This window comes from Ruegeria sp. HKCCD6647-2, from assembly GCF_057221075.1.
In genome coordinates this window covers 108,896-332,444 of the sequence record NZ_JBWVBD010000004.1, presented here as the reverse complement: position 1 = coordinate 332,444, position 223,549 = coordinate 108,896, and the positions used below count along the sequence as shown (strand labels likewise).

Annotated in this window: 216 protein-coding genes, 1 tRNA gene, 1 pseudogene and 3 riboswitches (2 of these 221 cut by a window edge); of the genes and pseudogenes, 110 read left to right on the top strand and 108 right to left on the bottom strand. The window is 58.4% G+C overall.

From position 1 onward, the window contains the following. Both AC2TDJ_RS13075 and AC2TDJ_RS13070 read left to right on the top strand, forming a co-directional pair. Positions 1–206, top strand: partial view of a F0F1 ATP synthase subunit B' gene (locus AC2TDJ_RS13075; RefSeq protein WP_480842870.1) — the 3' end only. 346 nt of this gene lie to the left of the window's left edge; 206 of the gene's 552 nt are visible here — the last part of the coding sequence; its start codon lies off the left edge, out of view; the stop codon is at positions 204–206. Between the two features lie 5 nt (positions 207–211). After that, the gene (locus AC2TDJ_RS13070; protein WP_480842868.1) at positions 212–772 is read left to right on the top strand and encodes a F0F1 ATP synthase subunit B; all 561 of its coding nucleotides are present in this window, start codon (positions 212–214) and stop codon (positions 770–772) included. 68 nt (positions 773–840) lie between these two features. Here the strand turns inward: AC2TDJ_RS13070 and AC2TDJ_RS13065 are convergent, their stop codons facing one another. Further along, on the bottom strand, positions 841–1,329 hold the full coding sequence (locus AC2TDJ_RS13065) for a metal-dependent hydrolase (RefSeq protein ID WP_480842866.1): 489 nt from the start codon (positions 1,327–1,329) through the stop codon (positions 841–843). Further along, complete coding sequence (locus AC2TDJ_RS13060) at positions 1,329–2,099, bottom strand: FadR/GntR family transcriptional regulator (protein ID WP_480842864.1); 771 nt, start codon at positions 2,097–2,099, stop codon at positions 1,329–1,331. Before AC2TDJ_RS13060 ends, AC2TDJ_RS13065 begins: the two co-directional genes overlap by 1 nt. A 163-nt stretch (positions 2,100–2,262) precedes the next feature. Between AC2TDJ_RS13060 and AC2TDJ_RS13055 the strand changes: the two genes are divergently transcribed. From AC2TDJ_RS13055 to AC2TDJ_RS13035, 5 genes are all read left to right on the top strand, one after another. Next, complete coding sequence (locus tag AC2TDJ_RS13055) at positions 2,263–3,456, top strand: aminotransferase-like domain-containing protein (RefSeq protein WP_480842863.1); 1,194 nt, start codon at positions 2,263–2,265, stop codon at positions 3,454–3,456. Positions 3,457–3,499: 43 nt separating this feature from the next. Then, entirely contained in the window at positions 3,500–3,907 is a 408-nt protein-coding gene (locus tag AC2TDJ_RS13050; protein WP_480842861.1) for a hypothetical protein, read from the top strand. Positions 3,908–4,044: 137 nt separating this feature from the next. Continuing rightward, positions 4,045–7,500 carry a chromosome segregation SMC family protein gene (locus AC2TDJ_RS13045; RefSeq protein WP_480842859.1) on the top strand — a complete coding sequence of 1,152 codons (3,456 nt, stop codon included), beginning with the start codon at positions 4,045–4,047 and terminating at the stop codon, positions 7,498–7,500. A 54-nt stretch (positions 7,501–7,554) separates the two neighbouring features. Next, positions 7,555–7,914 (top strand): hypothetical protein, encoded by a 360-nt coding sequence (locus tag AC2TDJ_RS13040; protein WP_480842857.1) that lies wholly within the window; start codon positions 7,555–7,557, stop codon positions 7,912–7,914. Between the two features lie 83 nt (positions 7,915–7,997). Further along, positions 7,998–9,116 carry an aminotransferase gene (locus AC2TDJ_RS13035; protein ID WP_480842855.1) on the top strand — a complete coding sequence of 373 codons (1,119 nt, stop codon included), beginning with the start codon at positions 7,998–8,000 and terminating at the stop codon, positions 9,114–9,116. An 8-nt stretch (positions 9,117–9,124) separates the two neighbouring features. Here AC2TDJ_RS13035 and AC2TDJ_RS13030 read toward each other — a convergent pair whose 3' ends face one another. Genes AC2TDJ_RS13030 through cobD form a run of 3 tightly spaced genes read right to left on the bottom strand, consistent with a single transcriptional unit; the run spans position 9,125 to position 12,179 of the window. Then, positions 9,125–10,288, bottom strand: coding sequence for a lytic murein transglycosylase (locus AC2TDJ_RS13030; RefSeq protein ID WP_480842853.1), 1,164 nt, complete (start codon positions 10,286–10,288; stop codon positions 9,125–9,127). Between the two features lie 11 nt (positions 10,289–10,299). Further along, a complete protein-coding gene (gene cbiB / locus AC2TDJ_RS13025) occupies positions 10,300–11,220 on the bottom strand; it encodes an adenosylcobinamide-phosphate synthase CbiB (RefSeq protein WP_480842851.1) in 921 nt (306 codons plus the stop codon). Next, positions 11,217–12,179, bottom strand: coding sequence for a threonine-phosphate decarboxylase CobD (gene cobD, locus AC2TDJ_RS13020; RefSeq protein ID WP_480842849.1), 963 nt, complete (start codon positions 12,177–12,179; stop codon positions 11,217–11,219). Before cobD ends, cbiB begins: the two co-directional genes overlap by 4 nt. A 185-nt stretch (positions 12,180–12,364) precedes the next feature. Here cobD and AC2TDJ_RS13015 point away from each other — a divergent pair, with 185 nt between their 5' ends. Then, positions 12,365–12,727, top strand: a complete 363-nt coding sequence (locus AC2TDJ_RS13015; RefSeq protein WP_480842847.1) for a response regulator transcription factor — start codon at positions 12,365–12,367, stop codon at positions 12,725–12,727. Here the strand turns inward: AC2TDJ_RS13015 and AC2TDJ_RS13010 are convergent. Further along, positions 12,709–13,698: a glutathione S-transferase family protein gene (locus AC2TDJ_RS13010; protein WP_480842845.1), complete on the bottom strand. Its 990-nt coding sequence runs from the start codon at positions 13,696–13,698 to the stop codon at positions 12,709–12,711. The two genes, AC2TDJ_RS13015 and AC2TDJ_RS13010, sit on opposite strands and share 19 nt — an antisense overlap. 213 nt (positions 13,699–13,911) lie before the next feature. Here AC2TDJ_RS13010 and AC2TDJ_RS13005 point away from each other — a divergent pair, with 213 nt between their 5' ends. Continuing rightward, positions 13,912–14,265 (top strand): hypothetical protein, encoded by a 354-nt coding sequence (locus tag AC2TDJ_RS13005; protein WP_480842843.1) that lies wholly within the window; start codon positions 13,912–13,914, stop codon positions 14,263–14,265. Here the strand turns inward: AC2TDJ_RS13005 and AC2TDJ_RS13000 are convergent. Further along, on the bottom strand, positions 14,262–14,789 hold the full coding sequence (locus AC2TDJ_RS13000; RefSeq protein ID WP_480842842.1) for a L,D-transpeptidase family protein: 528 nt from the start codon (positions 14,787–14,789) through the stop codon (positions 14,262–14,264). The genes AC2TDJ_RS13005 and AC2TDJ_RS13000 overlap by 4 nt on opposite strands. A gap of 3 nt (positions 14,790–14,792) precedes the next feature. After that, positions 14,793–15,965, bottom strand: a complete 1,173-nt coding sequence (locus tag AC2TDJ_RS12995; RefSeq protein WP_480842840.1) for a MalY/PatB family protein — start codon at positions 15,963–15,965, stop codon at positions 14,793–14,795. 94 nt (positions 15,966–16,059) lie between these two features. Here AC2TDJ_RS12995 and def (AC2TDJ_RS12990) point away from each other — a divergent pair, with 94 nt between their 5' ends. Genes def (AC2TDJ_RS12990) through AC2TDJ_RS12970 form a run of 5 tightly spaced genes read left to right on the top strand, consistent with a single transcriptional unit; the run spans position 16,060 to position 18,487 of the window. Continuing rightward, positions 16,060–16,578 carry a peptide deformylase gene (gene def / locus AC2TDJ_RS12990; protein WP_480842838.1) on the top strand — a complete coding sequence of 173 codons (519 nt, stop codon included), beginning with the start codon at positions 16,060–16,062 and terminating at the stop codon, positions 16,576–16,578. Next, the gene (gene def, locus AC2TDJ_RS12985) at positions 16,575–17,069 is read left to right on the top strand and encodes a peptide deformylase (protein ID WP_480842836.1); all 495 of its coding nucleotides are present in this window, start codon (positions 16,575–16,577) and stop codon (positions 17,067–17,069) included. The genes def (AC2TDJ_RS12990) and def (AC2TDJ_RS12985) overlap by 4 nt, the downstream gene beginning before the upstream one ends. Before the next feature lie 22 nt (positions 17,070–17,091). Further along, on the top strand, positions 17,092–18,006 hold the full coding sequence (fmt, locus tag AC2TDJ_RS12980) for a methionyl-tRNA formyltransferase (protein ID WP_480842834.1): 915 nt from the start codon (positions 17,092–17,094) through the stop codon (positions 18,004–18,006). A gap of 6 nt (positions 18,007–18,012) precedes the next feature. Continuing rightward, positions 18,013–18,249 carry a hypothetical protein gene (locus tag AC2TDJ_RS12975; RefSeq protein ID WP_480842832.1) on the top strand — a complete coding sequence of 79 codons (237 nt, stop codon included), beginning with the start codon at positions 18,013–18,015 and terminating at the stop codon, positions 18,247–18,249. Between the two features lies 1 nt (position 18,250). Then, positions 18,251–18,487 carry a GlsB/YeaQ/YmgE family stress response membrane protein gene (locus AC2TDJ_RS12970; RefSeq protein ID WP_480842830.1) on the top strand — a complete coding sequence of 79 codons (237 nt, stop codon included), beginning with the start codon at positions 18,251–18,253 and terminating at the stop codon, positions 18,485–18,487. Between the two features lie 67 nt (positions 18,488–18,554). On the opposite strand, the gene AC2TDJ_RS12965 is transcribed toward AC2TDJ_RS12970, so the two are convergent. The 7 genes from AC2TDJ_RS12965 to AC2TDJ_RS12935 form a co-directional block, all read right to left on the bottom strand. Then, entirely contained in the window at positions 18,555–18,926 is a 372-nt protein-coding gene (locus tag AC2TDJ_RS12965; protein ID WP_480842828.1) for a YybH family protein, read from the bottom strand. A gap of 149 nt (positions 18,927–19,075) precedes the next feature. After that, positions 19,076–19,699, bottom strand: coding sequence for a trimeric intracellular cation channel family protein (locus tag AC2TDJ_RS12960; RefSeq protein ID WP_480842827.1), 624 nt, complete (start codon positions 19,697–19,699; stop codon positions 19,076–19,078). Beyond that, the gene (gene rnhA / locus AC2TDJ_RS12955) at positions 19,696–20,163 is read right to left on the bottom strand and encodes a ribonuclease HI (RefSeq protein WP_480842826.1); all 468 of its coding nucleotides are present in this window, start codon (positions 20,161–20,163) and stop codon (positions 19,696–19,698) included. The genes AC2TDJ_RS12960 and rnhA overlap by 4 nt, the downstream gene beginning before the upstream one ends. After that, the gene (locus AC2TDJ_RS12950; protein WP_480842824.1) at positions 20,156–20,749 is read right to left on the bottom strand and encodes a class I SAM-dependent methyltransferase; all 594 of its coding nucleotides are present in this window, start codon (positions 20,747–20,749) and stop codon (positions 20,156–20,158) included. The genes rnhA and AC2TDJ_RS12950 overlap by 8 nt, the downstream gene beginning before the upstream one ends. Further along, positions 20,746–21,198: a DUF3429 domain-containing protein gene (locus AC2TDJ_RS12945; protein ID WP_480842822.1), complete on the bottom strand. Its 453-nt coding sequence runs from the start codon at positions 21,196–21,198 to the stop codon at positions 20,746–20,748. The genes AC2TDJ_RS12950 and AC2TDJ_RS12945 overlap by 4 nt, the downstream gene beginning before the upstream one ends. Further along, on the bottom strand, positions 21,195–22,145 hold the full coding sequence (gene ispH, locus AC2TDJ_RS12940; protein ID WP_480842820.1) for a 4-hydroxy-3-methylbut-2-enyl diphosphate reductase: 951 nt from the start codon (positions 22,143–22,145) through the stop codon (positions 21,195–21,197). Before ispH ends, AC2TDJ_RS12945 begins: the two co-directional genes overlap by 4 nt. A gap of 187 nt (positions 22,146–22,332) precedes the next feature. Next, entirely contained in the window at positions 22,333–22,908 is a 576-nt protein-coding gene (locus AC2TDJ_RS12935; RefSeq protein ID WP_424832641.1) for a LabA-like NYN domain-containing protein, read from the bottom strand. Between the two features lie 138 nt (positions 22,909–23,046). Between AC2TDJ_RS12935 and folK the strand changes: the two genes are divergently transcribed. The 11 genes from folK to AC2TDJ_RS12880 all read left to right on the top strand — a co-directional run bounded on the left by folK (position 23,047) and on the right by AC2TDJ_RS12880 (position 31,863). Continuing rightward, positions 23,047–23,616, top strand: a complete 570-nt coding sequence (gene folK, locus AC2TDJ_RS12930; RefSeq protein WP_480842818.1) for a 2-amino-4-hydroxy-6-hydroxymethyldihydropteridine diphosphokinase — start codon at positions 23,047–23,049, stop codon at positions 23,614–23,616. 94 nt (positions 23,617–23,710) lie between these two features. Beyond that, entirely contained in the window at positions 23,711–24,064 is a 354-nt protein-coding gene (rpoZ, locus tag AC2TDJ_RS12925; RefSeq protein ID WP_155142277.1) for a DNA-directed RNA polymerase subunit omega, read from the top strand. Positions 24,065–24,090: 26 nt separating this feature from the next. Further along, the gene (locus tag AC2TDJ_RS12920; RefSeq protein WP_480842816.1) at positions 24,091–26,223 is read left to right on the top strand and encodes a RelA/SpoT family protein; all 2,133 of its coding nucleotides are present in this window, start codon (positions 24,091–24,093) and stop codon (positions 26,221–26,223) included. 16 nt (positions 26,224–26,239) lie between these two features. Next, positions 26,240–26,938, top strand: coding sequence for a DUF2062 domain-containing protein (locus AC2TDJ_RS12915; protein WP_480842814.1), 699 nt, complete (start codon positions 26,240–26,242; stop codon positions 26,936–26,938). Beyond that, positions 26,931–27,677: a pyridoxine 5'-phosphate synthase gene (locus AC2TDJ_RS12910; RefSeq protein WP_480842812.1), complete on the top strand. Its 747-nt coding sequence runs from the start codon at positions 26,931–26,933 to the stop codon at positions 27,675–27,677. The genes AC2TDJ_RS12915 and AC2TDJ_RS12910 overlap by 8 nt, the downstream gene beginning before the upstream one ends. Beyond that, on the top strand, positions 27,674–28,297 hold the full coding sequence (locus AC2TDJ_RS12905; protein WP_480842810.1) for a LysE family translocator: 624 nt from the start codon (positions 27,674–27,676) through the stop codon (positions 28,295–28,297). Before AC2TDJ_RS12910 ends, AC2TDJ_RS12905 begins: the two co-directional genes overlap by 4 nt. A 54-nt stretch (positions 28,298–28,351) precedes the next feature. Next, on the top strand, positions 28,352–29,329 hold the full coding sequence (locus AC2TDJ_RS12900; RefSeq protein ID WP_480842808.1) for an NADPH:quinone reductase: 978 nt from the start codon (positions 28,352–28,354) through the stop codon (positions 29,327–29,329). A 1-nt stretch (position 29,330) separates the two neighbouring features. Next, positions 29,331–29,750 (top strand): holo-ACP synthase, encoded by a 420-nt coding sequence (acpS, locus tag AC2TDJ_RS12895; protein WP_480842806.1) that lies wholly within the window; start codon positions 29,331–29,333, stop codon positions 29,748–29,750. A 57-nt stretch (positions 29,751–29,807) separates the two neighbouring features. Further along, positions 29,808–30,647 (top strand): signal peptidase I, encoded by an 840-nt coding sequence (gene lepB, locus AC2TDJ_RS12890; RefSeq protein ID WP_480842804.1) that lies wholly within the window; start codon positions 29,808–29,810, stop codon positions 30,645–30,647. Next, entirely contained in the window at positions 30,644–31,321 is a 678-nt protein-coding gene (gene rnc / locus AC2TDJ_RS12885; protein ID WP_480842802.1) for a ribonuclease III, read from the top strand. The genes lepB and rnc overlap by 4 nt, the downstream gene beginning before the upstream one ends. Before the next feature lie 23 nt (positions 31,322–31,344). Continuing rightward, positions 31,345–31,863, top strand: a complete 519-nt coding sequence (locus AC2TDJ_RS12880; RefSeq protein WP_480842800.1) for an N-acetyltransferase family protein — start codon at positions 31,345–31,347, stop codon at positions 31,861–31,863. A gap of 8 nt (positions 31,864–31,871) precedes the next feature. On the opposite strand, the gene AC2TDJ_RS12875 is transcribed toward AC2TDJ_RS12880, so the two are convergent. Next, on the bottom strand, positions 31,872–33,248 hold the full coding sequence (locus AC2TDJ_RS12875; RefSeq protein ID WP_480842798.1) for a multicopper oxidase family protein: 1,377 nt from the start codon (positions 33,246–33,248) through the stop codon (positions 31,872–31,874). A 158-nt stretch (positions 33,249–33,406) separates the two neighbouring features. Between AC2TDJ_RS12875 and era the strand changes: the two genes are divergently transcribed. Both era and AC2TDJ_RS12865 read left to right on the top strand, forming a co-directional pair. Next, positions 33,407–34,315 (top strand): GTPase Era, encoded by a 909-nt coding sequence (gene era, locus AC2TDJ_RS12870; protein WP_480842796.1) that lies wholly within the window; start codon positions 33,407–33,409, stop codon positions 34,313–34,315. Next, complete coding sequence (locus AC2TDJ_RS12865) at positions 34,312–34,641, top strand: DUF1491 family protein (RefSeq protein ID WP_480842794.1); 330 nt, start codon at positions 34,312–34,314, stop codon at positions 34,639–34,641. Before era ends, AC2TDJ_RS12865 begins: the two co-directional genes overlap by 4 nt. 2 nt (positions 34,642–34,643) lie before the next feature. Here the strand turns inward: AC2TDJ_RS12865 and AC2TDJ_RS12860 are convergent, their stop codons facing one another. Beyond that, positions 34,644–34,949: a hypothetical protein gene (locus AC2TDJ_RS12860; RefSeq protein ID WP_480842792.1), complete on the bottom strand. Its 306-nt coding sequence runs from the start codon at positions 34,947–34,949 to the stop codon at positions 34,644–34,646. Positions 34,950–35,576: 627 nt separating this feature from the next. Between AC2TDJ_RS12860 and AC2TDJ_RS12855 the strand changes: the two genes are divergently transcribed. After that, complete coding sequence (locus tag AC2TDJ_RS12855; RefSeq protein WP_480842790.1) at positions 35,577–35,828, top strand: hypothetical protein; 252 nt, start codon at positions 35,577–35,579, stop codon at positions 35,826–35,828. A 901-nt stretch (positions 35,829–36,729) separates the two neighbouring features. Here the strand turns inward: AC2TDJ_RS12855 and AC2TDJ_RS12850 are convergent. From AC2TDJ_RS12850 to AC2TDJ_RS12815, 8 genes are all read right to left on the bottom strand, one after another. Beyond that, positions 36,730–37,743, bottom strand: a complete 1,014-nt coding sequence (locus tag AC2TDJ_RS12850) for a FecCD family ABC transporter permease (RefSeq protein WP_480842788.1) — start codon at positions 37,741–37,743, stop codon at positions 36,730–36,732. Between the two features lies 1 nt (position 37,744). After that, complete coding sequence (locus tag AC2TDJ_RS12845; protein WP_480842786.1) at positions 37,745–38,692, bottom strand: ABC transporter substrate-binding protein; 948 nt, start codon at positions 38,690–38,692, stop codon at positions 37,745–37,747. An 18-nt stretch (positions 38,693–38,710) separates the two neighbouring features. Then, on the bottom strand, positions 38,711–39,496 hold the full coding sequence (locus AC2TDJ_RS12840) for an ABC transporter ATP-binding protein (RefSeq protein WP_480842784.1): 786 nt from the start codon (positions 39,494–39,496) through the stop codon (positions 38,711–38,713). After that, a complete protein-coding gene (locus AC2TDJ_RS12835; RefSeq protein WP_480842782.1) occupies positions 39,493–39,849 on the bottom strand; it encodes a DUF1636 family protein in 357 nt (118 codons plus the stop codon). The genes AC2TDJ_RS12840 and AC2TDJ_RS12835 overlap by 4 nt, the downstream gene beginning before the upstream one ends. Positions 39,850–39,951: 102 nt before the next feature. Continuing rightward, a riboswitch (cobalamin riboswitch) is annotated at positions 39,952–40,159 on the bottom strand. A 162-nt stretch (positions 40,160–40,321) separates the two neighbouring features. Further along, the gene (locus tag AC2TDJ_RS12830) at positions 40,322–42,499 is read right to left on the bottom strand and encodes a xanthine dehydrogenase family protein molybdopterin-binding subunit (RefSeq protein WP_480842781.1); all 2,178 of its coding nucleotides are present in this window, start codon (positions 42,497–42,499) and stop codon (positions 40,322–40,324) included. A gap of 2 nt (positions 42,500–42,501) precedes the next feature. Then, complete coding sequence (locus AC2TDJ_RS12825; protein WP_480842778.1) at positions 42,502–42,966, bottom strand: (2Fe-2S)-binding protein; 465 nt, start codon at positions 42,964–42,966, stop codon at positions 42,502–42,504. Between the two features lie 35 nt (positions 42,967–43,001). Continuing rightward, positions 43,002–43,841 (bottom strand): SDR family NAD(P)-dependent oxidoreductase, encoded by an 840-nt coding sequence (locus tag AC2TDJ_RS12820; protein ID WP_480842776.1) that lies wholly within the window; start codon positions 43,839–43,841, stop codon positions 43,002–43,004. A gap of 38 nt (positions 43,842–43,879) precedes the next feature. Continuing rightward, a complete protein-coding gene (locus AC2TDJ_RS12815) occupies positions 43,880–44,695 on the bottom strand; it encodes an SDR family oxidoreductase (RefSeq protein ID WP_480842774.1) in 816 nt (271 codons plus the stop codon). Between the two features lie 163 nt (positions 44,696–44,858). On the opposite strand from AC2TDJ_RS12815, the gene AC2TDJ_RS12810 reads away from it, so the two are divergent. Continuing rightward, on the top strand, positions 44,859–45,752 hold the full coding sequence (locus AC2TDJ_RS12810) for an AraC family transcriptional regulator (RefSeq protein ID WP_480842772.1): 894 nt from the start codon (positions 44,859–44,861) through the stop codon (positions 45,750–45,752). A gap of 271 nt (positions 45,753–46,023) precedes the next feature. Here the strand turns inward: AC2TDJ_RS12810 and AC2TDJ_RS12805 are convergent, their stop codons facing one another. Further along, entirely contained in the window at positions 46,024–47,052 is a 1,029-nt protein-coding gene (locus AC2TDJ_RS12805; RefSeq protein ID WP_480842770.1) for a LacI family DNA-binding transcriptional regulator, read from the bottom strand. Between the two features lie 104 nt (positions 47,053–47,156). Between AC2TDJ_RS12805 and AC2TDJ_RS12800 the strand changes: the two genes are divergently transcribed. From AC2TDJ_RS12800 to AC2TDJ_RS12785, 4 genes are all read left to right on the top strand, one after another. Continuing rightward, positions 47,157–49,484, top strand: a complete 2,328-nt coding sequence (locus tag AC2TDJ_RS12800; RefSeq protein ID WP_480842769.1) for a DUF1989 domain-containing protein — start codon at positions 47,157–47,159, stop codon at positions 49,482–49,484. 34 nt (positions 49,485–49,518) lie between these two features. Further along, positions 49,519–50,490 carry an ABC transporter substrate-binding protein gene (locus AC2TDJ_RS12795; RefSeq protein WP_480842767.1) on the top strand — a complete coding sequence of 324 codons (972 nt, stop codon included), beginning with the start codon at positions 49,519–49,521 and terminating at the stop codon, positions 50,488–50,490. Positions 50,491–50,558: 68 nt separating this feature from the next. Next, a complete protein-coding gene (locus tag AC2TDJ_RS12790) occupies positions 50,559–51,608 on the top strand; it encodes a quaternary amine ABC transporter ATP-binding protein (protein ID WP_480842765.1) in 1,050 nt (349 codons plus the stop codon). A gap of 10 nt (positions 51,609–51,618) precedes the next feature. Then, complete coding sequence (locus tag AC2TDJ_RS12785; RefSeq protein WP_480842763.1) at positions 51,619–53,136, top strand: ABC transporter permease; 1,518 nt, start codon at positions 51,619–51,621, stop codon at positions 53,134–53,136. Between the two features lie 161 nt (positions 53,137–53,297). On the opposite strand, the gene AC2TDJ_RS12780 is transcribed toward AC2TDJ_RS12785, so the two are convergent. Together AC2TDJ_RS12780 and AC2TDJ_RS12775 are read right to left on the bottom strand one after the other, a co-directional pair. Beyond that, entirely contained in the window at positions 53,298–54,548 is a 1,251-nt protein-coding gene (locus AC2TDJ_RS12780) for a M24 family metallopeptidase (RefSeq protein ID WP_480842761.1), read from the bottom strand. Then, a complete protein-coding gene (locus tag AC2TDJ_RS12775) occupies positions 54,545–55,330 on the bottom strand; it encodes a HalD/BesD family halogenase (protein ID WP_480842759.1) in 786 nt (261 codons plus the stop codon). The genes AC2TDJ_RS12780 and AC2TDJ_RS12775 overlap by 4 nt, the downstream gene beginning before the upstream one ends. Positions 55,331–55,433: 103 nt before the next feature. Here AC2TDJ_RS12775 and AC2TDJ_RS12770 point away from each other — a divergent pair, with 103 nt between their 5' ends. The 3 genes from AC2TDJ_RS12770 to AC2TDJ_RS12760 all read left to right on the top strand — a co-directional run bounded on the left by AC2TDJ_RS12770 (position 55,434) and on the right by AC2TDJ_RS12760 (position 58,563). Further along, a complete protein-coding gene (locus AC2TDJ_RS12770; protein WP_480842757.1) occupies positions 55,434–56,315 on the top strand; it encodes a LysR substrate-binding domain-containing protein in 882 nt (293 codons plus the stop codon). Between the two features lie 407 nt (positions 56,316–56,722). Next, positions 56,723–57,556, top strand: coding sequence for a peptidyl-prolyl cis-trans isomerase (locus AC2TDJ_RS12765; protein ID WP_480842755.1), 834 nt, complete (start codon positions 56,723–56,725; stop codon positions 57,554–57,556). After that, positions 57,553–58,563 carry a HupE/UreJ family protein gene (locus AC2TDJ_RS12760; RefSeq protein WP_480842753.1) on the top strand — a complete coding sequence of 337 codons (1,011 nt, stop codon included), beginning with the start codon at positions 57,553–57,555 and terminating at the stop codon, positions 58,561–58,563. Before AC2TDJ_RS12765 ends, AC2TDJ_RS12760 begins: the two co-directional genes overlap by 4 nt. A 113-nt stretch (positions 58,564–58,676) precedes the next feature. On the opposite strand, the gene AC2TDJ_RS12755 is transcribed toward AC2TDJ_RS12760, so the two are convergent. Continuing rightward, entirely contained in the window at positions 58,677–59,684 is a 1,008-nt protein-coding gene (locus AC2TDJ_RS12755; protein ID WP_480842751.1) for a hypothetical protein, read from the bottom strand. A gap of 194 nt (positions 59,685–59,878) precedes the next feature. On the opposite strand from AC2TDJ_RS12755, the gene AC2TDJ_RS12750 reads away from it, so the two are divergent. From AC2TDJ_RS12750 to arsB, 4 genes are read left to right on the top strand one after another with little or no spacing between them, the layout of a single operon-like run. Then, positions 59,879–60,712 (top strand): arsenate reductase/protein-tyrosine-phosphatase family protein, encoded by an 834-nt coding sequence (locus AC2TDJ_RS12750; protein ID WP_480842749.1) that lies wholly within the window; start codon positions 59,879–59,881, stop codon positions 60,710–60,712. After that, entirely contained in the window at positions 60,709–61,707 is a 999-nt protein-coding gene (locus AC2TDJ_RS12745) for an ArsJ-associated glyceraldehyde-3-phosphate dehydrogenase (RefSeq protein WP_480842747.1), read from the top strand. The genes AC2TDJ_RS12750 and AC2TDJ_RS12745 overlap by 4 nt, the downstream gene beginning before the upstream one ends. After that, positions 61,704–62,969 carry an organoarsenical effux MFS transporter ArsJ gene (gene arsJ / locus AC2TDJ_RS12740; protein ID WP_480842745.1) on the top strand — a complete coding sequence of 422 codons (1,266 nt, stop codon included), beginning with the start codon at positions 61,704–61,706 and terminating at the stop codon, positions 62,967–62,969. Before AC2TDJ_RS12745 ends, arsJ begins: the two co-directional genes overlap by 4 nt. Next, on the top strand, positions 62,966–63,985 hold the full coding sequence (gene arsB / locus AC2TDJ_RS12735; RefSeq protein ID WP_480842743.1) for an ACR3 family arsenite efflux transporter: 1,020 nt from the start codon (positions 62,966–62,968) through the stop codon (positions 63,983–63,985). Before arsJ ends, arsB begins: the two co-directional genes overlap by 4 nt. Before the next feature lie 36 nt (positions 63,986–64,021). Here the strand turns inward: arsB and AC2TDJ_RS12730 are convergent, their stop codons facing one another. Next, positions 64,022–65,053, bottom strand: a complete 1,032-nt coding sequence (locus tag AC2TDJ_RS12730; RefSeq protein WP_480842741.1) for an AbrB family transcriptional regulator — start codon at positions 65,051–65,053, stop codon at positions 64,022–64,024. A 110-nt stretch (positions 65,054–65,163) separates the two neighbouring features. Here AC2TDJ_RS12730 and AC2TDJ_RS12725 point away from each other — a divergent pair, with 110 nt between their 5' ends. From AC2TDJ_RS12725 to tcuB, 3 genes are read left to right on the top strand one after another with little or no spacing between them, the layout of a single operon-like run. After that, a complete protein-coding gene (locus tag AC2TDJ_RS12725; RefSeq protein ID WP_480842739.1) occupies positions 65,164–65,844 on the top strand; it encodes a GntR family transcriptional regulator in 681 nt (226 codons plus the stop codon). An 11-nt stretch (positions 65,845–65,855) separates the two neighbouring features. Then, complete coding sequence (gene tcuA, locus AC2TDJ_RS12720) at positions 65,856–67,250, top strand: FAD-dependent tricarballylate dehydrogenase TcuA (RefSeq protein WP_480842737.1); 1,395 nt, start codon at positions 65,856–65,858, stop codon at positions 67,248–67,250. Next, the gene (gene tcuB, locus AC2TDJ_RS12715; protein ID WP_480842736.1) at positions 67,240–68,307 is read left to right on the top strand and encodes a tricarballylate utilization 4Fe-4S protein TcuB; all 1,068 of its coding nucleotides are present in this window, start codon (positions 67,240–67,242) and stop codon (positions 68,305–68,307) included. The genes tcuA and tcuB overlap by 11 nt, the downstream gene beginning before the upstream one ends. Before the next feature lie 49 nt (positions 68,308–68,356). On the opposite strand, the gene AC2TDJ_RS12710 is transcribed toward tcuB, so the two are convergent. Further along, positions 68,357–69,103, bottom strand: a complete 747-nt coding sequence (locus AC2TDJ_RS12710; RefSeq protein WP_480842734.1) for a GntR family transcriptional regulator — start codon at positions 69,101–69,103, stop codon at positions 68,357–68,359. Between the two features lie 124 nt (positions 69,104–69,227). On the opposite strand from AC2TDJ_RS12710, the gene AC2TDJ_RS12705 reads away from it, so the two are divergent. From AC2TDJ_RS12705 to AC2TDJ_RS12650, 12 genes are all read left to right on the top strand, one after another. After that, the gene (locus AC2TDJ_RS12705) at positions 69,228–70,271 is read left to right on the top strand and encodes a transporter substrate-binding domain-containing protein (protein WP_480842732.1); all 1,044 of its coding nucleotides are present in this window, start codon (positions 69,228–69,230) and stop codon (positions 70,269–70,271) included. Between the two features lie 65 nt (positions 70,272–70,336). Further along, on the top strand, positions 70,337–71,503 hold the full coding sequence (locus AC2TDJ_RS12700) for an amino acid ABC transporter permease (RefSeq protein WP_480842730.1): 1,167 nt from the start codon (positions 70,337–70,339) through the stop codon (positions 71,501–71,503). Between the two features lie 3 nt (positions 71,504–71,506). Further along, the gene (locus tag AC2TDJ_RS12695; RefSeq protein ID WP_480842728.1) at positions 71,507–72,580 is read left to right on the top strand and encodes an amino acid ABC transporter permease; all 1,074 of its coding nucleotides are present in this window, start codon (positions 71,507–71,509) and stop codon (positions 72,578–72,580) included. Between the two features lie 12 nt (positions 72,581–72,592). Next, positions 72,593–73,333 (top strand): amino acid ABC transporter ATP-binding protein, encoded by a 741-nt coding sequence (locus AC2TDJ_RS12690; protein ID WP_480842726.1) that lies wholly within the window; start codon positions 72,593–72,595, stop codon positions 73,331–73,333. An 18-nt stretch (positions 73,334–73,351) separates the two neighbouring features. Next, positions 73,352–74,299, top strand: a complete 948-nt coding sequence (locus tag AC2TDJ_RS12685; protein WP_480843035.1) for an aminotransferase class IV — start codon at positions 73,352–73,354, stop codon at positions 74,297–74,299. 2 nt (positions 74,300–74,301) lie between these two features. Further along, positions 74,302–75,846: a choline-sulfatase gene (gene betC / locus AC2TDJ_RS12680; RefSeq protein ID WP_480842724.1), complete on the top strand. Its 1,545-nt coding sequence runs from the start codon at positions 74,302–74,304 to the stop codon at positions 75,844–75,846. Continuing rightward, on the top strand, positions 75,843–76,733 hold the full coding sequence (dapA, locus tag AC2TDJ_RS12675) for a 4-hydroxy-tetrahydrodipicolinate synthase (RefSeq protein WP_480842722.1): 891 nt from the start codon (positions 75,843–75,845) through the stop codon (positions 76,731–76,733). The genes betC and dapA overlap by 4 nt, the downstream gene beginning before the upstream one ends. Before the next feature lie 66 nt (positions 76,734–76,799). Continuing rightward, a complete protein-coding gene (locus AC2TDJ_RS12670; RefSeq protein ID WP_480842720.1) occupies positions 76,800–78,116 on the top strand; it encodes an NAD(P)/FAD-dependent oxidoreductase in 1,317 nt (438 codons plus the stop codon). Then, positions 78,113–79,591 carry an aldehyde dehydrogenase family protein gene (locus AC2TDJ_RS12665; protein WP_480842718.1) on the top strand — a complete coding sequence of 493 codons (1,479 nt, stop codon included), beginning with the start codon at positions 78,113–78,115 and terminating at the stop codon, positions 79,589–79,591. Before AC2TDJ_RS12670 ends, AC2TDJ_RS12665 begins: the two co-directional genes overlap by 4 nt. Positions 79,592–79,594: 3 nt before the next feature. Continuing rightward, positions 79,595–80,350, top strand: a complete 756-nt coding sequence (locus tag AC2TDJ_RS12660; RefSeq protein ID WP_480842716.1) for an SDR family NAD(P)-dependent oxidoreductase — start codon at positions 79,595–79,597, stop codon at positions 80,348–80,350. Positions 80,351–80,353: 3 nt separating this feature from the next. Then, positions 80,354–81,109, top strand: coding sequence for an SDR family NAD(P)-dependent oxidoreductase (locus tag AC2TDJ_RS12655; RefSeq protein ID WP_480842714.1), 756 nt, complete (start codon positions 80,354–80,356; stop codon positions 81,107–81,109). A gap of 12 nt (positions 81,110–81,121) precedes the next feature. Then, positions 81,122–82,144: a proline racemase family protein gene (locus tag AC2TDJ_RS12650; RefSeq protein ID WP_480842712.1), complete on the top strand. Its 1,023-nt coding sequence runs from the start codon at positions 81,122–81,124 to the stop codon at positions 82,142–82,144. A gap of 93 nt (positions 82,145–82,237) precedes the next feature. Here the strand turns inward: AC2TDJ_RS12650 and AC2TDJ_RS12645 are convergent, their stop codons facing one another. From AC2TDJ_RS12645 to AC2TDJ_RS12625, 5 genes are read right to left on the bottom strand one after another with little or no spacing between them, the layout of a single operon-like run. Next, the gene (locus AC2TDJ_RS12645; RefSeq protein ID WP_480842710.1) at positions 82,238–83,248 is read right to left on the bottom strand and encodes an Ldh family oxidoreductase; all 1,011 of its coding nucleotides are present in this window, start codon (positions 83,246–83,248) and stop codon (positions 82,238–82,240) included. A 12-nt stretch (positions 83,249–83,260) separates the two neighbouring features. Further along, on the bottom strand, positions 83,261–83,890 hold the full coding sequence (locus tag AC2TDJ_RS12640) for a DUF3726 domain-containing protein (protein WP_480842708.1): 630 nt from the start codon (positions 83,888–83,890) through the stop codon (positions 83,261–83,263). Further along, a complete protein-coding gene (locus AC2TDJ_RS12635; RefSeq protein WP_480842706.1) occupies positions 83,887–85,575 on the bottom strand; it encodes a hypothetical protein in 1,689 nt (562 codons plus the stop codon). The genes AC2TDJ_RS12640 and AC2TDJ_RS12635 overlap by 4 nt, the downstream gene beginning before the upstream one ends. Positions 85,576–85,579: 4 nt before the next feature. Beyond that, entirely contained in the window at positions 85,580–86,554 is a 975-nt protein-coding gene (locus tag AC2TDJ_RS12630) for a membrane dipeptidase (protein WP_480843034.1), read from the bottom strand. After that, on the bottom strand, positions 86,554–87,999 hold the full coding sequence (locus AC2TDJ_RS12625; protein ID WP_480842704.1) for an aldehyde dehydrogenase family protein: 1,446 nt from the start codon (positions 87,997–87,999) through the stop codon (positions 86,554–86,556). Before AC2TDJ_RS12625 ends, AC2TDJ_RS12630 begins: the two co-directional genes overlap by 1 nt. 100 nt (positions 88,000–88,099) lie before the next feature. On the opposite strand from AC2TDJ_RS12625, the gene AC2TDJ_RS12620 reads away from it, so the two are divergent. Then, on the top strand, positions 88,100–88,981 hold the full coding sequence (locus AC2TDJ_RS12620) for a LysR family transcriptional regulator (protein ID WP_480842702.1): 882 nt from the start codon (positions 88,100–88,102) through the stop codon (positions 88,979–88,981). An 85-nt stretch (positions 88,982–89,066) separates the two neighbouring features. Here AC2TDJ_RS12620 and AC2TDJ_RS12615 read toward each other — a convergent pair whose 3' ends face one another. Beyond that, entirely contained in the window at positions 89,067–90,647 is a 1,581-nt protein-coding gene (locus AC2TDJ_RS12615) for a winged helix-turn-helix domain-containing tetratricopeptide repeat protein (RefSeq protein WP_480842700.1), read from the bottom strand. 149 nt (positions 90,648–90,796) lie between these two features. Between AC2TDJ_RS12615 and AC2TDJ_RS12610 the strand changes: the two genes are divergently transcribed. The 3 genes from AC2TDJ_RS12610 to AC2TDJ_RS12600 all read left to right on the top strand — a co-directional run bounded on the left by AC2TDJ_RS12610 (position 90,797) and on the right by AC2TDJ_RS12600 (position 94,285). Further along, complete coding sequence (locus tag AC2TDJ_RS12610; protein ID WP_480842698.1) at positions 90,797–91,771, top strand: homocysteine S-methyltransferase family protein; 975 nt, start codon at positions 90,797–90,799, stop codon at positions 91,769–91,771. Positions 91,772–91,840: 69 nt separating this feature from the next. After that, complete coding sequence (locus AC2TDJ_RS12605) at positions 91,841–92,383, top strand: GNAT family N-acetyltransferase (RefSeq protein ID WP_480842696.1); 543 nt, start codon at positions 91,841–91,843, stop codon at positions 92,381–92,383. Between the two features lie 234 nt (positions 92,384–92,617). After that, positions 92,618–94,285, top strand: coding sequence for a N,N-dimethylformamidase beta subunit family domain-containing protein (locus AC2TDJ_RS12600; RefSeq protein WP_480842694.1), 1,668 nt, complete (start codon positions 92,618–92,620; stop codon positions 94,283–94,285). 74 nt (positions 94,286–94,359) lie between these two features. Here the strand turns inward: AC2TDJ_RS12600 and AC2TDJ_RS12595 are convergent, their stop codons facing one another. Continuing rightward, complete coding sequence (locus tag AC2TDJ_RS12595; RefSeq protein WP_480842692.1) at positions 94,360–95,262, bottom strand: LysR substrate-binding domain-containing protein; 903 nt, start codon at positions 95,260–95,262, stop codon at positions 94,360–94,362. Positions 95,263–95,370: 108 nt separating this feature from the next. Here AC2TDJ_RS12595 and AC2TDJ_RS12590 point away from each other — a divergent pair, with 108 nt between their 5' ends. From AC2TDJ_RS12590 to AC2TDJ_RS12570, 5 genes are read left to right on the top strand one after another with little or no spacing between them, the layout of a single operon-like run. Beyond that, positions 95,371–96,915: a trimethylamine methyltransferase family protein gene (locus tag AC2TDJ_RS12590; protein ID WP_480842690.1), complete on the top strand. Its 1,545-nt coding sequence runs from the start codon at positions 95,371–95,373 to the stop codon at positions 96,913–96,915. Beyond that, entirely contained in the window at positions 96,912–98,201 is a 1,290-nt protein-coding gene (locus AC2TDJ_RS12585; protein WP_480842688.1) for an aspartate aminotransferase family protein, read from the top strand. The genes AC2TDJ_RS12590 and AC2TDJ_RS12585 overlap by 4 nt, the downstream gene beginning before the upstream one ends. Next, positions 98,198–100,597 carry a GcvT family protein gene (locus tag AC2TDJ_RS12580; protein ID WP_480842686.1) on the top strand — a complete coding sequence of 800 codons (2,400 nt, stop codon included), beginning with the start codon at positions 98,198–98,200 and terminating at the stop codon, positions 100,595–100,597. The genes AC2TDJ_RS12585 and AC2TDJ_RS12580 overlap by 4 nt, the downstream gene beginning before the upstream one ends. Next, positions 100,597–103,008 carry an FAD-dependent oxidoreductase gene (locus AC2TDJ_RS12575; protein ID WP_480842684.1) on the top strand — a complete coding sequence of 804 codons (2,412 nt, stop codon included), beginning with the start codon at positions 100,597–100,599 and terminating at the stop codon, positions 103,006–103,008. Before AC2TDJ_RS12580 ends, AC2TDJ_RS12575 begins: the two co-directional genes overlap by 1 nt. Positions 103,009–103,011: 3 nt before the next feature. Beyond that, entirely contained in the window at positions 103,012–104,685 is a 1,674-nt protein-coding gene (locus tag AC2TDJ_RS12570; protein WP_480842682.1) for a thiamine pyrophosphate-binding protein, read from the top strand. A 21-nt stretch (positions 104,686–104,706) separates the two neighbouring features. Here AC2TDJ_RS12570 and AC2TDJ_RS12565 read toward each other — a convergent pair whose 3' ends face one another. After that, positions 104,707–105,591 (bottom strand): LysR family transcriptional regulator, encoded by an 885-nt coding sequence (locus tag AC2TDJ_RS12565; RefSeq protein ID WP_480842680.1) that lies wholly within the window; start codon positions 105,589–105,591, stop codon positions 104,707–104,709. 97 nt (positions 105,592–105,688) lie between these two features. On the opposite strand from AC2TDJ_RS12565, the gene AC2TDJ_RS12560 reads away from it, so the two are divergent. After that, positions 105,689–106,996, top strand: a complete 1,308-nt coding sequence (locus tag AC2TDJ_RS12560; protein WP_480842678.1) for an aminotransferase class I/II-fold pyridoxal phosphate-dependent enzyme — start codon at positions 105,689–105,691, stop codon at positions 106,994–106,996. 180 nt (positions 106,997–107,176) lie between these two features. Here AC2TDJ_RS12560 and AC2TDJ_RS12555 read toward each other — a convergent pair whose 3' ends face one another. Both AC2TDJ_RS12555 and glyA read right to left on the bottom strand, forming a co-directional pair. After that, a complete protein-coding gene (locus tag AC2TDJ_RS12555; protein WP_480842676.1) occupies positions 107,177–108,154 on the bottom strand; it encodes an HpcH/HpaI aldolase/citrate lyase family protein in 978 nt (325 codons plus the stop codon). 17 nt (positions 108,155–108,171) lie between these two features. Further along, the gene (glyA, locus tag AC2TDJ_RS12550; protein WP_480842674.1) at positions 108,172–109,467 is read right to left on the bottom strand and encodes a serine hydroxymethyltransferase; all 1,296 of its coding nucleotides are present in this window, start codon (positions 109,465–109,467) and stop codon (positions 108,172–108,174) included. A gap of 168 nt (positions 109,468–109,635) precedes the next feature. Between glyA and AC2TDJ_RS12545 the strand changes: the two genes are divergently transcribed. After that, on the top strand, positions 109,636–110,397 hold the full coding sequence (locus tag AC2TDJ_RS12545) for an NAD kinase (protein ID WP_480842672.1): 762 nt from the start codon (positions 109,636–109,638) through the stop codon (positions 110,395–110,397). Between the two features lie 270 nt (positions 110,398–110,667). On the opposite strand, the gene AC2TDJ_RS12540 is transcribed toward AC2TDJ_RS12545, so the two are convergent. The 4 genes from AC2TDJ_RS12540 to AC2TDJ_RS12525 all read right to left on the bottom strand — a co-directional run bounded on the left by AC2TDJ_RS12540 (position 110,668) and on the right by AC2TDJ_RS12525 (position 117,015). Next, positions 110,668–112,107 carry an amidase family protein gene (locus tag AC2TDJ_RS12540; RefSeq protein WP_480842671.1) on the bottom strand — a complete coding sequence of 480 codons (1,440 nt, stop codon included), beginning with the start codon at positions 112,105–112,107 and terminating at the stop codon, positions 110,668–110,670. A gap of 91 nt (positions 112,108–112,198) precedes the next feature. Beyond that, positions 112,199–114,088: a propionate-CoA ligase PrpE gene (gene prpE, locus AC2TDJ_RS12535; protein WP_480842669.1), complete on the bottom strand. Its 1,890-nt coding sequence runs from the start codon at positions 114,086–114,088 to the stop codon at positions 112,199–112,201. A gap of 230 nt (positions 114,089–114,318) precedes the next feature. Beyond that, on the bottom strand, positions 114,319–114,708 hold the full coding sequence (locus AC2TDJ_RS12530; RefSeq protein WP_480842667.1) for a GFA family protein: 390 nt from the start codon (positions 114,706–114,708) through the stop codon (positions 114,319–114,321). 33 nt (positions 114,709–114,741) lie between these two features. After that, positions 114,742–117,015 carry an NADP-dependent malic enzyme gene (locus tag AC2TDJ_RS12525; RefSeq protein WP_480842665.1) on the bottom strand — a complete coding sequence of 758 codons (2,274 nt, stop codon included), beginning with the start codon at positions 117,013–117,015 and terminating at the stop codon, positions 114,742–114,744. A 144-nt stretch (positions 117,016–117,159) separates the two neighbouring features. Here AC2TDJ_RS12525 and AC2TDJ_RS12520 point away from each other — a divergent pair, with 144 nt between their 5' ends. From AC2TDJ_RS12520 to upp, 6 genes are all read left to right on the top strand, one after another. After that, on the top strand, positions 117,160–118,245 hold the full coding sequence (locus AC2TDJ_RS12520) for a cupin domain-containing protein (RefSeq protein ID WP_480842663.1): 1,086 nt from the start codon (positions 117,160–117,162) through the stop codon (positions 118,243–118,245). 105 nt (positions 118,246–118,350) lie between these two features. Next, positions 118,351–118,743, top strand: coding sequence for a cytidine deaminase (locus tag AC2TDJ_RS12515; protein WP_480842661.1), 393 nt, complete (start codon positions 118,351–118,353; stop codon positions 118,741–118,743). A 4-nt stretch (positions 118,744–118,747) separates the two neighbouring features. Beyond that, positions 118,748–120,055 carry a thymidine phosphorylase gene (locus AC2TDJ_RS12510; protein WP_480842659.1) on the top strand — a complete coding sequence of 436 codons (1,308 nt, stop codon included), beginning with the start codon at positions 118,748–118,750 and terminating at the stop codon, positions 120,053–120,055. Further along, positions 120,052–121,263: a phosphopentomutase gene (locus AC2TDJ_RS12505; protein ID WP_480842657.1), complete on the top strand. Its 1,212-nt coding sequence runs from the start codon at positions 120,052–120,054 to the stop codon at positions 121,261–121,263. Before AC2TDJ_RS12510 ends, AC2TDJ_RS12505 begins: the two co-directional genes overlap by 4 nt. Continuing rightward, positions 121,260–122,246 carry an adenosine deaminase gene (locus tag AC2TDJ_RS12500; protein ID WP_480842656.1) on the top strand — a complete coding sequence of 329 codons (987 nt, stop codon included), beginning with the start codon at positions 121,260–121,262 and terminating at the stop codon, positions 122,244–122,246. The genes AC2TDJ_RS12505 and AC2TDJ_RS12500 overlap by 4 nt, the downstream gene beginning before the upstream one ends. Further along, positions 122,243–122,875 (top strand): uracil phosphoribosyltransferase, encoded by a 633-nt coding sequence (gene upp, locus AC2TDJ_RS12495; RefSeq protein WP_480842654.1) that lies wholly within the window; start codon positions 122,243–122,245, stop codon positions 122,873–122,875. The genes AC2TDJ_RS12500 and upp overlap by 4 nt, the downstream gene beginning before the upstream one ends. A gap of 6 nt (positions 122,876–122,881) precedes the next feature. Here upp and AC2TDJ_RS12490 read toward each other — a convergent pair whose 3' ends face one another. Further along, the gene (locus tag AC2TDJ_RS12490) at positions 122,882–123,895 is read right to left on the bottom strand and encodes a hypothetical protein (protein ID WP_480842652.1); all 1,014 of its coding nucleotides are present in this window, start codon (positions 123,893–123,895) and stop codon (positions 122,882–122,884) included. Between the two features lie 51 nt (positions 123,896–123,946). Then, positions 123,947–124,090 carry a hypothetical protein gene (locus tag AC2TDJ_RS12485; protein WP_480842650.1) on the bottom strand — a complete coding sequence of 48 codons (144 nt, stop codon included), beginning with the start codon at positions 124,088–124,090 and terminating at the stop codon, positions 123,947–123,949. Here AC2TDJ_RS12485 and AC2TDJ_RS12480 point away from each other — a divergent pair. From AC2TDJ_RS12480 to AC2TDJ_RS12470, 3 genes are all read left to right on the top strand, one after another. Continuing rightward, complete coding sequence (locus AC2TDJ_RS12480) at positions 124,083–124,979, top strand: DMT family transporter (protein WP_480842649.1); 897 nt, start codon at positions 124,083–124,085, stop codon at positions 124,977–124,979. The genes AC2TDJ_RS12485 and AC2TDJ_RS12480 overlap by 8 nt on opposite strands. Continuing rightward, positions 124,976–125,638: a sulfotransferase family 2 domain-containing protein gene (locus tag AC2TDJ_RS12475; RefSeq protein WP_480842647.1), complete on the top strand. Its 663-nt coding sequence runs from the start codon at positions 124,976–124,978 to the stop codon at positions 125,636–125,638. Before AC2TDJ_RS12480 ends, AC2TDJ_RS12475 begins: the two co-directional genes overlap by 4 nt. 215 nt (positions 125,639–125,853) lie before the next feature. After that, positions 125,854–126,597 (top strand): Hint domain-containing protein, encoded by a 744-nt coding sequence (locus tag AC2TDJ_RS12470; protein WP_480842645.1) that lies wholly within the window; start codon positions 125,854–125,856, stop codon positions 126,595–126,597. Positions 126,598–126,638: 41 nt separating this feature from the next. Here the strand turns inward: AC2TDJ_RS12470 and AC2TDJ_RS12465 are convergent, their stop codons facing one another. The 8 genes from AC2TDJ_RS12465 to AC2TDJ_RS12430 all read right to left on the bottom strand — a co-directional run bounded on the left by AC2TDJ_RS12465 (position 126,639) and on the right by AC2TDJ_RS12430 (position 134,566). Beyond that, a complete protein-coding gene (locus AC2TDJ_RS12465; RefSeq protein WP_480842644.1) occupies positions 126,639–128,837 on the bottom strand; it encodes a 3-hydroxyacyl-CoA dehydrogenase NAD-binding domain-containing protein in 2,199 nt (732 codons plus the stop codon). Further along, positions 128,834–129,319: a cupin domain-containing protein gene (locus tag AC2TDJ_RS12460; RefSeq protein ID WP_480842642.1), complete on the bottom strand. Its 486-nt coding sequence runs from the start codon at positions 129,317–129,319 to the stop codon at positions 128,834–128,836. Before AC2TDJ_RS12460 ends, AC2TDJ_RS12465 begins: the two co-directional genes overlap by 4 nt. Next, positions 129,319–130,530 carry an acetyl-CoA C-acetyltransferase gene (locus AC2TDJ_RS12455; RefSeq protein WP_480842640.1) on the bottom strand — a complete coding sequence of 404 codons (1,212 nt, stop codon included), beginning with the start codon at positions 130,528–130,530 and terminating at the stop codon, positions 129,319–129,321. Before AC2TDJ_RS12455 ends, AC2TDJ_RS12460 begins: the two co-directional genes overlap by 1 nt. Positions 130,531–130,540: 10 nt before the next feature. Next, positions 130,541–131,179 (bottom strand): glutathione S-transferase family protein, encoded by a 639-nt coding sequence (locus AC2TDJ_RS12450; RefSeq protein WP_480842638.1) that lies wholly within the window; start codon positions 131,177–131,179, stop codon positions 130,541–130,543. 277 nt (positions 131,180–131,456) lie between these two features. Next, positions 131,457–131,669 (bottom strand): hypothetical protein, encoded by a 213-nt coding sequence (locus AC2TDJ_RS12445; RefSeq protein WP_005981899.1) that lies wholly within the window; start codon positions 131,667–131,669, stop codon positions 131,457–131,459. A 55-nt stretch (positions 131,670–131,724) separates the two neighbouring features. Further along, positions 131,725–133,506 carry an acyl-CoA dehydrogenase C-terminal domain-containing protein gene (locus AC2TDJ_RS12440; protein ID WP_480842636.1) on the bottom strand — a complete coding sequence of 594 codons (1,782 nt, stop codon included), beginning with the start codon at positions 133,504–133,506 and terminating at the stop codon, positions 131,725–131,727. A gap of 43 nt (positions 133,507–133,549) precedes the next feature. Continuing rightward, positions 133,550–133,951: a MerR family transcriptional regulator gene (locus AC2TDJ_RS12435; RefSeq protein ID WP_480842634.1), complete on the bottom strand. Its 402-nt coding sequence runs from the start codon at positions 133,949–133,951 to the stop codon at positions 133,550–133,552. A gap of 246 nt (positions 133,952–134,197) precedes the next feature. Beyond that, complete coding sequence (locus tag AC2TDJ_RS12430) at positions 134,198–134,566, bottom strand: MerR family transcriptional regulator (protein ID WP_480842632.1); 369 nt, start codon at positions 134,564–134,566, stop codon at positions 134,198–134,200. A 116-nt stretch (positions 134,567–134,682) separates the two neighbouring features. Here AC2TDJ_RS12430 and AC2TDJ_RS12425 point away from each other — a divergent pair, with 116 nt between their 5' ends. From AC2TDJ_RS12425 to AC2TDJ_RS12415, 3 genes are read left to right on the top strand one after another with little or no spacing between them, the layout of a single operon-like run. Then, positions 134,683–135,102 (top strand): PaaI family thioesterase, encoded by a 420-nt coding sequence (locus tag AC2TDJ_RS12425; protein WP_480842630.1) that lies wholly within the window; start codon positions 134,683–134,685, stop codon positions 135,100–135,102. Further along, complete coding sequence (locus AC2TDJ_RS12420) at positions 135,103–135,621, top strand: PaaI family thioesterase (protein ID WP_480842628.1); 519 nt, start codon at positions 135,103–135,105, stop codon at positions 135,619–135,621. It abuts the gene before it with no gap. A gap of 2 nt (positions 135,622–135,623) precedes the next feature. Further along, entirely contained in the window at positions 135,624–136,940 is a 1,317-nt protein-coding gene (locus tag AC2TDJ_RS12415; protein ID WP_480842625.1) for an MATE family efflux transporter, read from the top strand. Here AC2TDJ_RS12415 and arsC read toward each other — a convergent pair. The 4 genes from arsC to AC2TDJ_RS12395 are packed head-to-tail and all read right to left on the bottom strand — an operon-like array spanning position 136,937 to position 139,096. Further along, positions 136,937–137,278, bottom strand: a complete 342-nt coding sequence (gene arsC / locus AC2TDJ_RS12410; RefSeq protein WP_480842623.1) for an arsenate reductase (glutaredoxin) — start codon at positions 137,276–137,278, stop codon at positions 136,937–136,939. The two genes, AC2TDJ_RS12415 and arsC, sit on opposite strands and share 4 nt — an antisense overlap. Continuing rightward, on the bottom strand, positions 137,275–138,333 hold the full coding sequence (locus AC2TDJ_RS12405; protein ID WP_480842621.1) for a quinone-dependent dihydroorotate dehydrogenase: 1,059 nt from the start codon (positions 138,331–138,333) through the stop codon (positions 137,275–137,277). Before AC2TDJ_RS12405 ends, arsC begins: the two co-directional genes overlap by 4 nt. Continuing rightward, on the bottom strand, positions 138,330–138,761 hold the full coding sequence (locus AC2TDJ_RS12400) for a DUF1330 domain-containing protein (protein WP_480842619.1): 432 nt from the start codon (positions 138,759–138,761) through the stop codon (positions 138,330–138,332). The genes AC2TDJ_RS12405 and AC2TDJ_RS12400 overlap by 4 nt, the downstream gene beginning before the upstream one ends. After that, complete coding sequence (locus tag AC2TDJ_RS12395; protein ID WP_480842617.1) at positions 138,758–139,096, bottom strand: DUF952 domain-containing protein; 339 nt, start codon at positions 139,094–139,096, stop codon at positions 138,758–138,760. The genes AC2TDJ_RS12400 and AC2TDJ_RS12395 overlap by 4 nt, the downstream gene beginning before the upstream one ends. 107 nt (positions 139,097–139,203) lie before the next feature. Here AC2TDJ_RS12395 and AC2TDJ_RS12390 point away from each other — a divergent pair, with 107 nt between their 5' ends. Beyond that, the gene (locus AC2TDJ_RS12390; protein ID WP_480842615.1) at positions 139,204–140,787 is read left to right on the top strand and encodes a bifunctional metallophosphatase/5'-nucleotidase; all 1,584 of its coding nucleotides are present in this window, start codon (positions 139,204–139,206) and stop codon (positions 140,785–140,787) included. Between the two features lie 47 nt (positions 140,788–140,834). Here AC2TDJ_RS12390 and AC2TDJ_RS12385 read toward each other — a convergent pair whose 3' ends face one another. Then, on the bottom strand, positions 140,835–142,283 hold the full coding sequence (locus AC2TDJ_RS12385; RefSeq protein ID WP_480842613.1) for a tetratricopeptide repeat-containing sulfotransferase family protein: 1,449 nt from the start codon (positions 142,281–142,283) through the stop codon (positions 140,835–140,837). Between the two features lie 259 nt (positions 142,284–142,542). Here AC2TDJ_RS12385 and AC2TDJ_RS12380 point away from each other — a divergent pair, with 259 nt between their 5' ends. Then, on the top strand, positions 142,543–143,211 hold the full coding sequence (locus AC2TDJ_RS12380; protein ID WP_480842611.1) for an SOS response-associated peptidase: 669 nt from the start codon (positions 142,543–142,545) through the stop codon (positions 143,209–143,211). 46 nt (positions 143,212–143,257) lie between these two features. Further along, positions 143,258–144,310 carry a tRNA 2-selenouridine(34) synthase MnmH gene (mnmH, locus tag AC2TDJ_RS12375; protein ID WP_480842609.1) on the top strand — a complete coding sequence of 351 codons (1,053 nt, stop codon included), beginning with the start codon at positions 143,258–143,260 and terminating at the stop codon, positions 144,308–144,310. On the opposite strand, the gene selD is transcribed toward mnmH, so the two are convergent. From selD to AC2TDJ_RS12340, 7 genes are read right to left on the bottom strand one after another with little or no spacing between them, the layout of a single operon-like run. Next, on the bottom strand, positions 144,301–146,460 hold the full coding sequence (selD, locus tag AC2TDJ_RS12370) for a selenide, water dikinase SelD (RefSeq protein WP_480842607.1): 2,160 nt from the start codon (positions 146,458–146,460) through the stop codon (positions 144,301–144,303). The two genes, mnmH and selD, sit on opposite strands and share 10 nt — an antisense overlap. 5 nt (positions 146,461–146,465) lie before the next feature. Then, entirely contained in the window at positions 146,466–146,852 is a 387-nt protein-coding gene (locus AC2TDJ_RS12365; protein ID WP_480842605.1) for a Na+/H+ antiporter subunit G, read from the bottom strand. 7 nt (positions 146,853–146,859) lie between these two features. Beyond that, positions 146,860–147,129 (bottom strand): K+/H+ antiporter subunit F, encoded by a 270-nt coding sequence (locus AC2TDJ_RS12360; RefSeq protein ID WP_480842603.1) that lies wholly within the window; start codon positions 147,127–147,129, stop codon positions 146,860–146,862. Continuing rightward, a complete protein-coding gene (locus tag AC2TDJ_RS12355) occupies positions 147,126–147,623 on the bottom strand; it encodes a Na+/H+ antiporter subunit E (RefSeq protein WP_480842601.1) in 498 nt (165 codons plus the stop codon). The genes AC2TDJ_RS12360 and AC2TDJ_RS12355 overlap by 4 nt, the downstream gene beginning before the upstream one ends. Beyond that, positions 147,623–149,161, bottom strand: coding sequence for a monovalent cation/H+ antiporter subunit D (locus tag AC2TDJ_RS12350; RefSeq protein ID WP_480842599.1), 1,539 nt, complete (start codon positions 149,159–149,161; stop codon positions 147,623–147,625). The genes AC2TDJ_RS12355 and AC2TDJ_RS12350 overlap by 1 nt, the downstream gene beginning before the upstream one ends. Then, positions 149,158–149,517, bottom strand: coding sequence for a Na+/H+ antiporter subunit C (locus AC2TDJ_RS12345; RefSeq protein WP_480842597.1), 360 nt, complete (start codon positions 149,515–149,517; stop codon positions 149,158–149,160). Before AC2TDJ_RS12345 ends, AC2TDJ_RS12350 begins: the two co-directional genes overlap by 4 nt. Continuing rightward, the gene (locus tag AC2TDJ_RS12340) at positions 149,517–152,387 is read right to left on the bottom strand and encodes a monovalent cation/H+ antiporter subunit A (protein ID WP_480843033.1); all 2,871 of its coding nucleotides are present in this window, start codon (positions 152,385–152,387) and stop codon (positions 149,517–149,519) included. The genes AC2TDJ_RS12345 and AC2TDJ_RS12340 overlap by 1 nt, the downstream gene beginning before the upstream one ends. A 220-nt stretch (positions 152,388–152,607) precedes the next feature. On the opposite strand from AC2TDJ_RS12340, the gene AC2TDJ_RS12335 reads away from it, so the two are divergent. Next, positions 152,608–153,081, top strand: coding sequence for a rhodanese-like domain-containing protein (locus tag AC2TDJ_RS12335; RefSeq protein WP_480842595.1), 474 nt, complete (start codon positions 152,608–152,610; stop codon positions 153,079–153,081). Continuing rightward, positions 153,078–153,893 (top strand): CE1 family esterase, encoded by an 816-nt coding sequence (locus AC2TDJ_RS12330; RefSeq protein WP_480842593.1) that lies wholly within the window; start codon positions 153,078–153,080, stop codon positions 153,891–153,893. The genes AC2TDJ_RS12335 and AC2TDJ_RS12330 overlap by 4 nt, the downstream gene beginning before the upstream one ends. Here AC2TDJ_RS12330 and mdoH read toward each other — a convergent pair whose 3' ends face one another. The 7 genes from mdoH to AC2TDJ_RS12295 all read right to left on the bottom strand — a co-directional run bounded on the left by mdoH (position 153,894) and on the right by AC2TDJ_RS12295 (position 163,385). Further along, on the bottom strand, positions 153,894–155,765 hold the full coding sequence (gene mdoH, locus AC2TDJ_RS12325; protein WP_480842591.1) for a glucans biosynthesis glucosyltransferase MdoH: 1,872 nt from the start codon (positions 155,763–155,765) through the stop codon (positions 153,894–153,896). Further along, positions 155,762–157,261 carry an OpgD/OpgG family glucan biosynthesis protein gene (locus AC2TDJ_RS12320; RefSeq protein ID WP_480842590.1) on the bottom strand — a complete coding sequence of 500 codons (1,500 nt, stop codon included), beginning with the start codon at positions 157,259–157,261 and terminating at the stop codon, positions 155,762–155,764. Before AC2TDJ_RS12320 ends, mdoH begins: the two co-directional genes overlap by 4 nt. After that, positions 157,258–158,475, bottom strand: coding sequence for an OpgC family protein (locus tag AC2TDJ_RS12315; RefSeq protein WP_480842588.1), 1,218 nt, complete (start codon positions 158,473–158,475; stop codon positions 157,258–157,260). Before AC2TDJ_RS12315 ends, AC2TDJ_RS12320 begins: the two co-directional genes overlap by 4 nt. A gap of 30 nt (positions 158,476–158,505) precedes the next feature. Next, the gene (locus AC2TDJ_RS12310) at positions 158,506–159,876 is read right to left on the bottom strand and encodes a tetratricopeptide repeat protein (RefSeq protein WP_480842586.1); all 1,371 of its coding nucleotides are present in this window, start codon (positions 159,874–159,876) and stop codon (positions 158,506–158,508) included. A 180-nt stretch (positions 159,877–160,056) separates the two neighbouring features. Further along, positions 160,057–161,241 carry a CaiB/BaiF CoA transferase family protein gene (locus tag AC2TDJ_RS12305; protein ID WP_480842584.1) on the bottom strand — a complete coding sequence of 395 codons (1,185 nt, stop codon included), beginning with the start codon at positions 161,239–161,241 and terminating at the stop codon, positions 160,057–160,059. Next, positions 161,228–162,847 (bottom strand): thiamine pyrophosphate-binding protein, encoded by a 1,620-nt coding sequence (locus tag AC2TDJ_RS12300; RefSeq protein ID WP_480842582.1) that lies wholly within the window; start codon positions 162,845–162,847, stop codon positions 161,228–161,230. The genes AC2TDJ_RS12305 and AC2TDJ_RS12300 overlap by 14 nt, the downstream gene beginning before the upstream one ends. A gap of 79 nt (positions 162,848–162,926) precedes the next feature. Next, positions 162,927–163,385, bottom strand: coding sequence for a DUF302 domain-containing protein (locus tag AC2TDJ_RS12295; protein WP_480842580.1), 459 nt, complete (start codon positions 163,383–163,385; stop codon positions 162,927–162,929). Between the two features lie 149 nt (positions 163,386–163,534). Here AC2TDJ_RS12295 and AC2TDJ_RS12290 point away from each other — a divergent pair, with 149 nt between their 5' ends. Further along, the gene (locus AC2TDJ_RS12290; RefSeq protein WP_480842578.1) at positions 163,535–163,879 is read left to right on the top strand and encodes a DUF1636 family protein; all 345 of its coding nucleotides are present in this window, start codon (positions 163,535–163,537) and stop codon (positions 163,877–163,879) included. Here AC2TDJ_RS12290 and AC2TDJ_RS12285 read toward each other — a convergent pair. From AC2TDJ_RS12285 to cbiE, 9 genes are all read right to left on the bottom strand, one after another. Continuing rightward, on the bottom strand, positions 163,876–164,370 hold the full coding sequence (locus AC2TDJ_RS12285) for a hypothetical protein (protein WP_480842576.1): 495 nt from the start codon (positions 164,368–164,370) through the stop codon (positions 163,876–163,878). The two genes, AC2TDJ_RS12290 and AC2TDJ_RS12285, sit on opposite strands and share 4 nt — an antisense overlap. A gap of 62 nt (positions 164,371–164,432) precedes the next feature. Continuing rightward, positions 164,433–165,131 (bottom strand): CbtA family protein, encoded by a 699-nt coding sequence (locus AC2TDJ_RS12280; protein WP_480842574.1) that lies wholly within the window; start codon positions 165,129–165,131, stop codon positions 164,433–164,435. Positions 165,132–165,135: 4 nt separating this feature from the next. Further along, positions 165,136–165,306, bottom strand: coding sequence for a CbtB domain-containing protein (locus AC2TDJ_RS12275; RefSeq protein WP_480842572.1), 171 nt, complete (start codon positions 165,304–165,306; stop codon positions 165,136–165,138). Between the two features lie 35 nt (positions 165,307–165,341). After that, a riboswitch (cobalamin riboswitch) is annotated at positions 165,342–165,548 on the bottom strand. Positions 165,549–165,591: 43 nt separating this feature from the next. Then, positions 165,592–166,335, bottom strand: coding sequence for a precorrin-6A synthase (deacetylating) (gene cobF / locus AC2TDJ_RS12270; RefSeq protein WP_480842570.1), 744 nt, complete (start codon positions 166,333–166,335; stop codon positions 165,592–165,594). Beyond that, the gene (cobA, locus tag AC2TDJ_RS12265; protein WP_480842568.1) at positions 166,328–167,056 is read right to left on the bottom strand and encodes a uroporphyrinogen-III C-methyltransferase; all 729 of its coding nucleotides are present in this window, start codon (positions 167,054–167,056) and stop codon (positions 166,328–166,330) included. The genes cobF and cobA overlap by 8 nt, the downstream gene beginning before the upstream one ends. Next, the gene (locus AC2TDJ_RS12260) at positions 167,053–168,369 is read right to left on the bottom strand and encodes a cobyrinic acid a,c-diamide synthase CobB (RefSeq protein WP_480842566.1); all 1,317 of its coding nucleotides are present in this window, start codon (positions 168,367–168,369) and stop codon (positions 167,053–167,055) included. Before AC2TDJ_RS12260 ends, cobA begins: the two co-directional genes overlap by 4 nt. Then, positions 168,362–169,156, bottom strand: coding sequence for a precorrin-4 C(11)-methyltransferase (gene cobM, locus AC2TDJ_RS12255; RefSeq protein ID WP_480842564.1), 795 nt, complete (start codon positions 169,154–169,156; stop codon positions 168,362–168,364). The genes AC2TDJ_RS12260 and cobM overlap by 8 nt, the downstream gene beginning before the upstream one ends. Beyond that, positions 169,153–169,521 carry a cobalamin biosynthesis protein gene (locus AC2TDJ_RS12250; protein ID WP_480843032.1) on the bottom strand — a complete coding sequence of 123 codons (369 nt, stop codon included), beginning with the start codon at positions 169,519–169,521 and terminating at the stop codon, positions 169,153–169,155. Before AC2TDJ_RS12250 ends, cobM begins: the two co-directional genes overlap by 4 nt. Beyond that, a complete protein-coding gene (gene cbiE / locus AC2TDJ_RS12245) occupies positions 169,518–170,717 on the bottom strand; it encodes a precorrin-6y C5,15-methyltransferase (decarboxylating) subunit CbiE (RefSeq protein WP_480842562.1) in 1,200 nt (399 codons plus the stop codon). The genes AC2TDJ_RS12250 and cbiE overlap by 4 nt, the downstream gene beginning before the upstream one ends. Here cbiE and AC2TDJ_RS12240 point away from each other — a divergent pair. Further along, complete coding sequence (locus AC2TDJ_RS12240) at positions 170,716–171,465, top strand: cobalt-precorrin-6A reductase (protein ID WP_480842560.1); 750 nt, start codon at positions 170,716–170,718, stop codon at positions 171,463–171,465. The two genes, cbiE and AC2TDJ_RS12240, sit on opposite strands and share 2 nt — an antisense overlap. Here the strand turns inward: AC2TDJ_RS12240 and cobJ are convergent. From cobJ to AC2TDJ_RS12205, 7 genes are read right to left on the bottom strand one after another with little or no spacing between them, the layout of a single operon-like run. Beyond that, the gene (gene cobJ, locus AC2TDJ_RS12235; protein WP_480842558.1) at positions 171,438–172,190 is read right to left on the bottom strand and encodes a precorrin-3B C(17)-methyltransferase; all 753 of its coding nucleotides are present in this window, start codon (positions 172,188–172,190) and stop codon (positions 171,438–171,440) included. The two genes, AC2TDJ_RS12240 and cobJ, sit on opposite strands and share 28 nt — an antisense overlap. Next, entirely contained in the window at positions 172,187–172,915 is a 729-nt protein-coding gene (locus AC2TDJ_RS12230; RefSeq protein WP_480842557.1) for a precorrin-2 C(20)-methyltransferase, read from the bottom strand. The genes cobJ and AC2TDJ_RS12230 overlap by 4 nt, the downstream gene beginning before the upstream one ends. Then, positions 172,912–173,541: a precorrin-8X methylmutase gene (locus AC2TDJ_RS12225; RefSeq protein ID WP_480842555.1), complete on the bottom strand. Its 630-nt coding sequence runs from the start codon at positions 173,539–173,541 to the stop codon at positions 172,912–172,914. The genes AC2TDJ_RS12230 and AC2TDJ_RS12225 overlap by 4 nt, the downstream gene beginning before the upstream one ends. Continuing rightward, a complete protein-coding gene (gene cobG, locus AC2TDJ_RS12220) occupies positions 173,541–174,680 on the bottom strand; it encodes a precorrin-3B synthase (RefSeq protein ID WP_480842553.1) in 1,140 nt (379 codons plus the stop codon). The genes AC2TDJ_RS12225 and cobG overlap by 1 nt, the downstream gene beginning before the upstream one ends. After that, the gene (gene cobN / locus AC2TDJ_RS12215) at positions 174,677–177,970 is read right to left on the bottom strand and encodes a cobaltochelatase subunit CobN (protein WP_480842551.1); all 3,294 of its coding nucleotides are present in this window, start codon (positions 177,968–177,970) and stop codon (positions 174,677–174,679) included. The genes cobG and cobN overlap by 4 nt, the downstream gene beginning before the upstream one ends. Positions 177,971–177,976: 6 nt before the next feature. Next, entirely contained in the window at positions 177,977–179,032 is a 1,056-nt protein-coding gene (cobW, locus tag AC2TDJ_RS12210; RefSeq protein ID WP_480842549.1) for a cobalamin biosynthesis protein CobW, read from the bottom strand. A gap of 2 nt (positions 179,033–179,034) precedes the next feature. Further along, the gene (locus AC2TDJ_RS12205; RefSeq protein WP_480842547.1) at positions 179,035–179,409 is read right to left on the bottom strand and encodes a DUF1636 family protein; all 375 of its coding nucleotides are present in this window, start codon (positions 179,407–179,409) and stop codon (positions 179,035–179,037) included. A gap of 93 nt (positions 179,410–179,502) precedes the next feature. Beyond that, a riboswitch (cobalamin riboswitch) is annotated at positions 179,503–179,707 on the bottom strand. 84 nt (positions 179,708–179,791) lie between these two features. Between AC2TDJ_RS12205 and AC2TDJ_RS12200 the strand changes: the two genes are divergently transcribed. Beyond that, positions 179,792–180,811 (top strand): NAD(P)-dependent oxidoreductase, encoded by a 1,020-nt coding sequence (locus AC2TDJ_RS12200; RefSeq protein WP_480843031.1) that lies wholly within the window; start codon positions 179,792–179,794, stop codon positions 180,809–180,811. Positions 180,812–181,017: 206 nt separating this feature from the next. After that, positions 181,018–181,461, top strand: coding sequence for a hypothetical protein (locus AC2TDJ_RS12195; RefSeq protein ID WP_480842545.1), 444 nt, complete (start codon positions 181,018–181,020; stop codon positions 181,459–181,461). A gap of 495 nt (positions 181,462–181,956) precedes the next feature. Here the strand turns inward: AC2TDJ_RS12195 and AC2TDJ_RS12190 are convergent, their stop codons facing one another. Both AC2TDJ_RS12190 and AC2TDJ_RS12185 read right to left on the bottom strand, forming a co-directional pair. Beyond that, entirely contained in the window at positions 181,957–184,485 is a 2,529-nt protein-coding gene (locus AC2TDJ_RS12190) for a DEAD/DEAH box helicase (RefSeq protein WP_480842543.1), read from the bottom strand. Next, positions 184,482–186,284, bottom strand: coding sequence for a site-specific DNA-methyltransferase (locus AC2TDJ_RS12185; protein WP_480842541.1), 1,803 nt, complete (start codon positions 186,282–186,284; stop codon positions 184,482–184,484). The genes AC2TDJ_RS12190 and AC2TDJ_RS12185 overlap by 4 nt, the downstream gene beginning before the upstream one ends. 497 nt (positions 186,285–186,781) lie before the next feature. Here AC2TDJ_RS12185 and AC2TDJ_RS12180 point away from each other — a divergent pair, with 497 nt between their 5' ends. Then, positions 186,782–187,801: a hypothetical protein gene (locus tag AC2TDJ_RS12180; RefSeq protein WP_480842539.1), complete on the top strand. Its 1,020-nt coding sequence runs from the start codon at positions 186,782–186,784 to the stop codon at positions 187,799–187,801. A 185-nt stretch (positions 187,802–187,986) separates the two neighbouring features. On the opposite strand, the gene AC2TDJ_RS12175 is transcribed toward AC2TDJ_RS12180, so the two are convergent. Beyond that, entirely contained in the window at positions 187,987–189,351 is a 1,365-nt protein-coding gene (locus AC2TDJ_RS12175; protein WP_480842537.1) for a tyrosine-type recombinase/integrase, read from the bottom strand. 289 nt (positions 189,352–189,640) lie between these two features. Next, positions 189,641–189,714 (bottom strand) — tRNA-Cys (locus tag AC2TDJ_RS12170). A 224-nt stretch (positions 189,715–189,938) separates the two neighbouring features. Between AC2TDJ_RS12170 and AC2TDJ_RS12165 the strand changes: the two genes are divergently transcribed. From AC2TDJ_RS12165 to AC2TDJ_RS12155, 3 genes are all read left to right on the top strand, one after another. Continuing rightward, on the top strand, positions 189,939–190,592 hold the full coding sequence (locus AC2TDJ_RS12165; protein WP_480842535.1) for a protein-L-isoaspartate O-methyltransferase family protein: 654 nt from the start codon (positions 189,939–189,941) through the stop codon (positions 190,590–190,592). 96 nt (positions 190,593–190,688) lie between these two features. Beyond that, positions 190,689–192,107, top strand: coding sequence for a TolC family outer membrane protein (locus AC2TDJ_RS12160; protein WP_480842533.1), 1,419 nt, complete (start codon positions 190,689–190,691; stop codon positions 192,105–192,107). A gap of 74 nt (positions 192,108–192,181) precedes the next feature. Beyond that, complete coding sequence (locus AC2TDJ_RS12155) at positions 192,182–193,012, top strand: hypothetical protein (protein WP_480842531.1); 831 nt, start codon at positions 192,182–192,184, stop codon at positions 193,010–193,012. Positions 193,013–193,014: 2 nt separating this feature from the next. Here AC2TDJ_RS12155 and AC2TDJ_RS12150 read toward each other — a convergent pair whose 3' ends face one another. Continuing rightward, positions 193,015–194,472 carry a cobyric acid synthase gene (locus tag AC2TDJ_RS12150; RefSeq protein ID WP_480842529.1) on the bottom strand — a complete coding sequence of 486 codons (1,458 nt, stop codon included), beginning with the start codon at positions 194,470–194,472 and terminating at the stop codon, positions 193,015–193,017. Positions 194,473–194,532: 60 nt separating this feature from the next. Here AC2TDJ_RS12150 and AC2TDJ_RS12145 point away from each other — a divergent pair, with 60 nt between their 5' ends. Beyond that, positions 194,533–195,102 (top strand): cobalamin biosynthesis protein CobQ, encoded by a 570-nt coding sequence (locus AC2TDJ_RS12145; protein WP_480842527.1) that lies wholly within the window; start codon positions 194,533–194,535, stop codon positions 195,100–195,102. A 69-nt stretch (positions 195,103–195,171) separates the two neighbouring features. Here the strand turns inward: AC2TDJ_RS12145 and AC2TDJ_RS12140 are convergent, their stop codons facing one another. Next, positions 195,172–195,492 (bottom strand): DUF6280 family protein, encoded by a 321-nt coding sequence (locus AC2TDJ_RS12140; protein WP_037310273.1) that lies wholly within the window; start codon positions 195,490–195,492, stop codon positions 195,172–195,174. 218 nt (positions 195,493–195,710) lie between these two features. Between AC2TDJ_RS12140 and efp the strand changes: the two genes are divergently transcribed. Next, the gene (efp, locus tag AC2TDJ_RS12135) at positions 195,711–196,274 is read left to right on the top strand and encodes an elongation factor P (protein WP_480842525.1); all 564 of its coding nucleotides are present in this window, start codon (positions 195,711–195,713) and stop codon (positions 196,272–196,274) included. A gap of 52 nt (positions 196,275–196,326) precedes the next feature. Here the strand turns inward: efp and AC2TDJ_RS12130 are convergent, their stop codons facing one another. After that, positions 196,327–197,271 (bottom strand): ABC transporter transmembrane domain-containing protein, encoded by a 945-nt coding sequence (locus AC2TDJ_RS12130; protein WP_480842523.1) that lies wholly within the window; start codon positions 197,269–197,271, stop codon positions 196,327–196,329. A gap of 109 nt (positions 197,272–197,380) precedes the next feature. Beyond that, positions 197,381–198,118 carry a CAF17-like 4Fe-4S cluster assembly/insertion protein YgfZ gene (gene ygfZ / locus AC2TDJ_RS12125; protein ID WP_480842521.1) on the bottom strand — a complete coding sequence of 246 codons (738 nt, stop codon included), beginning with the start codon at positions 198,116–198,118 and terminating at the stop codon, positions 197,381–197,383. A 73-nt stretch (positions 198,119–198,191) separates the two neighbouring features. On the opposite strand from ygfZ, the gene AC2TDJ_RS12120 reads away from it, so the two are divergent. Further along, a complete protein-coding gene (locus tag AC2TDJ_RS12120) occupies positions 198,192–198,866 on the top strand; it encodes a TIGR04283 family arsenosugar biosynthesis glycosyltransferase (protein WP_480842519.1) in 675 nt (224 codons plus the stop codon). Between the two features lie 7 nt (positions 198,867–198,873). Here AC2TDJ_RS12120 and AC2TDJ_RS12115 read toward each other — a convergent pair. Continuing rightward, positions 198,874–199,629, bottom strand: a pseudogene (locus AC2TDJ_RS12115) (hypothetical protein); the annotation flags it as partial. A 68-nt stretch (positions 199,630–199,697) separates the two neighbouring features. Continuing rightward, a complete protein-coding gene (locus AC2TDJ_RS12110; RefSeq protein ID WP_480842517.1) occupies positions 199,698–200,567 on the bottom strand; it encodes a MurR/RpiR family transcriptional regulator in 870 nt (289 codons plus the stop codon). Positions 200,568–200,687: 120 nt separating this feature from the next. Here AC2TDJ_RS12110 and AC2TDJ_RS12105 point away from each other — a divergent pair, with 120 nt between their 5' ends. The 10 genes from AC2TDJ_RS12105 to AC2TDJ_RS12060 all read left to right on the top strand — a co-directional run bounded on the left by AC2TDJ_RS12105 (position 200,688) and on the right by AC2TDJ_RS12060 (position 212,143). Continuing rightward, positions 200,688–201,464 carry an N-formylglutamate amidohydrolase gene (locus AC2TDJ_RS12105; RefSeq protein WP_480842515.1) on the top strand — a complete coding sequence of 259 codons (777 nt, stop codon included), beginning with the start codon at positions 200,688–200,690 and terminating at the stop codon, positions 201,462–201,464. After that, positions 201,461–202,045: a TRAP transporter small permease subunit gene (locus tag AC2TDJ_RS12100; protein ID WP_480842513.1), complete on the top strand. Its 585-nt coding sequence runs from the start codon at positions 201,461–201,463 to the stop codon at positions 202,043–202,045. Before AC2TDJ_RS12105 ends, AC2TDJ_RS12100 begins: the two co-directional genes overlap by 4 nt. Continuing rightward, a complete protein-coding gene (locus AC2TDJ_RS12095; RefSeq protein WP_480842511.1) occupies positions 202,042–203,361 on the top strand; it encodes a TRAP transporter large permease in 1,320 nt (439 codons plus the stop codon). The genes AC2TDJ_RS12100 and AC2TDJ_RS12095 overlap by 4 nt, the downstream gene beginning before the upstream one ends. Before the next feature lie 53 nt (positions 203,362–203,414). Beyond that, entirely contained in the window at positions 203,415–204,449 is a 1,035-nt protein-coding gene (locus tag AC2TDJ_RS12090) for a TRAP transporter substrate-binding protein (protein WP_480842509.1), read from the top strand. Between the two features lie 148 nt (positions 204,450–204,597). Continuing rightward, entirely contained in the window at positions 204,598–206,283 is a 1,686-nt protein-coding gene (locus tag AC2TDJ_RS12085) for a Na/Pi cotransporter family protein (RefSeq protein ID WP_480842507.1), read from the top strand. Positions 206,284–206,338: 55 nt separating this feature from the next. Next, positions 206,339–207,700 carry a glutamine synthetase family protein gene (locus AC2TDJ_RS12080; RefSeq protein ID WP_480842505.1) on the top strand — a complete coding sequence of 454 codons (1,362 nt, stop codon included), beginning with the start codon at positions 206,339–206,341 and terminating at the stop codon, positions 207,698–207,700. A 94-nt stretch (positions 207,701–207,794) separates the two neighbouring features. Beyond that, complete coding sequence (locus AC2TDJ_RS12075; protein WP_480842503.1) at positions 207,795–209,177, top strand: aldehyde dehydrogenase family protein; 1,383 nt, start codon at positions 207,795–207,797, stop codon at positions 209,175–209,177. A gap of 66 nt (positions 209,178–209,243) precedes the next feature. Beyond that, a complete protein-coding gene (locus AC2TDJ_RS12070; RefSeq protein ID WP_480842501.1) occupies positions 209,244–210,389 on the top strand; it encodes an iron-containing alcohol dehydrogenase in 1,146 nt (381 codons plus the stop codon). A 74-nt stretch (positions 210,390–210,463) separates the two neighbouring features. Beyond that, entirely contained in the window at positions 210,464–211,303 is an 840-nt protein-coding gene (locus tag AC2TDJ_RS12065; RefSeq protein ID WP_480842499.1) for an EamA family transporter, read from the top strand. A 69-nt stretch (positions 211,304–211,372) separates the two neighbouring features. Beyond that, entirely contained in the window at positions 211,373–212,143 is a 771-nt protein-coding gene (locus AC2TDJ_RS12060) for an alpha/beta hydrolase (protein ID WP_480842497.1), read from the top strand. 15 nt (positions 212,144–212,158) lie between these two features. Here AC2TDJ_RS12060 and AC2TDJ_RS12055 read toward each other — a convergent pair whose 3' ends face one another. Then, positions 212,159–212,440 carry a hypothetical protein gene (locus AC2TDJ_RS12055; RefSeq protein ID WP_480842495.1) on the bottom strand — a complete coding sequence of 94 codons (282 nt, stop codon included), beginning with the start codon at positions 212,438–212,440 and terminating at the stop codon, positions 212,159–212,161. 357 nt (positions 212,441–212,797) lie between these two features. Between AC2TDJ_RS12055 and AC2TDJ_RS12050 the strand changes: the two genes are divergently transcribed. Beyond that, positions 212,798–213,586 carry a hypothetical protein gene (locus AC2TDJ_RS12050; RefSeq protein ID WP_480842493.1) on the top strand — a complete coding sequence of 263 codons (789 nt, stop codon included), beginning with the start codon at positions 212,798–212,800 and terminating at the stop codon, positions 213,584–213,586. An 8-nt stretch (positions 213,587–213,594) separates the two neighbouring features. Here the strand turns inward: AC2TDJ_RS12050 and parE are convergent, their stop codons facing one another. Both parE and AC2TDJ_RS12040 read right to left on the bottom strand, forming a co-directional pair. Beyond that, complete coding sequence (parE, locus tag AC2TDJ_RS12045; RefSeq protein WP_480842492.1) at positions 213,595–215,553, bottom strand: DNA topoisomerase IV subunit B; 1,959 nt, start codon at positions 215,551–215,553, stop codon at positions 213,595–213,597. A gap of 179 nt (positions 215,554–215,732) precedes the next feature. Further along, on the bottom strand, positions 215,733–216,572 hold the full coding sequence (locus tag AC2TDJ_RS12040; RefSeq protein ID WP_480842490.1) for a class I SAM-dependent methyltransferase: 840 nt from the start codon (positions 216,570–216,572) through the stop codon (positions 215,733–215,735). Positions 216,573–216,710: 138 nt separating this feature from the next. Here AC2TDJ_RS12040 and AC2TDJ_RS12035 point away from each other — a divergent pair, with 138 nt between their 5' ends. Together AC2TDJ_RS12035 and AC2TDJ_RS12030 are read left to right on the top strand one after the other, a co-directional pair. Further along, complete coding sequence (locus AC2TDJ_RS12035) at positions 216,711–217,319, top strand: carboxymuconolactone decarboxylase family protein (protein WP_480842487.1); 609 nt, start codon at positions 216,711–216,713, stop codon at positions 217,317–217,319. A 311-nt stretch (positions 217,320–217,630) separates the two neighbouring features. Continuing rightward, positions 217,631–218,983 carry an MATE family efflux transporter gene (locus tag AC2TDJ_RS12030; protein ID WP_480842485.1) on the top strand — a complete coding sequence of 451 codons (1,353 nt, stop codon included), beginning with the start codon at positions 217,631–217,633 and terminating at the stop codon, positions 218,981–218,983. A gap of 1 nt (position 218,984) precedes the next feature. Here AC2TDJ_RS12030 and AC2TDJ_RS12025 read toward each other — a convergent pair whose 3' ends face one another. Continuing rightward, positions 218,985–219,386, bottom strand: coding sequence for a hypothetical protein (locus tag AC2TDJ_RS12025; RefSeq protein WP_480842484.1), 402 nt, complete (start codon positions 219,384–219,386; stop codon positions 218,985–218,987). Between the two features lie 14 nt (positions 219,387–219,400). Then, positions 219,401–220,603, bottom strand: coding sequence for a pyridoxal phosphate-dependent aminotransferase (locus tag AC2TDJ_RS12020; protein ID WP_480843030.1), 1,203 nt, complete (start codon positions 220,601–220,603; stop codon positions 219,401–219,403). 92 nt (positions 220,604–220,695) lie between these two features. On the opposite strand from AC2TDJ_RS12020, the gene AC2TDJ_RS12015 reads away from it, so the two are divergent. The 3 genes from AC2TDJ_RS12015 to AC2TDJ_RS12005 all read left to right on the top strand — a co-directional run bounded on the left by AC2TDJ_RS12015 (position 220,696) and on the right by AC2TDJ_RS12005 (position 221,918). Then, the gene (locus AC2TDJ_RS12015) at positions 220,696–221,088 is read left to right on the top strand and encodes a helix-turn-helix domain-containing protein (protein WP_480842482.1); all 393 of its coding nucleotides are present in this window, start codon (positions 220,696–220,698) and stop codon (positions 221,086–221,088) included. Further along, positions 221,085–221,342 (top strand): succinate dehydrogenase assembly factor 2, encoded by a 258-nt coding sequence (locus AC2TDJ_RS12010; protein ID WP_480842480.1) that lies wholly within the window; start codon positions 221,085–221,087, stop codon positions 221,340–221,342. Before AC2TDJ_RS12015 ends, AC2TDJ_RS12010 begins: the two co-directional genes overlap by 4 nt. Before the next feature lie 78 nt (positions 221,343–221,420). Next, the gene (locus AC2TDJ_RS12005; RefSeq protein ID WP_480842478.1) at positions 221,421–221,918 is read left to right on the top strand and encodes a MarR family winged helix-turn-helix transcriptional regulator; all 498 of its coding nucleotides are present in this window, start codon (positions 221,421–221,423) and stop codon (positions 221,916–221,918) included. A gap of 3 nt (positions 221,919–221,921) precedes the next feature. Here AC2TDJ_RS12005 and AC2TDJ_RS12000 read toward each other — a convergent pair whose 3' ends face one another. The 3 genes in view from AC2TDJ_RS12000 to AC2TDJ_RS11990 are tightly spaced (each overlapping or abutting the next) and all read right to left on the bottom strand, a layout consistent with a single transcriptional unit that may run on beyond the window. Continuing rightward, on the bottom strand, positions 221,922–222,641 hold the full coding sequence (locus AC2TDJ_RS12000; protein ID WP_480842476.1) for a DUF1194 domain-containing protein: 720 nt from the start codon (positions 222,639–222,641) through the stop codon (positions 221,922–221,924). Continuing rightward, the gene (locus AC2TDJ_RS11995) at positions 222,638–223,342 is read right to left on the bottom strand and encodes a DUF1194 domain-containing protein (protein ID WP_480842474.1); all 705 of its coding nucleotides are present in this window, start codon (positions 223,340–223,342) and stop codon (positions 222,638–222,640) included. The genes AC2TDJ_RS12000 and AC2TDJ_RS11995 overlap by 4 nt, the downstream gene beginning before the upstream one ends. Further along, positions 223,339–223,549: the final stretch of a VOC family protein gene (locus AC2TDJ_RS11990; RefSeq protein WP_480842472.1), read on the bottom strand. 218 nt of this gene lie beyond the right edge of the window; the window shows 211 of its 429 coding nt (coding positions 219–429); the start codon falls outside the window, past its right edge; it ends in the stop codon at positions 223,339–223,341. The genes AC2TDJ_RS11995 and AC2TDJ_RS11990 overlap by 4 nt, the downstream gene beginning before the upstream one ends.

Below are 223,549 nucleotides of genomic sequence, written 5' to 3'. Positions count from 1 at the left end.
TGGATGACGCGATTGCCAAGGCTGACGCGGAAATCGCTGCAAAGGCGGCTGAATCGGAAAAGGCAATTGCCGCCATCCGTGCCGGTGCGCTGGAAAGCATTCAAGTGGTTGCCAAGGATACGGCGGCCGAACTGGTTACCGCACTGGGCGGCGAGGCAGATGCCAAAGCCGTCGAAAGTGCCGTTGACGCGCAAACGAAAGGATAAGTGACATGCGGAACACCCTTGCCCTTATCCTGACGGTTGGTGCCGCCAGCCCGGCCTTTGCCGCAAGCGGCCCGTTCTTCTCGCTCGGCAACACAGACTTTGTGGTCACTCTGGGCTTCATCGTCTTTATTGCGGTTCTGTTCTACTTCAAGGTGCCCGGTTTGATCGGCGGTGCGCTGGACAACCGTGCCGAAGGCATCAAGGCCGAACTGGACGAAGCCCGCGCCCTGCACGAGGAAGCCCGCAGCCTGCTGGCATCGTACGAGCGCAAGCAGCGTGAAGTGCAGACCCAGGCTGACGCCATCGTGGCAGCTGCGAAGGAAGACGCTGTTCTGGCAGCTGAGCAGGCCAAAGCCGATCTGGAGAAATCCATTGCGCGCCGTCTGGCCGCTGCGCAGGATCAGATCGCATCGGCGGAAGCCTCGGCTGTGAAAGAGGTTCGTGATCAGGCCATTACCGTTGCTGTTTCGGCAGCCAACGCTGTGCTGGCCAAGCAGATGACCGCCACTCAGGCGAACAAGCTGATCGACGCCGCCATCGCGGATGTGGGTGAAAAACTGCACTGATCACCAGGATCACATGTTCTGAAAAAAACCCGAGGGCTGCGAAGCGCTCGGGTTTTTTGTGTGTTGAACTATGATTTTCTCAATGATCTACGCCACGTCGCCACAAACACGATCAGAGCGACCATGGTGATCAGGATCTCAACCTTGAACGTCCAATGATTGAGAAAAGACAATATCCAATGAGAATGTGTCGCCTGTACCGTTACCAATGGGTAAGTGGCGTTCGAAAACGGCCACAACCAGGCAACTTCACCCGTGATTGAATCCAGCAGCAGGTGAACCAGACCGCTAGCGCCGAGGAAGGTCAGAAATGTCCCGACCCGATAAAGCCATTGTCGGATCAGCAGACCCGCCAGCAGAAGGCCCGCCCATATGATCGGGCGGTGGGTCAGATAGGAATGATGATGGTGCCCGCGATCATCAACCAGATAAAACCATAGGATATCGATATCGGGTGCGACGGCCCCGATCATTGCGGCTGTGAAAGCAAGTTTGCCTAGGTTTGGCGCAGTAGCCCGGAAGATCAGATAAGCCCCCGGCAGATGCCCGATGAACATCAAGCCTCTCCAGTCTCGTGTTTCAACCTTTGCTGGGCGATCTCTTCGTTGCGCAGGGCCTTCTGCTGATCGGCCATGCAGCTTTTGACAAAGCTCAGATGATCCTCGACCGCCTGGCGTGCGCCCTTGGGGTCACGGTCCTGCAAGGCGGCGTTGATGGCGCGGTGCTGGTCCAGAATGGCATCACGTGTGGTGCGCTGTTGGAACATGATCTGGCGGTTGTAGAACACGCCCCGCCGCAGCAGATCGAACATCGACCGCATCATGTGCAGCATCACCACATTGTGGCTGGCCTCGATGATCGCCATGTGAAACTGGGCGTCCAGATGCGCCTCTTCCTCGGCTGCATTACGGGCATGGGCGTCTTCCATCTTGTCCAGAATGGTTTGCACCACCTTCAGATCACTGCCCGAGCCCATGCGCGCTGCGCGCTCGGCCGCCAGCCCCTCCATGTCGCGCCGGAAGGAAAGGTAGTCGAAAACCGCTTCGTCGTGGCCGCCGAACAGGCGGATCAACGCGGGAGAGAAGGCAGAGCCGAGCACTTCGGCCACATAAACGCCAGACCCTGCTTTTGCGGTCAGTAACCCTTGTTCCTGCAGGTCCGAAATTGCCTCTCGCAGAGACGGGCGTGACACCCCCAACCGCTCGGCCAATTCACGTTCGGGCGGCAGACGCTCACCGGGTCGCAGTATGCCCCGCAGGATCAGCAGCTCGATCTGACGGACAACTGCAAGAGACAGTTTTTCAGTTTGGACTTTCTGGAATGGCATCGTGTTTGGGTTCAAAATTGGTCAAATCATATGACCACGTATCCACCACAGGTGCAAGAAGCGCCGTTTTCACGTAGCTTGAAACATTAGGTCAGATATATTGACTTAATTTCAGTGACACGTAGTCTGCCCAAAACCCGAAGGGAACAGGGGGACCGAGTCGATGGATAAATTGTTCGCCACGCGAGCATCCCGGATGAAAGCATCCGAAATACGCGAGCTGCTAAAGCTTCTGGATCAGCCCGGCATAATTTCTTTCGCCGGAGGCATCCCCGACCCTGACCTGTTCCCGGCCGATGCCTTTGCCCAAGCCTTCCAGATGGCATTGGGGCCCGAGCATCAGGCTCAGGCGTTACAGTATTCGGTCAGTGAAGGCTATGTACCGTTACGCCGGTGGCTTGCCGAACACATGCAGCATATCGGAGTAAACTGTGAAATTGACAACATCCTGATCACGTCCGGCTCGCAACAGGCGCTGGACTATCTGGGGAAGCTGTTTCTGTCACCGGGCGATACGGCATTGGTTTGCTGGCCGACTTATCTGGGCGCGCTTGCGGCCTTTAATGCCTACGAGCCGCGCTTTGACCGACTCCGTATCAACGGCAATCGCGGCGCATTGGAATACAAAGAGGCGGTCGGTGAGGGCGCGGTCAAATTCGCCTACCTCTCGCCCGACTTTGCCAACCCAACCGGAGAAACCATAGACCGGAGCGGTCGCGAGGCTTTGCTCAGCCTGGCGGATGAACTCGACTGTGCAGTGATCGAAGACGGTGCATATCAGGCGTTGCGCTATGATGGCGATCCGATCCCGCCTGTGTTGGCTCTGGAAATAGCGCGCAAAGGATCGATTGAGGCGTGTCGTACCGTCTATTGCGGCAGCTTCTCAAAAACCCTGTCTCCGGGTCTGCGCATGGGTTGGGTGGTTGCTGCGAAGCCCGTGATCTCGCAACTGGTGTTGATGAAGCAGGCAGCCGATTTACACTCATCCACAATTAACCAGATGGCGGTGCATCAGGTGGCGCAGGCCAGTTTTGCAACACACATCCCAAAATTGCACCGCTTCTACAGTGCCCGTCGTGATGCAATGCTTGCGGCCCTGGCGGAAAACATGCCCGAAAGTGTCGATTGGACAAGGCCAGAGGGCGGCATGTTTATCTGGGTGACGTTGCCAAAAGACCTGAGCGGTGCCGAACTTCTTGCGCGTTCGCTTGAGACGGTCAAAGTGGCCTTTGTGCCCGGACAAGCCTTTTTCCCGGATGGTTCAGGCGCCAATACAATCCGTCTGAGTTTCTCAAACTCGGACGAGGATACCATTCATGAGGGGATAAGGCGGCTGGGAGAACTACTGCGCGTCTGATCCGTGAAAGGTTCTGTTAACCATATTCGGTCAAAGCTGCGGCATGGTCCGTGTTCTTGCCCTTCTACTGCTGGCTGCCTGTTCAGCGGGCACACCACACTTTCGCGATGTGCCCGCGACTCGTGTTGCGGTGAACGGCAGTGTCTTCGATGTGCGTGTTCGTGGCGAACTGGCCGAAGCGGTGCGCGTGAACGCCCAGTATGCCCCCCGTTTGGGGCCGATGCGCGAAAGGGCTGCGCTGGCCATGGCGCAGGTGTCGGGTTGCCCCATTCTGGACGTTCTGGGCGATGCGGCAGTGACGGTTGGTGTCCTCGGCTGTGATCGCGAGGCGGGGAAACGTCTGCTGCTGACGGCGGTGTCGACTCCCAAGTATGAGTGTATCGACTACGGCATTTATGAAAACGTCAGCGAAGATTACGGATATCAGGTGTTCGAATGCACACCGTACTGATGGCAGTCTCAATTCGGAATATGAGCAAGATGTTGTGGATAACTCCGCCTAAAATCCCATATCCTGCGCAACTGCGTTGACTCGGACCCCATCCGTTGCGCAGAATTCCTGACCATAGGAATCACGGATAGCAGCCTTTGCGTTTCAGCAAACTCAAACTGACCGGCTTTAAAAGCTTTGTTGATCCAACCGACCTGATCATCGCGGACGGGTTGACCGGTGTGGTTGGTCCGAACGGGTGCGGCAAGTCCAATCTTCTGGAAGCTTTGCGCTGGGTCATGGGCGAAAACCGTCCCAAATCCATGCGGGGCGGCGCGATGGAAGACGTGATCTTTGCGGGGGCGGCCACACGTCCCGCTCGCAATTTTGCCGAGGTAGTCCTGACCATGGACAACTCGGAACGGCTTGCGCCTTCGGGGTTCAACGACAGTGACCAATTGGAAATCGTGCGGCGTATCACCCGTGACGTGGGCAGCGCCTACAAGACCAATGGCAAGGACGTGCGCGCCCGCGACGTTCAAATGCTGTTCGCCGACGCCTCGACGGGGGCGCATTCGCCGGCGTTGGTGGGGCAGAACCGTATTGCTGAGCTGATCAACGCCAAACCCCGCGCGCGACGTCGTATCCTGGAAGAAGCGGCCGGGATTTCAGGCCTCTACCAACGCCGGCACGAGGCCGAGCTGAAACTGAAAGGAACGGAATCCAACCTGACCCGCGTGGATGACGTGTTGGAGCAACTGGGTGCGCAACTGGCGCAACTTGCCCGACAGGCCCGTCAGGCCGCGCGGTACCGCGAGATTGGTGAGCAACTGAGACAAGCCGAAGGCATGCTGTTGTATCGCCGCTGGAAAGAGGCTGACATAGCCCGTCAGCAGGCCGAAGAGAAATTGCGTGATCGTTTATCCGAAGCCTCCCGGGCCGAGGCCGAAGCGCGCGCAGCCGCGGCGAAACGCACTGAGATCGAAGAGACCCTGCCGCCGCTGCGGGAAGAAGAGGCCATTGCCGCCGCCGTCCTGCAGCGCCAGCAAGTTCAGCGAGATCAGCTCTCGGACCAAGAAACCCGAGCGCGCCAAACCATCGAAACGCTGACCAATCGCATCCAGCAACTGGGCAATGACATCGAACGTGAGACCGGCCTGAACCGCGATGCAGGCCAGATGATCGAACGCCTGGAATGGGAAGCCCGCGAATTGGCCAAGGCGGCCGAAGGGCACGAGGACAAGCTTGCCGAAGCGGCAGAGATCGCGCATGAGGCGGCCGCCGTGCTTCAGGAGAGGGAAGAGCACCTGTCGCAGGAAACCGAGGACATGGCTCGTCTCGTCGCACGGCATCAATCGGCGCAGCGTCTGGTCGAGGACAGTCGCAAAACACTGGCCCGGTCTGAAGCCGAGGAAGAAAAAGCGCGGATTGCTGTGGATGAAGCCCGTTCGGCGCTGACCCGCACCACTGAGGCATTCAATGCCGCGCAAGAGGCCGAGGAAGAAGCCCGCGAAGCTGCTGAGGCGGCGGAAGAGGCGCTGGCCGCTGCGGATGAGTTGCGCAACGAAACGCAGGCGCGCGAGGCAGAAGCACGGGCGCAGCGTTCAGAGGCAGAAGGCGAGTTGGGAGCGATACGCGCCGAAACGACGGCGCTGGCCAAGCTGGTCGAAAGAGATACCGCTGAGGGCGGGCAGGTACTCGACCTGCTGCGCGTCGAGCCGGGCTTTGAAAAGGCATTGGGCGCGGCGTTGGCCGATGATCTGCGCGCGCCGCTGGTCGAAGACGAAGGGCCATCCGGCTGGGTTCAGGTCGCGGGCTATGATGCGGACCAACCTTTGCCTGAGGGGGCCGAGCCGCTGGCTTTGCATGTATCAGGTCCGGATCGCCTCAGCCGCCGGATTGCACAGATCGGTCTGGTCGACGCGGATCAGGGTGCGCGGTTGCAGGCATCACTGAAACCGGGGCAACGGCTCGTGTCGCGCTCCGGCGATCTGTGGCGCTGGGACGGGTTCCGCGCCTGGGCCGAGGATGCGCCAAGTGCTGCAGCCCTGCGGTTGGAACAGCTCAACAAGCTTGAGGCCCTGAAACAGGAACTGACACGCACGGAAGCACAGGCCGAAGGCGCCCGCGCCGCGCATGAAGCCTTGTCCCAGCAACTGGCCGATGTCACCGAAGCGGATCGCCGCGCCCGCGAGGCGCGCCGTGCCGCTGATCAACGGATGGCTGAAACCGCCCGAATGCTCAGCCGGGCCGAGGCGGACCGCAATCTGGCGCAGGGCAGGCTGGAGACGCTGACGCTTGCGGTTGATCGTCACAAAGAAGATGCCATGTCTGCCCGCATCCAATTGCGGGAAGCCGAAGGCGCCCTGACCGAGTTGGGGGATCTCGACAGTGCCCGCGCGCAGGTTGAGGACATCAAGCAAACGGTCGAGGCCGCGCGGATCACGATGTTGACCCATCGTTCGACCCATGACGAATTGCGCCGTGAAGGCGAGGCGCGGACCCGCCGCTCGCAGGAGGTCACCAAAGATCTCAGTGGCTGGAAACACCGTTTGGAAACGGCAGAGAAGCGTATTTCGGAATTGGCTGAGCGCAAGGAAAGCTCCGAAGAGGAGCTGACTGAAGCTATGGCCGCACCCGGCGAAATCGCCGAGGCCCGCGAAGAGCTGAATGATATGATCGAAGCGGCGGAAGCCCGTCGTGCGGAGGCCGCTGATAATCTGGCCGAGGCCGAGGCCCGGCAGCGCGAGTTTGTATTGGCAGAACGTGAGTCCGAACGCTTCGCCTCGGAAGCTCGGGAGGTTCGTGCCGCGGCCGAGGCACGTTGCGATGCTGCGAAGGAAAGTGTGGTCGCTGCCGCCGAACGTATTGCCGAAGATCAGCAACTGACGCCGAACCAGTTGCTGAACCAGTTGGATGTGAATCCCGACCAGATGCCAGCCGCAGACGCGCTGGAGGCCGAGGTGAATCGCCATAAACGTCAGCGTGACGCGATGGGCGCTGTGAACCTGCGCGCCGAAGAGGACGCAAAGGAAGTCCAGGAAGAATTCGACACGCTGAACGGTGAAAAGGCCGATTTGGAAGAGGCGATCAAGGCGTTGCGCAGCGGCATTGCCAGCCTCAACCGCGAAGGGCGCGAGCGCCTTCTGACGGCATTCGAACAGGTAAACTCGAACTTCGCGATGCTGTTCAAGCATTTGTTCGGCGGCGGTGAGGCCAATCTGGTCATGGTCGAAAGCGACGACCCGCTGGATGCGGGCCTGGAAATCATGTGCCAGCCTCCCGGCAAGAAACTGTCGACCCTCAGCCTGCTTTCGGGAGGAGAGCAAACCCTGACAGCCACAGCGCTGATCTTCGGCGTCTTCCTTGCCAACCCGGCACCGATCTGCGTGCTGGACGAGGTCGACGCGCCGTTGGACGATGCAAACGTTACCCGTTTCTGCGACCTGCTGGACGAGATGTGCCGCCAGACCGACACCCGGTTTCTGATCATCACCCACCATGCGGTGACCATGGCGCGGATGGACCGGTTGTTCGGCGTGACCATGCAGGAACAGGGCGTCAGCCAGTTGGTTTCGGTCGATCTGAAAAAGGCCGAACAGATGGTGGCCTGAGGCCTCACTGCAACGTTATGCCTGTTTCACCCCCAGTCGGAGTAGGCTGGCAGCATGACCCGTTACCTGATTATCGCCGCTTGCGCTGCTACGCCCCTTTGGGCCGCTGAATGGTCCATAAAACCCGGAGACGTGCCGCTGAGTGCGGCGGAACTGAACGCTCTGGCAGGGCGTACATTGACGTTCTATGACGATGGCAAGTCCAAATACTCTGCCGGCGGGGCCTATTCCTATACCTATTCCGCTGCCAATGGCGGCGGTACCGCCTTTGGCACTTATAGGATTGCCGAAGACGGCAGCGTCTGTATCCAATATCGCAATGGATTCAGCCGGTGTGATCTGTATGTGCGCAGCGGCGAACGTCTGATCCTGATCGATGAAAAGGGCAATCGCTATCCTGTTCGGCCTGAGTAGCCAAAATAAACCTGTTCGCGTCTGGATGCGGCAGATGTTCCAAGCTATCACCGGCGGAACACACGGATAGCAGGAAGTCTGAGATGCGGATCGAACCCTTCGGCGTTGAGCTCTGGATGAACGAATGGGAAACCAGATGCGACTGGAATCTGGCCGAGACCTGCGTTGAAAGCCTGACCATCGATCAATTGCTGCAGATTGCGGGACAGAACTCGGGCGATTTGTCAGCGTTGCTGCCGATGAAGATGACCTATGGCGCCATTGAAGGGTCAGACAGGCTGCGGCAGGCGATTGTGCGTCTGTATTCGGGAAAGACACCGGCCAATATTATCGTTACGCACGGCACTATCGGGGCCAATATGCTGGTGCACAAGACGTTGGTCAGCCGGGGTGATCACGTGGTTGCGGTGGTTCCGACCTATCAGCAGCACTACTCGATCCCCGACAGCATCGGGGCAACTGTCGAGCAATTGCAACTTCGGGAAGAAGATGGCTGGTTGCCCGATCTGGATGCTCTGCGCGCGCTTGTCACGCCTGATACAAAGCTGATTGCACTCAATAATCCCAACAACCCAACTGGTGCCCTGATCCCGCGCGGGTTGCTGGAAGATATCGCGGACATCGCCCGAAAGGCAGATGCGTGGATTTTGTGTGACGAGGTCTATCGCGGCACGGATCAGCAAGGCGATGGCATGACCGCGTCAATCTGCGAGGTCTACGAAAAAGGTATCAGCACGGCCGGCATGTCCAAGGCCTATTCGCTGGCGGGGTTGCGTCTTGGCTGGGTCGTCGCGCCGGAAGAGCTGATCGAAGAGATCGCCATTCACCGGGATTATGACACCATCTCGGTTGGTATGATCGACGACCACTTCGCGGCGCTGGCGCTGGAAAACAAGGACGCGATTCTGGCGCGCAGCCACAGCATCACGCGCGGCAACCTCAAAATCCTCGCCGAATGGGTCGAGGCCGAGCCTAAGGTATCATGGGTCAAACCCAAGGCGGGCACAACGGCCTTACTGAAATACGACCTGCCGGTGCCGTCCCGTGATCTGTGCGTGGACTTGCTGCAAGAAACGGGTGTGATGTTTACACCGGGCTCCGCCCTGAACATGGAAGGCTATCTGCGCATCGGTTACGCCAATGGTGCAGACATTCTGAAGGAAGGTCTGGCCCGTTTCTCTGAATACCTTGCGCGATACTGACCTGCAGATCAGAGCCGGTTCAGCAACTCAGCCGTAGGCCATGCATCCGCAGGCAGTCCCAGTCGCTGTTGTTCCGCCTGAACTGCGGCCCGGGTTCCCGCTCCGAGTATTCCGTCGATCTTGCCGACGTCGTAGCCCCGCGCTTGCAACTTTGCTTGCAGTTGCTTCATTTGCGCCCCTGAAAGGCCGGGCGCGGGGTTGCCTGCGTTATAGACCTGGGCCCCCTCTAGGCGCGTACCAAAATAGGCCGCGGTCAGGACATAGACGAAGCTCTGGTTCCATTCGAAATACACGTCGAAGTTTGGGTAGGCCAGAAAGGCCGGGCCGTTGCGCCCTTGGGGCAGGATCAAAGAGGCCGGTAAACTGGTCAAGGACCCGCCGCGCGCCTGAACACCCATCGCTTGCCATTCGGACACCGGGCGCGGTTTGCCGGGGCCGGAGAGCGACCAGTCCATTTCGGCGGGGACCGTAACCTCCTGCAACCACGGCTGACCAGGTTGCCAGCCCAGATGCGATAGCATTTTGGCCCCCGACATCAGGGCGTCCGGGGCCGAGGTTTTCAGTGACACTGTTCCGTCGCCATCCGCATCGACACCGTTTTCCAGAATGTCGCGCGGCAGCATCTGTACCATGCCGATCTCACCGGCCCATGCGCCGGTTGTGCGGGCGGGGTCGAAATTGCCCTTGTCGTACAATTCGATGGCTGCGAAGATTTGAGGGCGGAACAGCTCGGGCCGGCGGCAATCATGAGCCAGCGTCACCAGAGCGTTGCGGGTATTGAAATCGCCCTGAAACGAGCCGTAATCCGTCTCGAACGCCCAGAATGCCAACAGCACGCCGCGAGAGACGCCATAGTCGGCCTCGATCCGGTCAAACACGGCGTCGTATTTGCGCGACATGGCCTGCCCGCGTTCAATTCTGTTCTGAGAGATCAGGCGCCGGGAAAATTCGATAAAAGGCTTCTGGAAAACGCCCTGAGCCCGGTCCGCTTTCAGCACAGCGTTGTCCTGCTGCACGCCTTTGAAAAACGCATTCACCGTGGATTTTTCGAAGCCCTGTTGGACGGCCTCAGCCTTGAGGCCTTTGACGAATGAATTGAACCCACCGCCGCACTGGGCAAGGGCGGGAGTGGCGAACAGGGCGGCGGCGATCACACCGGAAAGAAAACGCATGTTGTGGTCCGTCAGAAAATAAAGCTGAGCCCAACCCACACTGACAAGAGCCCAAGCGCAAGCCCCCAAACATTCCACAGCATGTCGCATGCGCGGAAAACCTCGTATGCGCCGATCTCGCGCGGGGCATCACCATTCACCCAGGCCAGATCGCGGATCTGCCCATCGTAGCTGCGCGGCCCCGCCAGTGCGACATTCAGGGCGCGGGCCATGGCAGCCTCGGGCCAGCCAGCGTTTGGCGAGATATGGCGGCGCGCGTCCTCAATGATTGCGGGCCAAGCCGCCCATTGGCGGGACAACGCGACGACCATGACGCAAGTCAATCGAGCAGGGATCAGGTTCAGGATATCGTCCAGACGTGCCGCGGCCCAACCGAACTCCCGATACTTTTCATTGCGATAGCCGATCATGCTGTCGGCAGTGTTGACGACCTTGTAGACGAGCAATCCCGGCAGCCCGGCCACCAAAAACCAGAAGGCCGGTGCGATGACACCATCGCTGAGGTTTTCAGCCGCGCTTTCGATGGCCGAACGGGCCACCTGCGCCTGCGTCATATCCCGAGTATCGCGCGACACGATGAGAGCGACGCTGGCCCGTCCTTCCGACAACGAGGCTCGCAAACCATCGCCCACGGCACGCACGTGGCTCACCAGCGAGTTCTGCGCCAGGAGAATGGCGCAGACCAGGATTTCGAACAAAGGACCGAGGAAAGCCAGAAATTTGCCCACAATGACCGCCGCCAACACCAGCGCGACAATGACAGAAACACCTTTGAACCGTCGATGCGCACCGTGATTCAGGCGTTTGTCCAGCAACGCGATTCCGTTGCCGATCACGACCGCAGGATGACGAATGCGGGACCATAACCAGTCCGGCTCACCCAGAGCGGCATCCAGACACAGGGCACAGACCAGCAGGAAAGCCGTGCTCACAGGGTGGCCTCCAGCCTGGACCAGCCGTCAGCGGGCGGCAGGCCGAGACGCAGATAGGTTTCTGAATAGGGAAAGACTCGACTCCAGATATGCGCGCGCGCAAGACGGTCCTGCCATTCGATGGCATTGTTGACCTCATAAAGCCGGAAGAGGCTGGTACCACCAACCAGATGAGCGCCCTTGGATGTGATCAGCGCGTCCAGCCGCTCAGCATCTTTGACCAATCGGGCGCGGGTGGTGTCGGCCCAGTCGGTGTCCGCCAATGCCCGTGTCCCGATCCGTAACGCGGGTCCTGAAACAGCCCACGGCCCTGTCAGGTCATTCAGGCGGGCGATCACCTCGGGGCGAGCAATTGCAAAACCCAGCCGCAGACCTGCCAATCCCCAGAATTTGCCAAAACTCTTTAGGACGACCACGCCGGGCTGGTCTGCCAATCGGACAAGCGAGGCCTCGGGGCATACGTCACAGAAGCTCTCGTCAATCACGGTCAACGGAGCGTTGGCGTCTGCTACTTGCCACATGTGGCCATCAGGGTTGTTCGGATGCACGATCACACGCGCCTCGGCAGGCCCGTATTCGCAGACCTCCCATCCCTGAGAGCGAAACGCGGCGGCGTGTTCATTGTAGGTGGGGGTGGTGATCTGCACCCGGCCCGGTTCAGCCAGCGCCGGAACCCGTGCGATAATGGCAGACGCGCCGGGGGAAGGAAGTACAGCGGCCCTTTCAGGCACGCGCCAGAACTGCCGGGCTGCTTCGGTCAACGCCTCAAAGGCACCGTGGTCCGGCAGTTCGGCCCAGTCCGAAGTCATCAACTCTCCGACTGGATAGGGCAGCGGGTTGATGCCCGTTGACAGATCCAGCCAGTCCGCGCGAACTCCGCCGTATTTGACCATGGCCGCATCCAGACCGCCGCCGTGGTCACGCACAGCGCGAGGGTTCAGTTCATTGAGTCGCTGCATTGGTGATCTTTGCTGAAAAACTGTTCAATTCACTCGCTTCAAGCGGATTTTTGCCGTCTGCACAAGCAAATCCGCGTGAGCAGTGTGGCCTCAGGCCGTTATTAACACTTTGTTAACGAATTGGCGGGATCACGGACCCTAGGGGTCGGCACCACTCACCCTATCACGTGCCGAGGTTGTTGCAAATGAAAGTACTGATTGTTGAGAGTAACCCCGATCTGGGTCGGGTTTGGCAACGGCATCTGCAAAGGCAGGAGGCCGAAGTCACATTGGTTGAAACGCAAGAGGCCGCAATTCTGGCGCTCTACGGGACGGCTTTTGATATCATCGTGTTGGATCTGGTGCTGGAAAGCGGCAGCGCGTTGGCGGTGGCAGATTTCGCCAGCTATCGCCGGCCCGAGGCGCGGGTGATCTTTGTCACCAACACGACCTTTTTTTCGGATGGGTCGATCTTTGCGCACAGCCCCAATGCCTGCGCCTATGTGCAAAGCAGCACGCCGCCAGAAGACCTGGCGGCGATGGTCGAGCATTATGCCGCAGGCCGCTGACCGCGCCCGTGCGGTTCCAGATAATCCAGAACGGGATTGGTGGGGATGATGCGATGCGGATTGATGCTGTCGTGGCTGTAATGATAGTGGCGCACGATGTGTTCCATGTTCACCGTCTGCGCGACGCCCGGCCACTGATACAGCTCGCGCGTAAAGGCCCATAGATTCGGGTAATCGATCAGCCGCTTGCGATTGCACTTGAAATGCAGGTGATAGACTGGATCGAACCGGATCAGTGTCGTGAACAGCCGCCAGTCGGCCTCGGTGATGCGATCACCCATCAGATAGCGGTTGGAGGCCAGTCTTGTTTCCAACCAGTCCAACGTGTCGAACAGTGGACCAACGGCAGCGTCATAGGCAGCCTGCGACGTGGCAAATCCGGACTTGTAGACGCCGTTGTTCACATTGGAATAGACGCGCGCGTTCACTTCTTCGATCTCGTCGCGCATGGTTTCCGGCCAGTAGTCATCAGTGTTGCCGGTAATCCCGTCGAAGGCGGAATTGAACATTCGGATAATCTCGGAGCTTTCGTTCGAGACTATCGTCTGCTGTTCCTTGTCCCACAGAATTGGCACTGTCACGCGTCCGGAGTAGGTCGGGTCGGCGCGGGTATAAAGCTGATGCGCAAATTTGCAGCCGAACAGTGGATCGCCGGTCGCACCGTGTTCATCGGTCTCGAATGTCCAGCCCTGATCCAGCATGTCCGGATGCACGACGGAAACCTGGATGTGGTTGCTCAGCCCTTTCAATTCGCGAAAGATCAGCGTGCGATGAGCCCAAGGGCACGCATAGCTGACATAGAGGTGGTAGCGTCCGCCTTCCGCCTTGAACCCGGCCTTGCCCGATGGTCCGGCGCTGCCGTCTTCTGTGATCCAATTGCGAAACTGTGCGGCGGATCGTTTGAACGCGCCGTCATTCGATTTCGTATCATACCAGCGATCGTGCCAGACGCCGTCGACGAGCAATCCCATCTGTGTTTCTCCGTTTTTCAGTCATCCTACAAGCTAGGGCAGTACAAAGCTCCTGCCTATTCTGACAGACGCGCAGACGGCCTGCGCCGACGCACAATCCACGTTGAGAGGATCGGGCCGCAGCCCGCCACATGTTTGGGCGAAGTGACCAAGTTCACTGGATTTTTACACTACAGGGCCCACAATAAAGAGTATCCAGAAAGGAATTTTAGTATGAGTACCTATGTTTCAAAGGAAATGCGCGCCGAACTGGATGCCGCGCGAATCGTTTCCCTTAAGAAAGCCAGCCGATTGCGGGTCGAAATGGGAAACAAAACCTTCAAAATCTTGTCATTGTGGAAAGATGGATTCTCGGTCGAGGCGGCAACTACGCCCCGCTTGCGCGGGCTGGTGGATATCTACGACGGAGCCAACCACCTCTACCAATGCCTGATCATCGCGGATGAGGAAGAGGCAGGAGAGATGCGATACGAATTCAAACGCAATACCGCCGCTGCCGACAAGGCACCGCTGGATTTCTACCGCGCGCCGGATGCGCCCATCGCGTTGCTGGGGAAAGACGACTAAGGCCGGATTTCCACCATTGTGCCATTGGCTGTCAAGCGCCATAGCTGCGCCATTTTCTTGTTCGAAACGGCGATACATCCTGCGGTCCAGTCGCCCGGCAGAGTTAAACCGGTGACCCCGTTGGGTTGCCCGTGAATGAAAATATCTCCGCCGGGACTGATACCTTGCTGTTTTGCCCGAGCGACGTCCTCTGGCTGCGGATAATCAAGCCCGAGTGACAGATGAAAAGCGCTTTCAGGATTGCGGCGGTTTATGGTGAAAACGCCTTCGGGTGTTTTGCCATCACCTTCCATGACTTTGTCGCCTTCAGGCGCGAAACCCAGCGCGATGTCGGCTTCAATCACGGTGATTCCGTTTAATGAAGCCGTCAGGCGCCGCGCCGATTTCTCGATCAGAATATAGTCGACTCGATCAGCCTTTGGCGCCAAGGGCGGCGTGCCGGGGCGCAGGCCATAGCGATGCCAACCGACCCAAGCCCCGCCTGCCACGATCACCAGAAGAAATGCTATGACCAGGCGGCGCACGGCTTACTGCAGGTCGCTGAAGGCGTGTTTCAGACGGGCGCAAGCATCTTCGACCCGCGCACGTTGCGTCGCCAGGTTGAACCGCTCGAAGGTTTCGCCTCCGGTCCCGAAGCCCGGGCCTGACGAGGTTGCAATCTTCGCGTCTTCCCGCAGTCGGCGCACGAACTCATCGTGATCCATACCCGTGCCTGAAAAGTCGACCCAGGCCAGATAAGTTGCCTGCAACGGCATGGACCACAGCCCCGGGATTTCCGCGATGGTGTCATCAAACAAACGCCGGTTCTCGGTCAGATGCGCGATCTGTGCGTCAACCCATTCCGCCCCTTCAGGGCTGTACGCTGCGGTGATCATGGCGATGCCCAATGCGCCGGGATCATAATCCAACGTGTACAACCGGTGCCGCATTTCGGCTCGCAGATTGGCATCCGGTATGATCATGTTGCCGGTGCGCTGCCCGGCAACATTGAAAGTCTTGGACGCAGCAGTCAGCACCACCGTCCGGGCATGCATTTCGGGCGCGGCCACGTTCATGGGCACGAATTTCCGGTCAGGATAAACCAGATCATGATGAACTTCGTCCGATACCAGAAGCAGCCCGTTTCGTTCGGCAAAAGCGGCCACGGCGCGCAGCTCATCCGGAGTCCATACCCGCCCCGAGGGATTCTGTGGTGAGCACCAGAGAAGCAGTTTTTCCGACCCGTCCAGTCGTGATTGAGCATCGTCCAGATCAACGCCATAGCTGTCGCCATCGCGAACCAGCGGGCATTCCACAACTTTGCGCCCGGCCTTGTTAATCTTGTGGGCGAATTCATGATAAACGGGCGAGAAAATGACGACACCGTCACCGGGCTCGGTCCAGAGGTCCAGACACAGCGCAATCGCATTGCCCAGGCCCTGAGTGGTTAGGATCCAGTCGGTTTCGATCTCCCAGCCGTGGCGGTTCTTCATCCACCACTGTACGGCTGCCAGATAGTCGGGATGCATCCAGGAATACCCGAACACCCCGTGTTCAGCCGCCTTTCGCACCGCTTCGATCACGCAAGGGGCTGTCGGGTAATCGGAATCCGCTGTCCACATGGCCAGCCCGTCCTTGGACGAAACGCCGTACAGCGTTTCCATCTTGTCCCATTTTGAACTGTTGGTTCCCCGGCGGTCGATCAGGTCGTTGAAAGTCATGTCTGCTCCATCTGTCCCGGCGAAAGCTAACCGCAATTTGCGCAGGTGCAAGGGGGGCGTTGCGGCGGCGGGCGTGATGGCCTAAATCAGCCTCATGAAACGCAATATCCTGATCCACCCCGATCCCCGCCTGAAAAAGGTCTGCGCGCCGGTGGCCGACATCACCGATGATCTGCGCAAGCTGGCCGACGACATGCTGGAGACGATGTATGACGCGCCCGGAATAGGCTTGGCGGCACCCCAGGTTGGCGTGCTGGACCGGTTAATCGTGATTGATTGCGTCAAAGAGGAAGGCGAAGCGCCCCGCCCGCTGATCATGTTCAATCCCGAAGTCATTTCGGCCTCGGATGAAACCAGCGTCTATGAGGAAGGCTGCCTGTCGATCCCGGAACAATATGCCGAAGTCACCCGTCCGAAAGTGGTCGAAGTCGTCTGGATGGATCAGAATGGCGATGCGCGGCAAGAGGTGTTCGACGGCCTTTGGGCGACTTGCGTGCAGCATGAGATTGATCACCTGAATGGAAAACTGTTCATCGACTACCTCAAACCGCTCAAACGTCAGATGATCACGCGCAAGATGCAGAAGCTGAAACGCGAACGAGCCCGCGCATGACCGTTCGCACGTGCCTGCCTTGGCCAGACAAGCGCCTGCGGAGCAAAGCCGATGACGTGGCCGAAATCACGGATGAGGTCCGGGCCATCTGGGACGACATGATCGACACGATGGAGGCAATGCCGGGCGTCGGACTGGCGGCACCGCAGATCGGTGTGATGTTGCGGCTTGCCGTTGTCGACGGGTCGGCCGAACGGGGGCGGGTGGTGCGGCTTGCGAACCCGGAAATCCTGCATAGCTCGATCGAGCTGCGCGAGCATGAAGAAGCCAGCCCGAATCTGCCCGGTGTGTCAGCCAAGTTGAAGCGTCCGCGCGCCGTGACGGTCAAATTTCTGAACGAAAAGGGAATGGTCGACCGACGCGATTTTGTCGGCATCGAAGCCACCAGCGTACAGCATCAGATCGACCATCTGAACGGAAAGATGTATTTCGACCGGCTCAGCAAGGTCAAACGCGACATGCTGCTGCGCAAGGCCAAAAAGATGGGGTAAACCCCATTCTTCGGAGGGACGGATGCGAATAGTTTTCATGGGTACGCCCGAATTCTCGGTCCCGGTCCTTGACGCGTTGGTCGACGCGGGGCACGAGATCGCTGCCGTTTACTGCCAGCCGCCGCGTCCGGCCGGACGGGGCAAGAAGGACCGCCCAACACCGGTCCACGCAAGGGCCGATGCGCTTGGGTTGGTTGTGCGTCACCCGGTTTCATTGAAATCGGCAGAGGAACAGTCGGCGTTCAAAGCCCTGAATGCGGATGTTGCGGTTGTCGTTGCGTATGGCCTAATACTGCCGCAACCAATCCTGCATGCTCCGACGCGTGGCTGCCTGAACATTCATGCCAGCCTTTTGCCGCGCTGGCGCGGAGCCGCTCCGATCCATCGCGCGATCATGTCGGGAGATGCGGAAACCGGCATCTGCATCATGCAGATGGAGGCCGGGCTGGATACCGGACCGGTGCTGCTGCGCAGGGCTACAAATATTGAGCCGCTGGAAACCACGGCACAATTGCACGACCGTCTTTCGTCGATGGGTGCGAAACTGATCGTTGAAGCACTGAATCGCCTGCCCGAGCTGACGCCCGAGCCACAGCCTGAGGATGGCGTGACCTATGCCGCCAAGATCGACAAATCCGAGGCGCGCATCGACTGGACCCGACCGGCGGCAGAGGTCGATCGTCAGATCCGCGGCCTGTCGCCCTTTCCCGGCGCATGGACCGAGTTGAACGGAGAACGCGTGAAGCTGCTGGCTTCGCGTCTGGCCGAAGGGCAGGGCGTACCAGGTGAAGTGCTTGACGACCAATTGCGCGTAGCGTGCGGCGACGGCGCGGTCGAACTGCTGCGCTTGCAAAGAGCGGGCAAAGGCGCACAGGATAGGGAAACATTCTTGCGGGGGTGGCCCATAGTGGCCGGCGCTCGCCTGTCATCGGAGTAGGCCTTTATGTTCATGATCCTGATGGGCACCGTCGTGATTGCCGGGATTGTGGGCTATGTGTCCGAAAAGACGGGATTTACTCACAACGGGTACCTGCAATCGATCATCATTTGCGTTGGTGGTGCGTTCCTGTTCTATTTCGCCCGTATCATGTTCGGCATCAGTTTTGGCCCGCCCGGACTGGATGCGATACTGTCTTCCATCGGCGCGCTGATCATCGTCCCGACCCATTGGAGAAAATGACATGCCTGTCGTCGCCCTGATCGTCATCGGTGCTGCTGCCGGGTTTCTGGCGACCCGTCTGATGCGGATCGAGGCTGACATTCCAACGACAATGCTGATCGGCATCATCGGAGCCCTAATCGGCGGCCTCCTGCTACGCGCCCTGTTGGCGATAATGGGCTGGCTGTCAGGCTTTGTCGGGGCGGTTCTGGGTGCACTGCTGGTGATCTGGATCTGGCAGACCTATCTGCGGCGCTAAAACTGCGAAGCAATCTGTGCGTTGCCGCCAGCAATTGTGAACCTTCCAAGCAGGTCGGGGTGCGATCTTAGGGTAAGTCGCTGTTGAAGATGGAAATCTTGACCTTCCAGGCGCCATCAGTTTGGCGCTGCAGGATGTTCACAAACTTGCCCTGCTCCGGTGGGTCCGTATCAGCAATGGCATATGTTCCAACCTGATAGGCCATGTCGCCTTCCACACCGTAGTCGATCAGTTCATTGGTGTGGGTGCCGCCGGTGTTTTCCTTTATTCGCGACCTGTACGTTTCCAGGAACGCTGCTTTGCCGCGGGTCATGGGCTCGTCAGGCGGCATCAGCATGATGTCATCGGTGAAGAATTCCGCGCACCCTTCAGCATCACCCCTGTTAAACGCCTCGTTATAGGCTGCGTCGAAGTCCTCCAGCGTCTTTTTCATATCCATGGGCTTCTCCCGGTGGCAATCGAATCCGTGAAACTACTGCTGTATCGTGCCACAACCCGGCGTTTTGCCAAACCAACCGGCACTGGTTGCGTCGACAGCAAGTCCGCAAGCGCAAATATCGGATAGCGGCGAATACAGGCTTCAGCAGCTCAACTGCGTGGCGGGCGGCTTTTGTAAACGGGCAGTTGCCAGCCAAATAGCAGTGATCCCGCTCGAAGCGCCCAACAGATCAGTGCACAGGCCGTCAGTGCCACCAACTCTTCCAACCCGAGGCGGGCCACCAGAACAGCGGCCATTGCGCCTGCAAAGGCGCAGGACACGTACAGTTCCCCCTGTTTGAGAACCAGAGGCACCTCGTTGCAGACCACGTCGCGCATCAGACCACCCAAACAGCCGGTGCTGATACCCATCAAAACAACGATCACACCGGACTGATCCAGGGCAAGCGCAACGCCTGTACCGGCGGCGACGGCGATGGACAGGGCGAAACTGTCCAACCAAATCAGCCATCTATAGCGGCTTTCGACCAGATGCGCGGTAAAGAACACCAATACCGCCGCACCGACGGCAATCAGGATGTAATAGGGCTGCCCGACCCAGAAGACCGGGTGCCTGTCCAGCAAAAGGTCTCGCACCGTGCCGCCGCCAACGGCTGTCAAGCAGGCGATAAAGGCGAAGCCGACCAGATCCAGCTGCGCCCGGCTTGCCACCAGCGCGCCCGTCAGTGCAAAGACCAGAACCGAGGCGTAGTCCAGCAGCGCAAGGCCGCTCACGTCTTGGCCTTGTTCGGTTTGAAGGGCGCCATACCCGCGCGGGCCAATTCGTCGGCCTTTTCGTTTCCCGGGTGGCCTGCATGACCTTTGACCCATTCCCAGGTCACGTCATGCCGCGTCTGCGCTTCGTCCAGGCGCTGCCACAGGTCAACATTTTTCACCGGTTTCTTGTTCGAGGTTTTCCAGCCGTTCCGCTTCCAGCCGAAAATCCAGCCCGTCACCCCGTTTTTTACATAGGCGCTGTCGGTCACGATGGTGATTTTTGATGGGCGGTCCAGCGTCTCGAGCGCACTGATGGCGGCAAGAAGTTCCATCCGGTTGTTTGTTGTCTCGGCCTCGCCGCCGCTCAACTCGCGCTCTTTCAGAACGGAACCTCCATCCATCGCGCGCAGCAGCACGCCCCAGCCTCCAGGGCCGGGGTTGCCGGAACAGGCACCATCAGTATAGGCGAACAGCTCAGGCATGGCTTGCCAATCCGATCCAGTCCGACACTGATCCATCCAGCCCGGTTCCGCTGCCCAAGCGCCGGTCGGTTACGGTAAAGCCCGCCTCTTGCAGATAGGTCTTCAACTCGTCCTCGCTGTAATAACTGTAGTAGCGCCCGAGCCGGTCCGGCCCTTCGCCTTGTCCCAGTTTCATCGCGATATAGAATTGTCCGCCGGGTTTCAGCGCCCGACGGATCGCTGCAAGGTGGGTTGCAAAACTGGCGCGCGGGGCGTGCAAAAGGCTGAAATTGGCCCAGATACCGTCGTATTTGGCGACGGCATTCAGGTTCGAGAATGTGGCCTGCCAGGCGGTGACGCCAGCATGAGCCGACGCCAGCCGAACCATCTCGGCCGAGGCATCGACGGCATCAACTTTCAGCCCTGCCTGCGCCATCACTGCCGCCGATGCACCGGGGCCGCATCCCAGATCCAGCACGCGACCGCCGACGCTCAGGGCTTCGATAAAGCGGGTCAGCTGTGGGTCGCCGGTATTGTCCGCATCCGTCAGATCGGAGTAGCGGCTCGCCTGCGCGTCATAGACGGAAATGGTGTCACGATCACTCATAGATATACCCCGACCGAAAGACACAGAACCACAATTGAAGTCAGCAGGAGGCGCAGTTTCAACCACCAGCGCGGAGCCAGCCGCCAGTACCAGAACACGGCGTCCAACAGGAGGAGACCGACAAACCCAACGATCAGGTTGATGCCCGCGCTGACAGGTCCTCCGCCGGTCATGAAGAACGCCCACAAAGCAGGGAGAACCGACAGGGTATAGCACGTCGCGGCCTTGCTGCCCGAGGTTCTGGTCGCAAAACCCCATAGAATACCGGACATAAAGCTGAGGATCACGGCTCCGTAAAACAGCTGGACATAAGGCCCAACAAACCGTGGCCCCAGGGATCGTGCTCCCCACGCCTGCAAGTCAGTGTTCAAATAGGTCAGGGCGCCCCAGACAAACGGGATCAGACCTGCCAGCCCGAGAAAAAGCGGTGCCCGTGGCACGCCATTCATGCGGGTTCTCTCAGGACGCGGGGCACCTTGAACTCGACATTTTCGACGGCAGTTTCCACCAGTTCGACTGTGACGTCATAATGGGCGCGGAAGGCGTCGATGACTTCGTCGACCAGAACTTCCGGGGCCGAAGCGCCTGCGGTGATGGCGACGCTTGAGATCCCTTCCAGCGCGCGCCAATCGATTTCCGTGGCACGCTGCACCAACTGCGCATAATTGCACCCGGCGCGCGATGCGACCTCGACAAGTCGGCGCGAGTTGGACGAGTTCGGCGCGCCGACCACCAACAGGGCGTCTGACTTTGGGGCAACCGCCTTGACGGCCTCCTGTCGATTGGTCGTGGCGTAGCAGATGTCTTCCTTATGCGGCCCGACAATGGCAGGAAACCGTTTCTCGAGCGCTGTGATGATGTCCTTGGTGTCATCCACGGACAAGGTGGTCTGGGTGACGAAGGCCAGCTTTCCGGGATCGCGCACCTGCACCGCGGCCACGTCTTCGACGGTTTCGACCAGCAGAACCTCGCCTTCGGGCAGTTGCCCCATGGTGCCGACTGTTTCGGGATGCCCCTTGTGCCCGATCATGATCATCTGCAAACCCGCATCCGCGTGACGCTGGGCTTCGACATGGACCTTCGACACCAGCGGGCAGGTGGCATCGACATAAATCATTTGGCGTTTTGCGGCCGTCGCCGGCACGGATTTCGGCACTCCATGGGCGGAGAAGATCACCGGACGGTCGTCGGGACATTCGTCCAGCTCCTCGACGAACACGGCCCCTTTTGCACGCAGCCCGTCGACTACGAATTTGTTGTGCACGATCTCATGGCGCACATAGACAGGCGGCCCCCATTTCTGCAAGGCCATCTCCACGATCTTGATTGCGCGGTCCACGCCGGCGCAAAACCCGCGCGGGGCTGCAAGATAAAGTGTCAGTGGCGGCTTGGTCATACATCTGTCTCCTTGAGAGACAGGTAAGTCTTTTCATTGCCATGGTCCAGACAGCAACGCGTCATTTACCTGACATGAATCACTGCTATCAAATTGATGTTTGAGTACGAACCCATAGTTAAAGTAGCGCGGCCAGGATGAACAATCCTGACCGTGCTTTTTTCCCCCAAGGTGAGCTGTCGTGGGCTCAGAGCCCGCCGGCGGCTGCGACGCTGCGCGGTTCGGACGGCATCTCGCGCGGAGGACGGCCGATCACGTCGCGCAGATCCTCCAGTTCGATGAAGTTGTCGGCCTGGCGGCGCAACTCGTCCGAGATCATCGGCGGTTGGCTGCGGATGGTCGAAACGACCGAAACACGCACGCCCTGACGTTGCAGGCTGGCGATCAGCGGGCGAAAATCCCCATCGCCCGAGAACAGCACAATATGGTCGACCCGTGGCGCCAGTTCCATGGCATCAACGGTCAGTTCGATGTCCATGTTGCCTTTGACCTTCCGACGCCCCATCGCGTCAGTGTATTCCTTGGCCGGTTTTGTCACCATGGTGAAACCGTTGTAGTGCAACCAGTCTACCAGCGGGCGGATAGGGGAGTATTCGTCATTTTCCAGTAGCGCGGTGTAATAGAAAGCTCTAAGCAGTTTACCTCTGCGCATGAATTCCTGCCGCAGCAACTTGTAGTCTATGTCAAACCCCAGTGCTTTTGCGGCTGCGTAAAGATTCGAGCCATCGATGAACAGCGCTAGCCGTTCGTCCTTATAAAACATAAATAGGTCCTTCCGGTATAAACCATCGCGCCGTGTGATTCCGTGAGTGAGAAAAAAATGGTCAGCACAATGGTAAGCCTAAAATAGGTCTTTTGGGCTTAATCGCAAGTATTCTCTGCGCTGAATATAGGGGTAATAATGGCAAAAACTCAGTCAAAAGCCATCGTGGCTCTGGGGGCAAATCTCAGTTTGAGACATCAAGGGCCCAAGGTGACACTAGAGCAGGCTTTGGGCGCCATGGATAAGGCTGGTCTTGTGATTCGCGCGGCCAGCAGGTTCTTTGCCACGCCCTGTTTTCCCGCAGGGGCGGGACCGGATTACGTCAATTCTGCGGCCATGATTGAAGCGGATTTGACGCCGCAGGCTGTACTGCAGGTGCTGCATGAAATCGAGCATGAATTCGGCCGGGCTCGGGTTCAGCGTTGGGGGATGCGGACGCTGGATCTTGATCTGGTGTGCTGGGAAGATCGCGTGTTACCTGACCGCACGGAATACAATCGTTGGCGAACGCTTTCCAACGAAGACCAGATGCAGCAGGCACCGGATCAATTGGTCCTGCCGCATCCGCGTCTGCAGGACCGGGCGTTTGTTTTGGTTCCGATGGCCGATGTTGCGCCCGACTGGCTGCATCCTGTGTTGGGGAAGACAGTCACAGAGATGCTGGCAGCACTGCCGCCTAAGGATGTCGCCTCGGTGACGCCGCTGTGATCCTTGCATTTGCGGCATTTCCTGCTTGTCAAGGCGGGGAATCACGCTTAGATAAACCCCTTCTTGCCACGGATTCATTTACGGAGAGCGCCTCATGGCCCGCGTTACGGTCGAAGATTGTGTAGACAAGGTTCCGAACCGGTTCGAACTGGTGATGCTTGCCGCCCACCGGGCGCGCGAGATTTCCGCCGGTGCGGCGATCACCGTGGACCGCGACAACGACAAGAATCCCGTCGTGTCGCTGCGCGAAATTGCCGACGAAACCCAGAGCGCGGACGAACTGCGCGAACGCCTGATCGAGGCCAACCAGACCCAGATCGAGGTTGATGAGCCGGAAGAAGATCAGATGGCGCTGCTGATGGGTGCGGAGTCGGACAAGCCTGCCGATGACGATATGTCGGAAGAAAAGCTCCTGCGCGCTCTGATGGAGGCTCAAGGCCAGGGGTAATCCCCAAACACGAAGGTGCGGACCGGATGATATCTGCTGACGACCTGATTGCGCTGGTCCGCAACTACAACCCAAAGACAAATGCCGAGCGCATCGCAAAAGCCTATGAATTCGGCCAGCAGATGCACGATGGGCAGTTCCGCCATTCCGGCGAACCGTATTTCAGCCATCCGGTTGCCGTTGCTGCGATCCTGACCGAACAACGTCTGGACGATGCAACGATCATTACGGCCCTTCTTCACGACACGATTGAAGACACCAAAGCCAGCTACGGCAAAATCTCCGAACTGTTCGGGGAAGAGGTCGCCAAGCTGGTCGATGGCGTAACCAAGCTGACCAATCTGCAGCTGTCCAGTCGCGAAACCAAACAGGCCGAGAACTTCCGCAAGCTGTTCATGGCTATGTCAAAGGATCTGCGGGTCATTCTGGTCAAGCTTGCCGACCGTCTGCACAATATGCGCACGATCAAGGCGATGCGGCCTGAAAAACAGGTCGTGAAGGCGCGGGAAACGATGGACATCTACGCGCCGCTTGCGGGCCGTATGGGTATGCAGTGGATGCGGGAAGAGCTGGAGGACCTTGCTTTCCGCGTTCTGAACCCCGAAGGCCGCCAGTCGATCATTCGCCGCTTCATCACTCTGCAACGGGAAACTGGCGACGTGATCCATCGGATCACCGGCGACATGCGTCACGAACTGGATAAGGCCGGGATTGAGGCTGAGGTCTTTGGCCGCGCTAAGAAGCCTTATTCGATCTGGCGCAAGATGCAGGAGAAGGACCAGGGCTTCTCGCGCCTGTCGGACATCTATGGTTTCCGCATCATTACCGGATCTGAAGAGGATTGTTATCGCACCCTTGGTGCCATCCATCAGCGGTGGCGCGCGGTGCCGGGGCGCTTCAAAGATTACATCAGTCAGCCGAAATCCAACGGATACCGCTCGATCCACACTACGGTTTCGGGCCGTGACGGAAAACGGGTCGAAGTCCAGATTCGCACGCGTCAGATGCATGACGTGGCTGAAACCGGTGTTGCCGCGCATTGGTCTTATCGGGATGGTGTGCGCTCGGAAAACCCCTTTGCCGTCGACCCGGCCAAGTGGATTGCGAACCTGACAGAGCAATTCGACAGCGAGGATGATCACGAAGACTTCCTCGAAGCGGTCAAGCTGGAGATGTATTCGGACCAGGTGTTCTGCTTTACGCCAAAGGGCGACGTGGTGAAACTGCCGCGGGGGGCAACGCCGATTGACTTTGCTTACGCCATCCACACGCGTATCGGCCATGCATGTGTCGGGGCCAAGGTGGACGGTATTCGCGTGCCTTTGTGGACGCGGATCAAGAACGGACAATCCGTGGACATCATCACCGCTGACGGCCAGACGCCTCAGGTTACTTGGCTTGAGATCGCCGTTACAGGCAAGGCCAGGACAGCCATTCGCCGTGCTCTGCGTGAAGTAGACCGAGAGCGTTTCATCAAACTGGGTAAGGAGCTTGCCCGGTCGGGATTTGAACATGTTGGCCGCAAGGCAACCGACAAGGCATTGGAAACGGCTGCCAAACACCTGCGCCTCAAGGATCGTGATGAGTTGCTGGCGCGACTTGGCAGCGCAGAACTGACAGCGCACGATGTGGTCAGCGCGGTTTATCCTGAACTGACACAGGATGATGGGGACGCGATCCCCATGCGTCGCGCGGTGATCGGTCTGGAACCGGGGCAGAAGTTTGACCGCGCACCCTGTTGTCAGCCCCTGCCGGGCGAACGCATCGTCGGGATCACCTATCGCGGCAAAGGCGTGGTCGTACACGCCATCGATTGTGACCGGCTTACGGAATTCGAAAGCGAGCCGGATCGCTGGGTCGATCTGCATTGGCACTCGGGCACGCACCCGGCCATCTACGGTGCTACGCTGGACCTGACCATTGGCAACGACGCGGGTGTCCTGGGGCGTATTTGCACATTGATCGGTGAGAAAAAGGCCAATATCTCGAATCTTGAGTTTGTTGACCGCAAACCGGACTTTTACCGCCTGCTGATCAGCGTCGAACTGCGAGATCTGGAGCAGTTGCATTCCCTGATGCTGATGCTTGAGGCGGAAAGCGATGTGGCTGCGGTGGAACGGTATCGGGATCGGACGAAAGCCGCAGTGGCGGCAGGCTGAGAAAGGGTGATCAGGAGTGGTTTTCAAGCGCCGAGATCGACGCTCGCCTGTCCAGATCGCTTCGGAATTCGTGTATCCGCGTGGCGGCTGGACCCGCGCTTTTCACTACGTCAAACATCGGGTTCGGCGACTGCCAGATTCCCCTGAACGGATCGCGCGGGGCATTGGTGCAGGCGTATTTGCTGCGTTCACCCCGTTTTACGGCATGCATTTTGTTGTTGCCGCCGTGCTGGCCCGGTTGATCAACGGCAATATCCTGGCTGCGCTCAGCGGCACATTCTTCGGCAATCCGCTGACCTATGTGCCCATAGGGGTAATCTGCTTGCAGACCGGTCATTTCCTTTTAGGGACCAACTTTGAAAAGGGCGACACCCATGGGTTGATGGGAAAATTCGCCGATGCACTGGGTGATCTGAAGAACAATTTCCTGGCGATCTTCAGCGACCGTGTTGCGGACTGGCGCGGGCTCGAGGTGTTTTATCATGAGGTGTTTTTTCCCTACATGATCGGCGGGATCGTTCCGGGTATCGTGGCCGGGGTGATCTGCGCATATCTCAGCCTGCCATTGATCCGAACGTACCAGCAGCGCCGTCGCGCCAGGATCAAGGCAAAATTTGAGCAAATCAAACGTTTGGCGCAGGCAGAGGCTGCCGTTCCTGCGACAAACCCACTAGGCTCGGCCGAAGGGCCAAATAAGGATTCGAATGATGTCTGACCGCCACCTGCGACTTGGTGTGAATATCGATCACGTAGCCACCGTGCGTAACGCACGTGGCGGGGATTATCCAGATCCGTTGCGTGCCGCCAAACTCGCCGAAGAAGCCGGTGCTGACGGCATCACCGCGCACCTGCGCGAAGACCGCCGGCACATCTCGGACGCAGATATCGATGGTCTGATGGAGGTGCTTACCGTGCCTCTGAACTTTGAAATGGCGGCAACTCCAGAAATGCAAGAGATTGCCCTGCGCCACAAACCGCATGCCGTTTGCATCGTGCCGGAAAAGCGCGAGGAACGCACGACCGAAGGCGGGCTTGAAGTCGCGCGAGAAGAAAACAAGCTGGCCCATTTCATTGCGCCCCTGCGCGATGTCGGCTGCCGCGTGTCGATCTTCATCGCCGCCGACCAGCGCCAGATCGAGGCCGCCCATCGTATCGGGGCCGAGGTGATCGAGCTTCACACAGGCGCCTATTGTGACGCCTATGCCGAAGGCAAAATGGAAGAAGCCGCGCGGGAACTGGAAGCGCTGCGCGAGATGTCGGCCTTTGCCCACTCGCTGGGTCTTGAGGTTCACGCGGGTCACGGCCTGACCTATGAGACCGTAAAGCCCGTTGCGGCCTTCCCCGAGGTGAAAGAGCTGAACATCGGCCACTTTCTGATCGGCGAAGCGATCTTTCTGGGTCTGACCCCGGCCATCGCCGAGATGCGCCGTTTGATGGACGAGGCGCGGGCATGATCACACCCGGTTTCATTGCCATCTGGATTGCCTGGCTGATGGCCGGGGGCTCGCCCGGACCTGCGACGATGGGTATTGCCGGAACCGCGATGAACGAGGGCCGTCGAGCCGGATTGACTTTCGCACTGGGTATTTGTGCAGGGTCGGCCGCCTGGGGTATCGCCGCCGCCTTGGGATTGTCGGCCATCATGCTGGCTAATGTCTGGGTGTTCGAAGTGATCCGATATGTTGGTGTGGCCTATCTGGGCTGGCTGGCGTTCAAAGCGCTTCGCCGGGCAATGACTTCTGATGAGGTCGCGCTGGGCAGGCCGGCTACAGGTTCCGCCGGTACGATATTCGCCAAGGGCGCAGCCATTCACCTGACCAACCCGAAGGCGATCCTCAGCTGGGGTTCAATTTACGCCATCGTTGCGCCGAACGACGCCAGCCTGTCGATGCTGCTTGGCTATTTCGGCCTGCTTTATGCCGGATCCCTGCTGATCTTTATCGGTTACGCATTCCTGTTTTCGTCCGAGCGTATGGTAAGCGTCTATCGCCGCGCCCGCCGCTGGTTTGATCTCGCCTTTGCCGGGTTCTTTGGATTGGCGAGCTACAAGATACTGACGGTGCGGTTGGGATGATGAGCATGACATGAAACCCGCTTCGTCGTCGCCGATCGGAATGGAGGAAATGCTATGAAAGCAGTTGCTTACCGTGGCTTTGGCCCTGCTCCCGGCGTTTTGGAACTGATTGACTTGCCTGATCCAGTGGCTGGACCAGGAGAGGTTCTGGTGCAGGTTCATGCGACCGGTATAAACCCTTCGGACGTCAAGCTGCGGGGCGGCGCCCGACCCGGCGCAGTCATGCAATACCCCGTCATCATTCCACATTCTGACGGTGCCGGGGTGATCGAAGCCGTTGGTGATGGCGTCGATCCGGCGCGGGTTGGCGAACGTGTCTGGATCTGGAACGGCCAATGGCAACGCGCTTTTGGCACCGGTGCCGAGTTCATTGCGGTGCCGTCAGAACAAGCCGTTTTCTTGCCGACAACGACCAGTTTTACCGAAGCTGCGTGTTTCGGGATCCCGGCGATGACGGCATGGTATGCCTTGTATTGCGATGGCCCGATTGCAGATAAGACAATCCTGGTGACAGGGGGTGCTGGAACCGTTGGGCGGTATGCCTGCCAGATGGCCGCTTTGGGCGGCGCGCGGGTCATCACTACCGTAAGTTCCAAAGAAAAAGCCGCGCATTCCACCGCTTCCGAATGGGTGAATTATCGCACACAGAACGTCTCCGAAGCGGTGATGGACCTGACCGAAGGTGCGGGTGTTGATCGTATCGTGGAGGTGGATTTCGCCGCAAACCAGGATGCCTCGCAAGTGCTGATCCGACCGGGTGGGACGATAGCCAGCTACGCGTCGGCGTCCCAGATGCGCCCGGAACTCGATTTCTATGGGTTCATGTTCAAGAATATCAGCCTGCACATGCTAATCGTTTACCAGCTGGATGCAGTGGCGCGGCGCAAGGGCGAAGCTCAGTTACAACAGTGGCTGGAACAGAATGCACTGAAACATGCCGTTGTCGCGGCAGGACGGCTCGAAGATGCCGCCGCGGCGCATGAGCTGGTCGAAGCTGGGCAAAAGCTGGGAACCGTAGTGTTGGAGGTATGATATGATCCTCGGCATCGGCACAGACCTCGCGAATATCGACCGAATTCAGGGCACGCTCGACCGCTTTGGCGACCGGTTCCGTAACCGTGTTTTCACCGATATCGAGCAGCGCAAGGCTGAGAGGCGGCACGATTCCGCAGGCACCTACGCCAAGCGCTGGGCCGCGAAAGAGGCGTGCTCAAAGGCACTGGGAACCGGTCTGCGTATGGGCATCGCATGGAAGGACATGGCCGTTACCAACCTGCGCACCGGGCAGCCCGTCATGCATGTCACCGGTTGGGCCGCCGAACGTCTAAAAGAGATGACCCCTGAAGGGCATGAGGCGATCATCCACGTCACCCTGACAGATGATCACCCCTGGGCGCAGGCCTTCGTTGTGATCGAGGCGCGCCCGATCCAAGATAGCACCGCGCAGCCTTGACTTGCCCCCAGCCGACACGCATGTAGCACCCCAACGAAGCAAGGACTGGAGAGCAGTATGGCCGAGGAAGCCAAATCCGGAAGCGGGATCTGGGAGACGATCAAAACAATCGTCTACGCTCTGCTGATCGCAGGCGTATTCCGAACCCTGTTCTTTCAACCCTTCTGGATTCCCTCGGGTTCGATGAAGCAGACCCTGCTGATCGGGGATTTCCTGTTCGTCAACAAGATGGCCTATGGCTATTCCTACGCCTCATGCCCAAGCTTGATCATTCCCAGTGTCGGCCTGAATATCGATGCGGAAGATATCTGCGGCTGGATGCAGGGCGATGGCGACGGCCGCATCTGGGGTGGTGAGCCTGAACGCGGCGATGTGATCGTGTTCCGCCATCCGGTAACCGGGCGCGATTATATCAAGCGCCTGGTCGGTCTGCCGGGCGACCGCATCCAGATACGCGAGGGGCAGATCATCCTGAACGGCACTCCTGTGCCGCAGCAACCCGATGGCGTGTTCACCGAGATTGCCGAGCCGCAGGGCCCGCAGGGCCTGCGCCCGCGTTGCGAAAATGGCCCGGTCGGCATGGGCGGTGTCTGCGAGAAGTCCCGGCTAATCGAAACTCTGCCCAACGGTGTGTCTTACGATGTCCTAAACATCGGCAACCAGGGGTCTGACAACACGGGTGTCTACACCGTACCCGAAGGTCATTATTTCTTTATGGGCGACAACCGCGATAATTCTGCGGACAGTCGCCTGCCGCAATCCGCCGGTGGCGTTGGGTTCGTGCCGTATCAGAACCTGATTGGCCGTGCGGACCGGATCATGTTCTCGTCTGCGGGCCGTTCGATGCTGTTCTTCTGGACCTGGCGCGGCGACCGTTTCTTCAAGGCGGTCAATTGAAGCTTTCGGCTGAAATAAAGGCGTTCCAGCACAGATTGGGGTACGAATTCGACAACCCCGCTTTGCTGGTGCGGGCGTTAACACATGGGTCGGTGTCTTCCCCAACTCGTCCCGACAATCAGCGGCTGGAGTTTCTGGGCGACCGGGTGTTGGGTCTGGTGATGGCCACCGCATTGCTGGAGGCCGACAAGAATGCGTCCGAAGGCCAACTGGCCCCCCGTTTCAACGCTTTGGTCCGCAAGGAAACCTGCGCGGACGTAGCGCGCCAAATCGATCTGGGGGCGGTACTGAAACTGGGCCGGTCCGAGATGTTGTCGGGCGGTCGCCGCAAACAGGCCCTTCTGGGTGACGCGATGGAGGCGGTTATTGCCGCCGTCTACCGCGATGCCGGATTCGAAGCCGCGCGCGATGTGATCCTCCGGCTCTGGGGTGAACGGATACATAACGTCGAGGCTGATGCACGCGACGCCAAAACGTCATTGCAGGAATGGGCGCAAGCTCGTGGCCAGAAGCCACCCAGCTACATTGAAGTCAAACGCAGCGGTCCAGATCACGCCCCTGTTTTCACTATCGCTGCCCGATTGCAGGACGGCACCGAAGCGCAGGCCACCGCCGGATCGAAACGGCAGGCCGAGCAAGCCGCCGCCAAGGCGCTGTTGGAGCAGTTGGGCTGACCCGCGCCCGATAAAGCTGACCGATGAAGATAAGGCCTGCCTGCAAATCGGATGCCGCCAGTCTTGCCGCACTTTCCATAGAGGTCTGGGTCGGGACGTATTTGCGGCAGGGTGTCAGCTCGATTTTTGCCGAATACGTGCTGTCGGAATTCACGGCCGCCCGGTTTGAGAGCTTGGTCGAAAGTTCAAATGATTTCATTGCGGTGTCCGAGAATTGTGACGGTATCGACGGCTTCATTCACGTGACCGAGGGTAGCATCGCGCCGGTCGCAGGGATGTCTGACGTGGAAATTGCAACTTTCTACGTACAACCGCGCCACCACGGAAAGGGCATCGGCAAAACGCTGTTGCAACAGGCCGTGGATCATTGCCGGGATATCGGCCAAAGATCTGTCTGGTTGACGACAAACTCTCAGAACGCTCCGGCGATTGAATTCTACCTGGCCCAAGGGTTTCGGCGGGTCGGAACCACGGATTTCCGAATTCATGAACAGGCATACCCAAACGACGTGTTGGCGTTATCCTTGGAGACGTCCAAGTAGGTCGGGGCTCAGGCCACGCGGATAAAACCCGTCAGCCCAGTCTTCTGATGTTCAATCACGTGGCAGTGAAACGCCCAATCGCCGGGATTGTCCGCAACCAGTGCAATCTCGACGATCTCGTCCTTGAGCAGAAGCATCGTGTCCGTCATCAGCGGAGGCAGGCGGCGCAGGTTTGATTTCAGCGGCAGGAACGCCAGCCCGTGCAGATGGATCGGATGCAGATTGGGGGATTCATTCCGCAGGCGCAGAACATAGCTTTTGCCCATTTCCAACGTAGCCAGTGGACCGACACCCTGTGCCGCATCGCCGGGCCATGGTTTGCGGTTGATAGACCAGAAATTGTACCCCAGCGATCCACAAAATCCGTTTTTCGGTTCACCTCCCTCTGGCGTCCAGCCAAAGACGAACTCATGCACGTCCGCCTTCGCCAGATCCGGTTTGATCACTGGATTTGCCGGCAAAGGTCGCAGCTCATGCAGCTCGCGCGACGCGGATACGCCAACTGCGCGCAATTGAGCCATGGCGCGATGCGACTGGCCGGGCAATTTGGCCATAAGGTCGACGGTCTGCCCCTCGTCTGACGGCATCACCACCGCAAAATCCACCCTTTGGCCGGGTGCAACCAGCAAAGGGTCGTCGGCGCTGGGCATGGGAAGGTCGATTTCGACCGGATGACCATCCCACGCAATGATCCGAGCCTCGGCACCCTCAAGATGGAGCTTGTAGATGCGCGTCGTGTCTGTGTTCACCACCCTCAGACGGACCAATCCACCGGCGTCATGGTCATAGATCGGTTTAATCAACCAGTTCGCGGTCTGCAGATTGCCAAACGTACCGGCTCGCGCCGCGCCCCGCGCTGTATATGCGGGCAAGAACTGATCATTTTCATCCAGTCGGAAGTCACGCAGGTTGACGACCTGATCGCTGTCGAAACCGGGGTCTTCAACCTCGGCAATCACCATAACACCGGTGAAGCCGCAGGCCATCTGGTCCATGGTCATGCAATGCGGGTGATACCAATATGTACCCGCATCAGGCGGTGTGAACTCGTACTCGAACAGCTCACCTTCTCCTATCGGCATTTGCGTCAGATAAGGCACCCCGTCCATTTCATTGGCGATACGCATCCCGTGCCAATGCATCGCTGTGTAGTCCGAGGTCGCGTTTCGGACCGGTAGCCGCATTGCCTTTCCTTGCCGACCAAATAGGACCGGAGGCGGCGCATCCGGCGACAGGCTGACCATCCCGGTCGTAACCTGTTCCCGCAAAGCAAAGCTGGAGGGTTGTATCACCAGCTCCTGCGTATTCCCGGCCAGGCCAAAACCGCCCAGACCCAATACACCTGCTGCGGCACCGCTGCCGACAAGAAACTCACGGCGTTTCATAACCTGCCTCATGTTTTGGGTAATCGCCTGGCTGGGTCTGGCTCGGCGCCTGGCATTCCTGCCATTGTTGACGCATGGCTGCAATGCGACAAATCCCTCTGGCCCGCCGCGGCGTTCTGCGATAGGGGTGTCGACTTGTAAACAGGATCGCATTGAACATGACCACACGCGCCGGATTTATCGCCCTGATCGGTGAGCCCAACGCAGGCAAATCCACTCTTCTGAACCGCATGGTCGGGGCCAAGGTCTCGATCGTGACGCATAAGGTGCAAACCACACGCGCCCGCATCCGCGGCGTGGCGATGGAAGGTGATGCGCAACTGGTCTTCGTTGATACGCCGGGTCTTTTCAAACCCCGTCGCCGTTTGGACCGCGCCATGGTCGCGGCAGCCTGGGGCGGGGCTGCGGATGCTGATATCGTCGTGCTGTTGGTCGAGGCGCATCGCGGGATCACGGAAGGTGTCGAACGCATCCTCGAAGGTCTGGACGAGATTGGGCAGGGGCGCAGGATCGCGCTGGCGATCAACAAGATCGACAGGGTTCCGTCCGAGGCGCTTTTGACTCTGACCAGTGACCTGAACGCGCGTTATCCCTTTGCCGAAACCTTCATGATCTCGGCCGAAAAGGGTTATGGTGTCGAGGACCTGCGCAAATGGCTGGCCTCTGAACTGCCCGAAGGGCCTTGGCTCTACCCCGAAGATCAGATCGCAGATCTGCCTCTGCGCATGATCGCCGCAGAGATGACACGCGAGAAACTGACGCTGCGGCTGCATCAGGAACTGCCCTATCAACTGACGGTCGAGACCGAAAGCTGGGAGGAACGCAAAGACGGTTCGGCCAAGATCGATCAGGTCATCTATGTCATGCGCGATGGACACAAGGGCATCGTTCTGGGTAAGCGCGGCGAGACGATCAAGGCAGTTAGCCAAGCCGCACGGGCTGAGCTGGAAGAATTCCTCGACCGGAAAATCCACCTGTTCCTGCAAGTGAAGGTCAGGCCCAACTGGCTCGAAGAATCCGAGCGCTATTCGGAAATGGGCCTGGATTTCAAAGACGGCAACGCATGAGCCGCCTGACGGCTGAATTCTGGGTGCACGCTTATCTGGCGCGGTTGCGATTTCAGGAAATCCCGGCATTTGTCGTGACTCACGGAGATGACACGGCTGGTGCGGTTCTGGTCAAGCTCAACACTCTGGACGGGCAGGCCGTCGCGTTCCAGCGCAGTTTCGACCTGATGAGCGGCGAGCGGAAATGGGTTGAGCTCTCTGGCGGCCCCGAAGCCGAGGTTGACGACGCCATCCAACGTCAGCGCAGCTTTGACCCCGACCTCTGGGTGATTGAGGTCGAGGACCGGCAGGGACGGCATCTGTTGGGGGAAGAGGGGCTGGACTAGCTCTACCACCCGCTTGTTTTTGCTTTGACATCATGCCCAACTGCGTTGGGCGCGCCTCCTGCAAATTCCCGAACCTTGACGGCAAAGGTTTTGAAATACGGCTGCGACTGCACGTGCGCCAGTGTTTCGGCACTGTCCCACCGACCCCAATGAAACCGGGATTTTCCATCATCGGCGACGGCAACCTGATACGTGAATTTACCGGCGGCATCCGGATCAGCTTCGATGGCCGCAATGAAGGCACTGGTTGTAGCCTGCCAGTCGGCTTCGTCGCCATCGAAGCTGTAGGTAATGGTGATTCCTCGCATGATGGCCTCCTATTTAACGATACTGTTAATTAATGAATATCAAGGGGCCATTGTCAAGTTGGTGATCGTCGGGCGCCTTTCCGGTTAGAAGGTGGTGGTCCTGAACAGCAGGTGACTGGCGGGCATTTTCGCGGCGTCAAAGAACGTGGATTTCATGGCTGCGCTGCCGCACGAAATCGTGGACGCCCTGCACGGCGTGATGGAAATCGCGGTGCCGAACGTGCTGAATGTTCCGCAATTTCATTGTCCTACTGACCCATTGCAAATGGAATACCCCGGCAGCTGCCGAAGGAACTATATGGCTCTACAGGGATAGGTCGAGCGGGTTCAACTCCTCTCCGTGCCGGCGTGCAGTTGGCAAGCGCATCTGCCCATTCAGATGCGGGCGAGCCTCCCGAACTGTTTCTCCTCCCCTTTTCGTCGGGACCTGAATTTGAAGGAATAAAGATGATGGAAGAAAGACATTCGGCCCGGTGACGGTGGAACATCTGAATGACCGGGGCCACCGCCCGGTAAGAAGTTCCCGGTCCTGATGGCCCGCGCGAATGAGATGCGGACCAAACGGTTTGGGGCGGTACGCATACGGCAGATGCCTGAGGCGAGACCCCACTGACCGCTGCAACCCTAGTGCTGCGTCAGCACAGAGAAGTGGCGCTTCACGCAATTACCGACGCAACGCACTCGGATGAAAAGGACAACATCTCGAAAGCTCAGGAAACCACGACTGCTCCGATGCAGCCTCCGACTGTCGGGGTGTCTTCCATCATGCCGGATTCCTGCCTGGACGGGCCGGTTGGTGCAAAACCAGTTGGTGTTGTCGCTGTGGCGCGTAATGCGATCCATTCGGCGATGCACGCGGTTGATATCTGTTGCGCATAACGACCACTGATCTGGGAGAGGCTGATCCCAGTGCAGTTTTGCATGCCGCACAGACGGTGACGCAATTTGGACCGGGCGGACGCGCTCGGGGGGGGTAAGAGGTTCACAACCACGCTGAAGCTGCTGGATGCGTTCCGCGAAAACCCGTTTGTGACAACCCTAGATCACTGCGCATGGTGCCGGTCGGAACCATTCACGGTCTGAACACAATCGCCGGATGGGGTCGGTGACAACCGAGCAGAAGTTGAAAGCCCAAACCGAATGGCTGATATCCGGTTCTATGCCGGCCCAGTAGATGCGGCAGAGCCGCCCTTCAGCTACTAATCCGCAGAGAGCGTCGTGTCACAGATATGGTCCTACGAAATTGCCGAGATCGAGGATTATGTCGACCCGTATGGATGCATCATGGCCGGAGATGTTCCGCCGTTCTGGAAAAACAGAATGAAGGGGCGGCGACAGCCGAATTGCTCCGCCGCGAAAGCCGTCGCAAATAAATGGAAAGCTGGGGTCGCGCGCAAATCAGCAAGTTTGCGCGCGATAAATTTCTTGAAATGATTCATTTTAGGTTCAAATATGCGAATGCGACACGAATTTTGTATTACCTCTGTTGTGTCGCGGCCCGCTGGACCGGTTGGGCCGCCTCCCGACTATCTTAGTGAGTGGTGATAGTCGGGAGGCTTTTTGCTGAAGTTCTAAGACAAGATCGACAGGTGCGGGGGCGGTTTAGCGGCCCCGGTCAATTTGAATAGTCGAGCAGGGCAACGTCGAACGCTTTGTAAGCGCTTTCGCAGCTCGAGGAATCCCGTCGACCTGCCTTCTTTCTTTGGTGAACACTTGGAGTGAGCCTGCCCTCTCAGGCTTCATCAGCTTCAGCAACAATAACACCAATTCTATTGAAGACTCACTTCTGAGCCTTTGCTGTTCGAAACAGCAGAATAAACACGAAAACTGATCCGATCGATGTCGTCACAATCCCTACAGGCAGTTCCTGCGGCGCAAGCAGTAACCTGCTGAGGATGTCCGATCCCGTCAGCAGCGCTGCGCCGACAATCGCAGCGGTTGGTAGAAGTTGGCTGTGCAATGTTCCGGCGATACCTCTTGCGATGTGCGGTACCATCAAGCCGACAAAACCAATCACTCCTGCGACCGAGACGAACACTGCTGTTGCAAGGGCGGCCGTGAAGAACATGCGGAACCGCAGGCCCTGCACCGGTACACCAAGCGTCGCGGCCGTCAGATCGCCTGTCAGCAATGCGTCCAACCAGCGGCTGCGATACAGCGAATAGGTCAGGATCAACACCAGACCGGCGCAAACCAGTGGGAAGGTCTCCCAACGGGCCAGGCCCAGCCCACCAAGCATCCAGAAGATGACCGAATGGGCCGCGCGGCTATCGCCTGCGAATATCAGATAATTGGTGATGGCGGAGAACAGGAAAGACACCGCAAGCCCTGCGAGGATCAGCTTTTCCGGCGCGCTTGTACGCAGCCCATGCACCAGCGCCAGCACGATCCCGGACGCTACGAGCCCCCCGCAGAAGGCGGCCAGCGGCAAGGTCCAGAACCCCAAAATATCACCGGTTACTGTGATGACAAACACGGCCCCGGCTGCGGCGCCCGAGGACAGGCCGAAAAGAAACGGGTCGGCCAGATCGTTGCGCGTTGTGGTTTGCAGGACCACGCCAACGATCCCCAGCCCAGCTCCGATCACCGCAGCGAACATTGCGCGCGGCAGACGCAGGTCGAACACGATCCGATGAAGAGGCGTCATTTCTCCGTTGGCTAGCCCGGTTCCCAAAAGAACCGCGTTGAACGCGTCTGCCGCGGGGATAGGTGTGGTGCCGTAGATGGTTGAAATCAGCAAGAGGGCGGTCAATACGACCGCCCCCAGCAGAAGTGTCAGGCCCAATCGGCCCATGTTAGTTGAGGACGGGGTGCATGGCCTGCACCATCTTCGAGATCGCCTCGATATTTGCCGGTCCCGGGGTCAATTCCTCGTACCGTAGGCCAATCCAGCGCTCATTTTTCACTGCATCCGTCTGAGACATCACCGGATGATCTTGCAGGAATTTGAACGTATCCGCCGCGCCGTTGCCAGTTTGATAGTCGAGCAGCACGAGGAATTCAGGGTTGGCAGCGGCTACCGCCTCCCACGAGGTGCGGCCCCAGCTTGTGTCCATGTCATGAGTGACGTTCTCGCCACCAGCGGCAGCAATCATCGCGTCGGGGATGGCGAACTTACCAGCAGTAAAGGGTGCGTCCGCCGGCCCGTCCAGCAGGAAGACACGCGGCTTGGGAAGATCGGCCGTCTGCGCCTCGATCGCGGCGAGTTCATCTTTCCAGCCGCTCACCAACGCCTCGGCCTTATCTTCGACATGCATGACCTTGCCCAGACGCAAAACATCATCGAACAGCAGGTTCATACTGGCTTCGGGGCGGTCCTTGTCCAGATGCACGCAGCTTTCGGACAGGATCATCGTCTTGATGCCAAACGGCTCAAGCGTGTCCGGGGTCACGTCGCCGCCGGGCTTCATGCCGTAATACCAGCCTGCAAAGAACAGGTCGGGTTCGACCGCCACGAGGTTTTCAACAGTTGGGTATTTCGGCGCAAGCTCTGGGATGTCACCGCGCAGCGTGTCGAATTCCGGGCTGGTCTTGTACCATCCGGTGATGCCGGTAAGGCCGACGATCTTGTCCTGCAGACCCAGTGCAAAGGCCATGTCGGTCATGTTCATGTCGTGCACGACCAGGCGTTCGGGTTGCGACTCAAACACAAGCGGCTCGCCGCAATTGTCGACGGTGACCTCATGCGCGGCAGCGCCGCCAGCCATGGCTGTCATCAGCGCCACAGACCAGATGTTCTTCATTTCAGAGTTTTCCTTTTCTTAAGTAGAAACAGTGGTTTTTCGGATATCCAATGCCGGGATCACGCGCCCTTCATGGTGAAAGCACAGGTAATCGACGCCGAATGTGTCGCGAACCCGTTCAGGGGTCAGCACTTCGGCGACCGGTCCAAAACCGGTCAGCCGTGCGGATTTCATCAACGCCACATGCGTGGCAAATTCCGGGATCATCACCAGATCGTGGACGATCATGACCACCGTTATGCCCAGTTCGGCAACCAGAGACAGCATGCGCCCCTTGGCGTCGGGATCGAGGTGGTTGGTGGGTTCGTCCAGAAACAGCAAGGACGGATTCTGAGCCAGCGCGCGGGCGATATGAGCTCTTTGACGTTCGCCTCCCGACAACACTGCCATGCGTTTGTCTGCCAATGCGCCGAGGCCCGTCAGGTCCAGAATTCTGGACAGCTCTGCTGCATGCTCCTCTGCTGAACGATCTGGCCAGATCGGAATCTGGCCCAAGGCGACGTAATCTCGCAAAAACAACCTGCCATCCGGAAGCTCCTGCTGGCTGACAACGGCGATCATGCGGGCCCGCTCTTTGGCGGGCATATGTTTGAGACTACGCCCATTGACCTGAACATCGCCCAAACCAATCTCAACGGTTCCGCACAACAGGTTCAGAAGAGTTGTCTTTCCTGCCCCATTTGGGCCGGCGATTGCCAGAATCGCACCCTCGTCCAGCTCGAACGAGGCGCCTTGCAGCAGCACGTCACCGTTGAGCGCATAGTATTCGAGATCACGCGCAGCCAGAAAGGTCGAGGTCGTCATGAGGGCTCCTCCAATCGGATCCGGGGCAAGCGAGAAAGAGTTTTTGAAAATAACGGGCGCGGTCGGTCCGTGGCGTTGGTCCACCCATCCACGCTGTCGCGATATTGGTGTGCAAACTCGGCCAGCGCTTCCACCTCTTGCGGCGTTTGAATGCTGCCGAAGAGGTATTGCGCTTTGTCGACAGCCTGAAACCCGACGGTCGTTGGCTGTGCGCAGCCCGCCATGCAAGCAACGGTGCGAACAGCAAATCCCTCAGGAAGCCTGCCAGTCAGCGCGTTTCGAATAGCGTCAACTGGCAATTCCCCGCCACAAGTCGAGCATATCAGAAGGAAATGATCAGGTGTCTCTGGCATTGCCCGCTCCGCTTGTTGCCAAGCGTGGACAGAAGGTGCCGTTCAGGTAAACACGTATCGAACGTGCCATCAAAGCCTCCTTCCAGGACGCCCCGCCCCGGGTTGGTTGAACATCTGATGGCAGGTCTCCTGACTTGCGGGTCGATGCTTGGCCATCCTTCCCGGTCTCAAGGACCAGTGGCTGTTTGGCGTCGCTCGCCGCTTACAGTTGCGGGGGCAGTCACGGAATTGGCGCCAAATGGCAGACCTCACCGTATTCCCTTTTCATCCCTTGGGTGGACCATCGGGAACCATCACGCGTTTGAGTGCCCGAGAACGCAGGTTGCGTCAATATGGAACTTTTGAAAACACGATTTGCTGGGTGGGAAGTAATCTGTGAACCGCCAGGCAGCTAATCGTACTGGTGCAACATTGGAAATAGGCGATTGGACCCCTGCGCCGATCTAAGAACCGACCGGCGCAGGGTTAGTTGTCATACGAAGCTGACGCCGCTGCTGATCATTGGCAATTCCGTCACCCGCGGACCGGTCGCGGCGATGGCGTTGGCCAGTGCCGGAGCGGACGGCGGGGTGCCGGGTTCACCAACTCCGGTGGGCATTTCGGCGGAAGGTACGATATGAACTTCGATTGCGCCGATATCGCCGATTCTCAACGGCTCGAAATCGGGAAAGTTGGACTGGTCTACGACACCATCCGTCAGGGTTATTTCGTCCCGCATCACATGACCGATACCATACCCGATGCCACCTTCCATCTGTGCCTTGATCACGTCCGGGTTGACTGCAAGTCCGCAGTCGATGGCGCAGGTTACCTTCTCGATCTTCACCCCGTCATCGGCGTTGCCGGATATTTCCACGACTTCGGCCGCGTAGCTGCCAAAGCTTTTGTGAACGGCAATGCCCTGGTTGCGTCCCTCGGGCGCGTTGCCCCAGTTGCCCTTTTCCGCCGCCAATTTTAGCACACCGGCCAATCGCTTCTGATCATTGCCGCTGCCTTCCAGCAGGGCCAGGCGGAACTCAACCGGATCGCGACCTGCGGCACGGGCGGCTTCGTCCATCATGGTCTCCATGACGTAGGCCGTGTGGGTATGTCCGACCGAGCGCCACCAGAGAACAGATGTGGCCTTTGCCACATCGCTTAGACCGATGAACTGCCCCGGGATTTGATAGGGGTTCTCGGTCACGCCTTCGACCGAGCTGTGGTCCACGCCGTTGTGCACGATCAGGCTTTCGAACGCGGTGCCTTTCATGATCGACTGGGCGGCGATGCGGTGATCCCAGCCGGCGATGTTTCCATTTGCGTCCAGACCCACACGCACTTTATGCGCCACGGCGGGGCGGTAGTACCCACCGGTGATGTCATCCTCACGCGACCAGACCAGTTTTACGGGTCGCGAGCGGTCGGTAATCGCAAAGGCAAGCGCGGCTTCGACCTGATAGTCCGCTGTTGGTGTTGCGCGCCGCCCAAATGAGCCGCCTGCGAACACCGTGTTGATACGGATCATTTCCATTGGCAACTGAAAGATCTCGGCAAGTGCGAAATGCGGTCCGGTCGGCATCTGGGCCCCGTCATGCAGGGTGATGCCGCCGTCTTCGTTGGCTTCGATGGTACAGGTCAACGGTTCCATCGGAGCGTGTGCCAGCAGGGGGAAATAGAAGGTCTGCTCGACGACATTGTCTGCACCGTCAATCAACGCTGCTGTGGTTGTTTGGTCCGCACCTGTAACGTTGTACTCGGGATCACTGTTAACCGCGGCCAATAGCTGTTCGCGGATTTCGCCCGAGTCGCGGTTCTCGGCATTGGAGAAATCCCAATCAACGGTTATTGCCTCGCGTGCCTGAAAAGCGGCCCAGGTGGTTTCGGCGTAAACGGCAACGCCTGCCTTGTTGGGCAGGACTGCGGAACGGATGTAACCTTTGATTTCTCTGGCCGCCCCCTCGTCAAACCCGGAAGCGAGGCCGCCCATGCACGGACTACGGGCGATGACGACAACCATCTGATCCGGCAGGTGCAGATCCATCGCGTAAATCGCAGTGCCATTGATCTTGGGAGGAGAATCCTTGCGTCTGACCGCAGCATTGCCGATCAGACGAAACTCGCTGGGGTCTTTCAGGCGCGGCTCGGCCGGGGGGTCGATTTTCGCCGCAGCGGCTACAAATTCCGCAATGGGTGCCTGCCGCCCCACACCTAAGATGATGCCGTTTTCGATCGTCAACGAATTGGAGTCAGCGCCCCAGGCTTCAGCAGCGGCCCGGAGCAGCATGTCGCGCGCCGCAGCGCCGGCTTGGCGGTACTGCATGAATGAATTGGCCATTGCGGTGGACCCGCCGGTGCCCTGAAACTGTCCAAACGCCAGATTGGCATAGCGCGAAGGGTCCGACGGCGCGAATTCGTACTGGATGTCCTCGATCGACACACCCAGCTCTTCGGCGATCAGGGTGGTGAGGCCGGTCGCCGGTCCCTGACCTTTTTCGAAGTGCTTTACGATGGCAGTGACGGTGCCGTCGGCGTCAATCTTCACAAACGGGTTTAACTGCGCGGGCGCGGAACCGGCGGCCAGCGTACCATCCGGGCGAGCGCCAACATAGAGAACGGCGGCAGCGGCGGCAGCGGATTTCAGGAAGCCACGGCGTGAGGTTTTAAGGGTCATGATCAGGCCTCCATCATTTCAGATGCACGTTGAATCGCCGCTCGGATGCGTTGGTATGTGGCGCAGCGACAGGCATTGCCGTTCATGTAGTCGTCAATCTCTGCCACCGTCGGCTTGGGATTCTCGCGAAGAAGCCCGACGGCGGACATGATTTGCCCGGACTGGCAGTAGCCGCATTGCACCACGTCCAATTCAACCCAGGCCGTCTGGACTGCCTGGCCGACCTTGTCATCGGCAATCTTCTCGATGGTCGTTATCTCAGCGTCCTCGACGTCTTCGACATAGGTCTGGCAGGATCGGACCGGTTCGCCATTCAGGTGCACGGTGCAGGCGCCGCAAGCCGCGACACCGCAGCCGAACTTGGTGCCGGTCAGCTTCAATTCATCCCGGATCACCCACAACAAAGGGGTTCCGGGTTCGGCGTCGACTTGATGCGTCTGGCCATTAAGTTTCAGTGATATTGCCATGGCTTAGGGGCCTCCCCTTGGCTGAGTCGTCGGAGTCAGGTTTTTTCGAATTCGGCGAAGGCGTCGGAAAAGTCCGGATGCCATCGTGACAGGGCGGGGCGGTTTTCCAGAATATCGCCGACAGCCCAGGCCACCCGACGCTGGTCGCGTGCCGGCGGTACGTCGTTGTCGGGACACAGGATATAAAAGTCGCCCGCTGTCATGCGGCTGAGCATGTGATCCACGGTCTGCCCCGAGGTCCAGGCTGCATCGGGTTTCTCGGGCATATGGCGCGCGATCATGCCTGTATAAGTGAAGCCGGGTACAAAAAGATGTGCGGTTATTGGCGCCTTTGCTTGCCGCAGGTCATGGGCCAGCATTTCGGTCAGGACCTTCACTCCGGCCTTGGAGACATTGTATCCGGGATTGCCCGGCGGTGTGGTGATACCCTGCTTGGAGCCTGTGTTGATCACCACGGCGGGGCGCGCGGCATCAATCATACGGGGCAAGAAGGCCTGTACGCCGTTCAACACTCCAAACAGGTTCACCTCAATCATGGCACGCCAGGCTTCGGGTTCCTCCCAACTGCCCGAACGTCGGGCAATGCCTGCGTTATTCATCAGAACCGCAACCTCGCCTGCATCAAACGCCGCCTCTGCCAATGTCCGGACAGCTGCGGCATCGCTGACGTCTGTTGGAACCGCCAATACGGGTGTGTCCGACTGGGCAATGGCGCGCAGCTTCTCCGAGGCTTGTTCCAATGCATCACCCGGCAGGTCAGCGAGAACTACGCCCAGCCCGCCTTGCACAAACCGTTCAGCGGCGGCAAAGCCAACACCGCTGGCGCCGCCGGTCACGACGGCCAATCCGCCTGCTTCAAGTGCTTGTCTGTACATGATGTTTCCTCCCTGATGCAGTCTGTACCCAAGGTCTTCTAAGACCCCATACGGGCCTTGATGCCGCCAATAAATGTCTCGTCATCCTGTTCCTTGCGGGCGGTCAAAAGTGACTCGGCATCCGCTCCGGCGCGATAACGTAAACGTGGTGAGCCGTCGGTCACCGCATTGCGAATGACCCCAGCCACCATTTCCGGCTCGGAGGCCTGTGCGGCGAATGATTCCATTGCCGCCTGCATACCTGCCACGACAGGCAAGTATTCCGGCATGCTTTCATCTACGGCGAAATCAAACGACCGACCGCCGAAATCAGTGTTGATCATGCCGGGTTCCACAATCTTCACCTTCACGCCGCAGGCCGCGAGCTCGTAGTGCAATGCTTCGGACAGGCCTTCGACAGCGAACTTAGTGCCGTGGTAAAGCGTGCCCAGCGGGAATGTCATCTGCCCGCCAATCGACGAGATATTGACGATGGTTCCCGATTTTTGCGCCCGCATATGCGGCAATACCGCCTTGGTGACCGCAAGCAGGCCAATCACGTTGGTGTCGAACTGCCGTTCGATCCGTTCCATCGGAAACGCTTCCAGCGGACCGTAGGCGCCATAACCTGCATTGTTCAGAAGCACGTCAATCCGCCCGAAAGTGTCGATGGCCTGGTTCACGGCATCTGTGATGGTTTCAGGTTTGGTCACATCCAACGCGGTGGAAAGGACATTTGCCCGTTTCGCCAGACTACCGGCATTCTCTGGGTTGCGCATGGTGGCGACGACGTTCCAACCGTCTTCAGCAAACATGCTTGCAGTTGCTTTGCCGATTCCTGACGAGGCTCCGGTGATAAGTATGGTCTGCGGCATTACTCTGGCTCCGGCAATTCAGTTGCACCGAAGGTAGAGCACGCTGCCGTGAACCCTGTGCCCGATCCTCCGAATGATCTGCCTGATCCTCCGAAGCTTCGGGATTTGTGGTTCTGTGCCGGGCCCGCAACGCTTATAAACTAGGGCAACAGGAGGAACGCCGATGATACCGCAGGAGCTGATTTCAAGTGTTTCCAGCTATGTCCGCGAAAAAGGTGGACTTGGGACAGGTTCTGAAACCGGGGTTGAGGGGCTGTTCGCTTTTTGCAGCGAAACCCGCACTGAGTTTGAGGCGACGTTTTATGAGCCGATCATGTGTCTTGTTCTACAGGGCGCCAAGGAAGCGCATCTGGAAGATCGCACGATCCGCTATGGCGCCGGCAAGTCGCTGATTGTCAGCCACGCACTGCCTGTCAACGCCGGAGTGATCGATGCTTCGCCGGAAAAACCCTATGTGTCGCTGGCATTGCGGCTGGATTTGGCCACCGCCCGCAGCCTCTATGACGAGGTCGGCGCGGCTGAGGGGCAGGAGCGGGCCTTCCATTCGATGAGCGTGGCCGACAGCGATGCCGCCCTGATCGATGCAACGGCGCGGCTGTTCCAAATGTCACATGACCCGATCGAGGTGCAGGCGCTGGCTCCTCTGGTCTTGAAAGAGATCCATTTTCGACTGCTGCGCGCCCAGCATGGTGGAATGCTGCGTCAGCTATTGTTGCACGAAAGCCCGGCCAGCCGGATTTCCAAGGCGATTTCGATGATCCGAGAAAGTTTCAAGGCCAACCTGCCGGTGGCTGAACTGGCCGCAGCCGCGGGGATGAGCCAATCAACCTTCCATGAGCATTTCAAGGCGCTTACCTCCACTACTCCGCTGCAATACCAAAAAGAGCTGCGCCTGATGGAGGCCCGGAGGCTCCTGATCGGCGGCGGCAAGTCAGTGGCCTCGGTCGCTTATGATGTCGGGTATGAAAGTCCCACCCAATTCAGCCGGGAATATGCGCGCAAGTTTGGTGTGCCGCCCAGTGACCAGAAATTAGCGTCAGTGTCACTGGCCTCGTGACACGTTCCAAATCAGCGATTCCTACACTGTTGCCAAAATCACAAGTCGGGTGAAGACAGGTAACCAAGTCGGCAACCTGTTGCGGTGGCGGACATCGGACCAAGTTGTAACCGATGTTTGGTGTCACTCACTGACTTTTGGGATTGGAATAGCAAAGCGTGGCTTCCAGCCATTTTGCAGCGTGTCCTACAGCTTGAAAGACTCGTGATTTTTCCGATCTCAATCCGTTGTAAACTAAATGGAAGTTGGTGTTTCAACTTCCAATGGATTGCTATTGCGCTCTGCTCCTGTGCCGAATGGCGGAATCTCTGACCACCAGTTCGGCCTCAAGCCGTTCTGCCTTGGGTCTTTCCTGTTCAGTTATCCAGCGCGCCAGCGCGACCGCGGCGCGTTCTCCCATTCTGGAAACCGGTAAGTGAACCGTCGTCACAGCGGGTACGGCCACGGCAGAGCTTGGCAGATCGTCGAGTCCGACCAACGAGACGTCGTGAGGCACGCTAACCCCTTGCGTCTGTAGGCCAAACAGAACGCCAAGTGCCAAGACATCCGAAAGGCAAAGAATTGCATCCGGTTTCGGCGACGCGGCGCCAATACGCCGCCCGATTTCTGAACCGCCAGCAAGACTTATGTCAGTCTCATAGGTTGTAAGTTCGCCTTTCCAGTCCATTGCATTCAATCCCGACAGCCGGGATTGCGTCCGATCGTTGTTATGAGCAGGGCCATGAACGACGGCGACCCGCTGGTGCCCAAGATCGATCAGGTGTCGCAAGGCAAGTTGTGCCGCCGCAGCATTGTCATAGCCGATGGTAGGCAAATGGTTGGTGTCGTCGAAATAGGACGTGATGATCGTGGGCAGCATTGTCCGTTCAATAAGATCATGGAAATCATCGGTATGTGTGGCACCGGTGATGATCAAACCTTCTGCGCCGATATCGACAAGGCCCTGCGCTTTTTCGGCTTCGACCGTTGGGGACGAATCTGTTGTTGCAACAATGAGCGACAGTTGATGCTTGGAAAGCTCACGCTCCAGTGCGGCAAGAAACCGGGCGAAAATTGCGTTGTCCAGAGTTGGCACCAAGGCGCCGACAAACCGTGTTCGACCGGAATTGATGGCCCGGGCAGCAGCGCTAGGAACGAATTTCAGCTCAGCGATAGCTTGCTGAACTTTCTCCAGAGTTTCCTTTTTGACCACGCCTGGTTCATTCAGGACCCGAGACACTGTGGCAACTGATACGCCGGCAGCTTTTGCGACGTCTCTGAGGTTTGCGCGTTTCTTGATTTCAAGGGTTTTGGGAGTCACGTGTTTCTGCGTCCATTTTCCGATCGATCAAGAAAGAGTTGACATATGAAACTAGTTTCATCAACCTCTGTAACTAGTTTCATAACTGAGAATCCGACAAAACCATGCATGGATCGACCATCTTGCACCAGTTCACGAACGCCGGGTTTGTCAGCCCAGGGCGCAAGTTTCCGGGTTTTCCAAAGGCGACCGATACACAGACCTATGTGTTGGCCCCGCGCGAGGCAGTAGTTGCGAAAATGAACGCGGGTGACTTGCTTTCGGTCGAAGGAGTATCGCCGGTGAACCCTCTGGCGGTGGTCGCATTTTCGGATGACGGGTGCTCCAAGCTTGAAAGTCTGGGTCTTGAGGCGAACGGCGTCATCAATCCGGGCGAGTTCAATAGCGATCAATATTGCGGCTGGGTCGGATCGAATGGCGGAGACGCGGCGCAATCGATGCCAAGCTGCAGGCTGGCGACTGCGACCGATCCCTTGATTCTACGAGCGAGCAGGTCAGTGACCGTCTGGATGATCCGGCCAGCTTCGATTGACGGATTGATCGAAGGCGCTGAAGCCGGCTGTGTCACAGTTTTGCACAAACGGGCGGGCGCGAGCGGACCATTTTTGCCACCGCTTTTGGGAGATACCCGAGACGAATTCACGGTGCCGAGCGGCACCGGGTTCGCCTATGAGCTCAAAGCTGGTGAGTTCGTTCAGATCATTGATGTCGAAGGGCAGCAGTGTTCGGATTTCATGGCGCTCCGCGCGGATGGTCTGGATCGTGGAATCGAATGGATGATCGACTCGACCGCCACCCGGTCGATGGTGCGGCGTGCCTTTCCCGGTCCCGGTCTGCTGGACAAGTTTTATGACCGCGAAATGCGGCCGTTGCTGAACGTCGTTCAGGACACCTGCGGCCGGCATGACACGTTTGGTTTGGCCTGTACCGCGCGAGGTTACGAAGAACGCGGATTCCCGGGGCACGTAAATTGTTCGGACAATATGTCCAACGCGCTCGCCCCCTATGGCGTTGGGCGCCGGTCGGCCTGGCCTGCGATCAACTTCTTCTGGAACACCTGGATCGACGCCTCGACCCACCACATCCTGACTGAGGAATCCTATTCGCGACCCGGCGACTATGTAGCCATGCGCGCGCTCGAGGACCTTGTGTGCGTCTCGACAGCCTGTCCCGACGACATCGATCCGATCAACGGCTGGAATCCGACGGATGTGCATGTGCGTATCTATCGCCCTGAAACCCCGATCCGCCGTGCTGTGGCCTATCGTGAAAAGGAAGATGCCCCGATGTCGATCAGTCAGGAGTCCGCGTTTCATGACCGACTGGCCCCGCTGACTCAGCACTTCGCTCCGGCGCGTGATCTTTGGACCCCTGTCAGCTACCCGGCGCACGGTACGCTGGGTGAATACTGGGCCTGTCGCGAGACGGTCACCGTGCAGGACATGAGCGGGCTGCGCAAGTTCGACATTGTAGGCCCGGATGCCGAGAGGCTGATGCAATTAGCTACCACGCGCAATGTCGCCAAGCTGCCGGTCTGGCGCGGGTCCTACACGTTGATGTGCGACAAAAGCGGATCGGTAATCGATGACGGTACGTTGTTCCGTCTGGCCCCCGAAATTTTCCGTTGGTGTTGCGGGTCCGAGGAGAGCGGTCGCGCTCTGCAGGCCCTGGCCGCTGAACACGAACTGCAAGTTCGGGTGCATGCAATGCGGAACGCGATGCCCAGTCTTGCCATTCAGGGGCCGAAGTCACGGGACCTGCTGCGCAAGATTGCATTTACGCAGCCTCATGTGCCTTCGTTGGATCAGTTGAAGTGGTTCGGTGTCACCGTCGCGCGGCTGCGTGACCGGGAAGGCACGCCGTTCATGCTGTCCCGCTCAGGCTACACCGGCGAGCTGGGCTATGAGGTCTTCTGCGCCAAGTCCGATGCAGTTGCGATCTGGGATGCGGTGATGGAGGCCGGGGCCGAATTCGGGATCACCCCCATGGGTTCGGCCGCGCTGGAGATCATACGCATCGAAGCAGGGTTGGCCGCCGCAAACGCCGAGTTCACCGCAGGGGTCGATGCGTTCGAGGCCGGGTTGGGCTTTGCCGTTGATCTGAACAAATCCGACTTTACCGGCAAAGCTGCGCTGGAACGAAACGCCCGTGACCCGCGCCGGATCCTCAAGGGATTGCTGATCGGCTGCGATGACGTACCCGCCGCAGGGTCGCACGTCTACTCAGGCGAGCGGCAAGTAGGCGTGGTCACTTCGGCCAACCGTTCGCCGATGCTGGAACGCGCGATCGCCATGGCACGGGTATCGGTGGAAGTGGCAGACAACGGTTCGCGATTAGAGATTGGGCAACTCGACGGGCGAATGAAGCGGCTCGGCGCCACCGTCACGGACATTCCATTCATAGACCCGCAACGCAAGCGGGCGCGCGCCTGATGGCGCATGCAACTTTACGCAACAGGAGAAGAAGATGAGGAACTTTACGACACTGACTGCGTCCCTCGCACTGGCCTTGGGAGCTACTGCCACACTGGCGCAGGAAAAGGTTATGGTGGGAGAGCCCAGCTGGCCCGGTGCCAAGATCATGAGCCGTGTGATCGGTCAGGTCATCGAAACCCGACTGGGTGGCGAGGTCGGCTATGCGCCCGGTGCCAATGCCGTGATCTTTGCCGCGATGGATGGCGGGCGCGGCGACATCGACGTACATCCCGATGTCTGGCTGCCAAACCAGTCTTCGTTCACTGATGAATATGTCGATCAGAAAGGCACTGTGGCGCTCTCTTCCGGCAGCTACGAAGGCCGCGCGGGGATTTGTGTTCCGAATTACATGGTTGAGGACCACAGCATCAAATCGATCTATGACCTTGCCACGCCAATGGCGCAGGAGCTTTTTGACTCGGATGGCGATGGCATGGGCGAGGTTTGGGTCGGTGCATCCGGCTGGGCATCAACCAATACCTTCAAAGTGCGTGTTCGCGACTATGGGATCGAAACCTTTCTGACCCCCACCACAGAAGACGAAACCGTGTTCTATTCGCGACTGAAGGATCAGATTGATCAGAAGAAGGGTGCCGCCTTCTACTGCTATGCACCGCATTATGTGCATGCGCTTTATGATGTGACCATTCTGGAAGAACCCGAACACGACGCATCGACCTACAAGATGGTACAGCCAGATCAGGACGCAGATTGGTACAACAAATCACATGTCAGCACCGGCGAACCGGTCAAAACCGTGACCGTTGCCCATTCGAAGTCGCTGGAACAGCGCAACCCGGCGGCGGCGTCTTTCCTGAGCGGCATAAACATGAATGCCGATCAGCTCAGTGCTTTGACCTATGAAGTCGTCGTCAAAGGGCGCGATACCGATGAGGTTGTGGCCGAATGGATTGCCGCGAACGGCGACACGGTCGATGGCTGGCTTGGTCTGAAAACCAACTGATACCAATGGGTCCCTGGCTCAACATTGCCGGGGACGCAATCTGCAAGCTCAACCAAAGTGGGGCCAGTATGACGGCGGATATCGCAATCGATGCACGTGGCGTGTGGAAGGTGTTCGGAGCACGAGCGCAGGACGCCCTGGAAGCTATTCACAGCGAGGGGCTGAGCAAGGCGGAAGTGCTGGACCGGTTCAACTGCGTTGTCGGGGTCGCTGATGCCAGCTTCGAAATCGAGCGCGGTGAGCTGTTCTGCGTCATGGGCCTGTCCGGATCGGGTAAGTCGACATTGGTCCGTCATGTGAACCGACTGCTGGAGCCCACGGACGGTCACATCTATTTGGACGGTGACGACGTAATGGGTTTGAATGATGAGGGATTGCGCGACCTGCGCAACCGCCGGGTCGCCATGGTGTTCCAGAACTTCGGCCTGATGCCACACCGTACCGTACGCGACAACGTCGCCATGCCACTGGAAATCCGCGGCACCGGCAAAGCGCGTCGCTGGGAAGAGGCGGATCGGGTTCTGGAGCTTGTGGAGCTCAGCGGCTGGGAAGACAAATACGCCCATGAACTGTCCGGCGGCATGCAGCAGCGTGTCGGTCTTGCCCGCGCAATCGCGGCTGACCCCGAAATTCTGCTGATGGACGAGCCGTTCTCGGCCCTCGATCCGCTGATCCGCAAGCAGTTGCAGGATCAGTTCATGGAGCTGAGCCACAAGCTCAACAAGACCACGATGTTCATCACGCATGACCTCGACGAAGCTATCCGCATCGGCCACCGCATTGCGATCATGAAAGATGGGCGCATCGTTCAAATCGGCACGCCTGAAGAGATCATCCTGAACCCCGCTGATGACTATGTCGCCGATTTTGTTGCCGGGATCTCAAAGCTCAACATGATCTTTGCCCATGCGGTGATGAAGCCGGTCGACGAATTCGAGGCGCATCACGGCGAAGTCCCGGAAGATGCGAAAGAGGCGCATCCCGACATGGACCTGTCCGACCTGATGAACCTCTGCGTCGACGGGCATGGCGTGGTTGCCGTGACGCAGGAAGGCAAGACAGTGGGCGTGATCAACCGCGCGGGGCTGATCCGCGCCATTCAGGACAGTCAGGCATAAGGGGACGGTGATGAAACACGTTGATGCACAACAGGTTCAACCTGAAACTGCCGACCGGTTGGAAAGCCTGATTGGTGAGTTTGTCGGGCAAAGCCAAGCGTATTACCAAAAGACCTTTGCATATATGATGCAGGCTCCGGGTTATCGGTTCACACTGAACAAGGCTGCTGCGCTCCTTGGCCCGATCTGGTTTGGGGCGCGCGGCCTATGGTCCTGGTTTCTGGGGTTTCTGGTTCTGGAGACGTTAGCTTACATCCAAATAGGCCTGGGCCTGTTTGGCGATCTGGGGCGCGAGTTCCGCGAACGCGCCGCTCAGATCGAGCAGACGCTGGAGCTAAGGCGCCAGCAGATTGAAGCGGCTGAGCAATCCGGTGCTGCGTCGCTGGATTCTCTCAAACGCGCGGCAGAATCTCTGGAGGGCGCTCTGGCCGGAGCGCAGGAGGCCGCTCAAAGTGCCGATTCCACCGGTATCACATACCTTGCATTGGGTATCGCCCTGTTATTGGCAGTGAAGTTTCTTGCTGCATCGCTGGCAAACTGGACATTGGAAGGGCAGTTCGCGCGCTGGCGGTCGGATTCCGGTGTGGCGCATGGTTGGTCCGTCACGCGGACGATCGTTGCCGCGGTGTTGACCGTTGTGGTTGTTGTTCTGTCTGCCATCAAGTTTGCACAGCCTGACGCGCTGACTGTCCTGAAGACATTTCCGACCAACCGCGACTGGCGGTTGAATGTCGGAGACGGAGTGCAGGCCGTCTTTGAATGGACCAAAACCGCGGGGCGCGGATTCTTTGATGGGTTGACCTATGGAATGCGCACCCTGTTGGACTGGATTGAGGTTGTTCTGGTCGATACCCCATGGCCGGTAGTGTCACTGGTAATCATCATGCTGGCCTATCTTTCTGCGGGCCCGCGCGTGGCGATTTTCACCGGCGCGGCGCTGGCCTATCTGGGCTTGCTGGATTTCTGGGAAAAAGCGATGACTACCATTGCCTTGCTGGGGGCCGCCGCGCTGATCTCGATCACTTTGGGCATTCCGCTTGGCATCTATTGCGCGCGCCGTCCACGAGCCTTTGCCATCGTGCGCCCAATCCTCGACTTCATGCAGTCCATGCCGTCCTTCGTGTATCTGATCCCTGTTGTCGCCTTTATCGGTTCAGGTAAACCCGCTGGTGTCGTTGCGACCATGATCTTCGGCAGCCCTCCGGTGATCCGCTTTACCGTATTGGGCCTTCAGCAAGTGCCCGAAACAGTGCGCGAGGCCGCGCTGGCCTTCGGCGCGACACCACGCTACCTGCTTTGGCGTGTTGATCTGCCCTTGGCTCACAAGACAATCATGGCCGGAGTGAACCAGACAATCCTGATGTCGCTGGCCATGGTGGTTGTTGCGTCGCTGATCGGTGCGAAAGGCCTGGGTGAAGATGTTCTGGAGGCACTTCAGTATGCGGCAGCGGGACAGGGCATTCTGGCGGGCCTCGCGATCCTCTTCTGTGCGCTCATTCTGGACCGCATCGTGGCCGGAAAAAGGTAAAGTCGGTCACCATAAATCTCGCGGACCCCTGCTTAAACGATCTCACCTCTTTGGTCTGACGGCAAAGGGGTGAGAGCTTCGCCGTTGAAATCCCAGTGAATGAAAGTCTGGCGGAACTCTCTAGATCTTGGCGGAATGGGCACGGGTTTTGATAGCCTCGTTCATTCGAAGGGAAAGCTGTCCAAACGCTGATATCCGGTTTCCGTCACCAGAACCTGGGTCTCAAGCTTGATGCTCTCCGACCCGAGCTCACCAATCAGACTCTCAACGCAGACAACCATTCCCGGCAGGAATTGCCCCGACATCGCCGCGGGACCCCAATCCACATGCAATGGAATAACAGGCCATTCATCAGCCATACCAACGCCATGCACCGCCAGAGAGTACCGATAGGGAATATGCGCTTCGGGTATGCGCCAGCTTTTGTCGTTGAACTCTGAAAAACTGACGCCGGGTTTTACCAGATCGAGGTTGTGGTGTATCTGCGCAAGCGCTGTATCATACAGGCGCCGCTGGGTCGGACTCATGGGCTCATAACCACAGGTCCAGGACCGGGAAAGATCCGCGCAGTACCCATAGGGCCCGATCATGTCCGTATCGAACGAGATCATCTCACCCGATTGGCACACGCGGTCTGAACATTCCTGATACCAGGGGTTCGTTCTTGGCCCGCATGTCAGCAACTTGGTTTCCAGCCAATCTCCGCCCGAGCGTGCATTCTCGAAATGCAGATGCGCCCACAACTCGCGCTCGGTTGTACCGGGGCAGGAATGTTCGTAAATTCGGGCCATGCCGGCCTCGCACACGCGGATCGTCCACCGCATCAGCTCGATTTCATCGGGCGACTTGATCGATCTGGCGATTTCGGTGATCTGCGTTCCCTCGACATAGGTCAAACCCCGCGTTTCCAACGCGTGGACGCCACTGCCGTCCAATTTGTCACAGGCAATGCGGCGGTTCCCGCCTCCATAGCGGCTCACCAAATCGGCGATCTCGTCAGCCCAGGCATTGGTTGCTGTTTCAACCTTGTCACCGGACGCCATGAACATCCAGGTTTTGGCAATTCGGATTTCGTCAATTCCGGGCAGGTTTTCGCTTTGGTGCAGGCAACCTTTGAATTCGAACATGATCGCCGGGCCACCAGTCAGGATCAGCGCATATCGCATCGGGTTGTGCAGCGTCCAAACCTGCATGTTCGTGCAGTCGAACGCGTAGCGGATATTGCAAGGATCATAGAGCAGAAGGGCAGCGCAATCCGCTGCCTCCATTTGCTCTCGCAGCCGCCGCAGACGATAGGATCGCGCCCGGTTCAGGGTCTCGGCGGGCACAGGGCTTTTCAAAGGCTTGTCAGCGCCTTCTGCGTTCAGATAGGTCAGTTTGCGGTCGTCTTTGAAGGCGGGATCAATATTCATGCGGCCCGCCCGTAGAACCCGATGCGTTCTTCCTCGGAAAACAGTACACCGGGCTTTTCATAGTAGGAGAAGACGGCAATAATTCGATCCTGATCACCGACGACAGGTGTGACCCGGTGTGCCGTGTTTTTGCCTTTGAATATATTCAGCGTACCGGGCTCCAATTCAATCAGTGTTGGTGTTCGCCGCCCTTCCAGCAGGTCGGCCACGCCGTCATAATTGGGATCGGTATCGCTGCGCAGGTTCCGGTCGTATTCAAATGCACCGCCATGTTTTGGGGATTGCAGCAACAAGGTCGTGGTAAACTCGGATCGGTCGAAATGCCAGTTCAGCGCCTGGCCATGGGAATAGGCCATGACATTCACCCGGGCCAATGGATCATCCATCGTGTACAGCTTTGGTTTCTCCATCACCGCGGCGAGAAATTGAGCGAATGGTGGCCATTCATATAGCTGTATGACAAGGGCGGTGCCCATCTGATCGGCGCAAATCGTTCGGTTTGAAGTGTCGAACTCAGTCAATGCGGGATGCTTGGCATCCAGTCCTTCGATTGATTTCTGGAAGTAGATGTTGTGACGGCGCGCGTGGACAAATGCTTCGCGCTCCAGGACTGGCTTAAGCTGGTCAACCGCCTGCAATATCGCGGTCTCGCGAACGAATCCCGGCAGGTTGAACAGACCGTCCTGTTCCAAAGAAGCCTTGCAGGTCTGAACCAGTTCCATCCAACGGTCGCCGTCCGGCTCGTCCAGAGGATATCGGTCGAGATTGATCAGGTCATACATGCTGCGCCCTCCATCGTGATGAAAAAAAGGCTATGGCTGGCGCCCCCTTTTAATCAACAGTATTTCTAATTATCGTCCGAAAGAAAAACTTTCGGAGGTGTTCATGAATTCGATTGCCCCACTCAATGCCCTTCGTGCTTTCGAGGCCGCAGCTCGCACCGGTTCATTCACTAACGCAGCCAGCGAACTGGGTGTCAGTTCCGCCGCCGTCAGCCAGCAGGTGAGACTCCTTGAAGATTTCTGGCAGAAGACGTTGTTCATTCGTCAAGGCAATCGAATTTCTCTGACTGATGCGGGACAGGCGGCCTATCCCGAGCTGGCCCATGCGATGTCCACCTTGGGCGCGTTGTCCGACAAAATGCAGCGCAAGGCTCAGCGGCAAAAACGACTGACGCTCAGCGCCCCGCAATCCGTGGCTGAAACATGGTTGGCACCCAGACTGGCGGCACTGGAATTCGGCGCAAAGTGGGCTCCGCTAAGTGTTCGTGTTGATGAAGACCCTATCGACCTTGTGACTGACAAGGTGGATATGAGGATATTCTACGGCCATGATTTGTATGGGGATTATCACATCGAAACGTTGTTTTCGGATAAGTTGGTGGCGGTGGCCTGCCCGCAAATTGCAACGCTGTACGATTACGGATTAGAGACGATTGAAGACCGGTCGTTCATTCACACGGACTGGGGTCGAGGGTTCGCGTCATCGCCAAACTGGACCGCAGCGCTGATGGGGCAACGAAGCGTTGACCCAAATCTTGGTTTGCTCGCGCAGTCCAGTAGTACGGCCCTCAACCTCGCGCGCCACGGATTGGGTGTTGCGCTGGTGCCTGCGATGATGGCAGCCGATGATCTTGCCGCACGCAGGGTCGTTCAGATGAAACTGACTCCTTTGGAGCTGACGCAAGATTATCGAGTTGCGTTTCCAAAAAGACTTCGGTCAAATCCCGAGGTTCAGCAGATCGTCGCGGCCCTGCGCGGCAATTGAAGGCTTGCGCAGTTTTTTGTTCGGGACCGGGCCGTAAACACTGCTGAGTGAAAACCATTCGATCATCGAAAATTCGTTCAATCACCCTGCCCATGGACGCTTCTTGTCGTGGTGTTGAGCCCGACTGATGCCTGTCGATTTGCATGGAGCGAGGTGAACCGGGGGATTGTCCCGACCACTCGATTGACTCGCATTCCGGGGCCATTTCGATGCAATGGCGAACCAACTATGCCTCGGTGCATTTCGCAGATCAGATTACGGCTAAAGTGCCGACAGACACACATGAAGGCGCGTACTCGTTGTCAATCTGGTATACGCTTCAGGAAAAGCTATCAGGTTCCTGCCACGTTCCGGTATCTTTGCCGGATTCGGGGTAAAAGCAGCTCAAGTTTCGGCAAAGGGTATTCATGACATTCTTAAAAGAACCGGTGGTCCATTTCTTTATTCTGGGGGCTGTAATATTTGCGTGGTTTTCGCTGTCGGATGCCTCTACCGAGGCTGTAGTCGAAGCCCGCATCACAGTTGACGAACCGGACGTCGACCGATTGATCAGCCAGTTTCAGGCAACTTGGCAGCGTATTCCGACACTCGATGAGCTGGACACTATGGTCGACAGGCTGGTGCGAGAAGAGGTTCTCGTCAGGGAGGCCCGGACACTGGGCCTGGACCGTGGCGACAGCATCGTCCGAAACCGATTGGCGCAAAAGATGGAGTTTCTGACGACCTCACTTGCACAGGCCGCAGAACCGTCCGACGACGTGTTGAAAGAGCATATGAATGAAAACCAAAGTACATTCTTGCAGCCTGGTCGCGTTTCGTTCCGGCAAATAGGTTTTGGTGAGGATGAAGAGGGATTGCGGGCCGCCATGACAGCCTTGAAAACAGGGGCTGAACCCGCCGGTTTTGGCTCGGTCAGCTTGTTGCCAAATGAAATTCCGCTCTCTTCCGCCCGGAGCGTGCAGGGCGTTTTTGGCGGAAATTTCTTCGAACAGGTTGAGGCCTTGCCGGATGGCGAATGGGCAGGACCAATCCGATCGGGTTACGGCCTGCATCTGGTATATGTCATGGATCGTCGATCTCCGAACCTGCCGGACTTCGAAGAGATCCGCGATGAGGTGTTGTCGGATTGGCGGCGCAATCTGAAAGATGCTCTGTCGCAGGCGCAGTTTGACGATCTGGTGGACTTGTATGAGATAGACAGACCGTCTCGCGACCAACTGGCGATGAGATTGCAGCGATGAACCTGAAACGTGTCTTAATCGCGTGTGTTCTGCTGCTTTTGCCTGTTCAGTCGGCAAACAGCCACGCGTTGGAGCCGGGATTCCTTGACCTGAGACAGCGAGGCGAAACAGGTTGGCAGATCTTCTGGCGTGTTCCGGATGTGAACGGCTCGCCCATGGCCATTTCGGTCGAATTGCCAGGCGGTTGTACACAAAGCCAGATGCCCGAGCAGGTTTTTGACGGATCAGCATGGATTGCCGCATGGGGCGTGACCTGCACGGCTGGGTTGGAGGGCGAAGCGCTTTCAATTCAGGGCCTCGAACTTCAGCGCACTGACGTGCTTGTGCGGCTGCAATTAACAGACGGATCGACAGAGACACACAGGCTGACGCCGCAGAACACCAGCTTTGACGTGCCCACGCAATCGTCAGGGTTGTCCATGTTCTTTAGCTATCTGGGGCTGGGTTTCGAACATATCCTGGCCGGCTGGGATCATCTTTTGTTTGTTTTTGCACTTCTGGTGTTGATTAAGGACGTCCGAAGACTAGTGATTGCGATCACGGCTTTCACCGTTGCCCATTCAATGACTCTGGCGCTTGCTTCCCTTGGGCACGTCACTGTTCCCGGTCCCCCTGTCGAAGCAGTCATCGCGCTTTCGATCGTTTTTCTGGCGGTCGAAATCATCAAGCGTCAGAACACGCAGGAGAGCCTGTTTGAACGGGCGCCCTGGCTGATTTCGTTCGCATTCGGGTTGTTGCACGGCCTCGGTTTTGCCGGGGCGCTGCGGGAAATCGGCTTACCACAGGGGGATATTGCCACGGCTTTGCTGGCGTTCAATCTTGGTGTTGAAGCCGGGCAACTTGTCTTTGTTGCCTTTGTTCTGGGAATTGGGCTTGCCTTCGCGTGGATTTGGCCACGGTTGCGCCAGTTTTGGCGGCAGCCCCAGAACGTGATTAACGTCATATTCGGGTACGCTATCGGAGCAGTTTCGACGTTCTGGGTGGCCGAGAGGGTCGCAGCATTCTAGCGGTAGTAGTGCCAATTCATTGGCACAGTGATGACCTGGTCATCAATTGTAATGCGCGTCGGACAAAGTGTAATGCAATACAAACAAGCCGGTTTGCGTCGTTGCTGAGCGGATCAGTCGTCAAGTGCATCACTCGATTTGGCCAGCGGTGCGGTTTCATAACGAATTCCGCGTCGCAGCGATGCGACGGACGATTTCGGGCGAGACTTGAACTGGCGCGCTATTTCGCCCGCGATCTTCGTATCTTCTTTAATCAACGCGCGCAGTGTTTTCCCAATTGAATCGCGGTTCTCACGCGCACCGAATAAGTGCTGGATCACCACGGCCTCAACCATGGCTTCTTTGCTCTCGGAACTCAGACCGCCTTCCAGCATGGCCGCGCGCACGACATCAACACCCGCTGGCCCATCACGTTCGATGATCGCAGCCGCATATGCCCCGACCACCTTACCCTTCGAATTGGCAACCGCTTGTCGAAACCCTCGGTATAGAAACTGACGGGCATCTTCATCCCTGCCGAGCCCAAGAATGAGAATTCTTATGGGCTTCAGACCTAATGCGCGCGGATTAGAAGAATCATCAATTAACACGTTGCTGTCTGAAGTGATGCTCAAGGATCGGAGAATAGCGTACGGCGCCTGATCCAGCTCGGTGAGAGCAAGATTTCGAATCGACGGGCTTTCGTGGTCGATCAGCGATCCAAAGTACTCGTAACGGTGATGCGCTTGCGAAGGCCATGCCTCAAATTTGGAGAGGATATGGTTGAATATCGCCGCATTAGACTGGTCGATATAAGCAAGCCTGGTCCATGTTCCTGTCTTTCCACTTCGCGCAAAAAGAACTTTGTCGTCTGCGCTTCCAGCAAGTTTTCTGCGTGCCGCACTATCCACGAGAAAAGGGATGTCCGCTGTTTCAACACTCCCGCGAACGGCTTTTATTGATTTGTACTGAAAAGGGTCTTCCGGATCGGCAATTGCCAAGACGACGGTGTCACTGCCCAGGAGAGTGGAAACCAAGCTGACGCGCGGTGACAGCGAATGGAAACCACATGCCGACACCGGTGCTGGCAACGACGCCACAAAGCCGATCAAGACTGCCGCGAACGTGAAAATCGCTTTCATAAGCTGCCGTCCAAGTTGCCGATTATGCGCAATTTATCACGATTCGCCGCACTTATATGAATTTCGTGACGTGATTAGGCGAACGCCTCTGAGTGTATGCGCATGCGTAGCTTTCTGTTCCATACGTCTCGAAGCCCGCCAAGGATTGAAATCAAGTATTGACGCGCTTTCTATATTTCCATATTTCGCGAAATATGGAAAAAGAAATTGCGAACCAACTTGCCATCCTTGGCCACCCTCAGCGCATCTCCGTGTTTCGCATGTTGATGCGACGCTATCCTGACGCCGTTCCGGCCGGAGAGGTGGCATCCGAGCTGGCCATAAAAGCCAGCACCTTGTCGAGTTACCTTAACGCACTGCAACGGTCGGGATTGGTTTCGCAGCAAAGATCCGGAACATCTCTTCTGTACTCAATTGAAATGAAAAACGTGCAGTCGATGCTCGACTATCTGGTCGTGGATTGCTGCCGTGGTCGCCCTGATATCTGCATGCCCTTTACCAAAGGAAATGACACAATGACTGACCGGAAGTTCAATGTACTATTCATCTGCGTCGGCAATTCCGCGCGCTCAATTTTCGCTGAGTCTCTGCTGCGCGAGATCGGTGGAGACAGATTCAACGTCTATTCCGCAGGCACGAAGCCATATTCGGAGCTTAATCCGTTTGCCGTCCAGGTTTTGAAGGATAAGGGCCACGACACCTCGGTTCTCAGATCCAAGAACGTGTCCGAGTTCTCGGCGCAGGATGCGCCAGAAATGGATTTTGTCTTCACCGTTTGTAATCAGGCGGCCAACGAGGAATGTCCCGCATGGGAAGGGCAGCCCATCAGTGGTCACTGGGGTATGGTTGACCCGGTCAAGACCGAAGGAACAGATGCCGAAAAGAGTCTTGCCTTTCAAAGCGCTTATGGCGCGCTGAGGCGCAGGATCGAAGCCTTTACGTCCTTGCCGATCGAAAGCCTTGATCGGATCGCATTGCAATCCGCCGTAGATGAAATCGGTAGGACTCCTATTGAGGAAACCAAATGACAACTTACGCTGTGAACGGCCTGGGCCGAATGGGAAAGCTGGTCCTGAAGCCGTTGCTGGACAGGGGTGCAAATATCGCCTGGATCAACGATTCAGTGGGCGATGCGGCGATGCACGCGCATCTTCTGGAGTTCGATTCTGTGCATGGGCGCTGGGATGCCACCTTCGAGCATGACGCAGACAGCGTAACCGTCAATGGAACGCGATTGCCTTTCGTCGGCGCCAAGGACCTGAAAGCCTTGCCGCTGGACAACGTTGACGTTGTCATTGACTGCACCGGCGTATTCAAAACCGAAGCCAAGCTGGCCCCGTATTTCGAGGCCGGCGTGAAGAAGGTAGTCGTTTCAGCCCCGGTCAAGGATGGGCCGACCGCAAATGTCGTCTTGGGCGTGAACGAGGACATATATGATCCTGCCGTGCACAGCATCGTGACAGCGGCGTCTTGCACAACCAACTGTCTGGCGCCGGTGGTCAAGGTTATCCATGAGAATTTGGGCATCCGCCACGGGTCGATGACGACGATCCATGATGTGACCAACACCCAAACCATCGTGGACCGCCCGGCCAAAGATTTGCGCCGCGCGCGATCGGCCCTGAATTCGCTGATCCCGACGACAACCGGCTCGGCGACGGCTATTACGCTGATTTACCCCGAACTCACAGGGCGGTTGAACGGCCATGCCGTTCGGGTCCCGCTGCTGAATGCCTCGCTGACCGACTGCGTATTCGAGGTTAAAAAGGCAACGACCGTGGAAGAGGTCAACGAGTTCTTCAGAGTCGCAGCGGAAGGCGAATTGAAAGGAATACTCGGCTATGAGACGCGACCGCTGGTGTCGACCGATTACACAAACGATGAGCGTTCATCGATCATCGACGCGCCATCGACCATGGTCGTGAACGGAACGCAGGTGAAAATATACGCCTGGTACGACAACGAAATGGGTTATGCCTATCGTCTTGTTGATGTGGCGATGATGGTCGGGGCATCGTTGTGACCCGAAAACCCGAAGGTCTGTCGGCCTATATTGCGGTTACGGCAGCTTATTGGGCTTTTATGCTGACCGATGGGGCGCTCAGGATGTTGGTGCTGTTGCACTTTCATACCCTTGGCTTCTCGCCGGTACAGTTGGCCTATCTGTTTGTTCTCTATGAGATCGCGGGCATGGTCACAAACCTTACAGCAGGTTGGATCGCGGCCCGGTTTGGGCTGACCTCGACCCTGTATTCAGGTCTGGGTCTGCAGGTTGTGGCGCTGTTGGCGCTGACCCAGCTTGACCCGAATTGGGCGATTGGAGTTTCGGTTGCTTTTGTCATGATCGTTCAGGGGGCAAGCGGGGTTGCAAAGGACCTTGCCAAGATGTCCTCGAAATCCGCTGTCAAGCTGCTGGCGCCGACCGAGGGCGGGGGATTGTTCCGCTGGGTTGCAGTTTTGACCGGCTCCAAGAACGCGGTCAAAGGTTTGGGCTTTCTACTTGGGGCCGCACTGCTTGCGACATTGGGCTTTACCTGGGCAGTTCTGGTCATGGCGATCGTACTTGCAGCGATCCTGGCGGCTGTTGTCATATTCATGCCGCCGGGGCTTCCCAAAGGGCGCAAAGGTGCAAAGTTTTCCGAGGTTTTCTCGAAATCAGCCAATGTGAACTGGCTGTCAGCCGCGCGCGTCTTCCTGTTCGGTGCGCGAGATGTGTGGTTCGTGGTCGGCATTCCAATCTATTTCTACGCCGTATTGTCCGATGGCACCGAGGAAGGAAACCGCACCGCGTTCTTCATGATCGGTACGTTCATGGCTGTTTGGGTGATCCTGTACGGTGCCATTCAGGCCGGTGCTCCCAAAATTCTGCGTGCCTCGGACCGAACCGAAAGTGACCTGATCCGGGCGGCGCGCAACTGGGCCGCAACGCTGTTTTTCGTGCCTGCTGTTCTGACCGTGGCCGTTTTGGTATCGTCCGGGCCAGAGACCTGGCTGACGGTCACTCTCGTGATCGGGCTTCTGGTGTTCGGTGCGATTTTCGCGGTGAACTCGTCGCTTCATTCCTATCTGATTTTGGCCTTCACCAAATCCGAACGGGTCACGATGGACGTTGGGTTCTATTACATGGCCAACGCAACTGGCCGGCTGCTGGGAACCGTGTTGTCCGGCCTGACCTATCAGATCGGGGGGCTGCCACTTGTACTGGGCACCGCCGCATTGATGGTCGCCCTTGCAGCGCTGACGTCCGGCAAGCTGAGCGCACACACAGCCGAGGCAATTTCATGAGCATATTCGAACGTTACCTGACTGTCTGGGTTGCTCTTGCCATGGTCGCCGGCATCCTGATCGGCTTGGCGGCACCCGGTCTTGTGGGGCTTGTCGCGTCGGCCGAGGTCGCTAGCGTCAATCTGGTTGTGGCGGTCCTGATCTGGGCGATGGTCTATCCCATGATGGTTGGTGTCGATTTCGGCGCCGTTGCCGGTGTTGCCCGGCAGCCGCGCGGGCTGATCGTGACACTTGTCGTCAACTGGCTGATCAAGCCGTTCACCATGGCCCTTTTGGCTGTTTTGTTCTTTGATTATGCCTTCGCTCCGTGGATAGAGCCCGAGGACGCCGCTCAATACACGGCCGGTCTGATCCTGTTGGGAGCCGCACCCTGCACGGCAATGGTGTTTGTGTGGTCGCAACTGACCAGGGGCGATCCAACCTACACGTTGGTTCAGGTCTCAGTAAACGACCTGATCATGGTGGTGGCCTTCGCGCCGATTGTGGCATTCCTGCTGGGAGTTACCGACATCTCGGTGCCCTGGCAGACATTGGTACTGGCGACCGTGCTTTATGTTGTTTTGCCTCTTATCGCCGGTCTGATCACCCGTCGCAGGCTTGGCTCATCAGAAGCAATCGAGGCTTTTTCGGCTAGAGTGAAGCCGTGGTCGGTCAAGGGGTTGATCGCCACGGTTGTCATTCTGTTCGGTTTGCAAGGTCAGACCATCCTCGCGAAGCCGGTCGTCATCGTTCTGATTGCCGTTCCCATATTGATCCAAAGCTACGGAGTGTTTGCGCTTGCCTACGGCGCGGCCTTCGCGCTGAAGGTTCCCCATCGCATTGCCGCACCATGCGCTATGATCGGAACATCCAACTTCTTTGAACTGGCCGTCGCCGTCGCGATCAGCCTGTTCGGTCTGAATTCGGGGGCGGCTCTGGCAACGGTCGTCGGCGTCCTTGTCGAGGTCCCGGTCATGTTATCGCTTGTGGCATTTGCAAACCGGACACGAGCGCATTTTCCTGAGCCCGCCACGTGACAAACAAAAGGGCTATTGCCTCGGTAATCTGCTGACTCAATCCTGAGGTCTGGACCAGCGGACAATTAGATTGGCCACAATCGGTGCGCCTATGATCACCAGCACAATCCGCGTCAGGTGGTGGGTGAGCACGAAGCCCAGATCAGCGCCGGACACAATTGCGAGCACGGTCATTTCCGCCTGACCGCCCGGCGCAAAGGCCAGGAATGCTTCGACAGGGCGTCCAAGGCCAAGGGTCGTGACGACCGCAGTGAACGCCGCTGCCAGAATGGCTAGTACGACGACATATGCGACACCGGCCGCAACGACCCGTTTAAGCTCGCGCCATGTCACACCAACGAACTTCACGCCAATTGCGCAACCAATGAAGAATTGTGCCAATAGAACAGCCTCACGCGGGGGGCGGGTATGAATGAAATCACCTAACGACAGCGCGGCCGTCAGGATCATCGGCCCAAGAATTGAGGCGCCGAAAAGACCAATTCTCTCTCCGCCCTTCCATCCGACGATGGCAGCCACGACCATGAGCAACAGTTCGTGGATTGGCAGTTTGCTGGCGGGCTCACCGATCGGATTGGTCAGTTCGGCGTCGTAAAACACCGTCAGAAACAATGGCGCCAGTGTCACGATGATCAGCACGCGCGTTCCATGGATCAAAGACAGCGTGCGCGGGTCGGCGCCTGCTTCTGTGCCGAAGATGATCATGTCCTGCAATCCGCCAGGCATGGCTGCATAGAATGCGGTCTTGTCGTCAAACCCCCAGACCTTCCGAAAGAACGGGACCCCGACCAGCGCGATCAGGATGATAAAGAATGGGATCAGCATGATTGATGCCGCCATTTTCGGAAGCTCGGCGAACAGGCTGGGTGTGATCGAAGCCCCAACAGCGACACCCAGTATTGTCCTTGCAGCAATCGAGACCTGTCCGAATCCTTCCAGAGGTGCGTGCGCCAATGCGGCGATAAGGCAGGCTGTCATCGGTCCAAACAGAAACGGCAGAGGCAAGTCCATAGCCCAGAAAACCACTGTGCCCAGAACCGCAAGGCCAAAAGTCAGTGACCTCTGCATCAGGGGTGAAAGCTGAGAAATCCGGGTGGACAATATGCGAGTTCCGATTCTGTTGACTCTGTATGTATCCAAATGTATACAAGTGGACGCAATATGCAAGTGAGAGCATTATGAACGTTCAGGACGACTCAATTCAGCCAGGTCCACAGGGTAATTCCGCGTATCAGCGGTTGCTGGACGAGATTCGCGAGGGTGCTTTGTTGCCGGGCGACCGGTTGCGGGAGATTGAGGTTTCAGAACGGTTGGGCGTCAGCCGGACACCTGTGCGCGAGGCGATCCGGCAACTCGAGGCAGACGGGCTTGTGACGCATGTTCCTCGGCTGGGTGCCACAGTGCGCAGTCTCGATTACGCCGAGATTATGGAGCTTTACGAAATGCGCGCGGTTCTCGAGGGCACTGCTGCTCGGCTCGCTGCGCGTGCGGCCTCGGACGTTGAACTTGATGAGCTGGAGGTTCTCAACGACAGGCTGGCCGAAGCAGGCACAGGCCCCGAAGCCGCGCGGATCAACCGGATTTTTCACGCCACGCTTCTGGATGCCGCCAAGAACCGCTTTCTCGCAAAATCGATGCTGTCTTTGCAAAAGGCACTGCTGATCCTGGGACCATCTCAGCTGTTGGATGGCGAGCGGGCCGAGGTGGCAGTGGCTGAACATCGGCGCATCATGGCCGCGCTGAAAGCCCGAGACGGCGCCGCAGCCGAGACAGAAATGCGCGCGCATATCCAGGCGGCACAACGCATGCGCATTCGCGCGTTGCAGGAACGGGACCGCGCCACGGATCAAAGCCAATAGAAAGACCGAAAATGGCCAACCAAACCCAAGCCTATGATATCGCAGTCATCGGAGGCGGGAATGCCGCACTTTGCGCCGCAATGACAGCAGCCGAGGCCGGTGCAAAAGTTCTGATCCTTGAAACGGCCCCCAAGCCGTATCGCGGCGGAAACTCTCGCCACACCCGAAACTTCCGCTGCATGCATTCCGCGCCTTTGGGCCCGCTGGTCGAGGAATACAGCGAAGACGAATACCTGTCCGACCTGCTGAAAGTGACCGGAGGCCAAACCGATGAACACCTGGCACGGCTGGCAATCCGGACTTCCGAGGAATGCCTGCCATGGATGGAAGAGCATGGCGTGCGGTTTCAGCCATCGCTTTCAGGCACTCTGTCGCTGGCGCGCACGAACGCGTTCTTCATGGGCGGCGGGAAGTCTCTGGTCAATGCCTATTACCGCACGGCGGACGGCTTGGGCGTGGATGTCCTTTACGAAGCGGCTGTCACGCATCTGGAATTGAATGGCGATCAAATTGATTGGGTTGATTACACCCACGAAGGCCACGCCCATCGCATTGCGCCCAAGGCCGTCATCGTTGCCTCGGGCGGCTTTCAGGCTGACACCGACTGGCTGACCCGCGCCTGGGGCCCCGCCGCGCAGAACTTTCTGATCCGCGGTACGCCGTTTAATCGCGGCGTCGTTCTGGCCGACCTTTTGAATCAAGGCGTGGATAGCGTTGGTGACCCTACCCAATGTCATGCCGTGGCCATCGATGGTCGCGCGCCCAAATTCGATGGGGGCATCGTCACCCGTCTGGACTGCGTACCATTCTCGATCGTCGTCAACAAAAACGCCGAGCGGTTCTATGACGAAGGCGAAGACGTCTGGCCCAAGCGCTACGCGATTTGGGGGCGGCTGGTCGCTGCTCAACCGGATCAAGTCGGATACGTGATCATCGACGCCAAATCCCTCAACCTGTTCATGCCTTCGGTGTTTCCACCGCTCAAAGCCGATACGCTGGATGAGCTTGCGAATATGATGGGTTTGCCAGCAGACAAGCTGAACGCGACCGTCGGGGAATTCAATGCGGCCTGTGGAGACACGACCGCTTTTCATCCGACCGAACTTGACGGCGTCGCGACCGCCGGCCTGACGCCCCCCAAGACCAACTGGGCGCGTCCGATCACCGAACCTCCATTTTACGGGTACTCGCTGCGCACGGGCGTGACTTTCACCTATCTGGGCCTAAAGGTCGATGACAGGGCCCAGTGTTCGACGCCTGCAGGCAAAATCAGGAACTTGTGGGCCGCTGGGGAAACCATGGCCGGATCGATACTCGGGCAAGGGTACCTGGCCGGTTTCGGCATGACCATTGGAACTGTCTTTGGACGTATCGCTGGACGTGAGGCCGCCGCTTATGCAAACTGATCTCATCCACGAGGCCCGCCGGCAGGCAGAAATCTGCAATGCCTGCCGGTATTGCGAGGGCTATTGCTCGGTCTTTCCGTCGCTGCATGCCGAACGCGCATTCTCGGACGGCGATATCACGCAACTGGCCAACCTCTGCCACAACTGTCGGGGTTGCTACTATGCCTGTCAGTACACGGCGCCGCATGAATTCGATCTGAACCTGCCCAAGGCGTTGGCCGAAGTCCGTCGCGACAGCTGGGAGAGCTTTGCCTGGCCGCAACCTGTGGCTCGGCTGTTTCATACTCATGGTGGTGCCATTGCCTTGGCGCTGGTCATCGGCTTCGCGACACTTTTCTGGGCCATTCGCGCAATCGGATCGAGCGGAGGAGAGGCGTTTTATGCCGTTCTCTCCCACAATGCGATGGTGGCAATCTTTACCCCGGCCTTTCTGCTGCCAGTGCTCAGCATCGCAATCAGCCTGAAGCGCTATTGGCACGAGGTGGGCGGCAAATCAGTTCGATGGACGGATCTGTCTGCTGCATTCAAACGCGCGGGAACGATGCAGGATCTGGCCGCAGGTCACGGCGAGGGTTGCAATTTCGAGGACGAGGATCGTTTCAGCCAAGCCCGCCGACACGTGCACCATGCAATCATGTACGGCTTCCTTCTTTGCTTCGCTTCCACGTCTGTTGCCACAATTATGCACTATGCCTTCGGGTTGCATGCGCCCTACGGATTCTGGTCGCTGCCCAAGCTGCTCGGGGTTCCGGGCGGATTACTATTGACCCTTGGATGCGGTGCGATGGTTTGGTTGAAAAAGAAGTCAGACCGTGAACTCGGCGATGTCTCTGCCTGGGGCGGGGAGATCGGATTCATCCTGCTGTTGGGTTTTGTCGGTTTCAGCGGGTTGGTTCTTTACGCGTTGGGCTCTACCACATTGATGCCTGCACTTCTTGCATTGCATCTCGGATCGGTCCTGACTTTCTTTCTGCTGACACCCTTCACCAAAATGGCGCACGGATTCTACAGAACGGCGGCTCTGGTCAGAGACGCGCAGCGAAAAAGGGGCGAATAAGGCTGGCATGGGTCCGCTCAGATGTGGCCCCGAGCGTTATCTCGGGGTACTACTGAATCAGTGCACCCTTGGTTTCGTCGCGCACAGACAGGTCGAAATCGAAATCATCGCTGTAACTTGCGCTCATAAATCTGACAAATCTGTCGTGGAAGTGTCTTGTGTGGGCATGGGCCAGTTGATCGGCTTTAGACACATCCTGATCTCGAATGGCCTCGACCATATCGTAGTGATCGGGGCTTAACAGATGCTCGGTCTCCGATGCGGCAAGGTAGTCAAAGTGCATGTGCAATATGCGGCGACCCTCGGTCAGGAGCTTACCGTAGGCCCGCGCCAGATATGGATTCTTGCCCGCCGCAGCAATAGCCATATGAAAGTCGTAATTCGTGGCTGACATGGCAAGATAGTCATTTTTCGCGCAGGCCGTATCAAAGTCCTTCGCTGCCACTTCCATTGCCGGAACTTCGTCTTCGGACCGGTTTTTTGCCGCCAGTCGCGTGTTAATCCGCTGCAGGAAATCCAACGCTTCAACATAACGGGGAAACCCGGCGAAATCGATCGGAGAGACCAGGGTCGATCGGTTTGAAAGCATCACCACCAGACCTTCTGCGGAAAGTCGCACCAATGCTTCGCGTATCGGAGAGCGCGACATGGCGAATCTCTCTGACAAAGTGGTTTCGTCCAATGGCGATCCCGGCTTCAGATCCAGTGTCAGAATTTCTCTTTTAAGTTCATCATATACGAATTTTGAGCCCCGGCCTTTGGCGTGTTTTTGTGTAAGTTCTTGTGATTTAACCATTTATAGACCTTCCTAGCACCCTTCATTGTCGCGGCGGTCTAAGCCAAATGCAAGTTTAATTTGACATGTCGGCATAATGTCGACAAAAAACTTGCAGACATAATGTCGACACAGGGAGAAAGAAATGAAAATTGCCAAGACAATTGCTTCTGCAACGATGGCAATCATCGCCACATCTCAGGTGGCGCAAGCCCAGGTTGCCGAAGACAGCCGCCTGAACACGGTTCTCGAACGCGGGTCGCTGCTGTGCAGCGGGCACAACGGTTCGTTCCTTGGGTTCGCAGAAGTGGACGATCAGGGTAACTGGCGCGGTGTGGACATCGATCTGTGCAAGGCCCTTGCCGCCGGTCTGTTCGGTACTTCCGAAGGAAATCTGGAAATCGTGCCGATCAGTTGGGCGCAGCGTTGGCCGTCGCTGCAGTCCGGGGATATTGATGTGGTGATCAAGGTTTCCGGTTGGACCCAAAGCCGGGATACCGAGTTGAACCTGTCCTATAGCCGCCCGTATTTCATCGGCGCTTTCCAGGCCATGACACGCACGGATCTGGGTGCCAATACGATGGCGGATCTTGCCGGTGGCACGATCTGCGTTGCAGCGGGCACCTCGACCGAGCGCGCCACCGCAACCTATCTCGACACGCATCAGATCGACGCCGAAATGCTGACTTTCGAAAATGGCGACGAGTTGCGCAACTCGTATTACGAAGGCCGTTGCGATGGGCTTGTGGAATGGGCACCGAGCCTCGCCGCGGGGCGTGTGGATGCACCAGACGGAGCCGATGCGCATGTCATCCTTCCGGATGTCATCGCGCTTGAGGCGGAAGGTATCATTGTCCCCGAAGGTGATCCGGACTGGCTGGACGTGCAGAACTGGATGCTGTCTTCGCTCTGGTTCGCAGAAACGGAGGGCATCACTTCGGAAAACGTCGACGAAGTGCGAGCCAATCCGCCATCAGCCACCGTCGGAACCTTTCTTGGTGTAAATCCAGGCTATGGTGCGCGTCTGGGTCTGCCCGATGACTGGGCTTACAACATGATCAAAGAGGTCGGCAACTTTGCCGAAATCTACGAGCGCAACATCGGATCGGGCTCTCCTTACAACCTGCCGCGGGGGATCAACAATCTCTATAACGCGGGCGGCGTCTTCTATCCGATGATCATCGACTAGACCGTCGACGCGTGCCGGGTGTGATCTGTGAATTGCACCCGGTTCAAAGATCAGGGGAGGAGCCGATGCAATCACTTATCAAAAACAGACGGGTCAGGGACGCCGGGCTGCAATTCGCCTTTGTCGGCGGGATTGCTGCAATGTTGGTTGTCATGGTGCTGGTTGGCCGCGCAAATCTTGAGGCGCAAGGTCTGACCTCGGGGTTCGGGTTTCTGGAACGGGCCACAGGCTGGCGCATCAGTTTCTCCTTGATCGATTACAGCACCAACTCCACATATGCGCGAGCGATCCTTGTTGGCATTCTCAATTCGCTGTTTCTTGGTGCCATCGCCTTGCCGGTTGCGACTGTGATCGGTGTGGCCGTGGGCGTCATGCGCACATCGGGCAACGGAATGGCCGAACTGGTCGGCACCACATTTGTCGAGCTGTTTCGAAACGCGCCGCTGATCCTGCAGCTTTTGTTCTGGTACACTCTGCTTCTGGGCCTTCCCAGCCCCCGCAACGCCGAACCCATTCTGGGCGGCATCGCCCTGACAGGCCGCGGAATCTACATACCCGGCCTAAATGTCACCGGCGGCTCTGTTTTTGTGTCCATCATAATTCTTGTCGCCGCTTTTGCTCTGGCGCTTTGGCTGGGCGCAAAGCGGTGGCCGGATCTTCATCTGCGGCAAGCCAGCAGAGAGCGAAAGCTGCTGTGGTCGCTCGCGTTCCTGGTAGCCCTAGTCGTGATGTGGATCGGTCGCATTCCCGAGACACCATTGGTAAGCGTTCCCGAAGCGGCCGGGCTGAATTACCGGGGCGGCATCCGTATTTCACCGGAACTGATGGCCTGTCTGATCGCCATCGCCATCTACGGCGCTGCCTACATCGCCGAGATCGTGCGCGCCGGCTTTAATGCCATCCCGAAAGGTCAATCCGAGGCCGGGTGTGCCCTTGGTTTGTCCCCATGGCACATCTTCAGCCGCATTCGCCTGCCGCTGGCCATCCGCATCGTGATGCCGACGCTGATCAACCAGTATGTCTGGCTGTTCAAGGCGACAACAATTGGCATTGCCATCAGCTTTACCGACTTTTTCATGGTCATCAGCACGGCCATCAACCAATCGGGGCAGACGTTGGAACTGATCGCGATCCTGATGGGCGGCTTCCTGATCATCAATTACTCGATGGCCTGGGTTTTGAATCGCGTGAACGACGCAATCAAGCTCAAGGGCACGCAGCTGAGGATCTGAGCGATGACCGACATTTCGATACCCGGCATCCCAGCGTTCAGCAAGATCAAGAAGCACTACTTTGCGACGCCGCTGAACAGCACGATCACCGTTCTTCTTGCGGCATTCACGGCCTGGGTTTTGTGGAGCCTGTTCAACTGGGCGTTTCTCGACGCGATCTGGGGATATGGGAAGAACGAAGAATGTCGCGCGCACGAGCATGGGGCCTGCTGGTCCTTCGTTGCGACGCGCTGGCGTATCGTTCTGTTCGGCCTTTACCCTTTTGAAGAGCAGTGGCGATCCGCGCTGGCCTGTATCGTCATGCTGGTTGTCGCGATCCTGTCCTGCGTCCCCGTGTTTTGGAATGCTAAACGCCTGCCGATCCTTTGGGTGGTCGGGTTTGCAACGTTCTACATCCTGATGCGCGGTGGCGTCTTTGGCCTGACACCCGTGGTCGAGCGCGACTGGGGCGGGCTCTCACTGACAGTGTTCATCTTCGCCGCTGTCTGCCTGCTGGGTATGCCGCTATCGATCATCTTTGCGCTGTTGCGCAGGTCCAAGCTGCCGTGGATCGCCAGAACCATGGCGCTGGTGATCGACGTCATCCGGTCTTTGCCGCTGCTGTCGATCATGTTCACCTTCGCCATCGTCCTGCCCTTTGTGCTGCCGGACTGGGCAATCGGCGACAAGCTGTACCGCGTGATCATTGGATATGCCATTTTCTTTGCCTGCTATCAGGCCGAGATCATTCGTGGCGGCATGCAGGCCATTCCGGTCGGTCAGGAAGAGGCCGCCAAGGCGCTTGGCATGGGCTACTGGCACCGGATCGGGTATATCGTTCTGCCACAGGCGTTCCGCAACGCACTGCCGCCGACGATCAACCAGTTCGTCATCACGTTCAAGGAAACCTCGCTGGTCACGATCATCGGCTTCTTTGACATTCTCGCCTCGGGCCGCGCTGCTGCAGGTACCGCCGACTGGAGTTTTGCGACGATCGAAATGTACGTGTTCGTTGGCCTCCTTTTCTTCGTCTTCGTTTTCTCACTGTCCCGCTATGGCGCCTATCTGGAACGCCGCATGAGCGTTGGCAGCCGCTGAGGAGAATTGCACATGTCAGACCAAGCCATCTCCATCCGTGCCATGAACAAGTATTACGGCGACTTCCACGCGTTGAAGGACATTGATCTGGACGTGGGCCGCGGTGAAAAAGTGGTGATCTGCGGCCCGTCCGGGTCAGGCAAATCAACACTGATCCGGTGCATCAACCGGCTGGAAGAGCATCAGGCCGGCACCATCGAGGTCAACGGTATCCCGCTGGACGACAATGTCGACAATATCGACGAAATCCGCCGTGAGGCCGGGATGGTGTTTCAGAACTTCAACCTGTTCCCGCACATGACCATTCTCGAGAACAGCACTTTGGCCCCAACGCTTGTGCGCAAGCAGTCGCGGGAAGAGGCGGAAGAAACCGCCATGTCCTACCTTGAGCGGGTCAAAATCCCCGAACAGGCGCACAAATACCCCGGTGAGCTCTCAGGTGGTCAACAGCAACGCGTGGCCATTGCCCGCGCCCTGTGTATGGCGCCCGAGATCATGTTGTTCGACGAACCCACATCGGCGCTGGATCCCGAGATGATATCCGAGGTGCTGGATGTGATGGTTGGTCTGGCCGAGGAAGGCATGACCATGGTCTGCGTTACACATGAAATGGGTTTTGCCCGTCAGGTCGCGGATCGGGTGATTTTCATGGCGGACGGGCAAATTATCGAACAGGCGCCACCCGGCGAGTTTTTTGAGAGCCCCAAAAGCGAACGCACAAAGACATTCCTGGGCCAGGTCCTGGGTCATTGATCAGAGACTAAGATGCCAATGGAATCGCACGAAATATCCACGCATGACGCCGAAACAGACGCGCGAAACGACGCGCTTCTTATCTACGTGAACGGTGAGCTTGTACGCAAGGATGAGGCCAAGATCTCGGTCTATGACAGCGGGTTCATGCTGGGCGACGGCATGTGGGAAGGCCTTCGCCTGTATGATGGGGAATGGGCCTTTATCGACGAACACATGGATCGGCTGTTCAACTCGCTCAAATCCGTTTCGATCGATATCGGGATGGGGCCTGAGGATGTGCGAAACCTTCTCGACCGGACAGCGGCGGCCAACGGCATGGTCTCGGACGCGCATTGCCGTTTGATGATCACACGCGGGCGCAAGGCAAAACCGTTTCAGCATCCAGGTCTCAGCAGGTTCGGGCCTACGATTGTCGCCATCGTTGAACATTCCAAGCCTGCAGAAGGTCTGCAATCGCGGGGCATTCGGCTCGCGACCGTACCGCAGGTTCGGGGACTGCCCACCAGCCAGGACCCGAAGTTCAACAGCCATTCCAAACTGAATTGCGTGATCGCCTGCCTGCAGGCGGAACAAGCTGGGGCTGATGAGGGCCTGATGCTCGACCCGCATGGCTTTGTGAACACGACAAACGCCTGCAATTTCTTCATCGTCCGGCGGGGTGAGGTTTGGACGTCGACCGGTGACTACTGCATGAACGGGGTCACCCGGGCCAAAGTCATCGAACTCTGCCGCCGGAACGACATACCGGTCTTTGAGAAGAACTTCTCGCTCTACGAGGCTTATGGCGCGGATGAGGCGTTCTTGACCGGAACATTCGGGGCTCAAACACCGGTCGCCTCAATTGATGGCAAAACCATCGGTGAAGAAGGGGGCGCGGGGCCAGTGACCCGTCGCATTCGGGCGCTTTACAAAGATCTTGTCGCCCATAACGTGGCGAGACAGAAATCCCAACGCGGGCAATAGTCATGAAACCAAACATCATTCTGTTCATGGTCGACCAACTGACGTCGTTTGTGTTGAGCACCTATGGCGGAACGGTTTGCAAAACACCGAACATTGACGCGCTTGCCGCCCGGGGCACAGTATTCGAGAACGTTTATTGCCCCTATCCGCTCTGCGCGCCGTCACGCTTTGGCATGATGGCCGGGCGGCTGCCTTCACGCATCGGAGCCTATGACAACGGGGCCGAGTTCACCGCATCAACTCCGACCTTCGCCCACTATCTGCGTCTGAACGGTTATTACACCTGTATTTCCGGGAAGATGCACTTTGTCGGCCCTGATCAGTATCACGGGTTCGAGGAACGGCTGACCACCGAAATTTACCCGGCCGATATGTCCTGGACACCGGATGCCGATTTCCGCGACTACAACAAGGACGAAGAACGCGCCTATACCTTTGGCGTCTCGACCATCGACACCGTGCGCGACGCGGGTCCGGTCGCCCGTTCGATGCAGATCGACTACGACGAAGACGTCATCCACCACGCGGTGCGAGAGCTATACACCCGTGCGCGCTGCGATGACGACCGGCCCTTCATGATGACGGTCTCGCTGACGCATCCGCACGATCCGTATGTGACAACCCGCGAATACTGGGAGATGTACGAGGACGCAGAGATCGATGCGCCCCGCGTGCCGCATATCCCGGTCGATCAGCGCGATGCGCACAGCCAGTCGCTGTATTATCACTATGGTCAGGACAAATGCGAACTGAACGATGCCGACTACCGAAATGCCCGACGCGGGTATTACGGCATGATCTCCTACGTCGACAACCTGTTCGGGCGGCTCATGCAAGCGCTGGAAAACAGCGGGTATTCCGAGAACACAGTCGTCGTTTTTGCCTCGGATCATGGTGACATGATTGGTGAGCGGGGCATGTGGTTCAAAAAAACCCTGTTCGACGCCGCCATTCAGGTGCCGCTGATCATCGCCCATCCCGGGCACACTCCCGGTCGCGTCTCCGCCCCTGCGTCCTTGTTGGATATCTTCCCGACACTTCTCGATATCAGCGGAGTGAGCGCGGCCGAGATCCGGACACCGCTTGACGGGCGCAGCTTGTTGCCGGCGGTGCGCGGTGAACCTTTGACCGGTCCCGTATTCTCGGAGCACATAGACGGCGGCACATCTGCTCCACGCGTATGTGTCCGTGACGGGGCCAAGAAGCTGGTGATCTCCCGCGCCTACCCGCCACAATTCTACGACCTTGCCAAGGATCCGCTGGAACAGAACAACATCGCTGGGCAAGGCGATCCGGATGAGGACCGTCTGACGCAACTGGCCGAAGAAACCTGGCCGCTGGACACGTTGCTGGACGATGTCATCGCCAGCCAGGTGGCGCGAAAACTGATCGACAACGCGCTTTCCACGGGGCGCGAGGAGATCTGGGATTTTACGCCCCGGCCACTCACCCAAAACACAAACTATGTCCGCCGGGGCGACGCGTTTCCAACCGTCGAGCGGCGCGGGTACCTTCACTACAACAAACCGCAGGATAACGACCTATGAGCTACAACGTGAAACTCTCTGGCATCATGCCAGCGCTGGTGACGCCCTTTGATGCCGACAACAAAATCGACTTCAAGGCCTTCGAACAACTGCTGACACATTTCCGGGACGCAGGTGTTACAGGTTGGGTGCCCAACGGGTCCACCGGCGAATACTTTTCGCAAAGCACCGATGAGCGCCGCTCGGTCCTGCAATTCATCAAGGATTTCGCCAACGACGACGAAATCCTGATCGCAGGCACCAACGCCCCGGCCACGCGCGAGGTGATCGCGCAAACGGCGATGGCCAAGGAAATCGGCTATGACAACGTGCTGCTTGCACCGCCATTCTATACCCGCCCGACACAGGATGAGTTGATCAGGCATTACGAAACCGTGCTGGCCGAGGTGGATGTAAACCTGGTGCTCTACAGCTATCCGGCGAAAGATGGCGCGGATATCAGCTTTGAGCTCATGGATCACTTCGCCGACAACCCGCGCGTCATCGGCATCAAGGAAAGCTCGGGCGTATTGCAGCGTGCCGTCGATATTTCCAGCCGCTATGAGGGCAAGATCCAACTGGTTTCGGGTTCGGATGACATTGCGCTGGACTTCATGTTCTGGGGCGCGGACAGCTGGATTTGCGGGCCGTCGAACTGCATGGCACGGGCTTGCTGCGATCTGGACCGCGCCTACAGGGCAGGGGATTTGGATCAGGCGCGTGAGATGATGAAGAAACTCTACCGGGCCATGAACATCCTGGAATCCGGCAAGTTTGTTCAGAAAATCAAATATGGCTGCGAATTGCAGGGCATGCCGATGGGCGAGTGCCGCGCGCCTCTGGGGCCGCTAACGGATGATGAGAAGGCCGCCATGCGCGAAGCGATGGAGCCGATCCTGAACTGGTAACTCCTCCCGGGTGCGGTGGGCGTCTCGATTGTCGCACCCGGTAAACCTTTGTACTTGCGACCCCCGATGCCTCAGACCATCCAACAGTTCGACACGGCCATTGTCGGTGCCGGCATCATCGGTGCCGCGCTTGGCCATGCCCTTCAGAAACGCGGGCACAAGGTTGCCCTGATTGATCGGGATGCGCCCGGCAGCGGTGCGTCTTTCGGCAATATGGCGTCGATAGCGGTGACCGAGTTCATGCCGGTATCGCGCCCATCGGTTTGGCTGCAGACACCGCGCTGGCTTTTGGACCCCGAGGGGCCTATTCGCATCGCACCCACTTATGCACCGCGGCTTGTCCCGTGGTTCCTGCGGTTCTTCAGGGCAGGTCTGCCGTCGAAACTGCTACAGTTGGAAGCGGAAGGGGCAATCCTTTGCCAGCGCGCCTTGCCGGACATGAAGGCCCTGATGACCGACATTGGTCTGTCGGACAGTATCAGCGAAACCGGCTGCTTGTCGCTATACGCCAATGAAAACGAGTTCGCAGCGGACCGCGAGCGGTTGGATATGCTTGACCGGTACGGATTCGACTACGAAGTGATCGGCGGAAATCGTCTGCGTGAGCTGGAACCGGAAATCGCGCCGGTCATTCAAAAAGCGGTTCTGTTGCCGGACAATCGAACTGTTCGAAACCCGTTGGATATCGTTACCCGCCTTGCCGAAATCATTGTAACCCGGGGCGGGCAGATTGTTCGTGGTGAAGTCACTGGGCTTGATGCCGCTGGCACAGAAAAGACCGTGCACTTGAGCGACGGTTCGCGCTTGTGCGCCAAACACGTGGTCATCTGCGCCGGTGCTTTCTCGGGCCGTTTGTCGAAGATGCTGGACGAGCCCATGCCACTTGAAACGGAACGTGGCTACCACACACAAATCATGGCGCCGGGGATTGATCTCAACCATTCAATTATCTGGCCAGCCAGGGCTTTCATGGTCAGCCCGACCGCCGGTGGAATCCGGGTGGGCGGAACCGTCGAAATGGCAGGGCTGGACGCCGCACCCGACTATCGCCGTGCCAAGATCACCGTCAAACGCGCGCGCGAAGCACTGCCGGGCCTGACACTTGAGGAGACATCTGAATGGATGGGGCATCGTCCCGCCTTGCCGGACACGATCCCGGTGATGTCCGCCTCGTGCAAAGTGCCGGGCGTGTTCTACTCCACCGGCCACGGTCATCTCGGGCTGACTTATGCCGCGACCAATGCGCATCTGATGGCTGATCTCATATGCGGAACGAAGCCGCCAATCGATATGAGGCCCTACAGTATCGACCGGTTCAGATGGCGTGCTCAGCTACCGACCAGACAACAGAAACGAAAGACATTGCCAGAGGTGCCTTCATGAAAAACCAACTCTTCATAAACGGTGAGTGGACCGATGCCGCATCTGGCGAAAAATTTGACGTCGTGGATCCGTCCAATCGTGAAGTGTTTCACCAGGTTGCCCGCGGCGGTGCACAAGATATCGATGCGGCGGTCAGGGCGGCCCGTAACGCCTTTGACAATGGCCCGTGGCCGCGGATGAGCGGTGCGGACCGGGCCGAGGTTCTCCGCCGAATGGGAGATGAGATCACCAGGCGAACCGATGAACTGGCACGGATGGAAGTGCACGACAACGGAAAGCCACTGCCCGAGGCGGTCTGGGATATCGAAGACACCGCAGGCTGTTTCCATTTCTACGCCGATCTCGCAGAACGGTTGGACAACAGTGCGGAAAAGGAAATCGCCCTGGCAATGCCCGAGTTTTCCTCGAAAGCCGTGAAAGAACCTGTTGGTGTGGCGGGTGCCATCATTCCCTGGAATTTCCCGATGTTGATGGGCGCGTGGAAGGTGGCACCGGCGCTGGCCGCGGGATGCACGATAGTTCTGAAACCATCTGAACTCACACCGCTGACGGCACTGGAATTCGGCGCGGTCGCGGAAGCTGCCGGGTTGCCTGCCGGGGTGCTGAACATCGTGACCGGCTTTGGGCCCGAGGCCGGGCAACCCCTGACCGAACATCCCGATGTGGACAAGCTGGCCTTTACCGGTTCGGTCCCGACCGGAAGTCGCATTATGGCGACGGCGGCAAAAGACATCAAAACGATCTCGCTGGAACTGGGTGGCAAATCGCCGATGGTGGTTTTTGCCGACACGCCCATCGAAGAGGCGGTTGAATGGATCATGTTCGGCATTTTCTGGAACCAGGGCGAAGTTTGTTCCGCGACGTCTCGTGTCCTGATTGAAGAGGAAATCTACGAGCCGCTGCTGGCGCGGTTGAAGGAAGAAGCTGAAAAAATCCGGATCGGTCATGGGCTGGAAGACGGGGTCCTGCTGGGTCCGCTGGTCAGCCAGTCGCAACATGAAAAGGTTCTCGCTGCCATAGAACGTGGGAAAGCCGAAGGCGCAACCGTCGTAACGGGCGGTGGCATCCCTAAGGGGCTTGAGCACGGTTGCTATGTCCAGCCGACTATTCTGGCAGATGCGCCGCTGGACGGGTGGGTGTGGAACGAAGAAATTTTCGGCCCAGTCGTGTGTGTGCATCCGTTCAAGACCGAAGAAGAAGCTATAACACTGGCCAACGCATCGCGATTTGGCCTTGGCGCTGCGGTCATGTCCGCCGATAAGGATCGGGCCAACCGGGTCGCACGTGCATTCCGGGCCGGAATCGTATGGGTGAATTGTTCGCAACCAACGTTCACTGAGGCGCCTTGGGGCGGATACAAGCAATCCGGCATTGGCCGTGAACTGGGGAAATGGGGGTTGAACAATTACCTCGAGACCAAGCAGATCACGACTTATGATCGGTCCAAACCATGGGGCTGGTATCTGAAAGGCTGACACATGGCACATCTGAGCGGCCAAACCGTGCTATTGACGGGGGCGACAGGATCAATCGGTTCCGCAATAGCCCGTGAACTGGCGGGCGAAGGAGCGCGTGTTCTGTTGCAATACGGGACCAACAGGACAAAGGCGGCAAAACTGGCTGTGGAAATTGGCAACGACGCAACGTGTTTCGCGGCAAACCTGGCTGACCCTGCGGGACCAACAAATCTTTGGTCGCAGGCGCAGTCGGCGGCAGGTCGCATTCACGCGCTGATAAACAACGCTGGCATATTGTCTCCGTCATCCATCGATGATCCACTGGACGCGTGGAAAGCCACTTGGGCGCGCGACGTTCAGATAAACCTTGTGGCCGCGGCCGATCTCTGCCGCGCTGCAATCCGCCACTTTCGTGAAAATGACGGCGGCAAGATCATAAACATGGCGTCGCGTGCGGGTCAGGGTGGATACCGGCCGGATGCGATGTCCTACGGTGCGACCAAGGCCGCACTGATCAATCTGACGCAGAGTATCGCAGGCGGGTTCGGTCGTGACAACATCACGGCTACCGCGCTGGCCCCCGGCTGGGTTCGAACCGAAATGTCCGAAGCATTTGTTGCGGAACATGGCGCGGCCGCGGCATTGGGCGGTATTCCGATCGGGCAAATGGCGGAACCCTCTGAAATCGCCGAGCTTGTTGCGTTTGTTCTGCGCACGTCACAACCCTCGCTTTCAGGCGCTGTCCTGGACGTGAATGGCGCCAGCCAAATGAGGTAATCCATGCATCGTTTCGAGAATAAGACAGTTGTCGTAACCGGAGGGGCAGGCGGTATCGGGACTGCAATTTGCCGGCGTTTCGCGTCCGAGGGCGCGATGGTCTGGATCGTGGACAACGATGCGGAAAGTGCCGAAACACTGTCTGCCGCAATCCGCGCAGAAGGCGGCAGAGCAGACTTTCGAACGGTGGATCTGACAGACGCTGATGCGATCGGAAGATTTGTGAGCGGTCTGACCGATGACGGAGACCGCATTGATGTATTATGCAACAATGCCGGGCTTATGCGGCGTGGACCGTTGTTGGAACTGAGCGCCGGAGACTGGGAACTGACCTTCAAGGTTAATGTAGACGCATTGTTCCATATGTGCCGGGCGGTCATTCCGGTCATGCAAGCCCAGGGCGGCGGTGCGATCGTCAACACGGCATCGCAGTGGGGTATTCATCCTGCACCGGGCCATATCGCCTACAACACGTCGAAAGCGGCGGTTGTCGCGTTTACAGAAAACCTTGCGCGCGACTATGCGCCTGACAAAATCCGCGTAAACGGGATCGCGCCGGGAGAAGTGCGCACGCCAATGTTGGAAAGCAACCTCGCCCGGACCGGGCGAAGCATAGACGATCTCAACGCTCTGGTGCCCTACGGCCGGATCGGCGAACCCGAAGAAATCGCGGCACTGGTCGCTTTTTTGGCTTCTGAGGAAGCTGGATACCTTTGCGGTTCCGTGGTCGAGATAACCGGTGCGCAAGCCGTAGCCTGAAAGGAGTTCCCGATGCGTTGGACACGTATTCTGCAACTGGTCGACGTACATTGCGCCGGTGAGATCGGTCGCGTTGTTACCGGTGGCGTTCTTGATATTCCGGGCACGACCATGGCCGACAAGCTTGACCACATCAACAAGGTCGATGACAGCTTGCGGCGTTTGCTGTGTTCCGAGCCGCGTTCCGGTCCGGCGGGCTCGGTCGTGCTTTTGGTTCCTGCCACCCTGCCAGAGGCAGACACCGGTTTTATCGTGCTGCAACCAGATCAGGCGCATGCGATGTCCGGTTCCAATGCCATGTGTGCCGTGACCGCCATTCTGGAAACCGGCATGAAGGAAATGGTCGAACCCGAGACCGAGGTCGTACTGGATACGGCAGCTGGATTGGTCCGCGCCATTGCGCGTTGCGAGAATGGCAAGGTCACTCGTGTATCGTTGGACATGCCGCCATCGTTCGTGTTGGCGACAGCCGAAGTGATCGAAACTCCTGAATGGGGTCCGATCAAATACGACATCTGTTTCGGTGGCGTCTTCTATGCGCTGGTGGATGTCGAGCAATTGGAACTGACGATTGAACCGGGCAATGCCCGCAGGCTAGCCGAAAACGGTATCTACCTCCGGGAACTGATCGCATCCAGCATTGACATCCAGCATCCGACAACGTCCGCCTTGAACGGTTTGGCATATGTCATGTTCCGGAGTACGGATGCGGACGGCGCGGTCCGGACCTGCACGACATTGCGGCCCGGTCGGGTCGATCGATCCCCGTGCGGGACCGGGTCAAACGCGAATATGGCGGTTCGGTATTTCGAGGGCTCAACAAAGCCGGGTGACAGGGTTGTTTCACGCTCGATTATCGGAAGTGAGTTTGTGACCGAAATCTTGTCTGAAACCTATGTCGGCCCGTGCAAAAGCGTTCAAAACAGGATTTCGGGACAGTGCTGGATTTATGGATTGAGCCAGATCGGTTTGGACCCGTCAGACCCATTTCCTAGTGGTTTCACCCTATCAGACACCTGGGGCGGCTCGTCGTAGGCAAACCTGTGGCAATCTGATCCGCGAAGGCCATCAAATGCGACAACGCGAAATTGCGCTGGGGCAAGTCTCTCATTTGTAGAACCGCGCCGCCTATCCAAGTAATGCCTCAATCTTGGCAAGCGTCGCGGTGTTCACGGCCACCCCGTCCTTGCGGGCTGCCAAACGTTTGGCGCGGCGACCGTCACCGGGCAAATGAGCCCCGTCCTGAAAGCGGATCGCTTCGACGAGGCCGGAAACACCGGTCTCAAACGATCCGTTTGCCGTCGCGCCCGGATCGATTGCGATGAAGAACTGGCCGGTTTTCGGAGGGCCGCCTGCTGTTCCCGAAAAAGGCGAGGCATTGATGCCCAGCGTGGCCCCCGTCAGCGCGGCTGCCAAAAGCTCGACCATCAGCGCGACGCCGACACCCTTGTATCCACCGGACGGCGCCATTGACCCCTTGAGGCCGACCTCCGGGTCGGTGGTCGGGTTGCCATCGGCATCCAGCGCCCAGCCAACCGGGATCGGTTTGCCTTCACGCGCATGTTTCATGACCTCGCTTTTGGCGATAGTGCTGGCGCTTTGGTCGATCAGCAGTGCGGGTTGACCATCGGTGCCCGGCGCGGCAATGGAAAATGGATTGGTGCCTACGACGGGTTTTGCGCCCCCCGAAGGTGCGATCGAGGCGGGCGCATTGGTGAACCCCAGCGCAACCAGTCCGGCCTGCGCCAGCCGGTAGGTGTGATAGCCCAGAACGCCGCAATTGTAGCTGTTTTTTATGGCGAGGACGGCAACGCCCTGTTCGCGCGCAGCAGGGATCAGAGTTTCAAATCCCAGATCAATTGCAGAATGGGCAAAACCGGTTGCCGCATCGACGGTCACAACGCCAGGCTTTGGGCGCGAAAGGACCGGCTTGGCCAGCCCATCGACCTTACCGCACTGTACATGCTCACAATAGATCGGGATGTAGGCCAGGCCATGGCTTGCAACGCCATCTGCTTCGGTCGCGGCGGTTGCTTGCGCCAGCGGGCGGGCGTTGTCCTCGGACGTGCCAGCCGCAATCAGGGCGCGGAATGAAAGATCCTCGATTTCTGTCAGAGTCAGGGTCCGTGTGTCAGTCACTTTCGTATCTCTTCAGTCATTGTCGGAAAGCCCGGCCCCTGCGCCCAGCAGGCGGGATTCCTCGGTTGCGGGAGCGTACGTTCGGTGGGCAAAACGGTTCAGAACGGCCCAATCATCCGGCGCAGGGTGCGCACGTGTATGCCGTTTCCGCCGGGTGGTGGGCTCGTCACCCAGTGCAATGCAGACCCATCGCGCTGTCCTTGGCAAAGTGTCAGGTGCAGTCAGGCCTACCCCATCTGTCAATACCTGCACATCGTCGATTTCCATGATCAACGGGTGCTGCATGGTGCGTGCCGCATTGGCGGCGAAGGGCAACAGTAGGGCAGGTGTCGCAACATCACGCATTTCGACCGGGCCGACCGTCAGAAGATGAGCGCAATCGGATAAGAGCGGGCCAGCCGCCAAAGGGCACATATCGCTTTCACTCTGCCACGGGCTCTCAATTCGCTGAGGACGATGTGCGGTAAGTTGCGCAGACAACCCAAGTTGCAACAGCCGGGCCAGAGTTCCGGCGCCATCCAATCCCTGTGCACATAGCCAACGGGTTGCTTTCGATGCCTCTTCAGCCTGTCCCCAGGAATAGCCCGCGCCGCGGGCCGCTCGTTTGGCGGTTGCCTCGATCTCGTTCAGCGAGACGCTCATACCGGCACCTCCGGATAGACCCAGAGGTCGGCGTTTTCGGAAGTCAACTCATCGGGATAAGGCGCACCGGCATACATGCAAATGCGTACCCAGCGATCTGAACGCGGATCGAAATGTGTCGCGCCAAAGAACGAGAGTTTTGCCCGCAACATATCAAGGGGGGATACCGCGGCGCTGATCGTATTGTCATGAATTTCGCCGTAAGGCGCGGTACGGCTCATCTGAGCGCGCCGGATGGTGTGACGGTGTTCCGGGTGGCGCAGCAGGAACTCGGCCACCGGTTGGTCTTCGTCCCAATCATTCAGCGCGGCAAAGGCCGTAGCAGCATCCCGAGCTGGGGCCAATGGCTGCTCGTAATCCGCGATGGGTTCTTCGAACCGTTCGCCCATGCGGGGTTCCAGCTTTTCCTCAGACACATACCATGCGCGGGCACAATTATCGGTGGCATCCCAATCCAGGTCGAGCGCCCAGCCGAATGTGCCTTGTATCAGGTTGCGCACCTCGCTGATCGGCATCGCTCCGTTGATAACAAACGCGTCGGCATTGCTGTCGGCCATACAGGTGGCCAAATCATCCACAAGGTCGCCATAAGGTTCAAGGATCAGAGAAGCCAACAGCTCCTGTCCTTCTTCGCTAAGCACGGTTTCCGCCCAGCTCGCCAACCGGTCCCATGGGTGACTGCCGGTCAATCCGTCTTGCTCCAGATAGTCCGCGATCGCTTGCAAATCGGCTCTCAGCGTTGTCAGTTTTTCGACCTGTATGGGATGCTCAGAGCGCCACCATGACGTCGACAGGCGGCTGCGTTCAAAAATATGGCGGAAGCGGGTTGTCTCCGCTGCCGTGGCGGTTTCAACCGAGCGAACGCGGGCAATTGCCTCTTCCCGAGCCATGATCCAGTTGTTGAACAGGACCGGATGGTTGACGATGAACGGTGCCATGCCGAGGCCCGTCGAATTGCCAATCCCCAACCAACGAGCAACGGCCGGGTCCAGTTTGATCGTCCGTCCCGCGCCCTTGGCATCGGCCATGTGCTGCACCAAATCCCGCACGAACGCCCGGGTCAGAAAAACCGACAGCATTTCGGCCTGAAAGGGCGCGCTCGTTTCCGGGCGATCCGCGATATTCTCGCGATCCGCTGCGCCAAATTTGCCCGACCCGTACACGGCCGTGGTGCGCATCAGGTAACCGACCTGGTAAATCTGCTCCAGATCCGGCTGCCGCCCTGCCGCCAGAGCATCAACAACATGCTCCCAAAGCCGAACCGACCGGTTCGCGCGAGACAACGACAACTCGCTTTCGCTGACACGACCGGCTTCTTGCAGTGGTACATTTTGTGAAAGGCGCTCGATATCTGCCTCGGTCGGTATGCCATCGAACAAGGCAAAGGTGGCATCCCAGGCTTCTGCAATTACCCGATCCGAACGTTGTTCCGGCGGCAGGTCATGTGCAAAGGCTACCAGCGAATACGCCCGTTCCGGTCCGTGGGCGGTGTAGACAGCGTGCCCAACACCTTTGGCGTCAATGTCGAACACAGGCCGCGTGAACGACCAGTTTTCCCGCGCCATACGGCGGGTCAGTTGCCGCATGAAGCTGAGCCGACACTGATGCAGCGACCCCAGTCGCGACAACCTCATCACCGTCGCCGGGTTCCGTCTTTCGATCTTTGTCTGCGCCTGTGTCTTCATTCGGCTACCCCTTGGCGACGAAGTTCTCGGCAAAGAACCTGTACCAGTTTCCACCCATGATACCGGCCACTTCGTCATCATTCAGACCGGTCGCGCGCAACCCGTTTTCGATGTTGCCAAAGTCCCGATTGTCGCGGAACCAGGACGGCATCGGAGGGAAGCCGGGATTGCTGGCCGACCCCTCGCCATAGTCGATTTCCTTGGTCCATCGTCCAACCCGCATCCATTCGACCACACTGTCGGGCTGGTCCTGGCACAAATCCGTTCCGATCCCGAGATGTTCCGCGCCATATTTCTCGGCGGTCCGTGCGATCATTTCGCAAAAACTCTCCAACGTGCAGTCGGACTTGTCCTTCAGGTGATGAGGATAGACGGAGAACCCAAGCATACCACCGTTTTCTGTCACCGCCCGGATCACCGCGTCACGCTTGTTGCGCAGGGCCGGCGACCACTCGTACGGATTGGCGTGCGTAATGGCGATCGGGCGCTCGGACAATTCTGCAGCTTCGATAGTAGAGCGGTCCGCCGAATGGCTCATATCCACGACAAGACCGACCCGGTTCATCTCTTTGATGATCTGTTTGCCCATGCGGGTGATACCGGTATCGTCTGCCTCATAGCAACCAGTGGCTAGCAGAGACTGATTGTTGTAGGTCAACTGCATGAAGCGGGCACCCAGCGTGTGCAGGATTTCGACCAAGCCGATATCGTCCTCGATGGGCGACGGGTTCTGGAAACCAAAGAAGATGGCCGTGCGCCCGGTTTCGCGCGCTTCGTCAATGTCGCTGGCCCATCGGCCCTTCACGATCAGGTCTGGATATTGTTCGAACCAGCGGTTCCATTTTTCGAAGTTCAGTACGGTTTCCCGGAAGTTCTCGTGATAGGCGATGGTGACATGGATCGCGTCCACGCCACCCTCGCGCAACTGCCGAAAGATTTTTTCCGACCAGTTGGCGTATTGCAGCCCGTCAATTCGCATCACACCGGCTTTCCTGCGCTGATATAGGCGGTTTTGACGGTCGTGTAGAACTCGGCGGCCGCCTTGCCCTGTTCCCGCGGTCCGTAGGAGCTGTCGCCGCGCCCGCCAAAGGGCACATGATAATCGGTGCCAGCGGTCGGCAGGTTCACGGTCACGACCCCGGTGCGCGCGTTGCGGCGGAAATGCGTGGCGCGGGCCAGGTTTTGGGTGACGATGCCCGAAGTCAGCCCGAAATTGGTGTCATTGACGGTGGCCAGCGCCTCATCGTAGCTGCCCACCTTGATCACGGAGGTCAGCGGCGCGAACATTTCTTCGCGGTTGATGCACATATCGTTGGTGGTGTTCAGAAATACGCCCGGGCTCATGTAGTAGCCGTCATGGGGCATATCCAAACGTTGTCCGCCACAGGCCAGCTCGGCGCCTTCAGACCTGCCCAGATCGACGTAAGCGAAGTTCTCGGCCAGTTGCTGCTCACTGACAACGGGGCCCATCTGGGTTCCATCTTCCAACGCGTGACCGACTTTCATGGCCTGCGCACCAGCCACCAGTTTCTCGACGAAAGCATCATGCACGGCGGCATGAACCACAAGACGTGAGGACGCCGTGCATTTCTGACCGGTGCCCCCAAAGGCCCCGCTCAACGCCAGCGAGACAGCAAGGTCTAGGTCGGCGTCGTCCATAACGGCCAGCGCGTTTTTCGACCCCATTTCCATCTGCACCTTGGTCAGGTTCTGGATGGCTGCGGTGGCAATTCCCTTGCCGACCGGAACCGAGCCGGTGAACGAGATTGCGTTGACCTTGGGACTTTCGACAAGCCGCTGTCCGATGGACCGGCCTGACCCCATGACAAGGCTGAACAGACCTTTGGGGATGTCCTGGCGGTTGATAATTTCGGCAAGGGCAACAGCCGAGGCCGGAGTGATGTTGGCAGGCTTCCAAACTACGGCATTGCCGTAGCACAGCGCCGGAGCAATCTTCCACGAGGCGGTGGCGGTCGGAAAGTTCCAGGGGCTGATGACGGCAACGACACCGACGGCCTCGCGCCGGACATCGATTTCGATGTCAGGGCGCACGGAATCGGCGTTCTCTCCGATTTGACGCAAACACTCTGCAGCATAGTAGGTGAAGAACTGCCCGGCACGATAAACCTCGCCCTTGCCTTCGGCCAGCGGCTTGCCCTCTTCACGGCTGAGCAGGTTGCCCAGCTCCTCGGCGCGGGCCATCAGTTCGTTGCCAATACTCAGCAGAACTGCCTGCTTGCGCTCAAGCCCATATGCCGCCCATTCGGCTTGAGCGATGCGCGCCTGATCCAGTGTGGCCTCAAGCTGATCCGCACTGGCTTGAGCGAAGCGACCGATCAGGTCGCTCAAATCTGAGGGATTGCGGTTTTCGATCTCGCTTTCGCCAGCCAGCCATTCGCCAGCAATCAGGTTCAGTTTGGTCACGTTGGGCCCCAAGTTCAGAATAAATTTGGGGCAGAATGGACTTCACAATCGATATCAGTCAAACTCAAATAACTTAACTAAACTTCAGAGAATTTGAAGCATGGCTATCAAGATCGAAATGCTGCGCTGTTTCTGTACCGTTGCCCAAACAGGCAACCTGGCCGAGGCGGCCGATCGCTTGGGTCGCACGCAATCGGCTGTTTCAATGACGCTGAAACAGCTTGAGGATCACCTGGGCAAAAAGCTGTTTGAAGGGGAACGAAAGAACCACTTGTCCGCTTTGGGAGAGCAGGTGTTCGAAATGTCTCTGAAACAAGTTCGCCAGTTTGATCAGACCGTTCAATCTATCGAAGCAGCAGCGGACGCCATTCACGGCCTGATACGGATAGTGTCCGTCCCCTCGGTCGCGGCACTGATGTTTCCTTCGGTTCTGGAGTACATGACCTGCCGTTTTCCCGGACTGAAAGTCGAGCTGCGGGATACGGACACCCAACAGGTTCTGGATGCGCTATCCGACGGCAAAGCTGACATCGGGATCGCGTCGGGGTTTCATCCTTTAAAGGGCATCAAGGCGATCCCCCTGTTCGAAGATCAATTCGGGCTCGTGTGCGCGTCCGACCATCCGCTTAACACGAGACCCGAACCGCCATCCGTCGATGATGTGATGGCAGCCTCATTTGTCCGAAATGCCTTGTGCGATCTCATCCAGACGCCAAAATTCGTGAACGCGATTGAGGAGGCCGATGTTACTATCCACAACACGCATTCGCTTATAACCATGGTCAGAACCGGAGAGTGGGTTACCGTTCTCCCCCAGACGGTTGCGCGCTTTATTCCAGAAACCACCGCATTTCGTCCCATTGCAGACCTTTCCGACAAGAGGCAGGTCTATTTGTATGTGAAGGAAAGATCGCGGTTCGAAGATCTGACGACTGAATGCAGTGCCTTCATTTTGAGCCGAGAATGGGTATTGGCCCGGTAGGTATTCAGGGCTTTGAAATGACCTGATTGAACCAATTCGATCCCCGTGACCCGCAGTCAGGAAGGTCGGGTATCGTAGGAAGGATTCAGATTTCCAGTGCTGTCAGCGCCTCTGACAACACTCGTCGAAAACTGAGACTGGAAGCTGGAACAAGTGCCAACACATGCTCTTTCCGTAGAACCGGGTTACGGCGGCGCGCCTCGGTTACCCACCATGCGGCTTTGTCGGGATTTTCATTCAACCATTGGCTCATCGCTGCAAAAAAGGCCATACCGGCATGCGCCCACGGCGTTCTGGCCGCAATCTCGGCCCATTTCACAGCGGATTCGTAGTCTTCCTGCGCAATGTACACCCACATCTTGTTCCCGGTCATTCCGGGCCGAAACGGATCGATGGGACTCAGATCGATAGCCCGGTTGGCGTTGCCCATGGCGGTCTCGAAATCATCCGTGAAGACGCTTGCCCAGCTGGCCCCGTAATAACCCCAGGTATAGTTTGGGCAGGCGCTGATCGACTGGGTAAACCATTGTTTGCTGCCCTCCGGGTCGTGGTCGAGCCAGTGGCATCGTCCCATCATGAAATTCGCAAAAGGATCACGTGGTTGCAGCGACAGGCTTTGTTCGGCAAATCTGCGGGCGCTGTCCGCCTCAGTCGAGTAATCCGGGGTGTAGCGCATGAATGCGTTCTGAAAGCGAACGAACGCCATCCCAGCGCTAGCCCGCGCCAGCTTTGGCTCCAGATCAATTGCGCGGCCCAACATCTTCCGGGCCATCTCGTTGCCCTTGCGGCTGAACTGGCTCATGTAGTGAAACCCCAGATGCATGGCGGACCATGCATCCAGGTTTTCGGCGTCCACCGGCCCAAGCGACGCAGTTTCATGCTGCGGTATCTCAAGTTCGGCAACCATGATCACGTTGGCTGCTATCTCGGCACGCAACGTGTGTATGTCGTCGATATTCGCGCTTTTCCTGAGCGCCCAAATGACTTCTGAACTGCGGGTGTCTGACAGCTCTGTGTCAATTGTGATCCGGCTTCCCGTCAGTTCAACCACGCCAGTCAGGCAGTAACGCGCGTTCAGGATGTTGTTGACCTGAGCCAGATCGACCTGTTTCCCCCGAAATTTGAAGGCCGAGCCATGCGAGACCACTTTGATCCAGCGCAGGCTGGCCAACGTCATGATCAATTCCCTGGGGATCGCTTCCTCGATGGCTTCGAACCTGTCCAGATCGCCGTTTCTTTGAAAGGGTAAAACCGCGATCGAAGGTTGGGGGTCATGGCTGAGCGGGTTCTCGTTGTCTGCAGAGTCGTCACCCTGATTTGGTTCCGGCAGATGGTCGTCGCGCGCTTCGGCCTTGGCGCGCAGTGTAACGTCACCCGTAAACCGAAAGCCGTGGCCACGCACGGTGCGGATCAGGTTCGGGTCCTGATCCGTATCGGTCAAAACGCGCCGAATATCCCGGATCCGACTGGAAATGGCGTCCTCGGAAACGATACGCCCCTTCCAGACCTTTTCCACAATCTCATCCCGGCTGACCACGCGATGTGCATTTTCAACAAGCAAACTCAGCAGGTCGAAGACCTGGGGTTGCAGGTGAACAGTGCGCCCGTCGCACAGCAGTTCACGGCGCGATACATCCAGAACAAAGGGCTCGAACGAGTAAATCACTGCGGTAACCCGCTTTTCGAATTTCGTCTTCCAAGCATAGTGGGATAAAGAATCCCCGCAATATCCCGGAAATCTCCAACCTGCCTCCCAGCAGCCTCATCGCATCTGACCTAGTGCTGTTGGATCGAAACGTGCCGAGGGAGGCGATTATGTCCGATCATACCAACCCCACCAATACCGTTCTGCCACTGTCAAACGAGAGCTATTTTCTGACGGATGGCGGTATTGAAACGACACTCATTTTTCACGACGAGATTGACTTGCCACTCTTTGCGTCATTCGTTCTGCTGGAAACGGAAAAAGGGCGGAATGCCCTTATCGACTATTTCGAACGCCACATTGCGGTCGCGCAGGCGCATAGGCTTGGTTTTGTGTTGGAAAGCCCAACATGGCGCTCCAGCCGGGACTGGGGGCAAAAGCTGGGCTACAGCGCGGGCGATCTCGACAAGATCAATGCCGATGCGATCTACCTTATGCGCACGTTGCGCAACCGGCACGAAAGCTCCGTTTCTCCGCTGGTGATCAGCGGGTGCGTCGGTCCGCGCGGCGATGGTTACGTACCGGGCGAGCTGATGACGGCGGCAGAAGCCAAAGGTTACCACGCGCCCCAGATTGCGGCCATGGCCAACGCCGGTGCCGACATGGTGACGGCGATCACGATGAACAACACGCCCGAGGCGACAGGCATCGCGCTGGCGGCAAAAGCGCAGGGCGTGCCGGTGGTCATTGCGTTCACCGTGGAAACCGACGGCGCGCTTGCGACCGGACAATCACTGGCCGACGCGATCCGGGAGGTCGACGAGGCAACCGATGGTTACCCGATTTACTTCATGGTCAACTGCGCGCATCCGGATCACTTTGAACATGTGCTGCGCGACGGTGGCGAGTGGCTGCGCCGTATCGGAGGTATCCGTGCCAACGCGTCTCGCATGTCGCATGCCGAACTTGATGAAAGCGAAGTGCTGGACGATGGCAACCCGGCGGAACTGGGCGAGGACTATCGCAGGCTGATGGAGATTTTGCCCAACCTGCGGGTGCTGGGCGGATGTTGCGGTACTGATCATCGCCACGTCGACGCCATGGGTCGCGCCTGCACCCACGCGCATCACGTTGCTGCACAATAGCAATCGTCGGCGCGGAAGTGATCCGAGCACAGGCTCGGGTCACACACTATTGCAAAAGGAAGTTAACAAATGAATTTCTCAATACGCCCCGTTGCATCGGAAGACACGAAAGCCGTCGCAAAGGTCCTTTCAGATCCGACAGTTATGCTTGGTACGATGCGGTTGCCCTTCGTGCCCGACGCGCTTGTGGCAGAACGAACTGCGGCTGCACCCGGCATGTACCGGCTGGTCGCTGAGACCAGTGAAGACGTCGTTGCGTATTGCCAGATGAGCACTTTTCCCGATGTTCCACGCCACAACCATGTCGGTGAGATTGACCTGATCGCGGTGCGCAGTGACTGCCAGGGCAACGGCATCGGCAAAGCCATGATGAACGCCTTGCTGGACCTTGCCGACAACTGGTTGCAGCTGGAACGCACCGGCTTGCTTGTCTGGTCCGACAATGATCGGGCAATTGCGCTTTACGAGGCGTTCGGCTTCGAGATTGAAGGCACTCTTCGACGGTACGCAAGGCGCCCGGGAGGGTTCGCAGACGCACATATAATGGGGCGGCTTTATTCGGTCCATCATGGCGTCGAACAGACCTCCGGCGCGAGTTTGGAGCAGGTCTGAATTCTCGCTTTGGGGCAGAACGCATTCTTTGAACCGGGAAGTGAAGAAACTGAGGACGTGGCTGGGTAACTCGAAAGGCTCGCCCCAATATACCAAGTCAAACCAAATATCGTTCGGCAGCGCCAAGTGTCGTTGCCGAACGTCCGATCTGACCCGCTCCGAATTGAAGATTGAACTGGAAATAGCGGTTAAAATCGACATGCTGCGGTGAAACTTCGGAGCACGATCAGCCCAATGAACAGTTCGGAAACACTTAGCCCCGCAACAACGCCGCGCACGCGGGCCAAAGCCCGGCATATTCTGGACAATTACTACATCGGCCCGGCGCGTGACGAAGAAGTGCTGGAAATCTGGGGCTATACCGACCGCATGACCTATTTGCCCGGTGACACACTGACACTACGGGTCTCGACCACGGCCGAAAAGTGGAATCTGGAGATCGGCCAGGATGGTGTCCGGTACCAACCGCTGCTCAAGAAGGCCGGGTTGAAAGGTATGCATCAGAAGACACCATTGGACTGTTCGGTAAATGGGTGTGGTTGGGACGTCTCATATGAATTCGCCATCCCGGATGACTGGAAAGAAGGTGGTTATCTGATCACTTTCAGTGCCGAACGGAACGGTGACCGGGTTGAGGAACATCATCTGTTCCTGCTGCGTCGTGCGCTGGGCAGACCGCCCGCACCATTCGTGCTGATCTGCGCAACGGGAACATGGCTGGCCTATAACTGCTGGGGCGGTTCCAACCATTACGAAGGGATCACCGGACCCGATGGCGATGCGTTTTCACCGGTCGTATCAACTCAGCGTCCCTGGACACGCGGGTTCTGCAAACTGCCCGAGGGCGCCCCGCGCGCCGTTCCCGAGGCGCCGCACGTCCCCGGCGGCATGGTGCGGTACCCGTATATGGAATGGGCTTATTCCTATGGCTACTCCAAGAAATATGCATCGGCTGGATGGGCCAGTTACGAACGTCACTTTGCCCGCTGGGCCGAGACGCAGGGGTTCGAGTTCGATTTCGCCACTCAACACGATCTAGACGCCGATCCACAGCTGTTGGAGCGCTATCGATGCGCAGTCTTTGTCGGGCATGACGAGTATTGGTCGGCAAACATGCGCCGCGCTGTGGACCGTTATTCCGAGAACGGAGGCCGGGTCGCTCGGTTTGGTGGAAACTTCTTGTGGCAGACGCGGATCGAGGATGAAGGCCGGACCCAGGTTTGCTACAAATACACCGCCGATGAGGACCCGCTGAACGGCACCGATCAAGAGCACTTGGTGACGACCGCCTGGGAGGTCGCACCCGTGAACTGGCCCGGCGCCCAAACGTTTGCGGCCAACGGGTTAAAAGGGGTTTACGCTGGTCTGGGACGCTGTGTTGGACAAGGCAGCGGCGGCTTTACTGTCTATCGCCCGCAGCACTGGGCGCTGAACGGCACTCACCTGGGTTATGGCGACCAGCTGGGCGCAGAATCACGAATTTTTGGCTACGAAGTGGATGGCGTGGATTACCTTATGGAGGATGGCCTTCCCTTTGCCACCGGCTCTGACGGTGCAGATCCGAATGTCGAGATACTGGCGCTTGGTCTGGCCACGAATGTCGAGCCCGAGCACGGTATCTGGGGCGAAACTGTATATATCGGAGACGCGGATGCGACCTTCAAAGCGCAGGCCATGTTCGGTGACGTCACTGCGGAAACATTGGACCGCAGCAGCCGCGGCAACGGGGTAATCGTGCACTGGAAGCGTGGAAAGGGTGAGGTTTTCAATGCTGCGACATGCGAGTGGGTCATGGGATTGACCCGGCGCGACTGGCAGGTCGAACGTGTTACCCGGAACGTACTGGAAAGGTTTGGAGCTTCGAGATCAAAGATCAACGCGGCTTCCCAAGCGTCGGCTTAGCAGTCCGAACAAGATTTTGGGCGAAAACCGAACGCCCTTGGTTCAAGATATCTGCGTAGAATTCGCGATCCTTCTCAACTGATTGCTTGCGGGCTGTCGGGCGCATTTTGGCTGCTTTGGGCAGACAACCAATCCACGACCTTGCGCGCCTCCGGGCGCGGCTTGCTGCCGTTCTGCACCTCAACGAAGTAACCATGGGTTGGGGCAATTTCTTCATCAAAAAGCCGAACCACTCTGCTTTCCGCCAGATCCTGATCAATCAGCGGCAGCCAGCCAACAATCACGCCCTGACCTTCGGCAGCGCCACGCAACAGGACGTTTGCATCCTCGAAAATCGGGCCGCGCAGGGGGGCAACATTCGTCACACCCATCGCAGCGAACCAGTCCAGCCATCCCCAGTGATTTCTCTGATGCATCAGCGGCAACTCCATCAGGTCCTTGGGGGTTTTTATGGGGCCATGGCTATTGACGAAGTCTTCGGATGCAATCGCAACAGGACATAGTTCCAGCAACTTGATGACATCACCCGGCATTTCGGCCATGCGGTCCCAGCGGATCACAATGTCGACGTTACCGCGATCCTGTGTGTTTGGCCGGAAGGACGGCAGTACCTCGAGTTCGATGTCCGGGTGAGTCTCCCAAAAGTCGCTGATCCGTGGCATCAGCCAACGCGCCGTAAAGATCGGCCCCGCAGAAAGACGCACCACCCTGCGAGAAGTGCGGTGCAGGGTGCGAACGGCGCTTTCCAGTATTCCGAAGGCTTGCGAAGTTGCCTCCGCCAACCGCTTTCCGTCTTCCGTCAGCACGACGTCGCGGCCCGAGCGTTCGAACAGTTTGACGCCAAGCTGGTCTTCCAGACCGCGAATATGGTGACTGATAGCGGTCGGTGTCACGATCAACTGCTCGGCCGCGGCGCGGTAACTTCCCAATCGGGCTGCTGCGTTGAAGGCACGTAGTGCGGGCAAGGACGGTATCACGAGTGTCTCATAGATAAGTTCAGCTCATCATTTGCTGAGAAAACCGCTTTTGTAAATTAGTTGTTTTGCGCGCAGATTGAATGTGCAGAAAATTCGACTCATGAGTTCATGCCCAATTCGATCCGAAGGCGCGGTCGCAAAGATCGCCTTGCACAAACAACACGTTCGGATGCCTCTCCTCCGGTTTGGCCGGGGGTCAGCGGCGGGCGACTGAAACCACTGTCACCTGAGGAAGTGAAGCTCGTTGAAAAGACTGCGTTTTCGCTTTTGGAAACGCTTGGTTTAAGTCAGGCAACCCCGTCGATGATCGAGAAAGTTGTCGCGGCCGGCGGCGCGCAGACCGACGGCGGTCGGTTGTTGTTTCCGCAGAACTTGGTGCGATGGGCTATTGATGGGGCGCAGCGTGGCTTCATTCTGTGCGGTCAAAAACCAGAACGCGATCTGAAAATCGAAGGTTCCAGCGTGCACATGTCCACAGGTGGCGCGGCACCCGGCGTGTTCGATCTGGAGACACATGTCTATCGCGACTCCACGTTGCAGGACCTCTACGACGCGGCACGGATCGTGGATCGGATGGACAACATCCATCACTTCAGCAGGTCGGTTGTCGCGCGGGATATCGAAGACAACGCGGCGATGGATCTAAACACTGCCTACGCCTGTCTGTCGGGCACGTCCAAACACGTTTCGATCTCGATTACCGAGCCGCAGAACGTCGCTGAGATCGCCCGGCTTTGCTATGACTTCGCCGGTGGAGAAGCCGCATTTCGCGCCCGGCCGTTTCTGACTGTCATGGTGTGTCACGTGGTGCCACCGATGCGGTTTGCGGAAGAAGCCTGCGATGTTCTGGAACTGGCCATCAATGCTGGGTTTCCTGTGCAATTGATCAGCGCAGGCCAGGCCGGTGCAACCAGCCCGGCCACGATTGCCGGTTCCCTGGTGCAGGCGGTGGCAGAAACTCTGGCCGGGTTGGTCTTCGCGCGTCTGGTCAATCCCGAGGTGAAGGCGATCTTTGCACCCAAGCCCCTGGTCGCGGACCTGCGCACCGGCTCGATGAGCGGCGGCGGGGGTGAGCAGGCCATTCTGATGGCTGGTGCGGCGCAAATGGGCCGCCACTGGGATCTTCCCACAAGCTCGATTGCCGGCATCACCGACGCCAAGCGGCTGGACGCGCAATATGGGGCCGAGAAATCGTTGGCCGTGACCATGGCGGCGCACGCGGGATCAAACATCGTCACGCAGGCTGCGGGTATGATGTCGAGCCTTCTGGGCGTCAGCCACGCGGCCTACATCGTCGACAACGATCTGCTGGGAAATATCCTTCGGACAATCCGCGGAATCGAAGCGACGCCGGAAAATATCGCTGCCGACGTTATCGCAGCGGTGTGCTGCGGCGAAGGGCACTATCTGGCGGAACAGCACACATTCAGCCGAATGAAATCGGACTACTTCTACCCCGAGATCGGTGATCGCCGTGCCCCGCGTGAGTGGCAGGATGACGGTGCATTGCGTGTCGGCGAAGTGGCGCGCGACAAAGCCCGTGAAATCCTGAACAGCCATTTTCCCGACCATGTGCCCGACGATCTGGATCGGGCCATCAGGACAAACTTTGACATCCGCCTGACACGGGCTCAAACCGGACGACCGGAATGAAAAACCAAGACCTAAGCAACCGTGCGCGTACAACTTTGCCGGGCGGTGTCAGCCACGAACTTCGGTATCGCGATCCGCATCCTATTTACATTGAACGTGCATTCGGGGCCGAGAAATGGGACGTCGAAGGACGGCGCTACATCGATTTCAAGATGGGTTCGGCCAGCCAGATGCTGGGGCATTGCCATCCCTCGATTGTCGACGCGATCCATGCTCAGGCAGAGCGTTCGGTTTTTTCCGCCGATTGCCATGCGGGTGAAATCGAATGGGCGGAATGGATAAATCGGCTCTATCCTTCTGCTGAGCGGACGCGTTTTACGTCGTCTGGTACCGAGGCCACGATGCTGGCCCTGCGGCTGGCGCGTGCCTTTTCCGGAAAAGACCACGTTCTTCGCATCGACGGGCATTTTCACGGTTGGCACGATCATGCGTTGAAGGGGGCCAAGCCTGGCAGTGATCAACCCTTTTCGCTTGGAATTCCCGAAGCGGTGAACGATCTGATTCATATCTGCTCGGCAGAAGCCACGGCGATGGAACACGCGCTGCAGGATGAGCGCATCGGCACTGTGATCATCGAAGCCTCGGGCGCAAACTACGGTAGCGTCCCGCTGTCGACCGAAACCCTGCGGGCCCTGCACGATGTGGCGCGGGCCGCCGGGGTTGTACTGATCTTTGATGAGATCATCACCGGATTTCGCTGGGCCCCGGGCGGACGGCAGGCGCGCGACGGGATCGTGCCGGATTTGACCACTTTGGCCAAGATCGTGACCGGAGGTCTGCCGGGCGGCGCGGTTTGTGGTCGGGCCGAGATCATGGAACTGATGAATAATACCACCGTCCGCGACGGATACGCGCCCGCTGTCGGCCACAAAGGGACTTTCAACGGGTCGCCCCTGGTCGCAGCCGCCGCTTGTGCGGCAATGCCGATATTGGCAACTGGCGAAACGCAGGCGCAGGCGGATGCAATGGCAGATCGGATGCGCAATGGCGTGAACGCCGCGATTGCCGATCAGGGCTTTCCTGGCCTCGCATACGGTGACAGTTCGGTTTTTCACGTTTTCTTTGGTCGCAATTCTCTTGAAGGGCTCAGCCCCGCTGAAATCCGTGGGATGCCCAAGCCGATCGTCAAAGCCTATCGTGACGGGATGTTGGCGCGTGGGGTGGACGTGATGTCCTACACTTCGGGCCTGACATCCGCCGCCCACACGCCCGCGCTGATCGATGAGGCGCTGGAGGCCTTCCGTGGAACTCTCACTGACATGATCCGCGACGGAGTGCTGACATGACCCTGCCCACCCATGCGCGCACGGTCATCATTGGCGGCGGCGTTATCGGCTGTTCCATCGCCTATCACCTCGCGCGCGACGGGCGCAGGGATATCGTTGTGCTGGAACGATCAAAGCTGACGTCCGGCACCACATGGCACGCCGCTGGTCTGGTGCGTCGACTGCGCCCTTCGGCCACGCTGACCAAGCTGATCAATTACTCAATCGACCTTTACGAGGAGTTGGAAGTTGAAACCGGTCAGGCGACCGGCTGGGTCCAGACCGGCTCGCTGACCTTGGCCACCAATCCCGACCGGCTTACCAACATAAAACGGCAAGTGTCTCTTGGTCGCGCTTTCGGACTGGAGGCCGAGGTGATCGACGCCGCGCGAGCCAAGGAACTCTGGCCTTTGATCGACGTGGACGACGTGATCGGAGCGGTGTGGTCACCGGCGGACGGCAGGGTCAACCCGTCGGACGTTGCATTGGCGTTGTCGAAAGGCGCACGGGCGCGTGGCGTCCAGTTTTTCGAAGATACCAGGGTGACCGGCCTGCGAAAGAAAGGCGACCGGATCTCGGGGGTTGAGGTCGGATCACACGTGATTGACGCGGAAGAGGTGGTAATCGCCAGCGGCCTCTGGTCGCGTGAAGTCGCCGCGATGGCGGGTGCACATATGCCGCTCTATGCCTGCGAGCATTTCTATATCCTCACAAAACCGCTTGCCGAAGTGCAAAAGCTGGGCAAAGGGGCGCATTTGCCAACACTCAACGATCAGGATGCATACCTTTATGCCCGCGATGATGTCGAGGGGTTGTTGGTCGGCTCGTTCGAACCCCATGCCAAGGGGATTTCCACCAAGGACCTGCCTGCGGACTTTTCCTTTGATCTGCTGGACGAGGACTGGGATCACTTCATGCCAATGATGGAGAACGCCTTGCGCCGCATTCCGGCACTGGAAACTGCAGAGGTGCGAATGCTCCTGAACGGTCCCGAAAGCTTTACGCTGGACAGTCAGTTCATGCTGGGCGAAAGCCCCGACGTTCCGGGATTGTTTCTGATGGGGGGGATGAATTCTACCGGTATCGCGCTGGCCGGTGGCGCGGGCAGGGCAATGGCGGAATGGATCATTTCCGGAGAGCCGACAATGGAGCTGAACGAGGCCGACATTCGCCGATTTGGCCCGGAAATGAACGTGCTGGGTGCGCTGGAGGCGCGAATTCCGGAAGTGCTGGGGCGGCACTACGACAACCCATATCCCGGACGGTCGATGGACACAGCGCGAGGTCAGCGTCGTTCACCCATCCATGCCGCGCTGGTTGATGCCGGAGCGCAGTTCGAGGGGCGCGGCGGCTGGGAGCGGGCCGTGCATTTCGGCAGCAAGACCGCTCATCTTCCTCTCACCTTTAGCGCACCAAAATGGCGGGATCAGGTGCAGCAGGAGGTTGAGGCCTGCCGAAATGGGGCGGCCATTCTGGATCAGTCGGCGTTTGGCAAGATCATGGTGCAGGGACCGGATGCCTGCGTCTTTCTCAATCGCCTCTGCGCGGCGCAGATGGATATTGAACCGGGTCGCATTGCTTATACCCAGATCCTCAACGCGCGCGGCGGCGTTGAAAGCGATCTGACGGTGCATCGGCATGGGCCGGACGGGTATCTGATGATAGTTGGCGCGGGTGAGGTTGTGCGCGATCTTCAGCGGATGCGTAGCACCAAGGGCGAGTATCGGGTCGAATTTACCGATGTCACCAGCGGGTATGCCATTCTTGGGTTGGCCGGCGCCAAGGCACGCGACGTGTTGCAGGCAACATCGAATACACCAGTGCCCGAACTGAAACGCTTTGGCTTCGCCCCGGTCGAAATTGGATTGGCCCGGGGGTGGGCGGGTCGGCTGAGCTATACCGGGGAAGAGGGGTACGAGCTGTATGTCCCCTCCGACATGGCGATGGCGGCGCATGAGGCGCTTGTGGCGGCGGGTGCCACCCATGCCGGCCTCTACGCCAGCGGTTCGTTGCGGATCGAAAGCGGGTTTCGCGCCTTCGGTCACGAGCTGACACCGGGCATCACGCCGCTGGAAGCCGGCCTTGGCGCCTTCTGTGCATTTGCCACTGGTTTTGTCGGTGAAGATGCTTTGCAAAAGGCCGGTCTTCCTACACGCCGCGTCGTCTCGGTGCTGTTTGATGATGCCGAGGCAATCCCGATCCACGACGAACCGGTCTATTTCGATGGCTCGGTCGTTGGGCAGATCACATCGGCTGCGTGGAGTTACCGGTTTGGTCGCTCGGTGGCGTTAGCGTTGATCAACGCGCCGCTGGAAAGGCTGGCCGAGCAGGATGTCGTACCCGGTTTTCAAGTGGAAATCTCGTGCACCCGGTTTGACGCAAAAGTCTCTCTCAAACCCGCCAAGGAGGCGTTCTGATGTCGGATACGATCCGAACTACTCGCGTCGCCATCATAGGCGGCGGCATCATGGGTGTCGCCGCCCAGTACCAGCTGGCCGAAAACGGCTGGACCGACACAATCCTGTTCGAAAAGGCGGAATTGACCAGCGGCTCGACATGGCATGCAGCCGGACAGATCGCCCACGCGGTCGGCAGCAGAGTCATGGGCTGGGTCAACAAGACCTCGATCGAAACCTACAAACGTGTCGAACAGGAAACCGGTCAGAGCATCGGCTGGCACGAAGTGGGCGGGTTTCGTATCGCAACCACGGATGATGAGGTTGACTGGATGAAATCCATAATGGGCGTCGGCAGGCTGCTCGACTTGCCGATGGAACTGGTTGGCCCGGCAGAGGTCGCCAAGGTCAATCCGTTTTACAGGGTCGATGACGTCAAGGCTGCGGTGCAGACGTTTGAGGACGGTCATATTGATCCGTCCGGCGTGACCATGGCGCTGGCGGCGGCGGCCCGTGCGCGGGGCGCGAAAATCGAGCGGCGCAACCAGGTGCTCGGGGCCAGTCGAAAGGGGGATATGTGGCTGCTTCGAACGGAAAAAGGAGACATTCTGGCCGAACATGTCGTGATTGCGGCCGGGTCCTACGCCAATCAGGTTGGCAAATGGTTCGGGTTGGAAATCCCGTCGGTCAGTTGCCTGCACCACTATCTGGTTACGGACACGGTGCCTGAATTTGAAGGCCGTCCCGAGCTGCCGGTGATGCGGGACAATGCCTATGGCGGCTACATCCGGCAGGAACAGAAATCCGGTCTTATCGGAATTTACGAAGGCCATATGTGCCCAACGGTCTGGGAAATGCCCGAAGGTGCCCCCTGGGCTGCCGAGAATGAACTGTTCGAGGCCGATTATGACTCGATTGGCGATTTCCTGATGATCGCTTTCGACAAAATGCCGGTGTTGGCGGAGTTGGGGATCAAGCGCGTGGTGCGAGGGGCCATTACGCATACACCGGATGGGGGTATGCTGGTTGGGCCGTCCGGCGCTCCGAATGTCTGGCTTTCGTGTGGTTCTTCCATTGGGTTGGCCTGGGGCGGCGGTGCGGGCAAAGTTCTGGCCGATTGGATGGTTTATGGTGAAACGTCGATCAACACGCGTGGATTTGATCCCCGTCGCTATGGCGATTTTGCCAATGATCACTTTATCGTCGAGCGTACCAAGGACGAATTCATGCGCCGTCATGACACACCGTGCCCCGGCAAACAATTCGACGCGTTGAGACCGCTCAACCGCCACCCTCTATATGATCGGCTGGTGGCCAAGGGCGCCGTTTTCGGTGAGATTGCGGGGTGGGAGCGCCCTCGTTACTTCGGTGACATCGGGGAGACCGAAAAAATCGGCTGGGGCCGCCAGCCCTGGCACGCGAACGCGATGCGCGAGGCCAATGCGACACGCAGAGCAGCAGGTGTTATTGACCTCTGCGCCTTTGCGCAGTTCGAGATCACTGGTAAGGACGCAGACACCTTGCTGGACCGGCTATCGGCCAATCGGATACCACGCAAGGACGGTCGAATCAGTCTCAACCACCTGCTGACGGAACAGGGCCGGTTCGAGACTGAGATCACCATTTGGCGGATAGCCGAAAACCGGTATTTCACCGGTTCGCCGATCGCTCGGGCCAATCCCGATTTTGACTGGATCCAACGCCACATCATTCCCGGCGAAGACGTGCAGATTGTAAACCGCACCAGTGATTGGGGGATGCTGGCTTTGTCCGGTCCGGCCTCGCGCCGCATCCTGTCACAACTGACGGATGCAGACCTCTCCAACGCAGCTTTCCCGTGGCTTTCCGGGCGGCAGGTTACGGTGGCAGACGTACCGTGCTACGCGCTGCGGGTGTCGTTCGTGGGGGAGCTTGGCTGGGAATTGCACGCTCCACTGGATCGCATCGCCGAGGTGTATGATGCTTTGTTTCAGGCAGGCGCTGCACATGGTCTGACCGACCTCGGGTCATATGCTTTCAACGGCATGCGTATGGAAAAAGCCTTTCGTGCCAGTGGTGAACTGACTACCGATATCGGGCCGTTCGATGTGGGGCTAGAACGCTTTGTCGCCTCAGAAGGGCGTGAATTCATAGGCAAACAAGCTTTGCTGGAGCGCGATCCGGAGTGGGAGCTGTTCTATGCTGAGATTCACGGCAATGACATCGACGTTCATGGCGGCGAACCGGTCTTGCTGAACGGTCAGCCCGTGGGCCTGACCACGTCGGGCGGCTACGGTTACACGATCGGCAAATCGCTGGGTTGGCTTTTTGTGAAGAAGGGCACGCCGCGCGACAGGCTTAGCGTGCAACTACTGAACAAAGCCTATCCCGTGACCATACATGAAGCCCCGCTTTTCGACCCTGACAACCTGCGCCCCAGATCCGAGGATTGAGACATGACAACCATAACAGGCGGTGAAACCGTCTATCGCGTATTGAAGGCCAACGGCATCGACACCGTCTTCGGGATTTTGGGCGGTTCGATGCTTGAACTCTATGATGCCATGTATCAGGGCGGCGAGATCGTCTATGTCGGTGCGCGCGATGAACGCGCGGCGGGGCATATGGCGGATGCCTGGGCGCGTATGACCGGCAAGCCCGGTGTCGTCCTTGGGGCGCAGGCGGGGCCGGGCGTGGTGAATATCGTGACCGCCGTGGCCGAGGCGTTTCTGGCGTATTCTCCGATGGTAGTAATTGCCGGGGCGATTACCCGGGCGGATCAGTGCAAAGACACCTTTCAGGAGGTCGATCAGGTTGCGTTGTTTGCGCCCATTTCGAAACGCTCGGTCATGGTCACTGATCCGGCGCGTTTGGCGCCGATGCTCGAAGACGCCCTCAGGTTGGCCAATACGGGCCGTCGCGGTCCGGTCGTGCTTCATGTGCCGCGCGATCTTTTTGCCGCCGATCTTCCTGCCAAAACGCCAAAACCGCTGAAGATAGCCCGTCCAGGCCCCGCGGCGCCGGCCGACATCACGGCAATTTCCGAAATGCTGGCAGGGGCCGAGCGCCCGGTTATTTTTGCTGGCGCTGGGTTCAAATGGAGCGCTGGCCGGGACGCCCTGACCGCTCTTGCGGAAAAGCTGGAAGTTCCGGTGGTTGCTTCGACCGGCCATGCGGATGTGATGCGTCACCGACATCCGTGGTTTGCCGGCCAAGCCGGACCGCGCGGCAATCGCGTGGCCAGCCGCCTGACGAAAGAGGCTGACGTAATGGTCGTACTGGGCGCGCGGCTCGGGTTCAACTCGACCTTCCACAGCAATGACTATGTCGGGTCGGAAACGCGCATCGCTCATGTCGATGTCGAAGGTTCTGCCCCAGGGCGCTATTTCCCGGCAGAAGTTGTAGCACAAGGTGATGCCCGCCTTACGGCCGAGGCGCTTACGTCTGTAACCGCCAAGCCCCGTTGCGATGTCTGGCGTGACAGCTTCCGCGCTGATCTGGAAAGCCTCTGGGCCGAACGTGCGGAAGAGGCGGCTATCTCCAGTCTCCCGATGCACCCGCGTCGCGCCCTGGCGGAACTGCGCGATGCCCTGCCCGAGGATGCCATCGTCACACTGGACACGGGCAATACCTGCCTGCAGGCCGCCGACCGACTTGCTCACTATGCGCCGATGTCGTTAATCACGCCACTCGACTTTGGTCTCGTGGGTTTCGGTCTCGCCGCTGCCATTGGCGCCAGGGCTGCGGCCCCTGACCGCCCGGTCGTTGCAATTATGGGTGACGGGGCCGTCGGCTACACAATGATCGAAATCCAGACGGCCATTTCGCACAACCTGCCCATTACAATTGTCGTTTTGGATAACGAGGCCTGGGGCGCCGAAAAAGCTTATCAGCAGGAGTTCTATGGCGGGCGACTCCTAGGGGCGGAAATCCAGTCGCCGCGCTATGACAAGTTCGCAGAGCTCTGTGGTGGCAAGGGCATGTGGGTGGAAGGCCCGGGGGGAATGGGCCCCGCCCTGCGAGAAGCCATCGCATCGGACCAGACGACTGTCATTCAGGCCAAAATAGATCCCGCCGCCTTGATGACACTGCGCAAGGACTTGTTCAAAGCCACGCAGGGTAACGGGTAATCAAAAGGATTTGTGACAACCTTAGGTGCTGGCTCTCAACAACCCGACGATCTCGTCAATCTCTGGCCGTCGCCTAGTTCGGTGTGGAAGGTTCAGTACCAAGGAACGACCGCTCGTACAGGATTTTCGGGATGCTGGACAGAGCGTCCCGGCCTCGAGTGCGTGTTCGATCAGGCATGCATGCCCCATCAGAATACCAGCCCCGGCTTTGGCCTCCTCAACGGCCAAGCTGTAAAGTGAGTACCGAGGGCCCTTTTGCGGATCATTCAGTGGAATACCACATTTTGTCGACCAATCCGACCAGTCGTTGCGCCATGTCTGATCGTGAAGCAACGGGAAGGAGTCCATGCAGCGTTCGTCTGTCAATTGCGCAGTGATCTGCGGCGTTGCGACGGGAAACAGGCCATCTTCGGCAAGCACGATCTGATCCGCACTGCCATCTGGCACCGAAAAGAAAACGGAAAGATCAAACAGCTCTCGTGTCAAGCTGGGCGGTGTTTCCAGCGCGGTTACTGAAAAGTTGATGTCAGGATAGGCTTCACGGATTTTTCCAAGACGAGTTGGAAGCCAGAGTTGTGCAATTGAGGGTAACGCCGCGATGTGAATGTCAGCGTTGGGCCGAAGGTTTCGCAAATTGCTCGTTGCCACAGCCAACGCGTCAAACGCCTGAGTGAATTCTTTTGTCAAACTGCGTCCGGCGGGGGTCAATTGAACGCCTTGCGCATTTCTTTGAAACAACGCGACGCCCGCCCAAGCTTCCAAAGCCTTGATATGCTGAGAGATAGCCCCCGGTGTCACGCTCAGTTCGTCAGCCGCGGCGACGAAGCTTCCATGTCGTGCTGCCGTTTCAAAGGCACGCAACGCATTCAACGGAGGCCCTTTGGGGCGGGGAGGTGAGACGGTCAATTCAGCAGCCTTAGTTTTTCTACGCCAAGAAATAGCAAATCTGAGTTGCGATGTCATTCGATCTGATCACACTTGTCGCGAATTGGAGGACACAGACATGACAATCGAAATGAGGGATTGGGTTCCAGCAGCATGCGAAACGCTGGTTCAGGATATCGCGACACGGACTTCGCAGGCTTCGTCGAAATCCGTGCTGAAGCGGATAGAGCATCTGGCAGAAAGGAACCGCGAGATTCACGAGAAAGAGTGTTTCAATCTCAATCCAGCAACAAATGTCATGAACCCAAGGGCCGAGGCTTTGCTGGCGTCGGGAATAGGGTCGCGCCCGTCGCTCGGGTATCCGGGCGACAAATACGAGATGGGTTTGGAAGCCATCGAAGAAATCGAGATTATTGCGGCTGAGCTTTCTGCCGAAGTCTTCGAAGCGAAATATGCTGAAATTCGGGTGCCCTCCGGCGCGATCGCAAATCTTTACGGGTTCATGGCCACATGTAAGCCAGGTGACACGATTATCGCCCCGCCGGCTTCGATTGGTGGTCATGTGACCCACCATCTGGCGGGATGCGCCGGGCTGTTCGGCCTACGGACCATTGACGCTCCGACGGATGCAGACGGTTATACGGTCGATCTTGATCACTTGCGCCAGATCGCACTGAAAGAGCGGCCCAAGCTTGTCACCGTTGGTGGTAGCTTGAACCTGTTTGAACATCCGGTTGCCGAAGTGAGGGCGATTGCTGATGAAATCGGCGCGAAGGTGATGTTCGACGCCGCCCATCAATGCGGAATCATCGCCGGAAAGGCGTGGCGCAATCCGCTTGCAGATGGCGCTCATTTCATGACGATGAGCACGTACAAAAGCCTAGGCGGTCCGGCGGGTGGCCTTATTGTCACCAATGACGGTGAGATTGCCAAGTCGCTCGATGCCATTGCCTTTCCCGGTATGACGGCAAATTTCGATGCCGCCAAATCGGCGGCGCTGGCCGTGACGATGCTGGACTGGCGCGACTTCGGCGCCGATTACGCGACCCAGATGGTCGACATGGCGTCTGCACTGGCTGCAGCGCTGGACTCGCAGGGCGTCCCGGTATTCGCTGGGCGGAACGGTTTTACGAACTCGCACCAGTTTGCGGTTTTGGCAGAGCGCTATGGCGGCGGCCAAGCCGCGTCCAAGCTGCTGCGTCAGAGTGGATTTCTGGCCTGCGGCATTGGTTTGCCCGTGCCGCAAGTGGACGGAGATATGAACGGATTGCGCATCGGAACCCCTGAACTGGTTCGTTGGGGAATGACGGTGAATGACGTTGATCGTCTTGCCACGCTCATTTCTGCAGGATTGGCCGGTAGGGACATCGCTCAGCAAGTGGCCGATTGGCGGCAAGATTTCTCAAAAATGTGCTTTGTTCACTAGTTTCCATCCGGGTGACACAACAGGGTTTCGACCCACGGTGTATGTTGACGGAAATGGCCTGGTGGCAACTGCCTTACACAAGAGCGTGCCTGCGAAGCAGTTGGATGCCGGACTAAACTACCGTGCAGATGTGCGAGGTCCTGATGGCCTCGCACATCCTCTGTTCACACAAGTACCGGATCAAGCTGCCGCGATCTGGCCGGCCTTTTCAACCAGCACTTCTGCCTGACGGATCGAAGCGTAATCGATCAGACGGCCATCCAGAGAAACTGCGCCTTTCCCCGATGCTTCCGCCTCGGCCATGGCGACAAGGATGCGCTGCGCTTTGGTCACTTCGGCGTCTGACGGCGACATGACCTCGTTGGCCAGAGCAATCTGGCTGGGGTGGATGGCCCATTTGCCTTCGCAGCCGAGTACCGCTGCGCGTTTGGCGGCAGCACGATAGCCGTCCGGGTCCTGGAAATCACCGAAAGGTCCGTCGATCGGGCGCAGGCCGTTTGCGCGCGCCGCAACCACCATGCGGGCCAGAGCGTAGTGCCACATGTCGCCCCAGTGGGTCAGGCGGCCACCGTCGGCATCCGCATCCGTCAGAACCGAGTAGTCCGGGTTCACGCCGCCAATGATCGTAGTACGCGCGCGGGTCGAGGCCGCATAGTCGGCTACGCCGAAATGCAGGCTTTCGTTGCGTTTCGACGCAGCCGCGATTTCGCTGACGTTCTGCATGCCAAGCGCCGTTTCGATGATGTGCTCGAACCCGATCCGCTTTTTGTAACCCTTGGCGTCCTCGATCTGCGTCACCAGCATGTCGACCGCATAGACGTCGGCGGCGGTTCCAACCTTGGGGATCATGATCAGATCCAGCCGTTCACCGGCCTGTTCGACCACATCAACCACGTCTCGGTACATGTAGTGGGTGTCCAGACCGTTGATCCGCACCGACATGGTCTTGTTGCCCCAGTCGATGTCGTTCAGAGCCTCGATGATGTTCTTGCGCGCCTGTTCTTTCTCGTCAGGGGCGACAGCGTCTTCCAGATCGAGGAAGATGACGTCCACTTCCGATTTGGCGGCCTTTTCGAACATTCCGGGCTGGCTGCCGGGGACGGCCAGTTCGCTGCGGTTCAGTCGGGCGGGGGCTTGGTCGATGTTATGAAAGCTCATGATTTGGGTCCTTCGTCTTACAGGTTCGGGTAGATCGGGAAGCGCTTGCAGAGCTCGGCGACTTCGGCCTTGACCTTGGCCTCGACGGCGTCGTTGCCGTCTTCACCATTGGCGGCCAGGCCGTCGACCACCTCGATGATCCAATCGGCGATCTGGCGGAACTCGACCTCACCAAAGCCGCGGGTGGTGCCGGCGGGCGAGCCAAGGCGGATGCCGCTGGTGATGGTCGGCTTTTCGGGGTCGAACGGCACGCCGTTCTTGTTGCAGGTGATATGCGCCCGGCCCAGAGCCTTCTCGGTCGCGTTGCCCTTGACGCCCTTGGGGCGCAGGTCGACCAGCACGACGTGGGTGTCGGTGCCGTGGGTCACCGTATCCAGACCGCCCCTGATCAGCTGATCCGACAGCGCCTGCGCATTGGTCACGACCTGCTTGATGTAGTCCTTGTACGAAGGCTGCAGCGCTTCGCCGAAGGCCACCGCCTTGGCCGCGATCACATGCATCAGCGGACCGCCCTGAATGCCGGGGAAGATCGCCGAATTCACTTTCTTGGCGATATCTTCATCATTGGTCAGGATCATGCCGCCGCGTGGGCCGCGCAGGGTCTTGTGGGTGGTCGTCGTCGCCACATGCGCATGCGGGAAGGGGCTGGGGTGCTCGCCTGCGGCCACCAGACCGGCGAAATGCGCCATGTCCACGTGCAGGTAGGCGCCAACCATGTCGGCGATCTGACGCATGCGGGCAAAGTCGATCTGGCGCGGGATGGCCGAGCCGCCCGCGATGATCAGCTTGGGGGAATGTTCTTTCGCCAGCGCCTCGACCTGATCGTAGTCGAGCATGTTGTCTTCTTTGCGCACGCCGTATTGCACGGCGTTGAACCACTTGCCCGACTGGTTCGGGCGGGCGCCGTGCGTCAGGTGGCCGCCCGCATCGAGGCTCATGCCCAGAATGGTGTCGCCGGGCTGGATCAGCGCCTGGAATACACCCTGGTTGGCCTGGCTGCCCGAGTTCGGCTGCACGTTGGCAAACTCGCAGCCAAACAGCTGCCTGGCGCGGTCGATGGCCAGGTTTTCGGCGATATCAACAAACTGGCAGCCGCCATAGTAGCGACGACCGGGATAGCCTTCGGCGTATTTGTTGGTCATCACCGAGCCCTGCGCCTCCATCACGGCGGCGGAGACGATGTTTTCCGAGGCAATCAGCTCGATCTCGTCGCGCTGGCGGCCCAGCTCGGATGTGATCGAGCCGAACAACTCGGGGTCACGCTCGGCAAGGGACTGGGTGAAAAAACCGGTGTCACGAAGATTGGCGTTCATTGGGGCTCCGACTGGCTGGGGTACGTTTGGCGGATTTCCTATAGGAAACCGGGTACGCTAAAAAGGCTGTAAAGCGACGAAATGGCCCGCTATGGCGTCAAGTCTGGCGTAATGCGGAAAGGTGTGTTTGTTTCGGAACCAAATGTGCAGCACCGGAAACCACAAATCATGACCAAGAGAATCGCCTTTCTTGCCAGCGACGTCCAAGTGGCGCAAACCGCCCGGGATACGCTGGTGGCGCGTTATGGAAATGTGGCGCCACGGGACGCGGATGTCGTGGTCGCACTTGGCGGAGACGGGTTCATGTTGCGCACATTGCACAATACCCAGCACCTGAACACACCGGTCTATGGCATGAATCGCGGGACGATCGGTTTCTTGATGAATGAGTATGCCGAGACCGATCTGATGGCCCGGCTGGCCGCGGCAGAGGAAGAGGTGATCAATCCTCTGATCATGAAGGCGATGGATCAGTCGGGAAAACTCCATGAAGCACTGGCGATCAACGAAGTCTCACTGCTGCGCGCGGGTCCGCAGGCAGCGCGGTTGAGAATCTCGGTCGATGGCCGCGAGCGGTTGGACGAGCTTGTCTGCGACGGAGCGCTTTTGTCCACGCCGGCGGGATCTACCGCCTACAACTATTCCGCGCATGGCCCGATTCTGCCGATCGGTTCTGACGTGCTGGCCCTGACGGCGATTGCGGCCTTTCGGCCTCGCCGTTGGCGCGGGGCATTGCTGCCCAAGACAGCTCAAGTCCGTTTCGACGTAATCGAAGCGGATAAACGTCCGGTCATGGCGGATGCCGATTCGATCTCAATTCCCGATATTGACTGGGTTGAGATCAGATCAGAGCCCGCCGTGCAGCATCGCATTCTGTTTGACCCGGGTCACGGGCTGGAAGAACGCTTAATATCCGAGCAATTCACATAAATTTCGTCTCACAACAGACTTTTCGCGTTTTGTGTGAACCAGTTCACATGCAGCGCAAGTGTCGTTTGATACCGTGATCTTGCCCGGAGAACACGCCAGGGTGGAAGTGAGTGGCCACCCAACGGTGTTTTCGAATGATTGCGCAGTTTACGCGCTGGCGAGGGTGGGTGGTGCTACGCTCGTCATCAGAAATCCGGGCATATTTTAGTATGCGGACCCCGGGCACAAAAACCCGGGGTCGATTTTTTGTGGACTGCTGAAAATGGCGGTTCAGACCTCTGCCTGCATCTTTTCCCAAAGGATCGGAGCCATCTGCCCGACTCGCGCTTCGATTGCAGCGGCGGCATCAACGGCTAGGTCTTCACGCCAGCGCCGTGCTGCGACCTGTACGTTGATCGGCTGGGGGCCTTGCGGCAATTCCGCCAATCGCGCGGGAACGCACGCCGCGGGCAACCCAAGAAAGTTCATCGCGTAGGAATAGACCGCGCAGCCAAGGACTTCGTGCACACCCTCAGCTCCTTCAGTGTCCCGGTCGGGTTTGAAAAACGGCTGGGGCAGGAACGGCGACAGCACCAAAGGATAGTCCTGCAAAAACAGCGACCACTCGCGGGCATAGTGGCTGCGTTTTGCCATCATCTGCAGCAGATCGGTTTCGACGATTGGTGGAAACTCCTGAAAGTAGACGTCGAAAATTTCGCGTATCGTCTCGGACCCGGCAGCTTCGATGTCGCTTTTCATAAGGGTCAGTACTTCACCCATCAATGCGCGGTATCCGTTGCGACCACATTCGAAGACGTCTGGCGGGTCGATCTCCTCGACCAGGTAACCGGCATCGACCAATGCGTCCCGTGCTGTGTCCAGGGCTTTTTCGACCTCCGGGTGCAGGGCGTATCCAAAGGTGTTCTTGGTGAAGGCCACCTTGATCGGGATGTCCAAATCTTCACCGTGCCACGGAAGCGGAACATGAAAGGGATCACGCGGATCAGCGGCAATCAGACTGGGCATGGACAGGTGAAGGTCTGCGGCTGAGCGAGTGATCAATCCCTGAACCGACATGGATTGGGCCAGCAGTCCGCGTTCGGCTTTTTGGCCAGGGTTCCACGCCGGTACACGACCAAGGCCGGGTTTGACCGTCACCGTGCCGTTGGCTGCTGCCGGAAATCGGAGGCTGCCACCGATGTCATTGCCATGCCCCAAAGCACCGATGCCCGCGATCACGGCTGCACCCGCACCACCGGACGAGCCACCGGGTGAGATATGTCGACCCCAGGGATTATGGGTACGCCCGTGCAGGGGATTGTCTGTATCGGCGCGAAAGGAAAATTCCGGCGTGTTCGTTCGCCCGATCACCACGGCACCCGCGTTCAACAAGTTGGTCACGACGGGTGCGTCGTCCGGAGCGATGGCCTCTTTCAAGGCGATCACTCCGTTGGTTGTGGGGTGGCCTTTCTGGTCGACATTTACCTTGATGGTAACCGGAACCCCATGCAGGGAACCTACTGGTTTTCCCTGCGAACGGTCCCGATCTAATATCCGGGCACGTTCCAGCGCTTCTGTGCGCAGGTCTTCGACAACGGCATTCAAGTCGGGATTGACCTGATCCATCCGGTCCAGAGCGCTTTGAACGGCATCTTCGGCGCTCAGGTCTCCGGTCCGGGTCAGTTCCGTCAACTCGGTGGCGCTCAGACGCCAGTAGTCGGTATGTGTCATGTGCCCTCGCTGTCCTGGCACGACAGTAGGAGGACTGGGGCGGGTTGCAAGAGAAACAAAAGCATAGGGCGGCATGGCCGCCCCGCCGGGACTATTGTGCGTACCCGATGGTTTTCAGCGCCGATGAAATCTCGTCCAGAATGGCCGGATCGTCGATGGTGGCGGGCATCTTGTAGTCCTTGCCATCTGCAATCGACACCATGGTGCCACGCAGGATTTTGCCCGATCGGGTCTTGGGTAGCCGATCGACCACGACCGCGAGTTTGAAGGCAGCGACAGGGCCGATTTTCTCGCGCACCATTTTGACGACTTCCTGAACGACCTCACCGTTATCGCGCTCTGTCCCTGCGTTCAGGCATAGGAACCCAACCGGCAATTGACCTTTCAACTGATCCGATACACCGATAACAGCGCATTCCGCGACATCGGGGTGGGCGGCTAGAACTTCTTCCATACCGCCAGTGGACAGGCGATGGCCCGCGACGTTGATCACGTCATCCGTGCGCGCCATGATGTAGAGGTAACCGTCTTCGTCGATCATGCCCGCATCACCCGTTTCGTAGTAGCCCGGGAAGTGTTCAAGATAGGATTTCTTGAACCGGTCCTCGGCATTCCAAAGGGTCGGCAAAGTTCCGGGGGGCAGGGGGAGTTTCACCGCGATGGCCCCCAACTCACCGGGTTTCATCGTATGCCCGCCTTCGTCCAGAATCTGCACGTCATAACCCGGCATCGGCTTCGCGGGCGATCCCAGCTTGACCGGCAGTTCCTCGATCCCCAGCGGGTTTCCTGCGATTGCCCAGCCGGTTTCGGTTTGCCACCAATGGTCGATGACCGGTACATTCAGCGCGTCCTGCGCCCAGGTAATCGTATCCGGGTCGGCCCGCTCCCCGGCCAGGAACAAGGCATTGAGGCAGGACAGGTCGTAGTTTGCCAGCAACTCGCCCTTGGGGTCTTCGCGTTTGACGGCACGGATGGCGGTCGGGGCGGTGAAGAAGCTTTTCACCTTGTGCTCGGAAATCACGCGCCAGAAGGTTCCGGCATCCGGAGTGCCAACGGGCTTACCCTCGAACACAATTGTGGTGTTGCCGTGGATCAGCGGAGCATAGCAGATATAAGAGTGTCCCACGACCCAGCCTACATCCGAGGCTGCCCAGAACACGTCACCCGGATCGACATTGTAGATGTTCTTCATCGTCCAGTTCAGCGCCACCAGATGTCCAGCGGTGGGGCGCACAACACCTTTCGGGGCGCCGGTTGTGCCCGAAGTATAGAGTATGTAGGCAGGATCGTTGCCATCTACCGGGACGCACTCCGCCGGCTCGACTCCGTACTGGAACCCGTGCCAGTTGAAATCGCGTCCTTCAATCAACTGCGCCACTTCCTGTTCGCGCTGAAAAATCACACAGAACTCGGGCTTGTGGTCGGCCATTTCAATCGCGCCGTCCAGCAGGGGTTTGTAATGTACCACACGACCGGGCTCCATACCGCACGAGGCCGCGATGATCGCTTTGGGTTTTGCGTCGTCTATACGTACCGCAAGCTCGTTGCTCGCAAAGCCGCCAAATACGACCGAATGAACAGCGCCCAACCGGGCACAGGCCAACATGGCCTCAAGCGCTTCGGGAATCATCGGCATGTAGATGATGACGCGGTCGCCTTTTTCGACACCCTTGGCGCGCAAAGCGCCCGCCAGGTTGGCCACGCGATTGCGCAGCTCGACATATGAGATCTCACGCTTGGTGTGTGTGATCGGGCTGTCGTAGATAATGGCTGTCTGTTCGCCGCGCCCGTTTTCGACATGGCGGTCGACCGCGTTCCAGCAGGTGTTCACGCGGGCATCGCTGAACCACTCATAAAGTGGGGCATTCTCGGCAAAAAGCGCCTTGCTCGGTGGGCGAACCCAGTCAATTCCCTTGGCGGCGTCCATCCAGAACCCCTCAGGGTCGGTTTTCCAGCTATCGTAAACGTTCTGATACGCCACGGTGTTCTCCTCCCAAACGCATTGAGCAATGTGTTAGGCAACCCGGGCACGTCGGACAAGCAAGTCGGTTAACGACGCGTCAGTTTATCGCAAAATATTTGCAGAAACGGCAAAATATCGCTGCAAAGTTTTGCAAAAATCTTTCTTTTCATGTTCGTCGGGCAAAACTAACCGGGTTTTTGCAAATTTGCTAACTTTAACCTGCAAATGCTGACGCCCTGAGATTCGGATCAGGAGGACGTTTTGGCATAGCGCGGAAGCGCGTCATCAATATTCAACCAACGCAACCGATCCGCGTGAAAGACATGAAACGCCGGTGGCAGGGAATCCGGGTCTTCTATTGTTGCGGTATAAAGGTGGATATTCACCTGGTCCCGCGCATTCCGATAGGCCATTTGAGTGCCGCACGTTCCACAGAAAAGACGCTCGACGTCTTCGGATGAGCGGTATACGCGCGGCTCATCGCCGGACCACACAACGGTGTCATGCGGTAGACCAAAGAACGCCGTTACAGGTGCGGCACAATTGCGACGGCAGTCCGAACAATGACAATAGCAACTCCAGGCAATATCAGCCTGGCTTTCCCATCGAACCGATTGGCAGTGGCAGTGTCCCTTCATGCCAACATTTTTCAAATACTGACACGGGATGTGTCAACCGTAATGGGCGACCGGTGTGCCCGCAATTGCTGCCATGTTCAGCAGACCACGTGCGGTGATCGATGGTGTCACGATATGCGCCTTGTTGCCCATTCCCATCAGGATCGGACCGACCTCTAGGCCGTCAGCCTTCATTTTCAGGATATTGCGAACACCGCTGGCCGCGTCCGCATGCGCGAAGATCAAAACGTTTGCAGCGCCTTCCAATCGCGAGTTCGGAAAAATGCGATCACGCAGCCCAGGGTCCAGAGCGAGGTCCAGATTCATTTCGCCCTCATAGACGAAATCTCTTGGTTGGCTGTCCAGTATATCCAGCGCCGCGCGCAGACGCTTGCCGGATCCCTCGGCCTGATTGCCGAACTGCGATTGTGAACAGAATGCAATCTTGGGCTCAATTCCGAAGCGCCGTACATGGCGGGCGGCTCCGATCGTGCTTTCGGCAAGTTCCTCGGGTGTCGGTAACTGGCGTACATGCGTATCGGCTATGAAAAGCGGACCGTCTTCGAGGATCATCAGTGACAGCGCGCCGTGCGGGCGCAAATCACCGTCATCAAGCACCTGCTCGACATAATTCAGATGCCATCGATATTCGCCAAACGTACCGCAGATCATGCTGTCGGCCTCGCCCCGATGCACCATGATCGCACCGATGGCTGTGGTATTCGTACGCATGATCGCTTTGGCCAGATCAGGTGTTACCCCCCGGCGCTGCATGATCTCGTGATAGGAGTTCCAGTAATCATAATAGCGCGGGTCATTTTCGGGGTTCACGATCTGAAAGTCCTTACCGGGGCGTACTGTCAGCCCCAGCCGTTCGCAGCGCGCTCCAATCACGTCCGGACGCCCGATGAGGATTGGCGTTTCCGTGGTTTCCTCGAGAACGGCCTGAGCGGCGCGCAACACGCGTTCATCTTCGCCCTCGGCAAAGACAATCCGCCGCGAAGCTGCCGCAGCGGCCTCGAAAACCGGCCGCATCAGCAGGGCTGATTTGAACACGGTCTGGTTCAGTTTTTCTTTGTAGGCTTCGATATCCTCGATCGGGCGCTTGGCGACACCACTGTCCATCGCAGCTTTGGCCACCGAAGAAGACACGACGCCCACCAGACGCGGATCAAAAGGCTTGGGGATCAGGTAGTCGGGGCCAAAGGTAAGCTGTTCACCCTTATACGCCGCAGCGGCCTCGGCGCTGGTTGTGGCGCGGGCCATCTCGGCTATGCCGTCAACGCAGGCGATCTGCATCTCGTCGTTGATCTCGGTTGCACCTACGTCCAGCGCGCCCCGGAAAATGAAGGGAAAACACAGAACGTTGTTGACCTGATTGGGGAAATCGCTGCGGCCCGTCGCAATAATCGCATCCGGTGCGACCTCGCGTGCGGCTTGCGGCAGGATTTCGGGGGTGGGGTTGGCGAGTGCGAAAATGATCGGCGTTTTCGCCATCCTCTCGACCATTTCGGGTTTCAGAACATTTGGGCCACTGAGCCCAAGAAACAAGTCCGCGCCGTCAATCACATCATCCAAAGTGCGCAGGTCACACTTCTGCGCGAACCGGTCTTTATGCGGGTTCATGTCTTCGGCGCGACCCTCGTAGACCAATCCGTGAATATCGCACAGCCAGATGTTTTCGCGTTTGACGCCCAGTTTAACCAACATGTTCAGGCAAGCGATTCCAGCCGCGCCGCCACCGGTCGAGACGATTTTGATGTCCTCAAATTTTTTGCCGGCGACGTGCAGGGCGTTCTTGGCAGCGGCGCCAACAACAATGGCGGTGCCGTGCTGATCGTCGTGAAAGACGGGAATGTTCATCCGCTCGCGGCACATCTTCTCGACGGTGAAGCAGTCCGGCGCTTTGATGTCTTCCAGGTTGATTGCGCCAAAAGTCGGCTCCAGCGCGCAAACGATCTCAGCAAGCTTTTCCGGGTCCGGTTGGTTGACCTCGATGTCGAAGCAGTCGATGCCGGCGAATTTCTTGAACAGGACAGCCTTGCCTTCCATCACTGGTTTGGAGGCAAGTGCACCGATATTGCCAAGCCCCAGAACTGCAGTTCCGTTGGAAACCACGGCCACAAGATTTCCGCGTGACGTGTATTTCTCGGCGTTGTCCGGGTCATTCTTGATCTCAAGGCTGGCCTCCGCAACACCCGGTGAATAGGCCCGTGCCAGATCGCGGCCGTTGGCCATCGGTTTGGTGGCCTTGATTTCAAGCTTTCCGGGTTTTGGATGGGCGTGATAGTCAAGCGCGGCCTGCCGCAGGCTGGGTGTATCGGACATCGTTGAGCTTTCCATTTTGGAATTTAGTTTAGTGTTAAACTAGTTTTGACGCCGGGGAAACCTAGAATCGGAATCAGTCGACGACCGGCGGCGTCTTGCAAATTCCCGTACCGACCTCCACTGTCCGGCGCAGAGGAGAACAGCATGACCGACACCATAGCCGAGTTTCGTATCCCAACAAACGAATTGCGAGACGACATTCCCTTTTATACCAAGGTACTGGGTATGCGGATGGATATGATCTACCCGGCGGACGACCCGCGGGTAGCTGTGTTTTCCGGCCACGGGCTGCGACTTCGTATCGAAAAAGACGCGACCGAGGGTCCCGGTGCGTTGCGCATTCTCACCGATGACCCGGATGGCTTTGCGGATGGAGAGCGCAGTCTGGTGGCCCCGAATGGCACGCGCATCGAAATCGAAGAGCGCCATCCACCGCTGGTAATGCCTGAAACGGTTCACTCCTTCGTTGTGCGCAGGCTCAAGGATCAGGCGCCTTGGATCATTGGGCGTGCCGGGATGCATTATCGTGACTTGGTGCCGGATCGTCTGGGCGGGTCGATCATTGCCAGCCACATTCGAATTCCGGATGGCGGACCGGTGCCCGACATGGTGCACTTTCACAAGGTCGGGTTTCAGTTGATCTTCTGCATCCATGGCTGGGTCGATGTGGTTTACGAGGATCAGGGCAAAAAGATGCGGCTGACGGCTGGCGACTGTTTCATTCAGCCACCTGAAATCAGGCATCGCGTTCTGGAAGCGTCCGACAACGTGCAGGTGATCGAGATCGGTGTTCCTGCTGAACATGTCACCGAAATTGATCACGATATGGAATTGCCGACCCCGCATCTGCGCCCTGATCGTGAATGGCAGGGGCAGCGGTTCGTGTACAATCAAGGCAAGGATGCTAAGTGGATGCCTTTCCGTCTGCCGGGCTACATCTGCCGGGACACGACGATCGCCGAGAATACAAAGGGCGTTGCCGGTGTTCAGGTCGTGCGTCGGGGGCAGGGTGACCCGGTCTGGGCTACCCACGACACTGATATCCACTTTACCTTTGTGATGAATGGTGAAGTGACGCTTGAGGGCGAAGGTCGCGAACCATACCGGTTGGAGCATGGCGATGCCTTTGTTATCCCACCCGGAATGCGAACGCGGCTGTCTGATCCGTCGGATGATGTTGAACTGCTCGAGGTCACTCTGCCCGGCACATTTAACACGACGTTAGGCTAGGCTTAAAATCGCTGCGGAAAATAATCAGGTGGGGCTTCAATTCCCCGCCTGCTTTCATTTAGGGTATGGCATTCTGACCAGATGATCAAAAATTGGGGAATCGCCATGCCGCTTAAAGATGCTGCCCTTTCCGTTCGCGAAAAAGCTTATGCGCCCTATTCGAACTTCAAAGTCGGCGCGGCGATCCGGTCTGCTTCGGGCGAGGTTTACTCCGGCTGCAATGTCGAAAATGTGGCCTACCCCGAAGGGACTTGCGCCGAGGCCGGAGCCATCGCGGCTATGGTTGCTGCCGGCGAGCAGGAACTGGTCGAGGTCTATGTAGTAGCCTCCAGCCCGCAGCCCGTGCCGCCTTGCGGGGGCTGCCGGCAAAAGCTGGCCGAGTTCGGCAAGGCGGATGTTCCGGTAACGCTCGCAACAGCGGATGGTGCTGAACAGAAAACGACAATTGGTCTGTTGCTGCCCGGCGCATTCGGCGCCTCGCATATGGAGGGCGCTTGAGCCAATGGATGCGCGCTCGATCATTTCCAAACTGCGCCGACACGACGTTCCCACCCGTGATGAGTTGATCTGGTTCGCGCAAGGTCTGGCGGATGGTGGGGTCAGCGATGCGCAGGCCGGGGCCTTTGCCATGGCGGTCTGCATGGGGGGGCTGGGTGCTCAGGGCCGAGCCGACCTGACCGTCGCCATGCGAGACAGTGGCGAGGTGCTGAACTGGAATTTCGACGGCCCGGTGATCGACAAGCATTCAACCGGTGGGGTCGGCGATTGCGTCAGCCTGGTACTTGCCCCGGCGCTGGCCGAATGCGGCGCCTACGTTCCGATGATCTCGGGGCGCGGGCTGGGGCATACGGGCGGAACGCTGGACAAGCTCGAGGCGATACCGGGCGTCACGACGCAGATCGGGCAGGGCCGCCTGACGCAGATTCTGAACGAAACCGGGGCTGCCATTGTTGGTGCAACGGGTCAGATCGCCCCTGCCGACAAACGTCTCTACGCGGTGCGCGATGTGACGGCAACGGTGGAAAGCCTCGATCTGATCACCGCGTCGATCCTGTCCAAGAAGCTTGCGGCCAGCCCGGATGCCCTGGTTCTGGACGTCAAGGCTGGCAGCGGTGCGTTCATGAAAACGCATGAGGAAGCTCGAAAGCTGGCGCAGGCCTTGACCGAAACGGCCAATGCCGCCGGGTGCCGGACTTCGGCGGTGATCACCGACATGGACCAGCCTTTGGCCTCGGCATTGGGCAATGCGCTGGAGGTGGCCGAGGTGATGAAGGTGCTGACAAGCGGAGGTGTGTCGCCGCTGGCCGAAATATCTGCCGAACTCGGTGGAACTCTGCTGGTTGATGCTGGAATGTGCGATACCTTCGAAGACGGATACGCGCGGATCGCCGGGATCATCCGCGATGGGCGCGCCGCCGAGCGCTTTGGCCGCATGATGGCAGCTGTTGGCGGACCGGTTCAATTTGTTGACAACTGGGCGCGGTTTCTTCCCGAGGCGAATGTCATTCAGGAAATCCCCGCCCCCTGTGACGGATTTGTGACTGCCATTGATGGAGAGGCGTTAGGTTTGGCCGTTGTTGCGCTGGGCGGTGGGCGTCAGGTCGAAAGCGATGAAATCGACCCGGCGGTCGGGTTGTCAAACATCCTGAAACTGGGCACGCGGGTCTCCAGGGGCGAGCCTTTGGCGGTAGTCCACGCCGCGCGCGAAGAGACCGCGCGTCGGGCGGAAACGGCTGTCGTGCAGGCCGTCACCATCAGCGAAACACCAGTGAACGCACCCAACCTGGTGCATGAAAGGATCACTGCATGAGCCGCGCGTTTCTTGTGGTGATGGACTCTGTCGGCATTGGCGGCGCTCCGGACGCAGCACGGTTCTTCAATGGCGATATTCCGGACACTGGGGCCAACACACTGGCACATATCGCGCAGGCCTGCGCCGACGGGCGCGCCGAAGAAGGGCGATCGGGGCTTCTTCGTTTGCCAAATCTCGATGCACTCGGAATCGGTGCGGCCGCGCGTTTGGCGTCAGGCGACGCGACGCCGGGGCTGGAAGCAGCGCCGAGTGGTCTGTGGGGCTGTGCGCGGGAACATTCTCCGGGTAAGGATACGCCCTCGGGGCATTGGGAATTGGCGGGTCTGCCAGTGCCGTGGGACTGGCATTATTTTCCCGACGCGGTCCCGGCCTTTCCCGCCGATCTGAGCTGGGCCGCCGCCGAAGCCGCCGGAACCGACGGCATTCTGGGCGATTGCCACGCGTCCGGCACGGCGATCATTGCGGAACTGGGCGCTGAGCATATGCGCAGCGGCCGGCCCATCTGCTATACCTCGGCCGACAGCGTGTTCCAGATTGCGGCGCACGAGCAGAGCTTCGGTCTCGACCGACTGCTCGGCATGTGCAAGGCGCTTGCGCCGCGACTGCATGAGATGAGGGTGGGCCGGGTTATCGCGCGGCCCTTTGTCGGCTCGCCGGAGGAGGGTTTCACCCGCACCACCAATCGCAAGGATTTTGCGATGCTGCCACCCGCACCGGTGCTGACCAACTGGGCACAGGATGCCGGGCGTCGGGTGCATGCGGTGGGCAAGATTGGTGACATCTTTTCGATGCAGGGGATCGACACGCTTCGCAAGGGTTCGGATGCTGAGCTGATGGGGCACTTGTCCGATCTGGTCGATGAGGCCGAAGACGGAAGCCTGACCTTCGCCAATTTCGTCGAGTTCGACAGCCTTTTTGGTCACCGCCGCGACATCAGCGGCTATGCGCGTGCGCTGGAATGGTTCGACCGCGAGATTGGATTGATCCTGCAAAAGCTACGGCCTGGTGACCTGATGCTGTTGACCGCCGATCACGGCAATGATCCAAGCTGGACCGGCACCGACCATACGCGCGAACAGGTTCCGGTAGTAATCGCAGGGCTTGGCGCGGGCCAAATCGGTCAGATTGATTTCGCCGACGTCGCTGCAAGCATTGCACAACATCTGAACATTCCGGCACAGGGGCCGGGAAGGACATTCCTATGACCGTCGCAGACCTTCCAAAAATAGAACTACACCTGCATCACGAGGGCGCAGCACCACCGGCCTTTATCCGCCAGCTGGCACACGAAAAGCGCATCGATCTGAGTGGTATTTTCAATCCCGACGGGTCGTATGACTTCCGGGATTTTGCGCATTTCCTCAGCGTTTACGAGGCTGCCTGCGAAGTCCTGAAGACGCCTGAAGACTTCCGCCGCCTGACGCTTGCGATACTCGAGGAGAGTGCGGCGAATGGGGTGGTATACTCCGAAACATTTCTCAGCCCGGATTTCTGCGGAGGCGGTGATTTGCATGCCTGGCAGGATTATCTGAACGCGATTCAGGACGCTGCCGATGAAGCTGAACGAAAATTCGATATTACCCTGCGCGGCGTCGTCACCTGCGTGCGTCACTTCGGACCCGAACAAGCCAAACGCAGCGCATATTGTGCAGCTGAAACCGCAGGCGATTGGATCACCGGCTTTGGCATGGGCGGCAACGAATCCGTTGGCGCGCAGGGCGATTACAAATGGGCGTTCGACTGCGCGCGCGAGGCCGGGCTGCGCCTGACCACGCACGCAGGCGAATTCGGTGGTCCCGAAAGCGTCCGTGATGCAGTGCGCGATCTGGGCGTGGAGCGGGTCGGTCACGGGGTTCGCGCCATCGAAGACCCGGATCTGCTGCGCGAACTGATGGACCGCGAGGTCACGCTTGAAGTTTGTCCGGGTTCAAACGTGGTCCTGGGTGTGTTCCCCGAGTTTGCGGCGCACCCAATCGCCCGGCTTCGGGACGCAGGTGTCAAGGTAACAGTGTCCACCGATGACCCTCCGTTTTTCCATACCACGATGCGGCGCGAATATGAGATGTTGAATCAGGCCTTTGGCTGGGAGGCCGAGGATTTCGCAGCGCTGAACGAAACCGCGCTGAACGCGGCCTTTTGCGATGAAGACACCCGCGCGCGGGTCAAAAAGAGACTGGAGAAAACATGAGCGAACACCTGACTGTCGTCGATCACCCGCTGGTGCAGCACAAACTGACGCTCATGCGGGACAAGGGCACTTCGACCGCCGTATTCCGGCAATTGCTGCGCGAGATCACGTTGTTGCTGGCTTATGAGGTCACGCGCGAGCTGAAACTGACCACGCGCCATATTGAAACGCCCATGGAGGAAATGGACGCCCCTATACTGGCCGGCAAAAAGCTGGCGCTGGTCTCGATCTTGCGGGCGGGAAACGGGATGCTGGATGGCGTTCTGGAACTGATCCCTTCGGCGCGCGTGGGTTTTGTCGGCCTTTACCGTGACGAGGAAACGCTGAAACCGGTGCAGTATTACTTCAAGGCGCCCGAAGGGCTGAAAGATCGCCTGGTTATTGCGGTGGACCCGATGTTGGCGACCGGCAACAGCTCGGCCGCGGCAATCGATCTGTTGAAAGAGGCTGGCGCGACCGATATTCGCTTTCTCTGCCTGCTGGCCGCACCCGAAGGGGTCGCGCGGATGAAAGACGCGCATCCCGACGTCAAGATCGTCACCGCTTCGTTGGATCGCGAACTGAACTCCAAGGGTTATATCATGCCGGGGTTGGGCGATGCCGGTGACCGGATGTTTGGCACCAAGTAACCCGGTCTACTCGCCGCAGATGTTCTGCAGCCGGACCCAGTCACGGTCCGGCAGAACCTGTTCCAGTGTCCGGCCCGCCATCGGGTCTGCCTCGATCAGTCCAAGAACTGTCTCGCCCGTGATATCGCGCGCATAAGCATATGGGGTTGAGGGCAGCGCAGCCTGCGCGAAGACAGCCAGCAGGTCTTCGTCTTTGATATCCGGGTGGGGTTCGGTGAGAACCTGTTCGGTGTACGTATCAACGTTGTCCGCAGTAAGCTCACCAGTTGTCAGCAGACGAAACGCTGTTGTCGGTCCGGTCCGGTCCAGCAGATCGTCCAAAGGATCCTGAAGTTCTGCACGGGCGCGAGCCGCAATGATGTAACCTGCGGCGACGGCCGGATCCTCGTGATCCTCGACCAGAGCGCGATTCAACAGAACTGTACCTCCCGGAAGGCTGAGACTGTCCGGCACACCTGCCGGCAGAATAACAACCTGGCGAACGCCTGTGCGTTTAGCCAGTTGGTCGAGCGATGTCAGTGCGTCCGGCGATGTGCAGGCTTGCCCCGAGACCCGCTCGATCCGTTGCAGGATGGTCGCGCCGATTTCCTGCCGTTTGATATCTGGGACCACTGAAACCACGTGGCACTGTAACGCGACCGGCAGCCACAGCAGCAGCACTGCCAAAACTGCCAGGACGACCCCTGCCACCGATAACCACCGAAGACGCCCCGGATGCGGACGCGCGCGGTCGATGGCGCGTTGCAGACGGTCGATGGCCTCCAGCATTGTTGTCTCGGTCTCCGCCAGTTCCAGCGTTTCACCGGGATCACCATCAGGATTGAACACAGCCGGAAATGATCCGGGGTTCTGTCGCTCCAATGCTGCCAGGGACCAATGCGTCAAAGCCCGGTCATTGAAATCCGAGATTGTCAGCGTGGCCTCGCCGATGGACACCACAACCTCGCGCCGCTGTTCCTCGGGCGAGGGGCGCCACAGACCGGTGGCTTCGATCCGCTGGTACTGTTTCAGGGCCGTCATCTGGATGAGGTCTGCTCAATTTTTCTTTTGCCGCAGCATAGCATGGCGAAATCACATGGCGCAAACCTGTTGCGCCACAAATCGAATTTGTGCTGGATAGCCCGGATGGCCGGAAGGACCCGGGATCAAATCGAGATCGAGGTGCAGATTGCAGTCAGCCAAACAAACGTCCCCGGTTCTGGCGTCGATGCTCATGGTCGGGGCCATGGCAATCATCGGTGTGATTGACAACGTCGTGATCCTGCTCGCCGAGACAGTCGGGCTGTGGCAGTTCCACCTGAGCAGGGCGTTGCTGATGTTGCCGCTGATCGTGGGTTTGTCGTTGCTGGGGCTTGGCGGATTACGGCCAAGACGCATGGGGCCGGTCATATTGCGAAGCGTTCTGATAACGATGGCTATGCTGTTCTATTTCGCCTCGCTGGCCCTGATGCCGATTGCGCAGGCTTTGGCCGGGCTGTTCACCTCGCCGATTTTTGTCTTGTTGATTTCCGCGCTGGGAATGAAGCAAACCATTGGCCCGTGGCGCATTGCCGCCGTGATGATTGGCTTCACGGGGATCTTGTTTGTTCTGCAACCAAACCCGACTGATTTCGACCTGCAAACCTTGCTTCCGGTTGCCGGTGGCTTCTTCTATGCACTCAGCGCGATCATTACCCGCAGCCATTGTTCAGAGGAAAGCACCGCAGCGCTGCTGGCCTGCATGGTCATCACACTGGGGCTGGCGGGGGGCATCGGGCTTGCTGTTTTCACCTATTTTCCAGCTCCGCCTGTCGAAGGGCCCGACGGATTCGTCACACGCGGTTGGGTCTGGCCGATACAACCGGTACTGCCTTGGATTTTGGTTCAGGCTTGCGGTTCGACAATAGCAGTTTTCATGCTGATCAAGGCGTACCAAATCGGTGAACCATCTTATGTGGCCGTATTCGAATATTCGGTAATGATTTTCGGCCCACTTTTCGCCTGGGTTGCTTTGGGTCAGACCATTGGCGTTATGCAGGTCGCGGGTATCGGACTGATCGCGGCGGCCGGCGCACTGTTAAGGTGGCGGGCGGGGCGTTCGCCCGCCGAACAGGAGGCCGTGTGATCATCTCGACTGGACGCAGCTATGTCTTTGTTCACATCCCAAAAACCGGGGGAACATCGCTGGCGGCGGCTTTGGAACAGCGGGCAAAGAAAGATGACATACTGCTGGGCGACACGCCCAAAGCGCTGCGACGCAGGAAGCGCGCCAAGAAGCTGAATGCCCGGGGCCGGTTGTGGAAACACTCCACGCTGGCCGATATCGACGGGCTGATTTCGCTGAATCAGATGCAGGGCATGTTCACGTTCACGCTGGTTCGAAACCCTTGGGACCGCATCGTAAGCTATTATCATTGGCTTCGGGCGCAGCATTTTGATCATTCCGCCGTTACTCTGGCCAAGTCTTTGGATTTCGAGTCGTTTGTCCTGCACCCCGTGGTCGGACAGTCTTTTAGGCGAAGCGCCGCCCGCACTTATATGACGCGCGCGGACGGGGTCGAGCAGTGTAAGACTTATGTTCGTCTGGAGAATTTCGAACACGACGCTGCCCCACTGTTCAAGCACTTGGGATTCAAACTGGATTTACCGCATCTGAACCTGTCGGAACGTCGCCGGGATTTTCGATGGTACTATTCCCGACAGTCCAGGAAAGCGGTTGAGGAATGCTGTGCTGAGGACATTCAAAGATTCTCCTACAGCTTTGACCCTGTGTCGGAATCATAGTTTCCAAATCTGCGCTAAAAGCATTTTGTGGGGTTCTGTTGTTTGCTTACTTGGGCTCAAAAGCCCAAAAACGGCCCCAATTTGAGCCAAATGTGTCAAAACTAAGTCACTCGCAGGGTTTCCATGCTAGCCCTTTTGGATCGTTTTGTTTGTGCCAAAAGGGGGTGAGGCACGTGTTGGAAGTAGTGAGTATCTCGAGCGTTTCTGATCGCTCGATGAGTGTTGAATTAGATGTGCAGCAAGAAGCAGTCACGGCCCGGCGCGGCGGTTTGGTGCATGGTACCAAAATTGCGACCACCGGCGGCTGGAAGAAAGTGGAACATCTGAAACCGGGCGACCTTGTCCGCACTTTGGATCATGGGTTCAAAGAGCTTCGCCGAACGTCAACTGACCTGATCATGATACCTGACGGCGAAACCCGTTCCGAGAACCTTCCGGTTCGCGTGCCGTCCCGTGCGGCCTATAACGGTCGCGTGGTCTGGTTAATGCCAGAGCAGGGGATGGCCGTGGATCACAACAAGATCGATCCGTCACAGGCTGGTGTGTCGATTGTTGCCGCAAGGTTGCTGAACGGCGCATGTCGGTTTAGGTCCAGGGCCCCGGCCTCGAATTTCGAAGTCAGCACGCTGTTCTTTGATCAGGATGAGGTGATCTATATAGAAGGCGGCCTGCAGGCCTATTGCCCGGCGGCCCGCTTTGGAATGCGGACGGGGAATAGTCAGACCACCTATTCCGTGGTCGATGGTGAAATTGCCATTTCTCTGATCGATGAAATTGCAGACACGGGCAATATGTATGCCCTTGCCAATCCCTTGGGCGCGCTGCCGGCACCAGTTTCAGATGAACCGATCTTGCCAACGCGGCCAGAGAGAGGGTGCCGGCGTCCCGGACGACCAGGACGACCGCCTCCGCCGGTTCTTTTTCTGCGGCCCGAGTGGATGATGCTGACCCACCAATGATTAAGTGCCGGCGCATTGGAAAACGCGCCGGCGACTTTTGTTCAGGCTGCCTTCGCAGCGGCGTCAAAGCGGCCATAAAAACTCTGACCTTTTTCCGCCATCTCGCGCAGCAAGGACGGGCAGGCAAAACGTTCGCCGAATTTCTCGGCCAGCTGATCGCACCGCTCCGCGGCGTAAGGCGTTCCGAGGATGTCCAGCCAACTGAAAGGGCCTCCGGACCATGGCGCAAAACCCCAGCCCAGAATGGCGCCTACGTCACCTTCGCGGATGTCTTCCAGAACACCTTCCTCCAACGCTCGTACGGCTTCCAACACTTGTGCGAACATAAGACGTTCCTGCACTTCGGTCAGATCAGGCTGATCGTCGGCCAGCGGGTATTTATCCTGCAGGCCCTTCCAGTATTCGACGCGCTTGCCTTTCTCGTCATAGTCGAAAAAGCCCGCCTTCACCTTGCGGCCCAAACGGCCCTGTTCCTCCATCCAGAAGATGAGAGCATCTGCGGGGCTTTCCGGATAGGCATCGCCCATGGCCGCCTTGGTGGCGCGTGCAATCTTGGCCCCCAGATCAATCGAGGTTTCGTCGGTTAGCTGGATTGGCCCAACCGGAAAGCCCAACTGCCGCGCGGCGTTGTCGATCAGCACTGGCGAAACGCCCTCGGTGATCATCCGTGCGCCTTCGTTGATGTATGGGATGATGCAGCGGTTCGCGTAGAAGAAACGCGCATCGTTGACCACAATCGGCGTCTTGCGGATTTGGCGCACATAGTCCAACGCCTTGGCCACCGCACGATCACCGGTTTCCTTGCCCTTGATGATTTCCACCAGGAACATCTTCTCGACCGGCGAGAAGAAGTGGATGCCGATGAACTGTTCCGGACGCACGCTCGCCCTGGCCAGATCGGTGATCGGCAGGGTCGAGGTGTTCGAGGCAAAGATGCAGTCTTCGGGGATGATCGCCTCGACCTTTTTGGTCATCTCGGCCTTGACGCCCACGTCTTCGAAGACGGCTTCGATGATCAGATCACAACCCTTCAGATTGCCCAGATCCGGTGTCGCGGTAATGCGGCCCAGCATGGCCTCTTTCTTCTCAGCGGTAGTCTTGCCGCGTTTGATGCCCTTGTCCAGATAGGCCTCAGTATAGGCCTTGCCCTTGTCGGCGGCCTCCTGATCGCGGTCGATCAGAACAACCTCCATCCCGGCCTGAGCCGAGACCAGCGCGATGCCGGCGCCCATCATTCCCGCACCCAAAACGCCGATCTTCTTGACCGACTGGTCCGGAACGCCCTTGGGGCGCACTGCACCTTTTTCCAGAGCTTCCTTGTTCAGGAACAAACTGCGTATCATTGCCGACGAAGATGGATTCATCAAAATGGATGTGAACCAGCGGGCCTCGATTTTCAGGGCAGTGTCGAAATCGACCAGCGCGCCCTCGTATGCCGCGCTCAGCAATGCTTGAGCAGCAGGGAATGCACCTTGGGTCTTGCCGTTGACCATGGCCGATGCGCCGACATAGTTCATGAATCCCGCCGGGTGATAGGGTGCGCCTCCCGGCATCTTGTACCCTTTGGCGTCCCATGGCTTGACGAGATCCGCATCACTGGCGTTCAGAACCCATTCTTTCGCCGCGGTAAGCGGGTCTTCGACTACCTCATCGATCATCCCCGCGGCTTTGGCTTTTTTCGGCTCCAACGTCTTGCCCTCCAACAGCAAGGGCGCCGCGCTCACCGCGCCCAGCTTGCGGACCAGACGCGTCGTTCCGCCCATGCCGGGGAAGATACCAATCATGATTTCGGGCAGACCGATCTTGGCCTTCGGATTGTCGGCACAGAAAATGCGATGGCACGCCAGCGGAACCTCCAACCCGATGCCCAAAGCGGTGCCGGGCAGGGCGGCAACAATTGGCTTGCCGCCCTTCTTGGTCTTGGGGTCCATGCCGGCCAATTCAATTTTCCGCAGAATCCGATGCCCGTTCATGGTGAAATCAAACATGGCCCGCGCCGGTTCGTCGCCCGAGTTTTCACGGATCGAGCCCAGAACATTCAGGTCCATTCCAGCAGCAAAACTGTCCTTGGCCGAAGTGATGACCGCGCCCTTGATATTGTCGTCTGCCAGAACCTGATCGATCATTTCTTCAATCAGGGCCAAAGCCTCGACGCGCAGGATGTTCATGCTTTTCTCAGGAACGTCCCAGGTGATGATGGCAACGCCTTCGGCGTCCACGTTCATGGTAAAGTCTGTCATGTCTCATCTCCGATCTGGTCAGCCGTCAGCGGGCTGCCGTCCTTGCGAGTGAAGGAGAATCCGTTCTCGTCATCCTTCACCATCATATCTACGTCGCTGTAATAGCCGGTCTCGGTCGGGGTCCGTGTGCCTACCACCAGAAAGGTCGCGGGCGCGTCGGTTTTGTTCACAAGGTGGTGGCCGTTGGCCTCACCTGCAGGCCAGGCGGCGCAATCGCCTGGCTGCATTTCGTGCTCACCATCGTCATCGATCAGCACACAGGTGCCGCTGAGCATGATGGCGAACTCGTCCTGCTGCATGTGGTAATGGCGCAGAGAGGACATGCCCTGCGGTTCAAGCCGCACGATATTGACCCCGAATTGGGTCAGTCCGCCCGCATCTCCAACCCGCTGGTTGAAACGGCCCGAAACTGCCTCGGCCAGCTTGCCGGGATAGGACGAGCCGCCCTTGAACGGGATTTGGGAAAGGTCCAGCTTGGGCATCAGACACGCTCGATGATCGTTGCAGCACCCATTCCGGATGCAATACACAAAGTGGCCAGACCGGTTTCCTTGTCCTGACGCTCCAATTCGTCCAGCAGAGTTCCGATGATCATCGCACCGGTTGCACCCAGCGGGTGGCCCATCGCGATAGAGCCGCCGTTGACATTGACCAGTTCGGGGTCGACATCAAACGCCTGCTGGAAGCGCAACACGACCGAAGCAAAGGCTTCGTTCACTTCGAACAGGTCCAGATCGCTGATCTTCATGCCGTTGTCGGCCAGGATCTTCTCGGTCACCGGCACCGGGCCGGTCAGCATGATGGTCGGGTCCGTGCCGATCTTGGCGGTCGCCTTGATACGCGCGCGCGGTTTCAGGCCGTGTTTCTCACCGAATTCCTTATTGCCAATCAGAATCGCAGCCGCACCGTCCACGATTCCCGAGCTGTTGCCCGCGTGGTGGATGTGATTGATCTTTTCGAGATGCGGGTACTTCAGCATCGCCACCTTGTCGAAGCCGGGCATCTGCTCGCCCATCATCTGGAAAGACGGATTCAGCGCTCCGAGGCTCTGCATGTCAGTACCGGGCCGCATGTATTCGTCGCGATCCAGAATGGTCAGGCCGTTCTGATCGGTGACGCTGATGACAGATTTGTCGAACCTGCCTTCTTCCCAGGCCTTTGCCGCCCGTTTTTGAGATTCCACGGCCAGTGCGTCAGCCTGATCGCGATCGAACCCATATTCGGTCGCGATAATGTCCGCCGAGATGCCCTGAGGCACGAAGTAGGTGCTCATTGCCAGCGAGGGGTCCACCGCGATCGCCGCACCGTCGCTGCCCATCGGTACGCGCCCCATCATCTCGACACCGCCGGCGATGTAGGCCTCGCCCGCGCCGCCTTTGACCTGGTTTGCCGCCAGGTTCACGGCTTCCATGCCCGAGGCGCAAAAACGGTTGATCGCGAGACCGGGGATCGATTCATCTAGGTCCGATGCCAGAACAGCCGAGCGCGCCAGACAACCGCCTTGCTCCATCACCTGCGTGACGTTGCCCCAGATCACGTCCTCGACGGCGTGGCCTTCCAGATTGTTCCGTTCTTTCATCGCATTCAGTGTCACGGCGGACAGGCGCACCGAGGTCACCTCGTGCAGGCTGCCATCCTTGCGGCCCTTGCCGCGCGGGGTGCGCAGGGCGTCATAGATATAGGCTTCGGTCATGGGTCTCTCCTCAAGCTCGATCCGACGGATTGCCGGGCATCAGGTCATAGGGGTGTTTCCAGCCGGGCTGTTCGGACAGGCGAGTCAGCCAGGCATCAATATGGGGCCAGTCAGCACGGTCAAAGCCGAATGGTTCGGGATAATACAGGTAGCCGCAGCAGCTGAGATCGGCGTTGGTCACGCCGTCGCCGACAATCCAGTCGCGGCCGTCCAAATGGTTGTTCAGTACTTCGTAGGCCGCTTTCAATCGCCCCTGATTAAAGGCGATGACGTCCGGGTTGCGGTGTTTCTCGGGAAGGAAATTGATCAGAAAACGTGTCAAACCGGCCATCGAGCTGAGCTTGTGGTTGTCCCACAGCACCCACCGCAGAATCTCGTAGTTTTCGTCCCGCGACTTGCCGCCGAATTTACCCGTTTTCTCCGTCACATAGGCTTGAATGGCGCCAGACTGGCTGGTGCGAAAATCGCCATCAATCATGACCGGGGCCTCGCCCTGTTCGTTGACTTCAGCACGAAACTCAGGAGTGCGTGTTACGCCACTGAAGAAATCGACAAGGACCGGTTCCCACTCAAGCCCGGACATCTCAAGCGCCAGGGCCGCCTTGTAGGAGTTTCCGCTTTCTCCGAAGCAGTGCAGTTTTATGGTCATGCGATCGCCCCTCCCAAGGCGCGTGTGGTTAGTTCGGAATTGAGTATTTGTGAAAAGATGAAGTCCAGATAGTAACCTTTGATCAACCTTCTTCCGTTTCAATAGTCGCGCGGTACAGGCTGGAGAGCCGATGACCGCAAAAGGTGAAGTCGTCCCTGTCCTGATGGCGAGTGCGCCCGGTGGCAGGGACGCATCTCGTCTTCATCTTTTCATAAATACTCCCGCCGGAGGCATCAGGTTTCAAAACTGGCGCTGCTGGACAGATATTTGTCATCACCTAGCGTTTGCGCGCCTCAAGCTCGGAATTGAAGATGCGCAGGCGGTGGGTCAGGTTCTCCTCGTCAATTACGCTGTTGAAGTTCTCGAACAGGAAGGACAGTGCCTCGCCTTCGTCCAGCCCCGCCTCGCGGGCGAAGCCTTTGAGTTTGCGGTAGCCGTCCTCGGTCATGGCGACCGGAAAGCGGCGGGTCAGGCGAAAGCGTTTTGGCATTGAATCCCCTCGGAAAAACCAGGCCCGGGCGGTTCTTCCCGGACCCAGAGTGAGATCAGAAGTTCGCGGCCTCCAGGGCCATGACTGTCTCCGCGCCGGTCTGAATGCGCGAAAGGTGCATTGAAGTCGCGGGCAGGCGGCGCGCCATGTAGAAGCGACCGGTGTTGATCTTGGTCTCATAGAAGTCTTTGTCCGAGGCCCCACCGTCCAGCGCGTCTTGTGCGGCCTTCGCCATCTGTGCCCACATCAGCCCAAGGCAGACATGACCGAACATGTGCATGAAGTCATAAGAACCGGACAGTGCGTTGTTCGGGTTCTTCATGCCTTCCTGCATGAAATACATGCCAGCGGCCTGCAGATCCTTGGATGCGGCTTTCAGCGGTTCGATGAAGGCTTTGTCATAGGCTTCGTTCTGGCCCACGTTTTCCTTGCAGAAGGTCTTGACCATCTCGAAGAACGCCATGACGTGCTTGCCGCCATCCTGCGCCAGCTTGCGGCCGACAAGGTCCAGCGCTTGAACGCCGTTTGCACCTTCGTAGATCATCGCGATACGGGCATCGCGGGTGTATTGCGACATACCCCATTCTTCGATGTAGCCGTGGCCGCCATAGACCTGCTGTGCCTGAACGGTCATGTCGTAACCTTCATCCGTCAGGAAGCCTTTGATGACCGGGGTCAGAAGCGAGATCAGCCCGTCCGCGTCCTTGTCACCTGAACGATGCGCCTTGTCGATCATGGTGGCGCCCCACAGGATGAACGCGCGCGCGCCTTCGGTAAAGCTTTTCTGATCCATCAGGTTGCGGCGGATGTCCGGGTGCACGATCAGCGGGTCGGCCGGACCGTCCGGGTTCTTAACGCCAGTCACATCACGACCTTGCAGGCGATCCTTGGCATATTCTACAGCGTTTTGATACGCGGCTTCGGCCTGAGACAGGCCCTGCATGCCTACACCCAGACGGGCTTCGTTCATCATGGTGAACATGGCGCGCATGCCTTTGTGCTCTTCGCCCAGCAACCAGCCGGTTGCTTCGTCATAGTTCATGACGCAGGTCGAGTTGCCGTGGATGCCCATCTTCTCTTCGATCTTGCCGACCGAAACGCCGTTCCGCTCACCGGGAGTGCCGTCTTCGTTCACGATGAACTTGGGCACGATGAACAGAGACACGCCCTTGATGCCGTCGGGGCCACCCGGGATTTTGGCCAACACCAAGTGAATGATGTTGTCGGCCATGTCGTGATCACCGGCCGAGATAAAGATCTTCTGGCCGGAAATCTTGTAGCTGCCGTCGCCCTGAGGTTCCGCTTTGGTGCGCATTAGGCCCAGATCGGTGCCGCAATGCGGCTCGGTCAGGTTCATGGTGCCGGTCCATTCACAGCTGATCATGTTCGGCAGGTATTTGTTCTTCTGCTCGTCCGTGCCGTGCGCCAGAATGGCCGAGGCCGCACCGTGGGTCAGGCCTTGATACATCACAAACGCTTGGTTTGCTCCCGAGAACATCTCGCCCACCGCAGTACCCATTACGTAAGGCATGTTCTGGCCGCCATACTCTTCCGGCATGTCGAGGCCAGTCCAGCCACCTTCCTTCATCTGCTCGAAGGCGTCTTTGAATCCGGTTGGGGTGTACACAATACCGTTTTCCAACCGGCATCCTTCGGTGTCGCCGACCACGTTCAGCGGGTGCAGAACGTTGGAGGCAAGCTTGCCCGCTTCTTCCAGAACCGCGCCGGTAAACTCGGCCTCAAGTTCGTCATAGCCGGGGATATCCGACTGCGAGACTTTCAGAACGTCGTGCAGGATGAACTGCGTGTCTTTTGTTGGCGCGTTATAAACGGGCATTTGAAGCTCCCTTAATTCAGATGTCCGGTGAAGGCGTACGAGATTACTCGGCCGCCTTCTTTTCCTGTTTCATCGAGGCGATAACCTTTTCGCCCCAGCGCAACTGCTCTTTCAGATCGTCGATGGCCTGTGTCAGCTCGTCCCGGCGCGATTCCATGTCGGCCAGACGTTCGCACGCAATTTCATAAGTGCGGGTCATCTGGGTCACCTGTTGGTCGCCCACATGGTACAGGTCCAGAAGCTGACGGATTTCTTCCAGGCTGAAGCCAAATCGCTTGCCGCGCAGGATCAGTTTCAGGCGCGCGCGGTCCCGTTTGGTGAACAGGCGCTTCTGGCCTTCACGGATCGGAAACAAAAGTTCCTTGGCCTCATAAAACCGCAACGTGCGTGGGGTGACGTCATAAGTCTCGCACATTTCGCGGATGGTCATCAGGTCTTCGGTCATGTTTCAAACTCTCATCACTGGCGTCATACCAATTGAGTTGCGCAGTTGATGAGCGTTTTACAACATATAATTGACGTTTACGTAATGCAGACGCAGCGTCACAAAACAGTTGACGTAACTTCCGGACACGTAAGTCGTCTGAAACGAAATTTTCTTACCCAGCGTAAAGTGGAAAACGACCAAGCTTGATAGCGAAAGACTGTGCGGGCCGCGTAATAATGACCCTGTCAGGCCGATTGTGGCCGTCTATTCCAGCAGGCCCACAGTCTGGTCCCGCAATTGTTGCAACGCTTCCATGGCCTCGTCTAGTTGCTGCCGTTGTTGCCGTAGTTCTTCCATCTGACGATCGGCCATCTCGATAAAGGCAGCCATTTGCGCCTGATTGCCCTGATCTTCGTAGATCAGCAACCACTGGCGGATCTCTTCCAACTGGAAACCAAATTTCCGGCCGCGAAGGATCAGTTTCATGCGGGCGACTTCGCGCGGACCATAAAACCTGGACCGGCCTTCGCGGTCGGGCTGCAGCAGTTCGATGTATTCGTAGTATCGCAGCGTGCGCGGGGTTACGTCGAACTCGGCGCACATCTCTTTGAATGACAAACGGTTGCCGGACATTCCTGATCTCCTCGGCTGCAACCTAGGGCGTCGTTGCGGCAAGCGCAACAGGTGGGCTTGCCCTTTGCGTCAAAGCGGCCTCATAAAGGGGCAAGCAAGAGGACAGGATCCGCCCCATGGTCGACAAGACAGTATTAGCGCGCCAATTCATCGAGGCCATTCCGCATGCAAAGGCGCTGGGGCTTGAACTCACCCATATCGGAGAGGGCGAGGCGGAAATCTCAATGCCTTACAACGAACAACTGATCGGCGACCCCAGAACGGGAGTGATCCATGGGGGCGCCGTTTCGGCGATGCTTGATACGTGTTGCGGTGCCGCGGTGATGAGCCACCCTTCGGCCCCCGGAGGCACGGCCACGATTGATTTGCGGATCGACTACATGCGCGCCGCAACACCGGGGCAGAGCATCCACACGCGGGCCACCTGCTATCACATCACTCGAAACGTGGCATTTGTACGGGCGACGGCAATAGATGACGATTCAGATCGCCCAGTGGCCACCGCATCGGGCGCGTTCACCGTGGAGGATCGCTAAATGGCGCGTCCTCGTCCTGAACCCATGCAGGTGGTGAAACAACGCCGCGACGCTGCTTTGACAGCATTGGTCCAGGGTGTGCCGTACATCCGGTTCCTCAGTATCAGCTTTGACCGTCGCGGAGATGAGCTGACCGGGGTTCTCAACTTCGATGAAAAGCTGATCGGCAATCCGTTCCTGCCTGCCTTGCATGGTGGCGTTACGGCCGCGTTTCTCGAAGTGACGGCCGTGATCACGCTGAGTTGGGAGCACCTGTTCCCCCGTATCGAAAGCGGAGAGATTGGGGCCGAGGATATTCTGACGGACGAAAGCATCAGGTTTCCGAAGACAATTGACTTCACCGTCGACTATCTGCGCTCGGGGCTGCCGCGCGATGCCTATGCGCGCGCGTTTATCAACCGGTCGGGGCGGCGCTACGCCTCGGTCCGGGTTGAGGCCTGGCAGGATAACCACGCAAAACTCTTTGCGCAGGGGACCGGGCATTTCCTGATGCCGCAAGCCTCGGCAGGCAAAGGATAGCCATGCAGAGCGCAGCCGCGCCTATCACGCATCGCCGTGTCCTGAAAATTGCGCTGCCGATCGTGTTGTCCAACGCGACGGTGCCCATCCTTGGGGCTGTGGATACAGGCGTGGTTGGTCAGATGGGGCAGGCGGCCCCGATTGGTGCGGTAGGAATGGGGGCCGTGATCCTGTCCGCGATATACTGGATCTTCGGCTTCTTGCGGATGGGGACAACCGGCCTTGCGGCGCAGGCACGCGGGGCAGGGGATACGGCGGAAACCGGTGCCCTTCTGATGCGGGGTTTGCTGTTGGGGGCCTCGGCCGGGGTGGTCTTCATCCTTGCGCAGGTCGCCGTGTTCTGGGGCGCCTTTGCGCTGTCGCCCGCCAGCCCCGAAGTCGAGGCGTTGACCCGGGACTATCTGGAAATCCGAATCTGGGGTGCGCCAGCGACGATTGCGCTTTATGCTGTGACAGGTTGGTTGATCGCGATCGAAAAGACGCGCGGTGTTTTTGTCCTGCAGGTCTGGATGAACGGCCTGAACATCCTGCTGGATTTATGGTTCGTTCTGGGGCTCGGCTGGGGTGTCGAAGGCGTTGCGATTGCGACTCTGATCGCTGAATGGACCGGTTTGGCGCTGGGGCTTTGGCTGTGTCGGGCGGCCTTTGCGGGAAGCCAGTGGAAGGACTGGCCGCGCATTTTCGATGCCGTCCGGCTGCGTCGCATGATGCAGGTCAACGGCGACATCATGGTGCGTTCGGTCCTGTTGACCGGAGCATTTACCACCTTCTTGTTCGTCGGTTCGGATCTGGGGGATGTAAACCTCGCGGCAAATCAGGTGCTGCTCCAGTTTCTTGAGATTACCGCGTTTGCACTGGACGGGTTCGCGTTTTCGGCCGAAGCGCTGGTGGGCGGGGCTGTAGGGGCACGCGACCGCTATCAGGTTCGGCGCGCGTCGATCATGGCATCGCAATGGGGCGTGGGCGGAGCCTTTGCGCTGGGCCTCGTGTTCTTTCTGGCCGGGCCAGCGCTGATCGACATTATGTCAACGTCGCCAGAAGTTCGGGTGGCAGGTCGAGAGTATCTTTTCTGGGCCGCAATCGCGCCCGCAATCGGTGTGGCCAGCTGGATGTTCGACGGCATCTACATCGGCGCGACGTGGACCCGAGCGATGCGCAACGCCATGATCCAGTCCGTCGCGATTTACGTGGTCGCGCTGTTCATTCTGGTGCCGGCATTCGGCAATCACGGGCTATGGTCCGCGCTGATGATCCTGAACATCGCCCGCGGCGTAACGATGGGCTGGCGCTATCCCAGGCTTGAAGCTCAGGTCGCCTAGAGAAGTTTCAGCAAAGCCTCGGGTGGGCGTCCGATGGCGGCGTTGTTTCCTGCAATCGCCAACGGGCGCTCGATCAGGATCGGGTATTCAGCCATCGCCCGGATCAGCTCGTCTTCGTCGGAGGCCTTGGTCAGATCCAGCTCTTTGAACTGATTCTCTCCGGTGCGCATCATGTCGATGGCCGGGCAACCCAGAAGGGCCAGTGCCGCGCGTAATTCATCTTCCGAAGGCGCGTCTTCGAGATATTTCCGAACGTTCACCTGCGCGCCTTTCTCCTCGAGCAAAGCCAGACCCGTGCGGGATTTGGAACAACGGGGATTGTGCCAGTATTCGATCATAACCAGTCCTCACGTTTGCTGCCCACGGCTTGGGCGACAGAGTCGAAACCATCGCGGGCCAATAGCCGATCCAGACCCGTTGCGATTTCGGCAGCCAGTGAGAGGCCCCCATAAACCATCGCGGTGTAAAACTGCACGGCCGAGGCCCCCGCGCAAATCTTGGCATAGGCATGCTCGGCCGTGCTGATCCCGCCAACACCAATCAGAGGAACGTCTTCGCCTGTCATCTGGCTGAGCTGTGCAAGAACGCGGGTGGATTTTTCGAACAATGGTGCGCCCGACAAGCCGCCAGCCTGGTCCTTGTGTACGCTGTGCAGGCCGTCCCTGGACAGCGTGGTGTTTGTGGCAATCACCGCGTCCACTCCGGTTTCGCGGGCGACCCAAGCGATGTCCTGCAATTCGGATTCGCTTAGGTCCGGAGCGATTTTCAGAAAAATCGGCATATGGCGGGGTAATCCGTCGCGTGTTTCAATCACTCCGGCCAACAATGCGCCAAGCGCCTCCTTGCCCTGCAGATCGCGCAGTTTTTCCGTGTTGGGGGACGAGACGTTGACCGTGGCGAAATCCAGATATTTTGCGCAATGTGCCAGCACTTTAGCAAAATCGCCGGGCCGGTCGTCGCTGTCCTTATTTGCCCCAAGGTTCAGACCGATCACCGCATCCTTGGGGCGATGGGCCAGACGCGACGCCATGACGTCCATGCCCTCATTGTTGAAACCGAACCGGTTGATGGCTGCCTGATCCTCGGTCAGGCGAAACAGGCGTGGCTTCGGGTTCCCCGGCTGTGGGCGCGGCGTCACGGCACCAACTTCGATAAATCCGAAACCGGCGCGCGACAGAGGGTCCAGAACTTCTCCATTCTTGTCGAATCCGGCAGCCAGCCCGACTGGATTGGGCAGGTCCAGCCCGGCGACACGGGTTTTCAGGCGCGATGAAGTTGTCGGCCCGGGCGCAGGCGCAAGCCCCGCTTTCAATGCCTTGATCGACAGTCCATGCGCGGTTTCGGGGTCAAGTTTGTGCAGGGCGGCAAGCCCCAGTCTCTCGGTCAGTTTCATCCGAATGTGGTTCCACTTTCTGCCGGTGCACAGCGGATCAGACGTGAAGTCTGAACTGCCGCCTGCCGATGAACAACCGCTTTCTGGTAAACCGGGTCGGTCACCATTTCCAGAAACGCGTGCGCTGTCGGGTATCGAGCAATGAAGACTTCATCCCACCTTTCGTCTTCTGGCCCTATCAGCGCAGTCTGAAACGATCCACGCCAAAGGATTGACGCACCCAGTCTCGACAGTATCGGAGCGGTCTCATCCCCGTAACGCCTATAGGCTTCGGAGCCACTTAACCCGGCATCGGCCAATTCGTGCCCGTCAGGATAGGCTGCGAGTTTCCGAAACCGAACAAGGTTCAGCATCTCGATTGGATGATCCCGTCCCAATGCCTTGAATGTCTCGAATTGACCGCGATCAGGATCGACGAAGTTGGTCATTGCATCTCCTCGGGAAACTGATGCACGGCGCCATCAAAGGGCAGGGGGCGTGACCAAACAACGTCCGACATTCTGATCCGGCGATAAAGATGCGGGAACAGGGCACCACCACGCGACACTTCCCATTTCAGATCGTCGCCCATCGCGTCCGCATCGCAAGCCAGAAGGGTCAACCCCTCGACCCTGGCGAAATGCTTGGCTGCGGTTTCGGCGGCCTGTTCGGCGGTCGAAAAGTGGACAAACCCATCTGAAATGTCGATCGGAGCGCCATCGGATTCGCCTTTGGCCTGCAAGGTGGCCCATTCCTCGGCCCTGAAAATCTTGTAGATCAGCATGGGGTGGTGATGCCTTGCACTGCGGGTAGAATCAAGCCGGATTTCCCCCTTTGACTCTTCTCGATCCTCGGCGCACGATCAGGGCAATCAATAAAAGGGAGTCTCATATGTTTACCCGCTTTCTTACGTCAGTAGCGGTACTTGGCCTGACCGCAGGCATGGCCGCTGCCGAATACAAGCTGACCATACTGCACACCAACGACCTTCACAGCCGTATCGAATCCATCAACAAATACGATTCCACCTGTGATGCCGAGGGTGAGGCCGAAGGTAAGTGCTTTGGTGGTGTCGCCCGCCTGAAAACCCTCGTCGACAGCAAACGCGGCGACATGGCCGGCGAAAACGTGTTGCTGCTGGATGCAGGCGACCCGTTCCAGGGTTCGCTGTTTTATACAACCTACAAAGGCGCCGCCGAGGCCGAGTTCATGGAAGCCATCGGTTATGATGTCATGGCCGTAGGCAACCACGAATTCGACGATGGGCCCGAAGGTTTGGCTGCATTCATTGATGCGGTCAGCTTTCCAGTGATTTCGGGAAATCTGGATTTGTCTTCGTCTTCCGAGTTGAAAGGCAAAGTGCAAAACCACATCGTTCTGGACGTTGGCGGACAGAAGATCGGCATAATCTCGGCGCTTGCTACCGATACTGTGGATACATCCAGCCCGGGCAAGGACGTTGTTTTTCAGGATGAGATTGACAGCCTTTCGGCGGATGTGGCGGCCTTGCAGGACGAAGGAGTCAACATAATCATTGCGTTGAACCATGTTGGGCTGGCAAAAGATCTTGAGATTGCCGAGAAGGTTCCAGGGCTTGATCTGGTGATCGGTGGGCACTCGCACACTCTTTTGTCCAACACGCAGGAAGGCGCTGCCGGGCCGTATCCAACAATGGTCGGTGACGTGCCTGTCGTCCAGGCCTACGCCTATTCAAAGTATCTGGGCGAGATCAATTTGACTTTCGATGATGACGGCAACCTGATTTCAGCAGAAGGTGAGCCGATTTTGTTAGATGCCTCGATCGCGCCTGATCCCGACATTGCTGCCCGTGTTGCCGAAATGGGCGCTCCGATCGAGGAAATGAAGAAGCGCGTCGTTGCTAGCTCAGCCGCTGCGATTGAAGGCGACCGGGCTGTCTGCCGGGTGCAGGAATGCGAGATGGGCAATCTGGTTGCCGACGCCATGCTGGCGCGGGTTGCCGATCAGGGAGTTCAGATCGCCATTGCCAACTCGGGCGGCTTGCGTGCCTCGATCGATCCGGGCGATGTGACCATGGGCGAAGTTTTGACGGTTCTTCCATTCCAGAACACGCTGTCGACCTTCGAGATTAGCGGGCAGGGCGTTATCGACGCGTTGGAAAACGGCGTCAGCCAGGTCGAGGAAGTCAAGGGTCGCTTCCCACAAGTTGCCGGTCTGACTTTTGTCTGGGATCCATCCGTTGCGCCGAACGAAGGCCGCATTTCCGAGGTGATGGTTGCCAAAGGTGACGGATTCGAACCCATTGATCCGACCGCCACCTATCTGGTCGTGACCAACAATTACGTTCGCAATGGTGGGGACGGTTACAAGATGTTCGAAGGCGATGACAAGAACGCCTACGACTTCGGCCCCGATCTGGCAGATGTGACAGCGGAATACCTCGCCGAGAATGCACCTTATCAGCCCTATCTGGATGGGCGGATCAAGCAGAAGTAATTCTTTGATTTGATCGAGAAAGGCCGCCTGTCTGGGGCGGCCTTTTGTCAGTTGAAGTCGTATTCGGGCCAGAGCTCGGGGTCGAACCCTTCCAGCATTGGTTGAAGCTGATCTGCAACCTTGCGCCATCCGCCAATTGACTTGGTCGAAATCTTGTTGCGCACCTGATCGATGCTCGCGGTGCGCACCTGTTTGGTATTTTTCTCCGGGTGCATCATCTGTTTATGCCAAGCGATACCGCAGAACTCGGCTATTTTGCGACTGTACTTTTCTGGGTCGGCGACCAATTCTTCGTAAGGCACTGTCAGAATACGGTCACCAAACACTTGGTCCCAATGCGCTATGTATTTGCGATACAAATTGGCTGAATGGGCTATCGATTTCTGGTTCGAGGCATAGCGCATACCCGGGGCCGGGAACTGTTTGACCCATTTCGACAAACCGACATCGCGTGGATCACGCATCATGTTTATCACTTTGGCGTTGGGAAATGCCGCCAGCAGAAAGCCAACACGTTGGTAATTGTGCGGCATCTTGTCGACAAATGCCGTTGAACCTTCAGGGATCGGCGGCATCAGCTTTCTGAACTCCCCCGCAAATTCTTCGGCCGCGTTTGAATCGAATGGTCTTCCGTCTTCGACAAGGGGATGCGAGAGGTCCGCGCCAAGCGTCAGTTCACCGCATCCTGCGATATCGGGTGCCGAGCTCAGCATCATCTCCAACAAAGTGGTGCCGGAACGAGGTTGGCCAATAACAAAAATTGGCATAGGTTCTTCTGTTACTCCGGAAGTGACTGTCGATGCTCCTTCGGGGAACAGGTCGCAGATCTCCTGCAACTTCTTTTCTTCCGCGGCAAAGTCGTAGGGGTTGGTTTCATGCTGCGCCGCATTGGCTAAGCCGAATTGCGGCAAGGCAACCTTCAGCCCATCGCGTTTGGAGATCAACTGCGCCTTGGCAAACTCCAGCGTAGAGTTGACGTGGTCGCTTTCTGAGATCGCCTTGTCGACGGCGCTCATTAGACTTTCCAAATTTTCCGTGGAGGCCATTCCCGACAACTGAAAAAGTGTTTCAGCGTGATTGGGGTCTCGTTCGAAAATGTCCCAAAGGATGGTGGCGCTTCCCTTTCTATCGCCTGATTGGTGAAGATCGAGTGCTCTTTTGTATGCAATGTCGACACATTCGGGGTCCAATGCGTAGGCCCGCGAAATGTCTTTAGAACTGTGCTCGGTAAATCCAATAGATGCATAGGCGCGGCTGCGGCTTGACAGCAACTTGGCATCGTCGGGATTGCTTTCCAGCTTTTTTGTCGCGTAGTCGATGATCATCCGCCAGTTGCTGCCCTTAAGTTGGATCTCGTCGATAACGCGAACCAGTTCCTTGTTTTTGGGAAACTGCTCCAGCTTTTGTTCGGCGTAGGCCAGCGCTCGTGGGATTTGGTCGGTTTGCATTAAAGCATTGGCCAGATTTTCCACAAACTGCGGATCATCCGGCTTCATTTTCGCGGCTTCGACGAAATGCGGAATGGACTGTTTGTAGCGCTTCATCTCGGTCAGGACAAAACCAGCGATGGCGTGGTAATCCGAGTCCTTGGGAAATTTTTTGACGCCCAGCTGCGCCTTTTTCAGTGCTTGCGGCAGTTTGCCCATGTCCAGATCAGCAAGTGCTTTGCTTTTGAGGGAATTCGCTGTTTGTTGTGCCATATGACCGCGTGAAACCCTGTGCCTGTGAGAAAAATCTGTCGAAAGTTCATTACCGATGTGCGGACGGTTTGCAATAACTCTTCCCAATGACGCCATGGCGCAGCTGTTTGCCGCCCGCCCTGCGAATACGTTGCCCCAAGTTCCGAATTACAACGTGTGTCCAACCAATCAGGTCCACGTCGTTCGCTCGGACCAAACTGGGCGCAAGTTGGACCCGCTGCGCTGGGGGTTCTTGCCCCATTGGTACAAAGCCGAAAACGCAGGGCCGCTGCTTATTAACGCGCGCGCAGAGACGCTCGCGGAAAAACCGGCCTTTCGGGCGGCGTGCCGGGACCGTCGTTGCCTGATTGTCGCGACCGGGTTCTACGAATGGACCAAGACCGAGGATGGTGAGCGGCTGCCTTGGTATATCCGACGCCGCGACGGAGCCCCGATCGCATTTGCAGGCGTCTGGCAGGACTGGGGGCCTGAAACCGCACGGCAGGGGACGTGTGCGATCGTCACCACACCTGCCAATCAATACCTCAGCGCGATCCATCACCGGATGCCACTGATACTCGAACCCGAGAACTGGGCGTTGTGGTTGGGCGAGGCGGGCAAAGGGGCGGCGCGCTTGATGCGACCTGGGCCAGAAGAAACGCTGACTGTTCACCGGGTCGGGCGGGCGGTAAATTCCAATCGTGCCAGCGGGCCAGAATTAATCGAACCCGTCGCGTCAAGCTGAACTCCGCTGCCTTTTCTTTCGCTACCACGCAGTTTAGATCACGGATATGGCTCTGAAATTCTCTGATCTTCCTCAGCTTTATTCGCACACTTTCGACACTGTGATCGACGTGCGCAGCCCGGCTGAATATGCCGAGGATCACCTGCCGGGTGCTATCAATCTGCCTGTTCTGGACAATGAAGAACGTGCTCGCGTAGGGACGATCTACGTTCAGCAAAGCCCGTTTCTGGCGCGCAAGCTGGGTGCCGCGCTGGTTTTTCGTAACGCCGCCAACCATATCGAGGAAAGCCTGGCGCATCATGAAGGCGAGTGGAGGCCCTTGGTCTATTGCTGGCGCGGCGGTCAACGGTCCGGGTCCTTCACATGGATGTTGCAACAGATCGGCTGGCGGGCCGAAGTCGTCGACGGGGGGTATCGGACCTACCGTCGCCTCGTGAACAGATACTTATACGACGATCCGCTTCCACACCGTCTGGTCGCACTGGACGGGTATACGGGTACTGCCAAAACCGAACTGTTAACTCTGTTGCAGACGCGTGGTGTTCAGGTTCTGGACCTGGAACGCCTGGCCAACCATCGTGGTTCATTGTTGGGAGAGATGCCGGGGGGTCAGCCCAGCCAGAAAGCGTTCGAGTCCGCCCTTGCCGCTGGCCTGTGCCAACTGGACCCTGCGCGCCCGGTCGTGATCGAGGCTGAATCGTCCAGGATCGGTGGATTGATCTTGCCGCCCTGCCTGTGGACTGCGTTGTGCGGCGCGCCCCGGATCAGGATCATTGCACCTATCGAGACCCGCTCGGTTTATCTGACCGAGGCTTATGACGACATTCTGTCTGATACCGAGCGCCTGAAGGACCGCCTGTCGCCATTGCGCTTTCACCGGGGTCATGAGGTCGTCGATGGGTGGATGGCCTTGATCGATGCAGGCGACATGCTGGGGCTCACGCGGGCGCTGATGGCGCAGCATTACGATCCGGCCTACACCAAGTCGCATAGGGCGCAAAACGCGGATGTGATTGCGCAAGTCGAGGTCGTGTCGCTGTGTACTGCCGGGTTGTCCGATGCTGCGGCTCGGATTGAAAAGGTTCTGGATCAGCTCTGAAGCCGCAGCCCCGGTGTTTCTGTGAGTTTCCCGATGATCACGGCCGGATAGCCAGAGTTTCGGAGAACAGAACACAGCTCTGCCGCATGATATTCTGAAACAGCGGCCAGCAATCCACCGGCGGTTTGCGGATCAAACAGCAAATCCGCCTTGCCACCGGTAGGCAGTTCCGGTGCAATCCTCTGGTTGTCAGTGAATAATGTGGACCGGATACCCTGCTTGCTAAGTGCGATTGCACCGTCCATCACCGGGATCGCGTCGAGATCGAGCATTGCACCGCAACCAGAGGCTTCGCACATGCCATTCAGATGCCCTGCAAGGCCAAAACCGGTGACGTCGGTCATCGCATGCACACCTGCCAGAATTCGCGCGGCCTCCGACTGTGGCTGGATCATATGAGCCAAGGCAGCCGCAATCCATTTTCCTTCGGCCTGACCGGCCATTTCTGCCGCCATCATTACACCGCTGCCCAGAGGCTTGGTCAGGATCAACGCATCCCCTGGTTGTCCGCCCGACAGAGTTATTGGTTTGTCGGGACACAGACCGGTCAGGGTAAAGCCGATAGTCATCTCATCGCCCATCGAGCTGTGACCACCTACGATTTCAGCCCCTGCCTCCCTCATGACCTCACTTGCCGTGGTCATGATCTCGGTCATCGTGCGGTGCTGCAGGTCGGTTGACATCCGATGCAGAATGATCGTGGCCGTTGCGGCCTGCGGGGCTGCACCCATCGCCCAGATGTCACCCAGAGCATGAACAGCGGCAATGCGGGTCATCAGAGCGGGATCATCCACGAAGCTGCGCAGATGGTCCGTGGTCATCACTTGTTGCGCATCACCTGTCTTGAGGAGTGCAGCGTCATCACCGGGCAGGGGTATTACATCCGACCGGGTCGGAGGTGGAAGGTCGTGCACTGCCGCGCGCAGTGCCCCTCGCCCGACTTTGGCACCGCATCCGCCGCACAAGGGTTTGCCCTCCAGCACCTCGGTCACCCCGTCGGCGTGAATCCGGGGGATCGCGGGAGCATCCATCTGCGGCAAATGGCGAAACTTGTTCATGAATTTTTGATCGATGTTGTTTTTCCATTTCCACATCAACGGGCCGCTGAAGGAAGTCCCCAGCCGCTCAGCGAGGGCGGATTTGTCGCCAAGTGAAATCAGCTTTAGATAATCATTTTGCGGTTTGTAACGTTGCATCCGACCTGCGCCCAACGCAGCACGCAGGTTGTTGAACAGGACGGGGGCCTCGCGCACCGCATAGACACCGGCCTTGGGGCGCGGGTTCTCTGTCAGATGCGCGCAATCGCCGGCGGCAAAAATCGTTGAGTCGCTGGATTGCAGATGGTCATTGACCCGAATGTAGCCGTCCTGCAGGTCCAATCCGGTTTCGGCTATCCAGCCATATGCGCGGGCCCCGGCGGCACCCGTCACGAACTCTGCGGGTATCCGCCGGCCGTCATCCAGTTCGACGTGATCCGAAGTGACCCGAGAGATTGTTGTGCTCTCAACCACGTCAATGCCAAGCACTTTCATTGCCTTCCGGATCGTGCTGCCTGCCTTGGGCCCTGTAGCGGTCAGGGCCGAGGCATTGTCGATCAGCGTTACCTGTGCGCTTCGGCTTCGGGCGCGCAACGCATGGGCCATTGCCATGACGAGTTCAACACCCGCAACCCCACCGCCAATCACCAGGACGGCAGCCGGACCGGTTCCGTTCAGATATGCCGCCCATTTTTCTGCGAATGGCCCCAGGGGTTTCGCCGGAACAGCGTGTTCCGAAAAACCCGGCAAGGAAGGCATATCCGATGTGATCCCCACATTGACCGAGGCCACGTCAAATGCGACCGGAGGCCGGCCCGGTACGTGGACCACGCGCTGTTCGGTGTCGATCCCCGCGACAGACCCAAGTACAACGCGCGCACCAGCGAACCGCGCCAAGCGGACCAAATCAATGTCCAGTTCGGACCTCTCGTAATGCCCAGCCACAAAACCGGGCAGCATCCCGGAGTAGGGAGCCGTCGGGCCGGGATTGATCACGGTCACACGCGCGCCGGGTAACGGATCCATTCCCCATTTTCGCAATAGCAGCGCGTGGGTGTGGCCGCCGCCGACCAGAACCAGATCACGGGTCAGGGGCAGCGGAGGTTTATGCATGGCTCTTAGTTCGCGCTGTGATCCGGGACGTCCTCGACCTGTTCGACGGCGTGGGTGGCCCAAAGCTCATCCTCGCCCGCGTCCGGCAGATCTTCGGGTTTTTCATGGCGATGGATATGCCATTTGGCAATGAACAGTGCCGTGATCGGAGCGGTCAGGAACAGGAACAAGGTGATCAGAAGTTCGTGCAGGGACAGGTGTGGTTCGAACAGGACCGAATGCCCAATTGAAGCCAGCAGAACGCCACCCACACCCAGCGTCGTCGCCTTGGTCGGCGCATGCAGGCGAGACATCGGGTCTTTCAGCTTGATCATGCCAAAAGAGCCCACAAACCCGAAGACGCCTGAAACGATCAGGAAGGCGGAGATCAGCAATTCGAAGACAACTGTCATACCGGCCTCACTCGATAATATTGCCGCGCAGCATAAAGCGCGCGTAGGCGACGGTTGAAACGAAGCCCAGCATGGCGATGATCATCGCGGCCTCGAAAAATATCTCGGACCCCAGCTTCAGCCCATAGAGGATCATCAGAGCAATGGTGTTGATCACCATCGTGTCCAGAGCCAGAACGCGGGTGCCGACGCCTTCTGCCGTGATGATCCGCCACAGACACATCATTATTGCCGCACCGAAACAGGCGAAAGCGAAGAATATGGCATATGACATCATTCGAAAATCTCCTTCAGGCGGCGCTCGTAACGGCTCTTGATCTGATCGCGAACGGCGTCCGGGTCAGGCGCGTCCAGACAATGGACCAGCAGATTGTGCCCTTGGGCCGACAGATCGCAACTGACCGTTCCGGGGGTCATCGTGATCGTCCCGGCCAGAACTGTGATGGCTTCGGGTGTACGCAGTTCCAACGGTACGCAGATCCAATTCGGTTGGCGGTCCGCGTCGCGTTTGAACAGGATGATACGGGCGACCGTGATGTTGGCCATCACGATGTCCCACAGCACCACCAGCATGTATTCCACGATCATGGGCCAATTGCGTAGCTTGGGTCGGTCAGGCCAATAGGGCTGCGTAATGAACGGGATGATGATCCCGAGGATCAGCCCGAATACCAGCGAATTCAGCGAAGGCTCATTCGCCAGAAATATCCAGACCAGCGTCAGAAGAACTGTCAGATGGGGGTGCGGGAATACTCGGCGCAGCAGCTTCATTACTCTTCCCTTCCCAGAACTGCGGAAATGTAGTTATCCGGCGTGAACAGTTGATGCGCTGTTTTGCGAGTATATTCCAAAGCAGGACCGGCAAACAGCGTCAGCAGGACAAGCCCAAGGACCGCGCCGAAAACTGCAGTGAACGCAAGGCCCGGTTGCGGTTCCGGGGCAGATGGTGCCTCGACCTCGGCCTCGGTTTCGGTCTGTGGGGCCTGTGTGCCGTCGTGACTTTTCCAGAATATCAGGGATCCGGCCCGTGCCAGACCAACGATTGTCACGAACGATCCGATCAGGATCACCGCCCAGATCGCGTTGGCATCCGGTGCATCCCGCGCCGCATCAAGCACCAGAAGTTTACCGACAAATCCTGAAAGCGGGGGCATACCCGCCATTGCAATGGCCCCTACGAAAAACAAGGCTGCGATCAGCCCTCCTTGCGGCATCGGCGGTTTTGGCATGATCGCGCCGCCCTGACGTTCCATCACCATGTCCGCCACCAGGAACAGCAATGCAGTCGCCAATGTCGAATGGAAGATGTAGTAGAGAGCCGCAGCCGTCGCTGTCTCGTCGAACAGCGAGATAGCGATTAGCAGGGTGCCCATCGACGCGATGGCACAAAACGCCACCATCCGGGCAATATGCTGCGCGCCCAGAATACCGATTGTCCCCACGGCCAGCGTCAGCAAGGCCGCCGGTTGCAGCCACTCGCCGACCAACCCGTCGGTCACCGCGACATCCGGCCCGAAGGCGAGGGTATAGACCCGCAGGATCGAATAGGCCCCGACCTTGGTCATGATGGCGAACAGCGCCGCTACGGGGAGCGGTGCGTTGGCGTAACTGGCGGGTAACCAGAAATGCAGCGGTAGAACGGCAGCCTTAATGCAAAAAACAAGCAGCAGCAGCACGGCGCCAACGCGCAGCAGGGCGGTGTCTTCGGGCGGTATCTCGGCTACCCGAACTGCCAGATCAGCCATGTTGAGCGTACCGGTCACGCCGTAGATCGTCCCCAAAGCAAACAGGAACAGGGTCGAACCGATCAGGTTATAGGCCACGTATTGCACGCCAGCCTTTAGTCGCACCGACCCGCCACCATGCGTCATCAGGCCGTAGGAGGCGATGAGAAGAACTTCGAAGAACACGAAGAGGTTAAATGCGTCGCCGGTCAGAAACGCTCCGCACACGCCCATGAGCTGGAAGTGGAACAGGGCGTGGAAGTGTTTGCCCCGGTCGTCCCAGCCCGACGCAATGGCGTATAGTACGATGGGCAACGCTAGCAGGGCCGTCAGCAGCACCATCATCGCGGACATTCTGTCCAACACCAATACTATGCCAAAGGGGGCGGGCCAGTTGCCCAATTCGTAGACCTGGATCACCCCGCTCGAAGCCTGGGCGGTGATTGTCAAGGCAATGCCCAGCAGACCAACTACGCCCGCAACCGAGAAGATACGCTGCAGGTCCAGATGGTACCGCAGGACCATGATGATAAAAGGAGCCAGAATCGCGGGCAGGACGATCGGCGCAACGATCCAGTGGTTCATGCGTCCTCTCCCGGCGCGTCCACGCTGTCCTGCGCGGTCATGTCGATATGGTCATCCTTCGAGGACAGATAGGCGCTGAGCGCGATCATCACGATCACTGCCGTCATTCCGAACGAGATCACGATAGCCGTCAAAACAAGCGCCTGTGGCAGCGGGTCGGTGTAGGGCACGTCTTCGTACTTGTTCAGAACCGCAGGCGCGTTCAACGCCAGCCGTCCGGTCGCGAACAGGAAGACGTTCACGGCATAGGTAATCAGGGACAGGCCCAGAATGACCGGGAAGGTTCGGCGGCGCAGGATCAGGAAAATCCCCGCAGCGGTCAAAACGCCAACGGCAGAGGCTACGAGCGCTTCCATCAGGCCTGCTCCTTTTCTTGTTCTTCTTCCGGAGGATCATCCCGTAACGGGTTGATATCCATCGGATGTTCCTGCGCAATTCCCGGCTGCCACGCGAAGCGGGACAAGCTGTCGAGCGCCAGCATGACCGCACCCAGAACAGCGAGGAAAACTCCTGTGTCGAACAGCATCGCGGTGGCCCACTCGAACTCTTCCAGGGGTGGCCAGTTTATGTAACCGAAGTCGCTGGTCAGGAAGGGGCGTTCGTTGAACCATGCGCCAAGTCCGGTGGCAGCGGCAATCAATACACCCCACCCGATGGTGCCGTGATAGTAGAAGCGCTGCCGTTCGATGGCCCATGTGTAGCCGCTTGCCATGTATTGCATCAGATAGGCGATAGCGACGATCAGACCGGCGATGAAGCCACCTCCGGGCTGGTTGTGACCTCGGAAAAAGATGTAGGCGCCGACCATAAGTGCAATAGGCATCATCACACGGGTCGCGACCACCATCATCAGCGGGTGTGAGTCTCCGGACTGAGGCCAATGGGGTTTGCGGTTCAGTAGGTAGCTGCGGACATTGGTGCCCAGCACTGCCTCGGTCAGGGCAAAGATTATGAGTGCAGCGATGCCCAGGACGATGATCTCGCCAAAGGTATCAAAGCCCCGGAAGTCCACGAGGATCACATTGACCACATTGGTGCCGCCACCACCTTTGTACGAATTCGCCAGATGGAAATCCGAGATCGTCGGAAAGGCGAAATCGCGCATCATCAGTGCGTAGATCAGCCCGCCAGCGCCCAGACCTGCAACAACCGAGATTGCGGCATCCCGCCACCGGCGTGGCGCGCTGCTGTCCCACGGCGTTTCTGTCGGCAGGAAGTTGAGCGAAAGCAACAGCAGGATCATAGTCACCACCTCGACCGAGATCTGGGTCAGTGCAAGATCCGGGGCGGACAAGTAGTTAAATGCCATCGAAACGATCAGCCCGACAACTCCGATAAGCACCAGTGACAACAAGCGGTTGCGGTGGAACCACATGATGGCCAGTGTCGCCCCGACAAGGCAGATCCAACCGATGATTGGAATTGGCTGCGCTGGCAACGGAACGCGTGTTTCCAGTCCAATAGTGCCGGTGGAATAAGCGTAGTACCCAAGGCCCACGGTGAAGGCGATCAGGATGATAGCATAGCGGCTGATTACGCCATTATGCAGCTCGTCCGTGATCCACCGGCAGAGGCTCGTAAACAGGCCGATGATTGCGTCAAAGATGGTTTTCGCTTCCGGACGGGGCAGAGCGTTCCACAATTGGTCGCCCCGGCGATGCAGCGACAGCAGAAACAGACCGCCCAATGTTGCTACAACCGACATGTACAGCGCAGGCGTAAAGCCGTGCCACAGTTTGAGCGCGTAGTAGGGTAGTTTCTCTCCGCCGATCACCGCGCTCGAAACGACAGCAACCAAAGGTCCTACGATTGCAGCGGAATACAGGCCGATCAGGACAACCAGAACCACCAGGAACGCAGGCGCCAGCCATAGACCGACAGGCGGGTCATGAGGATGATGCGGATAATCTTCTCGCTCCGGCCCAAGGAAGACATGTCCGACAAAACGGAAGGAATAGGCAGCCGAGAACAGCGCGGCCAATAACGCCAGCCCCGGCACCAGATAGTGGGAGTTCAGCCAGGTGGTGTGGACGGTCTCCTCCAGCATCATCTCCTTGGACAAAAAACCGTTCAGAGGAGGTAACCCCGCCATCGACAGCGCGGCAATCGTACCGATGGTAAAGGTAATCGGCATCAGGTGGCGCAAACCGCCCAATCGTTTGACATTGCGCGTGCCGGTCTCGTGGTCAACGATACCGGCGGTCATGAACAGTGCGGCTTTGAACGTCGCGTGGTTGATGATGTGAAACACGGCGGCAACGACCGCGATTTTGGTGCCAAAGCCCAGCAGCATGGTCACCAGGCCCAGATGCGACACCGTGGAAAATGCAAGCAGCGCCTTCAGGTCATCCTTGAACAACGCAATAATCGCGCCGATCAGCATGGTTACCAGCCCGGTCGTGGCTACGATGTAGAACCACGCGTCAGTTCCCGCCAGAACCGGCCACATGCGCGCCATCAGAAACAGACCGGCTTTCACCATTGTGGCCGAGTGCAGGTAGGCCGATACCGGCGTCGGCGCGGCCATTGCGTGAGGTAGCCAGAAGTGGAACGGGAACTGCGCCGACTTGGTGAAACAGCCCAGCAGGATCAGAATCAGCGCCGGTAGGTAGTAGGGCGAAGATTGAATGAGTTCCTTGTTCTGCAGGATAACACTCAGGTCATAGGACCCAACGATATTGCCCAGGATCAGCATCCCGGCGATCATCGCCAGCCCACCAGATCCGGTGACGGCCAACGCCATCCGGGCACCCTGACGCCCCTCGGGCAGGTGCCTCCAATAACCGATCAGCAGGAATGAACTAAGAGATGTAAGTTCCCAGAAAATAAGCAGAAGCAGAACGTTGTCGGACAGAACGATTCCAACCATCGCCCCCTGAAACAGCAGCAGGTAGGTGTAGAACTGCCCCATTGGGTCTTCGCGCGACAGGTAGAACCGGGCGTAAAGTATGATCAACAGACCGATACCCAGGATCAGCAGCGCAAACAGAAATCCCAACCCATCCAGCATGAAGTTGGCATTCAGGCCCAGGCCAGGGATCCAGTCGAAGCGCGCGGTCACCACTTCGCCACGCATCACTGCGGGAATGTGGATAAACAACCCGGCCAGCGCCAGAAAGCTCGTCAATCCGGCAGACGAAGCCGCTGCATTGCGGCCGGCGCGGATAAGCAGGGCGGGAAAGACAGCTCCGAGGAAGGGAAGGGCCGCGATGAGGAATAGGGACAACTGCGATACTCCGATCTTGGCGGTCATTGATATTGAACTGGTAGCGATAATTTAATGGCTGCTCGGAAAATGCAAGGTTTCCAACGACTGCTAATGGTGCCTGTCAGATACATTTTTCCTGCGTGAAAATGACGCGAAGTTGATCCGGCGCTTTTGATTCAGCGCGGTATTGGCTGTTGGGCTATGCTAACACCAGCTTGCAGAGCCAGGAGAACGCAGCGTGGCGGACACGGCGAAACGAACGCGAAGATGGGTCATTATGGGCGGTGGCATTGCCATCGCGGCCGGATTCGCCATCCGGGAGTATCGGTTGATCCCGCAGGATTACGCCGGTGGTCAACTGAGTGTTTCAGAAGCCCACGCCCAGGCATCGTCCGGGGAAATTCTTTTGATCGACATCCGAACCCCGCGCGAATGGCAGGCAACCGGAGTTGGCGACTCGGCCACGCCACTGGATATGCGCCGCGCAGATTTCGTGCAAACGTTGTCCCGGCTGGTGGATGGGGACAAAGCCGCTCCGGTGGCACTGATCTGTGCCAGGGGCGTCCGGTCGGCGCGCATGAGCAACCAACTGACAGAGGCCGGTTTTTCCAACATAATCGACGTGCCCGAGGGTATGCTGGGTTCATCAGCCGGGCCGGGGTGGCTGCGCGCGGGATTGCCCGTTGACCGTTACACAGGGAACGAAGGATGACAGTGAAATATTGGCTTGCTCTGGGTTTGACCCTGACGGCGCAAACCGCGTTCGCCGCCTGCGGTGAGGATGAGGGGGTATGCGAGACGGCCTCGGGCTCGTACCAGATCGAACTGCCCCTAGCCGACAACCCACCCCTGGTAGTGTTTCTGCATGGGTACGGCGGCAGCGGATCGGGTACGATGAATAATCGCAGCATGGTCGATCCATTGCTCAAGCGAGGCTATGCCGTAATGGCGCCGGAAGGTGCAATGCGAAACGGGCGGCAAAGCTGGAATTTTTACCCGGGCTGGGAAGGGCGGGACGAAACTGCTTTTCTGACCGAAGTCGTCGAAGATGCGGCTGAACGTTTTGGGATCGACACGGATCGCGTTGTGCTTGGCGGGTTTTCGGCCGGTGGTTTCATGGTGAACTATCTGGCCTGTGCTTCCCCGGATACGTTTTCGGCCTATGTGCCGGTGTCCGGTGGCTTCTGGCGTCCTCACCCCGAGGCATGCAAAGGTCCGGTGCGCCTGTTTCACACACACGGTTGGACCGACAATGTCGTCCCGTTGGAAGGGCGTATTCTGGGCGGAGGGCGCTTTCATCAAGGCGACATCTTTGCAGGTCTTGAAATCTGGCGCGTGGCCAATGAGTGCCCCGATACCAAACCCGACGGATTCACCAACACAGGTGACTTCATGCGCCGCAAATGGACCCGGTGCGCGGATGGCAGCGCGTTGGAATTCGCCCTGTTCCCCGGTGGTCATGGCGTGCCCCAAGGCTGGGCAGACATGATGGTGGATTGGTACGAAGGCCTACCCGGCAGCTGATTATTCTGCCGGGGTCATTGTACCTTTGCCTTCAACCAGCCGTTTCAACTCGTCCCGATACCGGCGAGCGGACCGGGTGATGGCGGGTTCGCTGAAATCCTCGCGCATGCCGACCAGCCGACGCGCGGCGCCCGCGGATACTCCGCTGAGTGCAGACAGGGGGATGGCCAGCGCAAGGCTGATTGCGATTGGAGCCAGCCAGATGGATACCAACCCAGCCAGAATTCCGACGCTCAGCGCCACACCGCTGACGGTTTCCAGGGCGTGGCACAAGACAAGCGTCCGCAGCCCATAGGTTCCGCCGTCGCGCGCCTGCGGCGACCAGCCTTTTTGCAGACCCAGTGCGGTGCGGAACACAGCGATCATCTGCTGCACCATCAGGATCGGTGCGTAGAGGATCGACAGGATGACCTCGAACAGGAAAGAGGTGAAGAACTTGCGCCAACCGCCGAAGTCTGAATAGCGCGCGCCGCTCAGCGGCAGGGCGGCCACGCCCAGAACTTTGGGGGCCAGCAGCATCGCGTACATGACCAGGATAATCAGCACGTGGCGTGTCTCGGTCATTTCGGGCCATTGTGGGAACAGAGGGTTGTCAGGGCTGAAATAGTGCAAAACCGAGGCATCTTCGCCCTGACCGATCAGCGCCCACATCACCAACAACGCGAACCACAGCGGAGACATCAGGTATCCGACCGCACCATGGAACATGTGGAACCTCGATACGGCGCGGAAACCGGCCGAACCCAGCAGTTTCAGGTGTTGCAGGTTTCCCTGGCACCAGCGGCGGTCCCGCATGGCGTGATCGATCAGTGTGGGCGGTGTTTCCTCATACGAGCCGCGAATACGCGGCAAGAACCGCACGGCCCATCCCGCACGGCGCAGCAAGCCAGCCTCAACGAAGTCGTGGCTCATGATCAGCTTGTCCTGACCTTTGAACGAGCGCAGCTTGGGCAGACCAGCGCTGCTGGCAAAGGCCCTAGTGCGGATAATGGCGTTGTGGCCCCAATAGTTGCCCTCTTGCCCGCACCAGCGCGCAAGACCTTCGGCAAAGGCGATACCGTAAACTCCGTTGGCGAATTGTTGCATCCGGGCAAAAACGGATTGCGCGCCAATCAGTTGCGGATAGCTCTGAATCAGCCCTGCGCCCGGGTCGCGTGCCAGCGCATCGGTCAGGCGATAGATGGCGCGACCGGTCATCAGGCTGTCGGCGTCCAGCACCAGCATCGCGTCCCAATCGGCACCCCAATGGCTGACCCAATCGGCGATGTTACCCACCTTGCGATCTGTGTTCTCCGCGCGGCGGCGATAGTACAATTCGAGACCGGGTGCCAGTGTCGTGCGCAGCGCTTCGACGCTGGCCTGTTCCTGTGCCGCGATTTCCGGATCGCGTGTGTCGGACAAGATGAACATGGCATAGTGATGTTGCCCACCTCTCGCCCGCAGATCCTCCAGCATGGTGCGGGCATTGCCAAGAACGAACCAGGGGACTTCGTTGTACACGGGCATGAGCAAGGCCACCCGCAAGGCCTGCGGTCTGGTTTGGTTCTTGGGTCGATCCTGTCGGGACAGGGACACCATGCCCAAAAGTACGGTGCAGACGGTGAACGAGATCCAGAAGAAGTTGAACGAGATCAGGGCGAGAAGAATGGCTTCGATCAGGTTGATCCCCTCGGCCCCGAACCAGTCGGTCATGACCCAGAGCAGCCCAAGCGTGGCTGCCATGGCGGGCGAAAACGCAAGTGCGCGCCAGAATCCGGCGGACGCTTCGGCCTTGCCCGACGGGACCTGCGCATCGCGGAAGTCAGTGCTGAAATCCTGCGCCGGCATCGCCAGAGGCGCCTCTGGCGGCATGATATGAAGGTCGCGGTTCATGCGGTCCATCTGTAAAGCCAGACCTCAGAGGCCGGTTGCTTGTCTTTCAGCAACTGCGCGCGCAGTTCGATGTGGTTACGGTCGCCGGGTTCGAACGAGAATGCCAACCGCAAGCCGCCGGTATCCGGATTGCGCTGCAACACGCCATCCGAAGTTTCTGCGTGGGGCGAGTCGACAAAGACCGTCATCGCCTCGGGGTCTTCAAACAATTCGCTGGCTTCGAAATCGATGACGGCCAGGCGACCTTCGCCAAAGGTGTTTTCACCCATTGCAGTGTTGATCACCCGGGGCATCGGGGTGCGCTGGGGTTCTTCGCCCCAGATCAGACGATAGGACAGGTCGACCTGACTGCCGGCGGAATATGGCTCGGCCGGACGCCAATAGGCGACGATATTGTCGTAAATCTCTTGATCTGCCGGAATCTCGACCAGGGTGACGCTGCCTTTGCCCCAATCCTGACTGGGTTCGACCCAAAGACCCGGGCGCTTGTGATAGTTTGCCTCAAGATCCGCATAGTCCGAGAATTCGCGCTTGCGCTGCATCAGGCCGAAACCGCGTGGGTTCCTGTCCACAAACGAGGAAATCTGCAGACGGGTCGGGTTGGCCAGCGGGCGCCACAGAACCTCACCCGCGCCGTTGCGGATCATCAGCCCATCACTGTCATGCACGGCGGGCCGGAAATCATCGAACCGGCTGTGGTTGGTCTGATCGAACAGGAACATCGAGGTTCCCGGGGCGATGCCGACGTGGGTCAGCTCGGTCCGCGGAAACAGCGTCGCCTCGATATCCATGACGCAGTCTGCGCCGGCGGTCACGTTGAACCGATAGGCGCCGGTCACGCTCGGGCTGTCCATCAAGGCGTGGACGACCATATTGCGCTGGCCCGGTTCGGGACGTTCCAGCCAGAAGCGGATGAATTCGGGAAATTCCTCACCATCTGGGTCGCCGGTTTTCAGGGCCAGGCCGCGCGCAGACAGGCCATAAACCTCGTGCAGCCCAATGGCCCGGAAATAGCTGGCACCCTGCCAGACGCAGAACTCATCGGTTTTTCCGGGCCGGTGCATCTCGGTTCGAAGGCGCAGGCCGGAAAACCCCAACGTGTCATCGATGGGAAGTTGCGGCAAGTCTTCGGACTTGTCGAACATTGAAAGATCGAAGGCGACCGGTTTGGACATCCCGTTTTCGACGGTGGAAACCTTGACGGTGCGCGGAAAATATAAGCCCGGTGTGAAGAAATCGACGTTGAATGGTGTCTCGGTCTCGTACCAAAGCGCGCGATCCAGACGGAACCGGATCGAGCGGTATTGCTGATAGGTCAGGTCCTGCCATTCCTGCGGCACCATCTCGCGTTCCGCATAGGGACGGCTGGCCAGATCACGGGCCTGTGCGATCACGTCATTGCGATCAAAGGGCGCCTCACCCCCCGTGGCAAATGCGGACGGGGCAAATGCCAGTGCCGTTGTCGAGGCCAGAAATGCGCGGCGCGTGAAATTCATTTTTTAGTCTTCCAAGGATGTGACTTGAACCAAGCGGCCAGATAGGCCACGCAGATGATCATGGCAAAGCCAATCATGTTGGCCGCAAAGACACTGGCAACATCCCGCCCAGTCTGGTCCAATGCGACGCCGATAAGTCGCGCCGCTGCCATGGAAAATACGAACACGGCCAGTGATTGCTGCCCAACTTTCGATATCACCGCCAGCAGCCACTGCCAGACCCGCGCTGCCACACTGTGACCGGTTGCGATCAGGCGGTGACCGTGCTCACCGGCAGCGACCCAGCCCAGATAGGCCAGCGACAGAAAATGGATATAGCGCAGAACGCCGAACTCGGTCTTGCCACGCAGTTCTTCTGTCAGGGGCCACGCCTTGCGGATCAGTGCGCCGAGTTCCGGCCATGCGGAATTGACCCAAAGGAAGACTTTCCACGACCCGAAGGGCGCCGACAGGATCAGGAAAAGTGCGGCGGCCCAGATCAGGGTTTTGGAAACCGGTGGGGCCGGAATCCAGCCGCGCATGAGGGCAAAGCCGGTGAAAAACAGCAACTGCCAACCGAAGGGGTTAAAGAACCACTGGCGGTCTGACCAAGGTTCGGCGGGCAAGGCCAGCACCCCGGTTTGCGCCACCAGCCAGATCGCCACGGATGCAGCCGCCATGGCCCAGAAGTTGATCCGGTACAGCGCCATGAACAGAGGCATCATGGCCAACACCACCAGATACATTGGCAGGATGTCGAAGTAATTGGGCACATAGGTCAGTGTAAAAAGCCCCACCAACTGCGAGGCCGGATCATTGAAAAAATGCTGCAGGTTCAGGGACGAGATGTAGTTCTTCTCAAAGGAACCGGACTGGTTCAACGCAGCCATGGTCATCGCGACGAAGAAAAACAGGCAGATGTGCGCCCAGTAGACCTGCCAGATCCGGAACGCGACGCGCGCCGAGCCCATCCACCATCCTTTGCGCATGAAGGCCCCGCCAAAAGCAATAGCCGAGGCCATGCCTGAACAGAACACGAATATCTCGGTCGCGTCAGAGTATCCGAACCTCGCCGGAATCCACTTGGACCAGGGGTCGTTTGGAATATGGGCAATCAAAATGATGAACATTGCGATGCCACGATAAAAGTCCAGCCGCGGATCGCGCGTACTGGCAGTGGCTGCGGCCGAAGCCGCAACAGGCGCAAAATCAGAAGCGGGCGATGCAGTCGCCATACAGTTTCTGTCCTTCTTAGTCTTTTTTTGTTATTCGGCGGGGACGCTTTGAACCTCGCCGCTGTCGCGGGCCGCTTCGATTAATGCGCGGCGCGCAAGTGCGTAATTGTCTTCGCCCCCGGCGCGTTTGGCGCGACGATCGTCCAGAATACGCTCGACTTCATCCAGACGACCGGAGCGCAACCCGGAGTCAATTGTGATGCGCTCGAATACATCACGTTGGGCGTGGCTACCACCCGCCAGTTGCATCGACCCGCGTGCGTTCAGCAGGTGGTCAAATGCAATCCCGTACTGACCATCGCCAAAAGCCTCAAGACCCATCGCCGCAGCAACACCCGGATCAGCCATGCGGCGGGTCGTGTCATTGTTGGCCTGAGAGGCGTCCTTGTGAATGCGACCCAGCATCTTGGCCGTTGCATCGTTGCGATTGTCACCGGTCAGGGCAAGCAGGTAATGCAGATCGGCAAAGATCAGACAGCCATCTTCCGTTCGCGCAGCGCTGAGATCTGCCAGTTCTTCCCAGCGATTGCCGACATCAATGCCTTCCAACTCCAGCCGTGACAGCAGCGAGGTCGCGTTCGAAATGTCGCGGTAATCGTCGGTCTTGTCCTTACGGATATACTCATCGTACAGGGTCATCACGTGATCGACCTGACCGAGATCAAGATGCATCAGGGCCTTGTGCCACCAGACGTGATAGCGGAAATTGTTGCAGTGTGACCAGGCATCCTCTCGCCCGGCCAGCCAGTCGAGACCCAGCTGGGCATTACCAGTCATCTCATGCACGTGCGCAACCGCATGCAGGCCCCACGCATCGTCTGAAACCATCCACAGGGCCTGACGACCGGCAATTTCGGCCTTTTCATAGGCGCCTGTTTCTTCCAACGCAAAGGAGTGACAGCCCAGCAGGTAGCCGCGGCCCGGATGATCCGGCTCATAGGCGGGCATTATCCGTTCCAGGGACCGGCGCATACCTTGCGCATCGCCAAGGACGAAACGGGTCGCATGGCTCAGCTTCATCGCCAGCGTATCTTGTGGATGTGTGCGCAGAATTTCTTCGAATTTCTGAACGGCTTGCGAGGGGTGACCTGCAAGCCAGACGCCAAGCGCGTCGACATACAAACGTTCACGCGCCGAGACAGGTTGCTGTTCCATGGCTGCATTGGCAGCTGCCAATGCCTCGACCGCAACGGGCAGAATCTCGCGCCGGCCCAGCAGAACCATGAACAGACCCTTGACCGCATGACCCAGTGCGAACTGGGGTTCAAGTTCCAGCACTTTGCCAAGATGTTGCGGAGTGATCGCAGCATGAGCCATGAACCCAAGAAGAACACCATTCCAGGCTTCGACACTTGCCGGCTGGCTCAGGGTGTTCATCTGTCCAAAAACGTCTTGTTTCATGCTTGGGTCCAATCCGATTGCAAAATTCTACACTGTTCGATGTAGCAGAGTGTGTCAGCGGGTCGTAACAGTATCGACCCTGCTCTCGAATTGGTGAAAAGCTGTGTGTGGAAAACGCGAAAAAAACCGCCGATTCAAGGGCATGTTTCAGCAACATGCCGCTTAAACAAGCAGAGTGTTTCAATCCTCGAAGGGGTTTTCCGCGCTCAGGACGGTTTCAGTATCTGCGCCAAAGACCGGCGGGGCGCTGCGATATGTTACAGGCGTGCGGGACAGGTTCAGGGGATTTCCGATCAATTGCACGACGCCCGGCGCGGCCTGCATGGCGACCTGCATCTGCCGCGCGGCAACCTGATCTGTCGCAAAAACCTGATCCAATGTTTGCACGGGGCCGACGGGTACCTTCAACGCTTCCAACCCGGTGATCACTGAGGCTGTGGTGAGCGCCCGAACCGCCGGGCGCAAGACGGCATTCAAGGCATCCCGGTTTTCCAGCCGGGCGGGGTTGGTGGCAAAACGGGGATCATCGGCGAGATCGGGTTGCTCAATGAAGCCGCAGAATCTTCGGAACTGCCTGTCGTTGCCGACTGCCAAAATCACATGCCCGTCGGCGGTTTCATAAACGTCATAGGGAACGATATTCGGATGACCATTGCCGCGTCTCTGGGGGACATTGCCCGAGGTCAGATAGTTCACCCCTTCGTTGATCAGCCATGCGACCTGCGCGTCGACCAGCGCCAGATCGATCTGTTGACCCTCGCCGGTTTGGTCGCGGTGCCGCAGGGCGGCCAGAATCCCGACGCAGGCATACATTCCGCACATGACATCGGCAATGCCGACACCAACTTTCATCGGCGGTCCTTCGGGGTCTCCGGTAAGAGACATGATACCGCCATAGCCTTGCGCCATCAGGTCATAGCCCGGTTTCGAAGCGTTTGGTCCGGTCTGGCCATAACCCGAAATCGAGCAGTAGACCAATCCCGGAAGCTCCGCCGACAGAGTTGCATAGTCCAGCCCGTATTTGGCCAGACCTCCGGGTTTGAAATTCTCGATCAAAATATCCGCGTGTCTCGCCAACCGCCGGATTTCGGCTTGACCTTCAGGTGTGGCGATGTCGACGGCAACCGATTTTTTGTTTCGGTTCGAGGACATGAAATAGGCGCTCAGGTCCGATGGGTTGCCATCTGTGCCCAGCGCGTATGGCGGGCCCCATTGTCGAGTGTCGTCGCCGCCGGTAGCAGGATTTTCGATCTTGATGACACTCGCGCCCAGATCTCCCAGCAGCTGCGTACAGGTGGGCCCAGCCAGAATGCGGCTAAGATCCAAAACCTTGACACCCTTCAGGGGGCCTTCAGATGCGGCCATCGTAACCTCCGCGGTCGATTACTGCTGCGATAACCGTGAATTTGTCGGCGTTCACTGCCTCGTTCAGCGCTGCGCGCAGCTCTGTCCGGTTGCGCACTGTATGTCCAAAGCCACCGAACGCCCGACCCATGGCGGCAAAATCGTGATGGTCGAAATCCACGCCGCGGTTTCCCATCTGGCGTTGACGCTGCTTCAGTTCGATCAAGGCAAGGCTGGCATCCACGAAGACCAGGAAGATCGGATTGCCGCCCATTTCCGCGGCTGTCGAAAGTTCTCCGGCCACCATCAGGAACCCGGCATCGCCGGAAAAGCTGATCACCGGGCGCTCGGGCTCGACCAGCTTCAGACCGATCGCCATCGGCACTGCGCAACCCATGGTGCAGAGCGCCGAAGACTGGATCAGCCCGCGCTCCTCGAAACACTCCCACATCTGGCTCAGTAGAATGCGGTGCGCGCCGCTGTCCGCTGTTGCCAGAGATTCAGGCGGCAGTGTTTCGCGGGTTTCAGCGATGATGGCGGCCGGTCCCCAGTCCTCATCTGTCGGAAAGGCTTTGGTCAGCGCTTCTTTGATTTGTGAAGGTTCGCCTCCGGGCCAGGTTTCACGGGCCGGATTTCCCTTGGCAATGGCCTCCAGCGTCGCGTTGGTGTCGGCGACCAGGTTCAACCCCGCCTGATGCATGTAGTGATCGTTTATCACGGCCGAGATGTCGATGACGCGTTTATCATCCGGATCCCAGATCTCGCGCCAACCGGGACGCATTTCGATCGGATCGTATCCGAGGCACAGGATCAGATCTGCCTGCTCCACCAACGGCACCAGATGCTTGTCCGCAAGCGGCGACAGACCCGCGCCACCTAGACAGAGCGGATGATCCTCGGGAACAACACCCTTGGCCTTGTACGTCGTGACAAACGGGATACCAAAATGTTCCAGAAATGCCCGAACGACACAGCGCGAGTTGTCATATAGAATGTCCAGTCCCAGAATCGCGATGGGGCGTTCCGCCTCGGCAACCCAACGGCGGGCCTTTTCCAGACATTCGCCTTCGGGCGCGACTGGCGCCACCTTTGCCAACCTGCGTCGTTTCAAACTGGTCACCGGGGTGTCCGCGACCGAGATCGGCACGTCGACATGCACCGGGCCGGGGCGTGGTTGCATCGCAAGCGAGACGGCCTTGTCTGCAACGACGTCAGCGCCTTCGGCCGTAAGCAGATATGTGCCCTTGGTAATCGAGCGATAGACCCGAGAGTGATCCATAACCTGATGGGTGTAGGTCAGCGCCTCATCCGCATCGACGCAGCCCGTCAGCACGATCATCGGCACCCGGTCCTGCAACGCGTTCGCGACCACGTTGATTCCGTTCATCGCACCGGGGCCCAACGTGGCGACCAGGATCGCCGGAGCCCCGTCACGGTGATGCACGGCCTCGGCCATGAAGCCAGCGGCGTTTTCATGTTTGGTCAGGTGAAATGCGATGCCTGCTTTTTCAAGCGCGTCGACCAGTGTCAGAACCTCGCCACCGGGCATACCGAATGCATGGCGGCAACCGGCCTCAAACAACCGTTCGGCCAATAGATCCGCAGCGCGGGGAGAAGGGTCCTGCATCAGTCATGCTCCGAATTGAATGTTGGCAAGCAGATTGCGGAGGACGCCCCCGGACGCAAGGTGGATCACGCCAGTGTGACTATTTGACTGCGCTTTCGGCCACCGCCTGAAACTTGATGTCCAATTCCTCGGCAATTTCGGCCAATTCCTGACCGCCCTCTGCCGCATAGGGCGCAAAGACAAAGCTGGGCGTTTTGTAGGACAGCGTGGCCGTGCCGTCGTCATTTTCGGTCACATAAAACCGTATTGGTGCTTCGATCATGGCTGCGGTCGAAGTCCCAAGTACCCGCACTGCGTAGTCATTGTTGAACGCCCCAATCACCAGATTTCCGGGAATGGTGATCCCTCTGGCCGCCGCTGCCTTGGTGGGGCCGGCTTGTGTGACAACGATCAGACCATTTTCTTTCACTGCAGTCTTAGTGGCGTCCACCAGTTGCTCATAGCTCTTGTCGGTAGGGTAGACAGCCCATCCGGCCAAGGGTTCTTGGGCCAGCGTGGGAACGGTCAGCATACACAAAACGGGTAACAATGCCTTCATGACCGCGCCTCCCTTGGATCGGTAGCGTGATTGTTGCCCGAAATTGCGAGGTGGTGCACTCACATTCCTGTGTATCAAAACACGACAGAGGCTTGCTCTGTAGTCGCGAAACCCGCAGAAACGCGTGAACGTTTCCGAACGAGGCCAAGTTGGACAAGATTCGTTTGCTGATCTGTGAAAGCTGTGCGGGCACGCGCGATCGCGATGCTGAACGTCGGGCAGTGCAAGCTGCGTTGACCATTATCGGGCTGGACGACAGGGTCGAGGTCGGAGCTCATGCCTGCTTCAGCGGTTGCGACAGCCCTACCACGCTGGTTTTGCAGGGGCAGGGGATGGCTTCATACGTCTTCACGGGGATTGATGCTGTCGCTGACGCAGAAGACATCGCTGCAACATGTCGGGCGTTTTTGGACAGCCCCTCGGGTTGGATTGAAGACGCCCGGCCATGCGGGCGTCTTCGGATGTGTCTGCGTGCGCGTGTTCCGGCGCTTTAGTTGACCTGAACCGTGACGGCAGTGCTGACCGGTACGTTTTCGACCGTCAGCGGGCTGTGGCTGTTTGCGTTCAGCGAAACTGAAACCTCGACTTCACCCTTCGGCAGGTCGGGAATATGCATCCAGTTGCCATAAAGGCGCGCCAGCTTCTCGCCATTCACATAGACATGGGCGTGACCCTCGCCGTCATTGTCAGCCTTCGATGCGTTTTCCGGCGAGAACCGGAAGTTCTGAGGCATGACGTGCAGGTTCCAGCCGGCCATCGGGTCCTGTGTCAGCGCGATTTCCAAACCGGGTGCATTCGGACCGGATGGCAGGTTTACGGCGGTGGAATGGTCGTGCGCCATCGCCTCGGCATGGGCGCTGCCGTGATGGGAAGGATCGGAATGGTCATGACCGTCGAAAGTGACACCATTGGCTGCGGCCAGCACAAATCCAGCGCCTCCGCCAAAGACCAGACCAATTGCAAACAGAGCAAGTGAGCGGGACATTTCTTATCCTTGAAAAACAATAGCCCGCCGGGGTTTGCCCGGCGGGCGCGTCATGCAGTCGATCAGGCGCTTGCTTCGGCGTGCTTGGCTTCTCTCTGCCAGAAATACCCGGCAAAAGACCCAACCAGTACCCAGGCCACCAAACCGATGCCAAAGGCGCGTGCTGCGAACAGCGCGCCGATTTCGGTTGGAACAGGCCCGGTGAAGACATCCGGTTCCGGTGCGCCGATCACATGCGGGGCCAGCAGCAGCGCGGCAGCAACAACATAGCTGATGAGATTACCGCCAAAGGCGATCAGCCACATGGCAACACCCGCCGCGGCTACCGTTGCGAACCACCAGACCTGCCGGGCATAGACATCAGCCGCGGCAACGCCGGGAACTTCCGGTGCCAGCGTAAAGCCTGGCGCCAGGTGAAAGGCGACAAAGCCCGCAAGCCCCCACAGAACGCCGGTGCGGCCATCGACCGTATGCCCAAGACCTTCGGTCACCGACATCAGCGCAACCAGCACCAGCGCATAGCCGGTATAGGTCAGCATCGTGAAAATCACGCTCAGCGCGTCGCGGGTCAGGTCCGAGAACATGCCCGGCAACTCGGGGTGGGCAGAGACGGCTTCGGCTCCGAAATGAACCAGCTCACCCGATTCATACAGTTCGGCGTGCAACAGAACCGGTTGCACAAACGCAAGCTGCAGCAGAGCGGCAATCAGCCCCGCTGCAGCACCAGCGAACAACGCGCTGGTCAGAATGCGACTGAACATTGTCTCAGTGGCAGGGGAAGCCGGTTGCGTGGCGCACGTCATGCGCTGCGTCATGCAGCGCAGCCGCCTGAACATGGCCGGTCAGGGTGATGATGCCCAGACCCAGTGCAACAGCGAACAGAGCCGAAAGTACACCTGTGCGAGCGACCGATGCCGTTTGAGTTTGTGTCGTCATATTTATCCTCCTGTGCCGCCGCACCCGACGGCCGGTGTTTCAATTTTCGCCTGGCAGGTCTCCTGGCTCGCGGGTCGGTGCCTCTGTTCGCCTTCCCCCCGGAACCGGGAGTGGCTGGTTGAACAGGGGCTCACCGCTTACAGTCGCGGGGGCGGCTTTGGATTTGACCTGCGTGCAGGCCGCACCAAATTCCCTCTTAGCATCCGGATGTCTCCGGCAGGACCAGACAGTTTCATTTAGCCGTGAAGGGCTCGCGCACGCAATGACCAAATGCGACGTTTTCGGTCAGATCCCGCGCTTTTTCAGCAGATAGATATCCATGATCCAACCATGTTCCGCCCGAGCCCGCGCGCGGATTTCAAGAATCTCGTGCGCCACGTCGGCCAACGGGCCCTTGATCAGAATCTCCTCCGCCATGCCCACGTAAGCGCCCCACCAGATGTCGAATTGGGCCATATCGAGGCATTGGAAAGAGCATTCTCCATCCAGCATGACAGCCACTTTCGAAGCAGCGTCCGGCCACCCTCCGTCTCGCAAACGCCGACCTGTTGTCACCACATAGGGCGCGCCAATGTCGTTGATCGGAACGGCATGCGCGGCCGTCAGCGCCTGCAATGCTGTTATGCCGGGAACCACGCGCGTTTTCGGCTGTGGGTCGAGGCGCGAGGCGATCCGAAGCGAACTGTCGTAGAGCGAAGGATCACCCCAGATCAGCAAGGCGACGGTGCGAGCCTCTGGGTGGGCGTCAATCGCGTCACGCCAGCGTTCGGCTATCGCGTCGTGCCATTCATCCACACCGCGAAGGTAACCATCTTCGGCCCGTCGTTTTGGGATGTCGAAATAGGCGGTTCTTGGTGGCTTGTCCGCGACCTGTGCGATGATCTGCTCCCGAATTCCAGCCAGATCCGCCTTGTTTTCACCTTTGCGGGGAATCAGGATCAGATCTGCCTCTCGGATCGCCTGCGCGCCCTGAAACGTGACATGATCGGGATTGCCGGTGCCAATGCCAATGAGGTTCAGTTCAATCATCGTCAAACTCTGCCAACGGGCCGTACAGGATCAGGGCAGGGGCCGTACCGATCTCGGTTTTCAGTTTTTCGGACAATGCGCCGATGGTAGAGCGATGCAGAACCTGATCCGGTGTCGAGACCGACTCCGCCATAAGTGCCGGGGTATCCAGAGGCAGACCGTGCGCATGCAGTGTTTCGACCAGCAGCGGAAAGGTGCGTTTTCCCATGAAAACAACCGAAGTCGCACCGGGATCGGCCAGCGCAGGCAGGTTCAGGTCCTCCGGCAATTTGCCGCTGACATCATGGCCGGTGACAAATTGCACGCGCCGCGCTGTCAGTCGCCGGGTCAGCGGAATTCCCGCCGCAGCGGCCGCTGCTACCGCTGATGGAATGCCTGGAATGATCTCATATTTGATCCCGGCTTCGCGCAGCGCGACTAGCTCTTCTTCCAGGCGCCCGAACATCCCGCCATCGCCTGATTTCAGGCGCACCACATGCTGCCCGGTCTGCGCATATTCCACCAACAAGCGGCTGACATGATCCTGCTTGGGCGAGGGGCGGCCAGCACGTTTGCCTACACCGACCAAATCGGCATCCGAGCGTGCATGGCTCAGAATGGGTCCGCTGCTGAGGTCGTCGAACAACACCGCGTCCGCCTTTTGCATTCGATCAACGGCCTTGAGCGTCAACAATTCCGGATCACCCGGACCCGAACCTATGAAGCTGACGAATCCGCTCATGCCGACGCCTCTGCAATCAGGTGGAAAAAGGTGCCGGTGACATTGCCACGCTGTGAGCCCGTTTGCGGCCCCTCCGCGCCTTCGGCATCAAAGACACGCGCCAGCGGCGCGTCCGGCTGTTCAACAATCGACGAATAGTGGAATTCATGCCCGCGCAGCGCTGTTCCGGCTGCAAAGCCAGGCATCGGCGCCAGCAATTCGGCCCGGCGATAGCCGAGGTTGAACTTGCGCTTTTCATAGGAAGTCACCAGACCCAGCAGTCCCGCCATCCGGTGCGAGGTTCCTTCCTTGTCCACCAGAACCTCTCCCAGAGCCATATATCCGCCGCATTCGCCGTGCACGGGCTTGGTTCCGGCGTGTTTGCGCAATCCGCTCAGGAACGTGTCGGCAGCGGCCAGAGTACCTGCGTGCAGTTCGGGGTAGCCTCCGGGCAACCAGACCAAATCCGCGTCCGGTGCAGGCGCTTCGTCTGCCAAAGGAGAAAACGGCAGAATCTCTGCCCCTGCACTGCGCCACCCTTCCAGAAGATGTGGGTAGGTAAATGAAAACGCTTCGTCCCGAGCCAGTGCGATCCGTTGCGCCGGAGGGCGCGGCAGCGCGGCTGACGATGGCCCAACCGGGCCTGAGGAGGCCGCCGCCTTGATCGCCTCAAGGTCCACATGTTCGCGCAGGAATGCAGCGTATCCTGCAATGGCGCTTTCCAGATCAGGATGCTCGACGGCCTGAATCAGGCCCAGATGCCGTTCGGGCAGGGTCAAATCGCCACGCCGTGGAAGGATCCCCAGAACCGGCAGGCCGGCCCGCTCCATCCCCAACCGGGTCAGGCGTTCGTGCCTTGGACTGGCGCAACGGTTCAGGATCACACCGGCAAACGGCAGATCGGGGTTGTACATTCGGAAGCCCAAAGCAGTCGCAGCGGCGGATTGCGCCTGACCGCCTACATCCAGTACCAGCACCACGGGCCAGCCCATGCGCAGAGCCGTCTCGGCGCTGGACCCATGACCCAGCTCTCCTGGCTTGGCGACGCCGTCAAACAAGCCCATCGAACCTTCCGCGACCACGATATCCGCGCCATCGGCTTGGGCCGAAATCGCGTTCAACAGGGGCTCATCCATTGCCCAGCTATCGAGATTGAACGAGGCCCGCCCGGCAGCCGCCCGATGAAAGGCGGGATCGATGTAATCCGGCCCGCTCTTGAACGGCTGAACGGACAGCCCGTCCTCGGCCAGCGCCCGTAACAGGCCCAGCATGACCGTAGTCTTTCCGGTGCCCGACGAGGGCGCTGAAATCAAAAGGCCCGGAGGGTTAGTCATCACCGTGGCTCCAGCTCGACCACGGGCTGTCGGCACTTTGCGGGCGATAGCGGCGGTCGTAGGTTTTGGAATACAGACAGCTTTCGTCGAATCCCTCACCCGCCAATGCGGGGCCAACCATGATCAGCGCTGTGCGCGAGATGCTTTCATCCAGCGCGTCTTTCAGGGTTTCAAGCGTTGCACGAATGATCTTCTCATCCGGCCAACTGGCACGATAAACCACGGCGACCGGACAGTCCGCACCATAGGCAGGCGACAGATCTGCAATCACTTGGTCCAGATTGCCGATCGACAGATGAATGGCCAGTGTCGCACCGGTCCGGGCGAAGTTTTCCAGTGTCTCACCCTCAGGCATTGACGATGCGCGACCTGGTGTGCGGGTCAGCACCACCGATTGCGCCAAACCGGGCAGGGTCAGTTCGGTGCCAAGTGCCGCCGCAGCCGCTGCAAAGGACGGCACGCCCGGGGTGACGCTGACCGGTATGCCCATCTCTTTCAATCGGCGAATCTGCTCGCCCATTGCTGACCAAACCGAAAGATCGCCGGAATGCAGTCGTGCCACATCCTGACCTGCCTTATGCGCGATCTCGATCTCAGCCATGATCTGATCCAGATCCATCGGGGCGGTATTCACGATTTTAGCGCCTTCCGGGCAGTGGCTCAGGATTTCTTCAGGGACCAGAGAGCCGGCATAAAGGCATACCGGGCAAGAGGCGATAATATCGCGCCCGCGCAGGGTCAGCAGGTCGGCGGCGCCCGGTCCGGCACCGATGAAATGAACGGTCATATCTGTCCTCCGATGGCGACGGCGCAAGTGGCAAGCCGGTCGTCCGAGATTTGTCTGGGTGAGATCAACCGCGCGCCGGGTCCGGCGGCAGCAAGGGCGGATGCTTCGGCCACGCTGCCAGTGCCATATGTGGCGCGGCTGCGGGCCGAGCAGGTGAAGGTGCGCTCTCCGATCAAGTCCGCGGACTCGACGAATTTCAGCGGCAGGCCCGTCGTTTCCACGAACTCGGTCAGCGCCGGGTGACCATCTTTGTCGGCGGCTGTTGCCAGGGCTTCAACGTGCTGACCCACGGTGGCCAGATTAAACGCGGCGCGCAGGCTGTCTGCAGTTGCAGTAGATGAAAACCCGATACCGGCCACGATCATAGCGTCGCGCTCCACTGAACCACCGGATAGGCAGAATTCCATCCACGCCGGGGGCCAAGTTGGCCTGCCTGAGCCAGTTCAATGCGCAGCAGGTCTCCACCCAGCTTGGCGTGCCATTGCGCCAGCAGGGCTTCACTTTCCAAAGTGACGGCATTGGCGACCAATCGAGTGCCGGACGGCAGATTTGCGTGTAGCCAGATCAGAAGTTCGGTACTCAACCCACCGCCGATGAAAACGGCGTCGGGTATGGGTAGATCGGGCAAAACTTCGGGCGCTGTCCCATGTACCACGTCCAGCCGGTCCTGGCCCAATGCGTCCGCATTGCGACGTATGCGCTCGGCGCGGTCGGCGCGCGGTTCAATCGTAGTCGCGGTCAGGGTCGGATCGCACATCAACCATTCGATACTGATCGAACCTGTGCCTCCGCCGATGTCCCAAAGGCGCTCGCCCCTCTGCGGCGCCAGCGCCGACAAAGTAAGCGCGCGGATCGGGCGTTTGGTTATCTGTCCATCCGTCTCGAAGATGTCGTCCGGCTTGCCCGAGGCCTTGGGAAAAGCTCGACCGGGACCTGTGACCTCGAGCCCGGCGCATACGGGATGGTCAAACGTGCCCAGCAGCGCCTCGGTCAGCGATACAATCCGGGTGTTTTCCCGCGGGCCACCTAAAGCTTGCATAACGTGCAGCTTGCTGTCGGCAAAGCCTGTCTCGGTCAAGTATGATGCCAGCTCGGCGACGGCTTTGCCGTCGCGCAATAACAGAATGGCGTGCAACCCTGAAGACAAATGGGGGCGCAGGCGAGTCAGGGGCGCGGCGTGCAATCCAAAAGTCAGCGTGGTTTCCAACGGCCAGCCCAACCGGGCCGCCGCAAGCGAAAAGGTCGATTGGCCGGGCAGGGCGGTCCACTCTCCGGCTTCGAAGTTGCGCGCGATGACCGACCCGGCACCGAACCAGAAGGGATCACCTGAAGCCAGAACAACGGTACGACGTCCGCGCAGGTCGTTCAGGATCGGCAGGCCATCGGCAAAGGGAACCGGCCATTCGATACGGTCCGCGCCGGATTCCGGGATAAGCGACAGATGTCGCGGCGGCCCCATGACAACTTCGGCGTTGTCCAGCACTTGACGGCTTGCGGATGACAGGCCATCCAGTCCATCTTCGCCCAGTCCCAGAACGGTCAGCCACGGAGCCTCACGCATGTCCAACCTCCTGATCCTTGGTGGTACGACCGAGGCCAATGCCCTGGCCAATGCTGTCGCCGAACAGGGCATAACGGCAATCTATTCTTACGCCGGCCGCGTCGACAACCCGCGTCCACAGCCCTTGCCACTGTGCGTTGGCGGTTTTGGTGGCGCGGACGGGTTGGTCAGATACATCCGCGAGACCAAAATCAGCCATCTGGTTGATGCAACCCACCCATTTGCCGCGCAGATGAGCCGGAACGCGGTCGAGGCGTGCAACGTGACGGGCATTCCGATGGCGGCGCTGACACGGCCCGCCTGGACCAGCCAGGTCGGGGATCTCTGGCACCGCGTTCCCGATATCGCCGCCGCGGTCGATGTCCTGTCCGGCCCCGCTCAGCGGGTCTTTCTGGCCGTTGGCCGGATGCATCTTGAGGATTTTGCGGCCCAGCCCCAACACAATTATCTGCTTCGATTGGTGGATGAGCCAGAGAGGTTGCCTTTGCCGAACTGCGAGGTGGTCGTTGCGCGCGGCCCGTTTACGGTGGCGGGTGACCGTGCGCTGATGGAGCGCCACAAAACCGAACTTGTCGTATCCAAGAACGCGGGCGGCACTGGTGCCCAGGCCAAACTGGATGCTGCGCGAGCGCTGGGCGTGCCGGTGCTGATGATCGACCGTCCCGTCCTGCCGCAGCGGACGGAGCTGTCGAGCGTGGCGCAGGTTCTGGACTGGCTGGCTCATTCCGGAGTGAACCTCGGCGTATAGACGATCGGATCGCTGTTTCGTTCGATCACGCGCGTGCGCGATGATCCGACGATCACGACAGTCTGCATGTCAGCCATATCCGGCGTCGCCTCGGCCAGGGTCGAGATGCGGATCGCCTCATCGGCGCGCGATACGGCGCGGGCAAATAATATGAGCCGCTCGGGCTCGCATTCCTCGCGCAGGATTTCAAGCGTCTTTACAAAACCTTCCGGCCGAGACTTCGAGCGAGGATTGTAGAAGGCCATCGAAAAGTCGGCCTGCGCCGCCAGACGCAATCGCTTTTCAATCAGGGACCAGGGCTTGAGGTTGTCGCTGAGGTTGATGGCACAGAAGTCATGCCCCAACGGCGCCCCCGCACGGGCGGATGCGGCCAGCATCGCAGTGATGCCGGGTAGCACGTCGATCTGAATATCGCGCCATTCTTCCGGGCCGTTTTCCAGCGCCTCGAACACCGCCGCCGCCATGGCGAAAACGCCCGGGTCGCCCGAAGAGACCACAACCACGCGCTTACCCTCGGCAGCCATCTGCAATGCGTGCTGAGACCGGTCAATCTCAACCCGGTTGTCGCTGGCGTGCAAAGTCAGCCCTTCGCGTTCCGCCACGCGGGCAACATAGGGGATGTACCCTACCACATCTGTCGCTTCCGCCAGCGCCGCTGACACCTCGGGCGTCACCAGATTTTCGTTGCCCGGTCCGAGACCTGCAATCTTGACCCAGCCGCTCATGGGCGACGCCCCTGACCGTGGACGATGATGATTGAAAAATAGGGTGTAACTTTCTCGCAAGCTTCGGACAGCTTTGTTACCGTCTGGTTCGGCATCTGCGCGAATTCCACGATCCACGCGCGGTTATAGAGACCGGCTGTTTTCAACGCCCGTTTTACCTTGTCGATATTGCGCCCGATCTTCATCACGACCAGAGCGTCGGTCTGCGCCATACGCTCGGCCAACGTATCCTCGGGCAACGTGCCAACCAGAACTGTCAGCACGTCATCGCCCCACGTGATCGGATCTCCGGTTGCGGTCCACGCGCCTGACATTCCAGTAATCGCCGGGACGACATCAACATCAACATCATCGCGCAATCGACTGTAAAGGTGCATAAAAGATCCATAGAAGAATGGATCTCCTTCGCACAGAACGACAACTTCCTCGCCGCTTTCGGCCAGTGTCTTAAGGTGTGCGGCGCAGTCCTCGTAGAACGCGGAAAGCAATTCGTTATAGCGCGGGTCAGTCACGGGAATTTCCGTGGTTACGGGGTATTCCATTGGGAATTCCACCGCGCCACTGGGGATCATGCCGTTCACGATCTTTCGCGCCTGTCCGCTACGCCCGGGCTTGCGGAAGAATGCAATGTGGCGAGCGTTCCGCAACAAACGATCTGCGCGGACGCTCATCAGATCCGGGTCGCCGGGGCCGAGGCCGAGGCCATATATCTTGCCCGCGCTCATTCCGCACGGCTCGCAATGGCATTGATTGCCGCCACGGTGATGGCGCTGCCGCCCAGACGGCCCTTCACAATGCAGGACGGAACGGGTTGCGCTTCCCACAGGGCGTCCTTGGATTCGACCGCGCCGACAAAGCCCACCGGACAGCCGATGATGGCGGCCGGCCGGGGGCAATCGGGATCTTCCAGCATGTTCAGCAGATGGAACAGGGCCGTTGGAGCGTTACCAATGGCGACCAGCGCGCCTTCCAGCTTGGGCCGCCACAATTCCAGCGCAGCGGCCGAGCGGGTGTTGCTCATCTCAGCGGCCAAGGGGCGCACGCGTTCGTCATGCAGGGTGCAGATCACCTCGTTATCTGCGGGCAGGCGAAATCGGGTCACACCTTCGCTGACCATGCGCGCGTCGCACAGGATCGGTGCGCCGCTTTCCAGCGCAGTGCGAGCGGTCGAAACGAATCCAGGTGAGAAATGCACGAACTCCTCCAGCCCGACCATCCCGGCAGCGTGGATCATGCGGACGGCGACCTGTTCTTCGTCGGCGTCGAACCGGGCCAGATCGGCTTCGGACCGGATGGTGGCAAAGCTCTCCTTGTAGATCGCCGCGCCATCGGTTTCGTATTCATAGGGCATCAGGTGAAGTCCATGGTCATGAGTGTTTCGGGGTCGAGCCCGCGCTGGCAGGGCTCATCCCCCGCGCGGCCCTGTTTGACAAGATCAAATCGACCGTTCTGGCCAACCAAAGTGACATCGGCAGACCCCATTCGGGCGCATCCCTTGGCGCAGCCGGAGACATGAAGGCTGCCGGGAACACACGAGGCCAATACGCGAGCGATCTCGCGCGTTTCCACCTGCGCCTGCGGGCAGAACGGAGCGCCGGGGCAGGCGTCGGTGGTCATCAGCGGGTCGGTGCCATCCGTGACAAAATCCGGAGCGGGTAACGCCGCCCCGCCTTCCAGCAGGATCAGTCGCCACGGGGTGACCCGCAGGGCCAAGGCGCCACTGTCATTCATCAGATCGTAGAGCTTTCGTGCGGGCAATTGTCCAAAGGCCGCACCGTAGAACGTGCCCAGATCACAGTTGCCGGGTTCCAGCGGCGTACCAACCGCGCCCGGCGCACCACCTTGCCATTCCTTCGGAAGTCCGTGCGTTGCAACAGCCCGGGCCATGCGGCGGGTGTCTTCTGTGAAGTTATCGGCAAACCAATTTGCCAGCGCAATCAGGTGGTCGACGGCTTCGTCTTCGGTGACGAGTCGTCCGGTTTTGGACCCGTCCGCGCGCAGGACCATGCCGTCGGGGGCCATCTCCAACCGGATATCTGCAGAGTCCGCTGCCAAAAGTCGCGCAGGGCCAGTGTCGATGGCAAAGCCGAATTTGGCCGGTAGAGCGGGCAGTTCTCCCAGGCGATCAATCAGTTCCTGCGCCAGCCGGGCGGTTAGGTCACCCGTCTGATAGAGTGGTGAGACCAGAATATTGCGCCGCACTTCAATACCGGCTTCGGCATCCAACAGGTTTAGCGCGGCAAGTTCCTGCAGCAACGCCTGATGGTCAGTTTCTTTCACGCCACGCAGTTGCAAATTGGCGCGGTTGGTCAGGTCAATAGTGCCGTTGCCGAACTGTTCCGCCAAGTCACACAGTCCAAGTGTCTGCGCGGCAGTGAGGCGCGCTAGTCGGGGTCGTACCCGTACTACCAGCCCGTCGCCCGACATCATCGGTCGGTGTGCGCCGGGGCACCAGCCCTGGACGATGGGTTCTTTTTTCAGGGCGCTCATCCCAGCCCCTCCAGATTGGCGCGGATCGAATTGCTGCGCGTGTTCCACAACCCCGCCTCCAGCAGAGCGCGGAACCGGTCCTGCATAGCTTGGTAAGCTTGCGGGTTTGCCTCTTGCAGGAAGGCGTCCACTTCTGCGTCTCCCAACGTTGCGTCATGATAGAGATCAAAAAGATGCGGCGCGACCGTGCCGGACAGATGTGCGAACGAGGCCATGTGATCCAGCGTCGCCGCGATTTCGGCGGCCCCCCGGAACCCATGCCGTTGCATGCCTGCGATCCAGCCGGGATTGGCGGCGCGAGCATGGACAACACGACTGATCTCTTCAGGCAGCGTACGGGCGCGCGGATTTTCCGGATTGGTATTGTCCAGATGATAAAGCTGCGCAGTGCCGCCGGTGATCTTCTTGGCGGCCGCGAACCCGGCCTCATGCGTGGCATAGTCATTGGCCAGCAGCAGGTCGGTCTCGGTCAGATCCTGCAGGTGCACGAAGCTGTCCGCATTTGTGACACGCTGAGTGATGCCGTCGACATCCTGCGCGATTTGCTCTCCTTCGATGGCGAAGGAACTGGCCTCAAGCCAAGCTTGCCCGGCCTGTTCGCGCGCTTCGTCCGTGTAAGTTTCGGAAAGGTGCGTCATGTTCAGGCCATAGCTGCCCGGTGCTGGGCCAAAGACCCGCACGGCGGGGGCCTGCCCGGCATAGGGGTTCCAGTCCGGTGCCTCGTCACGTTCGGACAAGGCCCGTACCGCCTGACCAAACAGCGCCGAAAGTGTCGGGAAGACGTCCCGGAACAGACCCGAGACCCGCAGGGTCACGTCCAGGCGCGGGCGGCTGAGGTCGGTGATCGGCAGCACCTCGATGCCGGAGACGCGCTCTGAGCCCTTGTCCCAGACGGGTTTGACGCCCAGCAGATGCAGCGCCATGGCGAACTCCTCGCCTGCCGTGCGCATGGTGGCCGAGCCCCACAGATCGATGATCAGCCCCTTGGGATAGTCACCTTCCTCCTGCAGGTGGCGTCGGACCAGTTCCTCGGCCAGTTTCACGCCCTGCGTATAGGCAGCACGGGTCGGAACTGAGCGCGGGTCCGTTGTATAGAGGTTTCGCCCTGTGGGCAGCACATCCGACCGCCCGCGATAGGGTGAGCCCGAGGGACCGGCTTCGATCCGTTTTCCGGCCAGCGCATTGATCAGGGCGCAGCGCTCGGCATGGGCCGAAGGAGCTGGGTTGAAATTACCGGTCACATCGGGGACGCGGCCAAAGATGTGCAGACCATCGCCGAACTGGCTTTCCTTGATGTCGCAGACAAAGCGGTCGATGCGGGTGATTGCCTCGGCGGTGCAGGTGGCCTGGTCGAGGCCCAGATCGTTCTCCAGTCCGATGGCCTGCGCCTCATCCCGGATATCCGCCTGCAGCCGGTCTCGGCGCTTGGGGTCCAGCCCGTCGGCGTTCGAGAATTCATCCAGCAGCGATTCCAGCCGCACCATTCGGTCCGGCGTTCCGCTTTCCTTCATTGGGGGCGGGATATGGCCCAGAGTGACCGCGCCGATCCGGCGTTTGGCCTGCGCGGCCTCGCCCGGGTCATTGACAATAAACGGGTAGATCACCGGCAGGTCGCGGATCAGCGCTTCGGGCCAGCATTCGTTGGACAAAGCGACCGACTTGCCCGGCAGCCACTCCAGCGTACCATGGGCACCGATATGGATCAGAGCGTCCGCGCCGAGGCCCTTGCGCAGCCATAGGTAGAAGGCGACATAGCTGTGGCGCGGGGTGCGCGACAGGTCGTGGTAGTCGTCATCCCGCAGCTCGGGCGTGCCGCGTTCGGGTTGCAGCGCGACCAGAGCGTTGCCGCGACGCAGGGCGGTGAAGTGGAAGGCACCGTCGATGAAAGAGGGGTCGTCTTCCGGTTCGCCCCAGACGGTTTGCAGGTCGGTCCGCAATTTCTCGGGCAGGTCCGCCAGCTCGGTCAGGTATTCGTCCAGCGGCCACGAGATGCGGGCGTCCAGAAGTGTCTCGGCGATCGGCTCAGCCGGGGCAGTGTCATAGCCCTCGGCCTGTAGATCGGACAGCATCGCCTCGGCGGAGGCCAGCGCATCCAGACCCACCGCATGGGCCATCTGCCAGTCCTTGCCGGGATAGGTGGACAGCACCAGCGCCGGCACGTGATCCGCCTTGGGCTTGTCATGCAGGGCCAGCCAACCGGTGACGCGGTCGATGATGGCTTCGATCCGCTCGGGTTCGGCCCGGTGGGCAAAGCGGGAGTATTCCAGATGCGGATCGCGCTTTCCGGGCTCCTTGAAGGATGCGATGCCCGCCGAAATGCGCCCATCCACCTCGGGCAGCACCACATGCATTGCCAGATCGGCAGGGGAGAGGCCGCGCTCCGCCTCGGCCCAAGCCTTGCGGCGTGAGGTCGCGAGGGCAATCTGGAACACTGGCACACCCGCTGCATCCAGAGGCGATGTGCCCGTCGCGCCCTTGCCCGAGAAAGAGGTGGCATTGATAATGGCCGCAGGGGTCAGCGCCACGACTTGCTCGCGCAGCCAATCAGCAGATGCTGGCGCCTTCAAGGACGGTGCGAACAAGCCGACCGCCTCAAATCCGCGCGCGTGCAGGCTGCGGATCAAGGCTGCAATCGGGGCAGTGTCAGCTGACGTCAGATAGGCGCGGTAGAAGGTCACGAGTATGCGTTTCGCGTCGCCCGAGAAGGCCTTGTCCACCGGGATAACGCCGCGATCGGGGCACCATGCTCCGCATTCGGGCAGGGTTTTTGCCCCCATCACCGGCCCGGCATAAAGCCCCGCCGCCAATGCCATCTGCGCCAGCGCAGCCTGCGCTGCGACTTCACCACCGGTATCACACAGATGCGCCAGCCGCCGCAGAGTCGAGACGGGCAGGGTGGAATAGTCATCCAGCCGCGTATCTTCGCGCCCGTCTGCCGGCAGAACGGCCAGCGCGATGCCTTTGGCCTGCGCCAGCGCCAGAACCTGCTGAAGACCGTAGGACCAATAGGGCACGCCACCGATCAAGCGGATCAGGATGCCCTTGGCCCCCTCCAGCGTTTGATCCACATAGGTGTCGACCGACAACGGGTGTTTCAGCGCCGTCAGATTGGCCAGCCGCAGGGTGGGCATCCGCCCCTCCGGCCCGCCCCCGCGATGCCAACCCGCCGCAAAAGCGCCAAGGTCGCTGTCGGAAAAGGACAGCACCACCAGATCCGCCGGGCTCTGGCCCAGATCGGTTGGGGTCTCGGTTTCTTCTAACCCGTGGCTTTCGCGGAAGACGACGTGCATGTGTGGTTACTCGGCGGCCTCGGCAACTCCCACGAGGATATCGCGGATTGCGGCCTCTTTGATGTCGTCATGCTCGGCAATGACCACCAGTCGCGAGCGGCGCTCTTCGCCGGGTTCCCATGGGCGGTCGTACTGGTGGCGCACGCGGGCACCGACAGCCTGCACCAGCAGGCGCATGGGTTTGCCCTGGACGGCGGCATAGCCTTTGACGCGCAGGATATTCAGTTCGTTGGCCAGACGTTCGATATTGGCGACCAGTTCCGCCGGGTCGGTCTGTTCCGGCAGCTCGACGATGATGCTTTCGAAATCGTCATGCTCGTGATCGTGGTGGCCGTCGTGATGCGAGGGACGGGCATCCATGTCATCCTCGGCTGCGGCTTCCAGACCCAGAACAACGCGTACGTCCACGACGCCTTCGGCCACTTCGACCACGGGCAAGGGGCGTGGGGCCTCGGCCGCGATGATCTCTTTGGCCTTGGCGACGCCTTCCGGGCCGGCCAGGTCGGGCTTGGTCAACAGAATGATGTCTGCACATGAGATCTGATCCTCGAACACCTCGGACAGGGGTGTTTCGTGGTCGATCGAGTCATCGGCCAGACGCTGCGCGTCCACCGCTTCGACATTTGGCGCAAAACGCCCAGCGGCGACGGCCTCGGCATCGGCCAGAGCGATCACGCCGTCGACGGTGATCTTGGACCGGATATCGGGCCAATCGAACGCCTTCAGCAGCGGTTTCGGCAGGGCGAGGCCGGAAGTTTCGATCAGGATGTGATCGGGGCGCGGCTCCAGTGCCATTAGTGCTTCGATGGTCGGAATGAAATCGTCAGCCACGGTGCAGCAGATGCAGCCATTGGCCAGTTCCATGATGTTTTCCGCCGGGCAATCCGGAATTGCGCAGGACTTCAGGATGTCACCATCGACGCCAACATCGCCGAACTCATTGACCACAACGGCCAGACGCTTGCCCTGCGGGTTCTGCATCAGGTGGCGCACAAGCGTGGTTTTGCCCGAGCCCAGAAAGCCGGTGATCACGGTGACGGGAAGTTTCTCAAGAGTGCTCATTCTCAGGCTCCAATCGGGGGGATGCGCGAGGCGCAGTTTTTGCGGAAATGCTCGGGGCGCTCGCGCCATTTGACCAGGCCGTCTTCGGTGGCCAGATACTTGGTCGCGCCGTCGACGATGACGTCGACATGATCGGTTTCGTTCAGGTTTTCATAGACGAAGGTCCAGCGATCCGGTCCACCGCGCAACACGATTGAGCATCCCTGATCGCAGTTCGACAGACACTCGACCGGTTTCAGGGTAATGCCCTCGGGCAGGTTGGCCCTTTCCAGCGCCTTGTGCAGAAGGGTGCCGGGCCGTTCCGCGTCGTCTTCAATCGGCAACCCACGGCGGCACGTAGTGCAGACCAGCAGCTCGACTGGCGCCGTCTCTGTCATGTCTCTCATCCCCCCAAATCCTCTTCGCGGGGGACGGGGTTTCATGCGGGCCACGTGTGCGACATGGGCCCGACACCGGAACACCCCGCCCGGTTTCAACTTCGGGTGCTGGCAGGTCTCCCGGCTTGCGGATGTCAGAACGGTTGTTCTGTCGGATGTCCCGCCTTCCCGGCCTTGCGGGCCAGTGGCTTTGGGCACCCTCTCCGGTCACGGTCGCGGGGGCGGCTGCGTTTGACGGATAACCGCTGACGCATTCCCTTTTCATCCAAAAATGGACACCAACGGATGCGACATGCGGCACCGGTGGGCGCCTTGTCAAGCGAGTCGCACACTTCTTGTGCCTCAGGGGGTGAAAAGCGACCTGCCGGCGTCGCTGGGCGGCATGACGTATTGTGACGGGCCATGGTGCCATGGATCGCAGAATGCGAACAGGGAGCACAATAATATGAAAGTGGGTTTCATCGGACTGGGAAATGTAGGCGGCAAGCTTTCGGGTTCATTGCTGCGCAACGGTATTGATCTGACCGTGCATGACCTGAACCCGGATTTGGTTGCGGAGTTTGTGGCCAAAGGCGCGAAGGCCGCGGAAGGACCGGCCCAGCTGATGCGCGACTGTGATGCGGTGATTACCTGCCTGCCATCGCCTGCGGCGTCGGACGCTGTCATGCAGGAGATGCTGCCCGAGGTCGGACCCGGCAAGATCTGGATGGAGATGTCCACCACCGACGAGGCCGAGGTGAAACGTCTGGGTGCAATGGTCATCGAACGTGGAGGTAAGGCGGTCGACTGTCCGGTCTCGGGGGGATGCCACAGGGCGGCAACTGGCAATATCTCGATTTTTGCAGGTTGTGATCGCGAAACGTTCGAACAGATATTGCCGTTTCTGACAACGATGGGGCGGCGTGTTCTGCATACCGGCGAACTGGGCTCGGCCTCGGTATTGAAGGTGCTGACCAACTATCTGGCCACGGCCAACCTGATCACGTGCGCCGAAGCGCTGGTTACGGCCAAGGCGGCCGGGATGGACTTGGGCACGACCTATGAGGCGATCAAGATTTCTTCGGGGACGTCGTTCGTCCACGAAACCGAAAGTCAGGTCATCCTGAATGGCTCGCGCGATATTTCTTTCACGATGGACCTTGTGAAAAAGGATATCGGCCTGTTTCAGGAAGTGGCCGACCGTGCCGGGGTTCCGTTGGAAATCAATCCGGTATTGATCAAGATATTCGAGGACGGAATCGCCCGTTTTGGGGAGCGTGAACTGTCCCCCAACATTATCAAACGTCTGGAAGAGGCCACAGGGCTGGACATCCGTGCGCCCGGCTTCCCACCGGAGATGTTGGACGACGAACCCGAAGAGCCCGGATACGAGGTTATCCCGCAGAACCGGGCGGCGGGATAACAGGACGACTTTGATCGGATGCCTGCCTAAACTGCGCTATCGAAGGTAGGCATACCAAAAAATACTGCTGATGCACCCTTGGCACACAATGCGTTACTTGGCGCTTGGCCCCAGACGTAATTGATCTGATTTCTGGATTTTCGGAAATCGGCGTACTCTGTGATTTAAGTCGTTTTATTGTCTGCGGATTTTTAGGGGTGGCATAAATGCGGGTTCTCTTCAAGCAAGCGTTGGTAATATTCTGGTTGCTGTGGTGGGCCTTCGCTTTTCTGACTGATTTCATTGGCGGTTTGGAACTGTTGGGCGTGACCTCGACACCGTGGTTTGACGGTCACAACTATCCGTTCCTGAAAAAGACGCTTGAACAATTCGGAGCGTCCACGGCCGTAGATGTCACTCTGTTTGTTGGCATTATTATCTGGCTGCTATTGTCGACCTTGTTGTTCGCCGTCGCGGCAATAACGCCCTACTCAAAAAAGGATCTGTGGCTCAAACGGGTCGACGCTGCGTTTATTGTCTCGCTGGGCCTGTGGCTTGCGTTCTTTCTGTCTGATCAAACAGTTATGAACTTTGATCTTGAAGAGAACCATATGGTTCAGGGGGGCTTTCAGCTTTTGTGTTACCTGACCATTTATCTGTTGCCCGATTGAATGCGCAGAGATCGGGGCGTGATCCGTGTTGAAACGGTTTCTTCGCTGCAAGGTTGTTCAGATTTGCGCACGGATAGTTCAGGGAGAAAGTGATCCGGGCCAAGCTCTCAGATGCAATTGCACTTGAAAGGAAAATGCGACTGGCAAAGCGGATATAGTAAACGGCCGGGGCGGGTGGCTGAGTGGATGGAGGCGAGTACCGGACCCGCTACCATTTTTCTAAGCCATTGGTAGGCCTGAATAATCGGGTGCGAGGTTGAGGTCTGTGTCGCACTTCGTGTCACACTTGTGACGCACCTAGTGGTGTTTTGTCAACGTGGCAGATCGCGTCAAGGCCAGTGACGGTGGGCACTTCTTCTCTCCTAGGACGGGCCACTAAGTCCGATGGGTTCGGCAGTGGCAATCCGGTCGCATAGGGGGTACGGGGGAAGTGCCCCCACCTTGGGTAATAGATGGGGGCTCGGAAAAATGTGTCGGGTTTTTGGGTCACGTTGCCTAGGCGATGTAAACTAGTGTCTTGAGGTCAAAGAGGTCCTCGGGAACGATCTTGTGCAAGCCTTCGGCGTAACGCGCGCGCACCCACTGACCATCTGAACGGAAGGTCCAGAAGACATTGCGGTACTCGCGGTGCTGGACACGTATTTTCTCGGTGTTCCGATCTGATTGGAGCCGACCTGTCTCACCATCGTCCTTGATTTCTACCAGTGCAATAGTGTCTCGCGTGGTTCGCCCACTAACTCCGACGATGAAGTCAGGGAAAAAACGATGTCCTGAAGGAAGGATAAGCCTTGTTGCCCAAGTCTCGTTCTCCGGATTGCGCATCCACCATTTGACAGTCCCTGTCGTATCGGCGTCTAAGAACTCCGCAAAGCCCAGTTCCTCCTTGTTCAGGCGGTGGGGGAATACTCCGTATGCAGACTTTTCGGCCTCTCCTAGTCCGTCTGGTCCGAAGTACTGCAAGGGCACTGGTTCGCTACTGTCAACCCGAACATTGCGGGCTTGGGCGGTCTTGATTGCGTCTTTCAGCTTCTCTGGTTCCAGCATCCCGGCAAGGTCAATAGCGCGTCGGAGGTCCTGCTCTTCGGCGTCAAAGCCCTTCTCATAGGCTATTGCCCGGAGTTCTTCGACCAGTGCTCGCTTCAACTGTCGTGGGTCGATAGCGTCGTTGAAGTTGAAGGCAAGTTGTGCCTTCTCTGCTACCCTAGCATTGGAAAGTCTCAGCCGTAGGTCGATTGTTTCCTGCACCTCAGCGGCAAACAAGTCACGGAGGTCAAGGTGCGCATTCGCTAGTTTGCGCTGCAGAAGCCCTGTTACTCCTGCTGAACGGCAGAACTCCTTTGCGATGTCCTGCACAAGGTCATTCAGTTTGGTTGGGTCTGGCGGTAGCTCCCTGAATAGTGCTTTCGGTAAGTCCAAGTCCTTGCGGATTGGGTAGGGGCGAAACTCCGGCTTGGGCTTCACTATCGAGGTGCCCGGCTTGGCGCTTTCCGGCAGTTCGCCAAATAGTGGTGTACTGCTCATGTGTTGCCAAGTTTCGCCTGCAACAATGGCGCGGTCTTGCTCCGCGTCGGTCATTTCTTGCACTTCTGCCTTCACCACGCCTTGTTCGATGAGGTTAGTTAGGCGCTGTTGCCTGTCGTCTGCGTCGTGAGGTGCCCGAGGTGTAAAGTTAGGTCGCGGTGCTTCCGACGCAACCACGGGCTTATCAGCATTGCCGAACTCATAAACGTCGAGGTTGTCGGTGATGAGGTCAATGCTCTCCTGCACAGCCTTCAACTCGTCCACGGCGGCTTGGAGCCCTGACTGCATGTACGGGTCTGTCAGTAGCACATAGCCACTGTCTAAGAGGGCATCTTGCCCATGTATGGGGCGCACAGAGGGGTGCACTCGCATAATGCGGCCCACGATCTGCAAGCCGAAGTCGCGGCCGCGATTGGGGCGCACCGAAACCAAGGTCCACGCTCGTGGTGCGTCAAACCCAGTAGCTACCGCAACCTTGAATATTAGAACGTGGATGTCCGGGTCGTAGGCGAGCGAGTGGAAGTCCGGGTCCGGTTGGCCGGAGGTATGTGTTGCAATTGCCCTGTCCTCAACCCCGATCTCCACCAGCTTGTCTCGCACGCGTTTCACCGGGTCTTCCGCACCCTTGGCTTGGTCTTCAACCTGCACCAGCATCAAGGGTGTCACCGCCAGCCCGCGCTCTTTCAGCCGCTCGTGCACCCGGCGGTGCTGTGTCCACCCGGCCTGTAGCGTAGCTTGCTCATGGTCGATCAGATCGCGGTCGCCTTCACGGAAGCGGATTAGGCCCAGCTTGAGCCCTACTTTGTTGAGCCCCGCGTCCACGACCTCGGCGCGTGGGACAATGACCCGACTTGCGACTTCGATCCCGGCGACCCGCTCAAAGGCTTCGAGTTTGTCGTCGTTCGGAGTGGCCGTCGCAAGGATGGTAAAGTCGGGTTGGATGTGGTCGAGGTAGAACTTGGCCGCTGCTGAGGCAGAAGCGCCAAAGTTCAAATGGGCCTCATCAATCACGACCCCGACAAAGAAGCCTGCGTCTCGCAAACTGGCGATCAGGTCGTCAAAGGACAACGCAGCTTCGCTCGTGCGCCGAACTTTCCGGGCGTCCTTGTTGTTGGCGGCGACCGTCGCCCACGTCTGGATGAATACGTCGCCATCTCGCGTCCCGATTGCCTCCCGGTCCTTCGCCACGTCACGGATGCGCAGCCCGCCACATTGGGCCACCAGAGCGTCGCGGGTCTGATTGACGAGCCCAGAGTAGGGGGCGAACCATAGCCACACCACAGGGCGGCTTAGCGCCCCTCTGAGGCCCTCCAGCGCCCGACCCAGTACAAGTGTCTTGCCAGACCCCGTCGGGCTCTGAAGGAGCGTCACGCCGCTTTTGAGCGAGACGGTTTGTCTTTGGTCTGGGTTGCGGTCGTGTAACTCTGCCACCTTACGGACCACACCCGACAGCGCGTCCACGGCGCGGGTCTGATAGCGGGCAAGTGAAAGGCGCTTCGTCATTGCTGGAACCGCTTCACAAGCGTTTCCCGTACTGGGCGGATGTCGACATGGATACCTTCAAGGTGCTGTGCGATCTGACCCGGCGCCCATGCATAGACGAAAAGGTTTTGCCGGTCCCGTCCCTGCAACCATTCGAACAGAGCGGGGTCGAAGCGGTCAACAAGCACCAGCGCAGTTTCTTCGCCGTTGTGCAGGTTCCATTTTGCGTCCGGGTCGTATTGCGTCAACGGCAGGTCGTGCATTGCCTCCAGTGCTGTCCAAGTGTCGGAAGGCTGCAGGTCATAATCGAGGTCTTCAAACGCAATCTCGTGCGTGCGCAGATAGGCGAACCCTGCTGCGAGGTCAGCATATTTCTTGTCGTCGCTGACGTTCAGTCGGCGGATGCGCTCTGCGGTCACGTCTTGGCAGATGTTCTTGTCTGGGTGGTCTTCTGTGGCCTCGGTGGAAGATACCATGATGAAGCGGCGATTGCCGCCATCTTCCGCATTAAGTTCCATCACCGCCTGTGCGGTGGTCGCGGAGCCTGCGAAGAAGTCGAGTACAAGGTCTTCCGGCCCGGTGGCCTGCCGTACCAACTCTCGAATAAGCGAAACCGGTTTGGCATAGTTAAATGCCTTGGAGCCAAAGACCGATTTGATCTCTTTCGCGCCCTCATCATTCGTACCAATAACCAAAGTGTTGCTGTCGTCGTCGAGCATTTCTGCTTCCGTACGCGGACTAATCCAACTCGACAAAGGCTGACGGGGGTTGCGTAGGTCCTTCTTGTAGCGCTTGAACGCCGGGGTTCCGTAACCGATCTTGCGACCCACCCAGTTCTCGAAGCCGGGAAGGTCGGGCCGGATCAACGGAGCCCGACCACTTGTAGGAACATCGCCACTCGCGCATGCAGCTTTCAGTTCTTCCAAGGTGGCGAAAATCCGGAACTCAGGATCTTCGGGGAAACGTATGTGACCGGCGGCAATCCACTCCTCCATGAACTTTGTCCTCGCGGACTTCGATCGTTCTTTGCTTGGGTACACCCACACCCGGTTGGGATTGGATGGGTACCAAATGTCATTCTCGCAGTCGTACAAAGGGTAATACAGGTTGGGCCGTTCACGGTAGTCAAAGCCGAGCGTCAGGTCGCTGAGGCGGTACCAATCATCTCTAGTTTCATCGAAGTGCCTGTACATCGAATAGGATTTTTCGTTGCCAAGAAACCTAAAGTCGTCCTTCGCATACACGAGGATATGCTCGTGATCCGGGCTAAGAAAAGCACGTTGATCTGCGTTGGACCCTTGCCGCGTTCGCCACGGCATTGTGGCGATCCGCATGCCCGGTAAGGCATCATCCATCATCAACTCCAGCAACGCACGCTGCTCGTCGCTTATGGAAACCAGGAGCACCCCGTCTTCTGCAAGCAAGTCGCGAGCGAGCGTCAGTCGGCGGTGTAGGAACTCTAGCCAGGTGGATTGGCGGAACCGGTCTTCCGCGCTCATATACCGATCGTTGTAGACCCAATCCTTGTTGCCGGTGTTGTAGGGCGGGTCGATGTAGATGCACTTGACCTTGCCTGCGTGCGTCATCCGCAACCACCGCAGTGCGTCGAAGTTGTCCCCCTCGATCACCATGTTCTCCCATGGTGCGGCTTTGTCTGACAGGTCCAGATCGATCTGACAGGCGATGAAATTGGCATCGACTGCTTTGTCTGCGTCGATTTCATCACGCTCCCACACTAAACCCAGCTTCTTGGTTCGGTCGCGCTTCTCCAAAAGCTCGATGAGTTGCGCGTGGGTGAGGTTGTCGTATTTCCCGGCCATAATAGTGGGTCTGCCCTTGTTCTTAGTTAATTGCACCTTAGGCGTGTGATCGAATACATGGAACCCACAACCAATGTGAAGCTCAATTCAAAGAAGATAGATACACGGCCGTGAATGCCCGCCCTTTTGACCCACAGTGGGCGACAGATAGCCCAACACTCAATGCGTATTTAGACAGCCTATGTGCGAGCCTATCAGTCAGGAAGGAAGGTCAACGTAGGCGGAGGCATGATGCTCAAACACGCTACGAAGCGTCTTTACGGTGCATCGTACTCGATTTGTTTAGGGCACACCTTAATGATCCAACACTTGAAGTCGGCATAGGGACGGGTACGAACTACCTGCAAGACCTAAGCAAGTCCCGGTACGGTGCCAGCTTCATCTCGGCGCGCACGTTCATCGACGCAATGAATGCGCTTCAGGGCGCAGGGCTTATGGTACTGAGTACACCTCATTGGCACGACCCGGAGAATAAGCGTAGTCGGGTAGCGCGGTACATGGCGACACCTAACCTGATACGCGACATAAGTCAGACTGGGGCTTCCGCCGTAGACCTTCGTAGGCACAAAAATGCAGAGGGCATACGTCTTAAGGATAGCAACAAGGCCCTCGTTGAGTATGGTGAGGTTGCCTTTACTACAGCAGCGCGAGACCGGTTGAAGTCTATTAACGAAATGCTCAGTGGACACTGGGCAGACTTGGCGCTGAGTGATGAACAGCTTGCTGAAGAGACGGTGCACATTAGAGGGACACGAGACGAGGAGGCAGCACAGTCCTTCGACTTTGCCGCACGCAACGTGTACCGCGTCTTCAACAACAATGACTGGCAACAGGGTGGGCGCTTCTATGGTGCGTGGTGGATAAGTTGCCCTAGTAGGTTGAGGCCGTACATCCTGATAGACGGGAAGCGCACAGTTGAGGTGGACTATTCAGGGTTGCACGCTGCTATGCTCTACGCTGAAGCGGGTTTAGAGGTGCCTATGGACCCCTATGCGAGATGTATGTCTGTGACAGGCGACAAGGAGGAACGCCGACTGGTGAAGCGTACTTTCAATGCGCTCCTGAACGCCGACAAGGTAGGTCGAGTTAGTGAGATTGAGGGCTACACATCAGACCTAACCGGGCGAGACTGGCCGGAGTTCAAGCAGTTCATTGTGGATAAATACCCAGAGTTCCGCCATCACTTCGGTTCAGGGGTGGGGCTTAGGTTGCAGCATAAGGATAGTGATCTAGCAGAGGCAGTCATGTTGCAATTCGCTGCTATGGGATATGCTTGCCTTCCCGTCCACAACAGCTTCACCGTTCACCATGGGCTGGAACACGACTTGGCCAACGCAATGAGCAGGGCATTCCATTCGGATTTCGGCGTAGACGGAAAGGTCGGAGTAGAAGTGGGTGTTGGTGAAACACTTGAAGGGAGCTGCACACCGATTGGCTTGGATATCAATGATCTACTGCACCCAACAGGCTATGAAGGAAGATTGTCCAAATTCTGGTCTACTATGGGAGACAGGTAAGCTGGCCCAGTGCATATTAGTCTTTCTTGTTTTGTAGATTTTGTAAGCGAATGCTGAGCTACAGCAGGGCTACTCCATGGCCTGACAAAAAAAAGAATATTAATCTGGTTATATTCACCTGTTCGGTCACACCTACGGCGCTCCCTCCCTTATTACTAGTAACGATAAGGAGCGCCGGGGCTGGTTCAGACCTGAAACCGTCCGATAGCGACTTTGAGTTGCGCCAATGTGTAGCCTTCTCGGTTATAGACCTCCTGCGTAACGCCAGAGCGCGCATGACCAACGATGCATTGGACAATCGGCTCGGGAACGTCCGCTTGGCTTAGTCGCGTCACGACCGTATGTCGCAGGCTGTGAAATACCAATCCGGGCTCTTTGAGGCCCAGTTTAGGCAAGAAACTCTCGTTACACCAACGCCCAAGGTTGCGCCCATAACCGCCATTGGCACTGTAACTGTAGTCAGGAAACAAGCGTGTGCCTTGTCGGCGGCTGCCCACAAAGTCTAGGAAGCCTAGGCGGATCAAATCTGGGTGTACCGGAACCTTCCGTCGCGCTGCTGTGGACTTCACGCTCTTGTTGTCGTCGTCACCTTCGTCCGTGATGTTGAGGAACCACGTGCCGCATTCTTGCTGCACATCCTTGATGTCGAGTTGACATATTTCATTCAGCCGGGCTCCAGTGAATATGCCAAGCAGCATCCCCCACTTGTGGCTGTCCTTACGCACCAGCCCAGACGGGTTCGTGGTGAGTTCAGGGTGCAAAAGCCGGGTTTGCTCAGGAGAGAAGGGTTTGCGCTGGCTCTTACTGTTTTTGTCTTTTGCTACCTTCATGCCGTCGAAGAGGCTGTGCGGCGAATAACCGTGCCGTTCGGCCCAATCAAAAAAACTCTTGAACATTTGTATGTGGCTATTGATCGTCTTGGGGGCGATCTTCTTCTGACCCGGCAGCTTGATGACTTCCATCAAAGGCGTGTTTTTTAATGCAGGCTTGGTGTTCCGACTGGATGGTAAGGCTTGAAGAACTTTTTTGACTGCGTTCGCATCCTGCTTCGTAATCGTGCTCAGCAACCGGTCTGGCCCGAAGTACTCAATAAGGATGTTCAAGTACGCGCGGTTCTGGCCAATTGTTTTTTCTGCCCACTGACGCGAATGTTCCTTGATGAAGTCATCAATCGCCGTGCCTAGTGCCGAAGAGGCAGAGAGGGCTTTTGCTGGCGGCGATATCGTCACGGCTGGCGTGACATCATAAGAATAGTGCTCAAGGCGTTCTACGGCCTCCAGAACGCGCCTGAGCATATCTCTGCGCCCCTTTCGCCACTCCCGGCGAAGGTCCATCTCGTTATCGTCCCAGTCCTGTGGGCTTATGTCAGAGGCTTTGCAAAACGCATCGCTGTCGAGATAAAGGTCGGACAGTAGGTCCTCGCCTTCCGCAGCGTTTTCATGGATTTCAATCTCGTGCTGCATCGCACTGATTGATCCATCTGGAAAGCCTTTGTCGTTTAGCCGTTCCAAATACTTGTCGAGCGAAGCCTTGAAGTACCGATGCACCATTGATCGGATTTGGTCTTGTCTTAGTCGGGGCACGTTTGTTTGATCCGGTATTAATCGACCGCAAGATGCAAGAAAGCGCGCCAGATCACCAGCCCTATGCGGGCAGCGAGTACGCAGCGATATTCTTACAGATGTTCTCCTTTGCTCAGAAGACGGAGGGATAGGCCAACGAAAGTAATAAACACCGTGTCTTGAAAGGCTTAGGTAGGATGACTGCATCATTGTAGGTGTGTCCCACTTTGTGTCACACCCGAGCACCAGAGGGCTAAGTCAATGATTTAGAATAAAATGGAGGCGAGTACCGGAATCGAACCGGTGTACACGGATTTGCAATCCGCTGCGTCACCACTCCGCCAACTCGCCTTTTCAAGTAAAATCAATCACTTGCCGTGGTGTGATGGGCGTTCTAACAGCTTTCGCAGGGAACGTCCAGAGGGTTGGTGGCAAAACCGGTGCAACAATGCACATCGCGTGTCGCAATTGACTGCACGATTTTGCCGCGGCAGGATTCCGTCCATGGCCCGTTGCCGCAGGGGATTGGATGTGGCACAAGCCGGTCAAACTCGGGACTATGGAAGAGCGATCATATGACAGATTTCGCGGCTCGGCGCCTAACGATGGTTGATACGCAGATTCGGCCCTCGGACGTGACAAAATTTCCCATCATCGACGCAATGCTGAATGTTGAACGCGAGAGATTTGTACCGGACGCACAGCGCGAGGCAGCCTATGTCGGCGACCTGATCGAGCTTAGTGACGGTCGCTGCATGCTGGAGCCGCGCACTCTTGCGAAAATGCTGGATGCCTTGAACATTTCCAACGACGAGATAGTGTTGGATATCGCTCCGGTCCTTGGGTACTCGACTGCTGTTACGGCCCGTATGGCGCAGCTGGTCGTAGGTGTGGAAGATGACGAAACGCTTGCGTCAGAAGCACAGACCGTACTGGTGGAAGCGGATGTCGACAACGCCATCATTCACACCGGACCGCTGGATCAGGGCGCGGCTGAACACGGGCCTTATGATGTGATATTGGTCCAGGGCGGTGTTGAACGTTTGCCGGACGCGTTGCTGGACCAGTTGAAAGAGCACGGCCGGATCGCATGCCTCTTCATGGAGGGCGAATTGGGAACCGTGAGGATCGGTCATAAGTCCGGTGGCCGTGTCACCTGGCGCTATGCATTCAATGCCAGCGCACCGGTATTACCTGCCTTTTGTGCTGAGTGTGCATTTTCGCTATAGTAAGGCATTAGAAATTTTTTGCCTCCTTGATTACTTGAAAACAAGGGCGCAAAGTGCCTGTGAGGCAGTGAAAAATTGATTTGAGAGGGTTAGAAAATGCGTGGGACAGCAGGAAGAAGGCTGGCCAAAGCCTTTGCGCTGGCGGCCGGTATTGCGGTTAGTGCGTTGCCCGAAAGGCCCGCTTGGGCTGACAACATCACCGATGCTTTTATTGGCGCCTACAACACCAGTGGCCTGCTTGAGCAGAATCGGGCCCTGTTGCGAGCAGCCGACGAAGACGTGGCAATTGCGCTGTCGGCGTTGCGGCCAATTATCAATTGGTCGGTGCGCGTCAGCGACCAATACAGAAAAAGCAATGTCAGCACTGCGGTTACCACGATCAGGCCAACAAGTTTCTTTTCAGGTCTGACGCTGAGCCAGTTGATCTATGACGGAGGAGCCTCGGTTCTGGGGAAGCAGTCCGCGCAGGAGACCGTTCTGGCGACACGGCAATCGCTGATCGACATTGAGCAGCAAGTCCTGATCCGCGCGGCGAATGCCTATCTGGGTGTTCTGCTACAGGAAGAAACCGTGGAAATTCGGCAGAACAACGTAAACGTTTCTGCAGAGGAACTCCGGGCGTCACAGGACCGGTTCGAAGTGGGTGAAGTCACCCGCACTGATGTGGCTCTGTCCGAAGCGCAATTGGCCAGTTCGCAAGCGGATCTGGCGGTTGCACGCGGTGAACTGAGCATCGCGCAGGCCGAGTATGTAAACGCAGTCGGCAAGGCCCCGGGGCGAACCGCAGGTCAACCGAGCTTGCCCAACCTGCCGCGTTCCGAAGCCGAAGCCGTCAGCCTGGCGCAGCGCAACCACCCGGCCATTCAGTCCGCGAAGCACCAGGTGCGGGCGCTGGATCTGATTGTTCAGCAGCAGCGCGCCAATCTGGGCCCGAACGTCACTTTGAACGCTGATGCCGGGATCACCGAAAGCTATGACAACGACGACTATATCAACGACGCGACGATCTCGCTGAACTTCAATCAGCCGATTTATCAAGGTGGCGGTCTGGCGGCCGCGGTGCGTCGTGCAATGGCTACGCGGGATGCCTCGCGGGCGAACCTGCTGAACGTGCAGAAGGATATCACCCAAGGGGTTGTCGACCGTTATGCCGCTTACCAGGCTGCGTCAGCCAGCCTGAGGGCTTCGACGGAACGGGTTCGCGCCTCGCAGGTCGCGTTTGACGGTATCCGCGAAGAAGCGACTTTGGGCGCGCGCACCACGCTGGACGTTCTGAACGCACAACAGGACTTGCTGGATGCGCAGTTAGCCGAAGTTGCATCGCGGACCGAACGGTCCCGAGCAGCATATCAGCTGCTGCAAGCACAGGGTCTTTTGACGGCGGAACGTCTGGGACTGGCCGTTCAGATCTACGATCCGACGCTGTACTACAATCTGGTCAAAAAGGCTCCGTCGCAGGTCAGCAAACAGAGCCGCGATCTGGATCGGGTGCTCAAGGCCTTGCGTCGCGACTAATTGGCGTTACTACCGGTTGTTCGCTTTGGCAGGATTGGCTACACTTGAGCCAGGGCTGAGAGCGGTAGAAAAAAATGTCAGATAGTCTTGTGAATACAGATGCTGAGGATGTTCTGTCGTCGATCAAACGTTTGGTCAACGAAGATGGGCGCGAGGAATCGGAGTTTATCTTCATTCCGACGCCTCCGGCACGAAAGCCGGGCAGGCTGGTTCTGACCGATGCATTGCGCGTTGGTGGTGAACCGATGCCCGAAGACAAACCCACGCCATTGAAGCTGACCATTGAGGACAGCGCAGAAACCACCACACCTGCAGAAGCCGCAAACGTGTCGGTAAGCCCTAAAGAACCGATGCGTTTGCAGCCTTGCGACGCTATTCAGTCAGAGGCAGCCGCGCCATCGACCGAAGCGACAACAACAAAGCAGGCAGTTTCCGAAGACGGCAATGTTGGCCCGGAACGTGGTGACGCCAAACGGGATCTGGCCGGTAGTCTGAGCGCAAAGATTGAAGCGTTGGAAGCAGCAATTGCCCGTACCGAAGATCAGTGGGAACCGGACGGCGAAAGCAATGACGATTACTCCGGTACCCGGATGCGGTCCATGAACTGGTCAGTCCACGGCGGGTTTGACGAGTCGGAAGAGACTGAAAATGACGCGGCCGATTCTGCGGGGGAGTCTCGTTTGACCTTTATTCGCCATTCCGACAAGGCAGAGGCCGCACCTTCTGAGAATGAGGATGCGCAATCTTCCGCCGAATTCCCCGATGAAGAAGCTTTGCGCGAATTCGTGGCGCAGGTCGTGCGGGAAGAACTGCAAGGTGCTTTGGGGGAACGGATCACACGGAACCTGCGCAAAATGGTTCGGCGCGAAATCTACCGGGCAATGATGGCCCAGAAAGTAGAGTAGACTCACTTCCGACCGGGCGTCTGGGCCAGCGACAGCAACAAGTCCAGATCCATGTTCCGTTCCAGGTGATCGGCCAGTGCATCCAATACCTGATCGACACCGTCTTCATATGCGATCTCGGAAGTGACGCCAAGCTTTGACAGATAGCTGGATCGAAACGCGTCGGATGTGAAAATACCGTGCAGATAGCTGCCACGGATGCGCCCGTTGGCACTGGCCGCGCCTTCAGGGCGCCCTTCGATTTGCAGCCATGCGCGAGCGCAATCGGGACCTTCAGTGCGCCCCATGTGGATTTCGTAACCGCTGACAGGTTCACCGCCGGGAAGGGCCATAGCCGTGCGCAGAGTGACCTGTTTCTGACCTGCCATGACGGTTTCCACATCCAGCAGTCCCAGACCTTCAACCGAACCGGGGCGCCCGTCGACACCGTCCGGGTCCGAGATGGTTTTGCCCAACATCTGGTAACCGCCGCACAGCCCCAAAACGTGGCCCCCGCGACGCACATGGGCGTACAAATCCACATCCCACCCCTGCGCGCGGAAATACGTTAGATCACCGATCGTCGACTTGCTGCCAGGTAACAGAACCAGATCCGCATCACCAGGCAGGGCACGTCCGGCCGGTACGATCTCGACCGTCACGCCGGGTTCGGCTGACAGAGGATCGAGATCGTCGAAATTGGCCATCCGCTCCAACTGAGGCACCACCACTTTGCAGGCGCCGCCGGTATGCGAGCGGATATCCATCATATCCTCAGCAGGCAGCCTCCACGCGTCCTGAAACCACGGAACTACACCAAGGCAAGGCCAGCCGGTCCGCGCGGCGATGTCGTCGCGTCCCTCATCGAACAAAGAGACATCACCCTTGAACCGATTGACCGCAAAACCACGGATCATCTCAAGGTCGCCGTCTTCCAACACCGCCTTTGTGCCAACGATCTGAGCAATCACGCCGCCCCGGTGGATGTCACCGACCAGAACGACAGGTACGCCGGCGGCGCAGGCGAAGCCCATATTGGCGATATCTCCCTTACGCAGGTTGGTCTCGGCCGGGCTGCCTGCGCCTTCGATCAGAACCAGATCGGCATCGGAACAAAGCCGGTCAAAGCTCTGCATCGCAGCGTCCAGCAACTTGGACTTGTCCCTGCGATAGTCCCCCGCTTTCATCGTACCGGCGCGCTGGCCTTGCACGATAATCTGCGCGCCGGTGTCAGTTTCCGGCTTCAGCAGGATTGGATTCATGTCCGTATGCGTTGGACGATTGGCCGCGCGAGCCTGCAAGGCCTGCGCCCGACCGATTTCGCCACCGTTTTCGGTGACGGCGGCATTGTTCGACATGTTCTGCGGTTTGAACGGTGCAACGCGTAAACCGCGGCGCGTATAGGCGCGTGCAAGCCCGGCCACCAAAACCGATTTTCCGACGTTGCTGCCGGTGCCCTGAATCATGATGGACCGAACCATGGCCTGTCTCCTATGCTGACGCGCAGATGACCCGATTTGCGGGCAAAGGAAAAGCCCCTGATGAACACGCCCGCGCATCTTTTGATCGGTGCAGCCGCCTTTGCCCGCCCGGCCAGGGGACGCATGCTTGCAGCGGCACTGCTGGGGTCGTTGATACCCGACCTGTCCCTTTATCTGCTGGCGGGTGTCTCGCTATTCGTTCTGAACATCCCCGAGCAGGTGGTGTTCGGTGAGCTGTATTTTTCTCCGGCCTGGCAGACGGTTTTTGCCATCGACAATTCGTTTGTCCTGTGGGGTCTTTCTCTCGGAATCGCTCTGTTCAGCGGATCGCGGGTATGGATCGCGGTGACTGGGTCAGGGTTTTTGCATCTGACGATGGATTTCCTGCTGCACGCAGGCGATGGCAGACCGCAATTCTGGCCTTTCAGTGGTTGGGTTTTTCACAGCCCGGTCAGCTACTGGGATAGCTCTCATCACGCGCTGTTGGTCGCGCCAATGGGCGTCCTGGTCTGCGCGGGTTCATACCTGATCTTGTGGAGGCGCGGGATTGCGCTGTGGGCAAAGCTTTTCTTTGCCGCATTGTTGGTGGCCGAGCTTTGGGTGGCGCGACAATGGTTATTGTACTTCTGAAGCTGTTGGGAAAAAGAAAAACGCGCCCCAAAGGCAGGAGCGCGTTTTTTCATAAGAAGTCGCCTTGTATCAGGCGGCTTCGGCCTGCTGAGCGGCGTTGCGACGCTCGCTTTCTTCGCGCGACAATGCCACCGAGGTACGCACTCCACGACCAACGAATTCCATCAATCCGCTGACAACCCGTTCGTTCGGGTCGATACCTGCGCAGGACAACACTTCACGACCGTCGCGCGAACGTGCCCAGCGGGCGATCTGTTCGGGGCCATTGCCATACTTCTTGTCATCGGCAATAGCGTCATCAAGTGCAGCCAACACAACGGCCGCGAAAAGTTTGCGTGCACGATTGCCCTGTTCGTTATTAAAGGCAGTGCCGTCAACGAAATCTCTCATCTCGTCTTCCTTGTTGTTCTTGCTCTTGCATTTTCGGCGTGACGGTCCTTATGACCTATTAGGTGCGATTCGGATACACCTAAAATGCATAGTTGCGTTGCGTCATTTGCATAGCTTGCTGCAAGTGCAGCACTAGGTCTCGTTGTCTTGTCAGGTGTAGTCACGCCAGATATAGGGACGCCAACTGACGCATCAACCGTTTGTGAAGGATTTATGTAATGCCCAAGATAAATGGGAACGAAATTCGCCCCGGCAATGTGCTTGAGCATAACGACGGGCTGTGGGCGGCGGTCAAAGTGGACCACGTAAAGCCCGGAAAAGGCGGCGCATTTGCCCAGGTCGAACTGCGCAACCTGCGCAACGGATCCAAGTTGAACGAACGTTTCCGCTCGGCTGACAAGGTTGAGCGCGTTCGCCTGGAACAGAAGGATCAGCAGTTCCTGTACGAATCTGACGGTATGCTGGTCTTCATGGATGCCGAAACCTACGAACAGATCGAACTGCCTGCGGATCTTCTGGGCGAACGCCGCCCGTTTCTGCAGGACGGCATGACAATTGTGGTCGAATTCTACGAAAGTGAAGCGCTGAATGCGACGCTGCCGCAGAAAGTGACGTGCAAGATCGTCGAGACCGAGCCGGTGGTCAAAGGGCAAACCGCCGCGAATTCGTTCAAACCAGCGGTACTGGACAACGGAGTTAAGGTCATGGTGCCGCCGTTCATCGGTCAGGACGAAATGATCGTGGTGAACACCGAAACCATGGAATATTCCGAACGCGCATAGGTTCTGGCGCAAAGGCAACAAAGACCGTGACAGCCATGCTGCGCGGTCTTTTTTATGTCCTGCGCCGTGGGCGGCGATAACGGGCAGGGTCGGGGCCGAACAATTCCAGCATCAACTCGAACTTGATCCGATTTGCGCTGACCTGCCGGTAAAAGGCGATCAGAAATGCGGTCGGACCCTGTATGCGGCTGAGTCCGCTGGTGGCGGCCACCACCGTTCCGACGTCGGTCCTGCCTTCAAGCACCAGCCAGCCGCCCAGCATCAGAATACCCACTGTTCCGGCACCGTTGATCACGCTGAGCAGGAATTTGGCCGACAGTTTCCAGATGAACATCCTGCGGCGGGTTTCGTAGATATCGTCAAACAGGGCGTCGATGTCCCGTGCCACCGCGTCGATATCCTCGGTTGTCAGGCGATCGGTTGAGTTGCGAAGAATGCGGACACGTTCGGCGACAAACACGTTCACTTTGCGCTGAGACACCAGAACGATGATGATCTGTGGAACGATCATCGAAAACGCGATCAGGCCCAATCCGGGTTGCGTCGATGAGATGTAGCCGATCACGCTGATCAGCGTTCCGATTTGCACGACGGGATCGGAAAAGGCGCCACCGGCGAATTTGCCCAGCTCTTCTGCTTCGGCAGAGATTGCGGTGGTCATTGTACCTTTGCGGAATGGCTGGCCCTCGTCGTTCAGGTCCGACGTGCGAACCAGCAGGCGTTGGCGGATCATGCGGATCAAATCCTCGCCCAGAGTTCCTGCGCGGTAGCCCAGCACCCATTTCAACGCGAGGCTCAGCAGGATCACGGACATCATTCCCCCGCCCAGATATAACAATCGTTCTGTATCGACATCGTCTGTAGTGAGGTGATTGATGATGTCGCGTTGAAACTCCAGCGGCACAGCGGCAAGTGCCGCGACGGCCAAGGATAGCAGGATGAGTATGATTTGCCGCCCGGCGCTGGCGCGCCAGATCGCCGTGTACAAGCGAAACATGCTCGATTTCCCTCACGATACCATTCTATTCAGTGATACCGCGCCGTCCGACAGGTTCAAATGCGCTGGAAGTTGAATGGGCAGGGGCGTGCCGCCGGGGCAACAAGTGTCAGTCCGTCAGTCGCAGGTTTGCGCTGCCAGCCTGCATATCCCCGCGGGCGCGATCCAGGCGCAAATAGGCGATAGCCTTTCCGTTGGATTGCGTGAACAGCGTTCCGGCCGGTTTTCCTTCTGACAGGATTTCCGTCCCGACCGGAGCCGCTCCGGACACCTCCACCGTGCGAAGGCCTTTGCGCAACTCGGTCTTGTGCTTCATGCGGGCAGTGACTTCTTGTCCGACATAACAGCCTTTTTTGAAATCCAGACCGTTCAGAGCCTCAAACCCGGATTCCAGGATGTAGCTGTCCGATGTCAGTTCGATACCGCTTTCCGGGATGCAGTGGCGCACGCGGATGGCATCCCAATCGGTTCCGTCATCGGATTCTTGCGCAGATGAGTAGGCGCGCCAACCCATATCCGGATGCCGGGGGTCGGGCAGGGCGCCCTCCGGGGCATCGCCCGTGCCGCGCTGCAGGTTCAGGTCGGTATCCTCAATCGAAACGTCCGCGCGCAACTTGTACATCGACAGGCGTTTGGCCAGTCCATCTGCAAGTTCATCCGCTACATCCAGCAGGACTGCGTCACCGTCGCGTTTCAGAAAGAAATCGGCCAGATATTTGCCCTGAGGCGTCAGCAGTGCCGCGTAAACCAGCCCGTTTTCAAGCCTCTGGACATCGTTGGTGATCAGCCCCTGCAGAAAGCTGTCCGTGTCCGTCCCGGTCAGGCGCAAAATGCGGCGATTGGGCATGGGTTGATCCTCGTCATTTGGTCTGGCTCCGTGATATAGGAGATCTCGCTGCCATGACCAGAGGGTAACAGACGTGTCCGCACCGATCAGTGTTGTAATCCCGACCCTGAATGCATCCGCTGATCTGCCCAGAACCCTGCTGTCGTTGATGGAGGGCTTGCATGCCGGCATGATCCGCGAACTGATTATTTCTGATGGCGGATCAGATGATGCGACGCTTGAGATCGCCGAAGAGGCCGGGGCCCGGATGATTGCAGGCGACCCCTCGCGTGGTGGGCAGTTGCGACGGGGCTGTGCGGCGGCCAAAGGGGAATGGATACTGATCCTACACGCAGACACGGACCTGCAACCGGGTTGGAGTGAGGTTGTCGGCGAACATCTCGAGACGCGTTCTCCGGCTGCCTTTAGGCTTCGCTTCCGTGTGGGCGGTTTTGGTGCCAGATGGGTTGCAGGCTGGGCAAATCTGCGCAGCGGGGTGTTTGGATTGCCTTACGGGGATCAGGGGTTGCTGGTCCTGCAAGAGGATTACCGGTCAGTTGGCGGCTATCCGGATCAGCCTCTGATGGAAGATGTGGCGCTGGTCCGGGCGTTGCCGCGTGCGGTCCTTCTGAAGGCCGTCGCCGTTACGAGTGCGGAACGCTATACTCGTCAGGGCTGGATACGCCGGGGGGCGCGGAATCTTTGGACTCTGACACGCTATTATCTAGGGGCTGATCCGGAGAGGCTGGCGCGGGCTTATCGACGCTGAAGGTGCTGCGCAGTTCGACAATCGACTTTCCCAGACGGAAAGGGGCTGCAAAACTGACGAGGCACAGCGCAATGATCTGCAATACCAGAATATGCGCGTTGGCCTGCAGATACGCCCATTCATCCTTGAGCTTGCCGACCTGCTCGATCAGATCATCATAGCTCTGGGCGAGGATCAGATAATCCCCGGCGATGGCGGGTACTTTGCGGCGCATGTTGTCTATGGCCGTCTGTGTGGCGTCATCCAGCGAGGTGAAAACCAGAAACTGTTCGATGTCGAAGGCGTCGGCCTTTGCGGCCATATCGCGAGCCTCGTCCATTTCGTCCTTGGCTTGGCGTCCGAACAGAAACTGCAAGCCCTGCAAAGGCGCAACCTCGTTGGTTACAGCGATGAACAGGGGCAAATCCGCGTTACTGGCGGTCGAAGCGGAAAGGAACTCGACCTTGTCACATAATACGGCTGTATCGGGGTCAAATGCCGGATCACAGAACCGCAGCCTGAACCGCGCAGCGTCGCGGTCAAATGCCAAGGTTGCGGCATAGGCCACATCGATCTGGCGATCCAGCCGGGAACTGTCCGACGTGTAGAGGCCCGCCAGCACGGCCACAAGGGCACCGACACCACCGAGAACAACCCAAACCAGATCGGCCAGTTTCCAGGCCCGGTGCCCGGCTGGTTTGCGGAACAGAAACCCGGTTCCGACGAGGCCGATCAGAAAGAAGACGATCAGCAGCAGCAATTGGTTCTCGGTAACAAAAGTCATGGCCCGAGTGTAAGAGCTGCGCGCAGGCTGGCAACAGGGCTCACGCGCTGTTGTAGTTTATCAGGGGTTCACGACCCTGAGCTTTGACCAAATTTGCGAAACAGTTTGGTCCGGTCGAAAGCCTGTTCCAACTCGTCCGTGCGATCCTTGACGCTGTCCCACAGACGCTCCTGCATTTCGGCGATGACGCATTCCAACAGAACCAGCAGGGAAGCCATCGAATCCCACGCGGAAGGCACTGCAATTCGGGCCGCAAACGTGTGTTTCGCCAGTCGGTGGATCGGGGATCGCCACTGGTCCGTCAACAGGACGACCTCGGCCTTGCGCTCGTGACACAGTTGTCCGATCAGCAGGGTGGTGTTTTCATAACGACGGACATCCAGGGCCACCAATACATCGCCTTCGCGGACTTCCAGCAAATCATGGGTCCAGGACGCAGCGTCCGCCAGCAGTTTCACATCCGGACGGATCATCTGCAGATGAAGGTACAGATATCGGGCAAGCGTTCCGGTGATGCGTCCGCCGGTGATAAATACACGCCGTTTCGGATCGCAGAGCAGACGGCAGAAACTGTCGAACTCTTCCGGGTCAACTTCGTCGATCGACCGTCTCTGGTTTTCCAGCGCCTGGCGGGAATAGCGGTTCAGGATGTGTTCTTCCGGCAGGTCGTTCTGCCAAACGTCGCGCTTGGCTTCGGGCCCAGAGATCATCTCTTTGACCTCGCCCCGCACCGCAGCCTGAAACTGCGGATACCCCTCGAAGCCGGTTTTCTGCAACATGCGTGCAACGGTGGTAGTCGAGACCGAAGCCACACTGGCCAGCTCGGTTATGCTGCCCAGACCCGCCATTGGGTAATCGTCCAGCAGCACGTTTACCAATTGCCGCTCTGACGGTGTCATTTTTTCCCGATGCGACAGGAGTTTTTCAGTTACCCGCACAAGGATCCTCCGTTGGTTGCAGTCCGTTTATGTGAAATTTTTGACGCTGCAATCAAGTCTGGAGAAATTTGTACAGGAAAATTATTGACAGGTGAATGGCGAATGTAGAGATTTTTCCGCATGGAATCGCAGGACAGCAAAACCGACTTTGGACCGGTCGTTCACAAAACGCAGGCCGAGGGCAGGCCCTCGGTTCTTGTAGTTTGCGAACATGCCTCCAATCGAGTGCCAGAGTTTCTGGGGAATATGGGTTTGGTCGAAGCTGCTTTGCACAGCCATATTGCCTGGGACCCGGGTGCGTTACCGGTGGCGAGGGCACTTGCGGACCAGATGTCGGCATCCCTGGTTTACGGTGGCGTGTCGCGTCTGGTTTATGACTGCAACCGCCCACCGGAAGCTGCGGATGCCATGCCGGCGCGCAGTGAAGATGTAGAAATACCGGCAAACGCCAATCTGACGCCTGAAAAACGGGCAGAGCGGGTCGCGCAGGTCTACACGCCATTTGCGGCGGCTCTGTCGAACGAAATCGCCACGCATCGCGAAACACTGGACCTGATGGTCACCGTACATAGCTTCACCCCGGTTTATCGCGGTGAAAACCGTAGTGTTGAGCTGGGTCTGTTGCATGGCGCGGACAGTCGTTTTGCCGAAACGATGATGACAATGGCGCCGACGGATCTGCCCTATGTCACGCGGTTGAATGAACCATATTCTGCTGCGGATGGTGTCGCCCATACGCTGGATGTTCAGGCTGGCCCCAGCGGGTTGCTAAACGTGATGATCGAAATCCGGAATGATCTGATCCGCACACCGGAACAACAGCGGGGAATGGCGGATTGGCTCGCTCCCTGGATCGAACGAACCCTGGCGGCACTACGCGAAAGGGGGCTCGCATGATCAGGATGATGGCCGGATATGTACGCGTGGTGGACGCTATCAACTACCGGATTGGCCGTGTCATGATGTGGGGCCTGTTCGTCATGATGGGCATCCTGTTGTGGTCCTCGATCTCGAAGACCTTCTTTTTGCCGTCGCTCTGGACGCTGGAAATGGCGCAGTTCGCTATGGTCACCTACTACATCGTAGGAGGGCCGTATTCGATCCAGCTGGGCTCGAACGTGCGGATGGACCTGTTCTATCACAACTGGAGCCCGCGCAAGAAAGCGTGGTTCGACGCCTTCACGGTGATCCTTCTGATCCTTTACCTTGCCGTGCTTTTCTACGGAGGGTTGGGGTCGACCGCCTACAGCCTTGGCTACTGGGGCGATGCGCCGATTTCGTATTTCACCGGGCTGATAACGGGTACCGAGGAAATCGGTCGGCTTGAGCGATCATCAACGGCGTGGCGCCCCTACATCTGGCCGATAAAGGCGATCATGGTTTTCGGCCTCTTCCTGATGTTGCTGCAGGCGATATCGGAATTTTTCAAAGACATAGCCCGGATCAACGGGCAAGAAATCGGGGTCCATCGGGCATGAGCCAGGAATTTATTGCCATCTTCATGTTCGCATTGATGATGCTGATGCTGTTCACAGGTCAGCGTGTCTTTGGTGCGATCGGTGCTGTGGCTACGATTGCGGCGCTGGCCTTGTGGGGTACGGGTGGGCAGGACATCACGTTCTCGGCCGCGATGAAACTGATGAAATGGTACCCTCTGCTGACTCTGCCGATGTTTATTTTCATGGGCTATGTGCTGTCTGAAAGCCGGCTGGCGGATGACCTTTACCGGATGTTCCATGTCTGGATGGGGCCGGTGAATGGTGGGCTGGCGATTGGAACCATCGGATTGATGGTTCTGGTGTCGGCCATGAACGGCCTCAGCGTGGCGGGCATGGCCATCGGCGCGACGATTGCGCTGCCGGAACTGCTGCGGCGTGGCTACGACAAGACCATGGTGACAGGTGTCATTCAGGCGGGGTCCAGTCTGGGAATCCTCGTCCCACCGTCTGTCGTGCTGGTTCTGTACGCCATGATCGCGCGTCAACCGGTAGGGCAGCTATGGCTGGCCGGTATCCTTCCGGGGTTGCTGATGGCCGGTTTGTTCATTCTGTACATCTGGATCAGATGCCGCATTCAGCCGCATCTCGGTCCCGCAATGGAAGACGCGCACGAAGTGCCACGTGCCGAGAAGATCAGGTTGCTTGGGGCAGGGGCGCTGCCGTTGATCATCTTCGCGGCAATGATGGTGCCTTTTGTTAACGGCTGGACCTCGCTGGTCGAAAGCTCGGCCATTGGGGCGCTGACGGCGCTGGTTGTCTCGGTCATCAAACGTCGGATGACGTGGAAAATATTCGAAGACTGCACAAAACAGACGCTAGCGATCTCCTGCATGTTCATGTGGATTATCCTCGCCGCGCTGGGCTTCGGAGCCGTCTTTGACGGGCTGGGTGCGGTGAAGGCCATCGACAACCTGTTTACCGAACAGTTGGGTCTTTCCCCCTGGATGATCCTGATCCTGATGCAGCTCAGCTTCATCGTTATGGGGACATTCCTTGACGACACGGCAATGCTGGTCATTGTGGCCCCACTTTATGTTCCTTTGGTCGGTGCGTTGGGATTTGATCTGATCTGGTACGGCGTGCTGTACACGATCACCACCCAGATCGCCTATATGACACCGCCCTTCGGCTACAACCTGTTCCTGATGCGCGCGATGGCGCCACCCGAGATCAGCCTGAGGGACATCTACCGCTCGATCTTTCCCTTTGTCGCGGTGATGGTTCTGGCATTGGTGATCATCATGGTATTCCCGGAAATCGCTCTGTGGCTGCCCGGTTACATTTACGGAAATTAACAAGAAGGCCCACCAAAACGGGCACGCAAACTTAAAACGGAGAGGAATTAGACATGACGACAAGACGTAAGTTTCTGAAAACCGCCGGTGTTGGCGTTGCGGCCGCACCTCTGGCAGCGCCGGCCTTGGCGCAGAACACGATTACGTGGCGTATGCAAACCTATGCGGGGCCGGCACTGGCCGAACACGTGATTGATCCAGCCATCAAAATGTTCAACCAGATCGCAGGCGACCGCATGCAGATCGAGCTTTTCTATGCCGACCAGTTGGTACCCACCGGAGAGCTTTTCCGTGCCATGCAGAAAGGCACCATCGATGCGGTTCAGTCGGACGACGACTCCATGGCCTCTCCGACCGAAGTTACGGTGTTTGGCGGATACTTCCCCTTTGCGTCGCGCTACTCGCTGGATGTGCCCGTTCTGTTCAACCAGTACGGTTTGAACGAGATCTGGGATGAGGAATATTCCAAGGTCGGCGTCAAACATATCAGCGCAGGCGCCTGGGATCCCTGCCACTTTGCCACCAAGGACCCGATCAACTCGCTGGCCGATCTTCAGGGCAAACGCATCTTCACCTTCCCCACCGCGGGCCGGTTCCTCAGCCAGTTCGGCGTGGTTCCCGTCACCCTGCCTTGGGAAGATATCGAAGTCGCGGTGCAGACCGGCGAACTGGACGGTATCGCATGGTCCGGCATCACCGAGGATTACACCGTCGGCTGGGCGGACGTGACCAATTACTTCCTGACCAACAACGTCTCGGGTGCATGGGCCGGTCACTTCTTTGCCAACATGGATCGCTGGAACGAACTGCCCGAGGATCTGCAGACCCTCTTTAAAGTGTGTTGCGATCAGTCGCACTACTATCGCCAATGGTGGTATTGGGGCGGTGAAGCCAGCCTGCGGGTCAACGGCGACAAGCTGAAACTGACGACGATCCCGGATGAGGAATGGGCGCAAGTCGAACAGGCTGCCGTGAAGTTCTGGGACGAGATCGCGGCCGAAAGCCCAACCAAGGCGAAGGTGGTCGATATCTTCAAGAAATACAACGAAGTCATGCAACAGGCCGGACGGCCTTACCGCTACGGCTAAGAAACGCGCAATCCCGACGCGAGGCTTCCGGCTCGCGTCGGGATTGGACAACAGGAACCAACGCCTCTTATGCTGATGATCTTTCAGAAAGCAAAAACCAAAGCCCGGAAGCTCTTATGCGCTTCCCGGGTTTTCGAGGTGTAGATAGATGGCCATCGCAAGTTTCTTGATTGAAATTTTTGCAGCGACCATGTTGTTGCTCTTTGCCGTGCGATTGGTGCGCACCGGGATCGAGCGGCGGTTTGGCGCCTTGTTTCAATCTATCCTGACGCAGCACTCCAACAGCTATGTCGCAGGTGGTGCCGGGATGGTACTGGCCGCGATCCTGCAAAGCTCGGCTGCGGTCGCGGTGTTGCTGACCGGATTTGCTGCCGCAGGGATGGTCAGCTTCGGCATGGCTCTGGCGGGCGTTCTGGGGGCCGATGTCGGCTCGGCGCTGGTCATTCAGGTCTTGTCATACGATCTGGGCTGGCTGCAGCCGGTGTTGTTGGGGCTGGGCGGCTGGTTGTATCTCAAGTCGGACCGGGCGAACGTGCGCCTGATGGGGCGGATCATCGTGGGGATCGCGTTCATCCTGATTTCGCTGCAGTTTCTGCGCGATGCGGTTGAACCCATCCGCGAAAGCGCCTTTTTGCCCGCAATCGCGGGCTATCTCGAAAGCGACTACCTCAGCGCCTTCATCGTTGGTGCGGTTCTGGCCTTTGTCATGCACAGCTCGGTCGCGACGATCCTGATGTGCGTCACACTTGTCCAGATCGGAGCAATCCCGTTTGCGGCCGGGCTTTCATTGGTTCTCGGAGCCAATCTGGGTTCGGCATTCATTCCGATGTGGCTGACGCGAGATATGACGATCCCGGCCAAACGAATACCGCTGGCCAACCTGGTCCTGCGCGGCAGTGCCGCTTTGCTGGTGCTTCTCGCCGTCAACCTGACGGGTGCAGAACAGATGCTGATGGTGGCCAGCGCTGGGCAGTCTCTGATCCTGGCTCACATCGGTTTCAACTTTGCGGTCTTTCTTCTGGCCACCGGCTTTGTCACATGGATGGAACGACCCATGTCGTTGATCCTGCCTGAACAGAAGGTCGAGAAAAATTCGCTTGATCAGTTTTCGGGCGCCCTCAGCCCGCTAGACGACCCCACTGCCTCGGGTGCCAGCGTCGCGATGTCGTCGGTACGCCACGAATTGCTGCAGATGGTTACGCAGGTCGAACGGATGTTCCGACCCGTTCTGGATATCTACGAAAAAGATGACAGTGATGCGATCTCGGCCCTTTGGCAGCAGGACGAGAGGGTCAATGCGCAACTGACTGAGATTCGCCGGTATGTCGCCCGGATGCCACGCCAGAACATGAGCAAGGCACAAATCAAGACTGCACGCGGGCTGGTGGAATATGCCATCCGTCTGGAAGCGGCGGGCGATGTGGTTTCGAACAACATGACTCGCATGGCCCAGATCAAGCACACGGACCGTACCGAGTTTTCAGCGCAGGGCTGGAAAGAGTTGAAAGATCTGCACGACAGGATACTCGACAGCTTTTCGTTGGCCCGACATGTTCTGCTGGTTGACGATGTGGACTGCGCCCGGAGGTTGGTGCTGGACAAGGCCGAAGTCAAACGATTGTCACGCAACAGTCGCAAAGCGCATCTGAAGCGCCTGGAGCGCGGCCAGACCGAGAGTTTCGAAACCAGTGATCTCCATCTGGAAACGCTGCGTGCCATGCGGGATCTGCACGGGCACGTGGCGGCAATAGCTTATCCGATCCTGTATCGGAGCGGACAGGTACTGGAAACTCGTCTGGTTATGGAGTTGGAACAAGAAGCGGCCGAAGATTGACGGTGAACAGGGAAAACCGAGACCGGGATAGCTCGGGTGAAAAGGGATGAATGCGATGGGCAAGGACGCAGTGCTGGCCGATTTGAAGGCCAAAATTGATGCCGGATTGGTTGATACGGTATTGGTCTGCATGGTCGATATGCAGGGGCGCTTGATGGGCAAGCGGTTTCATGCAGGCCATTTTGTGGCAGGCGCGTGGGAGGAGACGCATTGTTGTAATTATCTGCTGGCGACGGATCTGGAGATGGGAACGCCCGACGGCTATGCCTCGACCAGTTGGGAGCGGGGTTATGGTGATTATGTCATGAAGCCCGATCTGAGCACGTTGCGTCCGGTGCCCTGGCTTGAGGGCACGGTGATGGTGATGTGCGACGTGCTGGATCACCGCACGCATAAGGAAGTGCCGCATGCGCCCCGGTCCATACTGAAACGCCAGGTCAACCGCCTGAAAGCCATGGGCTATGAGGCGATGTGCGCGACCGAGCTGGAGTTTTTCCTGTTCGAAAAGAGTTTTGACCAGATCCGCAAGGAGGGGTTCCGCGATCTGGAGCCGATTTCGGGCTATAACGAGGATTACCACATCCTGCAGACCACCAAGGAAGAGCATGTGATGCGGCCGATCCGCAATCATCTGTGGGATGCGGGGATTCCGGTCGAGAACTCGAAGGGGGAGGCCGAGACCGGGCAGGAAGAGCTGAACATCAAGTATGCGCCGGCTATGGATACGGCCGAGTATCACTCGATCGCCAAGAACGCGGTGAAAGAGATTGCCTGGCAGCACGGCCATGCTGCGACCTTCCTGCCGAAATGGCACCATGACAAGGTGGGAAGTTCCAGCCATGTGCATCAGTCGCTCTGGGCCGATGGTCAGCCCGCGTTTTATGACGCAGAGGATGAGCTGGGCATGTCGGCGCTGATGAAAAGCTACATGGCGGGGCTTCTGAAATACGCCGCCGATTACACCTATTTCATGGCGTCCTACATCAACAGCTATAAGCGGTTCATGAAGGGCACCTTTGCGCCGACGCGGATCATCTGGTCGGTGGACAACAGGACTGCGGGGTTCCGCCTGTGCGGAGATGGCACCAAGGCGGTGCGGGTGGAGTGCCGGATTCCGGGTTCGGACATGAACCCCTATCTGGCGATGGCCGGGATGCTGGCGGCCGGGATAGCTGGGATCGAAGAAAAGCTTGAACTGCAGCCGCCCACTAAAGGCGATGTCTACCAAGGCGATACTGGGATGATCCCCGGCAACCTGCGCGCGGCACGGGATGCGCTGCACGGGTCAGAGATGCTGCGCGCGGCCCTGGGCGATGAGGTTGTCGATCACTATACCCGTGCCGCCGAGGTCGAGATCGAAGAGTTTGAGCGCGTGGTGACGGATTGGGAAGTGGCCCGCGGGTTCGAGCGGGCTTGAGGAGGCGGGAGCGAGGGGCCAGCCCCTCGCGCTCCCCGGGATATTTTTGGCCAGATGAAGCAGGGATCCTGTTTTCTTTGAAGATGGAGTGGACATGGGGCAGGTGTTGAAATGCATCTCGCCGATTGACGGATCGGTTTATGCGGAACGTGAGGTTTTGTCTCGGGATGAGGCCTTCGCGGCGGCTGAACGGGCGGGGGCGGCGCAGGCGAATTGGGCGGCGCGCCCGTTGCGGGAGCGTATTGATCTTGTGATGGCGGGTGTGGCCGAGGTTGGCGCGATGAATGACGAGATCGTGCCGGAACTGGCCCATATGATGGGTCGGCCGGTGCGTTATGGCGGTGAGTTCGGCGGCTTCAACGAGCGCGCCAGCCACATGGCCGAGATTGCGGAAGACGCGCTGGCCGATATCGCGGTGGGCGAGGATGCGACCTTCAGGCGTTATATCAAGCGCATTCCGCATGGTGTAGTATTTGTGGTGGCGCCATGGAACTACCCTTACATGACGGCGATCAACACGGTGGCGCCGGCGCTGATTGCGGGCAATACGGTGATCCTGAAACATGCCACGCAGACCCTGCTGGTGGGCGAGCGCATGGCGCAGGCCTTCCATGCGGCGGGGGTGCCGGAGGACGTGTTTCAGAACGTTTTCCTGAACCATGACGTGACCAATGACCTGATCGCGGGCAACGCGTTCGACTTCGTGAACTTCACCGGCTCGGTCGGCGGCGGTCAGGCGATGGAGCGCGCTGCGGCGGGCACTTTTACAGGTGTTGGGACCGAGCTGGGCGGCAAGGACCCGGGCTATGTCATGGAGGATGCCGATCTGGATGCGGCGGTTGATACGCTGATCGACGGGGCGATGTTCAACGCGGGCCAGTGCTGCTGCGGGATCGAGCGGATCTATGTGCATGAGAGCCTCTACGATGACTTCGTCGCCAGGGCGGTCGAGATCGTGAAGGGCTATAAGCTGGGCAATCCACTGGAGGCGGGGACCGCCATGGGCCCGATGGCCAATGTGCGCTTTGCCGACGAGGTGCGGGCGCAGATTGCCGAGGCTGTCGAGGCGGGGGCCGTGACCCATATCGACACCTTCCCCGAGGATGATGGCGGCGCCTATCTGACGCCGCAGATTCTGACAGGCGTCACCCATGACATGCGGGTGATGCGGGACGAGAGCTTTGGTCCGGTGGTCGGCATCATGAAAGTGTCTTCGGATGACGAGGCGATTGCGTTGATGAATGACAGCGAATTTGGCCTGACCGCCTCGCTCTGGACCCGCGACTTGGATCGCGCGGCGCGGGTGGGTGACGCCATCGAAACCGGCACCGTGTTCCTGAACCGCGCCGATTACTTGGACCCCGGCCTGTGCTGGACCGGTTGCAAGAATACCGGGCGGGGCGGCGGTCTGTCGGTCATCGGCTATCACAACCTGACACGTCCAAAGTCATATCACCTGAAAAAGGTGACTGGCTGAGGATACCCGCCCGTCCCGTTCTCCTCCCTCGCCGGGACGGGCCCGAACATTGAGAGAAAGTAAGACATGAGCCTTGTTGGAAACTGGTCTTATCCGACCGCAATCAAATTCGGCGCCGGTCGTATCCGGGAACTGCCCGACGCCTGTGTGGCTGCCGGGATGAAAAGGCCTTTGCTGGTCACGGACAAGGGGCTGGCCGATCTGCCGATCGCCACCGCGACGCTGGATATCATGGAGGCCGCCGGTCTGGGCCGCGGCCTGTTCAGTGACGTGGATCCGAACCCCAACGAACGGAACCTCGATGCAGGCGTCGCGGCCTATAACGCGGGCGGCCATGACGGGGTAATCGCCTTTGGCGGCGGCTCGGGGCTGGACCTGGGCAAGATGGTGGCCTTCATGGCCGGCCAGACGCGGCCGGTCTGGGATTTTGAGGATATCGGCGACTGGTGGACCCGCGCTGATGCCGACGCCATCGCGCCGATCATCGCGGTGCCGACCACGGCCGGAACCGGGTCCGAAGTCGGCCGCGCCAGCGTCATCACCAATTCCGAGACCCATGCCAAGAAGATCATCTTCCACCCCAAGGTGCTGCCAACGGTGGTGATTTGCGACCCGGAACTGACCGTGGGGATGCCGAAGTTCATTACCGCCGGCACCGGTCTGGATGCGTTCGCCCATTGCGTCGAGGCGTTTTCCAGCCCGCATTACCACCCGATGAGCCAGGGCATCGCGCTGGAGGGGATGCGCCTGGTCATGGAATACCTGCCGCGCGCCTATGCCGACGGCACCGATATCGAGGCCCGCGCCCAGATGATGAGCGCCGCAGCCATGGGCGCCACTGCCTTCCAGAAGGGCCTCGGCGCCATCCACGCCATGAGCCACCCCGTCGGCGCACACTTCAACACCCATCACGGCACCACCAACGCCGTCTGCATGCCCGCCGTGCTGGAGTTCAACGCCCCGGCCATCGCCGACCGCTTTCGGTCCGCCGCTGCCTATCTGGGCATCGACGGCGGCTTCGATGGCTTCCGCGCCTTCGTGCAGGAGTTCAACGACAGCCTCGGCATCCCCCGCAAACTGTCCGATCTGGGCGTCACCGAGGCCGCAATCCCCGACCTCGTCCAGGGCGCAATCATCGATCCCTCATGCGGCGGAAACCCAATCGAACTCAACCAAAACAACCTCACAATCCTGTTCAAAGCCGCATTGTGATCTCTTTCGCAGTATGCAAGTAACGCGACCGGCCCGCCCTGCGGGCCGGTTTTCCCTTCAAGAGAGGCTTGGAAGTGACCCTGTTTGTCATTGCCATCATTTTGACGGCAGCGTTGCTGCATGCGGTGTGGAACGCGATTGTAAAAACAGCAGCCGACCGGACGACCACTCTGGGGCTGGTTGCGTTGGGTCAGGTCATTCCGGCAACGGCCATGATCCTGCTTCTACCGCTGCCCAGCGCCGAGAGCTTTCCCTACATCCTGATCTCAACTGTGGTTCACTTCGGTTATTATTACATGCTTGGCAAGGCTTATCAGCATGGAGACCTCAGCGTCGTTTACCCCATCGCCCGTGGCGTTGTGCCCGCTTTGGTGTCTTTGTGGGCCATGGCGCTGGTCGGCGAAGTGCTGCCTTTGCAGGCCTGGGGCGGGATCGCGTTGATTGCGTTGGGTATTCAGCTTAGCAGCTGGAAAGCGTTGCGGTCTGGTGTGGGGCTGTGGGCCTTTGGATTCGCACTTGGTACCGGGTTCTGTATTTCGATCTACTCGGTTGTAGACGGTATTGGTGTACGGATCTCCGGCAACACGCTCAGCTACTGGGCGTGGGGGGCGTTTCTGCACCTGTTCATTGCAGGGTTCATCGGTATCCGGAAGAGGAGCACCCTGGCCGCGCTTCCTGCCAAAGCGTGGATAGTGGGCATTCTGGGCGGTTTGGTGTCGATGACGGCCTACGGCCTCGTGCTTTATGCCAAGAACTTCGCCCCGTTGGGCGCGGTCTCGGCGCTCAGGGAAACATCGGTCATTTTTGCGGCGCTCATCGGGTTCGTTTTCCTGAAAGAGGGCTACTGGGTGCGACGGTTGGGTGCCGCCGTATTGATGGCGGTTGGCGTCGCCCTGATCGGCATGGCTGTGTGAAACCAGCGGCCTTGCCGCTTGCGCCGTTCGTCTCGCATAGTGGATGCGACAGATGAAGGAGCGTATTTCATGACCAAAGAGATTGTTCTGATCCACGGGGCCTTTGCCGGACCTTGGTGCATGGAGGATTATGCGACGTTTTTCCGCGACCGGGGCTGGACGGTGCACACGCCTGCACTGCGCTATCATGGCGGAGACTCCAAGGCGGAACCCGATCCGGGTCTGACTGACACCAGCGTTCTGGATTATGCCGATGACATCGCGGAATTCGTGCAGCGGCTGGACAGCAAACCGGTCATCCTCGGCCACGCTATTGCAGGCGTGGTGGCGCAACAGGTGGCGTCGCGCGGGTTGGCCTGCGCCATCGTTCTGATCAACCCGAACGCGCCGTGGGGCACCTTGCCAGAAACCGACGACGAACGCGCCATTCCGCGCGCGCTGATGGAGGGTGGGGCGTTCTGGAAACAGCCCATGCGGGTCGAGTTCGACCTGATGGCCCCCTTTGCGCTGAACAAAATGCCCGAAACGCAGCAGCATGAGGTGTTCGACCAGTTGGGTGCCGAAAGCGGGAAGGTGATGTTCGAGATGTTCTTTTGGATGTTCGACGACAATCACGCGATGAAGGTCGATATCGACAAGATCGACTGTCCGGTGCTGGTCGTTTCAAGGACCGAGGATCGGGCGGTGAACCCCAACACCTGCCGCGCGTTGGCAAAACTCTACGGAGACCGCGCGACCTTCATGCCCGTGGAAGACCACGCGCATTTCCTGTTCATGGAGCCCGGCTGGGAAGGCCCGGCCGGACAGATCGCGGACTGGTTAGATCAGAAGGTGGGCTAAGGCCGCCAACCGGGGTCAGTTATTGGTCGAGAAGGTGCTCTGCGGCTTCCATTTCAGGGTGCCATCACTGTCACGATGACAGCGTAACAGGCGTTCTTGTATCGTGCGGACCGTCTCGGTGACCGTGTTGTCACCGGTCAGAAGGACAAATGAATCTTCAGAATAAGCCATGCCTTCGTAATAGCAGAACCGAGACTCTGCGCCGTCCGGAATGGGCGATGCGGTGCTGAGCATCTGCTGCGCGGGGGCTTGTGCGGCCAGCAAGGCAAAGGCCAGCCCGAGGGTTAATGTTTTCATGTCGTCCTCCCGTTCGAAAATCTGTGTTCGTTCAAATTGGGTCTTGGACGCTCGGAACCTCAAATGTCGTTCTTGGATGACGGTTAGAGGGTAAGTGTGAACGAGATCAACGGGTTAGGCAAGGGGGGCATGGGGGAGGCTTATGGAAGCGTCCTGCGCTATTTCACCAATGCTTGATGCAAAGCATCAAGCACACGCCCGTCCCGCCCCCATGGGCGGGCGTGTTCCGCTCCTACTCACGCGATGGTCGCGAGGTTCGAGTAGTAGTTGAAATTGACATTTACACCCATCGTCCAATAGTGGATTTTCCAATCGTTAGTAGAAAGCCTAAGAAACGTTAAACAATAAGGGTTTAGTATGAATTTCTTGTTCAATGGGATTTTTGCGATTGGATTATTTTTCGGTATATGCGTTGTTCTCGGGTTTGAGTTTCTCACAGACTTTTTTGGCGATTCAATCGAACCTTCTGAAACAGTAATCGCCACAATGCTAGGTGCAGCAATTGCTCTCGCCGGAACCTTATTGACGATTTATGCGGCCCGTGAAGAACGATTAGAGCGTGAACGCGATCTAAATGAGGTTCGCGTTCTAGAAATACACTCGAAGATATTTTCAATTCTAGAAGATTTAACAAAGGCTTACCGGCATATTTACTCTGGTGACCCTCGGGGAATAATGATGACGGTCACCTCTGAAGCCGGTGAGCTCATTCAAATACATCAGCCGATAGAGAACCCCTCGGACGGGATCGCGTTCACGTTTGAAGAAACTGCTACAGTGACTAGGTTAAAACAACCGTGGATGTTTAATCTGTTGAACAACCTTCAGGGAGCTTCTGCGCAATTGAATTTCCTAATGACGGCGCATCTTCGTGAAGTGAAAGTGCTTCAACAGTCTGTAGCCGAAAACGGAGATGTGAGGGTTTCCGGTAGGATGATTTCTACGGAAACAAGACCGGATCCTATGCAACTATTGCGCGTGCAAGACATTGAAAGCCACCTACGAAGATTATTATCTCAAGCGCTTCCAGAGGCTAGTGCCGGACATCAAAAAGTAGTCGATTACCTAAAAGATGAGTTCAAGATATCGTTGAACATAGAGTTCGATACTGAGCTTTCAGGCAGTCTGTACGCGGATGACTCTTGATAACCAACTCAAACATCCAGCTCCTCCACAAACCGCGCGTTCTCCTGAATGTATTGGAACCGCAGTTCGGGTTTTTTACCCATAAGGCGCTCGACCAGATCGCCGGTCTCGCCGGGTTCGTCCTCGTCGATGGTGACCCGGATCAATTTTCGGGATGCGGGGTCCATTGTGGTCTCTTTCAAGTCCTTGGCATCCATCTCACCCAGACCCTTGAAGCGGGACACGTCGATCTTGCCCTTGCCGCCCAGACCTTTCTCAAGCCATTCGTCGCGCTCGACCTCGTCCAGACAGTAGACGCGCTTGGCCCCTTGCGTCAGGCGGTAGAGGGGCGGGCATGCCAGATACAGGTGTCCCGAGTCTATCATCGGGCGCATCTGAGTAAAGAAGAACGTCATCAGCAGCGCCGCGATATGCGCCCCGTCCACGTCCGCGTCGGTCATGATGATGACCTTGTCATAGCGCAGGTCATCGACGTTGAACTTGGTGCCAAGCCCCACACCCAGAGCCTGTGTCAGATCGTTAATCTCGGCGTTGGTGCCCAGTTTCGAACTGGCCGCGCCCAGCACGTTCAGGATCTTGCCACGCAGGGGCAGCAGGGCCTGTGTCTTGCGATCCCGACCCATTTTGGCGGAGCCGCCCGCCGAGTCGCCCTCGACGATGAATAATTCCGTGCCGTCGCGTGTTGAACTGGAACAGTCCACCAGCTTGCCGGGAAGACGAAGTTTCTTAGTGGCGGACTTGCGTTGTGTTTCCTTCTCGGCCCGTCGGCGCAGGCGTTCCTCAGCCCGCAGGATGAGGAAGTCCAGAATGGCGCCGGCGGATTTCGTGTCCGCGGCCAGCCAGTTGTCGAAATGGTCGCGGACCGAGTTTTCGACCAGCCGTTGCGCCTCGACCGTGGCCAGACGGTCTTTGGTCTGGCCGACGAATTCCGGTTCAGAGATGAAACACGACACCAGCGCGCAGCCACCGGTGATCAGGTCGTCGCGCGTGATCTGACCCGCTTTCTTGTTGTTGATCAGCTCGCCATAGGCCTTGATCCCCTTGAGGACGGCGGCCCAGAACCCGGCGACATGGGTGCCGCCTTCGGGGGTGGGGACGGTGTTGCAGTAAGACTGGATGAATCCGTCGCGCGAAGGCGTCCAGTTGATCGCCCATTCGACCTTGCCGGGGGTGCCGAATTTCTCGTTGAAGTCCACGGTGCCGGCAAAGGGTTGCTCGGCATATGTCGAAGAGCCGTTCATCGTCTCTTTCAGGTAATCCGACAGGCCGCCGGGGAAATGGAAGGACGCCTCGGTCGGCGTCTCACCGTCGTCGATGGCGGATTTCCAGCGGATTTCGACGCCCGAGAACAGGTAGGCCTTGGAGCGGATGGATTTGAACAGGCGGGCGGGCTTGAACCGGTGATGGCCGAAGATTTCTTCGTCTGCATGGAAGGTAACAGTTGTGCCGCGCCGGTTGGGGGCCGCACCGACTTTTTCCACGGGGCCCAGCGGGATACCGCGAGAAAACCGTTGTTCAAAAAGCTGCTTGTCGCGCGCCACCTGCACGACCATCGAATCCGACAGAGCATTCACCACTGAGGCGCCAACACCGTGCAGACCGCCCGAGGTCTGATAGGCTTTGCCCGAGAATTTACCGCCCGCGTGCAAGGTGCACAGGATCACCTCCAGCGCCGATTTGTCCGGGAACTTTGGGTGCGGGTCGATCGGGATGCCGCGCCCGTTGTCGCGCACGGTCAGGGCGTAATCGGCGTGCAGCTCGACCTCAATCCGGTTGGCGTGACCGGCGACCGCTTCGTCCATCGAGTTGTCGAGGATTTCGGCGACCATATGGTGCAAAGCGCGCTCATCCGTGCCGCCGATATACATACCGGGGCGTTTGCGGACAGGTTCCAGACCTTCAAGCACCTCGATCGAGGAGGCGTCATAGGTCGTTGTGGCAGGTGCGCTCAACAGATCTTCGGGCATGGGTGCTGCTCTTGTTTTCGGGTTTTCCCCATTATGGCAGGTGATGTGGTTCGGGGGAAGAGGGGGGCGAAGTGTTGTGTGCTCCTTAACGCATTCAATTGTTTTACACGCTCAATGATACTAAGCTGACGAAGTCGAATAGATGGCACCAACTGGCCGGAACCACGTCTTTTCCCGCATCAATCGGGTTTCTCTGCCGTGAATCGGGCGCCTCCCACACGGTGTCGCTGAACATCGTCGACAAATCGCGCGTACATGTCGATGAACCCTTTTCCTTTGGAGGGGTTTCCCGCCCGTTCCGCCTCGGCATCCAGCTCTCGGTACATGTGAAGGCGTTCAGCCAGAATCGTACCCCAAGGTTGGGTAAGATCATCCGTCGAAATAACAGTAAAGCCCGCCTGTTCAAGCAATGCTTGGTAGTCCGGGATGTTGTGCAGGGTCTGGCAGGCAAAGCGGGCGCGGTATTCTTCGACCTCTTCGTCCGGCAATGGGCTGTGCATCACCCAGTCGGTAAACGAAAACCGGGCGCCAGGGCGAAGGACCCTGAAGACTTCCTGCAATGCGCGCGAAGTATCCGGAATATGCAAGAACGATTCCTGACTGACCGCGGCATCAAAGCTTGAAGCGTCAAAGGGCAACTCCATTGCGCTGCCTTGAACGGGATGAACTTTTTTCTGTAAGCCTACAAGATTGTTCAGTTCTTCCGCCCCGGCGACGCGGTTCGGGCTAAGGTCCAGCCCGGTCACGTCAACTCCACGTTCGGCCGCATACCATCGCGCTGGGCCGCATAGACCGGCGCAAACATCGAGCACGTGGTCGCCCGGTTTCATACCGGTGTTGTCCGCCAGACATGCATTAGCATTCAGCCCATCATAGTGGTCCTGATCGAAGGGATAGAGATCGGCTGGATGTACGTTTTCCAGCGAACCCCTGCTATTTTGAAGTTTGGTCAAGATATGTGGGGCTGAAATCGGGTGGTTTGCGTACCACGCTGCGACGTCGTTTTCTTTTGCGTCCATGGGAAATCCATCTCTTTTGAATTCAAGAAGCTTACTTCCCCGGGGCTTGCCGTCAATTATGCGCGTTCAGAATTGCCTCGAACAACAAAAAGATCGCCCCTAGGGTGAGTTTCAACGTAACCATCAGGCGAGAACTCGATGAGCTGGATCAAAACCATTCCGTTCGAAGTGGCAACGGGCAAGCTGAGAAAGCTTTACGGGCGGATCACGGGGCCGGGTAACAATGTAGACAATATCATGATGGCGCATTCTCTGCGTCCTCATTCGATGGAAGGGCACATGGCGCTGTACAAGAATGTGCTGCACCACTCGGCCAACACGATCCCGAAGTGGTTTCTCGAAACCCTTGGCGTCTGGGTCAGTTCACTGAACCGCTGCGGTTATTGTGTCGAGCATCATTTCAACGGGCTGCAGCGCTTGTTGGGGGATAAGCCGCGAGGTGACGCCATCCGCGCAGCGATCGAGACATGCGACCCTGAAACCGCCCCGTTGAACTCAGCGCAGATCGCAGCCATGAAATATGCACAAATTCTGACCGAGGCTCCGGCGGAGTTGACGGAACGCGACGTGGCCGCATTGCGGGATGCTGGCTGGGATGATGGTGAGATCCTGGAGATCAACCAGGTTTGTGCCTATTTCGCGTATGCCAACAGAACTGTATTGGGGTTGGGGTGTTCGACCGAGGGAGACATTCTTGGGCTATCGCCCAACAACTCGGACAATCCTGATGATTGGGGACACCGTTGAACGGCTGTCCTGTGGCGCAACGAACCGACCTGTCTTAGGGTTCGAATGAGGGTGCGGACCCGGGCATTCAGCGCAAACGCATACCGAGTTTCCCACAGTTTGGAACTCAATTTGCAGGCAGTCCTGAAGCCGGGCGATCAAACCGACTGTTCGGTGGCGGCAGTAGAAATCTGTTACCTCTGTTTGGTACGTGGAGTGGGCAGTTGAATTGCTCTGACATTCCGTATTCAAAAGTCTCACTTTGAAATAAATCAGTTCCTCTCTTGTTTCTGGCGCGGGCCGAGCCTAAGGCTGGCGGAATGAGGAAAGTGATGACATATCCCGCCCATTTTCGCGCCATTGCGGTGTTGGGTTTGCCGCTGATCGGCGGGCACCTTGCGCAGTTTGCGATCGGGTTGACCGATACCGTCATGCTGGGATGGTACGGAGTCGAGGCGCTGGCCGCAGTGACGCTGGCCAGCAGCTATTACTTTGTACTTTTCCTGTTTGGCGCAGGGTTCGGCTGGGCCGTCATGCCGATGGTCGCCACCGCTGCCGCCGAAGAAGATGAGACCAGTATCCGACGCTCAACGCGCATGGGACTGTGGTTGTCGCTGATCTACGCGACCGTGATGATGCCCCTTCTGTGGTGGTCCTATCCGGTTCTGATAGCGTTGAAGCAGGAACCGCAAGTGGCTGAAACTGCTTCCGAATACCTTCGCATCGCCGGGTGGGGGCTGTTCCCGGCATTGCTGGTCATGGTTCTGAAATCCTATCTGGCGGCATTGGAGCGGACGCAGATCGTTTTATGGATCACGGTTCTGGCCGCGGTGGTAAACGGTATCACGAACTACGCCCTGATCTTTGGTAATTGGGGCGCCCCCGAATTGGGCGTTACCGGTGCGGCCATTGCGTCGGTCGTAACACAACTCGTTTCGCTGATTTGTGTCGTGGTTTATGCGGTCCGGGCATTGCCCGAGCACAGCCTGTTCCAGCGCTTCTGGCGTCCGGATTGGGAGATGTTCTTCAGCGTTCTGCGGCTTGGCGTTCCCATCGGGTTGACGACTTTGGCCGAAGTATCACTGTTTGCTACCTCCGCTGTCATGATGGGCTGGCTGGGGCAGGTGCCGCTGGCCGCGCACGGAATCGCGCTGAACCTCGCCTCAGCCACGTTCATGGTGCATTTGGGTTTGTCAAACGTGGCAACGATCCGGGCTGGCAATGCTTTGGGCCGCAGGGACCGGGCGCATCTGGAAAAAGGAGCGATCGCTGTGACGGGCATGTCGCTGGTGATGTCTTTTGTTGCGATCGTGCTGTTCCTGACCTGCGCCGAGCCATTGATTTCACTGTTCATCGAATCCGATGATCCACAGCGTCCGCAGATCGTTGCGATTGGTACGGGCCTGTTGGCAATGGCGGCCCTGTTCCAACTTGTGGACGGTGCTCAGGTCATTGCATTGGGTCTGCTGCGCGGGTTGCAGGACGCAAAGATACCAATGGTAATGGCTGCGCTCAGCTATTGGGTCGTGGGTATTCCGGCCTCGTATTTCTTTGGGTTCATCCAGGGAATGGATGGGATCGGAGTCTGGCTGGGTCTTGTGCTTGGTCTCGCCTTTGCAGCAGTCCTGCTTATGGCCCGTTTTTGGTTGAGGTCAGTTCGCGAAGTTCCTGTTCCCGCGGAATAATTTACTCTCTTGCGACTCGATCCGCTTTTTTGCGCACCAGCACTGTGCGCAAGTCATGCATTGCCATCAGCAGCCGGTCGGTCACCTCCTCAAGCTCTTGGTCCGAGGCTTTGGATTGCGCCCATTGGGCTGTCTGGTTCAGGTGATCCACCGTGCGATGAATGTCGTCGATGCTGCGCTGCGCCAACAACGTTTTGCGTTCGTCCATCCAACGAGCAATTTCGGCCGTCTCATCGTCATTCAGAACGTGCTGCCCATGGGGTTTTACTTCGCCGTTGCGGACGTTCACAACGGCGATTTGCTTCATTTCAATCCGCTGTTGGCGGTTTTCAGTATCGACCCTGAACACGACCGCGCCATTCTCGCGCACGCGGAAATAATATTCTGGCAGTTCTGCAGTCATGTGGTCCTCCGGATTCAGGTCAGCGAAGCACAAAACTTCTGTATGCGGGTGCAGGCTTCTTTCAACGCCTCGTCCGAGGTCGCGTAGCTGACCCGGAAATTGGGTGACAAACCAAAAGCCGCGCCAAAGACGACTGCCACGTCAGCCTCTTCCAATAAGGCGTTGGCGAAGGTTTCATCCGTATCGATGACGGTCCCTGCGGGTGTCGTCTTGCCGATCAGACCAGCGATCGAAGGGTAGACATAAAACGCGCCTTCGGGCGTTGGGCAGGTGATGCCGTCAATCCGGCTCAGCATGTCGACCACCAGATCGCGGCGGCGTTTGAAAATCTCGGCATTCGGGGCCAGAAAGGCCTGCGTACCATTCAGCGCCTCGACCGCGGCCCATTGGCTGACCGAGCAGGGGTTCGAGGTGGATTGCGACTGGATCTTGCGCATTGCCGCGATGATCTCGACCGGACCAGCCGCGTAGCCAATGCGCCAACCCGTCATCGCATAGGCCTTGGACACGCCATTGCAGGTGAGCGTTCGGTCATAGAGTCCGGGTTCAATCTCGGCGGGCGTGCAGAATTCGAAACCGTCATAGGCCAGATGCTCATACATATCGTCGGACATGATCCAGACATGAGGGTGGCGCATCAGGACGTCCGTCAGGGCCTTCAACTCAGCGCGGCTGTATCCCGCACCAGTCGGGTTCGACGGCGAGTTGAAGATGAACCACTTGGTCTTCGGGGTGATCGCCGCTTCCAGTTGTTCGGCGGTCAGCTTGAAATTGTTGTCCAGAGTGGTCTCAACCACAACCGGTGTACCGCCTGCCAGCAAAACCATATCCGGATAACTGACCCAATATGGCGCAGGGATGATGACTTCGTCGCCGTCATTCATCGTTGCCATCAGAGCGTTGTACAATGTCTGCTTGCCGCCTGTCCCGACCGAGATCTGGGCCGGCGTGTAGTCCAAACCGTGATCCCGCTTCATCTTGGCACAGGCCGCCTGTTTCAGTTCGGGGATACCATCGGGGGCGGTGTACTTCGTTTTACCGGCGGCGATTGCCGCAACTGCTGCGTCCTTGATGTTTTGCGGCGTGTCAAAATCCGGCTCACCTGCGCTGAGCCCGATGACATCGCGACCCGCCGCCTTCAGTTCGCCTGCCTTTGCGGTCATGGCAATGGTCGGAGAGGGTTTGACGCGCGACAATGTCGCAGACAGGAAGGTCATGGCGGCCTCGGTTTGTAAGTTTGTCCGGACTGTCATAGGGTGCGCCCGAAATACGATCAAGTCATACAAGATACAGGTATAGGAGACCCCCAATGAACGACGAAACGGACTGGTTCGGACCGGACGCGGCGACATTCGGGGATCGTGTCGCCGGCGCGCGCGAGGCGACGGGAATGACACAGACCCAGCTGGCCCGCCGTCTCGGGGTCAAAAAGGCCACCGTTGCCGCGTGGGAGGACGATCTGTCCGAACCGCGCGCTAACAAACTGTCGATGATGGCCGGAATGCTCAACGTCTCGATCATGTGGCTGCTCACGGGCGAAGGAGAGGGGATGGACGCGCCTAACGCCTTGAGCGAGGCCAATACCGATCTGGCGCCTCTGGTTGCAGAGATGCGTGCCATTCGAGGGGAAATGCGCGCCAGTTCCGAACGGTTGGCGCGCGTCGAAAAGACTCTGCGTTTGAAGCTGGAAGAGACCGAATGACCGAGCCACGCGAAACCCGGATCAAGCGCATGAAGATGCGTTCGATGCGGCGCGGGATCAAGGAAATGGATCTGATCCTGTCGGCTTATGCCGACCGCAATCTGGCGGCGATGGATCCGGCCCAGTTGGAAGCCTACGATGCGTTGTTGCACGAAAACGATCAGGACCTCTATCAATGGGTCACTGGTCAGTCTGCTGCACCCGAACCCTTCGCGGATCTGATTGCCGACATAGCGCAAACCTTTCAAAAATAGCATAAAATCCGGCTTAACTGATTTTTCGGGATTTCGCGTCATCTTGCCTTGAACGGCGCGGATGAATCGGAGGGTCATATGAGTTTGGAATTGCAGGTCTCCGGGCAAGGAACCAAGGGGTTCATGTCCAGCTACCTAGAGGCTTTGGCGTTGGTCGAGCGGCTGCACCGGTTGCTTCTCGACGTCATCAAGGATGAGTTCGAGCGTGTCGGCGTTCTGGAAATCAATGCCGTTCAGGCCCTGCTGCTGTTCAATATCGGCGATCATGAAGTCACCGCAGGTGAACTGAAAAGTCGCGGATATTATCAGGGCAGCAACGTCAGCTACAACCTCAAGAAACTGGTTGAAATGGGATACATGCATCACCAGAGATGCGAGATCGACAGACGCTCGGTTCGGGTGCGGCTGACACCTCGTGGGCGTGAGATAAGGGATATCGTCTCAGATCTATTTGCCCGTCACGCTGATGGGCTTCAGAGCCGTGGTGTCCTTAGCATAGACGGTATCGAGGATATTACCGGATCGCTGCGTCGCGTGGAAAGATACTGGACCGACCAGATCAGGTATATCTATTGACGATCAACGCGCCTTTGGGCTGAGGCCCGACAGGATCAACCCCTCCAGCTCTTTGATCAGCTTTCGGGTCATGGCGTCCTCATAATCTTCGAAACCCAGTGCAACTTCGACAAATGCGCCTGGTCCCAGAATGACCCATGCGTTGTAATAGGCGGATAACTCACCAACCTGCACATATCGCTTGTCGCTATGTGTCGGATCATCGGCGCCAATGACCAATCCGTTGATCGTGATCCCGGATGCGCTCAGGGTCTGTTTGACGTCGCGCGGATGGGGGCCAAGATTGTGTTTGCCGTCGCCGGACAAGTCCAGCGTACGTTTCCAACAATCGGACTGTTCGGCCAAAAGCTTGGCCCCAAACACCATGGCAGACCCAACGGCGGTGCCCTGAGGTGCCGAGGATCGTGTGACCGAATCCAGACGTTGCCCGATTTGTTGAAGGTCCGTGGAGGAGCGAACTTCCGTCCAATCCAGAAGAATGCGTTGATGGCTGGCCTCGCTCCACTCGAATATCGCCAGACGAACGGGCGCAGCAGGATTTGACAGGATCAGTTGCTGAACCTCGGGGCGACGCAACGCTGCTGACAGACCGCGAAGCTGAAGACGGTATTCCTGGCTATCGACCGAGCCAGACACATCCAGGCCCAGCGCCAGAGCTTGCCGGCATTCGGCCCAAACCGGAGGCGCTGTCAGGCTGAACAAAAGTGCCAGCAACCGGATCAATTCGGATGACCTTTTGAAACTGCACTCAGTTCGAGCGTGTTCAACTCGCGTTCCAGTTTCCGCCGCATGGCCCGCTCGAAATCTTCAAACCCATTTGCAATTTCCAGAAAGGCACCGGGACCACGCAGAACATTGTTCTCGAAGAACGGGATCAAATACAGCTCACCCTCGAAATCGGCGGCGTTGATGACGAGGCCATTGACGACCGTGTCTCCGAAGGGAAAATGCCTGTAAGCGATTTCAGGTCCATAACCGTCGTTGTTCGACCCATCCCCTGACAGATCAATGGTTTGAAACAGACATCTGGGCGCCTGCTGCATCAGGGTTGCCCCAAAGGCCAGAGCATACCCCATGGCCGTCGCCGAACCACTGTCCGAGCGGACGGATTGTGAAATACGCGAAGAAGCGAAAGTGAGGTCGTTGTCGTTCTCTATCATTTTCCAGTCGAGAATAACCCGCTGGATATCGCGCCCGCTCCATTCATAAACTGATAATGCAACGGGCAGTGAGGATGAAAAAAAAGCATCTTGCACTTCGGGTGCAATCAGAGCTGCAGCGAGGCCCTGCCTCTGTAACACATCCTCATTCGCGTCGACCGAAGTTGATATGTCTAATGCCAGCGCCAAGGCGAGACGACAGGTTTCGGCCTGACCGGGGCTGGCCAGAATAGCCAGCCCAAGGGATGCCAGCCAGCGGATCACCAGTGTCCGGTGCTTTCCATACTGGCCCAGGGTTCAGCGGGCTCGAGTGCTTCGCCGTTTTGCAACAGCTCAACCGAAATATTGTCGGGCGACCGGACAAACGCCATACGCCCGTCGCGCGGCGGGCGGTTGATGACGACGCCATTGTCCTGAAGGTGCTGGCAGGCCTCGTAGATGTTGTCGACGCCATAGGCGAGGTGACCGAAA

What these genes read in the sequence shown, in the direction of transcription:
- AC2TDJ_RS12825 (WP_480842778.1), bottom strand. Translation starts at nt 42,966, where the DNA reads ATGGCAATATCACTGAAACTTAATGGCCAGACGCATCAAGTCGACGCC.
- AC2TDJ_RS13065 (WP_480842866.1), bottom strand. Translation starts at nt 1,329, where the DNA reads ATGTTCATCGGGCATCTGCCGGGGGCTTATCTGATCTTCCGGGCTACT.
- AC2TDJ_RS12935 (WP_424832641.1), bottom strand. Translation starts at nt 22,908, where the DNA reads ATGTTTTATAAGGACGAACGGCTAGCGCTGTTCATCGATGGCTCGAAT.
- AC2TDJ_RS12540 (WP_480842671.1), bottom strand. Translation starts at nt 112,107, where the DNA reads ATGACACATACCGACTACTGGCGTCTGAGCGCCACCGAGTTGACGGAA.
- AC2TDJ_RS12360 (WP_480842603.1), bottom strand. Translation starts at nt 147,129, where the DNA reads ATGATGTCATATGCCATATTCTTCGCTTTCGCCTGTTTCGGTGCGGCA.
- AC2TDJ_RS12075 (WP_480842503.1), top strand. Translation starts at nt 207,795, where the DNA reads ATGGGGCAGGTGTTGAAATGCATCTCGCCGATTGACGGATCGGTTTAT.
- AC2TDJ_RS12830 (WP_480842781.1), bottom strand. Translation starts at nt 42,499, where the DNA reads ATGACCCTTAAAACCTCACGCCGTGGCTTCCTGAAATCCGCTGCCGCC.
- AC2TDJ_RS12795 (WP_480842767.1), top strand. Translation starts at nt 49,519, where the DNA reads ATGAGGAACTTTACGACACTGACTGCGTCCCTCGCACTGGCCTTGGGA.
- AC2TDJ_RS12395 (WP_480842617.1), bottom strand. Translation starts at nt 139,096, where the DNA reads ATGCTGATCTACAAGATTTTCAGGGCCGAGGAATGGGCCACCTTGCAG.
- AC2TDJ_RS12635 (WP_480842706.1), bottom strand. Translation starts at nt 85,575, where the DNA reads ATGAAGACACAGGCGCAGACAAAGATCGAAAGACGGAACCCGGCGACG.
- AC2TDJ_RS13010 (WP_480842845.1), bottom strand. Translation starts at nt 13,698, where the DNA reads ATGGGATTGCTCGTCGACGGCGTCTGGCACGATCGCTGGTATGATACG.
- AC2TDJ_RS12035 (WP_480842487.1), top strand. Translation starts at nt 216,711, where the DNA reads ATGAGCTGGATCAAAACCATTCCGTTCGAAGTGGCAACGGGCAAGCTG.
- AC2TDJ_RS12225 (WP_480842555.1), bottom strand. Translation starts at nt 173,541, where the DNA reads ATGCCCTATGAATACGAAACCGATGGCGCGGCGATCTACAAGGAGAGC.
- upp (WP_480842654.1), top strand. Translation starts at nt 122,243, where the DNA reads ATGAGCGAACACCTGACTGTCGTCGATCACCCGCTGGTGCAGCACAAA.
- AC2TDJ_RS12755 (WP_480842751.1), bottom strand. Translation starts at nt 59,684, where the DNA reads ATGAAAGCGATTTTCACGTTCGCGGCAGTCTTGATCGGCTTTGTGGCG.
- AC2TDJ_RS12860 (WP_480842792.1), bottom strand. Translation starts at nt 34,949, where the DNA reads ATGCGAGGAATCACCATTACCTACAGCTTCGATGGCGACGAAGCCGAC.
- AC2TDJ_RS12145 (WP_480842527.1), top strand. Translation starts at nt 194,533, where the DNA reads ATGAACACGCCCGCGCATCTTTTGATCGGTGCAGCCGCCTTTGCCCGC.
- cobG (WP_480842553.1), bottom strand. Translation starts at nt 174,680, where the DNA reads ATGAGCGCCCTGAAAAAAGAACCCATCGTCCAGGGCTGGTGCCCCGGC.
- mdoH (WP_480842591.1), bottom strand. Translation starts at nt 155,765, where the DNA reads ATGAACCGCGACCTTCATATCATGCCGCCAGAGGCGCCTCTGGCGATG.
- AC2TDJ_RS12875 (WP_480842798.1), bottom strand. Translation starts at nt 33,248, where the DNA reads ATGAAACGCCGTGAGTTTCTTGTCGGCAGCGGTGCCGCAGCAGGTGTA.
- AC2TDJ_RS12005 (WP_480842478.1), top strand. Translation starts at nt 221,421, where the DNA reads ATGAGTTTGGAATTGCAGGTCTCCGGGCAAGGAACCAAGGGGTTCATG.
- tcuB (WP_480842736.1), top strand. Translation starts at nt 67,240, where the DNA reads ATGCAAACTGATCTCATCCACGAGGCCCGCCGGCAGGCAGAAATCTGC.
- AC2TDJ_RS12485 (WP_480842650.1), bottom strand. Translation starts at nt 124,090, where the DNA reads ATGAGCATCGACGCCAGAACCGGGGACGTTTGTTTGGCTGACTGCAAT.
- AC2TDJ_RS12185 (WP_480842541.1), bottom strand. Translation starts at nt 186,284, where the DNA reads ATGGCCGGGAAATACGACAACCTCACCCACGCGCAACTCATCGAGCTT.
- AC2TDJ_RS12240 (WP_480842560.1), top strand. Translation starts at nt 170,716, where the DNA reads ATGTCCAACCTCCTGATCCTTGGTGGTACGACCGAGGCCAATGCCCTG.
- AC2TDJ_RS12660 (WP_480842716.1), top strand. Translation starts at nt 79,595, where the DNA reads ATGGCACATCTGAGCGGCCAAACCGTGCTATTGACGGGGGCGACAGGA.
- folK (WP_480842818.1), top strand. Translation starts at nt 23,047, where the DNA reads ATGGCAAAAACTCAGTCAAAAGCCATCGTGGCTCTGGGGGCAAATCTC.
- AC2TDJ_RS12695 (WP_480842728.1), top strand. Translation starts at nt 71,507, where the DNA reads ATGACCGACATTTCGATACCCGGCATCCCAGCGTTCAGCAAGATCAAG.
- AC2TDJ_RS12590 (WP_480842690.1), top strand. Translation starts at nt 95,371, where the DNA reads ATGCCCAATTCGATCCGAAGGCGCGGTCGCAAAGATCGCCTTGCACAA.
- AC2TDJ_RS12050 (WP_480842493.1), top strand. Translation starts at nt 212,798, where the DNA reads ATGAATTTCTTGTTCAATGGGATTTTTGCGATTGGATTATTTTTCGGT.
- AC2TDJ_RS12545 (WP_480842672.1), top strand. Translation starts at nt 109,636, where the DNA reads ATGACCAAGAGAATCGCCTTTCTTGCCAGCGACGTCCAAGTGGCGCAA.
- AC2TDJ_RS12555 (WP_480842676.1), bottom strand. Translation starts at nt 108,154, where the DNA reads ATGAGCTTTCATAACATCGACCAAGCCCCCGCCCGACTGAACCGCAGC.
- AC2TDJ_RS13070 (WP_480842868.1), top strand. Translation starts at nt 212, where the DNA reads ATGCGGAACACCCTTGCCCTTATCCTGACGGTTGGTGCCGCCAGCCCG.
- acpS (WP_480842806.1), top strand. Translation starts at nt 29,331, where the DNA reads ATGATCCTCGGCATCGGCACAGACCTCGCGAATATCGACCGAATTCAG.
- AC2TDJ_RS13050 (WP_480842861.1), top strand. Translation starts at nt 3,500, where the DNA reads ATGGTCCGTGTTCTTGCCCTTCTACTGCTGGCTGCCTGTTCAGCGGGC.
- AC2TDJ_RS12230 (WP_480842557.1), bottom strand. Translation starts at nt 172,915, where the DNA reads ATGAGCGCGGGCAAGATATATGGCCTCGGCCTCGGCCCCGGCGACCCG.
- AC2TDJ_RS12605 (WP_480842696.1), top strand. Translation starts at nt 91,841, where the DNA reads ATGAATTTCTCAATACGCCCCGTTGCATCGGAAGACACGAAAGCCGTC.
- AC2TDJ_RS12105 (WP_480842515.1), top strand. Translation starts at nt 200,688, where the DNA reads ATGGAATCGCAGGACAGCAAAACCGACTTTGGACCGGTCGTTCACAAA.
- AC2TDJ_RS12085 (WP_480842507.1), top strand. Translation starts at nt 204,598, where the DNA reads ATGGCCATCGCAAGTTTCTTGATTGAAATTTTTGCAGCGACCATGTTG.
- AC2TDJ_RS12020 (WP_480843030.1), bottom strand. Translation starts at nt 220,603, where the DNA reads ATGACCTTCCTGTCTGCGACATTGTCGCGCGTCAAACCCTCTCCGACC.
- cobM (WP_480842564.1), bottom strand. Translation starts at nt 169,156, where the DNA reads ATGACCGTTCATTTCATCGGTGCCGGACCGGGCGCCGCCGACCTGCTG.
- AC2TDJ_RS12200 (WP_480843031.1), top strand. Translation starts at nt 179,792, where the DNA reads ATGACGTATTGTGACGGGCCATGGTGCCATGGATCGCAGAATGCGAAC.
- AC2TDJ_RS12780 (WP_480842761.1), bottom strand. Translation starts at nt 54,548, where the DNA reads ATGAATATTGATCCCGCCTTCAAAGACGACCGCAAACTGACCTATCTG.
- AC2TDJ_RS12510 (WP_480842659.1), top strand. Translation starts at nt 118,748, where the DNA reads ATGGATGCGCGCTCGATCATTTCCAAACTGCGCCGACACGACGTTCCC.
- AC2TDJ_RS12505 (WP_480842657.1), top strand. Translation starts at nt 120,052, where the DNA reads ATGAGCCGCGCGTTTCTTGTGGTGATGGACTCTGTCGGCATTGGCGGC.
- AC2TDJ_RS13040 (WP_480842857.1), top strand. Translation starts at nt 7,555, where the DNA reads ATGACCCGTTACCTGATTATCGCCGCTTGCGCTGCTACGCCCCTTTGG.
- AC2TDJ_RS12810 (WP_480842772.1), top strand. Translation starts at nt 44,859, where the DNA reads ATGATACCGCAGGAGCTGATTTCAAGTGTTTCCAGCTATGTCCGCGAA.
- cobF (WP_480842570.1), bottom strand. Translation starts at nt 166,335, where the DNA reads ATGATTGAACTGAACCTCATTGGCATTGGCACCGGCAATCCCGATCAT.
- AC2TDJ_RS12975 (WP_480842832.1), top strand. Translation starts at nt 18,013, where the DNA reads ATGTTCATGATCCTGATGGGCACCGTCGTGATTGCCGGGATTGTGGGC.
- AC2TDJ_RS12640 (WP_480842708.1), bottom strand. Translation starts at nt 83,890, where the DNA reads ATGAGCGTCTCGCTGAACGAGATCGAGGCAACCGCCAAACGAGCGGCC.
- AC2TDJ_RS12970 (WP_480842830.1), top strand. Translation starts at nt 18,251, where the DNA reads ATGCCTGTCGTCGCCCTGATCGTCATCGGTGCTGCTGCCGGGTTTCTG.
- AC2TDJ_RS12420 (WP_480842628.1), top strand. Translation starts at nt 135,103, where the DNA reads ATGGCGCGTCCTCGTCCTGAACCCATGCAGGTGGTGAAACAACGCCGC.
- AC2TDJ_RS12385 (WP_480842613.1), bottom strand. Translation starts at nt 142,283, where the DNA reads ATGAAGCCGGATGATCCGCAGTTTGTGGAAAATCTGGCCAATGCTTTA.
- AC2TDJ_RS12295 (WP_480842580.1), bottom strand. Translation starts at nt 163,385, where the DNA reads ATGAAGGCATTGTTACCCGTTTTGTGTATGCTGACCGTTCCCACGCTG.
- AC2TDJ_RS12100 (WP_480842513.1), top strand. Translation starts at nt 201,461, where the DNA reads ATGATCAGGATGATGGCCGGATATGTACGCGTGGTGGACGCTATCAAC.
- AC2TDJ_RS13015 (WP_480842847.1), top strand. Translation starts at nt 12,365, where the DNA reads ATGAAAGTACTGATTGTTGAGAGTAACCCCGATCTGGGTCGGGTTTGG.
- AC2TDJ_RS12480 (WP_480842649.1), top strand. Translation starts at nt 124,083, where the DNA reads ATGCTCATGGTCGGGGCCATGGCAATCATCGGTGTGATTGACAACGTC.
- AC2TDJ_RS12910 (WP_480842812.1), top strand. Translation starts at nt 26,931, where the DNA reads ATGTCTGACCGCCACCTGCGACTTGGTGTGAATATCGATCACGTAGCC.
- AC2TDJ_RS12465 (WP_480842644.1), bottom strand. Translation starts at nt 128,837, where the DNA reads ATGACAGACTTTACCATGAACGTGGACGCCGAAGGCGTTGCCATCATC.
- AC2TDJ_RS12840 (WP_480842784.1), bottom strand. Translation starts at nt 39,496, where the DNA reads ATGACGACCTCGACCTTTCTGGCTGCGCGTGATCTCGAATACTATGCG.
- AC2TDJ_RS12685 (WP_480843035.1), top strand. Translation starts at nt 73,352, where the DNA reads ATGGAATCGCACGAAATATCCACGCATGACGCCGAAACAGACGCGCGA.
- lepB (WP_480842804.1), top strand. Translation starts at nt 29,808, where the DNA reads ATGGCCGAGGAAGCCAAATCCGGAAGCGGGATCTGGGAGACGATCAAA.
- AC2TDJ_RS12090 (WP_480842509.1), top strand. Translation starts at nt 203,415, where the DNA reads ATGACGACAAGACGTAAGTTTCTGAAAACCGCCGGTGTTGGCGTTGCG.
- AC2TDJ_RS12030 (WP_480842485.1), top strand. Translation starts at nt 217,631, where the DNA reads ATGACATATCCCGCCCATTTTCGCGCCATTGCGGTGTTGGGTTTGCCG.
- AC2TDJ_RS12040 (WP_480842490.1), bottom strand. Translation starts at nt 216,572, where the DNA reads ATGGACGCAAAAGAAAACGACGTCGCAGCGTGGTACGCAAACCACCCG.
- cobJ (WP_480842558.1), bottom strand. Translation starts at nt 172,190, where the DNA reads ATGAGCGGCTGGGTCAAGATTGCAGGTCTCGGACCGGGCAACGAAAAT.
- def (WP_480842838.1), top strand. Translation starts at nt 16,060, where the DNA reads ATGAAACGCAATATCCTGATCCACCCCGATCCCCGCCTGAAAAAGGTC.
- AC2TDJ_RS12130 (WP_480842523.1), bottom strand. Translation starts at nt 197,271, where the DNA reads ATGTTTCGCTTGTACACGGCGATCTGGCGCGCCAGCGCCGGGCGGCAA.
- betC (WP_480842724.1), top strand. Translation starts at nt 74,302, where the DNA reads ATGAAACCAAACATCATTCTGTTCATGGTCGACCAACTGACGTCGTTT.
- cobW (WP_480842549.1), bottom strand. Translation starts at nt 179,032, where the DNA reads ATGAGCACTCTTGAGAAACTTCCCGTCACCGTGATCACCGGCTTTCTG.
- selD (WP_480842607.1), bottom strand. Translation starts at nt 146,460, where the DNA reads ATGCATAAACCTCCGCTGCCCCTGACCCGTGATCTGGTTCTGGTCGGC.
- cobD (WP_480842849.1), bottom strand. Translation starts at nt 12,179, where the DNA reads ATGCAGCGACTCAATGAACTGAACCCTCGCGCTGTGCGTGACCACGGC.
- AC2TDJ_RS12060 (WP_480842497.1), top strand. Translation starts at nt 211,373, where the DNA reads ATGACCAAAGAGATTGTTCTGATCCACGGGGCCTTTGCCGGACCTTGG.
- AC2TDJ_RS12250 (WP_480843032.1), bottom strand. Translation starts at nt 169,521, where the DNA reads ATGATCGTGGCCGGTATCGGGTTTTCATCTACTGCAACTGCAGACAGC.
- AC2TDJ_RS12730 (WP_480842741.1), bottom strand. Translation starts at nt 65,053, where the DNA reads ATGCAGAGGTCACTGACTTTTGGCCTTGCGGTTCTGGGCACAGTGGTT.
- AC2TDJ_RS12330 (WP_480842593.1), top strand. Translation starts at nt 153,078, where the DNA reads ATGACAGTGAAATATTGGCTTGCTCTGGGTTTGACCCTGACGGCGCAA.
- arsB (WP_480842743.1), top strand. Translation starts at nt 62,966, where the DNA reads ATGAGCATATTCGAACGTTACCTGACTGTCTGGGTTGCTCTTGCCATG.
- AC2TDJ_RS12580 (WP_480842686.1), top strand. Translation starts at nt 98,198, where the DNA reads ATGACCCTGCCCACCCATGCGCGCACGGTCATCATTGGCGGCGGCGTT.
- cobN (WP_480842551.1), bottom strand. Translation starts at nt 177,970, where the DNA reads ATGCACGTCGTCTTCCGCGAAAGCCACGGGTTAGAAGAAACCGAGACC.
- AC2TDJ_RS12570 (WP_480842682.1), top strand. Translation starts at nt 103,012, where the DNA reads ATGACAACCATAACAGGCGGTGAAACCGTCTATCGCGTATTGAAGGCC.
- ygfZ (WP_480842521.1), bottom strand. Translation starts at nt 198,118, where the DNA reads ATGCCCAATCGCCGCATTTTGCGCCTGACCGGGACGGACACGGACAGC.
- AC2TDJ_RS12750 (WP_480842749.1), top strand. Translation starts at nt 59,879, where the DNA reads ATGGAAAAAGAAATTGCGAACCAACTTGCCATCCTTGGCCACCCTCAG.
- AC2TDJ_RS12920 (WP_480842816.1), top strand. Translation starts at nt 24,091, where the DNA reads ATGATATCTGCTGACGACCTGATTGCGCTGGTCCGCAACTACAACCCA.
- AC2TDJ_RS12355 (WP_480842601.1), bottom strand. Translation starts at nt 147,623, where the DNA reads ATGAAGCTGCTGCGCCGAGTATTCCCGCACCCCCATCTGACAGTTCTT.
- AC2TDJ_RS12415 (WP_480842625.1), top strand. Translation starts at nt 135,624, where the DNA reads ATGCAGAGCGCAGCCGCGCCTATCACGCATCGCCGTGTCCTGAAAATT.
- AC2TDJ_RS12425 (WP_480842630.1), top strand. Translation starts at nt 134,683, where the DNA reads ATGGTCGACAAGACAGTATTAGCGCGCCAATTCATCGAGGCCATTCCG.
- AC2TDJ_RS12070 (WP_480842501.1), top strand. Translation starts at nt 209,244, where the DNA reads ATGAGCCTTGTTGGAAACTGGTCTTATCCGACCGCAATCAAATTCGGC.
- AC2TDJ_RS12585 (WP_480842688.1), top strand. Translation starts at nt 96,912, where the DNA reads ATGAAAAACCAAGACCTAAGCAACCGTGCGCGTACAACTTTGCCGGGC.
- fmt (WP_480842834.1), top strand. Translation starts at nt 17,092, where the DNA reads ATGCGAATAGTTTTCATGGGTACGCCCGAATTCTCGGTCCCGGTCCTT.
- parE (WP_480842492.1), bottom strand. Translation starts at nt 215,553, where the DNA reads ATGCCCGAAGATCTGTTGAGCGCACCTGCCACAACGACCTATGACGCC.
- AC2TDJ_RS12610 (WP_480842698.1), top strand. Translation starts at nt 90,797, where the DNA reads ATGTCCGATCATACCAACCCCACCAATACCGTTCTGCCACTGTCAAAC.
- AC2TDJ_RS12905 (WP_480842810.1), top strand. Translation starts at nt 27,674, where the DNA reads ATGATCACACCCGGTTTCATTGCCATCTGGATTGCCTGGCTGATGGCC.
- era (WP_480842796.1), top strand. Translation starts at nt 33,407, where the DNA reads ATGACCACACGCGCCGGATTTATCGCCCTGATCGGTGAGCCCAACGCA.
- AC2TDJ_RS12280 (WP_480842574.1), bottom strand. Translation starts at nt 165,131, where the DNA reads ATGTTCAGTCGCATTCTGACCAGCGCGTTGTTCGCTGGTGCTGCAGCG.
- AC2TDJ_RS12725 (WP_480842739.1), top strand. Translation starts at nt 65,164, where the DNA reads ATGAACGTTCAGGACGACTCAATTCAGCCAGGTCCACAGGGTAATTCC.
- AC2TDJ_RS13055 (WP_480842863.1), top strand. Translation starts at nt 2,263, where the DNA reads ATGGATAAATTGTTCGCCACGCGAGCATCCCGGATGAAAGCATCCGAA.
- AC2TDJ_RS12710 (WP_480842734.1), bottom strand. Translation starts at nt 69,103, where the DNA reads ATGGTTAAATCACAAGAACTTACACAAAAACACGCCAAAGGCCGGGGC.
- rnhA (WP_480842826.1), bottom strand. Translation starts at nt 20,163, where the DNA reads ATGCCTGAGCTGTTCGCCTATACTGATGGTGCCTGTTCCGGCAACCCC.
- AC2TDJ_RS12345 (WP_480842597.1), bottom strand. Translation starts at nt 149,517, where the DNA reads ATGGAAGCGCTCGTAGCCTCTGCCGTTGGCGTTTTGACCGCTGCGGGG.
- AC2TDJ_RS12160 (WP_480842533.1), top strand. Translation starts at nt 190,689, where the DNA reads ATGCGTGGGACAGCAGGAAGAAGGCTGGCCAAAGCCTTTGCGCTGGCG.
- AC2TDJ_RS12390 (WP_480842615.1), top strand. Translation starts at nt 139,204, where the DNA reads ATGTTTACCCGCTTTCTTACGTCAGTAGCGGTACTTGGCCTGACCGCA.
- AC2TDJ_RS12190 (WP_480842543.1), bottom strand. Translation starts at nt 184,485, where the DNA reads ATGACGAAGCGCCTTTCACTTGCCCGCTATCAGACCCGCGCCGTGGAC.
- AC2TDJ_RS12900 (WP_480842808.1), top strand. Translation starts at nt 28,352, where the DNA reads ATGAAAGCAGTTGCTTACCGTGGCTTTGGCCCTGCTCCCGGCGTTTTG.
- AC2TDJ_RS12180 (WP_480842539.1), top strand. Translation starts at nt 186,782, where the DNA reads ATGGCGACACCTAACCTGATACGCGACATAAGTCAGACTGGGGCTTCC.
- AC2TDJ_RS12835 (WP_480842782.1), bottom strand. Translation starts at nt 39,849, where the DNA reads ATGCCAGAGACACCTGATCATTTCCTTCTGATATGCTCGACTTGTGGC.
- AC2TDJ_RS12055 (WP_480842495.1), bottom strand. Translation starts at nt 212,440, where the DNA reads ATGAAAACATTAACCCTCGGGCTGGCCTTTGCCTTGCTGGCCGCACAA.
- AC2TDJ_RS12010 (WP_480842480.1), top strand. Translation starts at nt 221,085, where the DNA reads ATGACCGAGCCACGCGAAACCCGGATCAAGCGCATGAAGATGCGTTCG.
- AC2TDJ_RS12765 (WP_480842755.1), top strand. Translation starts at nt 56,723, where the DNA reads ATGACATTCTTAAAAGAACCGGTGGTCCATTTCTTTATTCTGGGGGCT.
- dapA (WP_480842722.1), top strand. Translation starts at nt 75,843, where the DNA reads ATGAGCTACAACGTGAAACTCTCTGGCATCATGCCAGCGCTGGTGACG.
- AC2TDJ_RS12775 (WP_480842759.1), bottom strand. Translation starts at nt 55,330, where the DNA reads ATGTATGACCTGATCAATCTCGACCGATATCCTCTGGACGAGCCGGAC.
- AC2TDJ_RS12865 (WP_480842794.1), top strand. Translation starts at nt 34,312, where the DNA reads ATGAGCCGCCTGACGGCTGAATTCTGGGTGCACGCTTATCTGGCGCGG.
- AC2TDJ_RS12380 (WP_480842611.1), top strand. Translation starts at nt 142,543, where the DNA reads ATGTGCGGACGGTTTGCAATAACTCTTCCCAATGACGCCATGGCGCAG.
- AC2TDJ_RS13005 (WP_480842843.1), top strand. Translation starts at nt 13,912, where the DNA reads ATGAGTACCTATGTTTCAAAGGAAATGCGCGCCGAACTGGATGCCGCG.
- ispH (WP_480842820.1), bottom strand. Translation starts at nt 22,145, where the DNA reads ATGACCAAGCCGCCACTGACACTTTATCTTGCAGCCCCGCGCGGGTTT.
- AC2TDJ_RS12705 (WP_480842732.1), top strand. Translation starts at nt 69,228, where the DNA reads ATGAAAATTGCCAAGACAATTGCTTCTGCAACGATGGCAATCATCGCC.
- AC2TDJ_RS12315 (WP_480842588.1), bottom strand. Translation starts at nt 158,475, where the DNA reads ATGGCGACTGCATCGCCCGCTTCTGATTTTGCGCCTGTTGCGGCTTCG.
- AC2TDJ_RS12845 (WP_480842786.1), bottom strand. Translation starts at nt 38,692, where the DNA reads ATGAAGAACATCTGGTCTGTGGCGCTGATGACAGCCATGGCTGGCGGC.
- AC2TDJ_RS13030 (WP_480842853.1), bottom strand. Translation starts at nt 10,288, where the DNA reads ATGCGTTTTCTTTCCGGTGTGATCGCCGCCGCCCTGTTCGCCACTCCC.
- AC2TDJ_RS12745 (WP_480842747.1), top strand. Translation starts at nt 60,709, where the DNA reads ATGACAACTTACGCTGTGAACGGCCTGGGCCGAATGGGAAAGCTGGTC.
- AC2TDJ_RS12670 (WP_480842720.1), top strand. Translation starts at nt 76,800, where the DNA reads ATGCCTCAGACCATCCAACAGTTCGACACGGCCATTGTCGGTGCCGGC.
- AC2TDJ_RS12205 (WP_480842547.1), bottom strand. Translation starts at nt 179,409, where the DNA reads ATGACAGAGACGGCGCCAGTCGAGCTGCTGGTCTGCACTACGTGCCGC.
- cbiE (WP_480842562.1), bottom strand. Translation starts at nt 170,717, where the DNA reads ATGCGTGAGGCTCCGTGGCTGACCGTTCTGGGACTGGGCGAAGATGGA.
- AC2TDJ_RS12665 (WP_480842718.1), top strand. Translation starts at nt 78,113, where the DNA reads ATGAAAAACCAACTCTTCATAAACGGTGAGTGGACCGATGCCGCATCT.
- AC2TDJ_RS12785 (WP_480842763.1), top strand. Translation starts at nt 51,619, where the DNA reads ATGAAACACGTTGATGCACAACAGGTTCAACCTGAAACTGCCGACCGG.
- AC2TDJ_RS12800 (WP_480842769.1), top strand. Translation starts at nt 47,157, where the DNA reads ATGCATGGATCGACCATCTTGCACCAGTTCACGAACGCCGGGTTTGTC.
- AC2TDJ_RS12175 (WP_480842537.1), bottom strand. Translation starts at nt 189,351, where the DNA reads ATGGTGCATCGGTACTTCAAGGCTTCGCTCGACAAGTATTTGGAACGG.
- AC2TDJ_RS12995 (WP_480842840.1), bottom strand. Translation starts at nt 15,965, where the DNA reads ATGACTTTCAACGACCTGATCGACCGCCGGGGAACCAACAGTTCAAAA.
- AC2TDJ_RS12950 (WP_480842824.1), bottom strand. Translation starts at nt 20,749, where the DNA reads ATGAGTGATCGTGACACCATTTCCGTCTATGACGCGCAGGCGAGCCGC.
- AC2TDJ_RS12815 (WP_480842774.1), bottom strand. Translation starts at nt 44,695, where the DNA reads ATGCCGCAGACCATACTTATCACCGGAGCCTCGTCAGGAATCGGCAAA.
- AC2TDJ_RS12760 (WP_480842753.1), top strand. Translation starts at nt 57,553, where the DNA reads ATGAACCTGAAACGTGTCTTAATCGCGTGTGTTCTGCTGCTTTTGCCT.
- rpoZ (WP_155142277.1), top strand. Translation starts at nt 23,711, where the DNA reads ATGGCCCGCGTTACGGTCGAAGATTGTGTAGACAAGGTTCCGAACCGG.
- AC2TDJ_RS12850 (WP_480842788.1), bottom strand. Translation starts at nt 37,743, where the DNA reads ATGGGCCGATTGGGCCTGACACTTCTGCTGGGGGCGGTCGTATTGACC.
- AC2TDJ_RS12630 (WP_480843034.1), bottom strand. Translation starts at nt 86,554, where the DNA reads ATGCGAATTGACGGGCTGCAATACGCCAACTGGTCGGAAAAAATCTTT.
- AC2TDJ_RS12650 (WP_480842712.1), top strand. Translation starts at nt 81,122, where the DNA reads ATGCGTTGGACACGTATTCTGCAACTGGTCGACGTACATTGCGCCGGT.
- def (WP_480842836.1), top strand. Translation starts at nt 16,575, where the DNA reads ATGACCGTTCGCACGTGCCTGCCTTGGCCAGACAAGCGCCTGCGGAGC.
- arsC (WP_480842623.1), bottom strand. Translation starts at nt 137,278, where the DNA reads ATGATCGAATACTGGCACAATCCCCGTTGTTCCAAATCCCGCACGGGT.
- AC2TDJ_RS12400 (WP_480842619.1), bottom strand. Translation starts at nt 138,761, where the DNA reads ATGACCAACTTCGTCGATCCTGATCGCGGTCAATTCGAGACATTCAAG.
- AC2TDJ_RS12945 (WP_480842822.1), bottom strand. Translation starts at nt 21,198, where the DNA reads ATGAATGGCGTGCCACGGGCACCGCTTTTTCTCGGGCTGGCAGGTCTG.
- AC2TDJ_RS12195 (WP_480842545.1), top strand. Translation starts at nt 181,018, where the DNA reads ATGCGGGTTCTCTTCAAGCAAGCGTTGGTAATATTCTGGTTGCTGTGG.
- AC2TDJ_RS12285 (WP_480842576.1), bottom strand. Translation starts at nt 164,370, where the DNA reads ATGTCCCGCTCACTTGCTCTGTTTGCAATTGGTCTGGTCTTTGGCGGA.
- AC2TDJ_RS12690 (WP_480842726.1), top strand. Translation starts at nt 72,593, where the DNA reads ATGTCAGACCAAGCCATCTCCATCCGTGCCATGAACAAGTATTACGGC.
- cobA (WP_480842568.1), bottom strand. Translation starts at nt 167,056, where the DNA reads ATGAGCGGATTCGTCAGCTTCATAGGTTCGGGTCCGGGTGATCCGGAA.
- AC2TDJ_RS12530 (WP_480842667.1), bottom strand. Translation starts at nt 114,708, where the DNA reads ATGAAGGGACACTGCCACTGCCAATCGGTTCGATGGGAAAGCCAGGCT.
- AC2TDJ_RS12365 (WP_480842605.1), bottom strand. Translation starts at nt 146,852, where the DNA reads ATGACAGTTGTCTTCGAATTGCTGATCTCCGCCTTCCTGATCGTTTCA.
- AC2TDJ_RS12305 (WP_480842584.1), bottom strand. Translation starts at nt 161,241, where the DNA reads ATGGCCGCATCTGAAGGCCCCCTGAAGGGTGTCAAGGTTTTGGATCTT.
- AC2TDJ_RS12150 (WP_480842529.1), bottom strand. Translation starts at nt 194,472, where the DNA reads ATGGTTCGGTCCATCATGATTCAGGGCACCGGCAGCAACGTCGGAAAA.
- mnmH (WP_480842609.1), top strand. Translation starts at nt 143,258, where the DNA reads ATGGCTCTGAAATTCTCTGATCTTCCTCAGCTTTATTCGCACACTTTC.
- AC2TDJ_RS12165 (WP_480842535.1), top strand. Translation starts at nt 189,939, where the DNA reads ATGACAGATTTCGCGGCTCGGCGCCTAACGATGGTTGATACGCAGATT.
- AC2TDJ_RS12515 (WP_480842661.1), top strand. Translation starts at nt 118,351, where the DNA reads ATGCCGCTTAAAGATGCTGCCCTTTCCGTTCGCGAAAAAGCTTATGCG.
- AC2TDJ_RS12820 (WP_480842776.1), bottom strand. Translation starts at nt 43,841, where the DNA reads ATGTACAGACAAGCACTTGAAGCAGGCGGATTGGCCGTCGTGACCGGC.
- AC2TDJ_RS12620 (WP_480842702.1), top strand. Translation starts at nt 88,100, where the DNA reads ATGGCTATCAAGATCGAAATGCTGCGCTGTTTCTGTACCGTTGCCCAA.
- AC2TDJ_RS12600 (WP_480842694.1), top strand. Translation starts at nt 92,618, where the DNA reads ATGAACAGTTCGGAAACACTTAGCCCCGCAACAACGCCGCGCACGCGG.
- AC2TDJ_RS12700 (WP_480842730.1), top strand. Translation starts at nt 70,337, where the DNA reads ATGCAATCACTTATCAAAAACAGACGGGTCAGGGACGCCGGGCTGCAA.
- AC2TDJ_RS12350 (WP_480842599.1), bottom strand. Translation starts at nt 149,161, where the DNA reads ATGAACCACTGGATCGTTGCGCCGATCGTCCTGCCCGCGATTCTGGCT.
- AC2TDJ_RS12015 (WP_480842482.1), top strand. Translation starts at nt 220,696, where the DNA reads ATGAACGACGAAACGGACTGGTTCGGACCGGACGCGGCGACATTCGGG.
- AC2TDJ_RS12560 (WP_480842678.1), top strand. Translation starts at nt 105,689, where the DNA reads ATGACAATCGAAATGAGGGATTGGGTTCCAGCAGCATGCGAAACGCTG.
- AC2TDJ_RS12450 (WP_480842638.1), bottom strand. Translation starts at nt 131,179, where the DNA reads ATGACCATAAAACTGCACTGCTTCGGAGAAAGCGGAAACTCCTACAAG.
- AC2TDJ_RS12430 (WP_480842632.1), bottom strand. Translation starts at nt 134,566, where the DNA reads ATGTCCGGCAACCGTTTGTCATTCAAAGAGATGTGCGCCGAGTTCGAC.
- AC2TDJ_RS12440 (WP_480842636.1), bottom strand. Translation starts at nt 133,506, where the DNA reads ATGCCCGTTTATAACGCGCCAACAAAAGACACGCAGTTCATCCTGCAC.
- AC2TDJ_RS12520 (WP_480842663.1), top strand. Translation starts at nt 117,160, where the DNA reads ATGACCGACACCATAGCCGAGTTTCGTATCCCAACAAACGAATTGCGA.
- AC2TDJ_RS13060 (WP_480842864.1), bottom strand. Translation starts at nt 2,099, where the DNA reads ATGCCATTCCAGAAAGTCCAAACTGAAAAACTGTCTCTTGCAGTTGTC.
- AC2TDJ_RS12310 (WP_480842586.1), bottom strand. Translation starts at nt 159,876, where the DNA reads ATGAAACAAGACGTTTTTGGACAGATGAACACCCTGAGCCAGCCGGCA.
- AC2TDJ_RS12320 (WP_480842590.1), bottom strand. Translation starts at nt 157,261, where the DNA reads ATGAATTTCACGCGCCGCGCATTTCTGGCCTCGACAACGGCACTGGCA.
- AC2TDJ_RS12460 (WP_480842642.1), bottom strand. Translation starts at nt 129,319, where the DNA reads ATGCCCAAGCTGGACCTTTCCCAAATCCCGTTCAAGGGCGGCTCGTCC.
- AC2TDJ_RS12140 (WP_037310273.1), bottom strand. Translation starts at nt 195,492, where the DNA reads ATGAGAGATTTCGTTGACGGCACTGCCTTTAATAACGAACAGGGCAAT.
- AC2TDJ_RS12490 (WP_480842652.1), bottom strand. Translation starts at nt 123,895, where the DNA reads ATGACGGCCCTGAAACAGTACCAGCGGATCGAAGCCACCGGTCTGTGG.
- AC2TDJ_RS12445 (WP_005981899.1), bottom strand. Translation starts at nt 131,669, where the DNA reads ATGCCAAAACGCTTTCGCCTGACCCGCCGCTTTCCGGTCGCCATGACC.
- AC2TDJ_RS12500 (WP_480842656.1), top strand. Translation starts at nt 121,260, where the DNA reads ATGACCGTCGCAGACCTTCCAAAAATAGAACTACACCTGCATCACGAG.
- AC2TDJ_RS12525 (WP_480842665.1), bottom strand. Translation starts at nt 117,015, where the DNA reads ATGTCCGATACACCCAGCCTGCGGCAGGCCGCGCTTGACTATCACGCC.
- AC2TDJ_RS12575 (WP_480842684.1), top strand. Translation starts at nt 100,597, where the DNA reads ATGTCGGATACGATCCGAACTACTCGCGTCGCCATCATAGGCGGCGGC.
- AC2TDJ_RS12260 (WP_480842566.1), bottom strand. Translation starts at nt 168,369, where the DNA reads ATGACTAACCCTCCGGGCCTTTTGATTTCAGCGCCCTCGTCGGGCACC.
- tcuA (WP_480842737.1), top strand. Translation starts at nt 65,856, where the DNA reads ATGGCCAACCAAACCCAAGCCTATGATATCGCAGTCATCGGAGGCGGG.
- AC2TDJ_RS12155 (WP_480842531.1), top strand. Translation starts at nt 192,182, where the DNA reads ATGTCAGATAGTCTTGTGAATACAGATGCTGAGGATGTTCTGTCGTCG.
- AC2TDJ_RS12790 (WP_480842765.1), top strand. Translation starts at nt 50,559, where the DNA reads ATGACGGCGGATATCGCAATCGATGCACGTGGCGTGTGGAAGGTGTTC.
- AC2TDJ_RS12025 (WP_480842484.1), bottom strand. Translation starts at nt 219,386, where the DNA reads ATGACTGCAGAACTGCCAGAATATTATTTCCGCGTGCGCGAGAATGGC.
- AC2TDJ_RS12275 (WP_480842572.1), bottom strand. Translation starts at nt 165,306, where the DNA reads ATGACGACACAAACTCAAACGGCATCGGTCGCTCGCACAGGTGTACTT.
- AC2TDJ_RS12770 (WP_480842757.1), top strand. Translation starts at nt 55,434, where the DNA reads ATGAATTCGATTGCCCCACTCAATGCCCTTCGTGCTTTCGAGGCCGCA.
- glyA (WP_480842674.1), bottom strand. Translation starts at nt 109,467, where the DNA reads ATGAACGCCAATCTTCGTGACACCGGTTTTTTCACCCAGTCCCTTGCC.
- AC2TDJ_RS12095 (WP_480842511.1), top strand. Translation starts at nt 202,042, where the DNA reads ATGAGCCAGGAATTTATTGCCATCTTCATGTTCGCATTGATGATGCTG.
- AC2TDJ_RS12965 (WP_480842828.1), bottom strand. Translation starts at nt 18,926, where the DNA reads ATGGATATGAAAAAGACGCTGGAGGACTTCGACGCAGCCTATAACGAG.
- AC2TDJ_RS12405 (WP_480842621.1), bottom strand. Translation starts at nt 138,333, where the DNA reads ATGAAACTGACCGAGAGACTGGGGCTTGCCGCCCTGCACAAACTTGAC.
- AC2TDJ_RS12880 (WP_480842800.1), top strand. Translation starts at nt 31,345, where the DNA reads ATGAAGATAAGGCCTGCCTGCAAATCGGATGCCGCCAGTCTTGCCGCA.
- efp (WP_480842525.1), top strand. Translation starts at nt 195,711, where the DNA reads ATGCCCAAGATAAATGGGAACGAAATTCGCCCCGGCAATGTGCTTGAG.
- AC2TDJ_RS13035 (WP_480842855.1), top strand. Translation starts at nt 7,998, where the DNA reads ATGCGGATCGAACCCTTCGGCGTTGAGCTCTGGATGAACGAATGGGAA.
- AC2TDJ_RS12455 (WP_480842640.1), bottom strand. Translation starts at nt 130,530, where the DNA reads ATGACCGAAGCCTATATCTATGACGCCCTGCGCACCCCGCGCGGCAAG.
- AC2TDJ_RS12470 (WP_480842645.1), top strand. Translation starts at nt 125,854, where the DNA reads ATGAGTGTTGAATTAGATGTGCAGCAAGAAGCAGTCACGGCCCGGCGC.
- AC2TDJ_RS12080 (WP_480842505.1), top strand. Translation starts at nt 206,339, where the DNA reads ATGGGCAAGGACGCAGTGCTGGCCGATTTGAAGGCCAAAATTGATGCC.
- AC2TDJ_RS12435 (WP_480842634.1), bottom strand. Translation starts at nt 133,951, where the DNA reads ATGACCGAAGACCTGATGACCATCCGCGAAATGTGCGAGACTTATGAC.
- AC2TDJ_RS12655 (WP_480842714.1), top strand. Translation starts at nt 80,354, where the DNA reads ATGCATCGTTTCGAGAATAAGACAGTTGTCGTAACCGGAGGGGCAGGC.
- AC2TDJ_RS12300 (WP_480842582.1), bottom strand. Translation starts at nt 162,847, where the DNA reads ATGCAGGACCCTTCTCCCCGCGCTGCGGATCTATTGGCCGAACGGTTG.